The organism is Sphingomonas sp. FG14 (genome assembly GCF_057809675.1).
Genome location: NZ_JBMDKK010000002.1, coordinates 1 through 226,551 on the forward strand (window position 1 = coordinate 1; position 226,551 = coordinate 226,551).

General features: G+C 66.3%; 205 protein-coding genes, 3 tRNA genes, 1 pseudogene and 2 riboswitches (1 of these 211 only partly in view). Of the genes and pseudogenes, 118 read left to right on the forward strand and 91 right to left on the reverse strand.

The window, feature by feature from the left end; genetic code table 11:
* The 3 genes from ACODTA_RS08170 to ACODTA_RS08180 form a co-directional block, all read left to right on the forward strand.
* Positions 1-200: hypothetical protein (locus ACODTA_RS08170; protein ID WP_489065406.1), on the forward strand; the 200-nt coding region annotated here is incomplete at its 5' end.
* A gap of 437 nt (positions 201-637) precedes the next feature.
* Positions 638-2,881, forward strand: a complete 2,244-nt coding sequence (locus ACODTA_RS08175; RefSeq protein ID WP_489065407.1) for a TonB-dependent receptor — start codon at positions 638-640, stop codon at positions 2,879-2,881.
* 189 nt (positions 2,882-3,070) lie between these two features.
* Entirely contained in the window at positions 3,071-3,832 is a 762-nt protein-coding gene (locus ACODTA_RS08180) for an IclR family transcriptional regulator (protein ID WP_489065408.1), read from the forward strand.
* A gap of 171 nt (positions 3,833-4,003) precedes the next feature.
* Here ACODTA_RS08180 and ACODTA_RS08185 read toward each other — a convergent pair whose 3' ends face one another.
* Entirely contained in the window at positions 4,004-4,816 is an 813-nt protein-coding gene (locus ACODTA_RS08185) for an IclR family transcriptional regulator (RefSeq protein ID WP_489065409.1), read from the reverse strand.
* A gap of 113 nt (positions 4,817-4,929) precedes the next feature.
* Between ACODTA_RS08185 and ACODTA_RS08190 the strand changes: the two genes are divergently transcribed.
* From ACODTA_RS08190 to ACODTA_RS08225, 8 genes are all read left to right on the forward strand, one after another.
* Positions 4,930-6,213: a Rieske 2Fe-2S domain-containing protein gene (locus ACODTA_RS08190; protein WP_489065410.1), complete on the forward strand. Its 1,284-nt coding sequence runs from the start codon at positions 4,930-4,932 to the stop codon at positions 6,211-6,213.
* Positions 6,214-6,262: 49 nt separating this feature from the next.
* On the forward strand, positions 6,263-7,225 hold the full coding sequence (locus ACODTA_RS08195; RefSeq protein ID WP_489065411.1) for a fumarylacetoacetate hydrolase family protein: 963 nt from the start codon (positions 6,263-6,265) through the stop codon (positions 7,223-7,225).
* 23 nt (positions 7,226-7,248) lie between these two features.
* Positions 7,249-8,268: a DODA-type extradiol aromatic ring-opening family dioxygenase gene (locus ACODTA_RS08200; protein ID WP_489065412.1), complete on the forward strand. Its 1,020-nt coding sequence runs from the start codon at positions 7,249-7,251 to the stop codon at positions 8,266-8,268.
* The gene (locus ACODTA_RS08205) at positions 8,265-9,902 is read left to right on the forward strand and encodes an FAD-dependent oxidoreductase (RefSeq protein WP_489065413.1); all 1,638 of its coding nucleotides are present in this window, start codon (positions 8,265-8,267) and stop codon (positions 9,900-9,902) included. Before ACODTA_RS08200 ends, ACODTA_RS08205 begins: the two co-directional genes overlap by 4 nt.
* 26 nt (positions 9,903-9,928) lie before the next feature.
* The gene (locus ACODTA_RS08210; RefSeq protein WP_489065414.1) at positions 9,929-10,909 is read left to right on the forward strand and encodes a fumarylacetoacetate hydrolase family protein; all 981 of its coding nucleotides are present in this window, start codon (positions 9,929-9,931) and stop codon (positions 10,907-10,909) included.
* 102 nt (positions 10,910-11,011) lie between these two features.
* Positions 11,012-11,653: a hypothetical protein gene (locus ACODTA_RS08215; protein ID WP_489065415.1), complete on the forward strand. Its 642-nt coding sequence runs from the start codon at positions 11,012-11,014 to the stop codon at positions 11,651-11,653.
* 4 nt (positions 11,654-11,657) lie between these two features.
* Positions 11,658-12,743, forward strand: coding sequence for a helix-turn-helix domain-containing protein (locus ACODTA_RS08220; protein ID WP_489065416.1), 1,086 nt, complete (start codon positions 11,658-11,660; stop codon positions 12,741-12,743).
* A 291-nt stretch (positions 12,744-13,034) separates the two neighbouring features.
* Positions 13,035-16,160, forward strand: a complete 3,126-nt coding sequence (locus tag ACODTA_RS08225) for an RNA-directed DNA polymerase (protein ID WP_489065417.1) — start codon at positions 13,035-13,037, stop codon at positions 16,158-16,160.
* A 327-nt stretch (positions 16,161-16,487) separates the two neighbouring features.
* Here ACODTA_RS08225 and ACODTA_RS08230 read toward each other — a convergent pair whose 3' ends face one another.
* The 4 genes from ACODTA_RS08230 to hpaE all read right to left on the reverse strand — a co-directional run bounded on the left by ACODTA_RS08230 (position 16,488) and on the right by hpaE (position 22,077).
* A complete protein-coding gene (locus tag ACODTA_RS08230) occupies positions 16,488-17,276 on the reverse strand; it encodes a hypothetical protein (RefSeq protein WP_489065418.1) in 789 nt (262 codons plus the stop codon).
* Positions 17,277-17,517: 241 nt separating this feature from the next.
* Positions 17,518-18,864: an MFS transporter gene (locus ACODTA_RS08235; RefSeq protein WP_222990854.1), complete on the reverse strand. Its 1,347-nt coding sequence runs from the start codon at positions 18,862-18,864 to the stop codon at positions 17,518-17,520.
* 244 nt (positions 18,865-19,108) lie between these two features.
* Positions 19,109-20,569 (reverse strand): NAD-dependent succinate-semialdehyde dehydrogenase, encoded by a 1,461-nt coding sequence (locus tag ACODTA_RS08240; RefSeq protein ID WP_489065419.1) that lies wholly within the window; start codon positions 20,567-20,569, stop codon positions 19,109-19,111.
* Positions 20,569-22,077: a 5-carboxymethyl-2-hydroxymuconate semialdehyde dehydrogenase gene (gene hpaE, locus ACODTA_RS08245; protein ID WP_489065420.1), complete on the reverse strand. Its 1,509-nt coding sequence runs from the start codon at positions 22,075-22,077 to the stop codon at positions 20,569-20,571. The genes ACODTA_RS08240 and hpaE overlap by 1 nt, the downstream gene beginning before the upstream one ends.
* Positions 22,078-22,217: 140 nt before the next feature.
* On the opposite strand from hpaE, the gene ACODTA_RS08250 reads away from it, so the two are divergent.
* From ACODTA_RS08250 to ACODTA_RS08295, 10 genes are all read left to right on the forward strand, one after another.
* Positions 22,218-22,835, forward strand: coding sequence for a fumarylacetoacetate hydrolase family protein (locus tag ACODTA_RS08250; protein WP_489065421.1), 618 nt, complete (start codon positions 22,218-22,220; stop codon positions 22,833-22,835).
* A complete protein-coding gene (locus ACODTA_RS08255) occupies positions 22,832-23,584 on the forward strand; it encodes a fumarylacetoacetate hydrolase family protein (RefSeq protein WP_489065422.1) in 753 nt (250 codons plus the stop codon). The genes ACODTA_RS08250 and ACODTA_RS08255 overlap by 4 nt, the downstream gene beginning before the upstream one ends.
* Positions 23,581-23,907, forward strand: coding sequence for an aromatic ring-opening dioxygenase subunit LigA (locus ACODTA_RS08260; RefSeq protein ID WP_489065423.1), 327 nt, complete (start codon positions 23,581-23,583; stop codon positions 23,905-23,907). Before ACODTA_RS08255 ends, ACODTA_RS08260 begins: the two co-directional genes overlap by 4 nt.
* The gene (locus ACODTA_RS08265; protein ID WP_489065424.1) at positions 23,904-24,722 is read left to right on the forward strand and encodes a DODA-type extradiol aromatic ring-opening family dioxygenase; all 819 of its coding nucleotides are present in this window, start codon (positions 23,904-23,906) and stop codon (positions 24,720-24,722) included. Before ACODTA_RS08260 ends, ACODTA_RS08265 begins: the two co-directional genes overlap by 4 nt.
* On the forward strand, positions 24,722-25,117 hold the full coding sequence (locus ACODTA_RS08270) for a 5-carboxymethyl-2-hydroxymuconate Delta-isomerase (RefSeq protein WP_489065425.1): 396 nt from the start codon (positions 24,722-24,724) through the stop codon (positions 25,115-25,117). Before ACODTA_RS08265 ends, ACODTA_RS08270 begins: the two co-directional genes overlap by 1 nt.
* Before the next feature lie 4 nt (positions 25,118-25,121).
* Positions 25,122-25,928, forward strand: a complete 807-nt coding sequence (gene hpaH / locus ACODTA_RS08275; RefSeq protein WP_489065426.1) for a 2-oxo-hept-4-ene-1,7-dioate hydratase — start codon at positions 25,122-25,124, stop codon at positions 25,926-25,928.
* Positions 25,925-26,689 carry an HpcH/HpaI aldolase family protein gene (locus ACODTA_RS08280; protein WP_489065427.1) on the forward strand — a complete coding sequence of 255 codons (765 nt, stop codon included), beginning with the start codon at positions 25,925-25,927 and terminating at the stop codon, positions 26,687-26,689. Before hpaH ends, ACODTA_RS08280 begins: the two co-directional genes overlap by 4 nt.
* A 32-nt stretch (positions 26,690-26,721) precedes the next feature.
* Positions 26,722-28,137 carry an aldehyde dehydrogenase family protein gene (locus tag ACODTA_RS08285; protein WP_489065428.1) on the forward strand — a complete coding sequence of 472 codons (1,416 nt, stop codon included), beginning with the start codon at positions 26,722-26,724 and terminating at the stop codon, positions 28,135-28,137.
* A gap of 293 nt (positions 28,138-28,430) precedes the next feature.
* Positions 28,431-29,618: an amino acid aminotransferase gene (locus tag ACODTA_RS08290; RefSeq protein ID WP_489065429.1), complete on the forward strand. Its 1,188-nt coding sequence runs from the start codon at positions 28,431-28,433 to the stop codon at positions 29,616-29,618.
* Positions 29,619-29,764: 146 nt separating this feature from the next.
* A complete protein-coding gene (locus ACODTA_RS08295; RefSeq protein WP_489065431.1) occupies positions 29,765-31,447 on the forward strand; it encodes a thiamine pyrophosphate-dependent enzyme in 1,683 nt (560 codons plus the stop codon).
* Between the two features lie 91 nt (positions 31,448-31,538).
* Here the strand turns inward: ACODTA_RS08295 and ACODTA_RS08300 are convergent, their stop codons facing one another.
* The gene (locus ACODTA_RS08300; RefSeq protein ID WP_489065432.1) at positions 31,539-32,009 is read right to left on the reverse strand and encodes a MarR family transcriptional regulator; all 471 of its coding nucleotides are present in this window, start codon (positions 32,007-32,009) and stop codon (positions 31,539-31,541) included.
* A 313-nt stretch (positions 32,010-32,322) separates the two neighbouring features.
* Between ACODTA_RS08300 and ACODTA_RS08305 the strand changes: the two genes are divergently transcribed.
* On the forward strand, positions 32,323-34,401 hold the full coding sequence (locus tag ACODTA_RS08305; protein ID WP_489065433.1) for an autotransporter assembly complex protein TamA: 2,079 nt from the start codon (positions 32,323-32,325) through the stop codon (positions 34,399-34,401).
* Positions 34,401-38,591 carry a translocation/assembly module TamB domain-containing protein gene (locus ACODTA_RS08310; protein ID WP_489065434.1) on the forward strand — a complete coding sequence of 1,397 codons (4,191 nt, stop codon included), beginning with the start codon at positions 34,401-34,403 and terminating at the stop codon, positions 38,589-38,591. Before ACODTA_RS08305 ends, ACODTA_RS08310 begins: the two co-directional genes overlap by 1 nt.
* 61 nt (positions 38,592-38,652) lie before the next feature.
* On the opposite strand, the gene ACODTA_RS08315 is transcribed toward ACODTA_RS08310, so the two are convergent.
* A tRNA-Thr gene (locus ACODTA_RS08315) sits at positions 38,653-38,727 on the reverse strand.
* A 254-nt stretch (positions 38,728-38,981) separates the two neighbouring features.
* On the opposite strand from ACODTA_RS08315, the gene ACODTA_RS08320 reads away from it, so the two are divergent.
* Positions 38,982-39,515: a GNAT family N-acetyltransferase gene (locus tag ACODTA_RS08320; protein ID WP_489065435.1), complete on the forward strand. Its 534-nt coding sequence runs from the start codon at positions 38,982-38,984 to the stop codon at positions 39,513-39,515.
* A gap of 40 nt (positions 39,516-39,555) precedes the next feature.
* Here the strand turns inward: ACODTA_RS08320 and ACODTA_RS08325 are convergent, their stop codons facing one another.
* The 3 genes from ACODTA_RS08325 to rplU form a co-directional block, all read right to left on the reverse strand.
* Positions 39,556-40,110, reverse strand: coding sequence for a GNAT family N-acetyltransferase (locus ACODTA_RS08325; protein ID WP_489065436.1), 555 nt, complete (start codon positions 40,108-40,110; stop codon positions 39,556-39,558).
* A gap of 170 nt (positions 40,111-40,280) precedes the next feature.
* The gene (gene rpmA, locus ACODTA_RS08330; protein WP_222990835.1) at positions 40,281-40,550 is read right to left on the reverse strand and encodes a 50S ribosomal protein L27; all 270 of its coding nucleotides are present in this window, start codon (positions 40,548-40,550) and stop codon (positions 40,281-40,283) included.
* A 24-nt stretch (positions 40,551-40,574) separates the two neighbouring features.
* Complete coding sequence (gene rplU, locus ACODTA_RS08335) at positions 40,575-41,003, reverse strand: 50S ribosomal protein L21 (RefSeq protein WP_489065437.1); 429 nt, start codon at positions 41,001-41,003, stop codon at positions 40,575-40,577.
* 232 nt (positions 41,004-41,235) lie between these two features.
* Between rplU and ACODTA_RS08340 the strand changes: the two genes are divergently transcribed.
* Positions 41,236-41,907: a hypothetical protein gene (locus ACODTA_RS08340; protein ID WP_489065438.1), complete on the forward strand. Its 672-nt coding sequence runs from the start codon at positions 41,236-41,238 to the stop codon at positions 41,905-41,907.
* A gap of 228 nt (positions 41,908-42,135) precedes the next feature.
* Here the strand turns inward: ACODTA_RS08340 and ACODTA_RS08345 are convergent, their stop codons facing one another.
* Both ACODTA_RS08345 and ACODTA_RS08350 read right to left on the reverse strand, forming a co-directional pair.
* Positions 42,136-42,330: a hypothetical protein gene (locus tag ACODTA_RS08345; protein WP_489065439.1), complete on the reverse strand. Its 195-nt coding sequence runs from the start codon at positions 42,328-42,330 to the stop codon at positions 42,136-42,138.
* On the reverse strand, positions 42,327-42,734 hold the full coding sequence (locus ACODTA_RS08350; protein ID WP_489065440.1) for a DUF983 domain-containing protein: 408 nt from the start codon (positions 42,732-42,734) through the stop codon (positions 42,327-42,329). The genes ACODTA_RS08345 and ACODTA_RS08350 overlap by 4 nt, the downstream gene beginning before the upstream one ends.
* 94 nt (positions 42,735-42,828) lie before the next feature.
* Between ACODTA_RS08350 and ACODTA_RS08355 the strand changes: the two genes are divergently transcribed.
* The 5 genes and pseudogenes from ACODTA_RS08355 to ACODTA_RS08375 all read left to right on the forward strand — a co-directional run bounded on the left by ACODTA_RS08355 (position 42,829) and on the right by ACODTA_RS08375 (position 47,807).
* Complete coding sequence (locus ACODTA_RS08355; RefSeq protein WP_489065441.1) at positions 42,829-44,208, forward strand: aminotransferase-like domain-containing protein; 1,380 nt, start codon at positions 42,829-42,831, stop codon at positions 44,206-44,208.
* A 130-nt stretch (positions 44,209-44,338) separates the two neighbouring features.
* Positions 44,339-45,898 carry a glutamine-hydrolyzing GMP synthase gene (gene guaA, locus ACODTA_RS08360; protein WP_489065442.1) on the forward strand — a complete coding sequence of 520 codons (1,560 nt, stop codon included), beginning with the start codon at positions 44,339-44,341 and terminating at the stop codon, positions 45,896-45,898.
* 256 nt (positions 45,899-46,154) lie between these two features.
* Positions 46,155-46,943 carry a hypothetical protein gene (locus tag ACODTA_RS08365; protein ID WP_489065443.1) on the forward strand — a complete coding sequence of 263 codons (789 nt, stop codon included), beginning with the start codon at positions 46,155-46,157 and terminating at the stop codon, positions 46,941-46,943.
* 150 nt (positions 46,944-47,093) lie between these two features.
* A pseudogene (locus ACODTA_RS08370) lies at positions 47,094-47,210 on the forward strand (GMP synthase (glutamine-hydrolyzing)); the annotation flags it as partial.
* Positions 47,211-47,393: 183 nt separating this feature from the next.
* Entirely contained in the window at positions 47,394-47,807 is a 414-nt protein-coding gene (locus ACODTA_RS08375) for a YciI family protein (RefSeq protein ID WP_489065444.1), read from the forward strand.
* Between the two features lie 156 nt (positions 47,808-47,963).
* Here ACODTA_RS08375 and ACODTA_RS08380 read toward each other — a convergent pair whose 3' ends face one another.
* Positions 47,964-48,191 (reverse strand): hypothetical protein, encoded by a 228-nt coding sequence (locus tag ACODTA_RS08380; RefSeq protein WP_489065445.1) that lies wholly within the window; start codon positions 48,189-48,191, stop codon positions 47,964-47,966.
* A gap of 59 nt (positions 48,192-48,250) precedes the next feature.
* Here ACODTA_RS08380 and ACODTA_RS08385 point away from each other — a divergent pair, with 59 nt between their 5' ends.
* Both ACODTA_RS08385 and ACODTA_RS08390 read left to right on the forward strand, forming a co-directional pair.
* Positions 48,251-48,442 (forward strand): hypothetical protein, encoded by a 192-nt coding sequence (locus tag ACODTA_RS08385; RefSeq protein WP_489065446.1) that lies wholly within the window; start codon positions 48,251-48,253, stop codon positions 48,440-48,442.
* Positions 48,443-48,449: 7 nt separating this feature from the next.
* Positions 48,450-49,970 (forward strand): ABC1 kinase family protein, encoded by a 1,521-nt coding sequence (locus tag ACODTA_RS08390; RefSeq protein WP_489065447.1) that lies wholly within the window; start codon positions 48,450-48,452, stop codon positions 49,968-49,970.
* A 25-nt stretch (positions 49,971-49,995) separates the two neighbouring features.
* Here the strand turns inward: ACODTA_RS08390 and ACODTA_RS08395 are convergent, their stop codons facing one another.
* The gene (locus tag ACODTA_RS08395) at positions 49,996-51,939 is read right to left on the reverse strand and encodes a lipoxygenase family protein (protein ID WP_489065448.1); all 1,944 of its coding nucleotides are present in this window, start codon (positions 51,937-51,939) and stop codon (positions 49,996-49,998) included.
* Between the two features lie 175 nt (positions 51,940-52,114).
* Here ACODTA_RS08395 and ACODTA_RS08400 point away from each other — a divergent pair, with 175 nt between their 5' ends.
* From ACODTA_RS08400 to ACODTA_RS08450, 11 genes are all read left to right on the forward strand, one after another.
* Positions 52,115-53,248 carry a diguanylate cyclase domain-containing protein gene (locus ACODTA_RS08400; protein WP_489065449.1) on the forward strand — a complete coding sequence of 378 codons (1,134 nt, stop codon included), beginning with the start codon at positions 52,115-52,117 and terminating at the stop codon, positions 53,246-53,248.
* A gap of 73 nt (positions 53,249-53,321) precedes the next feature.
* Entirely contained in the window at positions 53,322-54,026 is a 705-nt protein-coding gene (locus tag ACODTA_RS08405; protein WP_489065450.1) for a class I SAM-dependent methyltransferase, read from the forward strand.
* A 46-nt stretch (positions 54,027-54,072) separates the two neighbouring features.
* The gene (locus ACODTA_RS08410; protein WP_489065451.1) at positions 54,073-55,284 is read left to right on the forward strand and encodes an amidase; all 1,212 of its coding nucleotides are present in this window, start codon (positions 54,073-54,075) and stop codon (positions 55,282-55,284) included.
* Positions 55,277-56,395 carry an acyl-CoA dehydrogenase family protein gene (locus ACODTA_RS08415; RefSeq protein ID WP_489065452.1) on the forward strand — a complete coding sequence of 373 codons (1,119 nt, stop codon included), beginning with the start codon at positions 55,277-55,279 and terminating at the stop codon, positions 56,393-56,395. The genes ACODTA_RS08410 and ACODTA_RS08415 overlap by 8 nt, the downstream gene beginning before the upstream one ends.
* 19 nt (positions 56,396-56,414) lie before the next feature.
* The gene (locus tag ACODTA_RS08420) at positions 56,415-56,771 is read left to right on the forward strand and encodes a hypothetical protein (RefSeq protein WP_489065453.1); all 357 of its coding nucleotides are present in this window, start codon (positions 56,415-56,417) and stop codon (positions 56,769-56,771) included.
* Complete coding sequence (locus ACODTA_RS08425; RefSeq protein ID WP_489065454.1) at positions 56,768-57,304, forward strand: nuclear transport factor 2 family protein; 537 nt, start codon at positions 56,768-56,770, stop codon at positions 57,302-57,304. The genes ACODTA_RS08420 and ACODTA_RS08425 overlap by 4 nt, the downstream gene beginning before the upstream one ends.
* Positions 57,301-58,554 carry an aromatic ring-hydroxylating oxygenase subunit alpha gene (locus ACODTA_RS08430; protein ID WP_489065455.1) on the forward strand — a complete coding sequence of 418 codons (1,254 nt, stop codon included), beginning with the start codon at positions 57,301-57,303 and terminating at the stop codon, positions 58,552-58,554. The genes ACODTA_RS08425 and ACODTA_RS08430 overlap by 4 nt, the downstream gene beginning before the upstream one ends.
* A complete protein-coding gene (locus ACODTA_RS08435) occupies positions 58,551-59,045 on the forward strand; it encodes an aromatic-ring-hydroxylating dioxygenase subunit beta (RefSeq protein ID WP_489065456.1) in 495 nt (164 codons plus the stop codon). Before ACODTA_RS08430 ends, ACODTA_RS08435 begins: the two co-directional genes overlap by 4 nt.
* Entirely contained in the window at positions 59,042-59,770 is a 729-nt protein-coding gene (locus tag ACODTA_RS08440; protein WP_489065457.1) for an SDR family NAD(P)-dependent oxidoreductase, read from the forward strand. Before ACODTA_RS08435 ends, ACODTA_RS08440 begins: the two co-directional genes overlap by 4 nt.
* A gap of 6 nt (positions 59,771-59,776) precedes the next feature.
* Positions 59,777-60,280: a flavin reductase gene (locus ACODTA_RS08445; protein ID WP_489065458.1), complete on the forward strand. Its 504-nt coding sequence runs from the start codon at positions 59,777-59,779 to the stop codon at positions 60,278-60,280.
* Positions 60,277-61,266 (forward strand): sugar kinase, encoded by a 990-nt coding sequence (locus ACODTA_RS08450; RefSeq protein ID WP_489065459.1) that lies wholly within the window; start codon positions 60,277-60,279, stop codon positions 61,264-61,266. Before ACODTA_RS08445 ends, ACODTA_RS08450 begins: the two co-directional genes overlap by 4 nt.
* A gap of 146 nt (positions 61,267-61,412) precedes the next feature.
* Here ACODTA_RS08450 and ACODTA_RS08455 read toward each other — a convergent pair whose 3' ends face one another.
* On the reverse strand, positions 61,413-62,282 hold the full coding sequence (locus ACODTA_RS08455) for an SDR family oxidoreductase (protein ID WP_489065460.1): 870 nt from the start codon (positions 62,280-62,282) through the stop codon (positions 61,413-61,415).
* Between the two features lie 4 nt (positions 62,283-62,286).
* Complete coding sequence (locus ACODTA_RS08460; RefSeq protein WP_489065461.1) at positions 62,287-63,414, reverse strand: DUF819 family protein; 1,128 nt, start codon at positions 63,412-63,414, stop codon at positions 62,287-62,289.
* 177 nt (positions 63,415-63,591) lie between these two features.
* On the opposite strand from ACODTA_RS08460, the gene ACODTA_RS08465 reads away from it, so the two are divergent.
* From ACODTA_RS08465 to ACODTA_RS08475, 3 genes are read left to right on the forward strand one after another with little or no spacing between them, the layout of a single operon-like run.
* Complete coding sequence (locus tag ACODTA_RS08465; protein ID WP_489065462.1) at positions 63,592-65,166, forward strand: phytoene desaturase family protein; 1,575 nt, start codon at positions 63,592-63,594, stop codon at positions 65,164-65,166.
* A gap of 22 nt (positions 65,167-65,188) precedes the next feature.
* Positions 65,189-66,349, forward strand: coding sequence for a nitrilase-related carbon-nitrogen hydrolase (locus tag ACODTA_RS08470; RefSeq protein WP_489065463.1), 1,161 nt, complete (start codon positions 65,189-65,191; stop codon positions 66,347-66,349).
* Positions 66,350-66,360: 11 nt separating this feature from the next.
* A complete protein-coding gene (locus ACODTA_RS08475) occupies positions 66,361-66,648 on the forward strand; it encodes a hypothetical protein (protein WP_489065464.1) in 288 nt (95 codons plus the stop codon).
* Positions 66,649-66,770: 122 nt separating this feature from the next.
* Here the strand turns inward: ACODTA_RS08475 and manD are convergent, their stop codons facing one another.
* A complete protein-coding gene (manD, locus tag ACODTA_RS08480; protein ID WP_489065465.1) occupies positions 66,771-67,979 on the reverse strand; it encodes a D-mannonate dehydratase ManD in 1,209 nt (402 codons plus the stop codon).
* Between the two features lie 122 nt (positions 67,980-68,101).
* Here manD and gcvA point away from each other — a divergent pair, with 122 nt between their 5' ends.
* Positions 68,102-69,019: a transcriptional regulator GcvA gene (gcvA, locus tag ACODTA_RS08485; RefSeq protein ID WP_489065466.1), complete on the forward strand. Its 918-nt coding sequence runs from the start codon at positions 68,102-68,104 to the stop codon at positions 69,017-69,019.
* On the opposite strand, the gene ACODTA_RS08490 is transcribed toward gcvA, so the two are convergent.
* From ACODTA_RS08490 to ACODTA_RS08500, 3 genes are read right to left on the reverse strand one after another with little or no spacing between them, the layout of a single operon-like run.
* Positions 68,991-70,472, reverse strand: a complete 1,482-nt coding sequence (locus ACODTA_RS08490; RefSeq protein WP_489065467.1) for an aldehyde dehydrogenase family protein — start codon at positions 70,470-70,472, stop codon at positions 68,991-68,993. The genes gcvA and ACODTA_RS08490 overlap by 29 nt on opposite strands.
* A complete protein-coding gene (locus ACODTA_RS08495; protein ID WP_489065468.1) occupies positions 70,469-71,563 on the reverse strand; it encodes a pyridoxal phosphate-dependent aminotransferase in 1,095 nt (364 codons plus the stop codon). Before ACODTA_RS08495 ends, ACODTA_RS08490 begins: the two co-directional genes overlap by 4 nt.
* 5 nt (positions 71,564-71,568) lie before the next feature.
* Positions 71,569-73,203, reverse strand: coding sequence for a thiamine pyrophosphate-dependent enzyme (locus tag ACODTA_RS08500; protein WP_489065469.1), 1,635 nt, complete (start codon positions 73,201-73,203; stop codon positions 71,569-71,571).
* A 288-nt stretch (positions 73,204-73,491) separates the two neighbouring features.
* On the opposite strand from ACODTA_RS08500, the gene ACODTA_RS08505 reads away from it, so the two are divergent.
* A complete protein-coding gene (locus ACODTA_RS08505; RefSeq protein ID WP_489065470.1) occupies positions 73,492-75,795 on the forward strand; it encodes a TonB-dependent receptor in 2,304 nt (767 codons plus the stop codon).
* A 228-nt stretch (positions 75,796-76,023) separates the two neighbouring features.
* On the opposite strand, the gene soxR is transcribed toward ACODTA_RS08505, so the two are convergent.
* Positions 76,024-76,488, reverse strand: coding sequence for a redox-sensitive transcriptional activator SoxR (soxR, locus tag ACODTA_RS08510; RefSeq protein WP_489065471.1), 465 nt, complete (start codon positions 76,486-76,488; stop codon positions 76,024-76,026).
* 124 nt (positions 76,489-76,612) lie between these two features.
* A complete protein-coding gene (locus ACODTA_RS08515; RefSeq protein WP_489065472.1) occupies positions 76,613-77,251 on the reverse strand; it encodes a TetR/AcrR family transcriptional regulator in 639 nt (212 codons plus the stop codon).
* A 118-nt stretch (positions 77,252-77,369) separates the two neighbouring features.
* Between ACODTA_RS08515 and ACODTA_RS08520 the strand changes: the two genes are divergently transcribed.
* The 3 genes from ACODTA_RS08520 to ACODTA_RS08530 are packed head-to-tail and all read left to right on the forward strand — an operon-like array spanning position 77,370 to position 82,969.
* Positions 77,370-78,503, forward strand: a complete 1,134-nt coding sequence (locus ACODTA_RS08520; RefSeq protein ID WP_489065473.1) for an efflux RND transporter periplasmic adaptor subunit — start codon at positions 77,370-77,372, stop codon at positions 78,501-78,503.
* Between the two features lies 1 nt (position 78,504).
* Entirely contained in the window at positions 78,505-81,582 is a 3,078-nt protein-coding gene (locus ACODTA_RS08525) for an efflux RND transporter permease subunit (protein ID WP_489065474.1), read from the forward strand.
* Positions 81,575-82,969, forward strand: coding sequence for an efflux transporter outer membrane subunit (locus ACODTA_RS08530; protein WP_489065475.1), 1,395 nt, complete (start codon positions 81,575-81,577; stop codon positions 82,967-82,969). The genes ACODTA_RS08525 and ACODTA_RS08530 overlap by 8 nt, the downstream gene beginning before the upstream one ends.
* 51 nt (positions 82,970-83,020) lie before the next feature.
* Here ACODTA_RS08530 and ACODTA_RS08535 read toward each other — a convergent pair whose 3' ends face one another.
* Complete coding sequence (locus ACODTA_RS08535; protein WP_489065476.1) at positions 83,021-83,719, reverse strand: pirin family protein; 699 nt, start codon at positions 83,717-83,719, stop codon at positions 83,021-83,023.
* A 115-nt stretch (positions 83,720-83,834) separates the two neighbouring features.
* Between ACODTA_RS08535 and ACODTA_RS08540 the strand changes: the two genes are divergently transcribed.
* Positions 83,835-84,764, forward strand: a complete 930-nt coding sequence (locus tag ACODTA_RS08540; protein ID WP_489065477.1) for a LysR family transcriptional regulator — start codon at positions 83,835-83,837, stop codon at positions 84,762-84,764.
* Positions 84,765-84,771: 7 nt separating this feature from the next.
* On the opposite strand, the gene ACODTA_RS08545 is transcribed toward ACODTA_RS08540, so the two are convergent.
* The 9 genes from ACODTA_RS08545 to ACODTA_RS08585 all read right to left on the reverse strand — a co-directional run bounded on the left by ACODTA_RS08545 (position 84,772) and on the right by ACODTA_RS08585 (position 92,172).
* Positions 84,772-85,491 (reverse strand): YoaK family protein, encoded by a 720-nt coding sequence (locus tag ACODTA_RS08545; RefSeq protein ID WP_489065478.1) that lies wholly within the window; start codon positions 85,489-85,491, stop codon positions 84,772-84,774.
* A gap of 10 nt (positions 85,492-85,501) precedes the next feature.
* A complete protein-coding gene (locus ACODTA_RS08550; protein ID WP_489065479.1) occupies positions 85,502-86,896 on the reverse strand; it encodes an alginate export family protein in 1,395 nt (464 codons plus the stop codon).
* Entirely contained in the window at positions 86,889-87,317 is a 429-nt protein-coding gene (locus ACODTA_RS08555; protein ID WP_489065480.1) for a DoxX family protein, read from the reverse strand. Before ACODTA_RS08555 ends, ACODTA_RS08550 begins: the two co-directional genes overlap by 8 nt.
* A 23-nt stretch (positions 87,318-87,340) precedes the next feature.
* Positions 87,341-89,284 (reverse strand): amidohydrolase, encoded by a 1,944-nt coding sequence (locus ACODTA_RS08560; RefSeq protein ID WP_489065481.1) that lies wholly within the window; start codon positions 89,282-89,284, stop codon positions 87,341-87,343.
* Positions 89,281-89,526 (reverse strand): DUF1427 family protein, encoded by a 246-nt coding sequence (locus ACODTA_RS08565; protein WP_489065482.1) that lies wholly within the window; start codon positions 89,524-89,526, stop codon positions 89,281-89,283. Before ACODTA_RS08565 ends, ACODTA_RS08560 begins: the two co-directional genes overlap by 4 nt.
* Positions 89,527-89,610: 84 nt before the next feature.
* Entirely contained in the window at positions 89,611-90,438 is an 828-nt protein-coding gene (locus ACODTA_RS08570; protein ID WP_489065483.1) for an alpha/beta fold hydrolase, read from the reverse strand.
* Positions 90,439-90,503: 65 nt separating this feature from the next.
* Entirely contained in the window at positions 90,504-91,166 is a 663-nt protein-coding gene (locus ACODTA_RS08575; RefSeq protein ID WP_489065484.1) for an isochorismatase family protein, read from the reverse strand.
* Between the two features lie 176 nt (positions 91,167-91,342).
* Positions 91,343-91,822, reverse strand: coding sequence for an SRPBCC family protein (locus ACODTA_RS08580; protein WP_489065485.1), 480 nt, complete (start codon positions 91,820-91,822; stop codon positions 91,343-91,345).
* A complete protein-coding gene (locus ACODTA_RS08585) occupies positions 91,819-92,172 on the reverse strand; it encodes an ArsR/SmtB family transcription factor (RefSeq protein ID WP_489065486.1) in 354 nt (117 codons plus the stop codon). The genes ACODTA_RS08580 and ACODTA_RS08585 overlap by 4 nt, the downstream gene beginning before the upstream one ends.
* 176 nt (positions 92,173-92,348) lie before the next feature.
* Here ACODTA_RS08585 and ACODTA_RS08590 point away from each other — a divergent pair, with 176 nt between their 5' ends.
* The 5 genes from ACODTA_RS08590 to ACODTA_RS08610 are packed head-to-tail and all read left to right on the forward strand — an operon-like array spanning position 92,349 to position 94,815.
* Positions 92,349-92,741 (forward strand): RidA family protein, encoded by a 393-nt coding sequence (locus ACODTA_RS08590; RefSeq protein ID WP_222990769.1) that lies wholly within the window; start codon positions 92,349-92,351, stop codon positions 92,739-92,741.
* On the forward strand, positions 92,738-93,151 hold the full coding sequence (locus ACODTA_RS08595) for a GNAT family acetyltransferase (RefSeq protein ID WP_489065487.1): 414 nt from the start codon (positions 92,738-92,740) through the stop codon (positions 93,149-93,151). Before ACODTA_RS08590 ends, ACODTA_RS08595 begins: the two co-directional genes overlap by 4 nt.
* Positions 93,148-93,381 carry a hypothetical protein gene (locus tag ACODTA_RS08600; protein WP_489065488.1) on the forward strand — a complete coding sequence of 78 codons (234 nt, stop codon included), beginning with the start codon at positions 93,148-93,150 and terminating at the stop codon, positions 93,379-93,381. Before ACODTA_RS08595 ends, ACODTA_RS08600 begins: the two co-directional genes overlap by 4 nt.
* A 15-nt stretch (positions 93,382-93,396) precedes the next feature.
* Entirely contained in the window at positions 93,397-93,735 is a 339-nt protein-coding gene (locus tag ACODTA_RS08605) for an ArsC family reductase (RefSeq protein WP_489066189.1), read from the forward strand.
* 42 nt (positions 93,736-93,777) lie between these two features.
* The gene (locus tag ACODTA_RS08610) at positions 93,778-94,815 is read left to right on the forward strand and encodes a glycerophosphodiester phosphodiesterase (RefSeq protein ID WP_489065489.1); all 1,038 of its coding nucleotides are present in this window, start codon (positions 93,778-93,780) and stop codon (positions 94,813-94,815) included.
* Between the two features lie 46 nt (positions 94,816-94,861).
* Here ACODTA_RS08610 and ACODTA_RS08615 read toward each other — a convergent pair whose 3' ends face one another.
* Together ACODTA_RS08615 and ACODTA_RS08620 are read right to left on the reverse strand one after the other, a co-directional pair.
* Complete coding sequence (locus ACODTA_RS08615; RefSeq protein WP_489065490.1) at positions 94,862-95,074, reverse strand: helix-turn-helix transcriptional regulator; 213 nt, start codon at positions 95,072-95,074, stop codon at positions 94,862-94,864.
* Complete coding sequence (locus ACODTA_RS08620) at positions 95,074-95,496, reverse strand: DUF2178 domain-containing protein (protein ID WP_489065491.1); 423 nt, start codon at positions 95,494-95,496, stop codon at positions 95,074-95,076. Before ACODTA_RS08620 ends, ACODTA_RS08615 begins: the two co-directional genes overlap by 1 nt.
* A 125-nt stretch (positions 95,497-95,621) precedes the next feature.
* Between ACODTA_RS08620 and panB the strand changes: the two genes are divergently transcribed.
* The 7 genes from panB to ACODTA_RS08655 all read left to right on the forward strand — a co-directional run bounded on the left by panB (position 95,622) and on the right by ACODTA_RS08655 (position 101,921).
* Positions 95,622-96,482, forward strand: coding sequence for a 3-methyl-2-oxobutanoate hydroxymethyltransferase (gene panB, locus ACODTA_RS08625; RefSeq protein WP_489065492.1), 861 nt, complete (start codon positions 95,622-95,624; stop codon positions 96,480-96,482).
* Between the two features lie 81 nt (positions 96,483-96,563).
* The gene (locus tag ACODTA_RS08630; protein ID WP_489065493.1) at positions 96,564-97,262 is read left to right on the forward strand and encodes a tetratricopeptide repeat protein; all 699 of its coding nucleotides are present in this window, start codon (positions 96,564-96,566) and stop codon (positions 97,260-97,262) included.
* Positions 97,262-98,632, forward strand: coding sequence for an outer membrane protein assembly factor BamB family protein (locus tag ACODTA_RS08635; RefSeq protein WP_489065494.1), 1,371 nt, complete (start codon positions 97,262-97,264; stop codon positions 98,630-98,632). Before ACODTA_RS08630 ends, ACODTA_RS08635 begins: the two co-directional genes overlap by 1 nt.
* Positions 98,633-98,697: 65 nt before the next feature.
* Positions 98,698-100,053, forward strand: a complete 1,356-nt coding sequence (der, locus tag ACODTA_RS08640) for a ribosome biogenesis GTPase Der (protein WP_489065495.1) — start codon at positions 98,698-98,700, stop codon at positions 100,051-100,053.
* A 108-nt stretch (positions 100,054-100,161) separates the two neighbouring features.
* Positions 100,162-100,596: an Hpt domain-containing protein gene (locus ACODTA_RS08645; protein ID WP_489065496.1), complete on the forward strand. Its 435-nt coding sequence runs from the start codon at positions 100,162-100,164 to the stop codon at positions 100,594-100,596.
* Between the two features lie 70 nt (positions 100,597-100,666).
* Positions 100,667-101,107 carry a GNAT family N-acetyltransferase gene (locus ACODTA_RS08650; RefSeq protein WP_489065498.1) on the forward strand — a complete coding sequence of 147 codons (441 nt, stop codon included), beginning with the start codon at positions 100,667-100,669 and terminating at the stop codon, positions 101,105-101,107.
* Position 101,108: 1 nt separating this feature from the next.
* The gene (locus ACODTA_RS08655; protein WP_489065499.1) at positions 101,109-101,921 is read left to right on the forward strand and encodes an alpha/beta hydrolase; all 813 of its coding nucleotides are present in this window, start codon (positions 101,109-101,111) and stop codon (positions 101,919-101,921) included.
* Positions 101,922-102,054: 133 nt separating this feature from the next.
* On the opposite strand, the gene bfr is transcribed toward ACODTA_RS08655, so the two are convergent.
* From bfr to ACODTA_RS08670, 3 genes are all read right to left on the reverse strand, one after another.
* Positions 102,055-102,534, reverse strand: a complete 480-nt coding sequence (bfr, locus tag ACODTA_RS08660) for a bacterioferritin (RefSeq protein WP_489065500.1) — start codon at positions 102,532-102,534, stop codon at positions 102,055-102,057.
* A gap of 100 nt (positions 102,535-102,634) precedes the next feature.
* Positions 102,635-102,808, reverse strand: coding sequence for a (2Fe-2S)-binding protein (locus ACODTA_RS08665; protein ID WP_222990757.1), 174 nt, complete (start codon positions 102,806-102,808; stop codon positions 102,635-102,637).
* A gap of 92 nt (positions 102,809-102,900) precedes the next feature.
* A complete protein-coding gene (locus ACODTA_RS08670; RefSeq protein WP_489065501.1) occupies positions 102,901-104,151 on the reverse strand; it encodes a DUF418 domain-containing protein in 1,251 nt (416 codons plus the stop codon).
* A 74-nt stretch (positions 104,152-104,225) separates the two neighbouring features.
* Between ACODTA_RS08670 and fdhD the strand changes: the two genes are divergently transcribed.
* Positions 104,226-104,993, forward strand: a complete 768-nt coding sequence (gene fdhD, locus ACODTA_RS08675) for a formate dehydrogenase accessory sulfurtransferase FdhD (protein WP_489065502.1) — start codon at positions 104,226-104,228, stop codon at positions 104,991-104,993.
* Positions 104,994-105,157: 164 nt separating this feature from the next.
* On the opposite strand, the gene ACODTA_RS08680 is transcribed toward fdhD, so the two are convergent.
* Positions 105,158-106,684, reverse strand: coding sequence for a lipopolysaccharide biosynthesis protein (locus ACODTA_RS08680; RefSeq protein WP_489065503.1), 1,527 nt, complete (start codon positions 106,682-106,684; stop codon positions 105,158-105,160).
* A gap of 76 nt (positions 106,685-106,760) precedes the next feature.
* Between ACODTA_RS08680 and ACODTA_RS08685 the strand changes: the two genes are divergently transcribed.
* From ACODTA_RS08685 to cobO, 4 genes are all read left to right on the forward strand, one after another.
* Positions 106,761-107,798 (forward strand): D-alanine--D-alanine ligase family protein, encoded by a 1,038-nt coding sequence (locus ACODTA_RS08685; RefSeq protein WP_489065504.1) that lies wholly within the window; start codon positions 106,761-106,763, stop codon positions 107,796-107,798.
* A gap of 77 nt (positions 107,799-107,875) precedes the next feature.
* A riboswitch (cobalamin riboswitch) is annotated at positions 107,876-108,113 on the forward strand.
* 245 nt (positions 108,114-108,358) lie between these two features.
* Positions 108,359-109,405, forward strand: coding sequence for a cobalamin biosynthesis protein CobW (gene cobW, locus ACODTA_RS08690; RefSeq protein WP_489065505.1), 1,047 nt, complete (start codon positions 108,359-108,361; stop codon positions 109,403-109,405).
* Entirely contained in the window at positions 109,405-113,124 is a 3,720-nt protein-coding gene (cobN, locus tag ACODTA_RS08695) for a cobaltochelatase subunit CobN (RefSeq protein ID WP_489065506.1), read from the forward strand. The genes cobW and cobN overlap by 1 nt, the downstream gene beginning before the upstream one ends.
* Before the next feature lie 2 nt (positions 113,125-113,126).
* Positions 113,127-113,735: a cob(I)yrinic acid a,c-diamide adenosyltransferase gene (gene cobO / locus ACODTA_RS08700; RefSeq protein ID WP_489065507.1), complete on the forward strand. Its 609-nt coding sequence runs from the start codon at positions 113,127-113,129 to the stop codon at positions 113,733-113,735.
* Between the two features lie 146 nt (positions 113,736-113,881).
* Here the strand turns inward: cobO and ACODTA_RS08705 are convergent, their stop codons facing one another.
* The gene (locus ACODTA_RS08705; protein ID WP_489065508.1) at positions 113,882-114,781 is read right to left on the reverse strand and encodes an ABC transporter substrate-binding protein; all 900 of its coding nucleotides are present in this window, start codon (positions 114,779-114,781) and stop codon (positions 113,882-113,884) included.
* A gap of 56 nt (positions 114,782-114,837) precedes the next feature.
* On the opposite strand from ACODTA_RS08705, the gene ACODTA_RS08710 reads away from it, so the two are divergent.
* The 21 genes from ACODTA_RS08710 to ACODTA_RS08810 all read left to right on the forward strand — a co-directional run bounded on the left by ACODTA_RS08710 (position 114,838) and on the right by ACODTA_RS08810 (position 135,119).
* Positions 114,838-115,851, forward strand: coding sequence for a FecCD family ABC transporter permease (locus tag ACODTA_RS08710; RefSeq protein WP_489065509.1), 1,014 nt, complete (start codon positions 114,838-114,840; stop codon positions 115,849-115,851).
* Positions 115,845-116,618, forward strand: a complete 774-nt coding sequence (locus ACODTA_RS08715) for an ABC transporter ATP-binding protein (RefSeq protein ID WP_489065510.1) — start codon at positions 115,845-115,847, stop codon at positions 116,616-116,618. The genes ACODTA_RS08710 and ACODTA_RS08715 overlap by 7 nt, the downstream gene beginning before the upstream one ends.
* Positions 116,615-117,307 (forward strand): phytanoyl-CoA dioxygenase family protein, encoded by a 693-nt coding sequence (locus ACODTA_RS08720; RefSeq protein ID WP_489065511.1) that lies wholly within the window; start codon positions 116,615-116,617, stop codon positions 117,305-117,307. The genes ACODTA_RS08715 and ACODTA_RS08720 overlap by 4 nt, the downstream gene beginning before the upstream one ends.
* Positions 117,308-117,334: 27 nt before the next feature.
* Positions 117,335-117,528, forward strand: a riboswitch (cobalamin riboswitch).
* A gap of 143 nt (positions 117,529-117,671) precedes the next feature.
* On the forward strand, positions 117,672-119,612 hold the full coding sequence (locus ACODTA_RS08725) for a TonB-dependent receptor plug domain-containing protein (protein WP_489065512.1): 1,941 nt from the start codon (positions 117,672-117,674) through the stop codon (positions 119,610-119,612).
* Positions 119,612-120,190: a DUF7676 family protein gene (locus ACODTA_RS08730; RefSeq protein ID WP_489065513.1), complete on the forward strand. Its 579-nt coding sequence runs from the start codon at positions 119,612-119,614 to the stop codon at positions 120,188-120,190. Before ACODTA_RS08725 ends, ACODTA_RS08730 begins: the two co-directional genes overlap by 1 nt.
* A 13-nt stretch (positions 120,191-120,203) precedes the next feature.
* Positions 120,204-120,779, forward strand: coding sequence for a hypothetical protein (locus ACODTA_RS08735; protein ID WP_489065514.1), 576 nt, complete (start codon positions 120,204-120,206; stop codon positions 120,777-120,779).
* On the forward strand, positions 120,776-120,934 hold the full coding sequence (locus ACODTA_RS08740) for a hypothetical protein (protein WP_489065515.1): 159 nt from the start codon (positions 120,776-120,778) through the stop codon (positions 120,932-120,934). Before ACODTA_RS08735 ends, ACODTA_RS08740 begins: the two co-directional genes overlap by 4 nt.
* Positions 120,919-121,329, forward strand: coding sequence for a DUF1636 domain-containing protein (locus tag ACODTA_RS08745; protein ID WP_489065516.1), 411 nt, complete (start codon positions 120,919-120,921; stop codon positions 121,327-121,329). Before ACODTA_RS08740 ends, ACODTA_RS08745 begins: the two co-directional genes overlap by 16 nt.
* Positions 121,326-122,342, forward strand: a complete 1,017-nt coding sequence (cobT, locus tag ACODTA_RS08750; RefSeq protein WP_489065517.1) for a nicotinate-nucleotide--dimethylbenzimidazole phosphoribosyltransferase — start codon at positions 121,326-121,328, stop codon at positions 122,340-122,342. Before ACODTA_RS08745 ends, cobT begins: the two co-directional genes overlap by 4 nt.
* Entirely contained in the window at positions 122,339-122,908 is a 570-nt protein-coding gene (locus ACODTA_RS08755) for a histidine phosphatase family protein (protein ID WP_489065518.1), read from the forward strand. The genes cobT and ACODTA_RS08755 overlap by 4 nt, the downstream gene beginning before the upstream one ends.
* Positions 122,905-123,624: an adenosylcobinamide-GDP ribazoletransferase gene (locus ACODTA_RS08760; RefSeq protein WP_489065519.1), complete on the forward strand. Its 720-nt coding sequence runs from the start codon at positions 122,905-122,907 to the stop codon at positions 123,622-123,624. Before ACODTA_RS08755 ends, ACODTA_RS08760 begins: the two co-directional genes overlap by 4 nt.
* Positions 123,621-124,622: a threonine-phosphate decarboxylase gene (locus ACODTA_RS08765; protein ID WP_489065520.1), complete on the forward strand. Its 1,002-nt coding sequence runs from the start codon at positions 123,621-123,623 to the stop codon at positions 124,620-124,622. The genes ACODTA_RS08760 and ACODTA_RS08765 overlap by 4 nt, the downstream gene beginning before the upstream one ends.
* Positions 124,615-125,553, forward strand: coding sequence for an adenosylcobinamide-phosphate synthase CbiB (cbiB, locus tag ACODTA_RS08770; protein ID WP_489065521.1), 939 nt, complete (start codon positions 124,615-124,617; stop codon positions 125,551-125,553). Before ACODTA_RS08765 ends, cbiB begins: the two co-directional genes overlap by 8 nt.
* Positions 125,541-127,001 carry a cobyric acid synthase gene (locus tag ACODTA_RS08775; protein ID WP_489065522.1) on the forward strand — a complete coding sequence of 487 codons (1,461 nt, stop codon included), beginning with the start codon at positions 125,541-125,543 and terminating at the stop codon, positions 126,999-127,001. Before cbiB ends, ACODTA_RS08775 begins: the two co-directional genes overlap by 13 nt.
* On the forward strand, positions 126,998-127,525 hold the full coding sequence (gene cobU / locus ACODTA_RS08780; RefSeq protein WP_489065523.1) for a bifunctional adenosylcobinamide kinase/adenosylcobinamide-phosphate guanylyltransferase: 528 nt from the start codon (positions 126,998-127,000) through the stop codon (positions 127,523-127,525). The genes ACODTA_RS08775 and cobU overlap by 4 nt, the downstream gene beginning before the upstream one ends.
* Positions 127,526-127,734: 209 nt before the next feature.
* Entirely contained in the window at positions 127,735-128,520 is a 786-nt protein-coding gene (locus tag ACODTA_RS08785; protein ID WP_489065524.1) for a J domain-containing protein, read from the forward strand.
* Positions 128,521-128,638: 118 nt separating this feature from the next.
* Positions 128,639-129,454, forward strand: coding sequence for a metallophosphoesterase family protein (locus ACODTA_RS08790; protein WP_489065525.1), 816 nt, complete (start codon positions 128,639-128,641; stop codon positions 129,452-129,454).
* Positions 129,455-129,555: 101 nt separating this feature from the next.
* On the forward strand, positions 129,556-130,275 hold the full coding sequence (locus ACODTA_RS08795; RefSeq protein WP_489065526.1) for a polysaccharide biosynthesis/export family protein: 720 nt from the start codon (positions 129,556-129,558) through the stop codon (positions 130,273-130,275).
* Between the two features lie 31 nt (positions 130,276-130,306).
* The gene (locus ACODTA_RS08800) at positions 130,307-132,538 is read left to right on the forward strand and encodes a GumC family protein (protein ID WP_489065527.1); all 2,232 of its coding nucleotides are present in this window, start codon (positions 130,307-130,309) and stop codon (positions 132,536-132,538) included.
* Between the two features lie 26 nt (positions 132,539-132,564).
* Positions 132,565-133,773: a hypothetical protein gene (locus tag ACODTA_RS08805; protein WP_489065528.1), complete on the forward strand. Its 1,209-nt coding sequence runs from the start codon at positions 132,565-132,567 to the stop codon at positions 133,771-133,773.
* Positions 133,770-135,119, forward strand: a complete 1,350-nt coding sequence (locus ACODTA_RS08810; RefSeq protein WP_489065529.1) for an O-antigen ligase family protein — start codon at positions 133,770-133,772, stop codon at positions 135,117-135,119. The genes ACODTA_RS08805 and ACODTA_RS08810 overlap by 4 nt, the downstream gene beginning before the upstream one ends.
* Here the strand turns inward: ACODTA_RS08810 and ACODTA_RS08815 are convergent.
* The gene (locus ACODTA_RS08815) at positions 135,108-136,238 is read right to left on the reverse strand and encodes a glycosyltransferase family 4 protein (protein WP_489065530.1); all 1,131 of its coding nucleotides are present in this window, start codon (positions 136,236-136,238) and stop codon (positions 135,108-135,110) included. The two genes, ACODTA_RS08810 and ACODTA_RS08815, sit on opposite strands and share 12 nt — an antisense overlap.
* A gap of 239 nt (positions 136,239-136,477) precedes the next feature.
* On the opposite strand from ACODTA_RS08815, the gene ACODTA_RS08820 reads away from it, so the two are divergent.
* The gene (locus ACODTA_RS08820) at positions 136,478-137,542 is read left to right on the forward strand and encodes an EpsG family protein (RefSeq protein WP_489065531.1); all 1,065 of its coding nucleotides are present in this window, start codon (positions 136,478-136,480) and stop codon (positions 137,540-137,542) included.
* A gap of 2 nt (positions 137,543-137,544) precedes the next feature.
* Here the strand turns inward: ACODTA_RS08820 and ACODTA_RS08825 are convergent, their stop codons facing one another.
* The 9 genes from ACODTA_RS08825 to ACODTA_RS08865 are packed head-to-tail and all read right to left on the reverse strand — an operon-like array spanning position 137,545 to position 145,958.
* Positions 137,545-138,603 carry a glycosyltransferase family 4 protein gene (locus ACODTA_RS08825; RefSeq protein ID WP_489065532.1) on the reverse strand — a complete coding sequence of 353 codons (1,059 nt, stop codon included), beginning with the start codon at positions 138,601-138,603 and terminating at the stop codon, positions 137,545-137,547.
* A complete protein-coding gene (locus tag ACODTA_RS08830; RefSeq protein WP_489065533.1) occupies positions 138,600-139,799 on the reverse strand; it encodes a glycosyltransferase in 1,200 nt (399 codons plus the stop codon). Before ACODTA_RS08830 ends, ACODTA_RS08825 begins: the two co-directional genes overlap by 4 nt.
* Positions 139,796-140,254 (reverse strand): acyltransferase, encoded by a 459-nt coding sequence (locus ACODTA_RS08835; RefSeq protein WP_489065534.1) that lies wholly within the window; start codon positions 140,252-140,254, stop codon positions 139,796-139,798. The genes ACODTA_RS08830 and ACODTA_RS08835 overlap by 4 nt, the downstream gene beginning before the upstream one ends.
* Before the next feature lie 3 nt (positions 140,255-140,257).
* Positions 140,258-141,226 carry a glycosyltransferase gene (locus tag ACODTA_RS08840; protein WP_489065535.1) on the reverse strand — a complete coding sequence of 323 codons (969 nt, stop codon included), beginning with the start codon at positions 141,224-141,226 and terminating at the stop codon, positions 140,258-140,260.
* The gene (locus tag ACODTA_RS08845) at positions 141,207-142,733 is read right to left on the reverse strand and encodes an O-antigen translocase (protein WP_489065536.1); all 1,527 of its coding nucleotides are present in this window, start codon (positions 142,731-142,733) and stop codon (positions 141,207-141,209) included. Before ACODTA_RS08845 ends, ACODTA_RS08840 begins: the two co-directional genes overlap by 20 nt.
* The gene (locus tag ACODTA_RS08850) at positions 142,730-143,836 is read right to left on the reverse strand and encodes a DegT/DnrJ/EryC1/StrS family aminotransferase (protein WP_489065537.1); all 1,107 of its coding nucleotides are present in this window, start codon (positions 143,834-143,836) and stop codon (positions 142,730-142,732) included. The genes ACODTA_RS08845 and ACODTA_RS08850 overlap by 4 nt, the downstream gene beginning before the upstream one ends.
* Positions 143,833-144,255, reverse strand: coding sequence for a sugar 3,4-ketoisomerase (locus ACODTA_RS08855; protein ID WP_489065538.1), 423 nt, complete (start codon positions 144,253-144,255; stop codon positions 143,833-143,835). Before ACODTA_RS08855 ends, ACODTA_RS08850 begins: the two co-directional genes overlap by 4 nt.
* Before the next feature lie 31 nt (positions 144,256-144,286).
* Positions 144,287-144,760 carry an acyltransferase gene (locus ACODTA_RS08860; protein ID WP_489065539.1) on the reverse strand — a complete coding sequence of 158 codons (474 nt, stop codon included), beginning with the start codon at positions 144,758-144,760 and terminating at the stop codon, positions 144,287-144,289.
* Positions 144,750-145,958: a sugar transferase gene (locus tag ACODTA_RS08865; protein WP_489065540.1), complete on the reverse strand. Its 1,209-nt coding sequence runs from the start codon at positions 145,956-145,958 to the stop codon at positions 144,750-144,752. The genes ACODTA_RS08860 and ACODTA_RS08865 overlap by 11 nt, the downstream gene beginning before the upstream one ends.
* Positions 145,959-146,739: 781 nt before the next feature.
* On the opposite strand from ACODTA_RS08865, the gene ACODTA_RS08870 reads away from it, so the two are divergent.
* The 3 genes from ACODTA_RS08870 to katG all read left to right on the forward strand — a co-directional run bounded on the left by ACODTA_RS08870 (position 146,740) and on the right by katG (position 153,578).
* Positions 146,740-148,980: a TonB-dependent receptor plug domain-containing protein gene (locus tag ACODTA_RS08870; RefSeq protein ID WP_489065541.1), complete on the forward strand. Its 2,241-nt coding sequence runs from the start codon at positions 146,740-146,742 to the stop codon at positions 148,978-148,980.
* A gap of 113 nt (positions 148,981-149,093) precedes the next feature.
* Complete coding sequence (locus ACODTA_RS08875) at positions 149,094-151,202, forward strand: phosphocholine-specific phospholipase C (protein ID WP_489065543.1); 2,109 nt, start codon at positions 149,094-149,096, stop codon at positions 151,200-151,202.
* A gap of 156 nt (positions 151,203-151,358) precedes the next feature.
* Positions 151,359-153,578 carry a catalase/peroxidase HPI gene (gene katG / locus ACODTA_RS08880; RefSeq protein WP_489065544.1) on the forward strand — a complete coding sequence of 740 codons (2,220 nt, stop codon included), beginning with the start codon at positions 151,359-151,361 and terminating at the stop codon, positions 153,576-153,578.
* A 49-nt stretch (positions 153,579-153,627) separates the two neighbouring features.
* On the opposite strand, the gene ACODTA_RS08885 is transcribed toward katG, so the two are convergent.
* Genes ACODTA_RS08885 through ACODTA_RS08895 form a run of 3 tightly spaced genes read right to left on the reverse strand, consistent with a single transcriptional unit; the run spans position 153,628 to position 156,121 of the window.
* Positions 153,628-154,593 (reverse strand): MBL fold metallo-hydrolase, encoded by a 966-nt coding sequence (locus ACODTA_RS08885; protein ID WP_489065545.1) that lies wholly within the window; start codon positions 154,591-154,593, stop codon positions 153,628-153,630.
* Positions 154,590-154,958 carry a PaaI family thioesterase gene (locus ACODTA_RS08890; protein WP_489065546.1) on the reverse strand — a complete coding sequence of 123 codons (369 nt, stop codon included), beginning with the start codon at positions 154,956-154,958 and terminating at the stop codon, positions 154,590-154,592. Before ACODTA_RS08890 ends, ACODTA_RS08885 begins: the two co-directional genes overlap by 4 nt.
* Positions 154,958-156,121, reverse strand: coding sequence for an acyl-CoA dehydrogenase family protein (locus ACODTA_RS08895; protein ID WP_489065547.1), 1,164 nt, complete (start codon positions 156,119-156,121; stop codon positions 154,958-154,960). Before ACODTA_RS08895 ends, ACODTA_RS08890 begins: the two co-directional genes overlap by 1 nt.
* Before the next feature lie 238 nt (positions 156,122-156,359).
* On the opposite strand from ACODTA_RS08895, the gene ACODTA_RS08900 reads away from it, so the two are divergent.
* The 6 genes from ACODTA_RS08900 to ACODTA_RS08925 all read left to right on the forward strand — a co-directional run bounded on the left by ACODTA_RS08900 (position 156,360) and on the right by ACODTA_RS08925 (position 163,465).
* Positions 156,360-157,844 (forward strand): 3-oxoacyl-[acyl-carrier-protein] synthase III C-terminal domain-containing protein, encoded by a 1,485-nt coding sequence (locus ACODTA_RS08900; protein WP_489065548.1) that lies wholly within the window; start codon positions 156,360-156,362, stop codon positions 157,842-157,844.
* Positions 157,837-159,036 carry an acetyl-CoA acetyltransferase gene (locus ACODTA_RS08905; protein WP_489065549.1) on the forward strand — a complete coding sequence of 400 codons (1,200 nt, stop codon included), beginning with the start codon at positions 157,837-157,839 and terminating at the stop codon, positions 159,034-159,036. The genes ACODTA_RS08900 and ACODTA_RS08905 overlap by 8 nt, the downstream gene beginning before the upstream one ends.
* A 28-nt stretch (positions 159,037-159,064) precedes the next feature.
* A complete protein-coding gene (locus ACODTA_RS08910; protein ID WP_489065550.1) occupies positions 159,065-159,838 on the forward strand; it encodes an SDR family NAD(P)-dependent oxidoreductase in 774 nt (257 codons plus the stop codon).
* A gap of 49 nt (positions 159,839-159,887) precedes the next feature.
* Positions 159,888-160,631, forward strand: a complete 744-nt coding sequence (locus ACODTA_RS08915) for an enoyl-CoA hydratase/isomerase family protein (RefSeq protein WP_489065551.1) — start codon at positions 159,888-159,890, stop codon at positions 160,629-160,631.
* Between the two features lie 100 nt (positions 160,632-160,731).
* The gene (locus ACODTA_RS08920) at positions 160,732-161,913 is read left to right on the forward strand and encodes a cytochrome P450 (protein ID WP_489065552.1); all 1,182 of its coding nucleotides are present in this window, start codon (positions 160,732-160,734) and stop codon (positions 161,911-161,913) included.
* A gap of 322 nt (positions 161,914-162,235) precedes the next feature.
* Complete coding sequence (locus ACODTA_RS08925) at positions 162,236-163,465, forward strand: acetyl-CoA hydrolase/transferase C-terminal domain-containing protein (protein WP_489065553.1); 1,230 nt, start codon at positions 162,236-162,238, stop codon at positions 163,463-163,465.
* Here ACODTA_RS08925 and ACODTA_RS08930 read toward each other — a convergent pair.
* The 14 genes from ACODTA_RS08930 to ACODTA_RS08995 all read right to left on the reverse strand — a co-directional run bounded on the left by ACODTA_RS08930 (position 163,454) and on the right by ACODTA_RS08995 (position 177,009).
* Positions 163,454-164,644, reverse strand: coding sequence for an acyl-CoA dehydrogenase family protein (locus ACODTA_RS08930; RefSeq protein ID WP_489065554.1), 1,191 nt, complete (start codon positions 164,642-164,644; stop codon positions 163,454-163,456). The two genes, ACODTA_RS08925 and ACODTA_RS08930, sit on opposite strands and share 12 nt — an antisense overlap.
* 14 nt (positions 164,645-164,658) lie before the next feature.
* Entirely contained in the window at positions 164,659-165,279 is a 621-nt protein-coding gene (locus ACODTA_RS08935; protein WP_489065555.1) for a TetR/AcrR family transcriptional regulator, read from the reverse strand.
* A gap of 175 nt (positions 165,280-165,454) precedes the next feature.
* Positions 165,455-166,153 carry an SDR family NAD(P)-dependent oxidoreductase gene (locus tag ACODTA_RS08940; protein ID WP_489065556.1) on the reverse strand — a complete coding sequence of 233 codons (699 nt, stop codon included), beginning with the start codon at positions 166,151-166,153 and terminating at the stop codon, positions 165,455-165,457.
* Positions 166,153-166,566 carry a VOC family protein gene (locus ACODTA_RS08945; RefSeq protein WP_489065557.1) on the reverse strand — a complete coding sequence of 138 codons (414 nt, stop codon included), beginning with the start codon at positions 166,564-166,566 and terminating at the stop codon, positions 166,153-166,155. Before ACODTA_RS08945 ends, ACODTA_RS08940 begins: the two co-directional genes overlap by 1 nt.
* 13 nt (positions 166,567-166,579) lie before the next feature.
* Positions 166,580-167,731, reverse strand: a complete 1,152-nt coding sequence (locus tag ACODTA_RS08950) for a thiolase C-terminal domain-containing protein (RefSeq protein ID WP_489065558.1) — start codon at positions 167,729-167,731, stop codon at positions 166,580-166,582.
* On the reverse strand, positions 167,728-168,615 hold the full coding sequence (locus ACODTA_RS08955; protein WP_489065559.1) for an SDR family NAD(P)-dependent oxidoreductase: 888 nt from the start codon (positions 168,613-168,615) through the stop codon (positions 167,728-167,730). The genes ACODTA_RS08950 and ACODTA_RS08955 overlap by 4 nt, the downstream gene beginning before the upstream one ends.
* Positions 168,602-172,096 (reverse strand): indolepyruvate ferredoxin oxidoreductase family protein, encoded by a 3,495-nt coding sequence (locus ACODTA_RS08960; protein WP_489065560.1) that lies wholly within the window; start codon positions 172,094-172,096, stop codon positions 168,602-168,604. Before ACODTA_RS08960 ends, ACODTA_RS08955 begins: the two co-directional genes overlap by 14 nt.
* A complete protein-coding gene (locus ACODTA_RS08965; RefSeq protein WP_489065561.1) occupies positions 172,093-173,061 on the reverse strand; it encodes a VOC family protein in 969 nt (322 codons plus the stop codon). The genes ACODTA_RS08960 and ACODTA_RS08965 overlap by 4 nt, the downstream gene beginning before the upstream one ends.
* Positions 173,058-173,525, reverse strand: coding sequence for a Zn-ribbon domain-containing OB-fold protein (locus tag ACODTA_RS08970; RefSeq protein WP_489065562.1), 468 nt, complete (start codon positions 173,523-173,525; stop codon positions 173,058-173,060). The genes ACODTA_RS08965 and ACODTA_RS08970 overlap by 4 nt, the downstream gene beginning before the upstream one ends.
* 13 nt (positions 173,526-173,538) lie before the next feature.
* On the reverse strand, positions 173,539-174,006 hold the full coding sequence (locus ACODTA_RS08975) for a MaoC family dehydratase (RefSeq protein WP_489065563.1): 468 nt from the start codon (positions 174,004-174,006) through the stop codon (positions 173,539-173,541).
* Between the two features lie 5 nt (positions 174,007-174,011).
* Positions 174,012-174,761, reverse strand: a complete 750-nt coding sequence (locus ACODTA_RS08980) for an enoyl-CoA hydratase/isomerase family protein (RefSeq protein WP_489065564.1) — start codon at positions 174,759-174,761, stop codon at positions 174,012-174,014.
* Positions 174,758-175,903: an acyl-CoA dehydrogenase family protein gene (locus tag ACODTA_RS08985; protein WP_489065565.1), complete on the reverse strand. Its 1,146-nt coding sequence runs from the start codon at positions 175,901-175,903 to the stop codon at positions 174,758-174,760. Before ACODTA_RS08985 ends, ACODTA_RS08980 begins: the two co-directional genes overlap by 4 nt.
* Positions 175,904-176,062: 159 nt before the next feature.
* Entirely contained in the window at positions 176,063-176,542 is a 480-nt protein-coding gene (locus tag ACODTA_RS08990; protein WP_489065566.1) for a MaoC/PaaZ C-terminal domain-containing protein, read from the reverse strand.
* Entirely contained in the window at positions 176,539-177,009 is a 471-nt protein-coding gene (locus tag ACODTA_RS08995) for an FAS1-like dehydratase domain-containing protein (RefSeq protein WP_489065567.1), read from the reverse strand. Before ACODTA_RS08995 ends, ACODTA_RS08990 begins: the two co-directional genes overlap by 4 nt.
* A 242-nt stretch (positions 177,010-177,251) precedes the next feature.
* Between ACODTA_RS08995 and ACODTA_RS09000 the strand changes: the two genes are divergently transcribed.
* The 4 genes from ACODTA_RS09000 to ACODTA_RS09015 all read left to right on the forward strand — a co-directional run bounded on the left by ACODTA_RS09000 (position 177,252) and on the right by ACODTA_RS09015 (position 182,995).
* The gene (locus tag ACODTA_RS09000; protein ID WP_489065568.1) at positions 177,252-178,874 is read left to right on the forward strand and encodes a class I adenylate-forming enzyme family protein; all 1,623 of its coding nucleotides are present in this window, start codon (positions 177,252-177,254) and stop codon (positions 178,872-178,874) included.
* A 15-nt stretch (positions 178,875-178,889) separates the two neighbouring features.
* Positions 178,890-179,684 (forward strand): enoyl-CoA hydratase/isomerase family protein, encoded by a 795-nt coding sequence (locus ACODTA_RS09005; RefSeq protein ID WP_489065569.1) that lies wholly within the window; start codon positions 178,890-178,892, stop codon positions 179,682-179,684.
* A 5-nt stretch (positions 179,685-179,689) separates the two neighbouring features.
* Positions 179,690-180,469: an SDR family NAD(P)-dependent oxidoreductase gene (locus ACODTA_RS09010; protein ID WP_489066190.1), complete on the forward strand. Its 780-nt coding sequence runs from the start codon at positions 179,690-179,692 to the stop codon at positions 180,467-180,469.
* A gap of 177 nt (positions 180,470-180,646) precedes the next feature.
* The gene (locus ACODTA_RS09015) at positions 180,647-182,995 is read left to right on the forward strand and encodes a TonB-dependent receptor (protein WP_489065570.1); all 2,349 of its coding nucleotides are present in this window, start codon (positions 180,647-180,649) and stop codon (positions 182,993-182,995) included.
* A 155-nt stretch (positions 182,996-183,150) separates the two neighbouring features.
* Here ACODTA_RS09015 and ACODTA_RS09020 read toward each other — a convergent pair.
* From ACODTA_RS09020 to ACODTA_RS09030, 3 genes are all read right to left on the reverse strand, one after another.
* Positions 183,151-183,225 (reverse strand) — tRNA-Glu (locus tag ACODTA_RS09020).
* A gap of 64 nt (positions 183,226-183,289) precedes the next feature.
* Entirely contained in the window at positions 183,290-185,050 is a 1,761-nt protein-coding gene (recJ, locus tag ACODTA_RS09025) for a single-stranded-DNA-specific exonuclease RecJ (RefSeq protein WP_489065571.1), read from the reverse strand.
* A 55-nt stretch (positions 185,051-185,105) separates the two neighbouring features.
* Positions 185,106-187,007, reverse strand: a complete 1,902-nt coding sequence (locus tag ACODTA_RS09030; RefSeq protein ID WP_489065573.1) for a CocE/NonD family hydrolase — start codon at positions 187,005-187,007, stop codon at positions 185,106-185,108.
* A 118-nt stretch (positions 187,008-187,125) separates the two neighbouring features.
* Between ACODTA_RS09030 and ACODTA_RS09035 the strand changes: the two genes are divergently transcribed.
* Positions 187,126-188,373 (forward strand): hypothetical protein, encoded by a 1,248-nt coding sequence (locus tag ACODTA_RS09035; RefSeq protein ID WP_489065574.1) that lies wholly within the window; start codon positions 187,126-187,128, stop codon positions 188,371-188,373.
* Between the two features lie 24 nt (positions 188,374-188,397).
* Here ACODTA_RS09035 and glpX read toward each other — a convergent pair whose 3' ends face one another.
* Positions 188,398-189,372 (reverse strand): class II fructose-bisphosphatase, encoded by a 975-nt coding sequence (glpX, locus tag ACODTA_RS09040; protein ID WP_489065575.1) that lies wholly within the window; start codon positions 189,370-189,372, stop codon positions 188,398-188,400.
* A 56-nt stretch (positions 189,373-189,428) separates the two neighbouring features.
* Here glpX and ACODTA_RS09045 point away from each other — a divergent pair, with 56 nt between their 5' ends.
* On the forward strand, positions 189,429-189,875 hold the full coding sequence (locus ACODTA_RS09045) for a hypothetical protein (RefSeq protein WP_489065576.1): 447 nt from the start codon (positions 189,429-189,431) through the stop codon (positions 189,873-189,875).
* Positions 189,876-189,915: 40 nt separating this feature from the next.
* On the opposite strand, the gene ACODTA_RS09050 is transcribed toward ACODTA_RS09045, so the two are convergent.
* Positions 189,916-191,208, reverse strand: coding sequence for a homoserine dehydrogenase (locus tag ACODTA_RS09050; protein ID WP_489065577.1), 1,293 nt, complete (start codon positions 191,206-191,208; stop codon positions 189,916-189,918).
* Between the two features lie 363 nt (positions 191,209-191,571).
* Between ACODTA_RS09050 and ACODTA_RS09055 the strand changes: the two genes are divergently transcribed.
* On the forward strand, positions 191,572-191,745 hold the full coding sequence (locus ACODTA_RS09055; RefSeq protein WP_489065578.1) for a hypothetical protein: 174 nt from the start codon (positions 191,572-191,574) through the stop codon (positions 191,743-191,745).
* An 88-nt stretch (positions 191,746-191,833) separates the two neighbouring features.
* Positions 191,834-192,739: an EamA family transporter RarD gene (gene rarD / locus ACODTA_RS09060; protein ID WP_489065579.1), complete on the forward strand. Its 906-nt coding sequence runs from the start codon at positions 191,834-191,836 to the stop codon at positions 192,737-192,739.
* 7 nt (positions 192,740-192,746) lie between these two features.
* On the opposite strand, the gene ACODTA_RS09065 is transcribed toward rarD, so the two are convergent.
* From ACODTA_RS09065 to ACODTA_RS09075, 3 genes are all read right to left on the reverse strand, one after another.
* Entirely contained in the window at positions 192,747-193,256 is a 510-nt protein-coding gene (locus ACODTA_RS09065) for a hypothetical protein (RefSeq protein WP_489065580.1), read from the reverse strand.
* 64 nt (positions 193,257-193,320) lie between these two features.
* Entirely contained in the window at positions 193,321-194,688 is a 1,368-nt protein-coding gene (locus tag ACODTA_RS09070; protein ID WP_489065581.1) for a cytochrome P450, read from the reverse strand.
* 150 nt (positions 194,689-194,838) lie between these two features.
* Positions 194,839-195,342 carry a glycine zipper 2TM domain-containing protein gene (locus tag ACODTA_RS09075; RefSeq protein WP_489065582.1) on the reverse strand — a complete coding sequence of 168 codons (504 nt, stop codon included), beginning with the start codon at positions 195,340-195,342 and terminating at the stop codon, positions 194,839-194,841.
* A 119-nt stretch (positions 195,343-195,461) separates the two neighbouring features.
* Between ACODTA_RS09075 and ACODTA_RS09080 the strand changes: the two genes are divergently transcribed.
* Positions 195,462-196,061, forward strand: coding sequence for a YdeI/OmpD-associated family protein (locus tag ACODTA_RS09080; protein WP_489065583.1), 600 nt, complete (start codon positions 195,462-195,464; stop codon positions 196,059-196,061).
* A 39-nt stretch (positions 196,062-196,100) separates the two neighbouring features.
* Here the strand turns inward: ACODTA_RS09080 and ACODTA_RS09085 are convergent, their stop codons facing one another.
* Positions 196,101-196,322, reverse strand: coding sequence for a hypothetical protein (locus ACODTA_RS09085; RefSeq protein ID WP_489065584.1), 222 nt, complete (start codon positions 196,320-196,322; stop codon positions 196,101-196,103).
* Positions 196,323-196,467: 145 nt separating this feature from the next.
* Positions 196,468-196,833: a PilZ domain-containing protein gene (locus tag ACODTA_RS09090; protein ID WP_489065585.1), complete on the reverse strand. Its 366-nt coding sequence runs from the start codon at positions 196,831-196,833 to the stop codon at positions 196,468-196,470.
* Between the two features lie 303 nt (positions 196,834-197,136).
* Between ACODTA_RS09090 and sseA the strand changes: the two genes are divergently transcribed.
* From sseA to ACODTA_RS09105, 3 genes are read left to right on the forward strand one after another with little or no spacing between them, the layout of a single operon-like run.
* Positions 197,137-197,976: a 3-mercaptopyruvate sulfurtransferase gene (sseA, locus tag ACODTA_RS09095; protein WP_489065587.1), complete on the forward strand. Its 840-nt coding sequence runs from the start codon at positions 197,137-197,139 to the stop codon at positions 197,974-197,976.
* Positions 197,931-199,190, forward strand: coding sequence for a cystathionine beta-lyase (metC, locus tag ACODTA_RS09100; RefSeq protein ID WP_489065589.1), 1,260 nt, complete (start codon positions 197,931-197,933; stop codon positions 199,188-199,190). The genes sseA and metC overlap by 46 nt, the downstream gene beginning before the upstream one ends.
* Positions 199,187-200,134, forward strand: a complete 948-nt coding sequence (locus ACODTA_RS09105; protein ID WP_489065590.1) for a mechanosensitive ion channel family protein — start codon at positions 199,187-199,189, stop codon at positions 200,132-200,134. Before metC ends, ACODTA_RS09105 begins: the two co-directional genes overlap by 4 nt.
* 43 nt (positions 200,135-200,177) lie before the next feature.
* Here ACODTA_RS09105 and ACODTA_RS09110 read toward each other — a convergent pair whose 3' ends face one another.
* Positions 200,178-200,519 carry a hypothetical protein gene (locus ACODTA_RS09110; RefSeq protein ID WP_489065591.1) on the reverse strand — a complete coding sequence of 114 codons (342 nt, stop codon included), beginning with the start codon at positions 200,517-200,519 and terminating at the stop codon, positions 200,178-200,180.
* Between the two features lie 233 nt (positions 200,520-200,752).
* Here ACODTA_RS09110 and ACODTA_RS09115 point away from each other — a divergent pair, with 233 nt between their 5' ends.
* Positions 200,753-201,517: a TorF family putative porin gene (locus ACODTA_RS09115; RefSeq protein ID WP_489065592.1), complete on the forward strand. Its 765-nt coding sequence runs from the start codon at positions 200,753-200,755 to the stop codon at positions 201,515-201,517.
* Positions 201,518-201,816: 299 nt separating this feature from the next.
* Here ACODTA_RS09115 and ACODTA_RS09120 read toward each other — a convergent pair whose 3' ends face one another.
* The 11 genes from ACODTA_RS09120 to ACODTA_RS09170 form a co-directional block, all read right to left on the reverse strand.
* A complete protein-coding gene (locus tag ACODTA_RS09120; protein WP_489065593.1) occupies positions 201,817-202,236 on the reverse strand; it encodes a DUF3035 domain-containing protein in 420 nt (139 codons plus the stop codon).
* A complete protein-coding gene (gene lspA, locus ACODTA_RS09125) occupies positions 202,229-202,759 on the reverse strand; it encodes a signal peptidase II (protein WP_489065594.1) in 531 nt (176 codons plus the stop codon). The genes ACODTA_RS09120 and lspA overlap by 8 nt, the downstream gene beginning before the upstream one ends.
* An 83-nt stretch (positions 202,760-202,842) precedes the next feature.
* Positions 202,843-205,719: an isoleucine--tRNA ligase gene (ileS, locus tag ACODTA_RS09130; RefSeq protein WP_489065595.1), complete on the reverse strand. Its 2,877-nt coding sequence runs from the start codon at positions 205,717-205,719 to the stop codon at positions 202,843-202,845.
* A 49-nt stretch (positions 205,720-205,768) separates the two neighbouring features.
* Positions 205,769-206,692 (reverse strand): bifunctional riboflavin kinase/FAD synthetase, encoded by a 924-nt coding sequence (locus tag ACODTA_RS09135; protein ID WP_489065596.1) that lies wholly within the window; start codon positions 206,690-206,692, stop codon positions 205,769-205,771.
* A 218-nt stretch (positions 206,693-206,910) separates the two neighbouring features.
* Positions 206,911-208,089, reverse strand: a complete 1,179-nt coding sequence (locus ACODTA_RS09140) for a dipeptidase (RefSeq protein WP_489065597.1) — start codon at positions 208,087-208,089, stop codon at positions 206,911-206,913.
* Complete coding sequence (locus ACODTA_RS09145; RefSeq protein WP_489065598.1) at positions 208,086-208,574, reverse strand: dihydrofolate reductase; 489 nt, start codon at positions 208,572-208,574, stop codon at positions 208,086-208,088. The genes ACODTA_RS09140 and ACODTA_RS09145 overlap by 4 nt, the downstream gene beginning before the upstream one ends.
* A gap of 47 nt (positions 208,575-208,621) precedes the next feature.
* Positions 208,622-209,416, reverse strand: coding sequence for a thymidylate synthase (locus ACODTA_RS09150; protein ID WP_489065599.1), 795 nt, complete (start codon positions 209,414-209,416; stop codon positions 208,622-208,624).
* Between the two features lie 87 nt (positions 209,417-209,503).
* Positions 209,504-210,157: a class I SAM-dependent methyltransferase gene (locus tag ACODTA_RS09155; RefSeq protein WP_489066191.1), complete on the reverse strand. Its 654-nt coding sequence runs from the start codon at positions 210,155-210,157 to the stop codon at positions 209,504-209,506.
* A 23-nt stretch (positions 210,158-210,180) separates the two neighbouring features.
* Positions 210,181-211,308, reverse strand: a complete 1,128-nt coding sequence (gene prfB, locus ACODTA_RS09160; protein WP_489065600.1) for a peptide chain release factor 2 — start codon at positions 211,306-211,308, stop codon at positions 210,181-210,183.
* Positions 211,309-211,364: 56 nt separating this feature from the next.
* Complete coding sequence (locus ACODTA_RS09165; protein WP_489065601.1) at positions 211,365-213,887, reverse strand: penicillin-binding protein 1A; 2,523 nt, start codon at positions 213,885-213,887, stop codon at positions 211,365-211,367.
* Between the two features lie 101 nt (positions 213,888-213,988).
* On the reverse strand, positions 213,989-215,191 hold the full coding sequence (locus ACODTA_RS09170; protein WP_489065602.1) for an N-acetylmuramoyl-L-alanine amidase: 1,203 nt from the start codon (positions 215,189-215,191) through the stop codon (positions 213,989-213,991).
* A gap of 516 nt (positions 215,192-215,707) precedes the next feature.
* Here ACODTA_RS09170 and ACODTA_RS09175 point away from each other — a divergent pair.
* From ACODTA_RS09175 to ACODTA_RS09185, 3 genes are all read left to right on the forward strand, one after another.
* Positions 215,708-218,419, forward strand: a complete 2,712-nt coding sequence (locus ACODTA_RS09175; protein ID WP_489065603.1) for an Rne/Rng family ribonuclease — start codon at positions 215,708-215,710, stop codon at positions 218,417-218,419.
* Between the two features lie 96 nt (positions 218,420-218,515).
* Positions 218,516-219,886 (forward strand): M48 family metalloprotease, encoded by a 1,371-nt coding sequence (locus ACODTA_RS09180; RefSeq protein ID WP_489065604.1) that lies wholly within the window; start codon positions 218,516-218,518, stop codon positions 219,884-219,886.
* Between the two features lie 56 nt (positions 219,887-219,942).
* Complete coding sequence (locus ACODTA_RS09185) at positions 219,943-220,659, forward strand: DsbA family protein (protein WP_489065605.1); 717 nt, start codon at positions 219,943-219,945, stop codon at positions 220,657-220,659.
* 141 nt (positions 220,660-220,800) lie between these two features.
* On the opposite strand, the gene ACODTA_RS09190 is transcribed toward ACODTA_RS09185, so the two are convergent.
* Both ACODTA_RS09190 and ACODTA_RS09195 read right to left on the reverse strand, forming a co-directional pair.
* The gene (locus tag ACODTA_RS09190) at positions 220,801-221,466 is read right to left on the reverse strand and encodes an RlmE family RNA methyltransferase (protein WP_489065606.1); all 666 of its coding nucleotides are present in this window, start codon (positions 221,464-221,466) and stop codon (positions 220,801-220,803) included.
* The gene (locus ACODTA_RS09195) at positions 221,463-222,494 is read right to left on the reverse strand and encodes a Ppx/GppA phosphatase family protein (protein ID WP_489065607.1); all 1,032 of its coding nucleotides are present in this window, start codon (positions 222,492-222,494) and stop codon (positions 221,463-221,465) included. The genes ACODTA_RS09190 and ACODTA_RS09195 overlap by 4 nt, the downstream gene beginning before the upstream one ends.
* Positions 222,495-222,672: 178 nt before the next feature.
* On the opposite strand from ACODTA_RS09195, the gene ACODTA_RS09200 reads away from it, so the two are divergent.
* Both ACODTA_RS09200 and ACODTA_RS09205 read left to right on the forward strand, forming a co-directional pair.
* Positions 222,673-222,746: transfer RNA gene (locus ACODTA_RS09200), tRNA-Gln, on the forward strand.
* A gap of 394 nt (positions 222,747-223,140) precedes the next feature.
* The gene (locus ACODTA_RS09205; protein ID WP_489065608.1) at positions 223,141-226,449 is read left to right on the forward strand and encodes a M10 family metallopeptidase C-terminal domain-containing protein; all 3,309 of its coding nucleotides are present in this window, start codon (positions 223,141-223,143) and stop codon (positions 226,447-226,449) included.
* Between the two features lie 17 nt (positions 226,450-226,466).
* Here ACODTA_RS09205 and ACODTA_RS09210 read toward each other — a convergent pair whose 3' ends face one another.
* A protein-coding gene (locus tag ACODTA_RS09210; RefSeq protein WP_489065609.1) for a flotillin family protein crosses the window boundary here: on the reverse strand, positions 226,467-226,551 show its 3' end. Its footprint extends 1,667 nt past the window's final position; the window shows 85 of its 1,752 coding nt (coding positions 1,668-1,752); its start codon lies off the right edge, out of view — the gene reads right to left on this strand; its stop codon occupies positions 226,467-226,469.

A 226,551-nucleotide genomic window follows, 5' to 3' on the forward strand; every position in this document is an offset into this window, starting at 1 on the left:
TCGGTGACGGGCACGATATCATCACCGACTATACCCCGGGCCAGGATATCGTCGAACTCGCCGAAGGCATGGATATCCTCAGCGTCGTCGTCGGCGACACCAATGGCGACACCATCACCGACCTCCGCCTCAATCTTGAACAGGGCGGATCCGTCACACTCCTCGGCATCTCCGACATCAACCAGATCACCTTCGCTTAAGCTGATCCGGCAACCCCTCCCGCAAAACGGGAGGGGTGCTGTCGAACTGCGACCTCACCATGTCATCCCCGCGAATGCGGGGATGACATGGTGAGGCGTCGTGCCCGGTCCTGGGGATGCCGGCGCTTCGGGCCTTTGCCGGCAGGATGACGGGTTTTACTTTTCGGCCGTCCGGGCTGATTGACCGCCCGGCGCGCGATTCGATCGCGAATCGATTGACGCGCATCCGATCGCCAACCTTGCGGAATCGCCCGTCGCCACCCTCTCAAACAGCCCGGAATGTGTCTGAATGGTCACACATTTCGTTCCATTGTCACGCCAGGCGTGACAGTTTCGTTAAACAGGCTTGCGATCGCGGCGGATTTATATAACATGTTCACTATCGGCTGGGGAGCAGATTCCGGCGGTAATGGCAAAGTCCACATTGGGAGGGTTGAGTGTCCAAAATAACGAAGTTCAGCGCGTCGTGCGCGGCTTTGGCGATTGCGATGGTGTCCGTGCCCGCATTCTCCCAGACGGCCGCGGCGGACGAAGCCGAAAGCGACTATACCGATATCATCGTCACGGCGAACAAGCGCGAGCAGCGCCTGCAGGATACGCCGACGAGCATCGGCGTCATCTCGAGCGAGGCGCTGGCCGCCCGCCAGGTGACCGACGTGCAGGAAATCACGCGCAACGTCGCGGGCCTGAACGTGGTCAATGCGGGTCCGGGACAGAACACGCTGATGATCCGCGGCCTTGTCGGCGCGGGTGAATCGACCGTCGGCCTCTATTACGACAACATGCCGACCGCCGGCATGGGCGAGAGCGCCGCGCTTGCGGGCGGCCGCCAGACCGACTTCCTCGTCTATGACGCGCAGCGCGTCGAGGTGCTGCGCGGCCCGCAGAGCACGCTCTATGGTTCGTCGGCGCTCGCGGGCGTCGTGCGCATCCTTTCCAACCCGGCGAAGCTCGGCACGTTCGAGGGCCGCGTCGACCTGGACGGTTCGACGGTCTCGCACGGCGGCGAAGGCTATTCGCTGAAGGGCATGGTCAACGTGCCGCTGGGTGATCATGTCGCCATGCGCTTCGTCGGCTATGGCGTGCACACGCCCGGCTTCGTCGATCAGACGCGCTATGGCATCAAGGATTTCAACGACGCCGATAGCTGGGGTTTCCGCTGGAACACGCTGTTCGAGCTGAGCGAGCGCACCTCGGTGACGACGCAGCTCTATGTGCAGGATCTCAAGTCGAACGGCCCGGCCTATACCCGGCCGCGTTCGTCGGTGATCGGCGGCGTGACGCTGCCGGGCGCGGGCAAATATGCGACCAACGCCCAGACGCTGGAAACCTATGACGACCGTTCGATCCTGGCGAGCCTCAATTTCGAGCATCGCTTCGACAATCTGACGCTCAATTTCAACCAGTCCTATCAGAAGCGCCGCAACGTCAGCTTCACCGACGAGCAGGGCCTGCCCTATTTCTTCGGCTTCCTGCAGTCGATCAACGCCTTCCCGAAGATCACGCTGCCCCAGGCGATCACCTTCCGCTCCGAACAGGATCTGGAGATGTGGAACTCGGAACTGCGCCTGGCCTCAGACTTCGACGGCCCGTTCAACTTCGTGGTCGGCGGCATCTATCAGGATCGCAGCGTCTCGATCGCCAACAGCTTCATAGATCTCGACCAGGCGACCGGCGACGTGCTCTACAACCGCCCGCTCTGGTATGCCCGCGCGGCCGATTTCCAGCTCAAGCAGCTCGCGGCCTTCGGCGAGGTGACGTTCAAGGTGACCGACAAGCTCTCCCTGCTCGCCGGCGCCCGCGTGTTCCAGAACAAGCGGCGTGACATCGCCCGCTCGATCGTGCCCTTCCTGCGGCTCGGCACGGCCGGCGCGCCGGACGATGTGAAGAGCAAGGAAAGCAAGGTGATCTATCGGTTCGAGGCCGATTACAAGCCGACCGACAATGTGATGCTCTACGCCTCCGCATCGCAGGGCTATCGCGCCGGCGGCACGATCGTCCGCGTCATTCCCGAACTGCCGGCCTCCTATGGCCCGGACTATACGTGGAATTTCGAAATCGGCGCCAAGACCGACTGGTTCGATCACGCGCTGCAGGCCAATGTCGCGGTCTATCAGATCGACTGGTACGACACGCAGATCGCGGGCGAGTTCTTCAACGGATCGTTCGAGGGTATCCTGAACTGCGAAGGCCGCTGCGCCCGCTCGCAGGGCGTGGAGCTCGACCTGACGGCGCGCCCGGTGCGCGGACTGGAGCTGACGGCGAGCGGCACGGTGTTCAAGGCCAAGTGGCTGAAGGCGCAGCCCGCGATGAACGGCACGCCGGCGGCGGGCACCCAGTTCACCAACACGCCCACCTTCACGCTCAACGGTTCGGCTTCGTATCGCTGGGAGATCGGCGGCGACAAGGAGATCGAGATCCGCGCCGACGCGCAGCATCGCGGCAAATACGCCTTCTCCGACTATCGCCCGCAGTACAACCAGTTCTCGCCCAAGGCGTTCACGCTGGTCAACGCGGCGATCACGCTGTCGGCGGCGGACAAGTGGAACGTCTCGCTCTACGGCCGCAACCTGACCGACAAGCGCGCGGTGCTGACCACGGCCGGCGACAATGTGCAGTTCGATCAGGAACTGATCGCCCAGCCGCGCACCTTCGGCGTGCAGCTCGGCTACAGCTTCTAAGCCGATACGGGTTCACCCCCGGGGCGGGATCCGGTTTCCGGGTCCCGCCCTTTTTTTGTTCTTGGGAGGGACGGACTTTTCTTCCTGCCGCCACCTCTTCCTGCCATCCCCGCGTGCGCGGGGATGACAAGATGGAGGGGGCTCGCAATGGTGCTTCCGCCGTGTCACGACGGCATGCTAGGGTGAAGGATGAGCGAAGAGTTGGATGACAGGGGCGGCGATCCGGCGTCCGGCCGCGTAAAGAGCGTCGAGGTCGCGGTGCAGATCCTGGATTCGCTCACCGAGGCGTCGGCGCCCGTTCGCGTGTCCGATCTGGCGCGGCGGCTGGGCATGACCAAGGCGCGCGTATCCCGCCACCTCCAGACGCTGACCCAACTGGGCCTGGTCGATCGCGCGCGCGAGGGCGAGGGTTATGTGTTCGGCCGCAAGCTGCTCAAGTTCGGGCGGGCGGCGGTCTATCGCAGCAATATCGTCCAGCTCGCCCAGCCATTCCTGCAGGATCTGTTCACCGCCACGGGACATACCGCCTTGCTCGCCGTCCCCTCGCGCGGCGGCGCGATGGTGGTGGCTTCGGTCAACAACCAGTTCGAGCCGGGGATCATGATCCATCCCGGCATGCTGCTGACCCTGCCGACATCGCCGGCGGCGCGGCTGATCTATTATTTCGAGGGCAAGAAGCCCAAGCCGGTGCGGGTGGAGGACAATCTGCGCCGCCACGGGCTGGACTATGAAGCCAATCCGCACGGCACCGGCCTGGGCGGCGTCGCCGCGCCGATCTTCGAGCCGGACGGGCTGATCGCCTGCTCGATCGGGCTGATCCTGTCATCCTCGCTGCTGATGCCCGCGCCGGAAGAGGCGCTGCTCGATCAGGTGCGGCATGCGGCGCTGCAGTTGCAGAATGAATATGCCGAAGGCGCGGTTTCGCCGCTGATGCCGGCGGTGGAGGGCTGAGGGGGAGGACCATGGAGGGTTCGCTCCGGCTTCGACAATCCCGTTCGGGCTGAGCCTGTCGAAGCCCCGTCCTTTCCTTTGCATCACAACAGAAGGACAGGGCTTCGACAGGCTCAGCCCGAACGGTTGAAGACCGCATGTCATCCTGATGACCAGTGCACCGATAACCCGCTAGCCCCCCGGATATTGCAGCTTCGAGCCCAGCCGGCGCGACGACAGCGCGCAGCAGCGGATCAGGGCCTGCACCATCGCGCGGGAGGGGCCCTGTTCGGGCAGGTCGCCGCGGGGGACCATGACGGTGACGACGGCGCAGAGATTCTCGCTCTGGTCGAACACCGGGGCGGCGAGCGCGCCATGGCCGAGATTGAACTTGTCGCGCGTCCAGCAATAATAGTCGCGCTGGATCTTGCTCACCTGATCCATGAAATCGGCGCGGTCGCCGATGCGGAAGCTCGCCTCGCGCGTGCAGAGATGTTCCAGCCGCGCCTCGCGCGCCTCGCGCGGCAGGAACGCGAAGACGATGCGGGCGGAGGGGGAATCAGGCAGGCCGAGGACCAGGCCGGGCTCGACATTGATGTGGATCGCCTGCGGGGCGGGGATGGTGCGGACGACGACGGCGTCGCCATCGGCCGGGGTGCAGAGCAGCACGGTCATCTGCAATTCGCGGCCCAGAACGGTCAGGTGCTCGTCCAGGACCACGCCCAGGTCCATGCGCCGCGCGGCGATCTGGCCCCAGCGCATCAATCGCCAGCCCAGTTCATAGCCGCGGCTGCCCTGGCGGCCGACCAGCCCCAGCTCCTCCAGGTTGGTCAGGTGCCGCGACGCGCGCGACTTGGTGATGCCCAGGATGTCCGCGACATCCTGCACGCTCACCTTCGATCCGCGCTCCGCCAGCAGGTCGATGATGTTGGCGGCGGTGGCGACCGATTCGATATTGCCCAGCCCGATGGTCGGCGATTGCCGCCTGAGATCGCGATCGTTCATGCGGGGCCTCCTTTGTCTCGCATAGTGCAACATATGAACGCTGTTGTTGCGCATGTCGAGACGCGCCGATAGCCCGGACCCCGGAAATACGGGACTGGGGAGAGGCGTTCGTCATGGCGAGTCCGGCACAGAATGAGCGGTTGACGCGCGTCGGACCGGGCACGCCGATGGGCGAGCTGCTGCGCCGTTACTGGCATCCCTTCGCCGCCGCGGCCGAACTCGACGATCTCGGCATCAAGCCGGTGAAGCTGCTGGGCGAACAGCTTGTCGCCTTCCGTTCGGGCAATGGCGGCTATGGCCTGATCGACCGGCAATGCCCGCATCGCCGCGCCGACATGCTGCACGGCATCGTTGAGGAAGACGGGCTGCGCTGCAGCTATCATGGCTGGTGCTTCGGCGCGTCGGGCCAGTGCCTGGAACAGCCCTATGAGGATCTGGCCAATCCCAAGGCGCGCTTCCGCGACAAGGTGCGCACCAAGGCGTATCGCGTCGAGGAGAAGGCGGGGATGCTGTGGGCCTATATGGGGCCGGAGCCCGCGCCGCTGGTGCCCAACTGGGAACCCTTCACCTGGGAAAACGGATTCCGCCAGGTCGTCTATGCCGATGTGCCGTGCAACTGGTTCCAGTGCCAGGAGAACAGCCTGGACCCCGTCCATTTCGAATGGATGCACCGCAACTGGTCTTCCCGCCTGTTCGGCGACGGCAGCTATGGCCCCAAGCATCTGGAGCTGAAGTTCGACGAGTTCGAATTCGGCCATATCTATCGCCGCGTCCGCGAGGATACCGACAAGAGCAACCAGCACTGGACGGTGGGCGCCACCGCATTGTGGCCCAACGCCTTCTTCCTGGGCGACCATATCGAATGGCGCATCCCGGTGGATGACGAGAACACGCTGAGCATCACCTGGATGTTCCACCGCGTGCCCGTGGATCGCGAACCCTATGTCCAGCAGCGCGTCCCTTATTGGAAGGGGCCCGTGAAGGATGCCGAGGGCAACTGGATCACCAGCCATGTGCTGAACCAGGATATCGTCGCCTGGGCGGGGCAGGGCGTGATCGCCGACCGCACCGAGGAGCATCTGGGCCAGAGCGACCTGGGCATCGCGATGCTGCGCCGCAGCTTCGACAAGAACATGCAGCTCGTGGCGGAAGGGCAGGAGCCCAAGGGCCTGATCCGCGATCCCGAGCGGAATGTCTGCGTCGAGCTGCCGATCAAGCACCGCGAGATGTTCACATCGTCGATGACCCTGGCGGAGAGCCGGGCGATTGGCGACGCGCTCGCCTATCGCCTGAACCGCCCCGATTACCAGCATCAGGTGGGCCAGCCCGACGCCGTGAAGCGCGAATATCAGGTCGCGATGGGCATGATTCCCGAAGACGCCGAACACACGATCTAACCGCGCCGCCGGCGCCGAACCCCTTTGAGCATTTGAGCAGGAGAGCGACATGAAACTTGGTACGATCAGGATCGACGGCAAGCCGACGGTGATCGCGCGCGTGGCCGAAGAAGCGGCGGTCGCGCTCGATTTCGCATGGATGGAGGATCTGATCGAGGCCGGCGACAAGGGCCTGGACCAGGCGAACGAGGCGATCGTCGCCGCGCTGGCCGGCAAGCTGCCGGTGATCGAGCTGGGCAATCCCGACTGGATGGCGCCCAATCCGCGCCCGTCCAAGATCCTGGGCTGCGCGGTCAACAACAACAATCTCAACGAAAAAGCCATGAAGCCGATGACGGCGCCGATGTTCTTCATCAAGGGGCGTTCGGCGCTGACCGGCCATAACAAGACGATCGACCTGCTCGCCGACCACGGCCAGTCGATCCCCGAGCCCGAACCCGTCGTCGTGTTCGGCAAGCGCGCCAAGAACATCGCGCCGGAAGAGGCGCTGGACTATGTGTTCGGCTACACCCTGACCAACGACGTCACCGCCAGCGGCGTGAAGTTCGGCCAGGATTCGATCGCGCTGAAGCAGACGGCGGACGTGGTGAAGCCGCACCACACCGCGTGGCGCCCGAAGTTCGAGGGCGAGGATACCTGGCTGCTCTTCATCTATCATTCCAAGTCGAAGGCGGCGGACACGTTCGCGGCGATGGGCCCCTGGCTCACCACCAAGGACGAGGTGCCCAACCCCAACGCGCTGAACGTGCGCGGCTATATCGACGGCGAATGCTATGCCGACGACAGCACGGGCAATTATTTCTTCCCCGTCGAGCGCGTGATCTCCGAAGCCAGCAAGTGGTTCACGATGGAGCCGGGCGACTGCATCCACACCGGCACCGCTTCGAAGGGCACGGCGAAGTTCCCGCGCGGCAATATCGGCACATACCTGAACCTGTATGACGGCAAGGTGACCGATGTTGAGATCGACGGCCTCGGCCGCCTGTCCAACCGCATCCGCATGATCCCCTGATACGATCCGACGGGAGGGACGAAGTGGCAAAGATCGTGCTCGGGATCGGCTGCGCGCACACGCCGCAGCTCCATACGCTGGCGGAGGACTGGGATATCCGCGCCACGCGCGACCGTGCCGACGGCATCCCGCTCTGGTACAAGGGGAAGAAGCTTCCCTATGCCGAGCTGGAGGCCGTGCGGGCGGAGGACAGGATCGGCGACCTGCTGGACCTGCCCACCCGCCGTGCGGCGCTGGAGGCGAGCTTTGCCGCGATCGACCGGCTGCACGCGATGTTCGTGGCGGCGAATGTCGATGTCGTGGTGATGATCGGCAACGACCAGCATGAGTTCTTTTCGGATATCGTGCCCGCTTTCGCGGTGATCGGCGCGGACGAGCTGCCCAATTTGCCGCGCACCGCCGAACAGAATGCCCGCCTTCCCGTCGGCATCGAGATTTCGGACCACGGCCATCTGCCCAGCGAGCGCGTGAGCTTTCCCGGCCAGCGCGCGCTGGGCAGGCATATCGCGCGCAGCCTGGCGGACGAGGATTTCGACATCACGCTCTGCCATGAGAAGCCGACCGTCACCAACGACAAGTCGCTGCTTTACGGCCTGCCGCACGCCTATGGCTTCCTCTACAAGAATGTTCTCCGCGATCATGTGAAGCCCAATGTGCCGGTGGACGTGAACTGCTGGTATTATGACAACAGCCCGTCCGCCCGGCGCTGCTACGCGTTCGGTGGCGCGGTGGCGCGGGCGATCGAATCCTGGGATCAGGACCTGCGCGTCGCGGTGATCACCACCGGCGGGCTCACCCATTTCGTGGTGGACGAGCAATGGGACCGCTGGTTCCTCGACGCGCTGGCGCGCGACGACGAACAGGCGCTGTCGAACATTCCCCAGAACGAGCTGATGGCCGGCACGTCCGAGTGCAAGAGCTGGATCGCCACATCCGCCGCGATGAAGGAGGCGGGGCTTTCCATGTCCGTGATCGACTATCAGAAACTCTACCGGACCGAGGGCGGCACCGGTTCCTCCTGCGCGTTCGTGGCATGGCAATGAGCGTGCGTTCGGTGATCATCTCGGGCGCCGGCCCCGTCGGCCTCGTGCTCGCGCTCGATCTCGCCCGGCGCGGCATCAGCTCGACCGTGCTGGAACGGCGCGAGGCGGGCGAGCCGCCCAGCGTGAAGTGCAACCATGTCGCATCGCGCACGATGGAGGCGTTCCGCCGCCTGGGCATCGCCGCCGATGTGCGCGATGCCGGCCTGCCGGCGGATTACCCCAATGACTGCGTCTATCGCACGACGGTGACGCAGGGGCACGAGATCACGCGCATCCCGATCCCCGCGCGCGCCGAACGCTGGACCGATTTCGACGGGCCGGACACATGGTGGCCCACCGCCGAGCCGCCGCACCGGATCAACCAGATCTATCTGGAGCCGATCATCTTCGCGCATGCCGATGCGCATCCGCTGATCACGATCCACAACCGCACCGAACTGGTGGAGGCGGTGCAGGACGAAAGCGGCGTCACCGCCACCGCGCGCAATCTGGACAGCGGCGAGACGATGACGCTGGCCGCGCCCTATCTGATCGGCTGCGACGGCGGGCGATCGCTGGTGCGCAACATCATCGGCGCGAAGCTTTCGGGCGATCCCGTCGTCCAGCGCGTGCAATCCACCTATATCCGCGCACCCAAGCTGCTCGGCATGATGCAGGGGCGGCCGGGCTGGATGAACCTGTCGCTCAATCCGCGCCGTTCGGGCAACACCGTGGCGATCGACGGCAAGGAGACCTGGCTGATCCATTGCTACCTCTACGAACATGAGGAGGATTTCGACGCGATCGACCGCGACGCCGCGATCCGCACGATCCTGGGCGTGGGCGACGATTTCGACTATGAGATCATCAGCAAGGAGGACTGGATCGGCCGCCGGCTGGTGGCGGACAAGTTCCGCGATCGCCGCATCTTCATCTGCGGAGACAGCGCGCATCTGTGGGTGCCCTATGCCGGATACGGCATGAACGCGGGCATCGCCGACGCCATGAACCTCGCCTGGCTGCTCGCCGGCACGCTCAACGGCTGGGGCGGCGCGCATCTGATCGACGCCTATGAGGCCGAACGCCTGCCGATCACCGAGCAGGTTTCCCACTTCGCGATGAACCACGCGATCAGCGCGATGGCGCATCGCCGCGAAGTGCCGGCGGAAGTGGAGCAGGATGACGATGCGGGCGCGGATGCGCGCGCGGGCATGGGCAAGCGCGTCTATGACCTCAACGTCCAGCAATATTGCTGCGGCGGCCTCAATTTCGGCTATTTCTACCCGAAATCGCCGCTGATCACCTATGACGGTGAACAGGCGCCGGGCTATTCGATGGCGGGTTTCCAGCCCTCCACCGTGCCGGGATGCCGCACCCCGCATTTCTGGCGGGCCAACGGCCGTTCCGCCTATGACGATTTCGGCGCGGATTACACGCTGATGCGCTTCGATCCGGCGGTGGACGTGCTGCCGCTCCAGATCGCAGCGGCGGAGGCGGGGGTGCCGCTGGAGATCATCGACATTGCGGAGGACGAGCGCACCGGCGTCTATCGCCACGCCCTGCTGCTCTCGCGGCCCGACCTGCACGTGGCATGGCGCGGCGATGCGCTGCCGGACGATGTGGACGGGCTGGTGAACCGCATACGCGGCGCCTGAAGACCAACAAGACTGGAGAGATCGCGATGAAGCTGGTGACGTTCCTCGATGGCCAGGGCCCGGCCCGGCCCGGCGCGCTGGCGGATGGCGATCTGATCCTCGACATAGCCGCCGCCACGGCGCGCGACGGCGGTCCGGTGCTGGCAGACATGATCGCGGTGATCGCCGCGGGCAGGGTGGGCCTCAGCCGGATCGTCGACTTAATGAAGACGGCCCCGGAAACCGAGCTGCACGCGCGCGGCGCCGTGCGCCTGCTCTCGCCGCTGCCGCGCCCCACCCAGATCCGCGATTGCGGCAATTACGAACGCCATGTGAGCCAGGCGATCGCCGCCGCGATGGAGCTGCGCGCGCGCGCCACCGCCGATCCCGCCGCCACGCTGGCGGGCTTCCGCGCCGCCGGCCTCTATAACATCCCCCAGGTCTGGTACGATCAGCCGCTCTATTACAAGGGCAACCCGATGAGCGTGATCGGCCCCGATGCCGATGTGATCCGCCCAAGTGCCGCGAAGCTGATGGATTACGAGCTGGAACTGGCGGTGGTGATCAGCGGCCCGGCCAAGAACCTGGCGCCCGAAACCGCGCTGGATGCGGTGTTCGGCTATACCATCTTCAACGATTTCAGCGCGCGGGATCTGCAATCGCGCGAAACCCAGTTCCGCTTCGGCCCCGCCAAGGGCAAGGATTTCGACACCGGCAACGCGATCGGCCCCTGCATCGTCACCGCCGACGAGATCGCCGACCCCGAAAACCTGACCATGATCGCCCGCGTGAACGGCGCGGAACGCGTGCGCACCACCTCCGGCGGCGGCCAGCACTCGATCAGGGACACCATCGCCTACATCTCCCGCGACGAGACGCTGCATCCGGGCGACCTGATCGCGCTGGGGACGGTGCCGGATGGGTGCGGCTATGAGAGCCTGACGTTCCTGGATGACGGGGATGTCGTGGAGCTGGAGATCGAGGGGATCGGGGTTTTGCGGAACCGGTTGGTTGGGACTGGCGACTGAGCCTGTCTCCGCGCGGCCCAAGCCGCTTGTGCTCGACGAGCCTTCGCTTCTTGTTTTCCTACATCGATCGATGTAGGAAAATCGGAAACGAGGAACCGTGCCATGCTCAAGACCGTGATTCATGACTCGCCCGAAGACGTGGACGCGGCGCTTGCGCGCTTGGGGTTGACGATGCAGCCCCTGATGCGCGCCGTGCGGGCTGGATATCTCTCGCGCATTTCCCGGACGGCCAACGATTCACCCATCGCGGCTGGTTTCTATCATTGGAACGAAACGCTTCGAACTTTGCGCGACGAATTGGTCGTACTGGGCTGGACACGCGTGGACGAACAGATGTTCTCGACCATTCTCAGCCCGGACGGAAAGATTGCGATTTCTGTCTCGTCGGGCGACGAGGAGACCGGCATTGCGCGTGGCTTTCCTCGGACTAGGCGGGACAAGGGGCCTCGTACGGCTGACGCCATCTCTGTGAATGTCTGGCAACTCGATCTTTTCCAGACAGCTCCTGAACCAGCCGCTGAGGAAGAGGCTGAGTGCTGGACCTACGTTCTTCTGTTTCATGCCGATGCCAAAGAGCTCCGAGCTGAACTCTCTTTGCCGGTCAGCATGGACGAGAAGGATCATATCGATAGCTGGCGCGAACGGATCATCCTGCGTTCTCAGCCGATCGATCCAGAGGACGCTGCCATGCCTAATCCGGACTTCGGTCCGGAAATCGACATCGACGTTCAGCGTCGCGCGTGAGGAAATGTTTTCCCCTTCGCGTCTCCGCGTTGCCCGCAAAAGGCGCGGGTTGAACAAGACTCAACTAGCCGATCAGATCGGCGTCGATCTGCGCAGCGTTACGGGATATGAGCGCGGTGATTACGAGCCAAGCGCTGACACGCTTGGCCGTATCGTCACCGCCCTCCGGTTTCCGGCTGAATTCTTCGCCGGTGCCGATCTGCACGAGCCCACAAACCGGACGGCGAGTTTTCGTTCGATGGCGCGGATGGCTGCCGCGCATCGTGAAGCCGCGCTGGCGTCAGGTGCGCTGGCGTTTCTGTTGAACGATTGGATCGAAGCTCGCTTCACCCTACCCGAGCCGGACTTACTGGATCTCAGGGAAGAAGACCCAGAAACTGCGGCAATGGTCTTGCGACAGCATTGGATGCTTGGTGAGAAACCCATCCGCAATGTTGTGCACTTGCTCGAATCCAAAGGTGTTCGCGTTTACTCGATGGCCGAAGACACGGCGGAGGTCGATGCATTCTCGCTGTGGCGAGAGACCACGCCGTTCGTTTTCCTGAACACGCAGAAATCGGCCGAACGTAGCCGATTCGATGCTGCGCACGAGCTTGGCCACCTGATTCTACATCGCCACGATGAGCCTCGTGGTCGTGAGGCAGAGCAAGAGGCAAACCGCTTCGCCTCGGCTTTTCTCATGCCGCGCGGTAGCGTGCTGGCACATGCACCGATGATGCCCACTCTGGAGGCATTGATTCGCCTCAAGCATTATTGGATCGTATCGGTTGGGGCCTTGGCATACCGACTGCATGCACTCGGACTACTGTCGGAGTGGAACTACCGAGGCTTATGTATCGATATGGGGCAGCGCGGATATCGAACCAATGAGCCTGAAGGTGCCCAGCGTGAAATGTCCCTGATAATTCCAAAAATTTTTGCGGCGCTTCGTGAAGAAGGGATTATGAAAGATGATGTGGCTACGGCGGTGCACATCGAGCCCGACGAAATCGACCGTCTTGTCTTTGGCTTAGCGGTTATGGGATTGCATAACGATAGCTCGTTATTACCAACCCCTCGCAGATCGCCACATTTGCAACTTGTGAAGTAGGAATTGCGGCGACAGGTGGATATCGATGGTAGCGCCATTTTGGCACCTCTAAGGTGCCATAGCGGACATTCCAATGTTATGCGTCTTGACGGCTTTGCGCCCAATTCCGTTATCCGAGTCCGCTTGAGTGTACCTTGACGGTGGAAGACCGACCTTCCACGCTGAGTTGTAGGTGACGTGTTAGCGAGTCGATCAGAAAATTATGCAGGGCTGACGGCGTAAGGCAGCGGCCATTGAAATTTTCGTTCCACTGCACTTATAACGCGTGCTCGGTTGGGGGGGCGTTTCGCAATGAATGAAAAAGTGGTGAATTGGGCCGATATTGACCTGCGCCATATGTTCTACGCCTATCGAAAGGCTAAGGCAGACTGTTTTTATGAAAGTTCTGTCAGAACAGCAGAGAAATTTGTTCATTTTGAAAAGAATCTGGTGGAAAATCTATCAGGTTTACTGTCGCAGATCCAGGTGGGGGATGTCACTGAAATTTTGAGTGCCCATATGGGTAACGCGATAGTTTTTCCAAAAGGTCTGATCGTTAATCAGAAGATACAGGATCAACACGCCTTCTTTTCTGACTCCGATCGCGAGTATAATCGTTTATATAAGACGAATCCTGAAGCTTGCTTCAGGATAGTTGGAGAATTTGACGTAGAAGTACATATAATTTCAGCGCTCTGGATAAATCTGGTCGGGCATCTTTTTGATGCAAAACTATCAAGTAGGGCGCTAGGAAATCGCCTCCGTCGCTATAAGCGAGACCCATCCTCTCGTAAAATTGGCTCGTACCACCTAGATGGTATTGGATCTTTTGAGCCGTACTATGAGCCATATAGACGGTGGAGAGACGAGGGTATCAAGAAAATTTCCCAGCACCTAGAAGATGGCGGTGCGATTGCTGCTCTGACGCTGGATTTTTCAAATTTTTATCATAGAATTGATCCTAGGTTTCTTTCAGACGGAGATTTTCATGGGAGAATTGGAATAAAATTATCCGCATTCGATAAAGAATTTACAAAAAATATGGTCGATTATTTAATTGGATGGTCGTCTAAGTGTACGGATTTACTCGAAGCTCATGGGTGTAAAAATAGTCCGTTTGGTGGAATTCCGATAGGTTTATCTATAGTTAGAATATTGTCGAATCTTGTTCTTCATGACTTAGATAAAAATATAGAAGCTCGTCTTTCTCCAATATATTATGCGCGATACGTTGACGACATATTTCTAGTTCTCCAAGATGACGATAAAATTTTATCTCAGTCGGATCTATGGAGCAAAATATCCAGCATACTACCAGATCATTTTTTAATCGATAATGGTAAAATAGAGGTTAGTCTCCCTGACTACTTCGGCGATACGGATTTGGAGTTCAAGTCTGACAAGCAAAAATGCTTCTTTCTTTCCGGAAAGCCTGGGCTAAATCTCTTGGCGAATATTGCGAGTCAAATTCGCGAGGTGGCCAGCGAGCGCCGGCTAATGCCCATTCCCGAGCAGCTTGATAGCACGTCGGCGGCACGGGCGCTTTCGGCGGCAACCAAGGCTGCCGACGAAGCTGACAGTTTGCGGCGAGCCGATGGTTTAACCCTTCGCAGGCTTGGTTGGTCCGTACTTCTGCGGTCAGTAGAGGTGCTATCGCGGGACCTTGATCCACCGGAGTGGCGCAAGGAGCGAGAAAATTTCTACCAGTTTGCACTTGATCACGTCGTTCGGCCTGACAAGATATTGGAGCAATTGGATCATTTACCTCGTCTTCTCTCATTGACTGTCGCGTTGGGTGATTGGGCTGATGCCCTAAGATTGTTTAATAGGATCCGGCAATCTATAAATCAGCTATCAGCAGCAACTTCATCATCTCCTGTACAAATAAATGGATTTGAGGGAGCAATCGGTGAAGATGGTGTCTGGATTGGTCTCACGGAGACGACAAATCGTTGGTTTCGCGATGCCATACTCCGATCATTTCCTATGGAATCTCCAAAGGCGAAGCCCAAAGCCGGCGTTGAGCTCCTTGATCAATTGGGCCTGGATTGGAAGGCTGCTGCGAATATTGCGTTGTCAGTGCGCCATGCTGACCTAGCTCGCACGCCATATAAAGATCATATTCGAGAATGTGCTGTGGAACCAATGTGTTATCAAGAGGGCGAGGACGTCCTGAGGGAGCTATACCCCCGATATAAGGACTTAGCCGAATTCCTACGGGTTAGCATCAGGACGCTCGATGAAAACGGTCCTAGTCGGATCGCAACGATGCCCCGGGTGACCGATGCCTCGGTGTCGACCGAATGCTATTTTCCTTACCTTTTTCCAACAAGGCCGTACACGGCTCGGGAGGTTGCGCTTTATGCGCCCGAGCAGTGCACGCTCTCAGCTCAGTTGCTTGCGGCGAAACAGTGGGCTGCTTATGTTCGAGCTGTTCGGGGTATTTGGGTGACTGACCCCTTCGCTGACGATTACATTCACGAGGAATCTGACCTGCCGCTGGAAGGAGATGTGCGGACTGCGCGATTGCCGGAGGACGCTGAACCTCCTGAACCAATCCGTATTGGGCGAGACGTTGCAAGCAAGGCCGTTACGCTGGGCATCACCAGTTTCGGGGTCGAGATCGAGACTTGGGCTTGTGGAGCAAATGGCACGCCCGACCATTCGAAAAAGCGATATCGGGCGCTTGCTAACATAGTAAATGAGGCTATCCGCCATCGGCCGAATTATTTACTTCTTCCTGAGCTGTCGGTGCCAGAAAGATGGATACGGACTATTTCAGGGCGATTAATAGAATCTAATATAAGTTTAATAGCCGGGGTCGATTACCATACATATTCTGATGACAAGATAGATAGTTGCGCAGTTCTTGTGCTGTCCGATGACAGACTTGGCTTTCAAAGTACGATCGAGATTCGTCAACAGAAGGCGGAGCCGGCGCCTTCAGAGGAGCACGATCTTTTTCGAAATTTCGGAAGATCGTGGAATATGTCAAGCGCTGAACGAAAGCCAATATATTGTCACGAAGGTTTTTACTTCGGGGTTCTTGTATGCTCAGAGCTTCAAAATTTGAGACATAGGCAAGAGTATCAGGGGAACGTTGACTGCATGATGGTGCTGTCATGGAACAAAGACTTGGAGACTTTTGCTGCGTTGGTTGATGCGGCGGGGCTAGATGTCCATGCATACATAGCACTTGTCAATAATCGAGTATACGGCGACAGCCGAGTTCGTCGACCGGCAAAGAAGGCTCACGATCGGGATATTTGCCGAGTGCGCGGCGGCTTAAACGATCATTTGGTTGTGGTAAAAATTGACCCATCATCTCTCCGTACGCAGCAGAGTCGTACGAAAAGATGGCCAGCAAATAACGATAGATACAAGCCTGCGCCCGAGGGATTCAAGATGTCGCCGCATAGAAAGGTTATCCCGAACTGATGCGATAGGATTATAACATATAGCAAGGACTATCGGTTTCTAAGTATGTTTTCGAGAAATTAAATATTGATGTCATGATGAAATTTGGGGTGGAATATTAAAGAAAGTATCGTATTATCAAATTATGTGACAAAGAGCGGTCTTGCTAGATATAGTTCTACCGCTGATGTTTCTTGGTCAAAATCAATCCTCCGGCTCCTCTGTCACGCATAACAGGGACGATTACTGAATTTCTGATCATGCACCGTCAGAGGGGAGGGCGGTGATCGGAGCGACGATCACCGCAACTCTGGATCAAGATTTATAGAAAACTTGGCTGTCTGACCACTAAGTTGGAAAGGTGGTGATGGGATCTTCAATGGAGATGATGTTGGTTTGAACTGCCATTGGTGATTGCTCAAGGCGTGCGATCTTTTCGCGAAGCTGAGGCAAATAGGAGATGGGGCAAAGCAGATAGAGCGTCGTGTCGAAGCCATATATGCTGCCCCATGCTACTCGCAGGGTCGACCAGCCCCACCGTTCTTCCCAGATGCGAAGTTCGGGATCGATGTCAGCAGCATCGAGATATGGCTCGGTCGACAGGATATGGACGCGAGCTTCTGGATCATACCAACCATGATCATGGTCGGAGATCGGCGGCCGATTGTGCCAACTACCCTTCGGATAGATACGTTTGGCGCTGGAGGGTTTGAGCCCGGTCGAATCAATGAATTGTAGGGCGCGAGCCATCTTGCCAAGATCGATGCGGGTTTCCCTTAGGTCGCGCATGGAGCCATCGCTAGCCAGGAGGCGAGGATTCACGATCTCGCACGCACCGAGATATTGAACCATATGATGCGGTTGAAGCAGAGCATCGAGCGGCTTTTCCAGTAGCACTGTGAAGGAGCCCACTCCATGACGTCGGGGCTTGCGTTCACGCCAAATCTGGCGAATCTCGATGGGATAGTATGTCGGCGTCGCCTCTTCGGGCAGCGCTTTGCATGCATGAGGATAGTTCTGAAATCCAGCGCGCTGCGCGGCGATCTCATGCGCAAGTTGGCGCGGCACGCCCTCTTCGCGAGCGATACGGCGGGCGCGATTCTTCAGGTCGGCGAGTTTTCTATAAACGTATTCCATCGCATGTTCTCCGTCGGCCCGGAGGAACGTCGCCTGCTACCGTCACCCAAAGCCACGAAAAACGTGCGGGACGAAAATATTGAGCAGTGCCACGAAGGCTTCTCTATTGCAGGCGGAAGGCCACTGCGATCGGCCGACGGAAATTTCACATATGCAGATGGCCCTGTCAACCGGGAGCCTTTCTAAACCGGTCCTTCAAACCGGCCGTCAGGGTATCGGCATTGTCCCCCCCCAAAAAAAATCACCCCGCCCGCATCGCCGCAACCCGCTCCCGGAACTGCCGCCGTCCGACCGTCAGCAGGATCGCGGTGATCGGGCCGACGATCGCGGCGGTGATGGCGATCGAGATGTTGAGCTTGGATTCGTCCATGATGATGTAATCGCTCATCGCGGCTGGCACGATCGGGCCGAGGGCGGTGCCGAGGATGCCGGTGGAGAGCAGGAACAGCGCGCCGAGCTGCGCGCGCAGATTGTGCGGGGCGATCATCTGCACCGCGGCGGGGATCAGCACGGGGTTGAAGCCGCCGAAGAACTTGATCGGCCAGATCATCACCGCCATCAGCGTGGCATTGGGCATCAGCGGCATCAGCGTGCCGAAGATGCTGAGGCCGATCGCGCACACCGTCGCCATCATGATGCACGCATCCACCTGGCCGCGCGCGATGCAGCGGCTGGAATACCAGCCGGCGAACACCATGCCGGCCGGGCCGGCGGTGAGCGAGGCGAGGCCGTTCACCCAGCCCGCCTCGTCCGCCTTCCACCCGTGCATGCGGATGAACAGTTCGGGATACCAGGCGTCGAGATAGGAGAGGATCGAGAGGAAACCCGCGCCGATGAACAGCGATACGCCCATCAGCGGCCATTTGCCGAGGAACTGGCCGATCACGGTGAGCGAGAAGGAGCCCGTGTCCACCTTGTCGATCGTCTTCTTGCGCGCCGGTTCCCTGAGCGTCGCCACCCACAGGGCGATCAGCAGCCCCGGCGGGCCGATGATCAGGAACACCGCGTGCCACGACTTGTAGGTGCCGAGCAGCGGGAAGGTGACATAGGGCGTCGTCTCCAGCGCGCCGACGATGATGCCGCCCAGGATCAGCGCGGTGCCCGCGCCGATGAAGATGCCCAGCGAATAGATGCTCATCGCGCGCGGCAGGCGGGTATCGTCGAACCGGTCACGCAACAGCGAATAGGCGGACGGGGAGAGCGTTGCTTCCCCCACGCCCACGCAGATCCGCGCCGCCATCAGCGCCGGAAAGGTGCGGGCGAGCGCGCAGGCGCCCGTCGCCAGCGACCAGACGGAGATGCCGGCGGCGATGATCCATTTGCGCGGATAGCGATCGGCCATCCACCCCATCGGCAGCGCCATCGCGGTGTAGAACAAAGCGAAGGCGCCGCCCGTCAGCAGCGCGAACTGCGTGTCGGTGATGCCCAGATCCGCCTTGATCGGCCCCACCATCAGGGTGAGGATCTGCCGGTCGAGGAAGGAGAGGGTATAGGCCACCATCAGCACGATGGCGGTGTACCAGCCATAACGGTAGCTGACGGGCGCGCCGTCGGCGCTGCCCTCCGGTGCCTGTGCCGCGACTGTCATTGAACCTCTCCCATTGCCGGTTTGGGCATGTTTTGCGTTGGATGATCGGATGTGGGTGCCGGGTGGCGCATCGCCGGCGCGCGTGGCGTCGGGGTGTTGCGCCAGCCCCGATGCCGTTCGGGCTGAGCCTGTGGAAGTCCTGTTCTTACTTTGCCATCGCAGGAGAAGAACAGGGCTTCGACAGGCTCAGCCCGAACGGTTTGGATGGGGACGATCGTCGGGGTCATCTCCGGCATCCTAATCATCAGGCGTGGACCAGTCCCGGCGCATCCTCGATTTCCAGGCACAGATATTTGAGTTCGAGATAATCGTCGATGCCGTGGCGGGATCCTTCGCGGCCGAGGCCGGAGGATTTCACGCCGCCAAAGGGGGCGACCTCGGTCGAGATCAGGCCGGTGTTGATGCCGACGATGCCGGTTTCCAGCCGTTCCGCCATGCGCCACACGCGTGAGACGTCGCGGGCATAGACATAGGCGGCAAGGCCGTATTCGGATGCGTTGGCGGCGGCCACCGCGTCCTCGTCATGCGTGAAGCGGACGATCGCGGCGAGCGGGCCGAAGGTCTCCTCCACCAGCACCGCCATGCCGTCCGCCGCGTCGGCGATCAGCGTGGGTTCGAAGAAACGGCCGCCCAGCGCGTGGCGGCGTCCGCCCGCCACCAGCCGCCCGCCGCGCGTGAGCGCGTCGGCGACGTGCAGCTCCACCTTGGCGACCGCCTGGTCGTCGATCAGCGGGCCGATGGTCACGCCATTGTCCGCGCCATTGCCCACCTTCAGCTTCGCGATGGCTTCGGCGAACAAAGCCACGAACGCGTCATAGACGCCGTCCTGCACATAGAAGCGGTTGGCGCAGACGCAGGTCTGGCCGGCATTGCGGAACTTGCTGGCGATCGCGCCCTCCACGGCGGCGGGCAGGTCCGCATCGTCCAGCACGATGAAGGGCGCGTTGCCGCCGAGTTCCAGGCTCAGCTTCTTGATGGTCGGCGCCGATTGCGCATAGAGCGCGGCGCCCACGGCGGTGGAGCCGGTGAAGCTGACCTTGCGCACGATCGGGTTCGCGGTCAGTTCGCCGCCGATCGCGCGCGCGGCGCTGCCGGTGACGATGTTGAGCACGCCCGCGGGCACGCCCGCCTGTTCAGCGAGCGCGGCAAAGGCGAGCGCGGTGAGCGGGGTCTGCTGCGCGGGCTTCACCACCACGGTGCAGCCGGCGGCCAGCGCGGGCGCGATCTTGCGCGTGATCATCGCCGCCGGGAAATTCCAGGGTGTGATCGCCGCGACCACGCCGATCGGCTGCTTCAGCGCGAACAGGCGCTTGTCGGGCAGATGGCCGGGGATCACGTCGCCATAGACGCGCTTCGCCTCTTCCCCGAACCATTCCACGAAAGACGCGGCATAGGCGATCTCGCCGCGCGCCTCCGCCAGCGGCTTGCCCTGTTCGGCGGTCAGCAGTTCGGCGAGTTCGTCCTGATGCGCGACGATCAGGTCGAAATAACGGCGCAGGATCGCCGCGCGCGCCTTGCCGGTGCGCGCCGCCCATTCGGGAAAGGCGCGGTGCGCGGCCTCGATCGCGGCGCGTGTTTCATCGGCGCCGAATTCGGGCACGCGGCCGATCGTCTCGCCCGTGGCCGGGTTGGTCACCGGCAGCCATGCGTCGCCGGACAGCCATTCCCCGCCGATCAGGCAGGCATCGCGCAACAGGGCGTTCATCAGTTGCCCGCGCCCAGCTTCATGATCTTGTGCTCGCCGGTGGCGAAGGCGAGATTCTTGGTCTCCATGTAGAAATCGAAGCTCCAGTCCCCGCCGTCGCGGCCGATGCCGCTGGCCTTCACCCCGCCGAACGGGGTGGGCAGGTGGCGCACATTCTCGCTGTTCACCCACACCATGCCCGCTTCCAGCGCGTTCGACACGCGCAGCGCGCGGCCGATGTCGCGCGTCCACACATAGCCGGCCAGGCCGTAATCCACGTCATTGGCCTTGGCGATGGCATCCGCCTCGTCATCGAAGGGGATGGCGGTGAGCACGGGGCCGAAAATCTCCTCGCGCGCGATCCGCATCGTCTGTTCGGCGGCGGTGTAGAGCGTGGGGGAATAGAAATAGCCGGGCCGGTCGATCCGCTTGCCGCCCGCCGCGATCGTCGCGCCGTCGTTTTGCGCGATCTCGGCATAGCTGCACACCTTGCCCAGATGGCGCTCATGGATCAGCGGGCCGACCTCGGTGGCGGGATCGAAGGGGTCGCCCACCTTCAGCGCGGCGGCGCGTTCGGCGATGCGCGCCACGAAGCCGTCATAGATCGAACGCTGCACCAGCACGCGCGACGAGGATGTGCAGCGCTGGCCGTTGAGCGAATAGATCATGAAGACCACGGCATCGAGCGCGCGTTCCAGATCGGCATCGTCGAACACGATCACCGGATTCTTGCCGCCCAGTTCGAAATGGACGCGCTTCAGCGTGTCCGCGCCCTGCTTCATGATCGCGCTGCCCGTCTTCGATTCGCCGACAAAGGCGATGGCCTTGATGCCGGGATGTTCGGTCAGCCGCCGTCCGGTCGATTCGCCCAGGCCGTTGACCGAGTTGAACACGCCGGCGGGCAGGCCCGCATCGTGCGCGATCTCGACGAGCAGCCGCGCCGAATAGGGCGACCATTCGGCGGGCTTGTGCACCACGGTGCAGCCGGCGGCCAGCGCGGGCGCGATCTTCCAGGTGGACAGCATGAAGGGCGTGTTCCACGGCGTGATCACCGCGACCGGGCCGATCGGGTAACGCGTGGTGACGTTCAGATGGCCGGGGGAGGGCAGCGCCTGCCCGTCGGCCGCGCCCGGCGCGCGATCGGCGAAGAAGCGGAAATTCTCGGCGCCGCGCAATGCCGCCTTCGACATGAAGCGCCAGGTCTGCCCCGCGTCCAGGCATTCGATCGAAGCGATCTCCTCCGCGCGCGCCTCGATGCCGTCGGCGATCCTGTGCAGGATCTCCTTGCGCTTCTCGCCGGGGGTGGTGGCCCAGCCATGGAAGGCGCCGACGGCGGCGTCGACCGCCGAATCGAGCTCGGTGGCGGTCGCGTCGCGGGCCTGGCCCAGTTCCTCGCCGGTCGACGGATCGAAGATCGGGAACGCCTCTCCATCCCCGGAAACCGGGGCGCCCGCGATATAATGGCCCAGCGGCCGGGTGCGGAACGGCTCGGTGGTTTTCAGAGCCAGTTCGCGGCGCTTGGCGGGCATGAGGTTCTCCGACTGAAATGGTTATCGTGTTAAATATATACTCGGAGTTTCGCCGCCGTCAAACCACTTCTGGCCCCGAAGCGCCGAATGCTCCGGTTGACATTTATCGTGTTAAGTATCATCCCTTGGGCATCAATCGCATGATCGGGATCGGGATGTTCGCGGGCACCGCATATGGAATCGCACTCAATGACGGCGCGCAACTGAGCGCGCTGGATCCGGCGTTTCACGAAAAGCCCTATGGCCAGCCGCCAAGGGCGCCGGTGCTCTATGTGAAGTCCGGGCCGGGCATCGTGCGGAGCGGCGCGAGCGTCGCGGTGCCGGCGGGCGCGGAGGGGCTGGTGCTGGGCGCCACGATCGCGTTGCAGCGGACGGTGACGGGGTTCGACACGGCCCGGCTGGCGCTCGACCTGGCGGTGCCCCACCAGAGTTTCTTCCGGCCCGCGATCGCCGAACTGGGGCGGGACGGCCTGCTGGCGGTGGGCGATGCCGGCGCGGTTCCCGCCGCGCTGGACGATCTGGAGATCGTGACGACGGTGAACGGCGCGGAGGTCCATCGCTGGAACCTGTCGCGCCTGCACCGCGACGTCCGCACCGCGATCGCCGACGTCACCGCCTATATGTCGCTGCTGCCCGGCGACATGCTGCTGGCGGGCGTCGCGGGCGATGCGCCGCTGGGCCGCGCGGGTGACCGGATCGCGGTTTCGGCGAATGGATTTACCGCCCTGGCGGTGCTGTTGGAAGGAGGCCGGGCATGAAGCATGTTCGTCTCGTCCATGCCGGGCGCGAGCAATGGGGCGTGATGGCCGGCGACGACCGCCTGATCCGGCTGGCCTCGGGCGTCGAGCTGCCCTTCGATTCAGCGGTGCTGCTGCCCCCGGTCACGCCGGGCGCGCGGATCTTCGCGCTGGGGCTCAACTATGCCGATCATTCGGCGGAACTGGGCTTCAAGGCGCCGGACAAGCCGCTGGTCTTCCTGAAGGGGGCGAACAGCCTGGTCGCGCATCGCGGCACATCGTACCGGCCGCGCGACGCCGAGCAGATGCACCCGGAATGCGAGCTGGTGGCGGTGATCGGCCAGACCGCGCGCAACGTGGCGGCGGCCGACGCGCTGGCGCTGGTCGGCGGCTATACCGTCGCGTGCGACTATGCCGTGCGCGAGTATCTGGAGAATTATTACCGGCCGAACCTGCGCGTGAAGAATCGCGACGCGCTGACGCCGCTGGGGCCGTGGATCGTCGATGCCGCCGATGTGGCCGATCCGCAGGCGTTGGCGCTCTCGACGCGGATCAACGGCAAGACCGTCCAGTCGGGCTCCACAAGCGAAATGGTTTTCCCCATCGCCGAACTGATCGCCTATCTTTCGGCGATCACGACGCTGGAGCCCGGAGACATGATCCTGACCGGAACGCCGCATGGCGTGGCCTTTGTCGCCCCGGGCGACGAAGTGGAGTGCGAGGTGGCGGGCATCGGCCGCCTGCTCAACCATGTGGAATGGCTGCCATGAGCCTGTACCAGCTTTCCAAGCTGCTGTTCGAGCTCAACCGCGATCCGGCGCTGCAGGCCGCGTTCACCGCCGACGCGGCGGCGGTCGCCGATCGCTATAAGCTGACCGGGGAGGAGCGGGGCGCGGTGCTCCAGCCCGATATCGGCCTGCTCTACGTGCTGGGCGTCAACGGCCAGATCCTGATGCATTTTGCCGCGTTCCAGCAGATCGCCTGGGCGGATTACCTGCAGATGATGCGCGACGGCGTCCGCGAGCACGGCCCGGTGCGCGACGGCGTCTATGCGATGACGACCGGGCTCGACGAAAAGGTTGCCGGCGTATGAGCCTCGTCTTCACCGGAATCTGCAGCCATGGCCCCGGCATCACCGGGCGCGCCGATCTGGCGCCGCCGGAGCTGCGCGATCCCTTCTTCGCGGCCTATCACGCGATGCGCGACGCGCTGCGCGCGGCCAGGCCCGATGCGGTGATCATCGTCGCGGCCGAACATTTCGCCAATTTCTTCATGAACAACATGCCGTCCTTCGCGATGGGCATGGCCGATGGCTATGAAGGGCCGATCGAGGATCCGGACTGGCTGCGCATCCCCCGCCGCACGGTGCGCGGCGACGCCGCGCTGTCGCGCCGGATCATCGCGGAGGTGCAGCAGACCGTCGACCTCTCCTATGCCGAGGAATGGAAGTTCGATCACGGCATCATGGTGCCGCTGAGCTTCCTCGATCCCGAAAACGAATTGACGGTGATCCCGGCGAACATCAATTGCCAGGGGCCGCCGCTGGCGCCGCTGGCGCGCGCCTGGGCGTTCGGCGAAGCGCTGCGCCGCGCGGCGGACAAGGCGCCCGAACGCATCGCGCTGGTGGCGACGGGCGGCATCTCCCACTGGCCCGCAACCCCCGACAGCGGCCGCGTGAACGAGGACTGGGACCGCGAGTTCCTGCGCCGCTGGGCGCTCAATGATCGCGAGCTGCTCACCGCCTATACCGACGCCGAAACCTATGCCGATGCGGGGCAGGGCGGGTTCGAGATCCGCACGCTGATCGCCGCCGCCGCCGCCGCGCGCGGGCCGGGTACCGTGCATTTCTTCGCGCCGATCCCGATCTTCAGCACCGGCTGCTTCATCGCCACGGCGGAGATCGCCTGATGGCGCACGCGACCGTCGAATGGACCGGTAATCTCGAAGGGGATTTCGACCTGAAGGGCCTGCTTGCGCTGATCGCGGCGGAGATGCGCGAGCGTTCGGGCGGGGTGTTTCCCGTGGGCGGCATCCGCGTCCGCGCGATCCGGCTCGACGACTATGTGATCGCCGACGGCGCCGGCCCCGACGATGCCTTCATCAATATCGACGTGAAGATGGGCGCGGGGCGCGACGCCGCCTTCCGCCAGGCCTTTTTCACCCAGATGTTCGATGCGGTGAAGGCCCATCTCGGCGACCTGTTCGACCGCTGCCCGCTCGCGCTCTCGCTCTATGTCGAGGAAGCGGAGGGCTGGAAGCACAACACGATCCACAAGCGCCTTGCTGCCCAGGGCCGGAGCTAGAACCATGACGCTGACCACCGACCAGATCGCCGCGATCGCGGAGCGGCTCGACGCGGCCGAACGCGGCCGCACGCAGATTTCGCAGCTCTCGCTCGCCCATCCCGACATGACGATCGAGGACGCCTATGCCGTCCAGCGCGCCTGGACGAAGAAGAAGATCGCCGACGGCCGTAAGCCCATCGGCCACAAGATCGGGCTGACGAGCCGCGCGATGCAGCGCTCCTCCAATATCGACGAGCCCGATTACGGCCTGCTGCTCGACGACATGCTGTTTCCCGACGGACGCGACATCCCGATCGAGCGCTTCATCGTGCCGCGCGTGGAGGTGGAACTCGCCTTCCGCCTGAAGCAGCGGCTGTCCGGCCCCGAATGCACTTTGTTCGACGTGCTCGACGCCACCGATTATATCGTGCCCGCGATCGAGATCATCGACGCGCGCATCGAACAGGTGGACAAGGCCACGGGCACGACGCGCAAGGTGTTCGACACGATCTCGGACAATGCCGCCAATGCCGGGCTGGTGCTGGGCGGGCGCCCGGTGCGGCCGATGGACGTGGACCTGCGCTGGGTTTCCGCGCTGATCTTCAGGAACGGCGTGATCGAGGATTCGGGCGTCGCCGCGGCGGTGCTCGGCCATCCCGCGCACGGCCCCGCCTGGCTCGCCAACAAGCTGCATCCCTATGGCGAGGTGCTGGAAGCCGGGGAGATCATCCTGGGCGGCAGCTTCACCGCGCCCGTCCCGGCGCGCGCGGGCGACAGCTTCCATGTCGATTTCGGCCCGCTCGGCACCATCTCGGTGCGCTTCGCATGAGCGCGTTCGGCGACTGGATCCACGCCGCCGGCACCGCCCGCCTTGGGCTCTGGCAGGCGCTGGCCACCCCCTATACCGCGGAGATCTGCGCGCAGGCGGGTTATGACTGGCTGTTGTTCGACGGCGAGCATGCGCCCAACACGCTCCAGACCCTGCTCGCGCAATTGCAGGCGGTGGCGCCCTATCCGGTCCATCCGATCGCGCGCGTGCCGGTGGGCGACCCCGTCCATATCAAGCAATATCTCGATATCGGCTTCCAGACCTTGCTGCTGCCGATGGTCGACAGCGCCGCGCAGGCGGCCGCGCTCGTCTCCGCATCGCGCTTTCCGCCGCGCGGCACGCGCGGGGTGGCGAGCGCCACCAGCCGCGTCTCGCGCTTCGGCGCCGACACCAGCTACCTCAGGGAAGCGCATGAGCGGGTCGCGCTGATCGCGCAGATCGAAAGCCGCGCCGCGCTCGACGCGGTCGATGCGATCGCGGCGGTGGAGGGGATCGACGCGCTGTTCGTCGGCCCCGCCGATCTTGCCGCCTCGCTCGGCCATCTCGGCGATCCGCGCCATGAAGAGGTGCAGGCGGCGATCGAGACCGCGCGCGCGGCGATCGAACGGGCGGGCAAGCCCGCGGGCATCTTCGCGCTCGATCTCGCCGATGCGCGCGCCAGGATCGCGCAGGGCTTCGCCTTCGTCTCGATCGGCACCGATGTCGGCCTGCTCGCCAATGGCGCCCGCGCCCTGCTGCGCGGCGTGACCGAGCCGGCCTGAACGCGCGCACCGCATCACCAGAGGATCCGCCCATGACCGATACCCCGTTCAATCTCGTCATCAACGGCCAGCCGGTGGGGAGCGCCGAGCGGATCGACGTGATCGATCCGGCGACCGGCCGGCCCTTCGCGCATTGCCCGCTCGCGACGGTGGAGCAGCTCGACGACGCGGTCGCCGCCGCGCGCGCCGCCTTTCCGGGCTGGGCGGCCACGCCGATCGACGCGCGCGCCGATGCGCTGCTGCGGCTGGGCGCGCTGATCGAGGAGAACCAGGCCGATCTGGCGGCGCTGCTGTCGCGCGAGCAGGGCAAGCCCGTCAAATCGGCGCAGGGCGAGATCGGCGGCGCGGTCTACTGGATCCGCGCGACGGCGGCGCTTCGCCCCAAGGTGGAGCGCATCGAGAATCCCGAAGGCCCGGTGATCGAGATCCACCGCAAGCCGCTGGGCGTGGTCGGTTCGATCACGCCGTGGAACTTCCCGGTAATGATCGCGATCTGGCACGTCATTCCCGCGCTGCTGGCGGGCAACAGCGTGGTGCTGAAACCGTCGCCCAACACGCCGCTGACGACGCTGCGCATCGGCGAGCTGGCGAGCGCGGTGCTGCCCGCCGGCGTGTTCAACGTGGTGACCGGCGATGTCGAGATCGGATCGGGCATCGCCCGCCATCCCGGCATCGACAAGATCGTCTTCACCGGATCGACGGGCACGGGCCGCGCGATCATGCGCGACGGCGCCGCGAACCTGAAACGCCTCACGCTCGAACTGGGCGGCAACGACGCCGCGATCGTCCTGCCCGATGCGGATGTGGACGCGATCGTGCCGCGCCTCTTCTCGGCCTCGTTCGGCAATAGCGGGCAGATCTGCGCCGCGATCAAGCGGCTCTACGTCCATGACTCGCTCTACGACGCGGTGACGGCGCGGCTGGCCGAACTCGCGGCGGCGGCGGTCGTCGGGCCGGGCGACGATGCCGGCAGCCAGTTCGGCCCGCTCCAGAACCGCAAGCAGTTCGACTATGTCCGCGCGCTCGCGGAGGATGCGAAGGCCAATGGCGGCCGGTTCCTGAGCGGCGGCGAGGCGCCGGACGGCGAGGGCTATTTCTTCCCGCTCTCCGTGCTCGTCGATGTGAACGACGGCATGCGCATCGTCGACGAGGAACAGTTCGGGCCGATCCTGCCCGTCATCCGCTACAGCGATCCGGAGGATGCGCTGGCGCGCGCCAATCGCGGCGAGAACGGGCTGGGCGGCTCGGTCTGGTCCGCGGACGTGGCGGCGGCGGCGGCGCTCGCCATGCGGCTCGAATCGGGCAGCGCCTGGGTGAACGACCATTCGACCATCTCGCCGCTCGTGCCCTTTGGCGGCGCCAAGCAATCGGGCATCGGCGTCGAGTTCGGCCAGCATGGGCTCGACGAATATACCCAGCTCCAGACGCTGCGCCTGCCGCGCGGCTGAGCGGCATTCCGGATAATGCGCCAGCACCCACGGGGGAATTGGCGATGGCGATATCCGCCCGGCATCTCAAGGCATGTGCGTCTGTTTGCCTGATCCCAGCCGGCGCTTTCGACGGGATGACGAACAAAGGCCCGTCGTCTCGCATGATGTGACGTATTACGAGATTGCGTCACGTATAGCGAGACGCTAAGGAAGAGCAGTCCGATGGAATCGGACAGCCGCGCCGGCTGTTTGTCCGTCATGAAATTTCGAGCGGTTCGACGGGAACCGCGCAGCGCCCTCAGGGAGTCACCATGTTTGCCGATCTCAGCGATGCACCACCCGATCCGATCCTTGGCATGGCGCAGGTCTTTGCCGGCGATCCCAGCCCGCAAAAGATCGATCTGGGCATCGGCGTCTACAAGGACGAGAACGGCAACGTCATCGTCCTCGATACGGTGAAGCAGGCCGAGGAATATCTGCGCAACACGCAGACGACCAAGAGCTACCTCTCCTCCTCCGGCAATCCGCAATATAACGACGCCATCCGCGCCCTGCTGTTCGCGCCCGGATCGGACGCGCACGGACGCGCGCGCACGATCCAGACGCCGGGCGGAACCGGCGCGCTGCGCGTCGGCGCCGATTTCATCGCGAAGCTCCGCCCCGGCGCGCGCGTGTTCATGCCCGATCCCACCTGGCCCAACCATCCGGCGCTGTTCCGCGCGGCGGGCGTGGAGACCGTGGTCTATCCCTATTACGACGTCGCCGCCGGCCGGATCCGCTTCGATGCGATGATGGAAACGCTGGCCGCGCAGCTCACCGCGAACGACGTGCTGCTGCTTCACGGCTGCTGCCACAATCCCTCGGGCGCGGATCCCGATCAGGCGCAATGGGCCGCGATCGCCGAACTGCTCGAACGCACCGGCGCGATGCCCTTTGTCGATCTCGCCTATCTCGGCTTCGGCCATGGGCTCGAGCCCGATCGCGCCGGCATCAACCTGCTGGCGGCGCGGCTGCCGGAGATGATCGTCGCCAGTTCCTGCTCCAAGAATTTCGCGCTCTATCGCGAACGTACCGGCGCGCTGACGCTGGTCGCCGCCGGCGAAAAGCAGGTCGAGGCCGCGAAGGGCCATTTGCTGCCGGTGGTGCGCGCCAATTATTCGATGCCGCCCGATCACGGCGCCGCCGTCGTCGCGCATATCCTGGGCACCCCGGCGCTGCGCGCCGAATGGGAGGTGGAGCTGAACGGCATGCGCGAGCGCATCCGCCGGGTGCGGCTGGAACTGGTGAGCCAGCTCGCCGGCAAGGGCGGGCGCGACTTCGGTTATCTGGCGGACCAGACCGGCATGTTCGCGCTGCTCGGCATCTCGCCCGCGCAGGTCCAGACGCTGCGCAGCGACTGGCACATCTACGCGACGGACAGCGGGCGCGCCAATCTGGCGGGCCTGACCATGGCCAATGTCGGCCATGCGGCGGAGGCGTTCGCAAGCGTCACCCGATAGGGAGAAGCGCATGGGCGGGTGTCCGATCCGGCACTTGACCCCATGCGCCCACTCCATATAGATAACGTGTTAAGTTTATAGCGGACCCGGACCGGCCCATCGGCCCCTTGGCGAAGACCGCTCAACCAGATGACGGAGAAATGTCTGTGACCCAGTATGAACCGCAGGAACGCACCGGAGGCGAAGCGCTGGTCGAACAGCTCATCGTGGAGGGCGTGACCGACATCTTCGGCATTCCCGGCGTCCAGCTCGACTGGGCGGTCGAGGCCATTCGCGAGCGCGGCGACCGGTTGCGCTTCGTCGTGCCCCGCCACGAACAGGCGACGTCCTACATGGCGGACGGCTATGCCCGCACGACCGGCAAGGAAGCCGTCTGCATGGTCGTGCCCGGCCCCGGCATGCTCAACGCGCTGTCGGGCATCTCCACCGCCTATGCCTGCAACGCGCGGGTGCTGTTCCTCGTCGGCCAGATCCCGTCGGACACGATCGGCAAGGGCTATGGCATGCTGCACGAGCTGCCCGACCAGTCGGGCATGCTCAAGAAGCTCGTCAAATGGCATGCCATCGCCGAAAAGGCCGAGGACTTCCCGGCGCTGGTGAACGAGGCCTTCGCCCAGCTCCGCTCGGGGCGCCCCCGGCCGGTCGCGATCGAATTGCCGACCGATCTGCTCCAGGCGCGCGCGGTGAGCGCGCTGCTGCCACCGGCGCCCTATGCGCCGACCAAGCCCGATACCGGCCTGATCGCCGAGGCGGCGGCGCTGCTCGCCAATGCGCGTTTCCCCGTGATCCAGTCGGGCGGCGGCGTGCTCGCGTCGGACGGCGGCGAAGCGCTGCGCGCGCTCGCGGAGCGGCTCCAGGCGCCTGTCGTGATGAGCGAGAATGGCCGTGGCACGCTGGACGATCGCCATCCGCTGGCGCTGACCGCGCTGGGCGGCCGATCGGTCCTGCCGCATGCCGATGTCGTGCTGGTCGCGGGCAGCCGCTTCCTCGACGGCCACGCGCATCCGATCCACGCCTCGGCGGGGACGAAGTACATCTATCTGAACGTCGAGCCCAATGACTGGGAAGCGCCGCGCCTGCCGGGCCTGTCGATCCTGGGCGACGCGCGGCTGGGGCTGGAGGCGCTGCTGGCGGCGCTGCCCGCCGATCTCGACCGCGCCGACGTTGCGGACAAGGTCGCGCTCGTCAAGGACTGGATCAAGCTCCAGACCGGCGCCATCCAGCCGCAGACCGACTTCGTCGCCGCGCTGCGCGGCACCATGGCCGATGACGACATCCTGGTCAGCGAGCTCACCCAGGTCGGCTATTTCTCCAATATCGGCTATCCCGTGCACAGCGCGCGCGCCTTCATCACGCCGGGCTATCAGGGCACGCTGGGCTATGGCTTCAACACCGCGCTGGGCGCTGCGCACGGCAATCCCGGCAAGCGCGTCGTCTCGCTGAACGGCGATGGCGGCTTTAGCTGGGGCCTGCAGGAACTGGCGACCGCCGCGCGCGAGAATTACGACCTCTCGGTCGTCGTCTTCGTCGACGGTTATTACGGCAATGTCCGCCGCATCCAGAACCGCGTGTTCGGCAAGGAGATCGGCGTCAAGCTGACCAATCCCGATTTCGAACTGCTCGCGAAGGCCTATGGCCTGCACACCCAGGCGGTGGATTCGCCCGAAGGCCTGCGCGACGCGCTCCAGGCCGCCAAGGAACGCGGCGGCCCCGCGCTGATCCAGGTGGCGGTGGGCGTGATGCCCAGCCCCTGGGCGCTGATCCACCCCTTCGTCCCCTCGATGGTGCCGGTGCCCCCCAATCCGCTGGGCGAGCCTGAAGCGGCCTGAGGCTGGTTTCGAAACGATATGCCGGGGTCCGTCGGGCAAGGCTCGCCGGGCCCCGTTTTCATTCCCACAAACGGTTGGGCAGGCGCCCGCGCTACTCGCCCTTGCCCTCGCTCGGCGCGAACTCGGCGAGCACCTCGCTGAACGCGGCGAGTTCAGACAGCAGCGTCTGCAACCGTTCCCGCCCGAACGCCGAGACATAATTGTTGATCAGCACCAGCGTGAAGGCGGCGGTGTGGTCGATCACGTCCTGGCCCTCCGTCGTGATCGCGACGATCGATCGGCGGCGATCGGTCTTGTCGAGCTTGCGCACGACCAGCTTGCGATCGACCAGTTCCTTCAGGATGCGCGTCACGCTCGGGCCGTGCAGCATCGCTTCCTCGGCAAGCTCGGCGATGCCGAGCGGCCCTTCGTCCGAAAGCACGCGCAGCACGCGCCATTGCTGTTCGGTCACATTGGCTTCGCGCAGCAGCGGGCGGATGGGCGCCATGATCGCCTCCCGCGCGGCGAGCAGCGATCCGGCGACCGATTTCTTGTAGGGGACGAGCTTGTTGGGAGGAGCCATGTGATTCCTATAGAGAGAAAGGGAACGGACGAGCAACAATGACGATGGCCGTCTATTGCCCAACCCCTTGAAAATCGGCGGTGCCGCGTAAGCATATCATGTGTATGATCTATCCCCGTCCACATGGTCCGGCGCAATCCTGAATCGACCGTGGAACACTCGACGCCGCCGCCCGTTTGGTTCAGACGGGCGAGCAGAGATGGGGGGCGTCATTCCGGGTCTTGAAATGCGTATGCGCATCGGCGCGCCGGTTCGCCCGGCGATCTCGTTTCGTGCCCGCATGTCGCCGATCCGCTGAGCGCGCGGCGCCGGAATGAAACTGATCCTCCCGCTCCTCGCCATCGCCGCGCAGCCGCCGGCGGCCCCGGATGCCGATCCCATCATCCCCGATTCGCAATTCGAACAGGCATTGCCGCCGATCGACGCCGAGCTGGCCGCGCCATTGGCGCCGATCGAGGATATCGACGCGCTTCCCGTCGAAACGCCCGATGCACAGGTCGCCCAGCCCCAGCCCCAGCCCCAGCCCCAGCCCCAGCCGCAACCCATGCCATCGGCGGCCGCCACGCCCGATCCGGCATTGGCCGAGCCGCTGCCGTCGCTCGCCACCTTCGATGTCGAACCGCCGCAGGCCGTGGCCGAGGACGATGCGAAGCCCGCGCCGGCGGTGCGCTACACCGTCGTCGTCGAAGGGCTCGACAAGGTTGGGCTGGAGGACGAGTTTCGTGGCCTTTCCGCCCTGGAGGAAGGCGACGGCAAGGGCGCGAACGGCGCGGTGATCGCGGCGCGCGCGCGGGAGGACGAGGCGCTGGCGCTGCGCATCCTCAAGTCCGAAGGCTATTATGACGCGGTGGTCACGTCGGTGGTCGAGCCCGTCCAGGGTCAGCCGGGCCGCGCCACCGCGACGATCACCGCCACGGCGGGCACGCGCTATGCGCTGGGCGCCATCGCCATCGAAGGGCCGGATACGGTGCCGCCGGGCATGCCGCGCGCGATACTGGCGCTGAAGACCGGCGACCCCATCGTCGCTGCCGCGGTCGAGGCGGCGGAGGCGGGCATCAGCCTCCAGCTTCCGCAGCGCGGCTATCCGTTCGTTTCGGTCGGCGCGCGCGATATCGAGCTCGACGATGCCGATCACACCGGGGACTACACATTGCCCGTCGATCCGGGCCCGCGATCCTCGTTCGGCGGCTACAGGACGACGGGCAAGCTGGCCTTCGACGCCAGGCATGTCGGCGTGCTCGCGCGCTTCAAGCGCGGTGAACTCTATGACAATCGCAAGGTCGACGATCTGCGCGAGGCGATGGTCGCCACGGGCCTGTTCGATTCGGTCGCGGTGGAACCGCAGCGCACCGGGGAGGTCGCGCCCGACGGCACCGAATATGTCGACCTGCTGGTGACCCAGAATGCCGGGCCGGCGCGCCGGCTGGCGGCGACGGCGGGCTATTCGACGGGGCAGGGGCTGCGCGTCGACGGAAGCTGGACGCACAAGAATCTGTTCCGGCCCGAAGGCGCGCTGATCGTCGCCGCCGTCGCGGGCACGCAGGAACAGGGGCTGAGCGGCACCTTCCGCCGCTCCAACGCCGGCAAGCGCGATCGCACCGTGCTGTTGTCGCTCTCCGCCAACCGGCAGGATTACGACGCCTATGAAGCGCTGACATTGGGCATCAACGGCCGCATCTCGCGCGATTCCACGCCGATCTGGCAGAAGAAATGGACCTGGGCCTATGGGTTTGAGGCGCTGGCGACGCGCGAAACCCGGTTCGACGACCTGCTGAGCGCCCGCACCCGCCAGAATTACTTCATCGGCGGCATCAACGGGCAACTGGGCTACGACACGTCGGACAGCCTGCTCGATCCGAAAAAGGGCATGCGCGCGCTGGTGCGCCTGAGCCCCGAAATCTCGCAGAGCGAGGGCAAGAACTTCCAATATGCCCGCGCGCTGGTGGAGGGGAGCGCCTATTATCCCGTGTCGGACAGCCTGGTGATCGCCGGGCGCGTGCGCTTCGGAACGATCGTCGGGGCGCCGCGCGACGAGATCGCGCCGTCGCGGCGGCTCTATGCCGGCGGCGGCGGATCGGTGCGCGGCTTCGGATACCAGCAGCTCGGCCCGCGCGATCTGCAGAACAACCCCATTGGCGGGCGCAGCCTGGTCGAGGGTGCGATCGAGGCGCGCTACCGCTTCGGCGATTTCGGCATCGTGCCCTTCCTCGATATCGGCCAGGTCTACGAATCCTCGACGCCGGGCTTCAGCGACCTGCGCATGGGCGCCGGGATCGGCGGGCGCTTCTACACCAATTTCGGGCCGCTCAGGCTGGATGTCGCGACGCCATTGGGGCGGCGCAAGGGCGAAGCTGCCGTCGCCGTCTATATCTCGATCGGGCAGGCCTTCTGATGGCGGAGGCGGGCGACACCCCGGCGATCCGGCCGAAGCGTCCGCTGGGCTGGCGGATCGCGATCTGGGCGGGGATCGCGCTCGCCTCCCTCGTGCTGCTCGCCATCGCCGCCATTTTCGCGCTCGATACCGCGCCGGGCCGCCGCTTCGTCCTCAACCAGCTTGACGGCTACGAGCTGGAATCGGGGCTGAAGGTCAATATCGGCCGGCTCGACGGATCGCTCTACGGCGCGCTGGTGATCCGCGACCTGCGGCTGAGCGATACCAAGGGCGTCTTCGCCACCGCGCCGCGCATCGATCTCGACTGGCGCCCCTTCGCCTTCGTCAGGAGCCATGTCGATGTCCGTTCGGCGACCGCTGCGCTGGTCACGCTGGCGCGGCTTCCCGAGCTGAAGGCGGTGCCGAGCGATCCCGATGCGCCGATCCTGCCCGATCTCGACATCGATATCGGCCGGTTGAAGGTCGATCGGCTGGTGCTCGGGGCGGCGGTGGCCGGGGAGCGCCGGGTGCTCAGCCTGGACGGCAAGGCGGAGATCGCGGACCGGCGCGCGCGCGTTACCGCCAATGCGGCGGCGGCCGGCACGGGCGACCGTCTCTCCGTGCTGCTCGATGCCGTGCCCGACGACAATCGCCTGGTGATCGATGCGCGGCTGGCGGCGCCTGTCGGCGGCGTCGTCGCCATCATGGCCGGGTTGACCCAGCCGCTCGACGCCAGGATCGCCGGGCGTGGAAGCTGGGCGGACTGGAAGGGGCGGATCGACGCGGCGCTGGGCGGCCAGCCGCTCGCCGCGATCGACATGACCGCGCGCGACGGCAGCTTCGATCTGCGCGGTCCCCTGCGGCCCGGCCTGATCCTGCAGGGGCCGGTCGACCGGCTGACCGCGCCCGCGCTGATGCTGGAACTGGCGACCAAGCTGGAGGAACGGCGCGCCGATACGCGGCTGTCGCTGCGTTCGCCGGCATTGGCGGTTTCCGCCAACGGCATGCTCGATCTCGGGCGCAGCCGCTTCGGGAACATGCGCGTCGATGCGCGCCTGCTGACCCCCGGTGCGATCGCGGAGAATCTGAACGGGCGCGACATCCAGGCCACGCTCGTCCTCGACGGCGCGTTCGCCGCGCCGGTCGTCGACTACAAGGTCCGCGCCGCGGCGATCGGCTTCGGCGAGACGGTGGTGGAGGGGCTGACCGCCCAGGGCCGCAGCCGGGTGGATGCGGATCGCATGCTGGTGCCCGTTTCCGCGCGGATCGCGCGCGTCACCGGGCTCAACGCGGCGGCGGGCGGCATGCTCGTCAATGTCGCGATCGACGGCGATTTCGCGGTGCAGGGCGACAGCATCATGTCGGACAATCTGCGCATCCGATCGAAGCAGATCGACGCGACCGCGATCGTGATCGCCGATCTTTCCACCGGCATCTATCGCGGCGCGCTGAACGGCCGCGTCAATGATTACCGGATCGAGGGCGTCGGCATCGTCAACCTGACGACCGATATCAAGCTGGTCACGGTGCCGTCGGGCGGCTTCGGCATGCAGGGGCGGTTCGGCCTCGCCACCGTGCGCATCGACAATGCCAGCGCGGCGGAATTCCTGGGCGGCCGCACGGTGATGGCGGGCAATCTGCGCTTCGATCCGGCTGGTGTGTTCTCGGTCGACAATCTGCGCGTCAATGCGCCCGGATTCCGCCTCGCGGGCGGGCGCGGATCCTATCGCCCGGACGGGCGCATCGCCTTTGTCGCGCAGGGCATGTCCAACCAATATGGCCCGCTGGCGCTTGATATCTCGGGCACGGTCGAGCGGCCGCTGGTGCGGCTGCGCGCGGCGCGGCCCAATGTCGGCGTGCAACTGAGCGATGTGGAGGCGATCATTCGCGGCACGGGCGCGGGCTATGCCGTCACCGCCACCGGCGGATCGCCCTATGGCCCGTTCAACGCCGATGTGCTGGTGCGCACCGCCGCCGGGCCGCTGACGATCGACATCAACCGGGCGCGCTTCGCGGGCGTCGATTTCGCGGGCACCGTGCGCCAGCTTCCCGCCGGTCCCTTTGCCGGGCGGCTGACGGCCAGCGGATCGGGCGTCAACGGCGTGGTGACGTTGGGCGCGGTCGGCAAATATCAGAGCGCGCTCGTTTCCGCGCGCGCCAATGGCGCGCATATTCCGGGGCAGGCGGGGCTGGTGATCGATCGCGCGATCATCGAGGCGCGCGCGATCCTCTACGAGACGCCGGAGGTGATCGCGGACGTACAACTCGCCGGCGTTCGCCAGGGCGAACTGCTGATCCAGACCGCACGCGCGAAGATCAATTATCGCGGTGGACGCGGCACCGCCCAGCTTGTCGCGAACGGCCGTTCGGGCGCGAGCTTCCGCGTGGCGGCCAATGCGCAGCTCTCACCCGATCTTTATCGCGTCGCGGCGCAGGGGCAGATCGGCGCCGTGCCGTTCCGTCTCGCCCAGCCGGCGGTGATCCGGGGCGAGGGCGGCGGCTATCGCCTGCTGCCCGTCGCGGTCGTCGTGCCGCAGGGGCAGATGCGGATCGCCGGGCGTTACGGCACCGCGCTGGAGGCGCAGGCGCGGTTCCAGAATTTCGATCTGTCCGTGCTCAATGGTTTCGCGCCGGGCGCGGGCGTGGGCGGCCGGGCGACCGGCGGGCTCGATTTCGTCCAGGCTTCGGGAGAGGCGATGCCGCGCGCCGATCTGCGGCTGACGGTCGACGATTTCACGCGCTCGGGCGCCGCGATCGTCTCGACGCCGGTGGATATTTCGGCGCAGGGCTCGCTCCGGCCCGAGGGCGGCTCCATCGCCGCGATCATCCGCCGGGGCGGCGCCGCGATCGGGCGCGCCCAGTTTCGCCTGCAACCCTCGGGCGGCGGCGCCTGGACAAGCGCGCTGGCCAATGGCGCGCTGTCCGGCGGCATCCGCTACAACGGCCCGGCGGACGTGCTGTGGAGCCTGACCGGCATCGCGGACCAGCAGCTTTCCGGCCCCGTGGGTGTCGCGGCGGATGTATCGGGCACGCTCGGCCAGCCGCGCGCGGTGGGCGTGATCCGCGCCAACGCGCTCGCCTATGAGAACGAGACCTATGGCACGCGGATCAGCGCGATCCGGCTGAACGGCCGTTTCACCAGCGACCGGCTGGAGATCACCGAGTTCAACGGCCGCGCCGGCAACGGCACCGTCACCGCGCAGGGCAGCATCGGCTTCGCCGCCAATTCGGGTTTCCCGATCGATGTGCGCGCGACGCTCACCAATGCCCGGCTGGCGGAAAGCGACGCCCTGTCGGCGCGTGTCTCGGGCGATATCGCAATCACCAATGATGCGCGCGGCGCGTTCATCCGGGGCACGTTGCGCCTGCCCGAAGTGCGATACCAGATCATCCGCCAGGGTGGCGCGGAGATCGCGGAACTCGAAGGCGTCCGCCGCAAGGGCACCAGCCGCGCCCAGGCGGCGCAGCAGGCGGCCGCGGCAGGGCCGCCGGGCCTGTTCAAGCTCGACCTCAACATCCGCGCGGAGGAACGCCTCTATGTCAGCGGCATGGGGCTGGAAAGCGAATGGGGCGCCAATCTGCGCGTCGGCGGCACCTCCGCCGCGCCGGTGGTGACGGGCGTGGTCGATCTGGTGCGCGGCACCTACAGCTTCGCCGGACGGCGCTTCGACCTGAGCGACGCCAGCGTCGTGCGATTCGAGGGCGGCCAGGCGACCAATCCCTCGCTCGAGATTTCGGCGACCGCCGATATCCAGGGCACGGCGGTGACGATCAATATCGGCGGCCGCGCGCTCAATCCGCAGATCGCCTTCACCAGCTCGCCCAGCCTGCCGCAGGACGAACTGCTCTCGCGCATCCTGTTCGGCAATTCGGTGACCGAGCTTTCGGCGATGCAGGCGATCCAGCTTGCCTCCGCACTCAACGGGCTGCGTGCGTCGGGCGGCGGGCTCAATCCGCTCGGCAAGCTGCGCTCGGCGACGGGCATAGACAGGCTGCGCGTGCTGGGCGCGGACGAGGCGACGGGGCGCGGCACCGCCGTCGCCGCCGGCCAATATATCTCCAACGACATCTATGTGGAGATCATCACCGACACCAAGGGCTTCACCGCGACCCAGCTCGAGATCGCGCTGTCGAAGGCGCTGTCGATCCTTAGCCAGACCGGCGGATCGAACGGCACGGCGGTGAAGCTGCGCTATTCGAAGGATTATTGAGCGCGGCGCGCGATGTCGGGGATCCCCGGAAAGGGGGTGATTTCGACGATATGCGGGAAAATGGTGCTGCCGGTGAGGATTGAACTCACGACCTCAGCCTTACCAAGGATGCGCTCTACCACTGAGCTACGGCAGCACGGCCCGACGGGCGGTTGCGGGCCTATGGCGGAGGGGCGGGCGTTCGTCAAGGCGGGCTTGCCCTGTTCCCGCCAATCTGTTTGGAATTGTCGCCATGGGCAAGCAACAGGATGAGCGCGCGGCGCGTCTGGCGGAGGCGTTGCGCGAGAATCTGCGCCGCAGAAAGGCGCAATCACGTGAAGGAGGGGGCGATGGCGCGGCCGCGGGCGCGCGCGAATCAGCTTCGGCCGATGCCAGTGATTCGCCCGAATCATGACGATCGCCACCGCGCCCACGATCCTGACCGAGCGCACGATATTGCGCGCGCATCGATATGAGGATTTCGAACGTTTCGCGCAGATCTGGGGCGACCCGGACGTGACGCGATTCGTCGGCGGCGTGCCGCTGTCGCGTGGCGACGCCTGGACGCGCTTCCTGCGCGCCGTCGGGCTCTGGCCGATCATGGGCTATGGCTATTGGGCGGTCGAGGATCGCGGCGATGGCCGCTATCTGGGGCTGATCGGCCTCGCCGAGCTCGAACGAGGCATTCCGGCGATCGCCGGCGTGCCGGAGGCGGGCTGGGTCTTCGGTCCGGATGCCCATGGCCGGGGCATCGCGAGCGAGACCGTCGGCGCGATCATCGGCTGGGCGGACGCCAATCTCTCCGATCCCGAAACCTGCTGCATCATCGATACCGGCAACGCGGCGTCGATTCGGGTGGCGGAGAAACTCGGCTTCGTCCTGGCCGGCCCGGAAGCCTATCGGGACGGACAGATATTGGTGTTCAGGCGGCCGCGCGCGGGCTGATACGGGCGCCCGATGAGCGGAAACCCATCGGGCGCCGGCATCACGCCGCCATTCGGTAGCAATCGTCCCCATCGGGAAGGGCGTCACCTTCGGCGAGCGCATATAGCGCGCAGGGCGCTTCGCCGCCGCGCCCGGCGCTGGGCCGGTTGACCACGCATCCGGTGGGGCGGAAGCCCAGCTTGCGCAGCACATGGCCGGACGCCGGATTGTCGAGGAAATGCGACGCGACGACGCGGCCGAGCTTCAGCGTGCGCGCGATGCCGATCAGCGCCTGGCCGGCCTCCGTGGCATAGCCCAGGCCCCAATGGGGGCGGGCGATCCAATAGCCCATCTCGATATCCCCGCCCGGCGCGCGGCCGAGCCCGCAGCCGCCCACCAGCCGTGGCGCGCCATGGGTGCGCGCGACGATCAGGAACTGGGGCAGCGCCGCATGGCGCTCCGCCGCCAGGAAATCCCGCGCATGATCGATATCATAGGGCCATGGGGCGGTGGCGAGATTGCGGACGACCATTTCATCGCCGATCGCGGCGGCGAGCGCGGCCGCATCCTCCGGCCAGCCGGGCCGGAGCAGCAGTCTTGGGGTACGCGCGAACATGTCTCTCTCCTCTATGTCGCGCCCCATGCCGCAATCAGATTACGCCATGGAGACAGTGGGATGAGGGAGACAAAGAAAAAGGGAGCGGGGGCGACCCCTCTCCCTCTTCACCTGCCGCAGCAGGTTTTCGGGCCGCCCCAGGGGCGACCCGTCATGCGGTTCGCCCGATTTTACTCGGCTGCTTGCGCCATAATATCGACCGAGCAGAATTTGCGGCCAAGCTTGCCGTCGTGGAAGGTCACGCGGCCTTCGACGAGCGCGAACAGCGTGTGATCCTTGCCCATGCCGACATTGCGGCCCGGATAGACCTTGGTGCCGCGCTGGCGCACGATGATGTTGCCCGCGACGACGTCCTGGCCGCCGAACTTCTTCACGCCAAGGCGTCGGCCGGCTGAGTCGCGGCCGTTGCGGGAAGAACCGCCTGCTTTCTTATGTGCCATCTCTCAAAACTCCTGTCGGCGCGCTTACGCGTCGGTCTTCTTCGCGGCCGGCTTCTTGGCGGCTGCGGGCTTCTTCTCGGCTGCGGGCTTGGCGGCCTCGGGGGCTGCCTCAACCTTGGGCTCCTCGGCCTTCTTGGCCGCAGCCTTCGGCTTCTCGTTGCCGATCGCGGTGATCTTCAGGATCGTCATCTGCTGACGATGGCCGTTGCGGCGACGATAATTGTGCCGGCGGCGCTTCTTGAAGACGATGACCTTCTCGCTCTTCGCCTGCGCGATGATCTCGGCCGAAACCGTCAGATCCTTGGCGGCCTTGAGCTCGCTGCCTTCGCCGGCGAGCAGGACGTCGCCCAGCGAGATCGAATCACCGGCATTGCCAGCGATCTTCTCGACGGCGATCTTGTCTCCTGCGGCAACGCGATACTGCTTGCCGCCCGTGCGCACGATAGCGAACATGGCTTGTCTCTTCATCTTCAAAGCTGTCCACACAGGCGAACGGCCACGGCCGGACCCCCGCGCGGGAAAGTGGGGCTGTTAGCTTCGCTTTCCCGCGCTGTCAACGAGGAAAGGGCGCTCAAACCCGCCGTTTCCGCGCTCGCGACATGCGATTGCGGTCTCCGGCGGTTCATCGCGCTGAAAGCACGATTCGCCTAGCAGAGATGGCATGGGCCGTCGATAGGGCGGCCCGATGAAAGGGTTTCCGATGGCGCTCGCCCGCTTGCTGCTTGGTTCCGCGGTCTCGGCCGCGATTCTCGTCACCTCGGTCGCACCCGCGGCGGCACGGCCATATCGCGGCCATCATGGCGGCTGGAACGGCGGCTGGCACCATCGCGATCGTGGTGTGCGCGGCGGCGATGTGCTGGCCGGCGTGGTGATCCTGGGCGGCATCGCCGCGATCGCCGGCATGTCCGCGAAGAAGGATCGGCAGGTCGATGACGAGATCGCCTATCGGAATCGCGATCGGAGCGTCGACGCCTATGCCGACCGTTCCGACGACGGCGAATGGCTTGGCGACGATGCCAGCGTCGATGCCAATGTCGATGCCGATCGACGGGATGATTCGCCGGCGGCCGGTGACGCCTATGCCAGCAACGACGCAGCGGTGATTCGCGACGAGGACGCGGCGGTCGACGCCTGCGCCCGCGCCGCCGAGGACGAAGCGCATGCCTATGGCAGCGACGCCAGCGTCCGCAATATCGCCGATGTGGAGGGCGAGGGCACCGAATGGCGGGTGAGCGGCACGGTGGAAACCCGCAACGGCTATCGCGACCGTGCCAGCGCGCGCGGCTTCACCTGCACCGTCCGCTACGGCCAGATCGACGGCGTGCGCCTGGACGGCGAAAGCGTGGCGCTGCGCTGAGGATTCGGCATGCGGCTGATCAGGCGGAAAATATCCGCACGCGCGTGGCGAAGATGAGGTGCGATCCATATCGCCGCTTGGGCTGAGCTTGTCGAAGCCCTGTCCTTCTACCCTGAACCCAAGGCAGGACAGGGCTTCGACAGGCTCAGCCCGAACGGGGTGGTGGTGGCGCCGCTGTTTCCGCAATTGCGCTCTTGTGCCTTGGCTCTTTCGGAATTTGCCCGGCTTCTAATCCCGGTGCCACGCCATCGCCGCGCCGTTCCGCCGGGCGATCCGCTCCTCCTGCGCGATCAGCGCCAGCGCGATCCTGACCTCGGCGAAATCGTCGCCTTCGCCCGATGCGGCGCGGCGGGCCTCGTCGTCATAACCGCGCGACGCCAGATAGGTCGCCGCCGCGGCGCGCGCGCGCTCGATCGCGGTCATCTCTCGGGAATATGCCAGCCGATCTGCCGGGCCTCGCGCGCCTTGTAGAAGAACTGGCTGCACACCAGCCAGCCCTTGAGCGGCCGCAGCGGCAACGTGCAGGTGAGCAGGAGGAAGGGCAGGGATGTGACGAGATGCACCCAGAAGGGCGGCGTGAACAGGATCTCGATCATCAGCGCCACCACCACGGCGGGCACGCAGCCGAAGCAGATCACGAAGAAGGCCGGGCCGTCCGCCGGATCGGCGAAGCCGTAATCCAGCCCGCAATGGTCGCAGCGTTCACGCAGGGTCAGCAGCCCCTTGAACAGCGCGCCCTGGCCGCAGCGCGGGCATTTGCCGCGAATGCCGGTCTCGACGGGCTTCAGCGCCGGCCAGTCCGACGCTTGCGTGTTGCTCTCTGTCATGCTCGATCGTCCCGATTCTTTCGGACGGGCTGGTTTGCCGTGCGATACGCAATTATGTATGGTAACAATACCATGCAAAGTCAAGGTTAGAGACATGCAAAGCTGGGTGCCCGATCTGGCGGCGGAGGCCGCGCCCAAATATCTGGCGATCGCCGGTGCGCTCGCGCGCGATATCGAGGCGGGCGTGCTGAGGCCCGGAGACCGGCTGCCGCCGCAGCGCGCGCTGGCCGAACGGCTGGCGGTGGACCTGACCACGGTGACCAAGGCCTATAATGAAGTGCGGCGGCTGGGCCTGATCGAGGGCGGCGGGCGGCGGGGCAGCTTCGTGCGCGCCGATGTGGGCGGGCAGGCGGAGGCCACCGGCGCGGTGCTGACCGATACCGGCATGAACCTGCCGCCGGAGCCGCTGGGCGGGCGCTTCGCCGCCTGTTTCCGCGAGGGCGTGGCCGAGCTGCTCGCCGGGCCGGGGGCGGCCGGGCGCTTCCAATACCAGCCGAGCGGCGGCACGCAGCCCGATCGCGCCGCCGGCGCGGCCCTGCTCGCGTCGCGCGGGATCGATGCGAGCGAGGATAATGTGCTGGTCGCGAGCGGCGGCCAGAACGCGCTCCATGCGATCCTCGGTACTCTTTTGTCGGCGGGCGACACGATCTGCGCCGGGCGCTTCGCCTATCCGGGGCTGCTGGCTCTGGCGCGGCGCTTCGGGCTGGCCGTGCGCGCGATCGACGGTGATGGCGAGGGGATCGATCCGCACGCGCTCGATCTTGTCGCGCGCGCGGGCGGCGTGCGCGCACTCTATATCGTGCCGACCAACGACAATCCGACAGCCGCGACCATGGGGGAGGAACGCCGCCGCGCCATCGCCGACGTCGCGCGGCGCCACGACCTGATCGTGATCGAGGACGACGCCTATGGCCTGTTGCCCGCGAAGCCGCTGCCGCCGATCGCCGCGTTCGCGCCCGAACGGACCTGGCATGTGACGAGCCTGTCCAAGATCATCTCGCCCGCGCTGCGCATCGCCTATCTGCGCGCGCCCACCGCGCGCGATGCGTGGCGGCTGGCGGCCGAACTGCACGAAACCGCGATCATGCCGCCGCCGGTCAGCGCCGCGCTCGCAACCCTGTGGTTGCGCAACGGCAGTTTCGCGGCGCTGGTGGCGGAGGTGCGCGCGGAGGCGGCGGCGCGCCAGGCGATCGCCGCCGATATCCTGCGCGACCTGGATTATGCGACGCATGGGGAGGGCTATCATCTCTGGCTGGCGCTGCCCGCCGGCATCGCCGCCGCCGATCTGGTGGGCACGCTGCGCCCCGCCGGCCTCTCCGTGGTGACCTCCGACGCCTTCGCCGTCGATCCGGCGGGGGCGGGGCGGGCGTTGCGCATCTCGATCGGCGGCGGCCTCTCGCGCGAACGGCTGGCGCGCACGCTGACCATGCTCGATGCGATGATGCAGGGATCGCGCGGCGTGTCGTTGGTCTAGCATCAGGTCGGGACGCCCAAAAACCGGGCGTCAGAACTGGACGCCAAAACTGGGCGCCAAAACTGGACAGGGCGGCTTCGGCAACCTAGTGCCGCGCGCATTCCCCTCTCGTACAGGAGCCGCCGACTCGATGTCCGCAGACCATCAGGATTCGATCCTCATCGTCGATTTCGGAAGCCAGGTGACCCAGCTCATCGCCCGGCGCGTGCGTGAAGCCGGCGTCTATAGCGAGATCGCGCCCTTCAATTCCGCCGCCGAAGCCTATGAGCGGCTCAAGCCCAAGGGCATCATCCTGTCCGGCGGCCCATCCTCTGTGATGTGGGACGACAGCCCGCGCGCACCGCAGCATTTCTTCGAGGCCGGCCTGCCGATCCTCGCCATCTGCTACGGCCAGCAGACCATGGCGCACCAGCTTGGCGGCACCGTCGCGCCTTCGGACAGCCGCGAGTTCGGCCGCGCCTTTATCGAGGTGATCGACGATTCGGCGCTGTTCAACGGTCTGTGGAGCGTCGGCGACACGCATCAGGTGTGGATGAGCCATGGCGACCGCGTCGAGGCGCTGCCCGAGGGCTTCAAGATCGTCGCGCGTTCGGAAGGCGCGCCCTTCGCGATCGCGACCGACGAGGCGCGGCGCTTCTATTCGATGATGTTCCACCCCGAAGTGGTCCACACCCCCGACGGTGGCAAGCTGCTCGCGAATTTCGTCCGCCATGTCTGTGGCCTGCCCGGCGACTGGACGATGGCCGAGTTCCGCGAGACCAAGATCCAGCAGATCCGCGAGCAGGTGGGCAAGGGCAAGGTTATCTGCGGGCTGTCCGGCGGCGTCGACAGCGCGGTGGCGGCGGTGCTGATCCATGAGGCGATCGGCGAGCAGCTCACCTGCGTCTTCGTCGATCACGGCCTGATGCGCAGTGGAGAGGCCGATCAGGTCGTCAGCCTGTTCCGCAACCATTATAATATCCCGCTCGTCCATGTGAGCTGCGAGACGCTGTTCCTCAACGGGCTGGCGGGCGAGACCGATCCCGAGAAGAAGCGCAAGTTCATCGGCAAGACCTTCATCGACGTGTTCGAGGCGGAAGCGCGCAAGATCGGCGGCGCCGAGTTCCTGGCGCAGGGCACGCTCTATCCCGACGTGATCGAGAGCGTGAGCTTCACCGGCGGGCCGAGCGTGACGATCAAGAGCCACCACAATGTCGGCGGCCTGCCCGAACGCATGAACATGAAGCTGGTCGAACCACTGCGCGAACTGTTCAAGGACGAGGTCCGCGCGCTCGGCCGCGAGCTGGGCCTGCCCGACATCTTCGTCGGCCGCCATCCCTTTCCGGGGCCGGGCCTGGCGATCCGCATTCCGGGCGAAGTCACCAAGGAACGCTGCGACATCTTGCGCAAGGCCGACGCCATCTATCTCGAGGAGATCCGCAATGCCGGGCTCTACGACGCGATCTGGCAGGCGTTCGCGGTGCTGTTGCCGGTGCGGACCGTCGGCGTGATGGGTGACCATCGCACCTATGACTCGGTCTGCGCGCTGCGCGCCGTCACCTCCACCGACGGCATGACCGCCGACGTCTATCCCTTCGACGCCAGCTTCCTCACCCGCGTTGCGACGCGGATCGTGAACGAGGTGAAGGGCATCAACCGGGTGGTCTACGATTATACGTCGAAGCCGCCGGGCACGATCGAGTGGGAGTGAACCGGAAAAAGCAGACGTCCGGGGGACGTCTGCCCGGTTCACTCGGCGCTGCAAAGCGCCGCAAACGCCGGAACCAATGATCGTCCTGGGGACGATCATCCGGTTTACTCGGCGCTGCTAAGCGCCGCAGAACGCGAAGTAGCAGATTTCCGGCGGTCGGTCGCCCGATGCAATCTGCTCCGTTTCCGACCATTCTCTCTCGCTTTCCATCCGCTTCCCGGCAAAACTCATCCCGACTGCTGAGGGGAGCTTGTAAATGAGGCTGTTGCTGATCGGGCTGTTGCTCGTCCTTGCGGGGTGTTCGGCTTCTGACTGGAACGAGCGGCTCTCCTCACCCGAGGATCGCGCTCTGGCGCTTCGAACGATTGACGGCCTTCGTTCCGGCAAGCTGGATCCGCTGAAGGCGGAGATCGAGCCCACGGTGTTTGCCCAGACTGTCGCCGGCAGGGATAAACTCGCGGCGCCCCTGTCGACCCCCGGCACGCCTATGCTCGTCACGGTGAACTCTAATACCGTCTCGGACGGCAGCGGCACTGTCACCACCAAGGCGCTGAATTATGAATTCGGCGCCGGGAAAACCTGGGTGGTCATGCAGATCATGTTGCGGATGACGGCAAAGGGGCGGGAAGTGATCGGCTGGAACGTGACGCCCACAAACGCGCGCCCGTCGACCATCGGCAATTTTTCGTTCAGCGGAAAAACCCCGATCCATTTCGCCTGGATTGCTGCGATGATCGCTTCGGTGTTCGTGATCCTGACGGCTCTTGTCCAGGGCGCTCGTAGCAAAGGCATCAAGCGTCGTTGGCTCTGGATGCTCGGCAGTGCCTTTGGCCTTGGCCAGTTTAGCCTGAATTGGGCAACGGGCGCCTGGTCGATCAAGCCGATCTATGTGTCGCTGCTCGGTGCCGGCTTCTTCAGGCCGTCACCGTTCGATGCGTGGATATTGAGTTTCTCGCTGCCGATCGTCGCGGTCATATTCCTGATACGCCGGCGGGGATTGATGGCTCGATCAGAGGATGGTGCACTTGATCCGCTCGCTGCGTAAGAAGCTGATCCGCGGTGGGGATTACGGCGCGAGCTTACTAAATGTATGATCGCGCTGGGTCTGAGGTGTGCCGCGCGCTTCGCGAGTCAGAAGGCGAGGCCCGGGCACAAAAGCTTGATCGGACTATTTAGTAAACTGGCACCGCAATTCGACGTCTTCCCCTTCGACGCCAGCTTCCTGACCAGTGTGGCAACGCGGACCGTGAACGAAGTGAAGGGCATCAACCGGGTGGTTTATGACTATACGTCGAAGCCGCCGGAGACGATCATCCGGTTTACTCGGCTCCGCAAGGCGCCGCAGAACATGGAGCAGCGAGCGTCCCCGGGCGCGCTTCCCCGGTGCGCGCAGCGAACACGATAAAAATTTGCCCAACGCTGTCGATTTCCGACACACTCGTTCGTCGTCCCGATGCCAGGCCGATGTGGCCGGCGTCAGGCAAGGAGACAGACGATGCGAGTCATGGTGTTCATGAAAGCCACCGAGGACAGCGAAAACGGCACGCCGCCGACGATGGAGGCGTTCGAGGCGATGGAGCGGTTCAACGAAGAACTGGTGAGCGCCGGCGTGCTGCTGGCGGGCGCCGGCCTCAAATCCAGCGGGGAGGCCAGGCGCATCGTCTATGACGGCCCCGAACGCGCGGTCACCGACGGACCGTTCGCCGAAACGCGCGAACTGGTCGCCGGCTTCTCGATCTGGAACGTGAAGGACATGGACGAGGCCGTGGCCTGGGCGAAGCGCTGCCCCAACCCCATGCCGGGCCGCTGCGAGGTGGAGATCCGCCCGTTCCTGGAAGCGACGGACATGGCCGAACTGCTGACCGCACTCGACGACGATAATGCGCGTGCGAAGCTCGGCGTCGCCTGATCACGTGCGGAGCCATGCATCGATCGGCTCGCCGCGTCGGGAGATATCGATTGAATCCCCGGCCTCGACCCGATCGGTGAATGTGCTCAAGTCAGCACTGGCATTGTCCCCGGGGCATGTGGTCGCGGAAATGACCGGGTGCAGCCGTGCGACGCTCTATCGGCGCTTCGCCTCAAAGCTCGCGCTGGTCGAGGCGATCCTGTTCGAGACCTCGCGCGCGGTGGAGCCCGAGATCGCGTCGAGCGAGGCGCCGCGCGCCATCCTCATCGCCCATGCCTCGGCTTGTGCCGAATATATGTCGGGCAGCCGCGGGCGGGCGATATTGAGCATCACCGAAAGCGCCGCGCGCCTCCCCGAGCTCGACCAGGCGACGCTGCGGCACATGACCGGCGAGCAGGAATATTATTATCGCGAGTTCCGCCGCCTGGCGCCTGGCGCCTGGCGTGAACTCGGAAACGCTTGCCTTTACCTTCGATACGCTGGTCGGCAACGTCATCTATCACGTCGCCATCCGTCGCCGCGCGCTGGCCGCATCCGATATCGCGCTGCTCGTCGATCAGGCGATCGCGGTGCTGCACGCGCGATGCGCGGTGGAGGGCCGAACCGATTGCCCCCGATCGGACGGCGGGCGATAAGGCGGGCATGATCAGGACATTGCTCGTCGCCGCGCGCGACCGGAATCGCCTTGGCGAGATCGCGCAGGTTGCCTCCCGCTTCGGGCTGGGAATCGTGCTGGCGCGGCTCGGCATCGCGGAGGCGGGCGCGGTAGAGGGTGGCGACGGCGATCCTCACGGCCTGCCGCGCCGCACGCGGCTGGCGCTGGAGGCGCTTGGCCCCACCTTCGTCAAGCTCGGCCAGATCCTGGCGACGCGCGGCGACCTGTTGCCGCCCGAATGGATCGCGGAACTGGAGCAACTGCACAGCCAGGCGCCGACGCTCGCGTTCGAGGATCTGCGCCCGGCGGTGGAAGCCGCGCTGGGCGAGCCGCCCGAGACCGCCTTCGCCAGCTTCGATCCCGCGCCGCTGGCCGCCGCGTCGATGGCGCAGGTCCATCGCGCGACGCTGGCCGACGGGCGCGCGGTGGTCCTCAAGATCCGCCGGCCCGGCATCCGTCCGCGCATGGAGGCCGATCTCCGCCTGATCGCGCAGCTTGCCGCCGTCGCGGAGAGCGCAAGCGCGGAAGCCCGCCGCTTCGCGCCCGCCGCGATGATGCGCCAGCTCACCGAAGCGGTGCTGGAGGAACTCGATTTCACCGGCGAGGGCCGCAACGCCGATCGGCTGCGCGCGGATTTCGCGGGCGAGCCGCGCGTGGTGATCCCGGCGATCCACTGGGCCTGGACCTCCGAAACATTGCTGGTGATGGATTATGTCGAGGGGGTTCCGCCCCGCGACGGGGACACGCTGCGCGCCGCGGGCATCGATCCCGCCGCGATCGCCGCGCTGGGGGCGGATGTCGTGCTCGACATGGTGCTGGTCAATGGCCGCTTCCACGGCGATCCGCATCCCGGCAACCTGCTGTGCCTGCCGGGCGATCGGATCGCGCTGCTCGATCTCGGCATGATCGGCCATGTCTCGCCGCGCCGGCGCGAGGAATTCATCGATTTCGTCCAGTCGCTGAACACCGGCGATCCCGCGCGGCTCGCCGACATATTGGCGGTCTGGTCGGCGGGCAGCGCGCCGCGCGATCGCATCCGCTCGGCCGCCGAACGGCTGGTCGCGCGCCATGGCAGCGGCCCGCTGGTGTTGAGCGCGCTGGTCGGCGATTTCCTGCCGATGATGCGCGACGAGGGGCTGACCCTGCCGCCGGACCTGCTGCTGATCTTCAAGGCGCTGGTGACGATCGACGGCGTGCTCCTGGCGATCGAGCCCGATTTCGATCTGTCGGGGGCGATGCGGCGATCCTCGCTCAGGATCGCGCGGTCGCGGCTTTCGCCCGAACACTGGGCGCCGACCGTGCAGGCGCTTGCCTGGGAACTCGGCAAGCTGGGCGACGGCGCGCCGCGTCTGGTGCGCGCCGCCGTCCGCCGGCTGGAAGCCGATCCCGCCGATGCGGCCGCGCCCCACGCAGCGCTGTCGGCCGCGCTCGCCACCGCCGGCCGCTGGATCGCCGCCGCCATCCTGGCGGGCGCGGCGCTGATCGCGGGCGCGCTGCTGCTGCGGTGATGCGATCCGCGGCCGCGCCGCGCGATCAGATGTTGATGCTCGTCGGGATCAGGCTGGGCTGCAGATAGGGATAGGGCGCCAGCCGCTCGGCGTTGCGCGCGACGATGCGGGCCTCCACCGCCTGCAGCGCCGCCTGGAAGCGCGGCAATGCACAGTCCGCGCCGATGATCGCGGGATCGCGGAACCAGGCGGGGTAGGGGAAATCGTTGCTGAGATAGGTGCCGAGCGGGCGGTAATGCACCGAACCCAGCAGGTAGAGCGTGTTGAGCTGCTCCAGCGCCAGTGAGACCGGGGGCATATAGCCCAGCCAATCCTGCTTGCCATGGCCGGACTGTTCGGTCGGCGAGGCTGCCCAGCCCGCGCCGGTGATGGCGGGCGCGAAATCCATCATCTCCTTTTGCGGGAAATTGACGGCCGCGTGCTGCGCGCTCGCGGTGAAGATGATCATCGTGCAGACATCGGCGAGATGGGCGCGCGTGGCGATCGGCTTGAAGCCCTTCACCAGCCCTTCGGATACGACCGAGCCCGCCCAGGCGAGCAGCTCGGTATCGCCCGTCACCGCCGCGTCGTCGGCATAATAGATGGCGACATATTGGGTCGCCCAGTCGTGGATCGCCTGCCACACCAGCAGCGCGTCGTCGCGATAGGGATAGTCGGGCAGCGCCGCCGGATCGGCGACGTTGCGCGCGGCCAGATCGTTGGGCAGCATCTTGCCGTGGAAATCGAAGGCGAGGCGATCGCTCGCCGCTGCCTTCTCGCTGGAGGCGATCGTGCCCGCGAAGATATGGTCGATCGGGCCGTTCGCGGCGATCAGCGATGTCGCCGCCTGGTTGTTGATGAACAGCAATCCCTCGAAATGCGGCACCAGCAATGCCCAGATCGGATGGACCTCCGCCAGATGGCGGTGCGTCGCGACCGCGAAGGCCTCCATCACCAGGTGCGTGCGCGCCAGATGCGCGAACAGTTCGTGATAATTGCCGTCGGCCACCTGGACGACCAGCTTGGCGATCTCCCAGCCCCAGGTGTCGGCTGCCGCCACCGATGGCGTGAAGATCGGATTGAGGCTGCTGTCCTGCCCGCACTGGATCGCCACGGGCACCAGCGACGATCCGCCCGGCGGCACCGCGAACAGCGCGATCGGCAGATAGGCATATTTGGGCAGCCCGTCCCACATGCCCGGCACCAGGATGTCGAGCTCGGCATAGTCGGAAAGATAGACGCGGCCCTCGCTGAGCGCGGCGGTCAGCGTGTCGTTGGCGACCACCGCCGCATAGGTCTCATCCGAAAGCGGGAAGTTGTCGGGAAGCGCGGTGATGCCCTTGATCAGCACCGAATTGGGGCCGGCGACGCGCATCCGCGCGAACACATCGTCCTCCTGGAACTGATAGGCCATGCCGGGCGCGCGGATCGTGTCGAACAGCGCCAGATAGGCGTCGAGCGAGAGCGGATCGGCAGTGCCGATGCCCCGCAGTTCGGCATCGCTCATCTCGACCATGCCGCGCAGTTCCTGGGCATGCTGCCTGAGCAGGGCGAGATGCGCGTCATGCTCGACATAGTCGATGCCCGTTTCCACCTCGGCGGCGATGCGGCCGAAAATGCCGGTGGCGGCATGCTCCGCATGTTCAACATGGATGCGCGCGGCGGAGGCCTCGATCTCGTCGCACCGCGCCAGCGCGGCGGCGAGCGCGGGTTGCGGCGTGGCGATCTCGCCCTTGGCGCTGCTCGCCACCTTGATCGAAAGCTGGTTGCGCGCGATCTTCAGGCCGACGCCGATCAGGATCAGGAACCACGACAATGTCGGCGTGTCGTTCTCCGGCACCTTGGTCGCCAGCGGCACGCCGGGCAGCGTCGGCACATCGGTGGTCCATTGATAGTTCAGGCAGGTGGCGGCGATCTGCGCGGCGCGCTTGGCCTGTTCGGCCTGGGTGTCGTTCTGGGGCAGTGTAGGATTGACGGCGGCGCGTGACATGCTTCCCTCCCGATGTGATTCCATCGGGCGGGACCGATAGGGAGATCATGATTAAAGGCGCGTAAAGCATGGCCCGCCGGCCACGAAAATTTCGTGTCAGTGCCTATGCTTAACCAGAGCTTCAGTCTTTGCTGCTAGCGGCGACAGCATGAGGGGAATTATCAAATCGCTTCGGATGACGGCGTTTCCGCCGGTTCCGGACGTCATCGAGGACGATTTCAAGCTGCTGCGCGCCGCGCGGCTGCAAAGCCAGATTCCGTTGCTGTACCTCACCCTGTTCCTCACCATCCCGACGACGATCTACGGATCGAGCGAGGGGGCGCCCTCGATCGTCCGGCTCGGCCTGCCGCTGGTGATGGGCGTCGCCTGCCTGTTCCGGTTCTTCTCGTGGATGAAGAAGCGCAACATGGCCGTCGACGTGGCGACCGCCGGGCGGATGATCTCCGCCGCCACCTGGGTCTCGAGCACGCTCGCCGTGCTGTGCAGCGCCTGGTGCGTGGTGAGCTGGTGGAGCGCGCCCGCCGAGACGCGCATCTATTATCCGATGATCATGGCGATGGGATCGCTGGCGACGGTCTATTGCCTGTCCACCATCCGCGCCGCGACGATCATCAACCTGGCGATCGGGCTGTTGCCGATCTCGCTGCTGCTGCTCTTCACCGGCAATCGCATGGATCTGGCGGCGGGCACCAGCCTGACGGTCGCCAGCGCCTTCCTGCTGCGCATGATCTTCCAGCAGCATGGCCAGCTCGTCGATCTGCTGCTGCTCCAGCGCCAGATGCGCGATCTCGCCAATACCGATCCGTTGACCGGCCTCGCCAATCGCCGCGCGTTCGACGAGCGGCTGGCGCACGAAATCGCCCATGCCCGCCCGGATAGCTGCTTCTCGATCGCGCTGCTCGATCTCGACGGGTTCAAGCCCGTCAACGATCGCTACGGCCATGCCATGGGTGACCGGCTGTTGTGCGAAGTCGGCGCCCGCCTGCAAAAGGCGTGCGGCGACAATGGTGTGGTCGCGCGGCTGGGCGGTGACGAATTCGCGATCCTGCTGCTGCCCGGATCGACGATCGCGCCGCGGAACGTCGCCGATCACCTGCTTTCGGCGCTCGTGCCGCCCTATCAGCTCGCCAACCATGTGATCCGCGTCGGCGCCAGCATCGGCATCGCCAACTGGCCCGCCGACGGCGCCACGGCGGAGGCGCTGCTCGAAATCGCCGATCATTCGCTGTACGCGGCGAAGGCGGAGCTGGCGGGAAACGAACCCCGGGCGGACAAGGCCGCCCGCTTCGGCCGCGAAAGAGCCGCCTGACACCATCCCCCGATTGAAACCGTGCCGTCAGCCTGTCTTGACGTCCGGGCTTTCATGTAACATTATAAGTTTCATGAAAGCCGATCCGACACCTTCGCCCGCCGCACAGGCGCATTTCTCCGATCCCGAGGCGGTGGCCCGCTATGCCGAAGGGCCACCGCGTTTCGTGCCGGGCTACAACGCGATGCAGCGCATGGCCGAGCTGCTGATCGCGGAACGCGTGCCGGAACGGGGGCGGGTGCTCGTCCTTGGCGCCGGCGGCGGGCTCGAACTCGCCGCGTTCGCCGCGGCGCGGCCGGGCTGGACCTTCGATGGCGTCGATCCGTCGGCGGAGATGCTGGCGCTGGCGGAACGGACGATGGGGCCGCTGGCGCCGCGCGCGCGATTGCATCGGGGCTATGCCGAGGACGCCCCCGAAGGGCCGTTCGACGCCGCGACCTGCCTGCTCACCATGCATTTCATGTCGATCGAGGAACGGCGTGCGGCGGCCGCCGCCATGCACCGGCGCCTCCGGCCCGGCGCGCCCTTCATCGTCGCGCATCTCGGCTTTCCGCAGGCCGATGGCGCCCGCGCGCGCTGGCTGGCGCGCTATTCGGCCTTCACCGTCGCGTCCGGCCTCGATCCGGAGAAGGCGCGGAGCGCGCGCGCCGCCGTCGATGCGCAAACCGTTATCCTGGCGCCCGGGCAGGACGAGGCGATCCTGCGCGAAGCCGGCTTCGCGGATGTCGAGCTCTTCTATGCGGCGTTCAGCTTTCGCGGCTGGGTGGGCTATGCCTGAAGCGATGCGGGCCTGATGCTTCAACGAAGCTAATGGCCGCCATGAATTGAATGATCAGGTCATCCATGCGGCCGCCCGGTACAAGGCGGGCATGGGTGAAAATGGCGCCACGGCGGATGCGATCCTGGTTCAGTCCTTCGTGCTGGACGACCCTGCCGCGCGCGGTACGGGTGCGCCGCGCGTGGCGATCAAGGACTCGATCGACATCGCCGGACTGCCCACGCGCGGCGGCAGCCGGCTGTTTGCCGATGCGCCGCCCGCCAGCGAACATGCCGATGTCGTCCGCGCCCTGCTCGATGCCGGCGGCCGGATCGTCGGCAAGGCCAACATGCATGAACTCGCCTATGGCGTGACCGGTATCAACGGCTGGACGGGCACGCCGCGCAATCCGCGATGGCCCGATCGCATTCCCGGCGGTTCCTCCAGCGGTTCGGCGGCGGCGGTCGCGGCGGGGCTGTGCGATTTCGCGCTCGGCACCGATACCGGCGGATCGATCCGCGTGCCCGCCGCGTGCTGCGGTGTCTACGGGCTGAAGCCGAGCTTCGGACGGATCAGCCGGCGTGGCGTGATGCCGGCGGAAAGCTCACTCGATTGCGTCGGGCCGTTCGCGCGCGATCTGGCGACGATCGAACGCGCGATGGCGATGCTCGATCCCGGCTTTGCCGTGGATCCGCTCAATGCGCCGCCACGGCTGGGCTGGGTTGTGGTCGATGCGGATGCAGAGGTCAAGCGCGCGGTCGATGGCCGGCTGGCTGCGTCGGGGTGCATGATCGTGCCCGTGGCGCTTCCCGGCATGGCGGCCGCCTTCGATGCCGGGCTCGTCATCATCGCGGCGGAGACCTTCGCCGCATACGGCATGTTCGTGGATGCGAGCGGGTTGGGCGCGGACATTCGTGAGCGGCTGCGTGCCGCCGGCCGGATCACGCGGGACCAGCTCGACGCGGCCGGGCTGGTGCGCGCCGCCTTCGCGGCGGAGGTGGATGCGGTGCTGGCGCAGGTCGATGCGCTGGTGCTGCCCACCATGCCCGGCTTTCCCCCCACGCTTGCCGAGGCGACCGATCCGCGCGCGGCGATCGGCGGGCTCACCGGTTTCGTCCGGCCCTTCAATCTTTCGGGCCATCCCGCGCTCACCATCCCGGTGGTTGCCGCAAACGGCCTGCCCGCCGGCATCCAGCTCGTCGGCCGGCGCGACGGCGATGCGGCGTTGTGCGCGGCGGCGCGCTGGCTCGAAATCCCAGGAGGAGAGGAAGATGAGTGACGCGCTGACAGGGCTGCTCGACGAGCTGACCGCGCGCCGCGCGCAGTTCGGCGCTGCCCGGCAGATGCCCACGGACATTGTCCGCAAGTTCAAGGCGGCCGGCGTCTATCGCGCGCTGGTGGCGAAGGAATTCGGCGGCGACGAGAAATCCCCGTCCGAATTCCTCCGGCTGGTCGAGATGATCTCCACCGCCGACGGATCGGCCGGCTGGGTGGCGAGCTTTGGCGTGTCCGCGCTCTATCTCGCATCGCTGCCGCGCGAGACGATCGCCGAAATCTATAAGAACGGCCCCGATGTGGTGTTCGCCGGCGGGCTGTTTCCGCCGCAGGCCGCGATGCCCGTCGATGGCGGGCTGAAGGTTTCGGGCAAGTGGAAGTTCGGCAGCGGATCCACGGGCGCGGACCTGATCGGCGTCGGCATCAAGGTGGAGGGCGGGCCGGCATCCGGCCTGCCGCGCATGGCGGTGATGCCGGCGGGGCAGGTGACGATCGTGCCCAATTGGGAGGTGATCGGACTGGCGGGCACCGGCAGCCACGATCTGGTGGTCGAAAATGTCGTGGTGCCCGAACATTGGACCTTCGTGCGGGGCAGCGCGGCGACGCTCACCAATCTGCTCTATCGCTATCCGTCGATGGCATTCGCGGCACAGGTGCTGGCGGTGGTCGGGCTGGGCGTGGCGCGCGCCGCACTCGACGAGATCACACGGATGGCAGGCGGGCGCGGTTCGATCACCGGCGCGCCGGTGCTGGCCGATCGCGCCTATGTTCAGATCGAGATCGCCAAGGCGGAAGCGGCGCTGCGATCCGCGCGCGCATTCTTCTATGAGGCGACCGAGGCGGCTTGGACGAAACTCGTCGCCGGCGAGGCGCTGGCGATCGATGATATCAACCTGATCCGCCTGGCGGCGAGCCATGCCGCGCGCGTCGGTTCGGACGTCGCTCATACCGCCTTCACCCTGTCCGGCACGACCGGCATCTATGCCGACCATCCGATCGCGCGCCATGTGCAGGATGCGATGGTGGTCGTCCAGCACGCCTTCCTGTCCGAAGGCACCTGGCAGAGCGCGGGCCGCGTGCTGCTGGGCCTTGATTCACCGCCGGGTTTCCCCTGATCGCCGAAAGGATTTTCGCATGACCAAGCCGATCCGCACTTTGTTCTGCGGCGCCGTGCTCCAGCCCTTTTTCGACCTGCCCAGCGCGCAGATCCCGATGGTGCTTCAGGCCGCCGGTCTGCTCACCAAGACGATCCGCGAGATGCCCGGCGTCAGCGTGATCGGTACGATGGACGACGACGAGACGATGGTCGGCACGTCGCCGACCGGTTGGCCCTGGACCTTCTACATCCTGGCCGATGTCGTCGATCGCGAAACCGTGGTCGCGGCCTGCAACCTGTTCCGCACGATCGAGGTGGGCGAGCACCGGCTGTGGAAATATATCCGCGTCGAGGCCCGCATGGGCCGCGAACTGGCGATGCCCGAACCGGCATGAGCCAGACCGACGCGCTCGCCCGCCTGTCCGCCCGCCTCGATGCGCTCGAGGCGGAAAGCGCGGTGCGCCGGGTGATGGCGCAGTATTTTCGGATCTGCGACCGGCTGGGTCCCGATACCGACCTGTCGGCGCTGGGCGAACTCTTCACGCGCGATGCGGTGTGGCAGGGCAAGGGGCGCTATCAGGCCGCGTTCGGCGGCTATCGCGGGCGCGCCGCGATCATGGAGATGATCACGGGCTATTGCGCCCCGGTGCCGCATTTCACGATGACCGGTCATTTCTTCTCGGCCGAGGCGATAGAGGTGGCGGGCGAGACCGCGACCGGCCGCTGGATGATGCTGCAATGCTCCACCTATCATGACGACAGCGCCGATCTGCGCAGCGCCGCGCTGACCGTGGGGTTCGCGCGTGAGGACGGGCGCTGGCGCATCGCCGATTTCCGTACCGAGAACATCTTTTCCCGCCGCGTCGATCATTGGAGCGACGCCGAGACCATCCCCGTTCCCGCCGCGCAACATGGAGGGCAGCAATGACCGAAAGCTACGCCGCGCTGGTGCGCGACGACCGCGTCCACACCAGGCTCTATCGTGATCCCGCGATCTTCGATGACGAGATGGAGCGGATCTTCAAACAGGCCTGGATCTGGGTGGCGCACGACAGCGAACTGCCCGGCGCCAACAGCTTCAAGACCGCCCATGTCGGGCGCCAGCCCGTGATCGTGACGCGCGACAAGGCGGGCGCGGTCCATGTCCTGCTCAATCGCTGCCGCCACCGTGCCGCGAGCGTCTGCGAAAGGAAGAAGGGCAAGGCCAGCGTGTTCGTCTGCCCCTATCATGGCTGGAGCTATGATGTGGATGGCGGCTTACGCAAGGTGCCCTTCGCCGACGGCTATCGCGAGCCCGTGGACAGGGCCGATCATTCGCTGATCGCGCTGCGCACCGAAAGCTATAACGGCATGATCTTCGCGACGTTCGACGACGCGATCATGCCGCTTTCCGAATGGCTTGGCCCGGCGCGCAAATGGATCGACCTGTTCATGAAGCAGGGCGCGGGCTTCGGCGTGAAGACGCTGGGCGAGCATCGCTTCCGCTTTCCCGGCAACTGGAAGATCCAGCTCGAGAACACCACCGACGCCTATCATTTCCCGATTGTCCACAAGACCTTCCTCACTTCGCTCGACGAGGACACCGAGAATCTGATGGACGTGCTCGGCCAGGGCGGCTGGGTGGAGGATCTGGGCAACGGCCATAGCGTGATGGTGATGATCCCCGATCTGATCGATCTGGAGGAGAATCTCGACGCGCCGATCCCCGATCGCTTCGCGGCGCTCGCGGCCGAACTGGCGGCGGAGGGCCATGGCGATGATCAGGTGCGCCGCATCGTCCGCGCCGTCGGCGGCAGCGGTTTCAACCTGAACCTGTTCCCCAATGTCGCCTGTTCGATGGCGTTCTTCCGCGTGCTGCGCCCGGTGGCGGTGAATGAGACCGAGATCCAGCATATCGCGATCGGCATGGATGGCGGGCCGGAAGCGGCCAACCGGGCGCGGCTGCGGCTGCATGAGCATTTCCAGGGGCCGATGGGCTTCGGCACGCCCGACGATGCCGAGGGGTGGGAGCGCGTCCAGCGCGGCGCCGCCGCCGGCGACACGCTCTGGGTGATGCTCAACCGCGGCGTCGATGCGCCGGACGGACGGCCCGAACCCGGCCATGAAGCCGGCGACGTCAGCGCGGAAACCGGCATGCGGGCCGCCTATCAGATGTGGAAAAGGATGATGACGGCATGAACGTCGACATGGCCACCGCCGGCATTTCGATGGCCGAGGCGCAGGAATTCATCTGGCGCGAAGCCGATCTGCTCGACCGGCTCGACTATCGCGAATGGCTGAAGCTGTGGACGGCCGAAGGCGAGTATATCGTGCCGATCGAGCGCGACGTGGATGATCATGCCGGGGCGCTCAACATCCTGCATGATGGCACGGAGATGCGCGAGGCGCGCGTGAAGCGGCTCCTGTCGGGCTTCTCGATGTCGTCGGCGCCGCCCGCGCGGACGGTGCGCACCGTATCGCGTTTCGTGATGCTCAAGACCGCGCCCGAACGGGTGAAGCTGCGCTGCGCGATGCATATCGTCGAATATAAATATGATCGCACGCGGCTGCTCGCGGCGGACGTGACCTATCGGCTGAACGTGATCCCCGGCGGCATCGCGCTCGATCGCAAGATCGTCCAGCTCGTCAATTCGGACGATGCCCAGTTCGGCATCGGCTATCTGCTGTGAGCGCGGCGCTCGTCACCGGCGGGGCGCAGGGGCTGGGCGCCGCGATCGTCCGGGCGCTGCACGCGGCCGGGCACAAGGTCGCGATCGGCGATGTGGATATGGACGCCGCCTCCGCGCTGGCCGGCGAACTCGGCGACGGCGCGATGGCGCTGTCGCTCGACGTGCGCGAACAGGCGAGCTTCGAGCAGGCGCTGGCCGCGATGGTCGCCGCATGGGGATCGGCCGGGATCCTGATCAACAATGCGGTGATGACGGTCGCGCGCCCGGTGCTGGAGATCAGCCCGGAGGAATTCGATGCGGTGATCGCGGTCAATCTGCGCGGCACCTTCATCGGCAGCCAGGTGTTCGGCCGCCATTTTCGCGACCGCAACCATGGCCGCATCGTCAATATCGCCTCGCTCGCCGGGCAGAATGGCGGCACCGCGACGGGCGCGCATTATGCCGCGTCAAAGGGCGGGATCATCACGCTGACCAAGGTGTTCGCGCGCGATCTCGCGCCCTTCGGGATCACGGTCAACGCGATCGCGCCGGGGCCGCTCGACCTGCCTTCGGTCCACGCTCTGCTGCCGGCGGACAGGCTCGACGCGCTGGTCGCCGGCATCCCGGCGGGCAGCCTGGGCGATCCCGCCTTTGTCGCGGCAATGGCCGTCCAGCTCGCGTCCCCCGCCGCCGCCTTCACGACCGGCGCGACCTGGGACGTGAATGGCGGCCTGTTCATGCGCTGAGGTTCCATGGTCGACCGTCAGATCTTCCGCGCGGCGATGGCGCGGCTCGGCGCACCGGTGACGATCATCACCTCCGACGGCGCGGGTGGGCGTTACGGCATGACCGCGTCGGCGGTGTGCAGCGTCACCGATGATCCGCCGACGCTGCTCATCTGCGTCAACCGATCCTCGAACGCGAACCTTGTGTTCAAGGCCAATGGCGCGCTGTGCGTCAACATCCTGGCCCGGCGGCATCAGCCGGTGTCCGAACGCTTCGCGCGATCGGGGCTGACGATGACGGAGCGCTTCGGCGACGAGGCGTGGGGGACATTGAGCACCGGATCGCCCGTGCTGGCCGACGCGTCGGTTGCGCTCGATTGTCGGCTGGTCGAGGTGAGCGAGGTCGGCACGCACAGCGTCTTCTTCTGCCGCGTCGAGGATGCATGCTTCCATGACGACGCTGAGGGGCTGATCTATTTCGAGCGCGCCTATCACAGTGTCGGCACGATGCGGAGTAAGCTGCCCTTATGACGAAGATTCTGGGTTTCGGCGAAATTCTCCTGCGGCTGGCGTCACCCATGGGCGTGCCGATGGCGCATGGCGATACGCTCGATATCCATGTCGGCGGGGCGGAGGCGAACGTGCTCGGCGCGCTCGCGCAACTCGGCCACGACGCGGCGATGCTCTCCGTCCTGCCCGATACGATGCTTGGCGACAGGGCGGCGAACGGCCTGCGCCTGATGGGTGTCGATACCGCGCCGATCCGGCGCGGGCCGGGACGGATGGGGCTTTACTGGCTGGAGCCGGGCGCGGGGCCACGGCCCGGCCGGATCGTCTATGACCGTACAGGATCGGCCTTTGCCGATGCGGCGGGCGACATCGACTGGAGCGATGCGCTGGAGGGGGCGGACTGGCTGCATCTCTCGGGAATCACCCCGGCGCTGACCGGCGCGTGCGCGCGGGCGACGCTGGCCGTTGCCAGAGCCGCGCGGGCGGCGGGCGTGCGCGTCTCGCTCGACTGCAATTACCGGCCCAGCCTGTGGGCGGCCTCGGGCGGCGACGCGCCGGGCCTGCTTGCCGCGCTGGCGGGAGAGGCCGAATTGCTGTTCGGCAATCATCGCGATATCACGCTGATGACGGGCGAGGTATTCGCCGAAGAGGAACGCGACGCGCGCGCTGCAGAGACGGCGTTCCGCCGGTTCCCGTCGCTCCGCCTGATCGTGTCGACCAGCCGCCATGTCGAAAGCGCGGCCCGGCAGACACTGTCGGCCCGGCTCGACATGCGCGACGGCGTCGCGCTGTCCGACGCGGCGGCGATGACGGGCATCATCGACCGGATCGGCGCGGGCGACGCCTTTGCCGCCGGCGTGCTGCACGGCCTGTTCATGGGGGAGGCGCCGGCGCGCATCGTCGAACTGGGCCTGTCCGCCGCCGTCCAGAAGCACTTCATCGCCGGTGACATGTGGATCGGCTGCCGCGACGATCTGCTCGCCGAGGCGGGGGATATCAGCCGGTAAATCGACGCATGGACCGCTCACCCGGAGGAGCCGCTGAGCGAAGCCGAAGCGGCGTCTCGAAGGGCGTCTGTGCTGGTCCTTCGAGACGGGGCTTCGGCTTCGCTCAGCCCCTCCTCAGGATGAGCGGTTTTGAGGGGCCGCTTCCGTCAGCCCGGTCCGTCCGCCCCACTCACCCACCAGCCGATATCCGCGACATCGTCGAGAAACCGCATTCGGCCGGCATCATCGCCGGCCAGCAGCTTCGCCATCACGCGCTCGGCCACCGGATCGGCGGCCCAGCGCAACTGGCTGCCGTCCGATCGCGATATGTCGACGATCAACCGGCCGAGCGTGTCGGGTGCGAAGCCCTTGTCGGCATTGCGGGCATGTTCGGCCTGCTGCGCGGCAATGAGCGGATGATAGGGGGAGGCGGGGCCGCTCGCGCCCGTCACGCCGTTCGCCGCGTCGGTGAACAAATTTGTCGAGAAGCCCGCGGGCTCGACCAGCGCGACGCGGATGTTCCAGCGCGCGACCTCCTGGCGCAGCGCTTCGGCCAGTCCCTCCAGCGCGAACTTGCTCGCGGCATAGATGGCGTCGCCGCCGCGACCCGCCAGGCCGGAGAGCGAGCTGACCATGATCACATAGCCGCCGCGCTGTGTTCGCATCGCCGGCAGCACCGCCCTGGTGAGCAGCGCGCCGCCGAAGAAATTGGTTTCCATGACGCGCCGGATTTCGGCCTCGTCCATGTCCTCGAACGCGCCGACAGGCAGCATCCCGGCATTGTTGACCAGCACATCGATGCGGCCGTGCCGGGCGATCAGATCGGCGATGAAGGGCGCGAAGCTTTCGGATCGGGTGACGTCGAGCGCGGCGATCTCGATGGTCAGGCCGCGCGCTTTCGCCGCTTCGCCGAGCGCGCGGCCTCGCGCGGGATCGCGCATCGTCGCGATCACGGTGTCGCCGCTTTCGGCGAAGGCGAGCGCCGTGGCGAGGCCGATGCCGCTCGAACAGCCGGTGATGAGGATGGTTCTGCCCATCGGATCAGCTCAGCAACATGGTGACGCCGACGCCGATGAAGGTGCCGATCGCCTTGCCGAAGATCGCGCACATCACCCCCGGCGTCACCAGCGCATACCAGCCGCGCGCGGAGGCGATGGCGGCGGCGGGCGCCGGCCCCACGACATTGGCGGCGGATGCGATCACCGCTTCGGCCAGGTCGATCCGGAACAGTTTCGCCGCACCCAGGATCAGGATGAAATGCACGGCGAGCACGATCACGCCGAACACGAACATGGGCAGCGCGTTGTCGATAAAGGCCAGCGCGTTGGTGGTCATGCCGATGCACGCGAAGAAGACGTACATCAGCAGCATGCCGAGATCGAAATCGGCGCGGAACCGCTCCATCTGGCGCGGGAAGAGATTGGCGATGGCGAGCGAGATCAAGGTGACCACCAGGATCGAATAATGCTCGATCCCGAAGCGCACCGCGATCATGTGCGCGACCGCGCAGATCGACAGGCTGAGCGCCAGCAGCCCGGCGATCTCGACGGGGCGGAAGGGCGGCGGGCCGTCCGCCTTCGCATTGATGCCTTCGGTTTCGATCGTGTCGAAGCGCGTCGGGATGGCGCGGCGGATGAAGCCGATCGCGGGGATGCTCACCAACGTGATCAGGCCGAGCACGCTGACCGGGCTCGACGCGCTGATCGCGGCGGCGAAATCGGTCTTGGTCAACTCGACCGCGTCGGCCACCGCGACAAGCGCGACCGCGCCGCCGATCCAGCCGCCGGTATAGACGCCCGCAACCTTGGCGCCGAGCGGCCCCAGGTCGATCAGCAGGAAGGCGACGGTGCTGCCGATCATCACGGTCACGCTGCCCAGCAGGAAGATGATCAGCAGCTTGCCGGTCTCGCGTACGATCTTGCGGATATTGGCCTTGAACAGGAATAGCGGGATCGCGGCTGGCACGATCACCGAGAAGACGAAGCCATAGGACGGCGCTTCGAACGGGACGACCTTGAAGTTCGACAGCGCCATGCCGCCGACGATCACCCAAAGCACGCCCGACGTGCGCTTGAGGATGCGGTGGCCGTCGGCCCAGAAGCCCAGAAAGGCGAGGGCGATCAGCAATGCGGACAGCAATTGCACATTGTCCGCGGCGATCAGGGGCATCGTCCACTCCTTGGCCCAGCGGGCCGGATGACCCCCATATTCGCCCAGTGTTGCCGGATATGGGGGCGATACAACTCAATGTTGCTCATCGGAGCAATCAACAAAGCTAATTTTATGCGCGTCCGCGGCGCTCCTACCCTCCTGGCCGGATGATTTTCCAGGAAGCAGGTGAAAGCGGTGTCCGATTTCGACGTAGTGATCGCGGGCGGCGGGGTGAATGCCCTGGCCTGCGCCGCCACCCTGGCCCGGCACGGGCTGAGCGTATGCGTGATCGAACGCAACGCCAATGTCGGCGGCGGCGCGATCACGGAGGAAGTGACGCTGCCCGGCTTCAGGCACGATCTCTATGGATCGTCACATGTATGGATCCAGTGCAACGAGGATTTCAAGGCGATCCAGCCCGAGCTCGAACGCTATGGCCTGAAATATATCGAGCCGAGCGATCACATCACCGGCCATCCCGATCGCGGCGGTGGGCCGGGCATCGTCATCCACAAGGATATCGAAAAGACCTGCGCCTCGATCGCCGCCTATTCCACGGCTGATGCGGCGCGCTATCGCGGCGTCTATGCCGATTTCGAGCAGGTGCGCGAAGGCTTCATCAAGGCCTTCTTCTCGCCGCCGGCCATGCCGTCCGCGCTGCCGCGCGCGCTTGAGACGAGCGAGGCCGGATTGCGGCGGCTGCGCGAATTCTCGATGTCGGCGCGCGCCTGGGTCGAAAGCAATTTCGAGAATGATTTCATCAAGGCGGTGATGCTCAACTGGGCGCTGGCGCCGCAGATCCTGCCCGATCAGGAAGGGGCGGGGCAGAGCTTCTACATCATGATCCCGGCCATCCATTATTATGGCCAGGCGATCCCGGAAGGCGGCAGCATGGAGCTGCCCAAGGCGATGGCCCGCTATGTCGAGGCGCATGGCGGCAAGGTGATGACGCGCGCCAGCGTGGCTTCGGTCATCGTCGAGAATGGCCGCGCGGCGGGCGTGCGGCTGGAGGACGGGCAGGAAGTGCGCGGGCGGCGTGCCACCGTTTCCGCGCTCGATCCCAAGCAGACTTTCCTGAAGCTGCTCGGCGAGGAGCGGCTGGAACCCGGCTTCGCGTCAATGGTGAAGGGCTTTTCGTTCGGCAAGATCTCGATCTGCCGCGCGCAGCTTGCGCTGAGCGAGGCGCCCGAATTCCTCAACGGCGCCGATATGAGCGCCTGTCCCTTCCACCGCATCGTCGATTCGATGCCGCAGATGATCAAATTCTATGCCGAGATCGCGATGGGCGTGCCGCCCTCCGATCCGTTCCTGTGGTCGGCCTGCTGGACCAAGCTGGATCCCAGCCGCGCGCCGGCGGGCAAGCATACGCTGATCTTCGACACCTATGTCTCCAACTGGCTGGCCGACGGCCGGACCTGGGACGAGATCGGCGAGGATTATTATGCGCGCGTGCTGCTGCCCAAGTTGCAGCAATATGCGCCCAACATCGCCGGCGATGTGATCCTGGGCCATCACATCCAGCATCGCGGCACGCTGGAGGCCGCCAATCTCAGCTTCGTCGAGGGCACGACCAATGGCGGCGAGCGCATCGCTGCGCAGCTCGGTTCGTTCCGGCCGTTTCCCGGCTACGCCCATTATCGCTCGCCGGTGCGCGACCTCTACATGACCGGGCCGCATTGCCACCCCGGCGGCGGCATTTCCGCGATGGGGACGATCACCGCCCGCGTGATGCTCGACGACATGGGCATCGCGCCCGCCAATTTCTGGTGATCTGCTTCAGGAGACCGACGACATGACCACACCCGCGCCGAAGATCGACAAATATACCGCCCTTGTCATGCAGCCGCATGTCGAGGTGGCGGAGGATCGCGACGGCATCGCCCGCAATCTCGACCGAGCGATCAACATGATCGATTTCGGCGTCGGCTATTTCTGGGAATTGCCCGCCAAGCTGGTCGTCTTCCCCGAATATTTCATGCAGGGCGTCACCACGCCGGGCAAGGGCGAGCACGGCATCGACGGCTTCATGAAGAAGGCGATCGAGCTCGACGGGCCGGAGATGCGGCGGCTGGGCGACACCGCGCGCGAATATGGCCTGTATATCGCGGGCGGCGGCGTGATCGAGCGCGTGCCCCAGTTTCCCGATCGCTGGTTCAACACCGCCTTCATCATCGGCCCCTCGGGCGATGTGGTGCTGCGCTACCACAAATGGCACATCCCGGCCTCGATCGGGCTGGGCACGTCGCCCCACGACATTTTCGACGAATATCGCGAGGTGTTCGGCGGCGATATCGCGACGCTTTTCCCGGTGATCGATACCGAGATCGGCAAGCTCGGCACCATGACCTGCCATGACGGCTGCACGCCGGAGGTGTCGCGCGCGCTCGGCTATAACGGGGCGGAGGTGATCTGCCATCCGGTCGCGCTGCAGGAAGTGGAGGGCGTTTCCGAACCCTGGGATTTCTGGGTGTTCACGCGCCGCGCCCGCGCGCACGACAACATGGCCTATGTGCTCGGCTCCAACTGGGGCACGGTCGATTACGCCTATTATCCCAAGGCCTTCTGCCCCGGCGGCTCGTTCGCTATCGATTATACCGGCATGATGATGCGCCACGCGCCCTATCCGCAGGAACAGGTGCTGGGCGTCACCATCGACATCGAATCGCTGCGCGAGCACCGGTCGCGCTGCAACCACAACACCTGGGTCGATGTGCGGACCGAGGGCTTCCGCCAGATCTATGAAAAGCCGATCTATCCGGCCAACCAGTTCCCGTCGGGCAAGCCGCCGCGCACGCTGGCCGACAAGATGGGGCCGGTGAAGGAAGTCTTCACCGATCTCTACGGCCGTGGCCAGTTCACCCCGCCGGCGGGCAAGACCGTCGCCGACATGGCCGATCTGCACGCCGGCCGCGTCGCCGCCGCCCAGGCGCGCGGCACGCTGCGCAAGAGCTGAGGAGAAGCGGGATGCGCGTCGTCAGTTCGCTCGCCGATATCGACTTCACTGTGGGCCGGGTGCGCCGCGAGAGTGGCAATCTGGTGATCGAAAGCGGCGCGGACAGCACGCTGGAAACCACCGTCACGATCACGCCGCGCGATGCGCGCCACGCGCTCAAGCGGCTGATCGGGGCGGGGGCGGTGTGGGGTTTCCTGCCCGCGATCCTGTTCGGCGGTGGCGGTGGCGAAACCACCGCCACCGCGACCGACCATTGGGAGGAACGGCGCAAGTCGACCGGGCTCAACAAGCCCTGGTGACGCGCGGCGCGTTTGGACAAGCCGAAAACGGCCCGCTCCCCCGCCCGGCTTCCCGAAACATATCGGGCGGCTGGACGGGGAAGCGGGCTTTCATCATTCGCAAGCGGCGCTTCGAACAGCCCTCACCAGTTCCACAGCGTCCCGTCCTCCAGCCGGTTCACGGGCAGATAGGAGGGCTGGTAGGGATATTTGGCCGCCAGCGCCTCGTCGATCTCCACGCCATGGCCGGGCACGTCGCCGGGCAGCATGTAACCGGCGTCGAAGCTGTAGGCATGGGGGAAGACGGCATCGGTCGCCTCGGTGTGGCGCATATATTCCTGCACGCCGAAATTGGGGACACTGATGTCGAAATGCAGCGCGGCGCCCATGCACACCGGCGACAGATCGGTCGCGCCGTGGCAACCGGTACGGACCTGGTAGAGCGCGGCGAGGTCGGCGATGCGGCGCAGATGGCTGATGCCGCCGGCATGGACCACGGTGGCGCGGATATAATCGATCAACTGGTTCTGGATCAGGTCCTTGGCGTCCCAGATCGTGTTGAACACCTCGCCCACGGCGATCGGCGTGACGGTGTGCTGGCGGATCAGGCGGAACGCCTCCTGGTTCTCGGCCGGGGTGGGATCCTCCATCCAGAACAGACGATAGGGTTCGAGCGACTTGCCGAGCCGGCCCGCCTCGATCGGGGTCAGCCGATGATGGACGTCATGGAGCAGATGATGCTCGAAACCGAAACGGCTGCGCAGCGCCTCGAACAGCTTGGGCGCGTGATCGAGATATTTCTCGGTCGACCAGATATTCTCGGTGGGGAGCGCGCCGTCGGCGGGCTCGTAATACATCTTGTCCTTCGAGACGCCATAGGTGGAGGCGAGGCCGGGCACGCCCGATTGGGCGCGGATCGCCTTGTAGCCCATCTCGATATAGCGCTGCACCTCGTCGACGGTCTCGGCGATGTCGGCGCCATTGGCATGGCCATAGACCATCACGCCGTCGCGGCTGCGCCCGCCCAGAAGCTGGTAGAGCGGCAGCCCGGCCGCCTTGGCCTTGATATCCCAGAGCGCGGTGTCGACCGCTGCGATCGCGCTCATCGTCACCGGGCCGCGCCGCCAATAGGCGCCGCGATAGAGATATTGCCAGATATCCTCGATGCGATGCGCGTCGCGGCCGATCAGGCAGGGAATGACATGATCGGTCAGATAGGACGCCACGGCGAGCTCGCGGCCGTTGAGCGTCGCATCGCCGATGCCGGTCAACCCCTGGTCGGTTTCGATCTTCAGCGTCACGAAATTGCGGTCGGGGCAGGTGACGATGACGCGGGCGCCCGTAATCTTCACGGTCTTGATCCTTGTTCGATGGAGCGATTGGGACGACATAGTGGCCGTTGGCCGAGGTCGCGGCAAACAGGTGCTGGTCATCGGCGCGATCAGATTTTCTTATCGATGCGAAGGGAGACGCGATGAACCGGAAGCTGCCACCCCTGCTTGGCCTGCGCGTGTTCGAATGCGTCGCGCGGCATCTGAGTTTCACGCGCGCGGCCGACGAGCTGTGCGTAACCCAGGCGGCGGTCAGCCATCAGGTGAAGGCGCTGGAGGACTGGCTGGGCGCGCCGCTGTTCCAGCGGCTGAGCCGCACGATCAAGCTGACCGAGCTGGGCGAGACGATGGTGGGGCCGCTCACCCGCGCGTTCGACATCATGGCGGAGGCGACGGGCCAGGCGCTGGAGCGTGACCAGGTGGTGCCGTTGACGGTCGCCACCTTCGATTCCTTCGCCAGCGCGTGGATCATTCCGCGCCTGTCGCGTTTCCAGGAACGCTTTCCCGATATCGACGTCCGCTTCATCGCCAAGCGGCAGGAGGATGACGCGCTGTCGAGCGGGGATGCCGATATCGAGATCCGATACGGCAATGGCGGCTGGCCCAATCTCCAGGTCGAGAAGCTGATGGGCGAAAGCGTGGTGCCGATCTGCGCGCCGTCACTGCTCGAACGCCACGGCGCCCCGACCGAGCTGGCCGAACTCGGCATGCTGCCGCTGCTCCATGACGTCTTCGCGATCGACTGGACCGAGTTCCTCAACCATTTCGACATACGTGGCGTGAACGTGCGGCGCGGCTTCGGTTTCAGCCATTCGCATCTGGTGAAGCGCGCCTGCATGGCGGGGTATGGCGTCGCGCTTGGCCGCTGGCCGCTGGTGGCGGACGAGGTCAAGTCCGGCGTGCTGGTGCGGCCGTTCGTGGAAGCGCTGATGCTCGACGACGCCTATTATGTGGTATGCCGCAGGAGCGTGTCGGACGAGGCCAATGTGAAGGCCTTCGCCTATTGGATGCTCGACGAGGCCGAACTGTTCCTCAAAGAGTCCGGACCATCACCGACTTGAATTCGGTGAAGGCCTCGAGTCCCGCGAAACCGTGCTCGCGGCCATGGCCCGATTGCTTCATGCCGCCGATCGGCATCGCGAGTTCTGGAAAGCCATGGCTGTTGACCCAGACGATGCCGGCCTGGATATCGGCGGCGACGCGGTGTGCGCGGCCGACGTCGCGCGTCCAGATGCTCGCGGCGAGGCCATAATCGGAATCATTGGCCAGGCGCAGCGCGTCCGCCTCGTTGTCGAAGGGGATGACGGTCAGCACCGGGCCGAACACTTCCTGGCGGACGATCTCGCTAGTCTGGTCGACGCCGGTGAGGATGGTGGGTTCGTAGAAGAAACCAGGGCCGTCGCGCATCGCGCCGCCCGTCGCCACGTGCGCGCCCGCCGCTCGCGCGCGTTCGACATGGCCGTGGACGGACTGGCGATGCGCGGCGCTGATCAGCGGGCCCATCTGCGTATCGGGCGCGAAGCCCGATCCCAGCTTGAGCGCGGCGGCATGGGCCGCGATGCCCGCCACCACCTCGTCCAGCACCGATCGTTCGACATAGAGGCGCGATCCCGCGACGCAGACCTGGCCGGCATTGCCGAAGATCGCATCGGCCGCGCCCGCGATGGCCTGCGGCAGATCGGCATCGGCGAAGATCAGCACGGGCGATTTGCCGCCCAGTTCGAGCGACAGCCGCTTCAGCCCGGCGCTGGCGTCCGCCATCAATTGCCGGCCCACCGCCGTCGATCCGGTGAACGAGATCCTGGCGATCAGCGGATGCCTGACCATCGCCGCGCCCAGTTCGCGGCCGATGCCCGGCAGCACGGAGATCACGCCTTCCGGCACGCCGGCCTCCAGCGCGAGCGCGGCGAGATGGAGCGTGGTGAACGGCGTCAGTTCGGATGGCTTGAGGATCGCCGAACAGCCTGCGGCGAGCGCGGGCGCGAGTTTCCATGCCGCCAGCGCCAGCGGCCCGTTCCAGGGCGTGATCAGCCCGGCGACGCCGATCGGTTCCCTGATCCCGTATCCGAGAAAGCTCTGGCCGGGCAGCGAGGGGGAAAAGGTGCCGCCGTCGATCTTGGTGACCCAGCCGGCATAATAGCGGAAGGTCTCGGCGCTGTGCGCGACTTCGCCATGGAACGCCGCGCCGAAGGGCTTGCCGCCGTTGAGCGTTTCGAGTTCGGCGAGCAATTGCGCGTCGCGTTCGATCAGCTCGGCGATGCGCAGCAGGATGCGCTGGCGCTCGGCGGGGGTCTTGCCGCGCCATCTCTTGTCCGCGAACGCTTGCGACGCGGCTTCGGCGGCGCGGTCGAGATCGGCGATGCCGGCCGCGTGCGCGGTCCCGAACGCCGCGCCGGTCGCCGGATCGATGCCGGTCATCGGCGCGCCCGCCCCCTCGGTCCAGGCCGCGCCGGCGAGGAAGGGGCGTGGCGCCGCCAGGAAGGACCTGGTCTGGGGGGCGAGCGCGTCGGTCATGACGCCATGTAGTCCGTCAGCGCCTGGATGACGCGATCATTCTGGTGTGGCCGGCCGACCGAGATGCGCAGCGCCGCTTCGGGGCCGCCGGCGGAAACCGGGCGCGGGATGATGCCGCGCGCCTCCAGAGAATGCGCGGCGCCCTCGGGATCGCGGCCGGCGGCGGGGAAGCGGACCAGATAGAAATTCGCGGACGAGGGGATGACCTCGATCCCCGCCAGGTCGAGCGCCTTCGCGATCCGCGCCAGCTCCGCATTGTTCTCCGCACGCACCATCGCCGCATAATCGACGTCGCGCACCGCCGCCTCGGCGGCGGCAAGTGCCGCGGCATTGCCGTTGAAGGGTGTGCGGATGCGCTGCACCATGTCGACGATCGCGGGCGGCGCGTACATCCAGCCGATGCGCAGCCCGGCCAGCCCGTAGAGCTTGGAGAAGGTGCGCGTCATCACGACATTGTCGTGCGCGCCGACAAGCACCGCGCCCGCCTCGTAATCGGGCGCGTCGACATAATCGGCATAGGCGCTGTCGAGCAGCAGGATCACGTCGCCCGGTAGCCCGGCATGGAGCCGCATCAGTTCGTCGCGCGGCAGATACTGGCCCACCGGATTGTTGGGGCTGGCGAGCACGACCATCCGCGTATTGGGCGTCAGTGCCGCCAGCAGGCCATCGACATCGGGGCGCAGGCCGGGTTCGGCCACGCTGATCGCATTGGCGCCCTGCGCGATGCTGTGCACGAACGCCATGGCGAAGCTGAACTGGCTCAGCACGACGTCGTCGCCGGGGCCGGCATAGGTGCGGATCAGCAACTGGATCAGCTCGTCCGATCCGTTGCCGCACACGATGCGGTCGGGATCGATGCCATGCACCTCTCCGATCGCCGCGCGCAGCGCCGATTGCGACCCGTCGGGATAGAGCTGAAGGTCGGACGCGAGCGCGCGATAGGCCTCCAGCGCGCGGGGGCTGGGGCCGAGCATCGATTCGTTCGAGGACAGCTTCAGCGGCTGGGCCACGTCGTCGAGCGCGATCTTGCCCTGGCGATAGGGGGCGAGGCCGGCGATCGCGGGCAGGGGGCGGGGGCGCGCATCGGTCATTGCGCTTACTCCACGCCCTCGAACGCGGGCGGGCGGATGATGAAGGGCCAGGGCGACGCCATGTCGCCGCACGGCACCTCGATCAGCGCGGGTTCGTTGCGTTCGAGCGCGGCCTTCACCGCCTTGTGCAGCGCCTCGGGCGTGGTGACGCGTTCGGCGCGGATGCCGAAGCTTTCGGCGAACTTGCAGAAATCGGGGTTCTTCAGGTCGGACGCGATCAGCCGGCCGCCGAACCATTCCTTTTGCTGGCGCTGCACATTCTGGAACTTGTTGTTGTTGAACAGCACCGTGACCAGCGCGATATTGTGCTGCGCGGCGGTCGCCATCTCGTTGGCGGTGAACAGGAAGCCGCCATCGCCCGCGATGTTGACCACCGCCTTGTCCGGGTGCGCGGCCTTCACGCCCAGCGCGGTCGCATAGCCATAGCCCAGCGTGCCCTGATAGCCGCAGGTGACGATATGGCGCGGTTCATAGACCGGGAAGGCATACCAGGACGTATAGCCGACCTGGGTGATCTCATCGACGAAATAGCCGTCGTCGGGCAGGGCGGAGCGGATCGCCGCCAGATAGGATGCCTGGGGCTGGACGCGATCCTCGACATCGCCGCGGATCCGCGCGGCGAGCTGGGTCAACTCGTCCTCGCGCGAGGCGCGCCTGTCGAGCACGCCCGCCAGCTTCTCGACCAAAGCGGGCACCGCGTCGGCGGCGTCGGCATGGATGGCGACGGCGGGTGCCGCGATCCGGTCCAGCTCCTCCGCATCGATGTCGATGCGGATCACCTTCATGTGCGGCGGCACTTTCCAATAGAGATATTGCTGCTCCATCCGCGTGCCGAGACCGATCACGACATCGGCGTTCTTCCACAGCTCATAGCCCGCCGGGAACATCTGCGAGAGATAGGACCGATCGGAAACCACGCCGCGCCCGCTGCGGAACGAGACGACGGGCGCCTGCAGCATCTCCGCGAGCTGGTGGAGCGACGCGCCGGCCGCGATCGCGCCGCCGCCCGCGATGATCAGCGGATTGCGCGCGGTCTTGAGCAGCGCGACCGCATCGGCGATCGCGTCGTCGTTCAGCGCAGGGGCCTTGTCGATCGTCGCGGCGGGCAGCAGGTCCGCTTCGGCGCGGTCGCCCATCACGTCCATCGGCATTTCCAGGCTGACCGGCCGGGGGCGTCCGCTCAGCATCTGGCGGAAGCCCTCGTTGACCAGGGCTGGCGCCCCCTCCACCGTCATCGCGCGGTCGGCCCATTTGGTCAGCGTGCGCATCGTCGCGAGCTGGTCGGGCAGTTCGTGGAGATAGCCGATGCCCTTGCCCAGCCCCACCGTCGGGATCTGCCCGGTCAGGCAGAAGACCGGCGCGTTGGTGGCATAGGCGGAACAGAGCGCGGCGGTGGTGTTGAGCACGCCGGGGCCGGGAACGACGGTATAGACGCCCGGTTTTCCGGTGGACCGGGCATAGCCGAACGCCATATAGGCGGCGCCCTGTTCATGGCGCGTGCCGAACAGGCGCAGCCTGTCTCCGGCGCCGTGCATGGCATCGAAGAAATGATCGAGTTGCCCGCCGGGCAATCCGAAAACAGTATCGACCCCATTGACCATCAACTGGCCCAAAAGGGCCTCGGCCCCGCTCTTCGACATGAAATCCGCCTCTTTGACGCAAGATGTTTTGTTGGCGGAATCGTGTCCGAAACAGGCCGTCAGTGGCAATTGAATCAAACTTTTGGCGGCCATTAGGTGGTTTGATGGTCGCGGGTCCGATATGCCCCGATTGGATTAGCGAGGATTATGGTCGCGATCAGTAAGCTTCGTTTGAAGCCCCAAGCGGCCTCAGCCGATAGTTCGCCCGAAAGATTTGGCCCGGCATGCGGGACAGGACGTCAGCAAAGACGCCTGATCGCAAGGGCTTAAGGATCGGGGAGAATATCGATGCGAACGACCTGCAAGACCTTGCTTCTCACGGCCACGGCCACGGTTTCGATCGTCGCGGCGATCCCGGCCATGGCGCAGGACGCATCCACCGCCGCCGAGGCCGCCGCGCCGGTTTCCAGCGACGAGATCGTCGTCACCGCGCAGCGCCGCGAGCAGAATCTGCGCGACGTGCCGATCAGCATCTCCGCCTTTTCCGCCAAGGCGCTGGAAAAGGCGAATGTCTCCGAAGCCAAGGATTATCTGGCCTTCGCCCCCAATGTCAGCTTCACCGAGGATGGCGAGACCGGCAACCGCTCGATCAACATCTCGATCCGCGGCGTCAGCAACATCGATCTCGGCGAGGCGTCGACCCAGCAGTCGATCGGCTATTATCTCGACGAGCTGAGCGTCGGCTCGACCGCCAACGGCACCTATAATCCGCCGCTGCTCGACGTCGAGCGCGTCGAGGTGCTGCGCGGGCCGCAGGGCACCTATTTCGGCCGCAACGCATCGGGCGGCGCGCTCAACATCACCACCAAGAAGCCGGGGCCGGACTTCTATGCCGAAGGCGGCGCCGAATATGCCAGCTTCGATACCTACAAGGCCTATGGCATCGTCAATGTGCCGCTGGCCCAGGGCCTGTATTTCCGTGGCCTCGCATCCTGGGACAAGAGCAACGGCCTGATCCGCAACATCAACCCCAAGGGCACGCCCAACAGCGGCTACGAATATCTCCATTTCCGCGGCGCGATGCGCGCGCAGCCGACCGACAATGTGACGATCGACCTCTCGGCCGCCTATTCGGACGAGGACGAGGGCTTCGACGCCACGGTGCCCTCGGGCGTGCTCGACCTCGACACCAAGAGCATCTTCGGCCCCGATTTCGCGGCGCTGCCCGACGGCGTCGGCTTCTATCCGACGAACCAGCGCCGGGTGAACCACAATGCGCCCGAATATAACCGCAACAAGTTCCTGTTGATCAACAACCGTATCTCGGTCGATTTCGACGGCTTCGCGCTGCGTTCGGTGACCGGCTATATCGACAGCAAGAACGGTCGCCTGTTCGATCAGGACAATATCTCCGCCGATGCGATCAACCGCATCAACCGCAATCGCGGTCGTTCGTTCAGCCAGGAACTGCGCTTGCAGTCGACGGGCAAGCAGAAGCTCGACTGGGTCGTGGGCGCGCTCTACGCGAAGGATCGCATCCGCCAGTTCAACAGCATCCAGGCGGGCGCCGACACCAGCTATGTCGATCCGCTGACGGGCAATGTCATCGGCCTGTTGCCGCCGATCCCGCAGGGCTTCCGGATCAACGAGAACAACAAGATCTTCAAGACCGAGAGCATGGCGGCCTTCGCCGACGTGACGCTCAACCTCGATCGCCTGCACCTGACGGTGGGCGGGCGCTATACCCGCGACAAGATCAGCAACAGCGCGTTCGGCGTCGTCGCGTTCGAGGGCGCGGTGCCCGATATCGCGGGCAGCAAGAGCTTCACCGATTTCTCGCCGCGCGCGGTGCTGCGCTACGAATTCAGTGACAACGACAATATCTACGCGTCGGTGTCGAAGGGCTACAAGGCCGGCGGCGTCGACATCAATTCGGGCATCACCTCGCCATTCCGGCCCGAGGAATTGTGGAACTACGAAGTCGGTATCAAGGGCAGCGCGCTCGACAACACGCTGCAATACAGCCTGTCGGCCTTTTATCTGAAATGGTCAGACCTTCAGGTGCAGACCAATTTCCTGCGCGATCCTAACGACATCAGCTCGGCGGTCGAGCTGACGCTCAATGCGGCCAAGGCCTCCAACAAGGGCTTCGAGATGGAATTGCAGGGGCGCTTGTCGCGCGAACTGCGCGCCATGGTCGCCTTCGGTTATCTCGACAGCAAGTTCGACAGCTTCCCGCTGGCGGTGCTCGCGGGCGGCAATTCGGTCAACCTGACCGGGCTGCGCCTGCCCAAGACGCCGCGATTCACCGTCACCACCGCGCTCGATTACGAGCGTCAGATGACCGACGATCTGAGCCTGTACGGCCGCGCGGAGCTGAACTTCCGCTCGGCGGCGGCGGGCGATCTGGAAGGTGTCGCATCGGAACAGCTCGGGCTGCCGCGCTTCCCCTATAATCCGTCGGCTTATGCCGTCGTCAATCTGCGGTTGGGTGTGACCACCGGCCGTTTCGAGATCGGCGGCTATATCGAGAATCTGACGAAGACCGACTATTACACCGGCACGCAGGACAATTTCGGCCTGGGCGGCATCCGCCTGCGCCCGCATCCGCGCGTGTTCGGCGTGACCGGGAAGGTCAAGTTCGGAAGCTGATGTTCGGAACGGGATCCGGCTGATGCTTCACGGAAAGGCCGGATCCCCGCTTTCGCGCAGTGGTGTCCGAATAGTGCGCCAGCCCGAACGGATCTGGTGGCGGCGGCGATGTGAATCCGGCTTGTTATGGATCCGTACCACACCATGTCTCGATATTGAGCTTCTTCGCTCATTGCCGGACAACCGCGCGCCTTCGCGGGGCTGACAGGAGGGGGCGGTGGGTCGATATCAATCCGGGTCGAGCAGTCGCGCGCCGCTGCCTTCGCGCGCAAGCGCATCCTCCGGGTTGCGTAACGGGCAGTCCTCGATCGACAGGCAGCCACAGCCGATACAACTGCTCATCTGGTCGCGCAGGCGGGTGAGGCGCGCGATCCGGTCGTCGAGTTCGTCGCGCCATTCGGTGGACAGGCGCGCCCAGTCGGCGGCGGTCACCCTGGGGCCATGGCCGAGCGTCGCCAGCCGCTCGCGGATCGTCGCGAGCGGGATGCCCGCGCGCTGGGCGATCTTGATCACCGCCACCGCGCGCAGCACGCCCCGGCCGTAGCGCCGCTGGTTTCCGGCGTTGCGATCGCTCCACAACAGGCCCTGCGCCTCGTAGAAATGCAGCGTGGAGACGGGCACGCCCGCGCGCGCGGCGACCTCGCCCACGCTCAACGGCCGATGCACATCGAACGGCCTGACTTTTACGCGCATGCCGGTTTCCCTATTTACCTCAACTATTGTTGAGGTTTTATAGGGGCGCTTCCGATTCGAAAAGGAAGCAGTCTTGTCGTCCCCATCATGCGCCGCCGTCCCGGTTTTCCGGGGTTCCGCCCGATCAGGCGGCGATCATCCGCAGATAGAGCCGGGCGAGCATGTCGCCGATCTGCCCCGGCGTGCGGCCGGTGACGATGGTTTCGTCGACGGCGCCGTGCAGGCCGTGGAACATGACGACCGACACGCTGGCGGGATCGTCGACCGCCCAGATGCCGGCGGCGTCCCCGGCGGCGAGCAGGTCGGCCAGGTTGCGCACCAGCGGGATATCGCCCATCGCCTCGCGCAGCGGCATCTCCGCGCCGTGGAAGACCACGTCGTGCAGCGCGCGCATGTCGAAATAGGCGTCGACCGCCGCGATGATCCAGGCGGTCAGCCGGCCGTTCCAGTCGGTCTCCGCATGGCGGCCGGTCGCGGCGAGGATGCGATCGAGAAACTCGTCGGAGAAACGCGTGCGCAGCGCGTCGAGCAGATCCGCCTTGGTATCGAAATAATGGTAGAAGGTGCCCTTCGCGACGCCCGCGCGCGCCGCCACCTCGTCCACCGTCGTCGCCTCAACGCCGTTCTCCACGAACAGCACGCCCGCCGCCTCGACGAGCGAGGCGCGCCGCATGTCCGCGCGGCGCGGCGGCGGTTCGGCGTTCGCCAGGCGCGACTTCAGCCGGTCCATGCGGGTGGGGCGGCCATATTTTCCTTCGCTCATGTCACGATCCTGCGCGCTCGATCGTCAAAGTGCGAGTGGCTTGACCGATCGACGCTTAAATAATAATCGTTCGCAATAATTCCGACTCATAGTCGGTTCATGACGGAAACGCGATATCATGACAACCGAGACCCCAGAATCCCCCGTGCCAGCGCGCCTTGGCGGCCTTGGCGGGCGCCCGTTGCTGATCGCGCTCGTCGCGGTGCTGCTGCTGTTCGCGCTGCTTTATGGCTGGCGAACGGCGCGCAGTTCGGCAGCGCCGCAGGGTGCGCCGCCCCCTGTTCCGGTCGCGGCGATCGCCGTGGAGCCGACCGAGGTGCCCGCCGCGCTCGAGGCGGTCGGGTCGCTCCGCGCCGTGCGGGAAGTGATGCTGGCGCCCGAAGTCGCCGGCCGGATCGTCGCCATCCGGTTCGAGGCCGGCATGCGGGTGGGGGCGGGCGCGCCGCTCGTCCAGCTTTACGACGCCCCCGAACGCGCCGATCGCAGCGCCGCCCGCGCCCGCGCCGATTTCGCGGGCGTCCAGCTTGCGCGGTCGCAGGAACTGGCGCCCAGCGGCGCCGAACCGCGCGAATTGCTCCAGCAGCGCCGCGCCGAGCGTGACCAGGCTGTCGCTTCCGTCCAGCAGTTCGACGCGCGGATCGCGCAGAAACAGGTGCGCGCGCCGTTCGCGGGCGTGCTGGGCGTGCGCCGGGTCAATCCGGGCCAATATCTCAATCCCGGCGATCCGATCGCGACCCTGACCGCGCTGGACGCGCTCTATGTCGATTTCGCGCTGCCCCAGCAGGAACTCGCGCGGCTGCATGTCGGCGCCACGGTGAACGTGACCGTCGATGCGTGGCCCGGCCGCGTCTTCGCCGCGCGTGTCAACGCGATCGAGCCGCGGATCGGCGCGGACACGCGCAACGTCTCGGTCCAGGCGATGCTCTCCAATCGCGACGGCGCGTTGCGCCCCGGCATGTCCGTGACGGCGGCGCTCGCGCTGCCGCCCGAACAGGGCGCGCTGGTCGTGCCGGCAACCGCGATCCAGACATCGGCCTCGGGCGACAGCGTCACCGTGATCCGTGGCCCCGACGCGCGCCGCAAGGGCAAGGCGGAAGCGGTCTCGGTCACGACCGGGCGCCGCATCGGCAACCGCGTGATCGTGACGCGCGGGCTGAAGCCCGGCGACGTCGTCGTGACGGAGGGGCAGCTTCGCGTGCAGCCCGGCGCCGATGTCGTCGTCGCGCCCGCCCGCCCGGCCGGAGCGCGCTGAGATGCGTTTCACCGACATCTTCATCCGCCGCCCGATCCTCGCGATCGTCGTCAGCCTGCTGATCCTGCTGGTCGGCGGCGCCGCGCTCTTCCTGCTGCCCGTCCGGCAATATCCGAACATGGAAAGCGCGACGATCGTGATCGACACCGGCTATCCCGGCGCCACGCAGGACGTGATGCAGGGCTTCGTCACCACGCCGATCGCGCAGGCGATCGCGACCGCGAACGGCATCGAATATCTCACCTCGACGTCGAGCCAGGGCAAGAGCCAGGTCAAGGCCAAGCTGGTGCTCAACGCCAATGCCGACCGTTCGATGACCGAAATCCTCGCCAAGGTGCAGCAGGTGAAATATCGCCTGCCGCCTGGCGCCACCGATCCGGCGATCACCAAGATCACCGATGGCGCGTCCGAGATCCAGTATATCTCGTTCACCAGCGATACGCTGAGCGTGCCGCAGATCACCGATTTCGCGACGCGTGTCGCCCAGCCGCTGATCACCGCCGTTCCCGGCGTCGCCTCCGCCAAGCTGGAGGGCGGGCAGGCGCTGGCGATGCGCATCTGGGTCGATCCCGCCAAGCTCGCCGCGCGCAATCTGTCGGCAAGCGACATCGCGGCGGCGCTGCGTTCCAACAACGTCCAGGCGGCGCCCGGCCAGCTCAAGGGCAGCGACACCGCGATCAACATCACCGCCACCACCGACCTGACCGGAGTCGAGGATTTCCGCCAGATGGTGGTCAAGAGCGGGGCCGACGGGCTGGTGCGGCTGGGCGATGTCGCCACGCTCGAGCTCGGCGGGCAGAATTACGATTCCAACGCGGCCGCGGACGGCAAGGTGGGCATGTTCATCGGCATCGCGCCCACGCCCGACGGCAATCCGCTGGAGATCATCAAGGGCGTCAACGATCTTCTGCCCGGCATCCAGAAGGTCGCGCCGCCGGGCCTGAAGGTCTTCAACCAGTTCGACGTGGCGCATTTCGTCAACGCCTCGATCGACGAGGTCACGCACACCTTGGTCGAGGCGATCGTGATCGTCATCATCGTCATCTTCCTGTTCCTGGGCTCGTTCCGCGCGGTCATCATCCCGGTGATCACCATCCCGCTCTCGCTGGTCGGCACCGCCGCGCTGATGCTGGCCTTCGGCTTCTCGCTGAACCTGCTGACCCTGCTCGCGATGGTGCTGGCGATCGGCCTGGTCGTCGACGACGCGATCGTCGTGGTCGAGAATATCCACCGCCATATCGAGGAGGGGCTGAGCCCGATCCGCGCGTCGCTGATCGGCGCGCGCGAGATCGTGGCGCCGGTGATCGCGATGACGATCACCTTGGCGGCGGTCTATACGCCGATCGGCCTGATGAGCGGGCTGACCGGGGCGCTGTTCCGGGAATTTGCCTTCACCCTCGCCGGATCGGTGATCGTATCGGGCGTGATCGCGCTGACGCTGTCGCCGATGATGAGTTCGGTGCTGCTCAACGCCAAAGTCAATGAAGGCCGGCTCGCCCAGGCGATCGAACGCAACATGGAGCGGGTGACCGCCGGCTATGCGCGTATCCTCGATCGCACGCTCGCCGCGCGCGCGGCGGTGCTGGTGGTCGGGCTGGGCGTGCTGGCGGCGATCGTGGTGTTGTTCACCGGCGCGCAGCGCGAACTCGCGCCGCAGGAGGACCAGGGCTACGTCTTCGTCGCGTCGAAGGCGCCGCAATATGCCAATATCGATTATACCTCGCGCTTCAGCGGCGATATCGAACGCATGTTCCGCACGCTTTCCGAATATCGCAGCAGCTGGTTCGCCAACGGCACCGACGGCACCAATAACGGCTTTGGCGGCGTCATCCTGAAGGACTGGGACCAGCGGACCCGCTCGGCCGACGAGATCCAGGCGGAGCTGAACGGCAAGGGCGGCGCGATCACCGGCATCTATGCCACCGCCTTCCAGCCCGCGCCGCTGCCCGCGGGCAGCGGCGGCCTGCCGGTGCAGATGGTGATCCGTTCGTCCGACGAGTTTCCGGAGATCTTCGCCACGCTCGAACGCATCAAGGGCGCGGCATGGGGCAGCGGCCTGTTCGCCTTTGTCGACAGCGATCTGGCGTTCGACAGCCCGGAGGCGCGGATCGTGGTCGATCGCGCGAAGGCGGGCCAGATGGGCGTCTCGATGGAGGCGATCGCCGACACGCTCGCGATCCTGGTGGGCGAGAATTACATCAACCGCTTCAACTGGCACGACCGGTCGTACGACGTCATCACCCAGGCGCCGCCGGGCCAGCGGCTGACGCCCGACAATCTCGGCCGGTTTTATGTGAAGGCCGCGTCGGGCGAACAGGTGCCGCTGTCGACCGTGGTGCGCATCGACATGCGCCCACAGGCCAACAAGCTGCCCCAGTTCAACCAGATGAACGCGGCGACGCTGTCGGCGGTGCTCGCGCCCGGCGTCACCATGGGCCAGGCCGTCGATTTCCTGAAGAATCAGCAGGTGCCCGCCGGCACGACGATCGACTGGCTGTCCGACAGCCGCCAATATGTGACGGAGGGAGACCGGCTGACGATCAGCTTCGGCTTCGCGCTGATCGTCATCTTCCTGGTGCTGGCGGCGCAGTTCGAAAGCTTCCGCGATCCGCTCGTCATCCTGGTCACGGTGCCGCTTGCGGTCTGCGGGGCGCTGGTGCCGCTCTATCTCGGCTTCGCCACGCTCAACATCTACACGCAGATCGGCCTCGTCACGCTGATCGGCCTGATCTCGAAGCACGGCATCCTGATGGTGTCGTTCGCCAACGAGATCCAGAAGCATGACGGGCTCGATCGGGTCGCGGCGATCCGTCGTTCGGCGGCGGTGCGCATGCGGCCGGTGCTGATGACGACCGCCGCGATGGTCGCCGGGCTCGTCCCCCTGCTGTTCGCGAGCGGGGCGGGCGCGTCCAGCCGGTTCGCGATCGGCATCGTCGTGGTGATGGGCATGCTGGTCGGCACGCTGTTCACCCTGTTCGTCCTGCCCACCGTCTACAGCCTGATCGCGCGCGACCACCGCGTCGAGGCGCAGACGGCACGCGAGCATGAGCTCGCCACCGCGGAGCTTGCCCATGCGTAAACTGATCCAGGCCCTGATGCTGATGTCGACCGCCGCCTGCGCGGTCGGCCCGGACTACCGCCCGCCCGAACGCGCATCGGCCGCGCCCGGCGCGTTCGTGACGACGACCGCCGCGACCGATCCGGCGCTGCCGCTGCCCGACGATTGGTGGCGGCTCTACGCGGATCCGGTGCTCGACCGGCTCGTCGCACGGGCGCTGGCCGCCAACACCGATCTGCGCGTGGCCTCCGCCAATCTGGCGCGCGCCCGCGCGGTGCTGGGCGAGGCGCGCGCCGGCCGCCTGCCGACCACCGGCATTTCGGGCGGCGCCAGCTATGGCGACGCGATCCAGGGCAATCCCGTTGGCGGCATGGATCGGCAAATGAGCTATTCGGGCGGCCTGTCGCTTTCCTGGGAAGCCGATCTGTTCGGCCGTGTCGGCCGCGCGATCGAGGCGGCGCGCGCCGACACCCAGGCAGTGGAGGCCGCGCGCGACATGGTGCGGGTGACGGTGGCCGCCGAAACCGCGCGCGCCTATCTCGATGCCTGCGCCTTCGCCGAAAGCGCCACGATCGCGCGTGCCTCGCTCGAAACCGCCGATCACGGGCTGCGCATCGTGACGGCGCAGCAGCGGGCGGGATCGGCCGGCAGGCTCGATGTCGAGCGCGCCGCGACGGCGGTGGCGAACGCCCGCGCGGCGATCGCGCCGGCGGACGCGCAGCGCAGCGTCGCGCTGTTCGAACTGGCCGCGCTGCTGGGGGAGGCGCCGGGCGGCGTTCCCGCCGATGCCGCGCGCTGCGCCGCGCCGCCATCGCCCGTCGCGGCGCTGCCGGTGGGCGACGGCACGGCCCTGTTGCGCCGCCGGCCCGACCTGCGCGAGGCCGAGCGCACGCTGGCGGCGGACACCGCACGCATCGGCGTCGCGACCGCCGATCTCTATCCGCGCATCAGCCTGGGGGCTTCGGGCAATTATTTCCGCAACGACAGCGTGCGCGGCAATGACAGCTTCTCCTTCTCGCTGGGGCCGCTGCTGTCGTGGAGCTTCCCCAATGTCGCGGTCGCGCGCAGCCGCATCCGCCAGGCCGAGGCGCAGGGCGAGGCGTCGCTCGCCGCGTCCGACGGCAGGGTGATCACCGCACTCAAGGAAGTGGAGCAGGCGCTCACGCTTTACGGCAGCGAGCGCGAGCGCAATTTGGCCCTCGCCGAGGCGCGGACACGCGCGGGAACCGCGTTCGAGCTGGCGGACGCCCGTTATCGCGCCGGATCGATCGCCTATCTCGATCTGCTCGTCGCGCAGCGCGAACTGATCGACGCCCGCGCCGCGCTCGCCGCGTCGGCGCAGCGGCTGGGCTCGGCGCGGGTCGATCTGTTCAAGGCGCTTGGCGGCGGATGGGGGCAGGCGGGCTGACGTCAGCGAAACGGCGCCATGACCCGCGAGTCATGGCGCCGTCGTTCCGGATCAGGCGGCGTCGACCAGCACGATCTCGCTGTCCTCGGTCGCCGTCACCCGCAGCACCTCGACATCCCTGATCGCCGCGCCGTCGCGGGCGTTGACGCGGATGCCCTCGATCTCGACCGCGCCGGTGGCGGGGACGAGATAGCCGCGACGATCCTTGCCCAGCGGATATTCGGCGGTCTCGCCCGCTTTGAGCGAAGCGCCGACGACGCGGGCATCGGTGCGGATCGGCAGCGCGTCATTGTCGTTGTCGAAACCGGACGCCAGCACCACGAAGCGCCCGGCGCGCTCGCCCTTGGGGAAGGGCTTGGCGCCCCAGCTCGGCTGCTCGCCGGTCTTCGAGGGGATGATCCAGATCTGGAAGATCCGCGTCGTCACGTCCTCCAGATTATATTCCGAATGCCGCACGCCCGTGCCGGCGGACATCACCTGCACGTCGCCCGCTTCGGTTCGGCCCTTGTTGCCCAGGCTGTCCTCATGCGTGATCGCGCCTTCGCGGACATAGGTGATGATCTCCATGTCGCGATGCGGATGCGGGGGAAAGCCGGTCTTGGGCGCGATGGTGTCGTCGTTCCAGACGCGCAGGTCGCCCCAGTTCATCCGGGCATCGTCGTGATAGCCGGCGAACGAGAAGTGATGCTTGGCATCCAGCCAGCCGTGATTGGCGCCGCCAAGGCTGGCGAAAGGGCGAAGTTCGATCATGGTCTGTCTCCTCGATGCCCCGTGGGGCCTCTGCTGTGATGAGAGGGAGATAGAGGTTGAGACCTTTCTATTGAACTGGCATAAAATCGGTTCAAATGTTCGATGGAGTTGAACGATGGCGAACCCGGGCACCCCGACGCTCGATCAGCTCAGGATCTTCCTCGCCATCGTCGACACCGGCAGCTTCGCGGCGGCGGGGCGGCGGCTCAACCGCGCGGTCTCGGTGATCAGCTATGGCATCATGAACCTGGAACAGCAGCTCGGGCTGACGCTGTTCGAGCGGGAGGGGTCGCGCAAGCCCGTGCTCACCACGGCGGGCCGTGCGTTGCTGGCGGAGGCGCGCGCCATCTCGCAGGGCATCGACGGGCTGCGCGCCAAGGTGAAGGGGTTGCTCGACGGCCTGGAGGCGGAGGTCGACCTGGCGGTGGACGTGATGCTGCCGGCCGATCGGCTGGGCAAGGTGCTGCGCGCCTTTGCGGCCGAGTTCCCGACGGTGTCGCTGCGGCTTCATGCCGAGGCGCTGGGCGCGATCACCGCGATGGTGCTCGACAGGACGGCGGTGGTCGGCATCTCGGGCCCATTGGCGGCAGGGGTCGAGGGGGTCGAATGCATCTCCGCCGGATCGGTGCCGATGGTGCCCGTCGCCGCGCCCGATCACCCGCTGGGGCGCATGGAGCGGATCGCGCCGGGCGCGGGACGCGATTATACCCAGCTCGTGCTCACCGATCGCTCGCGCTTCACCGAGGGGCAGGATTTCTCGGTGCTGAGCCCGAAGACCTGGCGGCTCGCCGATCTCGGCGCCAAGCACGCGCTGCTGCGCGAAGGGATCGGCTGGGGCAACATGCCGCTGCCGATGATCGAGCCCGATCTGGTCGCGGGCACGCTGGTGCGCCTCCACATGCCCGATCATCCCGGCGGCACCTATCGCTTCGCGGGCGTCTGGCGGCGCGACACCCCGCCCGGCCCGGCCGCGTCGTGGCTGCTCGATCAGTTCGTCGCGCTGGGCGTTAACGATGTCGAGGAGGACGGGTTCGGGGATATCTGAGCCCGTATCACGCCGGCCGCGCCGATCCGGGATGGAAGGCGCAGGCGGCGGTGCCCGCCAGAACGAGCGCGCCGGCCAGGATCAGCGGCACGGTCAGCCCGGTGCGCATCACCAGCACCGCGCCCAATGCGGCGCCGCCGAAGATCGCGGCGACGCTGCCGATGCGCCGTCGCCAGTTGATGTTGGCGCCGCCCGCCAGGCTCGAATCGGCGGCGAGCCCGGTCAGCGTCAAGGTCAGCACCGTCGTGGTGAGATCGGGCACCTTGAGCTGGCGGATCGTCGCGTTGCGGAATCCCATGGCCAGGCCGGTCAGGATGATGATCGCATAGACGCTGCGATCGGGCGTCTGCGTCGCCACGTCGAAATCGATCGCGATGGCGGCGGCGATCCACAGCAGCACCGCCTCGATCGTCGCGGCGATCATCAGCCAGCGGCGCAGCGGCCGGCCGGCATGCGCCTTGCCCGTCCGGCCCGCGACCAGCGCGCCCGCCAGGAAAGCGACGATCGCGACCAGATAGGGGGCGACGCGAAAGCCCGGCGTGCCCGCCGCCGCGAAGCCCAGGAAGACGATATTGCCCGTCATGTTGGCGGTGAACACCTTGCCCAGCCCGAGCACGCTGATCGCGTCGACCAGGCCGGTCGTGACCGAAAGCAGCAGCAGCAGCCCGGCCAGTGGCGGGGCCTGGGTCGTGGGCTGGGATGGCGATTGGGGCGGGGTGGTGCTCATGGCGTGCCTTTCAGATCCGGAAATTGGCTTCTAGGCCGAACAGGCCGATGGTGCGGGCCGGCCCGGTCTGGCGGATGAAGCCGCCGGGCTGGAATGCGGAAAGCGATGTCGAGAGTTCGAGCTCGGGTGTCGCCTGCCAGCTCAGCGCCGCCTCGATCTCCTTGCCGATGAAGCGGTCGCGCGCGGTGCCCGGCGCGCGGATCAGGTTGCCGGGAATGTCGTACACGCCGTCGCCGCGCGCATAGCGCCAATAGGCCATGCCGGCGATCGCGAGCGAGACGTTGCCGCCCAGGTCGAGCGAGACGCTGGGGTTGAGGTTGACGATGTTGTAGGGGCCGACCGGCGAGAGTTCGCCGAAATATTTACCCTTGGGAAACAGCGCGTTGAAGGTGGCGAGCGTGCCGTCCGCTGGATCGCGGTCGCCGCTGACGATGTTGAAGCGCATCACCGCGCGCGGCGCCAGCGGAGTCCGGGGAAAGCGCCGGCCGACTTCGCTGCCGAGTGTCCATGCCCTGATTTTTCGGGCTCTGATCCCTTGGCCGGCGAAGCGGCCGAATTGCGCCACCGCCTCGACATTCCAGTGCCAGTCGCCGGTATCGCCATGGCTGCGCAGTCCCAGGCTGTGCCGTCGTTCCTCACCCGAAACGCCGCCGAAACGCGCATCGCTGTTACGATAGCCGAGATAATAAAGGTCGAGCCCCGGCAGCGCGGCATAGGCGCCCCAGAGCGATCTGGTGGGTGAGGAACGGTCGTCGAACGATCCGGTGCCGGGCCTGACCGGCCGCGCCGCGAACAGGCTGATCTTCGTCGCACCCCGGATCAGGTCGGCGCGCGCGCCGTCGAAGGCGAGGGGGACATTGGGGCCATAGCGCGTGCCGACCAGCCGTTCGGTGCCGAGCGACAGCATCTGCCGGCCGGCGCGAAGCGAAAGCCGGGTCTCTCCGCCCAGCGGCAGAGCGACCTCGCCGAACGCCTGGAGCAGGTCGATGCGGCTTTGGTCGATCGGCCCGGCGGCCGGGGCCATGCCGACGGCATAGGCCGCGATCGGCTGGACAAAGGCGCGGACCGCGCCGACATGCAGGTCGGCATAGGGAAGCGCCCGCGCCCAGAGATAGGAATCACCGGGCGCGTCGGCGGCGCCCCACAGCGCGTCGCGGTTGCTCTCGGAACGCAGCCGGATCTCGATGCCCGTCGTCAGCCATGCGTCGCCGGCCGCGTCGAGCGGGATATATTTGAAGGCCTCGCTCCAATGCCCGTTCCGCGCCGCCGGATCGGCGAGCTTCGACCAGTCCTCGTCATAACGCGTGTTGGTGAGCGTCGGCGCCCGCCAGGCTTCGCCGGCCTGCGCCGACGCCGGCGACGCGCCGGCCAGCAGCAGCGCGATGGCGGGCATATGGCTAGCCACGGCTCGCCCGCCGGTGCGAGAGGATCGCGACGAGCACGAATCCGCCGATCAGCCCCAGATGTTCGAAAAAGGCGTTGGTCGCCATGAAGCGATCGGGGCCGTCCATCGTCCAGAAGGCGTTGGCGACGATGGCCGCGAACAGCGTGAACACGCCCAGCATGCCCGCGCCCAGCCAGGCCAGCCGGTCGAGCAGGATCAGCGCGGGGCCGATCAGTTCGACCAGGATGGTGAGCGCCGCGAACAGCGCGGCGGGCTGCACGCCGAAATGCGCCTGTTCCGCCACCGCGCCCTGCCAGTCCGCCAGCTTGACGACGCCGCCGATCAGATAGGGGCCGACCAGCGCCAGCCGCGCGACGAACCAGCTTGCCGGCCAGTCGAGGATCGCGGCGATCGGGCGGGGCGTGGTGCCGGTCCGTGTCATCCTGTCTCTCCCGCCAATCCCGCTCAGACCGCCCAGCAGCCGCAGCCCAGCGTGCCCCAGAAGCTCTGGACGTCGGCGGCGGGCACGGCGGCGCCCAGCGCCGCCGCATGGTCATGGCCATGGACCTGGCAGGCCGAATGGCAGGCGCAGGCCGATGCCAGCTTTTGCGCGGCTTCGGGCTTGCGCCAATAGCCGCCGAAGGTCGCGACCGGCGACCAGTCCGGCATGGGGCGCGGGGCGGGCGGGGCGAGATCGGCGAAATCACCTTCGCCATGCACCACCTTGCCGCCGAGCATCGTCAGCACCGCGCGCAGGCCGGTGATCTCGTCCTCCGGCACCGCGAAATAATCGTCCGAAAGCAGCGCGAGGTCGGCGAGCTCGCCGGTCTTGATCCGGCCCTTCTTGCCCTGTTCGTTGGAGAACCAGGTGTTGGCCTCCGTCCACAGCCGCAGCGCGGTTTCGCGATCGAGCCGATTGGCCTGCGGATAGAGCCGCAGCCCGCCCACGGTTTTCGACGTCACCAGCCAGGACAGGGAGACCCAGGGATTGTAGCTTGCAACGCGCGTCGCGTCGGTGCCGGCCCCCACTGGAAGGCCCGCCGCCATCATCCGCTTGATCGGCGGGGTGCGTTCGGCCGCCCTGGCGCCATAGCGCTCGACGAAATATTCGCCCTGATAAGCCATGCGATGCTGCACGGCGATGCCGCCGCCCAGCGCCGCGATCCGATCGATATTGCGGTCGCTGATCGTCTCGGCATGATCGAAGAACCAGTTGAGACCCTGTAACGGGATGTCGCGGTTCACCTTCTCGAACACGTCGAGCGCGCGGCCGATGGTCTGGTCATAGGTCGCGTGCAGCCGCCACGGCCAGCGGCGTTCGGCGAGCAGGCGGATCACCGGTTCCAGGTCGCTTTCCATGTTCGGCGGCATGTCTGGCCGGGCGACGCGGAAATCCTCGAAATCGGCGGCCGAATAGACCAGCATCTCGCCCGCGCCATTGTGGCGATAGCTGTCGTCGCCGTCGCCGGGCTTCACCTGGGTGGACCAGCTCGCGAAGTCCTTCAGCTCCTCCTTCGGCTTCTGCGTGAACAGGTTATAGGCGATGCGCAGCGTCAGTTCGCCGTCGCGGTGCAGCGTCTCGATGATCTCGTAATCGTCGGGATAATTCTGGAAACCGCCGCCCGCGTCGATGACGCTGGTGACGCCGAGCGAATTGAGCTCGCGCATGAAATGGCGGGTCGAATTGAGCTGATATTCCGGCGGCAGCTTCGGCCCCTTTGCGAGCGTCGCATAAAGGATGGTGGCGTTGGGCTGGGCGAGCAGCAGGCCGGTCGGGTTGCCCGCCGCGTCGCGGACGATCTCGCCGCCCGGCGGATTGGGCGTGTCCCTGGTGTAGCCCACCGCGCGCAGCGCCGCCGCGTTGAGCAGGGCGCGATCGTAAAGGTGCAGGATGAACACCGGCGTGTCCGGGGCGGCGGCGTTGATCTCCTCGATCGTCGGCAGCCGCTTCTCGGCGAACTGATGCTCGGTGAAGCCGCCGACGACGCGCACCCATTGCGGCGGCGGCGTGTTCTCCGCCTGGCGCTTCAGCATCGCCATCGCGTCTGACAGGCTGGGAACGCCGTCCCAGCGCAGTTCCATATTATAGTTGAGCCCGCCGCGGATGACATGGATGTGGCTGTCGATCAGGCCGGGGATCAGCCGGCGGCCCCTGGCGTCGATCACCGTCGCCCCCGCGCCGGCGGCGGCGCGCGCCTCCGCTTCGGATCCGACCGCGACGAACACGCCGTCGCGGATCGCGACCGCTTCCGCCTGGGGGTTCTCACGGTCGAGCGTCGTCACCTTGGCGTTGGTCAGGACAAGAGCGGTCGAGGGCATTGCGGGTCTCCCCATGGAGGCGATGGCGGGTGAGGCGAGGATCGTGCCGGCGGCGCCGGCGAGCGTCTGGCGGCGGGTGAGGCGCGTCATGCCCGGTCTTCCGGGCGGGGCGCCACACCCAGCACCTGCTCGGCGCAATCGGCGCGGACATAGGCGAGCACGTCCTGGCCGCGCAGCACCCGCTTGGCGACGGGCAGCACCTGTTCGCCAAGCAGGATGCCGAGCAGGCCGATCAGCGCGATCGTCGGCGGGGCGGGGGAACGGACGTTGAGCAGGCTGTAGACGATGCCGACCAGCAGCCCGGCGCCCAGCGAAAGCAGATAGGGTTTCATCGGTCCGTTCTCACTTCATCCCAGGGGGAGGCCATGATTCACGCGTCGGGCCGATTTCGGTCCGAAGCGAACATGGCCTGTCCGTCAGTTGCGCGCGAAGGCGAGGAGGTCGGCGTTCAGCCGGTCCTGGTGGGTGGCGGTCAGCCCGTGCGGCGCGCCCTCGTAGATCTTGAGCGTCGCATTCGGCACGATCTTCGCGGAAAGCAGGCCGGCATTGCCGATCGGCACGATCTGGTCGTCATCGCCATGGATCACCAGTGTCGGCACGTCGATGCTGCGCAGATCCTCGGTATAATCGACCTCGGAAAATTCGCGGACGCACAGATACTGGCCCAGGATCGATCCTGCCATGCCCTGCGCCCAGAAGGACTGGCGCAGGCCTTCATTGGGTTCGACGCCGTCGCGGTTGAAGCCGAAAAAGGCGGTGGGCAGATCGAGATAGAATTGCGAACGATTGTCGAGCACCGCCTTGCGGATGCCGTCGAATACCTCGATCGGCAGGCCGCCGGGATAGGCCTCGCTCTTCGCCATGGTCGGCGGAACCGCGCCGACCAGCACCATCTTCGCGACGCGCGCGGTGCCATGTCGGCCGACATAATGGCTGATCTCTCCACCACCCGTCGAATGGCCGACAAGGATGGCGTTCTTCAGGTCCAGCGCTTCGATCACGGCGGCGAGGTCGTCGGCGTAGCTGTCCATGTCGTTGCCGGTCGCCGGCTGGTCAGATCGGCCATGACCGCGACGGTCATGGGCGACGACGCGATAGCCCTGCTGGAGCATGAAGAGCATCTGCCCGTCCCATGCATCGGCGCTGAGCGGCCAGCCATGGGAGAAGACGACGGGCTGGGCGTCCTTGCTGCCCCAGTCCTTGTAGAAGAGGCGGGTACCGTCGTTGGTGGTCACGAAGCTCATGGCGGAATCCTTTCGATTTGATGCGATCGATGGACAGGCCGGGCGGGCGCCCGGCCCGTGATGGGTCAGGCGTGGCCGCCCTCGGACGCGCCGAACATGGTCTTGGCATAGGTGACGCCCAGGCCATAGGCGCCGCCCCATCGCTTCGCGACGCCGGTCGTGAAATCGTAGGTTTCGGCGCGCGCCCAGTCGCGCTGCAGTTCGAGCAGATATTGCAGCGCGGTCAGCGGCTTGGCGCCGAGCTGGATCATACGCTGCACCGCGCGTTCATGCGCTTCCTCGGAAATGTCGCCGCAGGCGTCGGCGATGAAATAGACGTCGAAACCCTGGTCGATCGCGGACGCGACGGGGCCGACGATGCAGACCGACGTCCACAGGCCCGCGAACACCAGCCGCTCCTTGCCGATCCGGTTGACCGCGTCGATCACCGCGGCGTCCTCCCAGGTGTTCATCGATGTGCGGTCGAGCAGCGCCTGGCCCGGAAAGGCGTCCGTGATCTCGTCGAACATCGGGCCGGAAAAGCTTTTCTCGGCAACGGTGGTCAGGATGGTGGGCACCGCGAAGCCGGCGGCGGCGTTGGCGACCAGCGCGGCGTTGTTGCGCAGCAGCGTTGGATCGATCGACTTGGTGGCGAAGGCCATCTGCGACTGGAAATCGATCAGGACCAGCGCATGATCGGTCGGGGAAAGCAGGCTCTTGCCTGGGGTCGGCGTCGCGGTGAGGGGCATCGTGAAATCTCCATTCCTTGGCTTGCTCCGGCCAGCAGCGCTGCCGTGAGGCCGGTGATATGGAGAATCGCTTCGACGAAATACTGGGATAAGTTCCGATATTATGTTCGATTTTTTAGAAAAGTTGCCCGCCGCATGGATGTGCGGCGGGCGCTCAAACCCCGCTGATAGCGCGGTCAGTTGGCCTTGATATAGGCGACCATCTGGTCGACCACCGTGCCCCAGCCGTCGTGGAAGCCCATTTGCTCATGGGTTTCCCGGCCGGCCTCGTCGGCATGGACCGCGATCGCGGTGTAGCGCGTGCCCGTCGCGGTGGGCTCCAGCAGCAGGCCGGCGGTGAAGAAGGGCTTGGGCGCCGGGCGGAAACCGGGCAGCAGCGCGTCGGTGAAGATCAGCCGCTGATTGGGCACGATCTCCAGATAGCAGCCGAGATTGGGAAACTCGTCACCCTCGGGCGAGCGCATCACGGTGCGGAAGGTGCCGCCGACGCGCAGGTCGATCTCGCATTCGGTGACCGTCCAGGGCTTGGGCACGAACCAGTTCTTGAGATGGTCGGGCGTGGTCCATGCCTTCCACACCAGTTCGACGGGCACGTCGATCTCGCGTTCGAGCACCAGGTCGAGCTTGGGGTCGGGCGTTCCAAGGGGTGATGTCATTCGGGCGTCTCCTCTTTCATTTGCAACAGATAGGCATCGAGCCGGTCGAGCCGTCGTTCCCAGAGCGTGCGCTGCTTCCCCAGCCAGTCCTCGGCGAGCTTCAACTGCTCGGGCGCGAGGCTGTAGGTTCGCACCCGCCCGGCCTTGCGCGAACGCACCAGTCCGCTCTTCTCCAACACCTTCAGATGCTCGACAAAGCTTGGCAGCGCCATGCGATAGGGGGCGGCAAGCTCGCTCACCGAGGCTGGCCGCGCGCTCAGCCGTTCCAGCACATGGCGCCGCGTCGGATCGGACAGCGCCTTGAAGATGCCGTCGATCACCGGTGCGGTCTGGCTGGCTGGCATCATCATGCGATCCTCGCTGCGACTCGATGAGCGAGGCTTAGTCCATCTCCAATACTTAGGTCAAATCCTAAGTATTGGAGATGGACTCGATGAGTGCCCTGTCATCAGCGCTGTCATCAGCCCTTGCGGACGGACGAGGGAGGCCTATTCCGGCCGCATCCAGAATCGCAGGAGTGATGCCCATGAGCCGTCGTCTGATTTCGAGCGGATCGCCCTTCGAGGCGACGATCGGCTATTCGCGTGCGGTGGTGCAGGGCGATTTCTGCTTCGTGGCGGGCTGCACCGGCTATGATCCGGATACGCGGATCATGCCCGACGACGCGGCGGAACAGGCGCGCAACGCGTTTCGCGTGATCGCCGCCACGCTGGACGAGGCGGGTTTCGCGATGGCCGATGTGGTGCGCGCCACCTATTACGTCACCGATATCGCCTGGTGGCACGCGATCGTGCCCGTGCTCGCCGAAACCTTCGGCGAGATCCGCCCGGCGGCGACCGGGCTGATCGTCTCCGGCTTCGTCGCGCCCGAGATGAAGGTGGAGATCGAGGTGACGGCGATGCGGGCGAGCGCCGGGTGATCGCGCCGCTCGGGCGCGATGCGATCCCCGCGCTCGCGGCGTTGTGGGAGGCATGCGGGCTGACGCGCCCCTGGAACGATCCGGCAACGGACGCGCGGACCGCGATCGAGGGGCCGTCCTCGGCGATTCTCGGGCTATGGGATGGCGATGCGCTGGCCGGATCGGTGATGGTCGGTTTCGACGGCCATCGCGGATGGGTCTATTATCTCGCGGTCGCGCCCGATCGGCGCCGCTCCGGGCTTGGCCGTAGCCTGATGCGCGCGGCGGAGGCGTGGCTCGAAGCGCGGGGCTGTCCCGCCATCCGCCTGATGGTGCGCGACGACAATGTTCAGGCGCTCGGTTTCTACGCCGCCATCGGCTATGAGGTGCAGCAAGTGGCGACGATCGGCAGGAGGCTCGACGGCAAGTGAAGACCCGGTACCGCGTGATCCACCAGCGCAAGTCGGTGATCGAGGCGATCTTCAGCGGCCGCACCTGGACCGATTGGTATATCGCCCAGCACCGCCGCTGGTATGGCTGGGAGAAGCTGGGCATCTTCCAGAGCGTGCAGGAGGCGGAGGGGGCGTGCGAACAGCATGCCGGCGGACGGCTGCTGCGCGGCGGCGGGCGGATCGTTTCGGAATTCGGCGAACGGGAGTGACGCGTGACCATCACAATGTACGGCATCAAGAATTGCGACACGATCAAGAAGGCGCGAACGTGGCTTGAGGGCCATGGCGTCGCTTATGATTTCCACGACTACAAGGCGCTGGGCGCGGATGCGGCGAAGCTCGGCGGCTGGGTGGCCGAACATGGCTGGGAAACCATCCTCAATCGCGCCGGCACCACCTTCCGCGCGCTGCCGGATGCGGACAAGCAGGGAATCGACGCCGAAAAGGCGGTGGCGCTGATGCTGGCCAATCCGTCGATGATCAAGCGGCCGGTGCTCGACCTCGGCGGCGAGACGATCGTCGGCTTCAAGCCGGAACGCTATGAAGCCGCCATCAAGGCGTAACCAAGCCGGGCCAGGGAGGACGCTCCTGATGCGGAGGGTTTCATGCGCTGGTCCGTTCTCCTGTCCCTGGCGTCGCTGGCGATGACCGCGCCCGCGCTCGCCAGCCCTATCGTGATCGCGCATCGCGGCGCCAGCGGCGAGCGGCCCGAACATACGATTGCCTCCTACACGCTCGCGATCGAGCAGGGGGCGGATTTCATCGAGCCCGATCTGGTGATGACGAAGGATGGGGTGCTCGTCGCGCGCCACGAGAACGAGATATCGGGCACCACCGATGTCGCCGATCATCCCGAATTCGCGGCGCGCAAGGCGAAGAAGACGATCGACGGCCAGTCGGTGAGCGGCTGGTTCACCGAGGATTTCACGCTCGCCGAACTGAAGACGCTGCGCGCGAAGGAAAGGCTGCCGATGCTGCGGCCGGGCAACGCGGCCTATGACGGCAGGTTCGATATCCCGACCTTTCAGGAGATCATCGATCTCGCCCGCGCGAAGGAGAAGGAGACCGGCCGCCGGATCGGGCTCTATCCCGAAACCAAGCATCCCAGCTATTTCCGGTCGATCGGCCTCGCCCTCGAGGAACCGCTGGCCGCGTTGCTGGCGAAGAACGGCTACACGACGAAGGACGATCCGGTCTTCATCCAGTCGTTCGAGCTGGAGAATCTCAAGACGCTGCGCGGGCTGACCGGATTGCGGCTGATCTTCCTGATGGATGCCGGCGGCGGCCCGGCCGACGGGGCGGGCAGGACCTATGCCGCGCTGGCGACGCCCGCCGGGCTCGCCGAGGTGGCGCGAACCGCTGACGGGATCGGCCCTTCCAAGGAGATGATCGTGCCGCGCACGATGCTCGGGCGATCGGGCGAGCCGACCGATCTGGTCAGGGACGCGCATGCGGCGGGGCTCAAGGTCCATGTCTGGACCTTCCGCGCGGAGAATTATTTCCTGCCGCTGGAATTGCGCAAGGGCGTGGACCCGCGCAAGCCGGGCGACCTCACCGCTGAAATCCGGCAGTTCGCGGCGCTCGGCGTCGATGGCTTGTTCAGCGATTTTCCGGGCATCGCGGTCGCCGCGCTGAAGCGCTGAGCCGGCCAGTCCCCCTCCCGCTAGCGGGAGGGGAGAAACGGCTTCCTCACGCCTCCCAGCCGAACACCTCGTCCAGCGGCTTGCCGAATATGTCGGCGATGCGGAACGCGGTTTCCAGCGACGGGGAATATTTGCCCTGCTCGATCGCGGCGATCGTCTGCCGCGTCACGCCGACGCGTTCGCCGAGTTCGGCCTGCGTCATCTCCCCGGCCAGGAAGCGCAGGGTGCGGATGGTGTTGGTGATGCGTTTCCCCGCCATCACCAGCCCCGCCGATAGCCCCGGATCTCGAGCGCGCACCGCACCAGTTCGGCGATGACGATCGCGGCGAGCACGGCATTGACCAGCACCGCCTGCCCCAGCCCGAGGATCAGCGTGCCCAGCGCCAGGAACAGGGCGGGGATCAGCACGGCATAGGCGATCGAAGATGCCCGACGGGCGATCTCGCGATCGCGTTCGTCGCTCGGCCGCTCCGCGTCGCGAACGTTGCTCAGCGCCACCAGGATGCTGCCGATCGTCATGCCGATGGTGAGGATGATCACCACCGCGATGAACAGCCCCGCGCTCGCCGGGCCGATCAGCCAGGGCTGATTCCCCAGCCGCCCGATCATGAGGAAATACGGGCCGAAGGCGAGCGCCAGCCCGCCGAGCGTCAGCCAGGCGATCTTTTCGCGAAACGTCATCCGACAGTCCTTGAATGTTCGATTCGATAGTCATGATGTTAGATATTTATAACATGGAGTCAAGAATATCGGACTCATGCAAGGCTTCGCTGGCGATGCGCTTCACAGATGGCTAGAGGGGCGCGATGTCCACGACCTATCAGCTCGACACCTCCACCAGCCGCGCGCATCCCACGCCGGCGCCGATGAAGCGCATGACCGTGCCGCAGATCCAGGCGCGCAAGGGCAAGGATCCGGTGGTGATGCTGACCGCCTATACCGCGCGCATGGCGCAGATCCTCGATCATCACTGCGACATGCTGCTGGTCGGCGACAGCCTGGGCCAGGTGATCTATGGCCTGCCGTCCACGCTGGGCGTGACGCTGGACATGATGTGCGCGCATGGCGCCGCGGTCGTGCGGGGCAGCTATCATTCGGTGGTGGTGATCGACATGCCGTTCGGCAGCTATGAGGCGAGCCCCGAACAGGCGTTCGTCTCCGCCGCCCGGATCATGTCGGAAACCGGCGCCGCGGCGGTGAAGCTGGAGGGCGGGGAGGCGATGGCGCCGACCGTCGCTTTCCTCACCGCGCGGGGCATTCCCGTCGTCGGCCATATCGGCCTCACGCCACAGGCGGTGAACGCGCTCGGCGGCTATGGCGCGCGCGGCCGCACCAATGCCGAACATGCCAAGATCATCGCCGACGCGCGCGCGATCGCCGATGCCGGCGCCTTTTCGATGGTGGTGGAGGGCGTGATCGAGCCGCTGGCCAAGGCGGTGACGGCGGAAGTCTCCTGCCCCGTGATCGGCATCGGCGCGTCCGCCGAGTGCGACGGCCAGGTGCTGGTGATCGACGACATGCTCGGCATGTTCGAACGCACCGCCCGTTTCGTGAAGCGTTATGACGATCTTGCCGGCCGGATCGACGCGGCCGCCGGCCGCTATGCGGAGGAGGTGCGCGCGCGCAGCTTCCCGGGGCCGGAACAGACCTATCAGCCCAAGCCCTGAGGGCGCTTCCCCTTTGGCGGAAAGCGAACTAGGTTCCGCCGAGTTTTTGCCAGACCATCCAGATTGAAAGCGGAGTCCCACGTGGCATCCACCCCCCCGAATGTTGAAGCCTTCAAGCGCGAAGTCGACGAGGAGTTGCGCCGCGAGCAGATCGCGACCGTCTGGCAGCGCTGGGGGCGCTGGATGCTCGTCGGCCTGATCGTCGCGCTCGGCGCGTTCGGCGGCTGGCTGTGGTGGAACCATGAGCGTACCAAGGAAGCCGAGGCCGATGGCGAGGCGGTGACGAAGATCTTCACCGACATGTCCGAGGGGCGCGGCCAGGATGCGGAAAAGGCGCTCAAGCCCTTCACCGAGAGCGATATCGAGGGATATCGCGCCGCCGCGAAGCTGACGACCGCCAGCCTCCGCCTCACCGCCAATGATTCCAAGGGCGCGATCGCGGGTTACAAGGCGGTGGCCGAGGATGCGAGCCTGGCCAAGCCCTATCGCGATCTGGCGCTGATCCGCTGGACCGCCGCCGAATATGACACGATGAAGCCGCAGGATGTGGTGGCGCGCCTCAAGCCGCTGGCCGTGAAGGGCAATCCCTGGTTCGGCAGCGCGGGCGAAATGGTCGCCATCGCCTATATCAATCTCAACAAGCCCGAGCTCGCGGGTCCGCTCTTCGGAGAGATCGCGCGCGACGAGGGCGTGCCCGAAACCATCCGTCAACGCGCGGTTCAGATGGCGGGGCTATTGGGTGTGGACGCGGTCGCTCAGCCGGACGGAGAGAAGAAATAATGAAGCTTTTGCGGAGTGTTGTGCTGGCGGGTTCGCTGGCGGCGCTTTTGGGCGGGTGCGGCGTGTTCAAGGGCGGCGACAACAAGCCGAAGACCCCCACGATCGGAAAGCGCATCCCCGTGCTGACATCGGAAAGCGGTGTCGAGGTCGATCCGTCGATCGCCGACGTCGCCGTGGTGCTGCCGCCGGCGACCACGAACGCCGAATGGAGCCAGCCGGGCGGCAACGCGTCCAAATCGATGGGTCATCTGGCGCTGGGCGCCAGCATCAGCCAGGTGTGGAGCGCCGAGATCGCGGGCGCGAGCAAATATGAGCGGCTGGGATCGGCGCCGATCGTGGCGGGCGGCAAGCTGTTCGTTGTCGATACGCGCGCGAAGCTGACCGCCTATGACGCCGCGACGGGCGCCAAGGCGTGGGAAGCGCAGATCGGCGATCCCAAGGATGTCGCGGGCGGCCTGAGCTTCTGGAGCGGCGAGATGACCGGCAATTCCGGTTCGCTGTTCGGCGGCGGCGCCAGCTATGACGACGGCAAGGTCTTCGCCACCAACGGCATCGGCGACATCGTCGCCTTCAATGCGCAGACCGGCGAGCAGATCTGGAAGAAGCGCCCCGGCGGCCCGCTGCGCGGCGCCCCCGGCGTCGGCAACGGCAATGTCTATGCGATGAGCCAGGACAACCAGATCTTCGCGCTGCGCACCAGCGACGGCAACCAGGAATGGTCGCGCTCCGGCACGCTCGAAAGCGCGGGCATCTTCGGCATCGCCACGCCCGCCGTGGCGCAGGGAACCGTGATCTCCGGCTATTCGTCGGGCGAGCTTTCGGCCTATCGCTATGAGAATGGCCAGGAAGTCTGGCAGGACGCGCTGGCGCGCACCAGCATCTCGACGGCGGTCGCGACCTTGAGCGACGTCGACGCCGATCCGGTGATCGATCAGGGCCGCGTGTTCGCCGTGGGCCTTGGCGGGCGCATGGTCTCGCTGGAACTCGTCACCGGCCAGCGTTTGTGGGAACTCAACGTCGCCGGCATCGCCACCCCCTGGGTGGTGGGCGAATGGCTGTTCGTCGTCACCGACGAGGCGAAGCTGCTCTGCGTCTCGCGCATCAACGGCAAGGTCCGCTGGAGCAGCCAGCTTCCGCGCTATCGCGACGAGAAGGACAAGAAGGGGCCGATGTTCTGGCAGGGGCCGGTGCTGGCCGGCGATCGCCTGGTGCTCACCAGCACCAATGGCGACCTGCTCTACGCCTCGCCGTCCGACGGCAGCGTGCAGAGCCGCGTCGAATTGGGCCGGCCGGTCTATCTGCCGCCGGTCGTCGCCGGGGGCATGCTCTATATCCTCGACAATAGCGGCCGAATCACCGCCTGGAAGTGAGATCATGCCCCTCCCCGTGCAAGGGAGGGGTTTAGTCTCGGCGCATTAGCGCCTATCGCGCTCCGATGCCCAAGCATCTTCCCACTGTCGCCATTGTCGGGCGGCCCAATGTCGGCAAGTCGACGCTCTTCAACCGGCTGGTCGGCAAGAAGCTCGCGCTGGTCGATGATCGCCCCGGCGTGACCCGTGACCGGCGCGAAGGCGACGCGCGGTTGTTCGACCTCGAATTTCGCATCGTCGACACCGCCGGGTTCGAGGATGAGGATCCCCAGTCGCTGCCCGGCCGGATGCGCGCGCAGACCGAGGCGGCGGTGGCCGACGCGGATGTCGCGCTGTTCATGGTCGATTCGCGCGCCGGCATCGTGCCGCTCGACGCGGAGATCGGCCGCTGGCTGCGCGCCGGCAACACGCCCGTCGTCCTCGCCGCGAACAAGGCGGAGGGGCGCGCGGGCAATGATGGCGTGCTCGAAGCGCTGGAGCTTGGCTTTGGCGACGCGGTCGAACTGAGCGCCGAACATGGCGAGGGCATGGTCGAGCTGTTCGAGGCGCTGATGCCCTATGTCGACGCCGCGGTCGCCGCGGCGGCCGAGGATGATGACGAGGACGTCGAGGACGGCCCGCTCAAGCTGGCCGTGGTCGGTCGCCCCAATGCCGGCAAGTCGACGATGATCAACCGCATCCTGGGCGAGGATCGGCTGATCACCGGCCCGGAAGCGGGGATCACGCGCGATTCGATCGCGATCGACCTGAAATGGAACGATCGCCCGCTGCGGCTGATCGACACGGCCGGCATGCGCAAGCGCGCCAAGGTGCAGGACAAGCTGGAGAAGCTGTCGGTGGCGGACGCGTTGCGCGCGGTCGATTTCGCCGAGGTGGTCGTGCTGCTGCTCGATGCCACGCTGGGGCTGGAGGCGCAGGACCTGAAGATCGCCGATCGCGTGCTGGAGGAAGGGCGCGCATTGGTGATCGCGCTCAACAAATGGGATGTGGCGGAAAATCCAAGCAGCCTGTTCCAGGGCGTGCGCAAGGCGCTGGACGAGGGATTGGCGCAAGCGCGCGGCGTGCCGCTGATCGCGGTGTCCGGCGCGACGGGCAAGGGGCTCGATCAGTTGATCCAGGCGGCCTTCGAAACGCGCGACGCATGGAGCAAGCGCGTTTCGACCGGACAGCTCAACCGTTGGTTCGAACGCGCGGTGGAAGCCAATCCGCCGCCGGCGCCCGGCGGCAAGCGTATCAAGCTGCGCTACATCACCCAGGCGAAGACGCGCCCGCCCGGCTTCATCCTGTTCGGCACCCGCGTCGACCAGCTTCCCGAAAGCTATCGCCGCTATCTGGTCAACGGCATCCGCAAGGAGCTTGGTTTCGGTGCGGTACCGGTACGATTGACGTTGCGCGCGCCCAAGAATCCGTTCGATAAATAGGCGTCGAAATTTCGGGGGGGCGGGGCGAGTCGTCAATGACCTGTTTACCGCCGTGCCGCTAAGTTCGGCCGGCGGGGTTGGGAGCCGGTTTCGCAGGAGCATGCACGAGTGACCGAGGCTGAGGAATATCTGGTCGATTGGCCAGCTTTCTTCGCGACCCGCCAGGAGCTGGGCGCGGACTTCATTCGCATCCTCGGCTATTTCCGCGAGGACGGCACGAAGTCCGTCGCGGCGATCGAAACCGCCATGCGCGCGCGCGACGCGGTCGGGCTGGTGCTGCCCGCCCATACGCTGAAGGGAGAGGCACGCCAGTTCGGCGCCGAACCGCTGTCCGACATCGCGGAGGCGATCGAGACGATCGCGCGTCGCTGCGTCGAAACCCACGAAGACCCCGGCGAAGTGATCGAGCATGTCGTGAAGCTTCGTCCGATGTTCGAGGCGACGCTCACGGCCTTCGAACGCGAATGCAACCCGCTGGTGGAGCGCAAGCCGGGCTTCGGCCGCAAGGTGGAAGCGAACAACCAGGGTTTCGGGCGGATCTGATCCTGACCCGTCGGCGCCGTTGACCGGCGCCCGCATTGTCCCCGGCCGATCCGTCGCATATCCGGCGGAAATGGCCACCACATTGCAACGTCTCGAATCGCTGACCGCCGAAGATGGCGCGAGGATCGCCGCGCCCCTGCTCGAATTCAACGAACGGGCCGGGCCGCCGATGAAGACGGAGCCCGTCGCGATCGCGCTCGATCATGACGGCGCACGGGTCGAAGGCGGGCTGTGGGGAGAGATCGTCTATGATTGGCTGCATGTGGAGATCGTCGCCGTGCCGGATCGGCTGCGCGGCGCGGGTGTCGGGAAAGGCCTGATGCGCGAGGCGGAGCGGATCGCGCTGGCGGCGGGATGTCGCGGCATATGGCTCGATACCTTCTCGTTCCAGGCCCGGCATTTCTACGAGAGCCTGGGCTATGCCGTGGTCGGCATGATCCCCGACCACCCCCGGAACGGCTGCCGGTATTTCATGAGCAAGACCTTGACCGGCGGATCGGCGGGCGCGTGACATGTGGCTGAAACTGGCGAGCGTCCTGGCGGTGCCGGTCATGCTCTACTGCGCGGTCGTCGCTTATGTCTTCTTCGCGCAGACGGGCATGATCTTTCCGGCGGGCAATGTGCCGCCATCGCCCGCCATGCCGCCATCGGCCGAACGGCTGGAGGTCGCCGGCGGGGGTGGGGCGAGGTTGATCGGCACATATCTGCCGCCGCGAGAGCCCGGTTCGAAACGATTCGTGATGCTGGGTTTCGGCGGCAATGGCTGGAATGCCGATGCGGCCGCGCTCAAGCTGCGCGATCTCTATCCGGAGGCGGATATCGTCGCCTTCCATTATCGCGGCTATGCGCCGAGCACCGGGGCGCCCGGTGCCGACGCGCTGATCGCGGATGCACGCATCATCCATGATCAGGTCCGCGCGCGTTTTCCGGGGCTTCCGATCGTCGCCGCCGGATTCAGCATCGGCAGCGGCGTCGCGGTATCGCTGGCGGCGTCGCGCCCGCTCGACGGGCTGATCCTCGTCACGCCCTTCGATTCGCTCGCGAATGTCGCGGCCGGTCATTTTCCCTGGCTGCCGGTGAGGCCGTTGCTGCGCCACCGGATGGAGCCGGCGACGGAAATCCGCGCGGTCCGCGCACCCGTCGCGCTGGTCGTGGGTGGCGGCGATACGCTGATCCCGCCCGCCCATGCCGAGGCCCTGCGCCGCGCCGTGCCCGATCTCGTGCTGGCGGAAACGCTGCCGGGCGCCGGGCACAACGATATCTACGATAATATCCGCTTCCGCGCGGTCATGCGCGATGCGCTGGCGCGGATATTGGCGCGCTGACGCCTGGCGGGTTGCCGGTTCATTTCTTGTCATTCCCGCGAACGCGGGAATCCAGCCTCTTCTTCCTGATACTTCACGGAAAAGCTGGATTCCCGCGTTCGCGGGGAATGACAGTGAGTGATTTTCGTAGGCCTCAGTCCTCGGCGGGCTTGGACTGGAGCTGGATGTAGTTTTCCAGGCCCATGCGCTTGATCATGTCGAACTGCTTCTCGAGCATGTCGACATGCTCTTCCTCGCTTTCGAGGATGTCGGTGAGCAGGTCGCGGCTGACATAGTCGCGCACCGTCTCGCAATGGGCGATGCCGTCCTTGAGCAGGGGGATCGCCTCATTCTCGAGCGCGAGATCCGACTGCAGGATCTCCTCGACGGTCTCACCGATCTTGAGCCGGCCGAGAAGCTGGAAATTGGGCAGTCCGTCGAGGAACAGGATGCGCTCGGCCAGCTTGTCGGCATGCTTCATCTCGTCGATCGACTCATGGCGCTCGAAATGCGCCAGGCGGCTGATGCCCCAATTGTCGAGCAGCCGGTAATGCAGCCAATACTGGTTGACCGCGGTCAGCTCGTTCTTGAGCGCCTCGTTCAGATATTCGATGACTTTGGTATCGCCCTTCACGGCAAAGCTCCTTGGTAAGCACGGGCGCGTTTATACCCGGCTCAGGGGCCGAAGTCAGGCAAAAAATGGCGGATTTCCGCGGTTTTTCAATGCGCTACTGTTAGACAGTCGCAAGCTCGGCCTTGATAATGCTTTGCGCAAACGGCACGCATTGGCCGCAACGGGTGCGTCGGCCAAGCGCGGCATAGGCGCTGCACGCGTTGTTGGCGCCACCGTTTCGCACGGTCTCGCGCAGTTCCTTCTCACGGATCGCATTGCAGATGCAGACGACCAAGGCGAATCCCTCCGGCTAATGCGAATCGAGATAGGGCTAATGATAATAGATCGCAATATAGAAAGTGATGCGCGCGGACGCCGGCGTGCGAATCAGCCCCGGCGCATCGCCTGCCATTCGCGGCGCGCCAGGGAGCGCCACAGCCATTCGAACGGCCCATAGGTGAAACGATCGAGCCATGGTTTCGACCAGAGCAGCATCGCCGCCCAGCCGCCGAGCACCGCCAGATAGATGCCGGCGCGCGAAACCTGTCCGTACAGCCCCAGTCCATAGCCGTAGAAGATCGCCGTCATGACGATGCTGGTGCCGAGATAGTTGGTGAAGGCCGCGCGGCCGGTCGCGGCGATGCGCGCCACCGCGCCGCTGTCGCGGAAGCGCTGGATCAGCCAGACGGCGAAGGCGGCGTGCCCCAGCGTCAGGATGATGCGGAACGGCGTCGACCAGACGATGACGGCGTTGAAGGTGGTGACGGTGTCGAACCCGCTCGACCGGCACCACCATCCCAGCGCGATCATCGCGGGCAGGCCGACCAGATAGCAGCGCAGCGCCATCGCCGCGTAGCGCGCGGGCGCCCATTCACCGGTCAGGAAGCCGTTCCGATAGAGCGACATGCCGAGCATCATCAACCCGATGGTCTCGAAACCGTAGAGCATCATCATCATCAGCGGCCCGAACAGGCCCGTCGGACCGGTTCGATAGGCGAGGATGTCGGCATAGCCGCCGGCATAGGCCTGGATCTCCTGCGTGATCGCCCAGCTTCCCGGCTGGCCGAGCGCGACCAGCGTTTCCTGGAAGGACTGGATGGTCGCCGCGCTGGCGCCGGGGGCGCCGGCGGTCGCCTTCATATGGATGAAGGAGAGCGCGAAGATCGCCCAGACCAGGAAATTGATGGTGATCGTCAGCACCGCGCCCCGGCGCAGCCAGCGGGCGTCATTATGGTGGAAGGCGTAGATGACCATCCCGCACACGGCGTAGAGGATCAGGATGTCGCCGCTCCAGATCAGGTAATAATGGATCAGGCCGAACAGCAGCAGCCAGATCATGCGGCTGTAGTGCACCTTGATCGAACTGTGCTGCCGCGCCTCCGCCCGGTCGATCACCAGCAGCGTGCTGGCGCCGAACAACAGCGTGAACAGGCCGCGCATCTTGCCGTCGACCAGCACGAAATTGACCGTCCAGATGCCAAGGTCGAGCGGGCCATCCCCGCCCCAGGCCAGTGGATTGATATAGGCCTGGGACGGCATCGCGAACATCACGATGTTCATGAGCAATATGCCCATCACCGCGATGCCGCGCATGGCGTCGAGCGTCAGGTGGCGCACGGCGCCGTTGGTCTCGGTCATGCGCGCATCTTTGCCGCGCTTGTTCGCCATCGGCAACGCCTTGCCGATATCCGCGCTTTGCGCGACGGTGGGGCATGAGCGACGCGCGCAGCTTCACCCGGATCGGTGCCGATGGCACGCAGGCGCCGATCGAACGGCCGGTGGCGGACGAGCGGCCGCTGGCGATCGAGTTCAACGGTATCGGCTATGCCGTGATGATGGCGACGCCCGCCGATCTCGACGATTTCGCCCATGGCTTCGCGTCCTCGGAACGGCTGATCGACGCGGCCGGCGACATTCTCGACATATCGTGGCATCCGGCCGAGCGCGGCACCATCCTGCGCGTCCAGCTCGTTCCCGAACGCGCGGAGCGGGTGATCGAGCGCGTGCGGCACCGCGTCTCCGAATCGTCGTGCGGCCTGTGCGGAATCGAGAATCTGGAACAGGCGCTGCGCCCCTTGCCCAAAGTGGGGGGCGTGCCGCCCGCGCCCGATGCAGTGTTTGCGGCGCTGGCGGCGCTCGACGGGCATCAGGTGCTCAATCGTGCGACGGGCGCGGTCCATGGCGCCGCGCTGTGCGCCGCCGATGGCGCGATCCGGCTGGTGCGCGAGGATGTCGGCCGCCACAACGCCTTCGACAAGCTGATCGGCGCGATGCAGCGCGGCGGCCTGGGCTGGGATGGCGGCTTCGCCCTGCTCACCGCGCGCTGCTCCTACGAACTGGTCGAAAAGGCGGTGCTGGCGGGGTGCCCGGCGCTCGCCACCATCTCCGCGCCGACGGGCCTGGCGCTCGAACGCGCGCGTGAAGCCGGGCTGGCGCTGATCGGCCTCGCGCGGCGCGACAGTTATCTGCTGGCGGGATGAGTGGGCATGGGATGACGCGGCCGCCATCACGTTGATCCGCTAAGATCCCCGTTCGGGCTGAGCCTGTCGAAGCCCTGTCCTTTTTCGGCGCGGCGGTAAAAGAAAGGGCAGGACTTCGACAGGCTCAGTCCGAACGGATTCTGACAGGCGATCCGGCCCGGATCCTAGACCAGCCGCAATGCCCGCCCGGTTCCGCCCAGCGTCGCGCGGTCGGCATGGGGCAGGGCGAAGCGGCACGACAGCCAGATCGATGCCAGCATGATCACCGAAACGGCGACGATATCGGCGCCATCAGGCAGGAAACGTGCGGCCATGAAGGCGCAGGCGAGGCCCGGCAGCGAAAACAGCACCGATCGGACGGCGACGCGGAGGAACGGCCGCTCGAACGGATGGATCGCGTCGTAGCGATGGAGCTGGATCAGCGGCATCACCGCCGCGACGATGAAGCCCAGGCTCACCGCGATCGCCATGCCGGTCAGCCCGAAGCGCGCGAGCAGGGGCGCGGCGACGATCGCGGCGGCGGCGAGCCCGGTCGCGCTGGCGACAAGCTGCGCGCGATAGCCGCCGATCACCTGCTGCACGGGCACGGCGGCGCCGAACACCGCCTCCGCCATGCGTGCCAGCACCAGCACGATCAGCGCCGCGTGCGCGGCATCGGCGCCACGCCCGAACAGGCCCAGTATCGCCTCGCCGCCGGCCGCCATCACCAGCCCCAATGGCACGACCAGCGCAAAGGCCATCCGAGTCGCGAAGGCATAGAGCGGCTGCACCTCCGCCTTGCCGCCGCGTGACGCCGCGGAGGCGAGCGGGGCGAGCACATAGGCGAAGGCGGTGCGGACGAGCTGGACGATGCTCGAGACCTTGCGCGCGATCGTGTAGAGCGCCGCGCTCGTCGCGCCCGCCGCGCCGGGCAGGATCGCGTTGAGCAGGATCGGCGGCGCATCGCCGAACAGCCGCGCGACCATGTTGGCGGGCAAGGCCGCCAGCCCCGCGCGCAATGTTGCGCCTGCCATTGATCCACCGCGCGGTAAGCGGAAGAACAGGCGAAGATCATAATAGCGCGACAGCAGCCGGACGCTGAGCAGGCAGGTGATCGCCAGCGAGATCAGGTGCGCGACGAACAGCGACAGGATCGTCGGATTGACGATCCAGAAGCCGGCGGCCAGCGCCAGCCGGATCGCCTGTTCCCAGAACAGGCGCAGCCGGATCTCCGCGCCGAACACGCGACGCGCGCGCAGGCCCGATGTCGCGATCTCGACAAAGGCCCAGAGCGGCAAGGCCCAGGCGAAGATGCGGATCGCCTCCGCCACGCGCCCGGCGTCTCCGGCGGCGACGTTGAGCAATGGCGCGATATGCGCCGCGCCCAGCGACGCGGCGGCGGCGATGATCAGGCAGGGCAGCACGCCGATCGCGAGCGCCGCGCGCAGCGCCGCCACCGCCTCTCCCTCATCCTTCGCCTGCGGCACGACCCGTTGCAGGGAAGATGTCATGCCGAGATCGGCGATATTCTCGATCAGGTTCACCGCGGCCCACAGCACCGCGTAAAGGCCGAAGCTCGCCAGCCCGAACAGCCAGACATAGACGGGCTGCGCGACGACATCGATCACCCCGCCCAGCCGCGCGAGCAGCGTCGTGCCAAGGCCCCTGGCGACGTCTCGGCTGGTGATCGTTTCGGGTGCGTCGCCGCTCATCGCGCCGGTTGCTCACCATTTACCCGGACTTGTCAACGCACCTATTCTCTATTAAATAGATTGAAAAGGTGTAGCCATGCCCCATCCCAAGCAGCTCTCGATCGCCGATGCCGACAAGGCGCGGCTCAATATCCTGTTCCTGGCCAAGCACGCGCTGTCCGGCGGCGTGCCCGATCGCGAGGATGGAACCCATGCCGTCTATCATCACGAGATGCTGACGACGCTCCGCGAGATCGGCCTGAACGTGACGCCGGCCAACCGGTATGAGGACCTGTTCGAGCGGCCCGACGCCGATTTCGTCGTGACCCTGCTCAATCGCGGCGGTTTCGTGAACAGCGAGATGCTGGGGCCGTTGCTGCTGCGCCGGCTCGGGCTGCCCTTTCTTGGGGCCTCGCCGATCCTGCGCGGCCTGTCCGACGACAAGCATCTGATGAAATCGGTGGCCGAGCGGCGCGGCGTGCCCGTCACCCCCTGGGCGATCGTCCGTCAGGGGCAGGGCGGGGTGAGCGAACCGGATTTCGCCTGGGATCGGCTGGTGGTGAAGCCCAATGCGTCCTCGGCGAGCTGGGGCGTGAAGATCATCGATAACTGGGCGGAGGCGCGCGCGCACGCCGAAGGCATATTGGCGTCGGGCCATGACGTGATCATCGAGCCTTATGCGCCGCTGATCGATCTGGCCGTGCCCGTTGTCGGCGCGGACGGCCCATGGCTGCTGCCCAGCTTCGGCTATTATCCAACGGCGCGCCCCGGTGAGGTCCGTTCCTATGAGGAAAAGCGCAACCTGGTCGTCACGGCGGACGATCCGCTCGAGCCGGTGGAGGACAGGGACCTGGTCGCGCGGTTGGAAGCGCATGTCCGCGCGCTGCTGCCCGAACTCTGGCCCTTCGACTATGGCCGCTTCGAGTTCCGCGATGATCCAGCAACCGGCGGGTTGCGTTTCATGGAAGTGAATCTCTCCTGCAATCTCTGGTCGCGCAAGACGATCAGCCGTTCGGCGCGCTCGATCGGCGTCAGCCATGCCGGGCTGGTCGAGACCATCCTGGCGCACAGCCTTGAGCGGCAGGGGCTGATCCGCGCCGTGCGGGCGCAGGGCGTGACGACGCGGGTGGCATGATCGCGGGCTCGCATTGAGCGATTGGTTCGCGCGGCGATTTCGCCTATGGCCGCTTTCGAGAGGCGGGCGATGTCCGCATCTCGAAAGATCGCGCCGGTGCCCGAAAGGGCTTAATTCGGGAACACGGTGAGGACGAGCGATCGTCCGAATCCGGGGCTGTCCCTGCAACTGTAAGCGGCGAGCGCGATGCACAGGCGTCCATCCTGATCGGGATGGGCGCAGCCACTGGGCCGGCGCGGATGCGCCATGCCTGGGAAGGCGTGCATCAAGCCTTGACCCGCGAGCCAGGAGACCTGCCGGCGCACCGGTCGCTCTTGCCTTGATCCAGGGGATGGTCTCGGCACGGTCTCTCTCCGTCTGAGCGACGAACCATGCGGCGGGGCCGCATCGGTGCGCGGTTACGGGTGCCTCCGGCGCCCGCCCGTCGTCGCGCGTCGACCGATGCCTTGGCATCGGCACGCCCCGCCATGTCGTTGCACGGCGCCGGGGAGTGACATCATGATTCCGATCGTTCCACCGCGCCAGTCGCCGTCCGCCCGCATCACCGGGGGTACGCGCGCATGAGCAGGATTCCGACCACCGTCATCACCGGCTTCCTGGGCGCGGGCAAGACCACGCTGATCCGGCATCTTCTCCAGAACACGAAGGGGCGGCGGCTCGCGCTGATCGTGAACGAGTTCGGCGATGTCGGCGTCGACGGCGAATTGCTCAGGGGCTGCAACGACGCGGCCTGCCCCGACGAGGATGTCGTCGAGCTCGCCAATGGCTGCATCTGCTGCACCGTCGCCGACGATTTCCTGCCGACCATGCTCAAGCTGCTCGATCGGCCCAACCCGCCCGAACACATCATCATCGAAACCTCCGGCCTGGCGCTGCCCAAGCCGCTGGTGAAGGCGTTCCAATGGCCGGATATCCGCACGCGCGCGACGGTGGACGGCGTGGTCGCGCTGATCGACGCGGATGCCGTCGCCGCCGGGCGCTTCGCCACCGACGAGGCGGCGCTGGCGATCGCGCGCGCCGCCGATCCCTCGCTCGATCACGACAGCCCGCTGGAGGAGTTGTTCGAGGATCAGCTCGCCTGCGCCGATCTCGTCATCCTCAACAAGGCCGATCTGGTCGATGGCGACGCGCTGGCGCGGATCGAGGGCGATCTCTCCGCCGACACGCGCGCCGGCGTGAAGATCGTGCGCGCCGATCATGGCGCCGTCGATGCCGCCGTGCTGCTGGGGCTGCTCGCCGGCGCGGAGGACGATCTCGATACGCGCCCCTCGCATCACGACAGCGATCCCGATCACGACCATGACGATTTCGACAGCTTCGTGGTGACGGGCGGTGAGATCGAGGACGCGGCGCCAGTCGTCGCGGCGATGTCCCGCCTGATCGCCGAGCACGACATATTGCGCATCAAGGGGTTCGTGGCGGTCGCGGGGCGGTCGGCGCGGCTGGTGATCCAGGGAGTCGGCCCGCGCATCCAGCAGCATTTCGATCGTGCGTGGAGGGCGGATGAACCGCGCGTCTCGCAGCTCGTCGTCATCGGGCAGAAGGGGCTCGATCAGCAGCGGATCGCGGCCGAACTGGGCGCCCGACTGAGCGGGGACATCGCCTGATGCACCTGCTGTCCGCCACCCCGGGCACGATCTCCAGCGGCGACGAGGCGATCGACCTTGGCCAGTCGCCGGGGGATATCGTGATCCTGTCGGTGGCGGACAGCGAGCTTGCCTGTTTTTCGCGCGCGGCGGAGGCGCTGCCCGATGCGGGGCCGAGCGTGCGGCTCGCCAATCTGCTGCTGCTCAAACATCCCTATTCGGTCGATCTCCATGTCGAGAGCGTGATCGCGAAGGCGAAGTTCGTCTGCGTGATCCTGCTCGGCGGCAAGGCCTATTGGCCCTATGGCATCGACGAGATCGCCCGCGTCGCGCGTGAACGCGGCATCGCCTTCGCGGCGATCGCGGACGGGCGCGAGGCCGATCCGGCGCTCGACCGCGCCTCGACGGTGCCGCCGGAAAGCCGTGATCGCCTGCGCGATTATCTGCGGCAGGGCGGCGTCGCCAACGCCACGGCCTTTCTGCGCTTCGCCGCGCGCCTGATCGGGCGCGATGCCGGTCCGCCCGACGATCCCGTGCCCGTCGCGGATGCGGGGCTCCATGTGGCGGGGCGCGACCGCCCGACGCTCGCCGACGTTCGTGCGGACTGGGCCCCGGATCGGCCGGTGGCGCTGTTCGTCTTCTATCGCGCGCTGATGGTGGCGGGCACGCTCGACGCGGTCGACGCGATGGTCTCGGCGCTCCGCGAGCGCGGGCTGAATGTCGTCGCCGTCCATGTCCGCGCGTTGCGCGAACCCTTCGCGGTCGACTGGCTGCGTGGCCTGATCGCCGAAACCGCGCCCGACGTGATCGTCAACGCCACCTCCTTCGCCGCCTCGTCGCCGGGGGAGGCGCGCATCCCCGGCATACTCGAAGCGGCGGACTGCACCATCCTGCAGGCGGTGTTCGCGGGGGTGGATGAGGGCAGTTGGGCGGAAAGCCCGCGCGGGCTTGGCCCCCGCGACCTGGCGATGAACGTCGCCCTGCCCGAAGTCGACGGACGGCTGTTCACGCGCGCCATCGCCTTCAAGGCGGCGGAGCGTTTCGATCCGCGCACCGAATGCGGCATCGTCGTGCCGCGCGTCCTGCCCGGCCGCGTCGCGTTCGTCGCCGATCTCGCCGCCGGCTGGGCGGCGCTGCGCCGGACGGCGCCGGCCGATCGCCGCGTCGCGCTGGTGCTCGCCAATTATCCCAATCGCGACGGGCGCGTCGGCAATGGCGTCGGCCTCGATACGCCCGCCAGCGCCGCCGCGATCCTCGCAGCGCTGGCGGAAGCGGGCTATGCCGTGGCGGATGCGCCCGCCGATGGCGCGGCGCTGATGGCGGCCATGCTTTCGGGTGTCACCAACGCGCCGGGCTCGGCCGATCGCGACGGGGATGTCGCGCTGCCGCTGGCCGACTATCATGCGGCTTTCCAGGCCATGCCCGCCGATGTCCGCGCCGCTGTTGTCGATCGCTGGGGTGCGGCGGACGCGGATCCCTTCGTGCGTGACGGCGCTTTCCGGCTCGCGGTCCGCAGGTTTGGCGCGATCGCGGTCGCGGTCCAGCCCGCACGCGGCTATCATATCGATCCCAAGGCGAGCTATCACGATCCGGCGCTGGTGCCGCCGCACGCCTATCTCGCCTTCCATATCTGGCTGAACCGGCATTTCGGCGCGCATGCGGTCGTCCATGTCGGCAAGCACGGCAATCTCGAATGGCTGCCGGGCAAGGCGCTGGCGCTTTCGGAAAGCTGCTTTCCAGAGGTCTGCGCCGGGCCGGTGCCGCAGCTTTATCCCTTCATCGTCAACGATCCGGGGGAGGGGACGCAGGCCAAGCGCCGGATCGGCGCGGCGATCATCGATCATCTGACGCCGCCGCTGACGCGCGCCGAAAGCTATGGCCCGTTGAAGGCGCTGGAGGCGCTGGTCGACGAATATTATCTGGCGGCGGGGATGGATCCGCGCCGCATCGCGCATCTGAAGGGCGAGATCCTGAACCTCGCGCGTGCCCAGGGGCTCGATGCGGATGCGGGCGCCGTCGGCGATGGCGAGGACGCGCTGGCCGCGCTCGACAATTATCTGTGCGAGTTGAAGGAAATGCAGATCCGCGACGGGCTGCATGTCTTCACGCGTTCGCCCGAGGGACGGCTGCGCACCGATCTGCTGGTCGCATTGTCGCGAACGCCGCGCGGGCATGACGGCGTCGGGCAGGCGTCGCTGCTGCGCGCGATGGCCGAGGATTTCGGGCTCGGTTTCGATCCGCTCGATTGCCGGATGGGCGACGCCTGGGCCGGAGTGCGCCCGGATCGTCTGGCGATGCTGTCGGATGCGCCATGGCGGACGGCGGGCGACACGATCGAGCGGCTGGAGCTGCTGGCGGCGATGCTGGTCGAGGGGGCGGAGCCGCCCGGCCCGCGCTCGGCGGCGGTGATCGGCGGCGTCGCCGGCGATCTCGCGGTGCGGGTCGACGCCTGCGGCGTGGCGGAACGGACGGCGCTGCTGGCGGGGCTCGACGGGCGTTTCATCCTGCCCGGCCCGTCGGGCGCGCCGACGCGCGGGCGGCCCGACGTACTGCCCACGGGCCGCAATTTCTATTCGGTCGATACACGTTCGGTGCCCACCGCGACCGCATGGGATCTGGGCTGGCGATCGGCGCAATTGCTGGTCAAGGATTACCTCCAGCGCGAGGGCGACTATCCCCGCGCGATGGCGCTGTCCGCCTGGGGCACCGCCAATATGCGGACGGGCGGCGACGATATCGCGCAGGCGCTGGCGCTGATGGGCGTGCGTCCGCGCTGGGACTGGACGTCGGGCCGGGTGATCGGGTTCGAGATAATGACGCTCGCCGAACTCGGGCGGCCGCGCGTCGACGTCACCTTCCGCGTCTCGGGCTTCTTCCGCGACGCCTTTCCCGAACAGATCGACCTGCTCGATTCGGCGGCGCGCGCGGTGATGGCGCTGGACGAGCCGGCCGAGGACAATCCGGCCGCCGCGCGCCATCGCGTCGAAACCGCGCGGCTGGTCGATCGCGGCGGCACGGCAAAAGACGCGGCGCTGCGTGCCGGCTATCGGGTGTTCGGTTCGAAGCCCGGCGCTTATGGCGCGGGTCTTCAGGCGATGATCGACGAGAAGATCTGGCACGACCGCGCCGACCTCGCCGATGTCTATCTCGACTGGGGCAGCTACGCCTATGGCGGGGGCGTCGAGGGCGATGCCGGGCGCGACCTGTTCGCCGAACGCCTGGCCCAGGCCGACGCGGTCGTGCAGAACCAGGACAATCGCGAGCACGACCTGCTCGACAGCGACGATTATTACCAGTTCGAAGGCGGCATCGCCTCGGCCGTCGAGCATCTCTCGGGCAAGCGCCCGCGCGCTTATCACAATGATCACAGCCGGCCCGAACGCCCCGTCGTCCGTACGCTGGAGGACGAGATCGGCCGCGTCGTCCGCGCACGCGTGACCAATCCCAAATGGATCGCGGGCGTGATGCGCCACGGCTACAAGGGCGCGTTCGAGATCGCCGCCTCGGTCGACTACCTCTTCGCCTTCGCCGCGACCACGCATGCGGTGCGCGATCATCATTTCGACGCCGTCCACGCCGCCTTCATCGAGGACGAGGCGGTGCGCGCCTTCATGGCCGAGGCCAATCCGGCTGCGCTGCGCGAGACCGCCGCGCGCCTGGCCGAGGCGCTGGCGCGCGGCCTGTGGAAACCGAGATCCAACAGCGCGGGCATGGTGCTCGCCGAACTGGCAGGAGCATGACGATGGCCGAGCGCACCGAGGAACGGCACGCCGAGAAGATGAGGAAGAAACAGGCCGCCCACGACCGCATCGTCGCATCGAAGACGATCGAGAAGGGGCTGCTGATCGTTCATACCGGCAAGGGCAAGGGCAAGACCACAGCCGCGCTCGGCATGGTCGTGCGCGCGATCGGCCATGGCAGGAAGGTGGGCGTCGTCCAGTTTGTGAAGGGCGCGATGGCGACCGGCGAGAAGCAGGTGTTCGACGCCTTCCCCGACTTGATCGAGTTCAAGCCGATGGGCGAGGGCTTCACCTGGGACACGCAGGATCGCGCGCGCGATATCGCGGTGGCGCGCGCTGCGTGGGAGGAAGTGAAGCGGATGATCGCCGATCCGTCCTACGCCATGGTGGTGGCGGACGAGCTGAACATCGTGCTGCGCTACGATTATCTGCCGCTTGACGAGGTGATCGCCGCGCTCGGGGAAAAACCGGAGATGACGCATGTGATCGTCACCGGCCGCAACGCGCCCGATGCGCTGATCGAAATCGCCGACCTCGTGACCGAGATGACGCTGATCAAGCATCCTTTCCGCGAACAGGGCGTGAAGGCCCAGGCCGGAATCGAGTTTTAAGGCGGATGGTTCTGGAAAGACCCGCTCATCCTGAGGAGCCGCTGAGCGAAGCCGAAGCGGTGTCTCGAAGGATCCGCCGCGGCACCCGTCCTTCGAGACGGGGCTTCGGCTTCGCTCAGCCCCTCCTCAGGATGAGCGGCGCTTGTTCAATCGATTTGCGCCGGGACTTGCCGATGCGCCGCGATCTGATCGGCGAGGCTGCGCGCCGCCCGGACATAGGCGGGGCTGCCGCACACCGTCCATGCCTGGGGGATGCTCAGCCGGGGAATGTCGTTCAGCGCGGGATGATGCAGCATCTCCGTGCCCTGATCGGTCACCCGGTCGGTCGCGCTCTCGACGATCAGGTAATCGGGCCGTGCCGCGACCATCTCCTCCAGCGACAATTGCGAGAGCGCGGGCTTGTCGAGCCGGGCCGCCAGGTTGGTGAGGCCGGTGCGCGTCATGACATCGTCGATCAACGTGCCCGTGCCCGTCATATAGCCGCGCCGCTGGTAATAGGCGGCGACGCCGGCGTTCGCGGATTTCGGCAGCGCGGCCAGATCGCGATCCATGCGCGCGATCAGCGCCTCGCCGCGCGCGACATGGCCGACCGCCGCCGCGACCTCGCGGATCTGCGCGACGATGTCGGGATAGCCGGCGGCCGATTTGAGATCGAGCACGGTGTAGTCGCGCTGCGCAACCGCCGCCATCATCCCGCCGCGCTTCGCGGGAATGCCGATGATCAGATCGGGATCGAGGACGAGCAGTTCCTCAGCCGAGGTGCCCATGATGTTCAGTCCCGCCGCCCTGGCCGCCGCCGCCGACATGTCGGGATCGGCGGCATTGCGGGTGAGGCCGGCGATCTGGTCGCGATCGGCGAGTTCGAGCAGATACTGGTCCGCGCACAGATTGAGCGACACGATCCGCTGCGGGCGTTTCGCGGGCGCGCGGTCCGGCATGGCCCATGCCATCGCGGCGGCCGACGCCGCGACGATGATGGCGGAAAGGCCCAGAAGCGCAGGGCGGGAGGCGATGCGGGAGGCGATGCTGGAGGCGGGGCGCGGCATAGGTCCGCATGCCTTATCAGCATGATCGCAGGGCACAAGCGCGCGGGTGAACGGTCATGGTGACGGCCATATCGCGCCTCGTTCCGCCGCGTTCGGTGCTGCTCGCCGGGCTGATCGCGCTGATCCTGCTCGCCGCGACGGCGTCGCTGATGCTGGGCGCGGTATCGCTCGCGCCGGCACGGATCTTCGCGGCGCTTGCCGGGCGGGGCGATCCGATCGCGACCGCGATCCTGTTCGACCTGCGCATGCCGCGCACGCTGCTGGGCCTGGCCGTGGGCGCGATGCTCGGGCTCGCCGGCGCCGCCTTGCAGGGCTATCTGCGCAATCCGCTCGCCGAACCGTCGGTGCTCGGCGCGTCCAACGCGGCGGCGCTGGGCGCGGTCTGCGCGATCTATTTCGGGCTGGCCGAACTTCACCCCGTCATGCTGCCGCTGCTGGCGATCCTGACCGGCCTGGGGGCGCTGGCGCTGCTGTTCGTGCTGGCGGGCCGATCGGAAAGCCCGTTGACCCTGATCCTTGCCGGCATCGCGGTCGCGACGCTCGCCTCGGCCGCGATCAGCCTGTCACTCAACCTGTCGCCCAATCCCTTCGCCGCGATGGAGATCATGGCGTGGCTGATGGGATCGATCGAGAACCGGTCCTACCACCATGTCTGGGTGGCGCTGCCCTGCATCGTCATCGGCGCGGCGCTGCTGCTGGCGGATGGCCGCGCGCTCGATGCGCTGACCTTGGGGGAGGACGGCGCCCGCGCCCTGGGCGCGGACCTGCGGGTGACGCGCCTGCGCCTGCTGCTGGGCGTCGCGGTCGGGGTTGGCGGCGCGGTCGCCGTGTCCGGATCGATCGGCTTTGTCGGGCTGATCGTGCCGCACCTGATCCGCCCGCTCACCGACCGCAGCCCCTCCGCGATCCTGCTGCCCTCCGCGCTTGGCGGCGCGGCGCTGCTGACCCTGGCCGATATCGGCGTGCGGCTGATCCCGACCAACGCCGAACTGAAGCTGGGCGTGGTGACCGCCTTTCTCGGCGTGCCGGTCTTCCTTGTCTATCTCATGAGGGAGCGCCGCTTATGGTGACCATCTCTCTCGACGCGGCATGTGTCCGGCTCGGCCGGCGGCTGGTGGTGGACGGCGTGTCGGCCCGGCTCGACGCCGGCGCGCTGGTCGGCATCATCGGGCCGAACGGCGCCGGCAAGTCGACATTGCTGCGCGCGATGCTCGGACTCGTCCCGCTGGCATCCGGCGCGGTCGCGATCGATGGCGAGGCCGTGCCCGCGATGCGCCGTGCCGCCATCGCCCGCAAGCTCGCCTATCTGCCGCAGGGCCAGCTTCTTCATTGGCCGCTGACGGTGGAGCGGCTCGTCTCGCTCGGCCGGCTGCCGCATCTGGCGCCGATGTCCGCCATGTCGCCGGCCGATATCGCTGCGGTCGAGCGCGCGATCGAACGCGCCGACGTCGCCGGGCTGCGCGGCCGGGTGGCCACCGAATTGTCGGGTGGCGAGCGCGCACGCGTGCTGCTGGCGCGGACGCTGGCGGTGGAGGCGCCCGCGCTGCTGGCGGACGAGCCGCTCGCCTCGCTCGATCCGGGGCACCAGATCGACGTCATGGCGCTGCTCCAGCGCGAGGCGCGCGCCGGGGCGCTGGTGGTGACGGTGCTCCACGATCTCACCATGGCGGCGCGCTATTGCGATCGCCTGCTGCTGATGGATCGCGGCGTGCTCGTCGCCGACGGCGCGCCGCTCGACGTGCTGACCGCCGAACGCCTGCGCAGCGTCTACGGCATCAGCGCGATGATCGACCCGCCGATGATCGTGCCCATCGCCCGTTCGCCGGAGCCCGCATGATGCAGGACCAATTCGCCGCGCAGGGCTTCTGTGCCGTCAAGCTGTTCGATCCCGACATGGTTCGCGCGGCACAGGACGATATCGTCGAACTGGTCGATCGCGTGGCCGGTGCGCTGTATATGCCGGCGGATCGCAGCCTGCCCGGCGCGCCGCTCGCCGACCGGCTCGATCGCATCGCCGCCGTCGAGCAATCCTATGCCAATCTGCTGCGCGTCGCCATCTGCACCGATGCGCATCGCGGGCCGCGCCTCGCCGCGCTCGCGGGCAGCCCCCCGCTGATCGAGACCGCCGCCCGGCTTGCCGGCCGCCCGATCGACGGATCGGTCATGCGCGTGCGCGCCAGCATCGCCGCCTTCCCCGAGCATCGCCATGACTGGCATTCGGATGTGGCGATCGACGACGGCACGAGCTGCGGACGCGTCCGCGTCACCGCCTGGATCCCGTTGAGCGATGCCGGCCCGGACAATGGCGGGCTGGAAGTGGTGCCGGGCAAACGCGCCGCGCCCTTCGAGCACCGGCGCGACGGCGGTTTCGCGATCCCCGCGGAGACGCTGGCGGGCCTGCCGCGCATCCAGCCCGATTGCCCGGCCGGCACCGTGTTGTTCCTCGACCGGTTCACGCCGCACCGCACCTTGCCGGTCCTGAATGCCGCGCGTTTCGCGCTCGTCATCTGGTTCAAGGCGGGATGAGCGTTGACGCACCGCAGCATCGGATTTAATGCCGGGCCTGCGACAGGTTCCCCGGGGACGGGGATGAAAAGGGAACGGGGTTCGAGACCCCGGCTGCCCCTGCAACTGTGAGCGGTGAGCCATCGGGCCATATGCCATTGGGATCCCCAGGATCCTGAGAAGGCGGCCCGAACCGGCATTGACCCGCAAGCCAGGAGACCTGCCCGTCGCGGTCGTCTTTCGCGCGGACAGGGTGTGCCGAGCGGACGGGGGTCAACCCGAGCGACGACATGCACGGACCGCGTTTTCGCGGGGGTCGAGGCATGCCCGTTCGGCAGCACGATTCCGCTTGAGCGCGGCCCATTTGTCCGGGGTACGCCGCTCAATGCTGAAGTCCATTTCGTTTCTCCCACTCCTGTTCTCGACCGCCGCCTATGCCCAGGTCGAGGCTCCATCCCCCGCCGATGATGGCGATGAGGCGATCGTCGTCACCGCGACGCGGCTGCCCGTCACCGCCGATCAGGTGCCGGCGTCGCTGACCGTGATCGACAAGGCCGCGATCGACGCCTCGCAGGCGGTGATCGTCTCCGATCTGCTGGTGCGGACGCCGGGCATCACGATCACGCGCAACGGCGGCTATGGCACGTCGACGGGCATCCGCATCCGGGGCGCGGACAGCGATCAGACCGTGGTCGTCATCGACGGCGTCAAGCTGAACGATCCCTCGTCCACGGGCGGCGGCTATAATTTCGCCAATCTGATGGTCGGCGATACCGCGCGGATCGAGATATTGCGCGGGCCGCAGTCGATCCTGTGGGGCAGCCAGGCGATCGGCGGCGTCGTCAATGTCGTGACCGCCCTGCCCGAACGCGCGCTGGAAGCGAGCTTCGACGTCGAGGCGGGATCGCGCGAGACGGTGAGCGCCCGCGCGGGCATCGGCGGGGTCGCCGGTCCCTTGCGCTGGCGCGTCTCCGGCTTCAGCTTCGTCACCGACGGCATCAGCGCGCTTTCGCCCCGGCTGGGCGCGACCGAGCGCGACGGCTATCGCAATCGCGGCGGCAATGCCCGCTTCAACCTCGATCTGGGCGGCGGCGCGATGATCGACCTGCGCGGCTCCTACGCATCGGGCCGCGTCGATATCGACGCGACCACGGGCGATACGCCCGCCTTCAACCTGAACGAGGAGATGTTCGGCTATGCCGGCGTCGTCGTGCCGCTGTTCGACGGCCGGCTCGTCAATCGCTTCGCGATCTCCGCCACGCGCACCGATCGCGACGGCTTCGATCCGCGCCGCGCGCGGCCGCGCAATCTGGACAGTAATGGCTGGCTCGAACGCTATGAGTATCAGGGCACCGCAACGATCGCGGAGGGCTGGCAGGCGACCTTCGGGCTCGAGCGCGAGGAAAGCCGCTTCCGCAACTATGCGACGATACCCGCCAGCCCGACCACGGCCATTCCCGCGCCGATCCGCGCCAATGCCCGGCTCGACAGCGCCTATGCCCAGCTTTCCGCGCGGATCGTCGCTCCGCTGACGGTGAATGCGGGCGTGCGCCATGACGATCACGATCGGTTCGGCGGCAATACCGTGTTCGGTGGCGGCGCCGTGCTGTCGCTGTTCGACGAGCGGACGCTGATCCGCGCAAGCTATGGCGAGGGTTTCAAGGCGCCGACCTTGTATCAGCTCGGCAGCCAGTACGGGAATTCCGCGCTGCGCCCCGAAACGTCGAAGGGCTGGGAGGTCGGGGTTGAGCAGCGCCTGTTCGATCGCGCGCTCACGCTCTCCGCCACATATTTCGATCGCAACGCGCGCGACCTGATCGTCTTCTACAGTTGCTCGGGCGCGCCGGCCGGGCTTTGCCTGGTGCCGGGTTCCGCCACCGTCGGGCGGCTCGGCTATTACGACAATGTCAGCCGCACGAAGACGCGCGGGGTGGAACTGGGCGGCGCACTGGATCTGGGCGGTCTTTCGCTCGCCGCCAATTATAGCTGGATCGACGCCGAGAACCGCTCGCCCGGCGCGCTGTTCGGCAAGGCGCTCCGGCGATTGCCCGCGCATAGCGCCAATGCGGAGGCGAGCTATCGCTGGGACTTCGGCCTGTCGCTGGGAGCGGCGCTCCGCTGGTCGGGCGATGCGTTCGAGAACGAGGCCAACAGCGTGGTGCTGCGCGACTATACGCTGGTCGACCTGCGCGCTTCGATGCGGCTGACTGACAGCTTCGAGCTCTATGGCCGCGTCGAGAATCTGTTCGACCGGTATTACGAGACCGCGCTCAACTATAATTCGCTCGGCCGATCGATCCATGCCGGCATCCGGGGGCGCTTCTGATGGACGCGCTCGCACCCCATGCCCCGATCGAGAAGCGCGTCGCCGTGGTGAACGGCCGGACGGAGGAGGTCTGGCCGCTCTCGCGCGACGAGCAATTCCTGTTCGCGCTCTACACCGAACTGTTCGACGATCATTGGGACAAGCTGACCTGGGGGCCGCTGATCCCCGGCGCCGCCTATGAACTCAAATGTCCGGGCAAGCCCGAACGCATCTCGCTGTCGGCGGGCGGTTATCTGACCATCCATTGGGGCGCCAGGGGGCATTTCCATCTCTGCCTCGCCGCCAAAAGCACGAGCGATCCGGTGCTCGCGGCGCGCCGCAGCCCCGGCCGCGTCGAGCTGTACCGGCGTCTGGATGGAGACGGATATCCCATCTCCTGGGGCATCCGCATGTTCAACGGGCATGACGAGCCGCAGATCACGATCTTCCTGCCCAATCCCTTCCTGAAACCCGAGGACCGCATCGCCGAAACGCCCGACTGGGACCGGCTGGCGCTGTGGGACGATCTGTTTCCGCGCCTGACCGGCAGCCCGACCGATGGTCGGGACCGGCTGGGCAAGGGCTATGCGAAAAACTGAGCGGAGAATGACGATGACGATCAATACCGAAAGCCGTCTGCCCCGGAGCCCTTTGGCACAGCGCGGCGCCTCCACCATCTGGATCATGTTGCTGACCGTGGCGAGCACCGTCACGACGCTCCTCCTGTCCTGCGCGACGCCGTTTCCCGCGCTCGCCGCGCTCGCCGCCGTCCATATGCATCGGCGTGACGGCATGACGTTGATGGGGCTCGCCTGGCTCGCCAGCCAGCTCACCGGCTTCCTGATCCTGGGTTACGAGATGAAGGAGACCACGACGGGCTGGGCAATCGGCCTGGCGGTCGCCGCGCTGGGCTCCGCCGCCGGCGCCTATGCCGCGCTCGATCGCCTGGGCGGCAGATCCATCGCGCTGCGGCTGGCCATCGCCTATGGCGTGGGCTTCGTCGCCTTCAAGCTGGTGATCCTGGCCTTTTCCGTCTGGCTGGGCGGCGTGGCGACGGCGCTCGATCCGGACATTCTCGCGCGCCAGTTCCTGCGCAACGGCGCGATCCTGATCGGCTTGTTCGCGCTGTATCACGGCCTTGTCGCGCTGGGCGTGCCCGCCGCGCGTGGCCGGGCTGCCGCCGCATGACCGGCCATTCGCCCGACGCGGCATTGCTGCGCCGGGTCGCCGTGCTGGAGGCGGAGAATGACCGCCTCCGGCGCGTGGTCGAAACGCTGCGCGCCGATCGGCAGACGGCGCATGATCTGGTGCGTCAGGAGGTGAAGCGATGCTCCGGCGTGTAGAGGATGGGCCGGCGGTGGTCGCCTGCAGCACCTGCCGGCACGCGCGCGACGCGCGTGAGGATGGCGAAGGGCGGCGTGGCGGCGCGCGCATGGCCGAAGCGCTTCGGACGGTGAAGGCGTCCGATCCCCGCTATGCCGGGATCGCGGTGCAGGACATGCCGTGCCTGTTCGCATGCGGCGATTTCTGCACCGTGCATCTGCGTGCGCCCGACAAGGTCGGCTATGTGATGGGCCGTTTCACGCCCGATGAGGATGCCGCTCGCGCCATCCTCGATTATGCCGTCCAATATGCCGAAAGCGCGCATGGCCGCGTGCCGTTCGCGCTGTGGCCGCAGGGGGTGAAGGGCCATTTCATCACGCGCACGCCGCCGGCCGGCTTCGTGGTGTCGGAATGACCGGCTTCGCGACGGTCGCCGCGTTCGAGGCGGCGCTGGGCGCGTTGCCCGTCATCGATCCCGACGCGGCCGCGGCGGCGCGTGCGCGTCAGGCGCAATTGACCAAGCCCGCCGGTTCGCTCGGCCGGCTGGAGGATATCGCGATCTTCCTCGCCGGCTGGCAGGGGCGGGCACTGCCCGCGATCGATCGCGCGCGCGTCGCGATCTTCGCGGGCAATCATGGCGTCACCGCGCATGGCGTCAGCGCCTTTCCGCCGGAGGTGACTGTCCAGATGGTCGCCAATTTCGAGCGGGGCGGCGCGGCGATCAACGCGCTGGCGGGCGCGGCCGGGCTTGAACTGGCGGTCGTGCCGCTCGATCTCGATCGTCCGACCGCCGATTTCACGATCGCGCTGGCGATGGATGAGGGCGAATGCCTTGCCGCGCTTTCGGCGGGCGCGGCGGTGGTCGAACCGGGCCTCGACCTGCTCGTGCTGGGCGAGATGGGGATCGGCAATTCGACGGCGGCGGCGGCGCTGTGTGCGCGCAGCTTTGGCGGATCGGCGGCCGATTGGGTCGGGCCCGGCACGGGCATCGACGATGCCGGCATCGCCCGCAAGCGCGTGGTGGTCGATCGCGCGATCGCCTTCCACGCCGCCGCGCCGCTGACGCCGTTCGAAACGCTGCGCCGCGTCGGCGGGCGTGAAATCGCGGCGATCGCGGGGGCGGTGGTCGCGGCGCGCATGGCGCGGATACCCGTCATCCTCGACGGTTTCATCTGCTGTTCGGCGGTGGCGCCGCTGGCGGCGATGGTGGGTGCGATCACCGATCATTGCCTGGCGGGGCACTGCTCGGCGGAGCCGGGCCATCGCCGATTGCTCGACCGGCTCGGCCTCGATCCGCTGCTGGCGCTCGGCATGCGGCTGGGTGAGGGCAGCGGCGCCGCCGTCGCCACCGCCATCGTCCGCGCCGCGCTCGCCGCGCATGGCGGCATGGCGACATTCGCCGAGGCCGGCGTGTCGGACGCCGGATGAGTGGCTTCCTGCTCCATCTTCTCCGCCATGGCGCACCCGAGCGGACGGGGCGGATGCTGGGGCGCACCGATAGCCCGCCGACCGCGGAGGGCATCGCCGCCTGCGTCGATCGGGCGGGCACACTCGCGATTCAGGCGCTTGCCGCTTCCGATCTTTCGCGCGCGCGGCTTGCGGGCGAGGCGCTGGGGGCGGTGCTGGCCTTGCCGGTCGCCATCGATCCGCGCTGGCGCGAGCTCGATTTCGGCGAATGGGACGGCAAGGCGGCGCGCGATCTCGACGCGGCGGCGCTGGCGCGTTTCTGGGATGATCCCGACACATATCCGCCGCCGGACGGCGAAACATGGTCGTCACTGGTCGCGCGCGTGGCGGCGGCGATGGCGGAGCTGCCGCCACGCGATACACTGGTCGTCACCCATGGCGGGGCGATGCGCGCGGCGCTGGCGTGGCTCTGCGGATTCGGTCCGCGTCAGGCCTGGGCGTTCGATCTGCCCTATGCATCGTTGCTGACGCTGCGGGTCTGGCCAGGCGAGCGTCCGTCGGCGCAGATCACGGGGCTGTGCACGTGAAGGGCTTCATCCTCGCGCTGCAATTCCTCACGCGCCTGCCGACGCCGCGGATCAGCGCGAGCGAAGCCGATTTCGCCGCGTCGATGCGCTGGTTCCCTGCGGCCGGTCTGGTGATCGGCGGCTTGGTCGCGGGCACAGCCCGGGCCGGCGGGCTGGTCGATCCCTGGATCGGCGCCTTGCTCGCGCTCGCCATGTGGGTGGCGGTCACCGGCGCGCTTCATCTCGACGGCCTGTCCGATCTCGCGGATGCGGGCGGCGCCGCGCACAAGGATCGCGAACGCCTGCTCGCGGTGCTGGCCGATCCGCATGTCGGCAGCTTCGGCGTGGTCGCGATCGTGCTCCAGCTTGTCGCGAAACTGGTGCTGCTACACGCGGCGATCGAGGCGCATCTGACCTTTGCGCTGATCCTGCTTCCTTTCGCCGCGCGGATCGGGCCGCTGGTTTGGGCGTTGTGGCTGCCGCCGCTCCATCAGGGGCTGGCTGCTCGCTTCCGCGCGGCGGTGCGGCCGGTCGACATCATGGTCTGGACGGTGGCGTTGCTGGCCGCATCCTGGCTGGTCCCCGCGCTGCTTGCCGCGCCCTTGCTGATGCTGTGGTGGGGCTGGCGCATCCGCCGGACCCTGGGCGGGATTTCCGGCGACGGCCATGGCGCGGGCATCGAACTGGTTGAGACCGGCCTGCTGCTCGCGCTGGCGATCGTGGCGCGGTTCGCATGAGCGGGCGCTGGACCGTTCATGGCGGCAGGCTGGGCGCGGCGCGCGCCGTCTATGGCGATGCGGCCGGGCCGTGGCTCGATCTCTCCACCGGCATCAATCCCCATGGCTGGACTCCTCGGGGTGGGCTGGGCGTGGACCCCATGCCCATCGACTGGCGGGCCTTGCCCGACGAGGACGGGCTGGTGGATCTGGAGCGGGCGGCCGCCGGCTTTTTCGGCGTGGATCCCGGCTTCGTCTGCGCGCTGCCCGGCACCGAGATCGGGCTTCGTTTGCTGGGGGCGCTATTGCCCGGCCCGGCGAACCATGTCGCGCCCGCCTATCGTACCCATGGCGAGATCTTCGCCGGGAGCATGGCCATTTCGTTCGACGCGATCGATACGCTGTCGGCGGGCAATCTCGTCATCGCCAATCCCAACAATCCCGACGGTCGGATCGTCGCGCCCCAGGTGCTGGCCGCGCATCTGTCGCGGCTGGCGGCGGCCTCGCACTGGCTGGTCGTCGACGAAGCCTTCGCCGATGCTGTGCCGGAGGTCAGCCTGGCTGGTCTGGTGGCGGATGACCGGTCGCTGGTCATCTTCCGGTCCTTCGGCAAGTTCTTCGGGCTGGCCGGGCTGCGCCTGGGGTTCGTGCTCGGCCCCCGCGCATTGATCGCCCGTTTTCGCGCCGCGCTTGGGAGCTGGCCGGTCTCCGCCGCCGCGCTGGCGATCGGCGTGGCCGCCTATCGCGATCTCGATTGGGCCGGGGAGATGCGCGCCCGGCTGTTCGCCGACGCGGCGGCGCTCGATGCCGTGCTTGTTCGCCACGGCCTTTCACCGATCGGCGCATGCCCGCTCTTCCGTCTGGTCGAAACCGACATGGCGGCGGAATTGTTCGGGCGGCTGGCGCGCCGGGCTATCCTCACGCGCCCTTTCGATCATGATCCGCGCTCGCTGCGCTTCGGCCTGCCGGGCGGTGACGCGGCGCTCGATCGGCTCGATCGGGCGCTCGGCCATGGCTGATCCGGTCGCCTCGCTCGCGCTGGCGATCGACGCGGCCATCGGCTGGCCGCCCGGGCTCTATCGACGGATCGGCCACCCGGTCGGCCTGTTCGCGCGCCTCATCCAATGGGGAGAGCGGCGCTGGAACCAGCCATGGCGCGGATCGGCGTTCCGCCGCTCCGCCGGCATCGCGCTGGTCGCGATATTGCTGCTGGTGGCGGGTGGGGCTGCCTGGGCGCTGCAATATGCGTTTTTGACAATGGCCGGTGGCTGGGGATGGCTGGCGGTGGCGCTGCTGGCGTCGCCCGGGCTCGCCCAGCGCAGCCTGTACGATCATGTCCGTCCCGTCGCGGCGGCGCTCGAGGCGGAGGACCTGCACGCCGCGCGGTCGGCGGTCGGCATGATCGTCGGGCGCGATACCGCCGAACTCGACAAGGCCGGCGTCGCGCGCGCGGCGATCGAAAGCCTCGCCGAAAGCTTTTGTGACGGCATCGCGGCGCCGCTGTTCTGGCTGCTGGCGTGCGGGCTTCCCGGCATCTGGATCTACAAGGCGGTCAACACGGCGGACAGCCTGATCGGCCACCGCGAGGAACGATGGCGCGCCTTTGGCTGGGCGGCGGCGCGGCTGGACGATGTGCTGAACCTGATCCCGGCGCGGCTGGCCGGCATCGCCATCTGCCTGGCCGGCGGGCGCGGCTGGCGCATCATGCTGCGCGACGCCGGCCGTCACGCATCGCCCAATGCGGGCTGGACCGAAGCGGCGATGGCCGGCGTTCTGGGGCTCAGGCTCGCGGGGCCGGTCGCCTATGACGGCGTCGTTCACCACAAGCCGTGGATCGGCGAGGGGGACCGCCCGGCCGGCGCCGGGGAGATCCGGCGCGCGCTTCGTGTCTATCTCCGCGCTTGCCTGTGCCTGTGGGCCGTCGCAGGGGGGATCGCATGGGCGCTGTGATGTTTCAGGGAACCGGCTCGGATGTCGGCAAGTCGGTGATCGTCGCGGGTGTCTGCCGCGCGCTTTCCAATCGCGGGCTGAAGATATTGCCCTTCAAGCCGCAGAACATGTCCAACAACGCGGCGGTGACAATCGACGGCGGCGAGATCGGGCGCGCGCAGGCGCTCCAGGCGATCGCCGCGCGCGTGGAACCGCATAGCGACATGAATCCCGTGCTGCTCAAGCCGCAGGCGGACCGCACCGCGCAGCTCATCGTGCATGGCCGGGTGCGGGGAACGCTGGGATCGGGAAATTTCCGCGAGGCGCGCGGCGCCCTGCTGGACGAGGTGATGGCGAGCTATCGCCGGCTATACGCCGCATGCGATATCGTGGTGGTCGAAGGGGCGGGGTCGCCCGCCGAGATCAACCTGCGCGCGGGCGACATCGCCAATATGGGTTTCGCCCGCGCGGGCGATGTGCCGGTGGTGCTGATCGGCGACATCGATCGCGGCGGCGTGATCGCGGCGATCGTCGGCACCCGGGCGGTGATCGATCCCGCCGACGCCGCGATGATCCGCGGTTTCCTGATCAACAAGTTCCGTGGCGATCCGGCGCTGTTCGAGGACGGCTATCATCAGATCGCGGCGCTTTCGGGCTGGCGGGGCTTCGGCGTATTGCCCTGGTTGCCCGCCACCGCGCGCCTGCCCAGCGAGGATGCGGTGGTGCTGGAACGCGTCGCGCCGCGCGGGGAAGCGCGTAAACGCATCGCCTGCCCGATCCTGCCGCGAATCTCGAATTTCGACGATCTCGATCCATTGAAGCTCGAACCCGATGTCGAACTGGTCATGGTGCCGCCCGGCCAGCCCATTCCGGCTGACGCCGCGTTGATCGTGCTGCCCGGATCGAAGGCGACGATCGCCGACATGGCGGCGCTCCGCGAACAGGGCTGGGATATCGACATCCGCGCGCATCGCCGTCGCGGCGGCGCGATCCTGGGCCTGTGCGGCGGCTATCAGATGCTGGGCACGCGCATCGCCGACCCGGAGGGGATAGAGGGGCCGGCGGGCATGATCGACGGGCTTGGGCTGCTCGACGTCCAGACCGTGCTGGGGCCGGCCAAGGCGCTGCGCGCGGTGGCGGGAACGGCGCTTGGCGCCCGGTTCGACGGTTATGAGATGCATATGGGCGAAACCACCGGCCCCGATGCCGCGCGCCCGTTCGCGCTGTTCGACGACGGCCGCCGCGATGGCGCGATCAGCGAAGGCGGGCTGGTGATGGGAAGCTATGTTCACGGCCTGCTTGCCGATGCGGCGCAGCGGTGCGCGTTGCTGGCGCGGATTGGCGTGGCGGGGGCGGGGGGCGATTATCGCGCCTCGGTCGACGCCGCGCTCGACGAGATCGCCGGCGCGCTGGAAGCGCATCTCGATATCGACGCGATGATCGCGCTTGCGGGGGAGGCGGCGGCATGAGCGCCGGAACGCTGTTCGTGCTGGGTGGGGCGCGATCGGGCAAGAGCCGCTATGCGCAGGCGCGCGCCGAGGCCATGACGGGCGAACTGGTCTTCGTGGCGACGGGGCAGGCTTTCGATGCCGAGATGACCGACCGCATCGCGCGCCATCGCGCCGATCGCGGCGATCGCTGGGTCACGGTGGAGGCGCCGCTCGAACTGGCCGACGCCATCGCGGCGGAAAGCGCGCCGGGCCGGATCCTGCTGGTCGATTGCCTGACGCTCTGGGCGTCGAACCTGATGCTCGCCGATCGCGACGTCATGGCCGAGGCGGCGGGACTGGTGCGCGCGATCGCCGCCGCGCCTGGGCCGGTGATCCTCGTCGCCAATGAAGTTGGGCTGGGGATCGTGCCGGACAATGCGCTGGCGCGGCGCTTTCGCGATGTCGCCGGCACCGTCAATCAGGCGGTTGCCGCATGCGTGGGGGAGGCGGTGTTTGTCGTGGCGGGGCTGGCGATGCCGCTCAAATCCACGCCTGGTTCTTGATATCGCGTCATTTCATCGAAAATCAGGTCCCGTTCTCGACTGTCTTGGGTTAGGGTGCTCCGCCGATTCAGGTCGCGGAATCAGGTGCGGGAGTGGTCGCCATGCGGAATATCGTCCGATCGGGTCCGCATGGGCGCGCAACGTCGTTGCCGCGCGGATAAGGATGTCGGTTAACCCCCCGAACCGATCGAAGATGCCATGGCTCTCCAATGAGCCCTGAAGCGCCCGCGTCCGATCGCGATCACCATCGTGCGCTGGGCCTGAGGAGCGACGCTTCGCCCGAGATGATCCGCGCGGCCTATGTCCGGCTGATCAAGCGATGGCATCCGGACGTCAATCCCGCACCCCGCGCGCATGCCCGGTTCCAGCGGATCACCGAAGCCTATCGCGCGCTCACCGTCGTCGAGGCCGATCACGCGGATTGGCATGCGCCGGAGCAGCGGGAGCTCGATACGGGCCAGGTCGCGCTGGCGCCGCTGCGCTGCGACCGGTGCGGCGATCTTGCGTTGCAGCCCCGTCATATCCGCTTTCCGATCATCATATCGGCACTGGTCTATAGCTGGCGACGCTATGATGCCGGCAATTTCTGCCCCGATTGCGCGCGCAAGGAAGCGTTGCGCGCGAGCCTGATCACCGGGCTGCTGGGATGGTGGAGCGTGCAGGGGCCGTTCCGGGTGCCCAAGGCGATCCTGCGCAATGCGCGCGGCGGCGAGGTCGATTTCGAACGGAGCCTTCGCCTCATCTACCACAATCTTCTCGCCTATCGCCATGATGGGGAGGGCAAGGTGACGGCGGAGCTGGGTCATCTCATCAAGACGTCGCGGCAGAGCCTGTCGCTGGAGGCGAGCCTGATCATCGCGAGCCTGCCGCGTCACGAACCGGCCGCCACGGACGGGCCGGATCCATGGTCACCCCGGCTGATCCAGACGCTCCAGCACCTGCTGTGCGGGGCGTTCGCCCCGCTCACGGCGCTGTTCGTCGCGCAAATGCTCTGAATCGTCGCTGCGCCGCACAAAACGTCATCGCCTTTTTCGATCGACCGGTTCACAGATTGAAAACGGTTTGCGGTCAATGAGTATGATCAACGGTTCATTGAGTAAAAAAGGATCTGCGGTGTCGGATCTCTGGTCGAGTTTGTTGCGGCGGGGAAATGCGCGGCGCGTATGCTCGGGCAAGGCAGGCTGTCGGCTCTATGCGATCGGCGACGTGCACGGTCGACTCGATCTGCTGGACGAGCTGCTCGCCCAGGTCGTGCAGGACATGGTTAACAGGACGCCAAAAAAGACCTTCCTGGTCTTCCTTGGCGACCTGATCGATCGCGGCCCGGATTCGGCGGGCGTGATCGAGCGGCTGCGCACCTATGCGCCGCTGGGCCTGTTCCCGATCTTCCTGCGCGGCAATCACGAGGAAGCGCTGCTGCGCATCCTGGAGGGCGAGGGCGAAATCCTGGCCGATTGGCTGAAATATGGCGGCGACACCTGCGTCGCGAGCTATGGGCTCGATCCCGATACGCTGGCGCAGATCGATCCGATGGCGGCGATCGACCGCATGCGCGCGAAGATCCCGCGCGCGCATCGCGCATTCCTGAGAAGCTTCGGCGACACCTTCCGTTTCGGCGACTATCTGTGCGTTCATGCGGGTATCCGGCCGGGCGTGTCGCTGGGCGAGCAGACCCCGGCGGATCTCCACTGGATCCGCGAACCGTTCCTCAGCGACCGGACCGATCACGGATTTGTCGTCATCCACGGCCATACCGTGGTCGAGGAGGTCGATGAGCAGTCCAACCGGATCGGGATCGACACCGGGGCCTATCGCACGGGCAATCTGACCGCGCTGGCGGTGGAGGAGGATCGCCGATGGTATCTGAAAACCAATAAAACAGGCCTTTTTGAAGGTCTGGAGCAGGTTTCGTTAACGGCCGGAGCGTAAAGTCGGAAAAAATGATCCGGTAGCTGACGTTACGGATCCGTACCCCACTCCGGGTCGTTCTGAGACCCGGCCAGTCCGATGTGCCGAAGGATGATCGCGTGATGGAACTGCTCAAAGCTGATCGATCGGCCGTTCGCTTTGCGACCCGCTTTTCCCTGATCGCTGTGTTGATGCTGCTGCTGGCCGGTTGCGCGGGCACGCGCGGCGGGCCGATTCCCTATGATGTGAAGGACTTCGGCAAGCCGGACGAGCCGGTCACCTTCGCGCTGGAGGATGGCTACAAGATCGCGCCGATGGACACGCTGAAGATCACCGTCTTCAAGATGGCCGATCTCTCGGGCGAATATCAGGTCGACCTGACCGGGCGCATTTCCCTGCCGCTGCTGGGCGAGGTCAAGGCCGTCGACATGACGACGGCGGAGCTCGATACCGTCCTCACCGAGAAATATGGCGAGAAATATCTGCAATCGCCCGATGTAAGCGTCGGCATCAAATCCTCGACCCGCCGCAACGTGACCGTCGACGGATCGGTGCGCCAGCCCGGTATCTTCCAGGTCGATGGTCCGATGACGCTGATGCAGGCGGTTGCGATGGCGCGCGGCGCCGACGAGAACGCAAATCCGAAGCGCGTCGCGATCTTCCGCCAGATCAAGGGCAAGCGCTCGGCCGCCGCGTTCGATCTGACCAGCATCCGCAAAGGCGAGATGGAGGATCCGGCGGTCTATGCCGGCGATATCATCGTCGTCGATGGATCGGCGATCAAGGCCGCGCAGAAGCAGTTGATGCAGTCCGTTCCGTTCTTCGCTTTCCTGCCGATCTGATCCGGTCGGACCAAAGGGGTTTTCGCCTGATATGACCAACCAGGATATCGATCGATCGGACTATCGCGTCCGCCAGATCGTCCGTCGTTCGGGCGGTGCCGTCGCTCTGCCGATCGATACGGGCCAGCGAAGCTATGGCGGTTCCGATGGCGGGGATATCAACCTCGCCGCGATCCTGCGCATCATCATGGAATGGCGCTGGCTGATCGTCGGCGCGGTCGCGGTCGGCCTGGTCGGCGCGGTGCTGCTCACGCTGTTCACCACGCCACTCTATCGCGGCACCGCGACGCTGGAGATCAATCCGCCGACCGTGGAGATCCTGGAAGATTCCAAGGGACAGGCGCAGGCGACCAAGAATGGCGACTATCTGGCGACGCAGGTGGGCCTGTTGCAGAGCCGCAGCCTTGCCCAGCGCGTCGCGCAGGAGTTGAACCTCGCGTCCAATGCCGAATTCGTGCCGGCCGGGGGGGCGCGCGAGCAACGCGCCAAGATCGCCGTCGGCAAGCTGGGTGAAGGTTTCTCGGTGCAGCCCGCACCCTCGGGCCAGTTGATCAAGATCAGCTATTCGGCGACATCGCCCGCGCTCGCGGCACAGATCACCAACAAGTTCGCGGACAGCTTCATCGCGACCAATCTGGAGCGGCGCTACGACGCATCCTCCTATGCGCGCAACTTCCTCCAGCAGCAGATCGCCAAGGTAAAGGGCGAGCTGGAGAAATCCGAACGCCAGCTTGTCGAATATGCGCAGGCGCAGGGCATCATCAACACGGTCAACCAGCAGAAGGATCAGGTCAGCGCCGACGTCAACTCGTTGCAGGGCGCCTCGCTGGTCGCGCTGAACGAAGCGCTGGCGGAGGCGCAGACCAAGCGGATCGCGGCCGAGCAGGCCTATCGTCAGACCGCCGCCGTCGGCATGACCGCCGAAGTCAACCAGAGCACCCAGGCGATCCGCCAGCAGCGCGTGGCGCTGGAGGCGGAATATCGCGAAAAGCTGACCACGATGAAGCCGGACTATCCGGACATGATCAGCCTGCGTTCGCGGATCAACGAACTCGACCGCCAGATCCGGTCCGAAGCCGCGCAAACGGCGAGCGGCCGATCCAACACGCTGCGCGCCGAATATCAGGCCGCCGCCGCCGCCGAACGCACGCTGCAGGCGCGCGTCGCCGAACTCAAGGGATCGGTGATCAACCTGCGCGGGCGCAGCATCGAATATAATATCCTGCAGCGCGAGGTGGATACGAACCGTTCGCTCTATGACGCGCTGTTGCAGCGCTACAAGGAGATCGGCGTCGCCGGCGGCGTCGGCACCAATCTTGTCTCGATCGTCGATCGCGCCGAAATCCCTGCATCACCCTTCTCGCCGAATCTGCCGTTCAATCTGGCGATCGGTCTCGGGCTGGGCCTCGTGATCGGCATCGGCGGCGCCTTCGTGATCGAATTCATCAACGATACGATCACCACGCCCGACGATGTGCGTGACAAGCTCAAGCTCGCTTCGCTGGGTGTGATTCCCAAGATGACCGGGCAGAAATCGCTTGCGGAGGAGCTTGAGGACCAGACCTCTCACATCTCCGAAGCCTATTTCTCGCTCCGCACGTCGCTCCAGTTCACCACGGACAATGGCGCGCCGAAATCGCTGCTGATCACGAGCTGCCGCGCGGCGGAAGGCAAATCGAGCACCGCGCTCGCCATGGCGCAGAATTTCGCGCGGCTCGGTCGGCGGGTGTTGCTGATCGACGCCGATCTCCGCAAGCCGACCTTCAAGGTGAAGGCGGAGGATCGCGGGCTTTCGAAGCTGCTCACCAATCACGAGCCGCTCAACAGCCAGACCTTCAAGACCTATTTCGAGAATCTCTGGCTGATCCCGTGCGGTCCGCTGCCGCCCAATCCGGCGGAGCTGCTGGCGACCGGCCGTTTCACCGCGCTCATCACCGAGGCGCTGGGTCGCTTCGACATGGTGATCGTGGACGGGCCTCCGGTGCTTGGCCTCGCCGATGCGCCGCTGCTGGGGGCAGTGTGCCAGGGCACGCTGATGGTGGTCGAGAGCAGCCGCACGCGGACCAAGGTGGCGGTGGATTCGATCAATCGCCTGCAATCGTCGGGAAGCCAGATCCTCGGCGCCGTGCTGACCAAGTTCAAGCGCCAGTCACATGGCTATGGTTACGGCTATGGTTACAGCTATGAGCCGTACAAATATGGCGGTAGCATCGACAAGCGTGAGCTCGAGATCAAGTTGATCGAGCAGCAGGGCGACGATTAAAGGTATTTCGTCTGACGGTGGGTGGAGTGACGACGTCGGTGGGGCGGCTGATCCTGATGGCGGTGCTTGCCCTGGGCTGTGCCTGGCTTGTCGTGCGTACGGCGATGATCAACAGCGCCGATACGAGCACGGCCAAGCTTGTCGAGCGCCTGGCCCCGGGTAGTCCGCAGCTCGGCGTGGCGATCGCGTCGGCGCAATTCGTGGGTGACGCGACCGGGCTGCCCGTGGCTTCGCCGGCGGTTGTGCGCCTTGGCCATGATGCGCTGCGCAAGAGCCCGCTCGTCGCGGAGCCGTTCCTGTTCGATGGCGCCGCCGCGATGGCGAAGGGACGGGCGGCGGATGGCGCCCGGCTGCTCGCCGAGGCGCTGCGCCGCGATCCGCGTTCGCGGCTGGCGCGGATGCTGTCCTACCAGAACCGCCTTCAAACCGGCGATTACGAGCAGGGTTTCCGTGAGCTGATGGATCTGGCCCGGTTCGAACCGACGCTGGTGCCACGGCTCGCCCCGGAACTGGCCAAGCTCGCGTTGTTGCCGGAGGTGCGCGCGCCGCTTCACCGGACATTGCCGCTCAACCCTGTCCTCCAGGATGCGATGCTGGTCGAGCTGGTCCGGATGGGCGCCGATGCGCGGACCATTCTCGCCCTGGCTGATCCGATCCGGCCGACCGCGCCGGGTGCGCGGCCTCCGGCATGGCAGGCGCCCTTCCTGACCGCGCTGGTCGCGCGCGGGGAGATCCCGGCGGCCCATGCCGCCTGGCGACGCTTCACCGGCCTGCCGGTGGCGGCCAGCGGCATCTATGATGCCGGCTTCGCGGGCCGCCCTGGTCCGGTTCCGTTCAACTGGCAATTCGCCACTGGCGGCGCCGGTGTCGCCGAGCCGGCTGTGGACGGCCGGTTGGCGATCGAATATTTCGGCCGCGCGCCCGCCGATCTCGCGCGCCAGTTGCTCGTGCTTGCCCCCGGGCGATATGCGCTTTCCATGACCGTATCGAGCGAAGAGGCTGACGCCCAGACTGGCCTGGAGGTACGGATCCGTTGCGCTTCCGACCGGTCGGTGCTCGCCGTTTCGCCATTGCCTGGAACCGGTGGCGGCCAGAAATCGGTGCAACTGGCCTTCGACGTGCCTGAGGGCTGTTCCGGCCAGTGGTTCATGGTGACCGGCGCGCCCGGCGATGCGGGTGGCGCCAGCCACGTCACCATCGGCGCGCTTCGTCTCAAGCGGGGCGGCGGATCATGACGCGCATCCTCCGCCTTTCGATCATTCCGCTCTATCTGGCGCTGTGCCTGATGCTCGGCGGCAGCGTGCGCGGGATCTGGGCCAACGCCGTCCTCCAGCTCCTCGCGCTGCCGATCATCGCCGTCGCCCTGTCCGTGCGCGGCGAGACGGCGGCGCCGCGCCCCGCGCGTCAGTTGCTGGCGATCTGCGCGGTGGCGCTGGGGATCGTCCTGCTACAGCTCGTGCCCCTGCCGCCGGCGATATGGACGCAGCTTCCGGGGCGCGGAGAGGTCGTCCAGGGCTTCCAGATGCTGGGCCAGCCCCTGCCATGGCTGCCGATCTCGCTCTCGCCGCATGCGACATTGGGATCGCTGCTCTGGCTGCTTCCCGCCTTCGCCATGCTGGTCGCCGTGCTGCGGTTTCAGTCGGTCCGCGCCGGCTGGCTGGCCATCGCGATCGCCGCCGTCACCGTCACGGCGATCGGCATCGGCGCATTGCAGACCGTGAGTGGAGATCCGCGCACATCGCCCTGGTATTTCTACGATATCGCGAATTTCGGTTCCGCCACCGGCTTCTTCGCCAATGTCAATCACATGGCCAGCCTGCTTCTGGCCTGCATACCCTTTCTCGCGGCGTTGCTGGTGTCGACGCGCGCGCGCTACAAGTCCGGGCGCCGGGCGTCCGGCCTCACGGTGCTGTTCGCCGGGGCGGGCGCGCTGGTGGTGATCGGTGTCGTCATGAACGGTTCGCTGGCCGGGCTCGGCCTCGCGGTTCCGGTGCTGGCGGCCAGCGCGCTGATCGGCTTCCAGCTCAAGCCGCGTTTCTGGCATGTCGGCGTGCTCGCCATGTTGACGGTCGCCGGCGCGGCGCTGGTGTTCAGCAGCTCGTTCGACAACAACCTGATCGGCGTGGAGGCGCAACGGGCGCCGGATTCGCGCTATGGTTCGTTCAGGACCGGTCTGGAGGCGGCGGGCGACCATCTTCCGCTGGGATCGGGCCTTGGCAGTTTCGTCGAGGTCTATCGGACCTATGAGGATCCGGCCCAGGTGACCCAGACCTATATGAACCATGTCCATAGCGACTATATCGAGCTGGCGCTGGAGACCGGCGTGCCCGGAATCGCGCTGATCCTGATCTTCCTGGCCTGGTGGATCGCGCGCGTCGCGTCGATCTGGCGCTCGGCGGAGACGACGCCGTTCGCGCGCGCCGCCACGATCGCCTCGGGTGCGATCCTGGCACATAGCCTGGTCGACTATCCGCTTCGGACGGCCGCCATCGCTGCTGTGTTCGCGATGTGCCTCGGGCTCATGGCCGCGCCGCCTTCAAACCGGAAGAGCCGCGCGGCGCGCCATTTGTCAGCGGGCTAGTGATCCGGGGATGGCGTCGTCGATCGCGTCGAGATAGCGCCGCACCACGATGCGCTCGTCGAAATCCCGCTCCGCCTTGCGACGCGCGGCCGCGCCCATCGCGGCCAATGCCGGGGGCGAGAGGCCGCGCAGATTAGCCATCGCCGCGTGAAGCGCGTCGATATCGCGGGGCGTGACCAGCCGGCCGGTCACGCCATCCTCCACGACATCGCGACAGCCGGGAACGTCAGTGGTGAGCAACGGCTTCCCCATCGCCGCCCCTTCGAGCAGGATGCGCGGCGTGCCTTCGGGATAATAGGTCGGCAGCACCAGGCAGTCCGCCGCCGCGATATGGGGCCGGACATCATCGGCCGGGCCGAGATATTCGATCACACCCTCCGCCTGCCATTCGTCGAGCGCGCTTCGCGGCACGCCATCGGCGCCGAATTCATCGATCATGCCGACGATCCTGAAGCGCGTATCCGGATGGGATTTCAAGATCCGCCGCGCGGCCTCCACATATTGGGCGATGCCCTTCGCCCATAGCAGCCGGGCGACGAGCAGGAAGGTGAAGGGGCCGGGCTCCTTTCCATCCGTCTCGCCCGGACGGAACCGGTCCAGATCGACGCCGGAGCCGGGCAGAAGCCGGATCACATCGTCATCGACCAGCCGGCGCGCCGCGAACAGCGCCCGGTCGTCGCGATTCTGGAAGAACACGGTGCGCGACCGGCTGAGCGCGACGCGATAGAGCATGGTGACGACGCGGTTGAGCCAGCCGCCGCCGACAAAGGTCTTGCCCAGGCCGGTGATGTTGTTGACCACCGGAATGCCCAGGCTATGCGCCGCCATCGATCCATAGAGATTGGGCTTGATGGTGAAGCCCAGATAGATGTCCGGGCGCTCCCGTTTGAAGATCGCGCGATATTTGAGCGCCAGGCCGATATCGTGCGCGGGCGACCTGCTGCGTCCATCCATTTCGAGCGGAACGAAGCGGGCGCCGAGATCGGCGATGCGCGGCGAATGCGCGTCGGTGGGCGTGACTGCGATCACCTCATGCCCATGCGCGATCAGCGCGCGGACCAGGCCGGCGCGAAAATTGACGACATTCCAACTCGTGTTGATCGAGATCGCGATCTTCAACTGGCTACTCCCGAATCCACCTGGCCGATCACCGGACGGCACATGGCCGCCCATGACCGGCACGGGTCATCTCTACTCACGTCGCGCGTGGCGAACAGCCGGTTCCGGCGCGTTTGCGCGGCGCTCTGGCGCAATAGGGCGGCCGGATTAAAGATATGCGTAACACTGGGCCTTATGGGCCCTTGCCAAGTGTCCGGCGGGCTGCGACGCCTTTTTTCGCGCATTGGGAACGGGGTCGCATGGTCGCTTATTGGTTGCTCTTCTCGCTGTGCGCGATCTTCGCGATAGAAGGCGGGCGCGGACGGGCCGGGCTGGGGGCGATCAAGAATCCCGCACTTGTCGTCGCCGGCGCGGTGATCGCGCTGATGATCGGCCTGCGCTACCAGATCGGTGCCGACTGGGATAGCTATATGAGCCACTTCACCCGGGTCAGCTATCTCTCTTTGCTTCAGGTGCTGGGGCAGGGCGATCCCGGTTATTATTCGATCAACTGGATCGCGGGCCGGCTCGGATTCGACATGCGCGCCGTCAATCTGGCATGCGGCACGATCTTCGCCTGCGGGCTCGTCTCGTTCGTACGGACCTTGCCCCGCCCCTGGCTGGGCATGGCGGTGGCGGTGCCGTATCTCGTGATCGTGGTGGCCATGGGCTATTCGCGGCAGGGGGTCGCGATCGGGCTGATCATGCTCGCGCTTGCCGCGTTCATGCGCGGATCGATCGTCAAGTTCACTTTCTGGACGATCGTCGCCGTGACGTTCCACAAGACCGCGGTGATCGTGCTGCCGCTGGCGGCGCTCGCCAGCACGCGCAGCCGCATCCCGACGGTGCTTGCGCTCGGCGTGATGGCTGTGATGCTCTATTATCTGTTCCTCGACAGCGCCGTCGATCGCCTGGTCTATGGCTATATCGAGAGCGAATATGACTCCCAGGGCGCCGCGGTTCGCGTGGCGATGAACGCGATTCCGGCGGCGATCTTCCTGCTCAACCAAAGGAAGTTCGCGTTGCTGCGCGAAACCGATCGCAAGCTCTGGCGGAACATGTCGATCGCGGCGCTGGCATGCCTGCCGGCGATGCTTCTCACCAGTTCAACGACGATGGTCGACCGTCTGGCCTTGTATCTGATCCCGCTGCAATTGTTCGTGCTGGCGTCCCTTCCCAGGGCGTTGGGGCGGAATGGGCGCGATAACGGCCAGATCGTGCTGGCCATCCTGCTCTATTCGGCCGCGATCCTGTTCGTCTGGATGAACTTCGCCGGGCACACCGAGAACTGGGTGCCGTACAAGCTCTATTTCGGGCGCGGCTAGGCTCAGGCGCCCGCGACCGATCGAAGCAATGCGGCGAGGCGCGGTGCCTGGCTTTGCAGGGAATATTGCCGTTCGACGATCGCCCGGCCGGCGGCGCCCATTTCGGCGCGCATCGCCCCGTCGTCGATCAGCCGCCTGAGCGCGTTCGCCCATTCCTCCTGTCCATCGGCAAGGAACCCGTTCACGCCGGCGGTCACGATCTCGCAATTGGCGCCGATCGGCGATGCGATCACGGGCAGGCCGCACGCCATATACTGGATCAGCTTGTAGCCGCACTTGCCGCGCGACCAGTCGTCGTCGGGCAGGGGCATGATGCCGATATCGAGCGTGCGCAGCAGCGAGACTTCCTCGTCCTCGCTCCAGCGCAGGCTCGTGAAGGGCGCGGCGAGCTGGTCGTCGCGGGCGCCGATCGCGATCCAGTCCGCCGGGCAATCCCTCGCGACGCGCTCCACCGCGGGCATGATGGTCTGGAGATAGGGCGCGGTGGAGGGCGAGCCGATCCAGCCGATCCTCGGGCGCCCCTCGGGTCTGGCCGTGGCAAGATCATAGCGGTCGATATCCACGACGGTTGGCACGATCTCGGTGCGTTTGGCGCCCGCCTGAACCGCGCGATCCCTGAGATAGGCGTTGCCGGCGATCACCAGATCCGCATGCGCCATCACCGCGTCGATCTTGTCGCCGAGCAGGCTTCTCACCAGCCCGGAGCGATGCCGGTCGTAGCGATGGAAGATCGCATCGTCATAATCGACGACGATCGGCACATTCCTGGGCAACAGGCGGCGCTCGACCGCCCAGGGCAACCAGGGAAGCGCCTCCTTCTCGATCCAGATCGCGTCATGGCCCGAAGCGGCGCGCAGCGTGGCGATCCGCTCGCGGAAGAAGCGCGGATATTGCGAGCGCTGGCTCTGTCGCCCGTAGAGCCGCTGGAGATACCCGTTGTCGAAAAAGGGCGCGACGGTGATGTCGAATCCCGATTGCGCCAGATAGGGGAGATATTGGAGCGTGCGCAGACGGCTGCTCGCGCCGAGCCGGGAATAGCGGGTGAGCGCGAGTATCCTCATGCGCGCGCCGTCGCGCCCAGCGTGCGATAGATCTCCGCATAACGCGCGGCGCCGGTCTCGACCGAGAAATGGGATTCCGCCGTCGCCGCGCAGAGCCCGGCGATGCCGGGCGATCGCGCAAGCGCCACCAGATCCGCAACGGCCCTTGCGCGGGATTCGGGATCGAAGGCGCGGATGACGATTCCCGATTTCGAGCTTTCCAGGATGCGTGAGACGTCGCCCACGCCGTCATTGGCGAGGCAGGGCACGCCGCAGCCGAGAAATTCGGCCAGTCGCGTCGGCGCGCGCGCGATATGCGAATAGGCCGGTCGCGCCATCAGGATGCCGGCGGACATGGCGCGGATGTGGCCGGGCATGTCGGCGTGCGATGACGCGACGATCGATATGTCGCGCGGATCGATGCCGCGCTCCGCCGCGAGCGCGCGGACCCGGTCATGCTCGCCGCGATTGATCACCAGCAGTCTGGCGCCGCGCTCTTGCTGCCGGAGGGTCTTGAAGCATTCGAGCGTCTCGTCGAACATGTACCAGTTGCCGACGGTGCCGACATAGCCGAGCACGAAGGGATCGGCCTGGGGCGCCGGCGCGGGCGTGAAACGGGCCAGGTCCGCGCAGGTGGGAATGATGTGGATCGGTGGCGGCGCCGCCTGAAGATAGGGAAAGCGGCCAAGTTCCTCGGCGGCGGCATGGGTGAGCGAAACCACCGCATCGGCATTGGTCAGGAAACGCTGTTCCATGCGCTTGGCGAACCGGAACATCGTGCCATCCGATCGCCACAGCCCGGCATCGACACGCTCGTCCACCCAGAAGCCGCGCATGTCGAACAGATACGGGATGCCGAGGCGCTTCTTGATCGAGACCGCCATCATCGAGGGCACATAGCTGCGGGCGTGGACGAACTGCAGCCCGTGCTGCCGCACCAGCTTCGTGCCGAAGCGGATTCCCTGGGCGATATCCCAGGCGGTCGCCGCGAGCGAAGGGCGGCGATGATAACGAAGGGGATGCCAGTTGATGCCGGCATTCGCCATGCGCGATCGAACGGCGGCAAGGACGCCGCCATCCGCCTCGCTGACGGGTTTTTCGAAGCTGATCAGGTGAACGTCGAACCGCTTCGCCAGCCGTTCGAGATAGGCGAGCACCTGCGACTGGCCGAGCGGTTCGGTCATGCCGCTATAGCTGATGTAGAGTATGCCGCTCATCGATTGCTCTCGTTGTTTTCGGCCGGTGTCAAATGGCGGATGATCCTGGCGGGGTTTCCGGCGACGACGGTGAAAGGGGGCACCGATCGCGTGACGATGCTGCCCGCTCCGACGACGCTGCCGCGACCGATGACCACATCGGGCAGGATGATCGCGCCTGCCCCGATCCAGGCGCCATCCTCGATCTTGATGAACCCGTTGGTATGCATGCGAACCGGGCTCTCGATATCCAGGCCGGAATCGATCAGCATGCAGTTCGCCGAAAGCGTGACGTTGTCGCCGATCTCGATCTGGCAATGGCCCAGGATGAAGACGCCGTCGTTTATGCTGCAGCGGTTGCCGAAGGAAACGTGCCGGCGATGCTTTACGGTGAAGTTGCCATGCGCTTCGATGCGCTTGCCCAGAAGCAGATAATATTTAAGCTGGCGCAGATAGAAGGGGATTTTGCGCAACATCACCTAGGCCCTTCCAACTATGCGCCGCTTGACCCTAAAGGCGACGGCCCGGGTGGCGGACCTGGCGAGTGAGCCGGCATAGCGGCCGGTAATGCCGGCGTTGCGCGCCTGCCCGAAACTGAGCGAGAGCACCTGCGAAATCTGCGCGCGATTGCCGTTCTCGAGAAAATTGGGAAGCAGCGTCAGCCAGCGCTCGGCCTTCACCCGCTCCCAATCATAGTTCGGCACGTCCCGGTGCTTGTCGAGTGCGCCGAAGATGCTGTCGAGCCATTGCCACGGACGGCGCCCCAGGCTTTGCGGTGATACGCGGACGTTCACCAGCGGTTCGTTCAGGAAATAGAATTTGGTCAGGCGGGCCAGGCGCAGGTAGAAATCATAGTCTTCGGCGATGAAGCTTTCGTCGAAGCGGCCGCAGCGATCGACCAGATCCTTCCTGAGCAGGCTCGACGTGGCGATGATCCGCGCGCGATTGTAGATCAGATCCTCGAAGGCTTCGCCGTGAAGCGCGCGCACGCCGGCGCGGCTGAAGTTCGTGCCGCGCGGCTTGCCGTCCTGCGTGACTGAATATGCGTCGGAATGGATGCAGCCGAAATCCACACCATGTTCGGCGGCGATCCTCATCTGCCGCGATATCTTGTCGGCGACGAACCAGTCGTCCGACGACAGGATCGAGATCCACTCGCCCTTGGCCAGCGACACGCCGATGTTGAGCGATTCCGATATGCCGCCATTCCTGGATTTGACGTGCACGGTCATCGGGATCGGCGACTGGCTGGCCAGCCGGCTGATCAACTCGCCGGAGCCGTCGGTCGACGCATCGTCGATGACGATGACTTCGACATTCGGATAATCCTGTTCCCAGATGCTGCGGATCGACTGTTCGACGAACCCGGCATGATTGTAGCTGGGCACGATCACGCTGACGAGCGGCGCGGCATCGGTGGCATCGGCATTATTTGGGTCGCGGGTCATTCTTCAATCCGATGCTATGGAGAATCCGGAGCGCGCCGTTGCTGATCTTGCCTGCGCGGCCCCCGGCATCGGCCATCGCGGCAAGCCGGATCAGGCCGCCGATTCCGAAAATGCCGCTGGACAGCACGCCAAGGGTCGCTGCCGCCACGGTGCTTTGCCGGCTCAGGAACAGGATGGCGAGGCCCGCACCCATGCCGAGTCCGATCAGGCGAATGACCGCGGCGGAATAGCGGAAACCCGTTCTGCGCGCGGCGAACCAATAGACGAGGGGCAAATAGCCGGCATACATGCCGAGGAACGAGATGCCGGCGGACTGGACGCCAAGCACCGGCAGGGTCAGCGCGCATAGCGCGACGAACAGCCCGGCCGCCGTCCATTCGGTGAACATGAAGGTGCGGCCCGCGCCCGAGGCGAGCAGGATGAAGCCCAGCGGCCAGCTCATCACCTTCAGGAAATCGCCGAGAACCTGCCAGCGGAGCATGTCCGCCGCTTCCAGGAAAGCGGAGGAATAAAGCAGCCGGATGATCCAGGGAGCGAGGCCCAGCATGGCCAGCAGCACCGGCGTGGCGAGAAGCAGCGCGACTTCGGTCTGCTGGTTCACCAGGCGATTGGCGGCGTCATGATCGCCGATCACCGCCGTCAGGCGTGGATAATAATCGGTGCCCATCGCGCTCAGGACGAAGCCGATATAGGTCATCGAAATCGCCCAGGATGCCTGGAAATGGCCCAACGCTTCCACACCGAGTTCGTGCTGGAACATCGAACGCACGACAAGCTGTACGACGGTGCCCGCCAGCCCCGCGATCATGAAGGCCGCGCCCAATGTGGCGAGCACGCGCCACTGGGCAGCGAGCGATGCGAGTTCGGTCCGTTGCTGCGCGACGCGCGGCAGGCGCGCGACGAACAGATGGCCGAGCAGGAAGCTGGCGGCGGGAATGACGATCACGAAAAGGGCGAGGCCGGCGCGGCCGAACCACAGCAGCGCGACGACGCCGATGCAGGTGGACAGCAATGCGGAGCCCATGCTGACGCGCGCGATGTCGCCGATCCGGCGCAGGCCGTTGAGCAGGGCATTCTGTGATGCCGCCGCGACGGTGAGCGAAACCGCGATGGCCAGCCAGCCAATCTCGCCGGCCAGATGAGCGTCGCCCAGGATGTGTCGGGCGATCACACCGCGCAGCAGCCAGAACATCGCGCCGCCCAGGACAGCAAGCGCCATCGTGCCCCAGAACAGTGCGCGCCGGGCGGCTGCGACGCGTATCGGATCCTCGTTCGCGGATGCTTCGGCGATCTGCCGGGTGCCGACATTGCCGAAGCCGAGCCCGGAGAGCGTGGATGCGGTCGCGACGATGTTGGTGAACAGCCCGAACAGGCCGACGCCCGCCGGCCCCAGGATCAGCGCGACGGCTTTCGCGCGAAGCAGCCCGACAAGGATGTTGACTACCGATGCGCCGCCGATGATCGAGGACGAACGCAGGATCTGGCGATAGGAATGCGCCTCCGTCACGGAGCCCCGGTGGCGGCGCGGACCGCCGCCACGACCTGCGCGGTCTGTGCGGCGGTCTGGTGCGGGCCGATCGGCAGGCTCAGCACCTGCTCCGCCATCGTCGCGGCAAGCGGGAACTCACCCGGCGCCAGCGCGGCCTCCGCATAGGCGGTCTGGTCGTGCGGGGCGATGGGATAGTGGATCAGCGTGCCGATGCCGGCCTCTCCCAATCGGCGCTGCAATTCGTCCCGCTGCGGGTGACGGACGACGAACAGGTGCCAGACGGGGCTTGCCCAATTGGGAACATGGGGCAGGATGAGGCCCGTGTCCGCCAGTTCGTCGAGATATTGGGCGGCGATGGCGCCGCGCCGGGCATTCCAGTCGTCCATATGCGCCAGCTTGACCGCGAGTATGGCGGCCTGGATCGGGTCCAGCCGGCTGTTATAGCCGCGAACCTCGTTCACATATTTGGTGCGCGACCCGTAATTGCCGAGCATCCGGAGGCGTTCGGCCAAGTGCTGATCGTTGGTCGTGACGGCGCCGCCATCGCCCAGTGCGCCGAGATTCTTGCCGGGATAGAAACTCCAGGCCACGGCATCGCCATGACCACCGATGCGGCGCCCCTGATAGGTCGAGCCATGGGCCTGGGCTGCGTCCTCGATCACGCGCAGGCCGTGTTCGCGCGCAATCTCAAGGATCGGATCCAGATCGGCGGGCTGGCCATAGAGATGGACCAGCATGATCGCGCGCGTGCGCTGGGTGATCGCGGCCTCGATCCGGGCCGGGTCGATATTGTAGGTCGCTTCGACGGGCTCGACGGGTACCGGTGTGGCACCGCACTGGCTGACCGCGAGCCAGGTTGCGATGAAGGTGTTGCTCGGGACTATCACTTCGTCGCCCGCGCCGATATCCAGCGCACGCAGGGTCAGGTGAAGTGCGTCGAGGCCGTTCGCCACACCGACGCAATGCGCGGCGCCGCAATAGGCCGCAAAGTCGGCTTCGAATTGCTCCACTTCGGGGCCGCCGATATACCAGCCGGAAGAGACGACGCGTGAGACCGCCTCGTCGATCGCATCCTTGAGCTCGGCATAGGGACTTTTCAGGTCGAGGAACGGCACCGTCATCGCGCGTCGCCAAGCGCCTGGATGAAGGCATCGTAGTCGCGATAATAATCATCTTCGTCATAGCGATTGGACGCGAGCACCATGCACACCGAGCCCGACGAGAAATTGTCGAGTTCGCGCCAGATCATCGGACAGACAAACAGGCCGTTGTAAGAGCGGTTGAGGTGGAAACGTTGGGTGCCGCGGCCGTCGTCGAGCACCACGTCGAAGCTGCCGGACATGGCGATGATGAGCTGGCTCAGCGCCTTGTGCGCGTGGCCGCCGCGCTCGGCGCCGCCCGGAACGTCGTAGAGATAATAGACGCGGGCGATGTCGAACGGCACATGCCCGCCGCCTTCGACGAAGGTGAGGTTACCGCGCGGATCCGATATCTTGGGAAGGTCGATCATCCGGCAAAGGGACATGCGGTCCTGCGTCATGATGATTTCCTCCATATGCTGTACTGGGCCATCACGAGGATTTCTCGCGGGCCGGATTCCCGATCACCGTGGCGCCCGGCGCCACGTCTCGCGTCACGACCGCGCCGGCCGCGACCATCGCGCGCCTGCCGATCCTGAGGCCGGGCAGGATCACCGCGCCGGCGCCGATCGATGCGCCGGCTTCCACGATGGTCGGCAGAAGCTCGGCATCGCGATTCCGGCTGCGCGGGTGACGGTCGTTCGTGAAGGATACGTTGGGCCCGACGAACACATCGTCCTCCAGCCGGACGCCATCCCATAGCTGCACGCCGCTTTTGACGGTCACGCGATCACCGACGACCACGTCATTCTCGATGAGGCAATGCGAACAGATGTTGCAATCGGCACCGATCCGGGCGCCTGCCAGGATGACGACGAATTGCCAGACGCGCGTGTTCGCGCCGATCTCGGTCGTCGCGACGTCGGCGGTGGCGTGCAGCATCGCCGCAGCGGCTTCATCGCGCACCGAAGCCGCTCCAGACGGTACGAACGGTGCCTGCCACGATCAGGCAATCCAGCCAGAACGAGAAGTTCTTGATGTAATAGAAGTCGTAATGGAGCTTCGAGAGGACCTCGTCGACTTCGGCCACATGGCCCTGGCGCACCTGCGCCCATCCGCTGATGCCGGGGCGAACGATGTGGCGATAGCGGTAGAAAGGCAGCTCGCTTTCATACCATTGCGACAATGCCATGGCTTCGGGACGGGGGCCGATCCAACTCATCTCGCCGCGCAGGATGTTCAGCACCTGGGGCAGTTCGTCGACGCGATACTGTCGAAGGAAGCGGCCGATACGCGTCACCCGGCTGTCGCCGTCGCGCGTCATCGCGGCCACCCGGCTGTCGCCCGTCTCGACCTCGCGATGCGTCATCGTCCGGAATTTCCACATCACGAAGGGATGCCCGCGATAACCCATGCGTTGCTGGCGAAAGATCACGGGGCCCTGGGAGTCCATCCGGATGATCAGTGCCACGACCGCCAGGACTGGGATCAGCAACGGCAGCAGCGCCAGGGTGATGAGCACATCGGCCATGCGCTTGACCTTGGCGTAGAGCAGGCCGGGGATCAGCGATCCCAGATTGTTCTCCGACAGATGGCTGATATCGACGCGGCCGGTCAGCGATTCCTCGACCTGCTTCACATGCATGACCAGCATGCCCTTGATCGCATGGTCGGCGACATAGCGTTCCCATTCATCCGAAAGATCGGCGTGAAGGTCGACGACGATCGCGTCGAGCGCCGCGACCGGCATGTTGTCGCGGGTATGGAGGATCGTCCAGTCGACCCGGTCGATCGCCAGCAGCCGCTCATAATTGCCTTGCGGCACCACGCCGATCACCAGCCGCGCTTCTCGCTGTGCCTTGAAATAGACGATGTAGAACCATGTCAGAGAGAGCAGGAAGCTGGCGATGAAGTGGAGCCGGCTATAGTCGATCCTGAGGAAGAAGAAGGCGGCGAGCGCCAGCCCATAGGTCGCGGCGAACGACGGCAGGATGTAGTAGGAGGATCGTACCCCCGGATAGCGCGCCAGCCGGCCCAATATGTAGAAGCCGGACAGGAAGGCCAGCAGGGTCGCGATCATCGACGCCTGCAGGCCGTAACGCTCGAGTTCGTACTCCGCCACCTCGACCCGTACCAGCCAGGGCAGGATGATCGCGACGATCACCCCCGCACCGATCTGGAATCGGTTCCGAGTCCATAAAGAGTATCTGACCCCCGCCGGGTTGCCTGGACGCAGAAACATCGCGGGTGCCTTAGCTCGCATTCGTTACGAAATCTTACCGAGAACGCATGAAATCGGCGAACGGTGGCATGCGAGCGTTGAATTCATTGCACTGCAACATGAACCCGCGCTTTGGCGCGGACTCCCGCGTTTTCGGCGATTCCGCACGAAGTGCGGATCTGCGATCCTCAAATATACACCAAAGCCCTACTCATTCCGGTTAACGAATCGACTCGACTTTGAGTCCTTCCCCTGAGATGCTTGGAGCGGGCAAGGCTGCGGTTTCGTGGCGGCCCGCTCTGTGGGGATGGAGCGATGTGGGGCGTTGTTGTGCTGGTCTCGGCAGTGGTCGGGGCGCTGTGTTTTCTGATCGCCTGTATCTGGCTGGTCAGATTGTTTCTGATCGCACCGACGGGATATCAGGATGACACGGGTTTCCATCTGGGAGATCCGTCGCCTGGCGCGGATTCATATCCGAAGGGGTTGCGCGATCGATCCCGAATCGCGCGCCGATTCGGGATGCCGGATCCGATGAGCACCAGGCCGGATCAGGACGGGTCGGCGCGTGGCGCGACGAACGGACGCAATCGCACAAAGGCGTGATGATCGCGCATCGCCACCACCGGTGCCGCGGTGTGGTGTCGCCAAATCTTCATCTGGCTTACATCGAAATCACAAGAGCCCTGAACGCTGCTGACGCATTGAGCGGCTAGCGGCGGCGCGCATGCCGAGATGCGGCGCGGGAGAGGAGACCCGCGTCTCGTCGCGGCAGGTCGCACTCAATCAGGGGTATTTCAACATGAGGAAATTCGCCGCGTCGCGCGCCATGATGGCGCTCGGCCTTTTGCTTTGCACCACGGCTTTGCCCGGTGTCGCTTTCGCGGCCGGGAACGACAATGACGCGCCGGCGGACGCCGATTCCGATCAGGAGATCGTCGTGCGCGGCGAACATGTGGTGGCGACGCAGCTCGCCGACAGCGCGATCGAGTTCGGCAACAACGTCCAGATCGTCGACGCCCAGCAGATCGCCATGACGGGCGCCACCAATTTCGCGGAGTTGGCGCAGTTCCTGATCAAGGGCGCCAATATCGGCTATTCGCCGGACGAGGGCGAATACACCATCCGCCTAGACGGCGGCGGCGATCGCGATACGCTGGTCGTGCTCGATGGCGTGCCGCTCTACGATCGCGGGCCGGCGCTGGAGGATATCTGGGGCAGCACGACGATCGATCCGCATATGATCGAGCGTGCCGAGGTGTTTCGCGGCGGCAACAGCCTGTTCTTCGGCAGCAATGGCGGCATCGGTGTGATCAGCCTGGTGACCAAGCGGCCGGACGGCACCAGCAAGTTCGAGCTGGGCGCGCAATATGGCGCGTTCAACACGCGCGAGGTGTGGGGCAATGGCAGCTTCCCGATCGACGCGGAGGGGCGCCATAGCGTCATGATCTATGGCGGCACGATCCAGACCGACGGGCCGCGCATCTTCGCGCCCGAATCCTATGTCGACAATGTCGCGGCCGCCGGGGGGATCCAGAAATATCCGCTCAACCGCAGCAATGTCGGCATCAAATATCTGTGGAAGCTCGACGACAAGAGCGAGTTTCGCGTGAACGGCCAATATACCCAGATCGAGTTCCAGGATCCCTTCCCGGACAACGAGACCTATTCGCCCAACCGCGTACGTTATCCGATCGTCGATTTCACGCTCGACCGGCGCTGGTCCGACGCGCTTTATACCGAGGTCGCGGGTTATTGGAGCAATCCCAAGCTCAACAATACCGAGACCTTCGCCGAGATCTGCAAGATCAGGACGGGCTGCGCCGATCCGACGACGGGCAAGGCGATCCCCTTCGGCAGCGCGACCGGCAAGTCGATCCCCTATGCCAACAAGGGTTTCGGCAAGGATTCGAAGGTGGCGGGTTTCCGGGAGCTCGGGCTCAACATCCGCAACACGCTTTCGATCCCCGGCGCGCTGGAGGTGGTCGGTGGCGTCCAGATCGTCTCGTACCGCAATGATTCCGATCCGGTCTTTCCGGTCTCGAACGAATCGAACACGATCACCGGCGTCTATGCCGATTTCCGGCCGGTGATCCCGTTCAGCAGGAACACCAAGCTCTCGCTGGCTGTCCGCACCGATTTCGCCGACAGCTTCGGATCGCGCACGATCTGGAAATTCGGCTTCCGCCAGCCGATCGGCGACTTCTACGTCCGGGGCAATGGCGGCACGTCCTACAGCCTGCCGCGCACCAACGAGCTGTTCTCGGACAGCCCCACGGTTGTCGGCAATCCCGATCTGAAGACCGAGACCACCGAAACATATAATGGCGCGATCGGCTTTTCGAAGGCGTTCGGCGGCGTTCAGGTGAATGCCGAGATCGGCGCGTTCCGCACCGATATCTCGAACCGCATCCAGACGACCTCCGGCCTGACGCCCAACACCTATTTCAACAATGACCGTGTGACCGAGATCCGTGGCCTGACCGCCGATCTGGACATCAATGTCGGCAAGGGCTTCACCTTCAACATCAACTATACCAAGCAGCGTGCGCGGCTTGACGGCACCAAGCTGCAGATCAACGAGACGCCCGAATATATGATCGGCAGCACGATCGCCTGGCACAGCCCGGACGATCGCTTCCACGTCACGCTTTACGGCCGCTACCAGGGGCCGGAATGGGCGACGGGCGGCGTGAACAACGCGCTCCGCTACAATTTCGGCAATTATTTCCTGGCCAATGGATCGATCGGCTATTGGCTGGGCGACGAGCGGCAGCACCGCTTCCAGCTCCGCATCGTCAACCTCTTCGACAAACATTATGCCGAGCGCTACGGCTATGGAAACCAGCGCTTCGGATCGGCCTTCAATCGTGGCGAGATCGCGCTCAACAGCCCGCAATATTTCTACGGCTATGAGTTCGAGGGCAAGCCGCGCAGCGTCTACGTTTCCTACACCACCAAATTCTGATCGTTCGGCCGGGCGGATCGCGCGATCCTGGATCGCGCGGTCCGTTCCGGATATCTGCTATCGCATCGCTGTCGGCGGCTTGCCCGTGCGATGCTCCAATCGGAGACTGTCGGATGACCTCGTCACGGCGTAATTTCCTGAAAGCTGCCGGCGTCGCCGGTTCCCTGGCCGCGATCCCCGCGAGCATCGGCCGCGCGCTCGCCATTCCGGCGCGGCGCACCACGGGCACGATCAAGGACGTGCGCCACATCGTCATCCTGATGCAGGAGAACCGGTCCTTCGATCATTATTTCGGCACGATGAAGGGTGTGCGCGGCTTTGGCGATCGCCACCCGATCCCGCTGCCCGGCGGCAAGCCGGTCTGGGCGCAGCATAATGGCGCGCGCGAACTGCCGCCCTTTCATCTGGATACGGAGCGGACCAACGCGCTGAAGGTGCCGGGCACCCCGCACAGCTTCGCCGACGCGCAGGCGGCGTGGGACCAGGGCAGGTTCGGCCGCTGGCCCAAGTTCAAGACCGATTATTCGATGGGCTATTATCGCCGCGAGGACATTCCCTTCCAGTTCGCGCTGGCGGAGGCGTTCACCATCTGCGACGCCTATCATTGCTCGATCACCACCGGCACCGATCCCAACCGCATCGTCTTCTGGTCGGGTTCCGCCTTCGATCCTGCGATGCGCGCCAGGGGCATCAATTGCCGCGACACCCATTCCGAACCCAACAACCTGCGCTGCTGGATCAAGGGCGCGCTGCCCGAGCCCGGCTACACCTATGCCGGCAACGCGCTCGAATGGCCGACGATTCCGGAAGTGCTGGAAGCCGCCGGCATCGACTGGCGCATCTATCAGGACCCCAACGACAACTGGACCGGCGCGATGCACGGCGGGCTGGCGTTCAGAGGGTTCCGCGAGGCGAAGCCCGATTCCGCGCTCTACCGGCGCGGCATGAGCGAATTCTCGCTCGAGCGGCTGGCGCAGGACGTGCGCGACGGCGCCTTGCCGGCGGTCTCCTGGGTGCTGCCGCCCAAGCAATGGTCCGAACATCCGTCGGCCTCGACGCCGATCGAGGGGGCTGCCTTCACCGCGCGCGTGCTCGATGCGCTCACCGCCAATCCGGACGTGTGGAGCGGCACGGTCTTCTTCCAGACCTTCGACGAGAATGACGGGCTGTTCGATCATCTGCCGCCCGCGGCCCCCCCGTCCTACAATCCCGACGGCAGCCTGGCCGGCGGCGCGACGCTGAGCCTGCCCGGCCATTATTTCGACGATCATGAGGATAAATACACGTCGCGCGACGATGTCGGCACCGGCACCACGCGCCCCTGGGGGCTGGGCCCGCGCGTGCCCATGTATGTGGTCTCGCCGTGGAGCAAGGGCGGCTGGGTGAGCAGCGAGGTGTTCGATCACACCTCGGTCGGCCGTTTCCTCGAGAAGCGCTTCGACATCACCATTCCCGCGATCAGCCCCTGGCATCGCGCGGTCTGCGGCGATCTGACCTCCTGCTTCGATTTCGCCGGCCCGGAGGATGCGGCCTTTCCCGCGCTGCCAGACGTCAGCAAGGCGACCGAGATCCTCGACGGCCATCTCCAGCGGCCCAAATTGCTGCCGCCGCGCGCACCGCAGGCGCTGTTCCAGGAAGCGGGCGTGCGGCGCTCGCGTGCGCTGCCCTATGCGCTGCATGTCGATGCCGGCATCGGCGGGGCGGGCGATGCGCTCAGCCTGTCCTTCGTCAACGAAGGCAGCGTCGGCGCGGTGTTCCATGTCTATGATCGCATCAATCTCGATCGCATCCCGCGCCGCTACACGGTGGAAGCGGGCAAGTCGCTCGCCGACCGGTGGATGGGGAGCGCCGCAGGTGAATGCGACCTGTGGGTGCTCGGCCCCAACGGCTTTCTCCGCCATGTGAAGGTGGTGCTCGGCAAGGCGGCCGGCCTGCCGATCCCGCAGGCCCGCTACGATCGCAAGGGCGGCGCGCTGACATTGGCGTGGCGCAATGCGGGCGACCGGCCGGCGACGGTCAGGCTGGGCGAGGACGCCTATGGCAAATCGCCCGCCCGGACGGTGACGGTTGCGGCGAAGGGGCAGGCGACGGAGCGCTGGCCGGTCTCCGAAACCCATGGCTGGTATGATCTGACGATCGCGATGGACGGCCTGGAGATGCGGCTGGCGGGGCGTATCGAAACCGGCCGTCACGGCATCAGCGACCCGTTGATGACGGCTTAGAATCGATCCGGACGCGCGATGGATTCGATCAATCCATCGCGCGTCCGGGATATTGTGATCGATTTTCTAATTCTCTCTGATGGACACGGATCGTTTCCCGCAGGCGCGTTACAGGCATAGTCTGCTGCCAGCGGGGAATCGGAGAGGAGCAATTCCATGGATGCGACGACAAGCGGCAGCCCATTGAGCGATCCGGGCAAGGAGCCCGCGGCACTGCGATCGCTGCTGGGCCGAACCAACCGGGACTGGTGGCCCAACCAGCTCTCGCTCGACATCCTTCACCAGAACGGCCTGACCGGCAATCCGATGGGCGACGGCTTCGATTATGCTAAGGCGTTCAAGTCGCTCGACTATGCGGCGGTGAAGGCGGATCTCCACGCGCTGATGACCGACAGCCAGCCCTGGTGGCCGGCGGATTACGGTCATTACGGCCCCTTCTTCATCCGCATGGCCTGGCACAGCGCGGGCACCTATCGCACCGGCGACGGCCGTGGCGGCGCATCGTCGGGATCACAGCGCTTCGCGCCGCTCAATAGCTGGCCCGACAACGCCAATCTCGACAAGGCGCGCCGCCTGCTCTGGCCGATCAAGCAGAAATATGGCCGCAAGCTTTCCTGGGCCGATCTGCTGATCCTGGCGGGCAATGTCGCGATCGAATCGATGGGCGGACCGGTCTTCGGCTTCGGCGGCGGGCGCGAGGACGTGTTCGAGCCCGAAAAGGACATTTACTGGGGCACCGAGGAAGAATGGCTGGGCGCCACGCGGATCGAGGAGGAATCGGGCAGGGCGCTCGAAAACCCGCTCGCCGCGATCCAGATGGGCCTGATCTACGTCAATCCCGAGGGGCCGGGCGGCAAGCCCGATCCGATGATGTCGGCGCGCGACATCCGCGAGACGTTTGCCCGCATGGCGATGGATGACGAGGAGACGCTGGCGCTGACCGCCGGCGGCCACACCTTCGGCAAATGCCATGGTGCCGGCGACGCCTCGAAGGTCGGCGCAGAGCCCGAGGGCGCGGATATCGCGCAGCAGGGGCTCGGCTGGCAGAGCGGCCATGAAAGCGGCGTGGGCGATCACACCATCACCAGCGGTCTCGAAGGACCGTGGACGCCGACGCCGATCCAGTGGTCGATGAACTATTTCCGCATGCTGCTCGACTATGAGTATGATCTGGTGAAAAGCCCGGCCGGCGCATGGCAATGGCAGCCCAGGGACCAGAAGCCGGAGGACATGGCGCCCGGCGCGCATAGCCCGGATCGGCGCGTGCCGACGATGATGACCACCGCCGACATGGCGTTCAAGGTCGATCCGAAATATCGCGAGATATCCGAACGGTTCCGCGCCAATCCCGACCAGTTCGCCGATGCCTTCGCGCGTGCCTGGTTCAAGCTGACGCATCGCGACATGGGGCCGAAGGTTCGCTATCTCGGGCCGGAGGTGCCGGCCGAGGACCTGATCTGGCAGGATCCGATCCCGGCGGTGGACCATGCGCTGATCGGCGATGCCGAGATCGCCGATCTCAAGCGCAGCATCCTCGCATCGGGGCTGAGCGTCGCCGACCTCGTCCAGACCGCATGGGCGTCCGCCTCCACCTTCCGTGGTTCGGACAAGCGCGGTGGCGCGAACGGCGCGCGCATCCGCCTGGCGCCGCAAAAGGACTGGGCGGTCAATCAGCCCGATCAACTCGCCCGCGTGCTCGGGGTGCTTGAAACCATCAAGGGTGATTTCGACGGTGCGGCGCAAGGCAACGTGAAGGTCAGCCTGGCCGATCTGATCGTACTGGGCGGCGGCGCCGCGATCGAAAAGGCGGCGAAGGATGCCGGCCATGACGTGACGGTGCCGTTCACGCCCGGCCGCGCCGACGCGACGCAGGAACAGACCGATGTCGAAAGCTTCGAGCCGCTGGAGCCCAAGGCGGATGGCTTCCGCAATTACCTGTCGGTGCGCTTCAGCGTGCCCACGGAGGAGTTGCTGATCGACCGCGCCCAGTTGCTCGGTCTCAGCGCGCCGGAGATGACGGTGCTGGTGGGCGGCCTGCGCGTGCTCGGCGCCAATCATGGCGGTTCACGGCATGGCGTGCTGACCGATCGGCCGGGCCAGCTCACCAACGACTTCTTCGTCAACCTGCTCGACATGGGCACGGCGTGGAAGGAAGTCAGCGATCGTGGCGACGAGGTGTTCGTCGGCACCTGCCGCGCGACCGACGCCGAGAAATGGACCGCCACCCGCACCGATCTGGTGTTCGGTTCGAACTCGCAGCTTCGCGCCTTGTCCGAAGTCTATGCGGCGAGCGATGCCGGCGAGAGTTTCGTCGCCGATTTCGTCGCCGCCTGGACGAAGGTGATGAACGCGGACCGCTTCGACCTCCGCGCCTGAGGGCGCGCGGCCCCTGCCATGGCTTACCCGCGCCATGGCAGGGGCGTCGTCAGAAGCGCTGCATGTCGTTCGCGATGATGACCGGCCCGTCATAGCGCCTGGCGATATCCGCCACATAAGGCAGCGCCGCGTCTTCCCTGGTGCCGGCCAGATGCGAGACGATCACCGCGCCTACGCCCGCGCGGCGCGCCATGTCGCCGATTTCGGCGGGCACCAGATGCTGTTTCTCGAAATGCTCCGCCCATTCGGCCTTGGCCTGCGGCGAGATGGTCTTCGAGAATGCCTCCAGCCTGACCAGCGTGTTGGGCAGATCGATCAGCTCCGCGACCAGCAGGTCCGCGCCCGCCGCGAGTTTTTCCACCGCCGGGGACGGGCCGGTGTCTCCGGTGAACACGATCGACCGGTCGGGCAGGTCGAACCGGTAGGAGAGCGACTGGTGCCGCGCATGTTCGGGGCTGCCGGGCGGAAAGCTGTAATGGCTGTTCACCACCGCCGAGACGGCGAGGCCGCCGATCCTGACGATTGAATTGTCGGTCAGCTCCACCACCTCGATATTCCGCGCGGGCGGAACATGGCGCTCGCCGGGCACGCCGTAGCGGACGGCCGCGCTCGGCTCCATCGCGGCGAGCAGCCCGTTCACCAGGTCCCTCGTGCCGCGCGGGCCATGGATGGTGAGCGGGCCGGGCGTGTCGAGCTGGAAGCGCAGGCCGAGCACGGCGAACAGCCCGCCGATATGATCGAAATGGAGATGGGTTAGGAAGATGCCGCGCAGCGAGGCGAAGCTTGCGCCGGCCGCCGCCATGGCGTCCGCCGCGCCATCGCCGCTGTCGATCAGGTAGGAGTCGGCGCCGTTGGTCAGCAGGTTGGCGGGCTGCGAGCGGATCGGGCTGGGCAAGGGGCCGCCAAGCGTGCCCAGGGTGACAAGTTCGAAACGGCCCGGCTGTTCGGCGGCGGCATGGGCCGGGGCCAGCCAGCACAGCAGCGCCGCCAGCAGGGCAAGACAGGTGCGTGTCATGCCGCCTCTCCCGAGATCGCGAGCGTCGCCGATGCCGTCGCGAGCAGCCGTCCGCCGCCTTCGATCCGTGCTTCGGCGAAGATCAGGCGCCGGCCGGCCGAAACGATCCGCCCGCGCGCGATGATCGGGCCCGTGGCGAAGGGGCGCAGGAAACTGGTCCTGAGCTCCGCCGTCCGCACATTGCCTCCACCGAGATGATGCATGGCGATGCGAGCCATCGCGACGTCCGCGAGCGTGAGATAGATGCCGCCATGGACGAGGCCGAGATCGTGATGATGGCGATCGTCGATGTCGAGCGCGACGGCGAAGCCATCGCCCTCCATGCCGATCAGGCGCAGGCCCAGCAGTGCGTTGAGGCCGCTCATCAGCGCGGCAGCTTCAGCAGGTTGGCGATGTTGTTGCGCTGGATCGCCGAGGATCCGCCCAGGATCGGCATCACCAATATGTCGCGGACATAACGTTCCATGTCGAAATCGCGGACATAGCCATAGGCGCCCAGGATCTGCTGGCAGGAGAGCACGATGTCGCGCGCGGTGTCGCACACGAACAGCTTGGCCATCGCGGTCTCCACCGCCGCCGGCTGATGCGCGTCGATCAGCGCGGCGGCGTTGTATGTCATCAGCCGGCAGGCCTCGAAGCGAGTCCGGGCGTCGGCGAGCATGTGGCGGATCGACTGGATGGTGCAGATCGGCTTGCCGAACTGGACGCGCTCCTGCGCATAGGCCCAGGCATCCGCGATGGCGCCGCGCGCGATGCCCAGCGCCATCGCCGCCACCTCGATCTTCTCGACGTCCAGGCCAGGCCCCACCAGCTTCGCCCAGCCCTGTCCGATGCCCTCCTCCCCGCCGACGACATTGGCGACGGGAATGCGGACATCGTCGAAGGTCACGTCGAACGTGCCGCCGCCCTTCAGCCCCAGCGTGTCCTGCGGCTCCAGCGTCACGCCCGGCGCGTGCGGCGGGATCAGCACGAGCGACAGGTTGCGGTATCGCTCCTCCGCCGGGCCGGTGCGGACCAGCGCATAGATATAATCGGAAATGGCGGCGCCCGAGCAGAAGCGCTTGCTGCCGCGGATCACCAGTTCGTCGCCGTCCCGCCGCGCCGTGGTGCGCACCGAGGCAAGGTCGGCGCCGACATCGGGCTCGGTGAAGCCATAGGCGAACATCAGCCCTTCCGATGCCACGCGCGGCAGCAATTCGCGGCGTTGCGCGTCCGATGCGACCTCGACCAGGTTGAGCCCGGCATAGCAGCTCGACTGGATATAGGCGCAGCCGACTGCCATGCTGCGCGAGCACAATTCCTCGATCGTCACGATCGTCGCGGTGATGTCGCGCCCGCTGCCGCCATATTGCTCCGGAACGGTCAGGCCGGTCAGCCCCAGTTCGGCGAGCTTCAGGTGAACCTCGCGCGGGAAATGATTCTCCTTGTCCCAGCGGCCGACCTTGTCGCGTGGCATCTCCTTGTCGATGAAGCGGCGCAACGTCTCGCGCAGCATGGTGATATGTTCCGCTTCGCCCGCCGCGTTCATCGATCGGTCTCGCTTCCTGGCCCGGTGATTGACTGGCTGGCGAGGCTAGGAAGCGCCTCCCTCACATCAAACTCGCAATCGGTCGCGATCCTGTAGGTCGCGATCCGCGCGCATGCGGCCGAGCGAAAGTGCAAGGCGATGCGAGTTCAAGCTGAGCGGGCGGGCCGATAGCCGGATCGCAGTTCGACGGGCGGCGCCGAAGCGTGGCCGTTCCCTCTTCGCCAATCGGGAGTCAGCCTTGCAGAAACGCGGCATCATGTCGTTCGGCGCCTATGTTCCGCGCCGCCGGCTCGATCGGAAGACGATCGCACAGGCCAATGCCTGGGCCAGCCCCGGACTGGTGAACGCCGCGCGCGGCGCCCGCGCGATGTGCGCGCATGACGAGGACAGCATCACCATGGCGGTGGCGGCGGGCAGGGCGGTGCCGTTCGCCGGGGCCGGCGACGCGCCGGTCACCGCGCTCCGCTTCGCGTCCACCACCATGCCCTTCGCCGACCGGCTGAACGCCACGCTGATCGGCGAGGCATTGTCGCTGCCCGCGACGATCCGCACGGCCGACCTGTCCGGATCGCTGCGATCGGGCGTGGGCGCGCTGCTCGGCGCGATCGAGGCGGGCGGCGACGAACTCGTCATCGCGGCCGACAACCGGCAGGCGCGCCCGGGCAGCCCGCAGGAACTCAGGCTGGGGGACGGCGCCGCCGCCATCCTCGTCGGATCGCGCGACCTGATCGCCGAATATGTGGCGTCGCAATCGGTCTCGGTCGATTTCAACGATCATTATCGTTCGCGCGACGCCCGGTTCGATTATGTGCTGGAGGAACGCTGGGCGCGCGAGCTCGGCCAGTTCGGGATCATCCCGCCGCTCGTCTCCGCCTTGCTCGAAAAGGCGGGCGTGGCCGCGGCGGACCTCGGCCATTGCGTGTTCGCGCATTTTTCGGCGCAGGAAGCGCAGGCGGTGGCGAAACGCTGCGGCATCGCCGCCGAAGCCGTCGTCTCGGATCTGCATGGCGAGGTGGGAGACACCGGCACGGCGCATCCGCTGCTGCTGCTGACCAAGGCGTTGCAGGCGGCCGCGCCGGGCGAATTGATCCTGCTGCTCGGCTATGGCCATGGCGCGGAGGCGATCCTGCTGCGCGCCACCGACCGCATCGGCGAGGCCCGCGCGATGACCGGGGCCGATGCCCAGGTGGCCAGCGGCGTCGCCGACCGCAATTATCTGCGCTTCCTCTCCTTCAACGGCCTGCTCCAGATGGATTGGGGCATGCGCGCGGAACGCGACAACCGCACCGCGCAATCGGCCTTTTTCCGTCATCGCCAGACCGTCACCCAGGCGGTGGGCGGGCGCTGCGCCGCGTGCGGCACGCCCCAGTTTCCGCGTTCGCGGGTGTGCGTGAACCCCGAATGCCATGCGACCGACACACAGGAACCGGAAGCCTTCGCCGACAAGCGCGCGACCGTGAAGTCCTTCACCGAGGACTGGCTGGGCCTCTCGTTCAATCCGCCGCTGATGTACGGCAATATCCGCTTCGAGGGCGGCGGCGTCGCCATGCTGGAGTTCAGCGATTTCGAACCCGGCGAGCTTCATGTCGGCGCGCCGCTGGAACTCGCCTTCCGCATCAAGGACGTGGACGAGAAGCGCGGTTTCCGCCGCTATTGCTGGAAAGCGATCCCGCCCCGCGCCGCCACCGCACCATCCACATCGCAGGAGTCGGCCCATGGCTGAGGGTATCCGGGACAAGGTCGCCATTCTGGGCATGGGGTGCAGCCGCTTCGGCGAACGCTGGGATTGCAGCGCCGAGGACCTGATGGTCGAATCCTTCGCGGAGGCGCTGGCCGATGCCGGGATCGAGCAGGATCGGATCGAGGCGGCGTGGTTCGGCATGTCGGTCGACGAACATGGGCTCGGCAAGTCCGCGCTGTCGCTCACCTCCGCGCTGCGTCTGCCCAATATCGCGGCGACCCGCGTCGAGAATATGTGCGCCACGGGGACGGAGGCGCTGCGCGGCGCCGTCTATGGCGTCGCCTCCGGCGCCTATGACATCGCGCTCGCCATGGGTGTCGAAAAGCTGAAGGACACCGGCTATGGCGGCCTGCCTGAACGCACAAAGGGCACGTTCGAGGATCTCTGGTTCCCCAGCGTCACCGCGCCGGGCAGCTTCGCCCAGTTCGCCAGCGCCTATGTCGCGCGCCACGGCATCGACATGGACGGGCTCAAGGAAGCGATGGCCCATGTCTCGTGGAAGAGCCACGAGAATGGCGCGCGCAATCCAAAGGCGCATCTGCGTTCGCGCGTCAGCAAGGAGAAGATCCTGGCCGCGCCGATGATCGCCTATCCGCTGGGCCTCTATGACTGTTGCGGGGTCAGCGACGGATCGGCCTGCGCGATCGTCACGACCCCGGCGATCGCGGAGAGGCTGGGGCGCACCGGCCCGCTCGTCACCGTCAAGTCGATGCAGCTCGCGCTCAGCAACGGATCGGAAGTCGGGTTCGACGGCTGGGACGGCAGCTATGCCGTGACCACGCGGCTGGCCGCCCAGCGCGCCTATCGGGAGGCCGGCATCCGCGACCCGCGCGCCGAGCTCGACCTGATCGAGGTGCATGACTGTTTCTCGATCACCGAACTGGTGACGATGGAGGATCTCGGTCTGGCCGATCCGGGGCAGGGGTGGCGCGCGGTGCTGGCCGGCAGCTTCGACAGCACGGGCCAGGTGCCCTGCAATATCGACGGCGGCCTCAAATGCTTCGGTCATCCGATCGGGGCCACCGGCCTGCGCATGGCCTATGAGGTCTATCAGCAGCTTCGCGGCAATGCGGGGGAGCGGCAGCTCGGCAGCCCCCGGCTTGGCCTCACCCACAATCTCGGCGGCTATCCCAACAAGAATGTCTGCAGCATCTCGATCCTCGGGACGTGCTGAGCTTGACCAGAATGACAGGACTTCCCGCATGAGCGAACCCTATCGGCTGGACGGCCGCACCTATATCGTCACCGGCGGCGCGCAGGGCGTCGGCCGCGCCCTGGTCGAATTCGGCCTGGCGCGCGGTGCCAATGTCGTGATGGTCGATATCAACACGGCGCTGCTCGATCAGGCGGCCGCCGAGATCGCGAACCCCAGGTTGCTGGCGCTGACCGTCAATGTCGCGGTCGAGGCGGAGGTGGAAGCGATGGCGGATCAGGCCGTCGCGCGCTTCGGCGATCTGCACGGGCTGATCAACAATGCCGGCATCGTCCGCGCCGCGATGGCGCACGAGATGGAACTCGCCACCTGGCAGCAGGTGATCGACGTCAACCTGACCGGGGCGTTCCTCTGCCTGCGCGCGGTCGGCCGCAGGCTGATCGACAGGGCCGGTCGCGGCGATCCCGTGTCTGGGCGGATCGTCAACATCTCCTCGGATGCCGGGCGCCGGGGAACGATCGGCCAGATCAACTATGGCGCCGCCAAATCGGGCGTGCTCGGCCTCACCATGAGCGCGGCGCGCGAATGGGCGCGCCACGGCATCACCGTGAACAGCATCTGCTACGGCGTCGTCGAAACGCCGATGACCGACACCATCCGCACCGAGAAGTTCCGTGACCGCTATCTGCGCCAGATCCCGCTGGGCCGTTTCTGCGACGCGGCCGAAGTGGCGCCCGCGACATGGTTTTTTCTGACCGACGCCGCCAGCTACATCACCGGCCAGCACCTCTCGGTCGATGGCGGTTTCCACATTGCGGCCTGAGAGTCCGTTTGAGAAAGCCGGTACCGGCCCGCTCCCTCACCCCGATGGGTTGGTCATCGAACGGGCGGGCGCGATCCTGCACATCCGGCTGGACCGGCCGGCGGCGCGCAACGCGCTCACCCCGGCCATGTATGACGGCATGCGCGCGGCGATCGCGGCGGCGTCGGCCGACGAAGCGATCAGGGCCGTCCTGGTCACGGCGGCGGGTCCCTCCTTTTGCGCGGGCAATGACGCGGCCGGTTTCGAACGCGTGCGCCACCTGCCCAGGGACGAGCGCCCCGGCTACCGGTTCATGACCGCGCTGCTCGATTGCCCGAAGCCTCTTGTCGCGGCGGTCTCGGGCAATGCGGTGGGCATCGGCGCGACGATGCTGCTGCATTTCGACCTTGTCTATTGCGCGCCGGGCACGCGTTTCCACCTGCCGTTCACGCGGCTGGGGCTCGTGCCCGAATTCGCCTCTTCCTATCTGCTGCCGCGCATGGCGGGCCATGCCCGCGCCGCGCGGTGGCTGCTGCTCGGCGATCCCATGGATGCGGGGGATGCGCTCGATATCGGCCTCGTCACCGAATGCGTCACCGATATGTCCCCGGATGACCATGCGCGCGCGGCGGCCGAGCGGCTGGCCGCGCTGCCCGCGGCGGCGGTGGCGTCGAGCCGGGCGCTGATGCGCGCGCCGAAGCGGCGTGACGTCGCGGAGATCATGGCGACCGAGATGGACCGGCTCTCCGAACGGCTGGCGAGCGAGGAGACCCGTGCTCTGATCGCGAGGCTGGCGTCGCCGAACCGGAAATGAGCCCAATGCGAGGTGCTCGGCCGATGCGCTCTGATAGCCTGCCGGAAACAGCCCCGCCGTCAAAGCGGCCGTCGCGGCGATCTCGGGATGAGGAATGACCATGGGTATTGATTACTCCCCCTATAACGAGGCGCTGTGGGCCGATCCCTGGCCCATCTATGCCCGGATGCAGGACGAGGCGCCGGCCTGTTATATTGAGGATCTCGACTGCTGGGCGCTGTCCCGCTTCGAGGATGTCTGGCAGGCGAGCATGGATCGCGCGTCCTTCACCGCCAGCCATGGCACGTCGACCGACGCGCTGTTCCTGTCGTCCGATCCGCCGCCGGCGGTGTTCCTGTTCATGGATCCGCCCCAGCATGCGAAACACCGCAACCTGATCGCGCGCGCCTATACCAAGGACAAGATCGCGACGATCGACGACCATGTCCGCCAGGTCGTCCGTCGGCTGATGGCGCCGATGCTGGAGGAGGGGCGGCTCGACGTCCATCGCCTCGCCAGCCGCACCGCGCTCGAGATCATCGCCGCCTTTGTCGGGCTGAGGATCGAGGAGGTGCTGCGGATCCGCGACTGTATCGATCGTTTCTACACGCGCGAGCCGGGTGTGCGCGGCACCACCGAGGCGGGCGGGCGGGCCTTTGCCGAGGCGCATGATTATATCGTCGGCCTGATCGAGCAGTATCGCCGATCGCCGCCGGCCGAACACAGCCATATCGTCGCCTGGCTCAATGCCGGTTTCGACGAGGGGCTGAGCGTCGACCAGCTTTTCTTCAACATCTTCGCGATGATCATCACCGGATCGGATACGGTGCCGCTGTCGACCGCGGGATGCATCTACCAGCTCGACCGGCATCCCGATCAGCTTTCGGCGTTGCGCGACGATCCGGCGCTCGCCGCCGGCGCCTTCGAGGAAGCCGTGCGCTTCGATCAGCCGACCAACCTGCTCGGCCGCCGGCTGGTGCGCGACCTGCCGCTCCATGGCGAGACGATGCGCGCGGGGCAGTCGGTGCTGTTCCTCTACGCCGCCGCCTGCCGTGACGGGCGCGAGTTCGCCGATCCGCATCGTTTCGATATCCGGCGAATCCAGCGGCGCAACCTGTCGTTCGGCACGGGCCTGCATTTCTGCCTGGGCCAGCATCTCGCCCGGCTCGAAGGGCGCATCCTGATTGAGGAGATGCTGGGCGCGATCGATGCGTTCGAGGTCGAGCGCGACGGGTGCCGCCGCATCGTCGGCGAATTCCTGCAGGGCTTCAATTCGGTGCCGATCCGTTTTCGTCCTCGTTGAGGAAGGGCGATGCGCGTGTTCGTATGGATTCCGGCTTTCATATCGCTGCCGCCACCAGATCCGCTCGGGCTGAGCCTGTCGAAGCCCTGTCCTTCTCCTTCGAGCCAAAGGAAAAACAGGGCTTCGACAGGCTCAGCCCGGACGGTTGGAGGGCTTGTGCGTTATCCGGACGCCAAGTGTGCCGGGCATTTCCCGTTCAATCATTCGCTTCTCCGAAAGCCCGGACACCTTTGCGCGAACGCGAGAATGAGGTGATGGGCGTTTGCTCGCTCGTGCATGTCGGAAATCGCCTGAACCTCTTCGATGCCGGGCGAGACGCGTCATGGCGGTGAGGCAGGTCGGCCTGGACGCCGTGCCGGTGCTGCTGGCCCGGTCCGAACGGTTGTTCATGCCCGGCACCAGCGGCGAACCCGCCGCGCTGCATGCACTGGCCGCGACATCGCCGGAGAGTTTCGCCCATCTCTCCGTGCTGACCTCGTTCGTGTCGGGCCTCAATCGCTTCGACGGGCCGGCGCTTCGCGCCTCCGGTAATGTCACCGGCTTCTTCCCGGCCGGGCGCGGCGGGCCGGCGCGCTATCGGCAGCTTTGCGCGACCTATTCGGGCATCACGCAAGAGATCGGCCGGTTCGCGCCCGACATCCTGTTCGTTCCCGTCAGCCCGCCCGATCGCGCCGGCATGGTCTCGACCGGGCTGTGCGCCGAGTTCTTCGAAGCCGCGATGGCGAGCGCATCATGCCGGGTCGCGCTCATCCAGCCCGATATGCCCGTTCTCCCGGATGGCCTCGCTTTCGCGCTGGACGCCTTCACCCATGTCGTTCGTGACGGTCCGGCGGCGCCGGCGGTCCATGAGGGCGCGGATGGCGGCGATCCGGTGGCCGATGCGATCGCCGGCCATGTCGCGCGGCTGATCCGGGACGGTGATACGGTGCAGGCGGGGATCGGCCGGATACCCGCCCGCGTCTTCGCGCGTCTCACGGGGCGTCGGCGATTGCGGCTCCATTCGGGCCTGCTGAGCGATCCGCTGCGTATCCTGACGGAAGCGGGCGCGCTCGATCCCGACAGTCCGGTCTGCTGCGCCACGATCGTCGGATCACGCGGCTTCCAGCGCTGGCTCGATGGTCGGCCGGGGATCGCGCTGCGCGCGATCGCCCACACCCATGGCTTTGCCACGCTCGCCGCGATCGACGGGTTCGTCGCGGTGAATTCGGCGCTGGAGGTCGATCTGTCCGGTCAGGTCAATGCGGAAAGGGTGGGTGGCAGAGCCGTGAGCGCGCGCGGTGGCCTGCCGGATTTCGCGGCGGCGGCACACCGCTCGCGGGGAGGGCTGTCGATCGTCGCGCTCCCATCGACGGCGAACGGGCGCTCGCGCATCGTCGCGCGGCTTGGGGCAGGTGTTCCGGTCAGCGTGGCGGGGCATGATGTCGATATCGTCGTCACCGAACATGGCGCCGCCGATCTGCGCGGCAAGGACGCGGAGGAAAGGGCGCGCGCGATCGTCGCGGTCGCGGCGCCAGAACAGCGCCGCGACTTGTTGGCAACATTAGAAGCGTAAGGGCAGGCCGAGCTCGCGACGCGCAATGATGTTCTTCTGGATCTCCGATGATCCGGCGCCGATCGTATCGAGCGCGGTCGCGCGGTAGGACCATTCCCATTTGCCGGCGGCGGGCGCCTGCGGGTCGGCCTTGTGGAGCAGGCCGTCCGCGCCCAGGCTGTCCAGCGCGAAATCGGCGATCCGTTGATGCAGGCCCGTGCTGTAGAGCTTGCACATCGCGGCCTCGACCGTCGGCACTCCCCCTTGCGATGAGGCATGGATCACCCGGCGCTGCAGCATCTTCGACAGTTCGACATCGGCCGTCAGGCGGGCCAGTTTCCGGCGGACATCGGGGCGGGCGGCGATCGCCGGGCGGTTGTCGCCCTCGGCGCAGAGCAGGGTGCGCAGCGCCTTCAATTTCTCTTCGAGCGGGCTGAAGGTGTAGAAGGTGAAACGCTCATAATCGAGCGCCTCGCAGATATAGGTCCAGCCCTTGTTGACCTCGCCCACCACATAGTCGTCGCTGACGAAGACATTGTCGATGAACACCTGGTTGGTCACATGCTCGCCCATCGTCTCGATCGGATGGATGGTGATGCCGGGCTGGTCCATCGGCAGCAGGAACAGGCTGATGCCCTTGTGCTTCGGCGTGTCGAAATCGGTGCGCGCGGCCAGCCAGTACCAGTCGGCGAAATGCGCCGATGTCGTGAACATCTTCTGGCCGTTGAGCTGCCAGCCATTCTCGACGCGATCGGCGCGCAGCCTGAGCGCGGCGAGGTCCGATCCGGCATGCGGTTCCGTATAGCCCAGCGCGAACTCGACCTCCGCCTTCAGGATGCGCGGCAGGAATTCGTGCTTCAGCCTGTCGGAACCGTGGCGGATCAGGGTTTGCCCGACACAGCCCACGCCCTTGCCGATCAGCGGGGCGCCGACGCGGGACAATTCCTCGTTGAGCAGATATTCGTAGATGCCGGGCCGGCCCTGCCCGCCATATTCGCGAGGCCAGGAGAGGCCGAGATAGCCGCGCCGCGCCAGTTCGCGGTTGAACGCCTTGCGCGCGGGGGTGTCGGCCAGGATCGAATCGGATTCCCGTTCGGGGCACATGATATCGGCCGCGTCGGGCCATTGCCTGACCTCGTCCAGGAACGCGCGGACTTCGCCGATGAATGCCTGTTGATCCGCGTCGAAATCGAAATCCACCCCAAGCCTCCGGTCTATTTCGTGAGATATTTGACGACCGGGTCGGCGATATGATCGACAAGCTGTTCGTCGGTGATGAGGATCGAATTCTCCTCGAGATAGGCGTCGATGCTGCCCACCACGAGATGCTGGGCGACGAACATGGCGATCTCCAGATCCTCCACCATGATCTCGTCGCGATGCTGGTGGTAGAAAGTGCGCACCGTGTTGTAGAGGAATTTCTCGGTGGTCACGCTGCGCGAGAGCCGGCCGAGCTTGGGCACCTGGCGTGGCAGCAGCATGAAGATGAAATTATGCTCGCGCCGGGTTTCCAGGATCACCGCGATGATCGTCCGGATCGCCTCCGGCAGCGGCTTGCCCATATTGGCGAGGATGCATTCGCGCAGCACCTCCGTCGCCTTGGACACCGCGTTTTCGACGAGTGCGGCGGCGATCGCCTCCTTGCTGGAGAAATACTGGTAGAGCGATCCGATGCTGACGCCGGCGACCTCCGCGATATGGTTGGTCGTGGCGGCGTCGTAGCCGCTCTTGATGATGATCGACTCGGCGGCGCCCAGGATGCAGTCGACGGTGAACTGCGCCCTTTGCTGCTGCGGAACCTTGCGCGGCGAGAGTTCTGCGATCTGATGCTCCATCACGGCTTCCCTCCTGTTTCCGTCGATCGGAAGCGTCCGGTTTCGCCCGGATCTGAACGGTTTCCGACAGGAGATCATTAAAACTGAAAAAAGCTCACATTAAAGTCGTATTTTGCGATGGCGCGGGCTTGAGCGTTCCAAGGTGCGGATGCGTCAGCATCCCTGCACCTTGATATCAAGGCTCGATGAAGCCGAGATCGGCCTGGATCATCGATCCGTTCACCACTGGATTGTGCGCGGCGTGGAACAGCAGTTCGGCGATCTCCCCGGGCGCGATCAGGCGCTTTTGCGTGACCAGCGACGCAAGATGGCTCAGCGCCTCGCCGCCATAGCCCTGCAGCATCTCGGTATTGGTGAAGCCGGGGCAGATGCAGGCGGTGTGGATGCCGGTTCCGGCCAGATCCTGCGCGGTGCTGCGCATCAGCCCGGCCACCGCGTGCTTGCTCGTTGCATAGGCGGCCATGCCGCGCGTGGCACGCTGGCTGAGCGTCGATCCCACATAGAGGATCGACGAACCCGGCCGCATCAGCGGGAGCACGATACGATTGAGCGCGGCCGGCGCCACGACATTGATCTCGAGCGCGCGGCGCAGGCCGGCGATGTCGATCTCGGCGGTGCCGCCCGGCACCTGCAGGGCGCTGTTGTGGATCAGGCAGATGGAGTCGCTTTCGCCGATCGCCGCGCGCAGGGGTTCGGCCGCGGTCTCCGCCCATGCGGGATCGGCGAAGTCGGCCGCGATATCGGTGACGTGGGGAAGCGCGGCCGGCGAGCGCGACAGATTCACGATGCCGTAGCCTGCCTCGGCGAAGCGGCTGGCGGTCGCATGACCGATGCCCCGGCTGCCGCCCGTGATCACCAACGTCTTGCCGGACATCATTCCCCTCCATTCCCGATCTGCATCAATTCGATGACATTGCCGTCCGGATCGGCGATGAGCGCCGCCCGCACGCCGGGGTGGGGCTCCACGATAGGCTGGACGATCCTCGCCCCCGCCCGGGCGCATTCATCGATCACCGTGGCAAGGTTGTCGATCAGTATCGCGCAATAGCGCAGGCCGGTGACGGCGGACCATTGCGCATCGCCGGCCGGCCGGGGCGTCGCCGCCGGAATATAGAGGCGAAGCGTCGATTGCCCGCAACCGATGCGGCGGATCCGCGCGCCGTCCGGCAATGTCACCTCTCCGGTCAGCGGCAGGCCGAGCAGACCGCTGTAAAAGCCGATCATCGCATCCTCATTGGCGGTGACGATGCCGAGATCGATGCTGTCCCTGGCCAGTTTGACGCCCATGCTTCTTCTCCGTTTAGCGCCGCAGGACCAGCGCGCCATTGGGCGTGCTGTCGCAACTGCTCACCAGGCAGTTCGCGGCACCGGCGACCTGGTTGACCGCGCTGCCGCGCAATTGCCGGACCGCCTCCGTCACCAGGTTGGCGCCGTGCAGATAGACTTCGGACAGGCTGCCGCCCGCCGTGTTGACGGGCAGGCGTCCGCCCCGGCCGGTTTCGCCGGCGGCGACGAAGCGCGCTGCCTCGCCACGCCCGCAAAGCCCGTAATTCTCCAGCGAGAACAGGACGAGCGGCGAAAAGGCGTCGTAGATCTGCGCGGCATCGATGTCGGCCGGTGCGATGTCGGACTGCCGCCAGAGATTGCGGGCCGCCGCCGCCGAGGACGAAATGAAGGGATCTTTCCCGTGATAATCGGTCATCAACTGATGCTCGCGGCTCATCCCCTGTGAAAAGGCATGGACCAGCACCGGCCTGTGCCGCAGGTCGCGCGCGCGTTCGGCGCTGGTGATGACGATCGCGATCGCGCCGTCGCTTTCCAGGCAATTGTCGAACAGGCAGAGCGGATCGGCGATCATCCGTGCGTCGAGATAGGCGTCCAGGTCCAGCGGCTTGTCGCGCATCAGCGCGTCGGGATTGGTGTTGGCATAGGCGCGCTGCGCCAGCGCGACGCCCGCCAGGTCTTCGCGGGTGGCGCCATGGTCGTGCATGTAGCGGCGCATGAGCATCGCCACCTCGTCGGCGGGGCGCGACAGGCCGTGCGGGCGCGACCATTTCCAGTGATCGTCGATGCGCGGCTGCACTCCGGCCCATTGGCGTTTCGACGGATCACCGCGCTTGCGCGATCGCCACACGACGCCGACCCGGGCGATGCCGAGCGCGATCGCCGCGCAGACCTGCCCGATCGCGCCGCAGATCGCGCCGCCGCCATGCGCGACCTGACTGAAGAAATGCAGCTCGCCGAACCCCAGATTGCGGGCGATCTCGAACTCGGGCGTCGTTTCCTGGGTGAAGCAGCCGAGCGCGTCCACCTCGTCCGGCGCGATACCGGCATCGTCGAGCGCGGCGCGGATCGCGATGCAGGCAAGCTGCAATTCGGTTTCGGGCAGTATCTTCGCGAAGCGCGTCTGCCCGATGCCGACGATCGCGGTGCGATCCTTGAGCCCGGTCACAATTTCGCGCCCGGCGCTACGACGCCGCCATGAAAGGGATAGGGCTGGCCCAGCATGCCGAGCGCGCCGAATTCCCCGGCGAGCTGGCGCGTGAACTGTTCGGCGAGCGCTTCGATCGTCCAGCCGCCTTCGCGGATCAGCGTCTTGCCATAATGGGGCTGCACCATGTGCGAGACCCGCTCGCCGCCCGAACCGAAGACCTGCCCGCTGACCCCGGCGGCCAGATCGCTGCACAGAAAGACGACGAGCGCGCCGTTCAGCGCCGGATCGACATAGGGCAGGGGCACCGATCCGCCCGCGAAACTGTCGGACATGCGGGTCGTGCCGGTCGGGCCGATCGCGTTCACCCGGATGCCGTGGCGCGCCAGTTCCAGCGCCCATGTGTAGGTCATCGATGCGATCGCGCCCTTGGCGGCTGCATAGTTGGTCTGGCCGAAGCTGCCGAAATGCGCGCCCGAGGTGGTGTTGACGATCGCGCCGCCGCGCCCGCTGTCGCGCATCGCCAGCGCGGCCGCCTGGCCGCACCAGAAACTGCCCTTCACATGCACGGTCCAGACCGCGTCGAATTCCTCGTCGGTCATCCGCAGGAAGGTGCGATCGCGCAGATTGCCGGCGTTGTTGACCAATATGTCGATCGAGCCGAACCGCTCGATGCAGCGCGCGACAAGCGCCTCGGCGCCTTCGCGGCTGCCGATGCCGATCGCGCCGCTTTCGGCGATGCCGCCCGCCGCACGGATCTCCGCCACCACCTGATCCGCGACCTCGGCATCGATGTCGTTGACGATCACCTTCGCGCCCGCCGCCGCTAGCTGCAGGCAATGGCCGCGCCCGATCCCGCGCCCGCCACCCGTGACGATCGCGGCTTTTCCTTCAAGCAGGTTCATGCTGTTTCCCGTTTTCCTGCGCGGCGGCGACTTTCCCAATCTCCGCCAATTGCTGTTCGAGCGATTGTCTTTTCTGACGGACCGCATCGATCGAGGCGTCCTTCACCGTGTCGAAGCCGCGGATCCGTTCGGGCAGCGCGGCGATCTCGATCGACAGCGCCAGCCGGTCCGCCGTCAGCGTCCCGGCGAGCCGTGCGATGTCGTGCTCATAGTCCGCGATCAGTGCGCGTTCGGCGCGGCGATGCGCGGCATGGCCGAATGGATCGAGGATCGTGCCGCGCAGGCGCCTGCCATGCGCCAGCAGCTTCAGCAGCGGCGTCATCCAGTTGCCGAAGCGGCGCTTGGGATAGCGGCCGGTCAGTGGATCGCGCCGCTGGAACAGCGGCGGCGCCATATTATATTCGATGCGGAAATCGCCTTCGAATTCCTCCGCCAGCGTCGCGCGGAAGGATGGCGCGGTCAGCAGTCGGGCGACCTCATATTCGTCCTTATAGGCCATCAGCTTGAAGTGATTGCGCGCGACCGTCCTGGCGAACGCGTCGCCGCCGCCCAGTCCTTGCCCGGCGTCGCGCGCCCGCTGGACCAGCCGGCGATGGCGCTCGGCATAGCGGGCATCCTGATAGTCGCCGAGCTCCGCGACATTGCGGGCGACGATCGCGTCCAGGCTTTCCGGTGCAGCGTCGGCCGCCGGGGGTGGCGTCAGGAGCGCGGAAAGGCGCTCCGGCTCGGCGGCGGCGATCCGCCCCCAGGCCAGCGCCTGCCGGTTCATCTCGACGGACGCGCCGTTGAGTTCGATCGCCCGGTCGATCGCGGCGAGCGAGAATGGCAGCCAGCCGCGCTGGGCGGCATAGCCGACAAGCATCAGGTTCACCGCCACCTCGTTGCCCATCAGGGCATAGGCCATGCGGTTCGCCGCGACGAACTCGACCTGACCGGTGCGTGCGCGGATCATCTCCTCCATCGCGGCGGACGACAGGTTGAGGTCCGGATTGCTCGCGAAATCGGATGTGGGGGAGACATGATTGTTGACGATCGCGCGCGTATGGCCGGGCGACACGCTGCCCAGCATCGCCGGGCTGGCGGTCACCACGATATCGCTGCCGAGCACGAGATCGGCGCGCGCGATGCGGGTGGCGCGCAGCGCGTCGGGCGAGGCTGCGACGCGGACATGGCTGGCGACCGGGCCGTTGCGCTGGGCAAGGCCGGTCACGTCCAGCACCGAACATCCCTTGCCTTCCAGATGCGCCGCCATGCCCAGGATCGCGCCCAGCGTCACCACGCCCGATCCGCCGATGCCGGTGATGAGCAGGCTGAACGGCGCATCGACCGATGCGATGGCGGGGGCGGGCAGCGCGGCGGCGATCGCCTCGCCATCGCCCTTTGCCCCGGTACCCGCGCGCTTGCGCGGGCGGCCGCCACGCACGGTCACGAAACTGGGGCAATAGCCGTCGAGGCAGGACAGGTCCTTGTTGCAGGCCGACTGGTTGATCCGCCGCTTGCGGCCCAGCGCCGTCTCGACGGGTTCGATCGCGATGCAGTTGGACTGGACCGAGCAATCGCCGCAGCCCTCGCACACCCGGCTGTTGATGAAGGGGCGATGGTCGGGATCGACGGCCTTGCCGCGCTTGCGGCGGCGGCGCAGCTCGGTCGCGCAGCCCTGGTCATAGACGATCGCGGTGACGCCCGGCAGCTCGCGCAGGCGCCGCTGCACCGCATCGAGTTCATCGCGATGATGGATCGTGGTGCCGGGGGCGAAGCCGGCGTCCTTCGGATAATCGTCCGGCCGGTCGCTCACGACCGCGATCGCGCGGACGCCTTCGGCTTCGAGCTGCCGTGTCAGCACGTCGACGCGCATCTTGCCCGCGATTTCCTGGCCGCCGGTCATGGCGATCGCGTCGTTCACCAGGATCTTGTAGGTGATGTTGACGCCTGCGGCGGCGGCGGCGCGGATCGCCATCAGGCCCGAATGATAATAGGTGCCGTCGCCCAGATTCTGGAAGATGTGCGGCCGATCGGTGAAGGGCGCCATGCCGATCCAGGACGCGCCTTCGCCGCCCATCTGGAACAGGGTGGGCGTGTTCCGCTCGGGCAGGAAGGTCGCCATGCCGTGACAGCCGATGCCGCCGAACGCCATGCTGCCATTGGGCAGCTTGGTCGATCGGTTGTGCGGGCAGCCCGCGCAGAAGCTGGGCAGGCGGACGAGCGAGGCGCCGCCTGTCGCGGTGCCGGCGTCCTCCCGTGCGATCCGGTCGAGCGCGGCCGCCGCTCGGGCATCGCCGGTCAGCGCCACGATCCGTTCGCCGACGATCCGCGCGACGAGGCGCGGCGTGAGTTCGCCCTCGGCGGGGACCAGCGGGCGCCCGTCCAGGTCCTGCTTCCCCAGCAGCGCGGGGCGATCCTCAAGGTTGATCAGTTGCCGGGCGATCTGTTCCTCGATGACCGGGCGTTTCTCCTCGATGACCAGCAGTTCGCGATTGCCCGTCGCGAAGGCGCGCACGGCATCGGGTTCGAGCGGCCAGGGCATGGCGATCTTCATCAGCGACAGCCCCAGCGCGGCGCAGTCGGTCTCGCTCAGGCCGAGCTCTTCGATCGCCTGCATCACGTCGAGAAACGCCTTGCCGGAGGTGACGATGCCCAGTGTCCGGGCGGGCGCGTCGATGATCGTCCGGTTGAGCCCGTTCGCGCGGACATAGGCGAGAACCGCCGGCAGTCTTTCCTGATAGTGGCGCTTCTCGGCGGCGATCGCGGGCACGGCCCAGCGCGTGTTGCGCGTGCCGCGCCCCTCGTCCTCGACGGGCAGGGTGATGGTGACGCGGCCCGGATCGACATCGACCGAGGCGCTGCTCTCGATCGTGTCGGTCACGCATTTCATCGCGACCCAGCAGCCCGAATGACGCGACAGCGCGAAGCCGTGCAGCCCGTAATCGAGATAGTCCTGTACCGTCGCGGGATTGAAATAGGGCATGCCGAAATGGATGAAGGCGTGATCGCTCTGATGCGCGATCGTCGATGACTTGGCGCCATGATCGTCGCCGGCCAGCACCAGCACCCCGCCATTGGGTGCCGAACCCGAATAGCTGCCATGTTTCAGCGCGTCGCCCGACCGGTCGACACCCGGCCCCTTGCCGTACCAGATGCCGAACACCCCGTCGTAGCGCGCCTGCCCGGCGAGATGGACCTGCTGCGATCCCCAGACGGCGGTGGCGCCCATATCCTCGTTGATGCCGGGCTCGAAATGGATGTGGTGCCGCTCGAGCAGATCGGGCACCTGCTTCAGCGCGATGTCGTAGCCGCCGAGCGGCGAACCGGTATAGCCGGAGATGAAGCCCGCGGTGTTCAGGCCCGCCGCCAGATCGCGCTGCCGCTGCATCATCGGCAGGCGCACGAGCGCCTGCGAGCCCGACAGGAAGACGCGACCATGATCGCGGGTGTAGCGATCCTCCAGCCGATAGTCCGTGTCGATTCCGGCCATCGCCGTCATCGCGATCCGGCCTCCACCTTGTGGCGCGCGGCATCGCCGGCTTCCATCACCGCCTCCACCAGCCCGTCATGCCCCCAGACGTCGCCCTCGCAGAATTCGTTGGCGGTCCAGGTCTCGTCGAGGATCTTGCCCTCGCAGCCGATCTCGACATCGACGGTGCCGGGCGAACGCATATAGAATGAGAGCGTGCCGTCGTTGCGGTGGCGGCCGAGCGAGCTGACCGTTGCGAAGCCCAGCTTCTTGGCGCGGTCGAGCGCCTTGCCGACATCGTCGATGGTCTCCATCTCGACCATCAGGTGCTGAAGCGTGTTGCCCACGCCGAAATCGAGCATGGCGATGCTGTGATGGCGCGGATTGCAGCGCAGGAACTGGAGCGCGGCCTCCTCGCCATAGCGGATATAGTCGGAAAGCCTGAAGCCCAGCAGCCTTGTGTAGAAATCGAAACAGGCCGCCTGGTTGTCGACGAACAGGTTGACATGGCCCAGGCCCAGATGCCCGGCCAGGAAGCGCTGGCCCGGAACGGGCGACGCGAAATTATAGTCCGTCGTCGCCCCATAAAAGAATTCCAGCGCGTTGCCCGCCGGATCCTGCGTGAAGAACAGGCCGGTCACCGCTCTCGCCCGTGTTTCCTCCGGTCGCGCGGGTCGCACCTCATGGCCTTCGTCGCGCAGCATCCGCGCGCAGCGCTCCAGCGCGAGATGGTCTTCCAGCTCCAGCCCCATATACAGGAGCTCGCGGGCGCCGTCGGTGGGGTGGATCGCGATGCGCCATTGGCGATCGTCCATCTTGAGGAAGACGGTGCCGTCGCGCGCGACGCCGGGGATGCGGCCGTCCTCCGCCGGCCCCCAGCCTTCGCCCGGCACGGCGCGCGCCGGCATCATGCCCAGCATGTCGATGCCGAAGCGGAGCCAGGCGGCGGGATCGCTGCTGCCAAGGCCGATATATCCGAGCGCCTTCACCGTCATGATGCATTGTCCTTCGAAAGATCGGGGTTCACGGGCGTCCAGCAGGGCAGGGCGACGTCGTCCGCCATCGCCACGAAGCCGACGCGCACGGGTGCGCCGATCGAGAGCGTCGCGGGATCGACGCCGCCGAACATCGCGGCGCCGTCGCGCAGCAGCGCACCGACCATGCGGATGCCGGGAAAATCATCGAGCTCGACCAGCGCGACCGCATGGGGGGCGAGCGGCGCGAAAGCGGGCAGCAGCGGCGGATGCGCGACGGTGAAGGACCAGATCCGCCCCGTTCCCGCCGCGTCGCGCCAGCACAGATCGGTCGAACGGCACGCCGGGCACATTGCGCGGGGCGGATGCTGTGCATGGCCGCAGGCCCGGCACGTTTGCACGGTCAGCCGGCCGTCCCCGCACGCGCGCCAGAATCCGGCGTCGACGGGATCGTCGGTGACGGGCAGGGGAAAGGTCTCGATCATCGTCATACCGCCCTCAGCCCCGGTAGAGCAGCATCCAGTCGAAACACAGCGACGGCTTTTCGGCGCCGACGATGTGGATCGCGACCTGCACGGTCAGCATGGTGCCGCCCTTTTCGCGCGCCACCCGCGCGATCCGGGTGCGTCCATGGATTTGCGAGCCGGCGGGCACGGGGGCGATGAAGCGGACCTTGTCGAGCCCGTAGTTCAGCGCGCTCGCATGGCCGACGATCGCGTAATCGGCGCCGTTCTTGATGATGGTGGACAGGCCCAGCACCAGGAAGCCATGGGCGATGGTCGCGCCGAAGGGGCTTTCCGTCGCCGCGCGATCGACATCGACATGGATCCATTGCCGATCCCCGGTCATTTCGGCGAAGGCGGCGATCATCGACTGGGGCACGTCGAGCGCCTGGCTCCACGGGCCATAATCGTCGGACATGCGCGTCTCGAGCGTGGCGATGTCGTCGAACCGTATCTCTTCCATGGTGGTCAATGCCCTTCGGCGGCGTCGCGCCTGCTTGCGTTGAGAGTTGCGGTTTCCCGCCGTTCCTGCGCGACCGCCGCGCGCAGTCCGGCAAGGCTCGCCTGGTTCAGCGCGCGCTTGCACCCGGCGATCGCCGCGCCGTCGACCGCCGCGATCCGCGCGCCGAGCGCGATCGCGCCGTCGTGCAGCGCGTCGTCGTCCAGCACATCGCCGACCAGCCCGATCTCCAGTGCATGGGCTGCGTCCAGCGTCGCACCCGACATGAGGATCTGGCGCGCCCGGGCCGCGCCGACGATCGCGGGCAGAAGATGGGTCGATCCCATGCCCGGCATCAGGCCCAGCCTTGCGAAGGGAAAGCCGAAGCTGGCGCCGCGCCCGGCAAGGCGGAAATCGAACGACAGCAGCATCGTCGCGCCGATGCCCACCGCCGGGCCGTTGATCGCCGCGATGGTCGGCTTGGGCAGCGAGAACAGTTCCTCCGCGAAGCCGGCGACGAAATGCTCCTCGCCGATCGGCTTGCCGCGCCGGCTGAGCCGCCCGCCCAGAAAATCCCGATCCGCGCCCGCGCAAAAGGCGCGGCCCGCGCCGGTGACGACGATCGCGCCGATCGCACGGTCCGTGGCCAGTGCGCGGAAACCGTCGACCAGCTCGTCGCCCATATCGGGGGTATAGGCGTTCAGCCGATCCGGCCGGTCGAGCGTGATCAGCCCGACCGCGCCGGTCCGTTCGACGCGGATGGTGGTGGGCGCGGTCATCCGGCCGCTCGCGCGCCGGGCATCGCCGGATCGATCGTCAGCCGGGCGATCGCATCTTCCAGAACGGCATCGCCGCCGTCCAGCACTTGCCATTGCTTGGCGCGGCGGAAGAAAAGCTGTGGATCCGCCTCGCTGGTATAGCCGATGCCGCCATGGATCTGGATGGCGAGGGCGGAGACGCGGCGGAACATCGCGCCGGCCTGCAGTTTCGCGATCGCCGCCGCGGCTTCGAACGCCAGCCCCTGGTCGTGGAGCCAGGCCGCCTGATGGAACAGGGCCTGGCACCCCTCGATCTCGACGATCGCATCGGCCAGATAATGGGCGATCGCCTGGAAGCCGCCGATGGGCTGGCCGAACGCCTCCCGCGTCTTGGCATAGGAAAGGCTGATCTCATGGGCGTGCCGCGCCGCGCCCACTGCCTGAGCGGCCAGCGCGATATGGCCGCGCGCGGAGATTTCGCGCCAGCGACGCGGCAGATCGTCGATCGCGAGCAGGTTCTCCGTCGGCAGCGTGACCCCGGAGAATGTGACCTCGAAATAGGGTTCGGTGGCGAGATTGGCCTGATGGCGGATGGTGACGCTCGGCGCGTCGCGCGGCACCAGCAGCGCGGCCGGTTCGCCGCTTTCGTTGTCGCGGGCGATGACCAGCAGGGCTGATGCGATCGACGCGAACGGCACGAAATGCTTCATGCCGGAGAGGCGAATGCCATCGGGCGCGCGATCGAAGCGGCTGGCGCAATGCGCGATATCGGGCGTCTCGCCCGGCTCGGTCGCGGCGACCGCGACGATCGCCCCTTGCGCGATCTCCGCCAGCCAGTGGTCGCGCGGCGCGGCGTCATCGCTCGCCGCCAGCAGCGCGGCGGCGATGAGCGAGCTGGTGAAGAGCGGGGTGACGGCGAGCTGCCGCCCGAGCTGTTCGAAGACGAGCGCGGTGTCGAGCATGCCGAAGCCCAGCCCGCCCTGTTCGGGCGCGATCGGCATCGCCGGCACGCCGATGTCGCAGAGCTGTGCCCAGAAGACGCGATCCAGCCCGGCGGGATCGGTTTCGATCCGGCGCAGCGCCGTCAACGGGAACCGGCTCTCGCAGAGCTGGCGCACCGTGTCCCGCAGCAGATGCTGTTCCTCGGAAAGTCCCAATTCCATTGATGTCGCGCGCTCCAGGGGCTCGATATGCGGTGGACTGTGCGGGCTGGTGGCCTCCCCCCTCAACTCGGGTGGCGCTCACATTCCCGGCTGGTCATTCAAATGCGCCTGCGGCCTTGGAAATGTGCTCTTCCGCACATTTCCCAACAGGCTCTCGGTTCAGGGGCGCCATTCCCCGGGCGGGCAACGCCAGGGCGAGCGTGCGCTCGCATCGGCGGGCATTGCGAGCCGGACGGAGGCGGAGGTCAGCAGGGTGTCGCCTTGTTTCATCGCGACATCGAGCTGGATCCACGCGATCTGATCACCATCCGCTTCGACGGAGACGACCTGCCCGCTGAAATGGACCCGGCTGTCGGGGCAGATCGGCCGCCGCATCGAAAATCTCAGCCGGCCGATGCGGCCGATCGGCCCGCTCCAGTCGGTGACGTAGCGGCTGATCAGGCCCGCCTGGGTATAGTTGTTCATGATGATGTCGGGCAGGCCGGCATGCTGCGCGGCCTCCTTGTCATGATGCTGGGGTTGCCAATCCCGGCTGCCTGTCGCCCCGGCGATGATCATCTTGCGGGTGACGTCGATCAGGAGTTCGGGCAGTCGGTCCCCCGCCAGCGGCGCGATCGTTCCGCGCATTCGCGCGTTCATGCCGCCACCTTTCCATAAGCGAGGAAATGGAGGCGCTGGATGCCGGCAAGGCTGCCGTCCGGCTTGCGATACTGCACGTCGATCTCCCAGTTCCGGCCGGTGCCGAGCCGGGTCTCGCGCTCGGGGCCGACGCTGCGCAGGATCTGCTCCGCGCGAACCGATTCACCCGCGCGGAGCGGCGCGTGCAGCTCGAGCTCGACCTCGGTCACGATGCCGTTGCGCAGGCCAAGCGCGTCCTTGACCATGAAATGCAGTTCCAGCGTCCGCCGCGCCGGGCGATCGCGGCCGGGCATCCAGTCATGCTCGACCGCCCAGCTCGGCAGCATCGCCGGGGGCGCGATGACGCTGTCGGTCTGGTCGCGCGATGCCGTATAGTCCCAGTAAAGAAGATTTCCGTCTTCGATCGCGACACAGAAATTGGTCCAAAGACCTTGTTCGACGGTGACGACATGATCGACGATTATCATCGGTCGTCCGATCCAGTCCTTAATAATATCGGGAAGATCATCCATGCGATTTTCTCTGGTGATCGAAGGGATAAATGGGATGACGCCGATATAATGGCGCGATCGATCCGCCTGCAATTGGGTCAGCCCCGAAGACGACTGGAGTTGAGCCATATGCGAGCAGGTCAAGTCGCGCGTGCGCGCTATTCCTCCAGCCTCGCGGTCCCGATCGGGACGGAGAGCCGGAACCGGGGAGGAAAGACGTGCCGCTCAGCCAATCGCTTTGGCTTGCCGATGCCGCGCCATGCGTGGATCGCGACCGGGACGATCTTTCGCTTGGCGCTGCGCTCTCGCGCTCGGCCGCCGCCTGGCCCGATGCGGAGGCGATGGTCTTCTCGTGCCAGTCCGGCGTGGCGGAGACGCGCTGGTCCTTCGCCGAGCTTGACGAGCGCGCGACGCGGCTCGCTCATGCGCTGATCGCGGCGGGCTATCGGCCGGGCGAGCGCATCGCGATCTGGTCGCCCAATCACCCCAACTGGATCCCGCTCCAGTTCGCCATCGCCCGGGCCGGCATGGTGCTTGTCGCGCTGAACCCGCTCTATCGCGCGGCGGAACTGGACTATGCGCTGGCGGCCGCCGACGCGGTCGCCGTCTTTCATGACGAGTTGGCGGGCGGAGAACGGATGCGCGACATCGCCGGGGCGGTGCGGCGCAAATTGCCGTCGCTGCGCGCGCTTCATCATATCGGCGATGACGTCGATCGGATGATCGCGGATGCCGGCCCGGCGGGGCCGTTGCCGCCCGTCCAGCCCGCCGACCTGCTGATGATCCAATATACGTCGGGAACGACGGGCCGCCCGAAGGCGACTTTGCTGCCGCATGGCCCGATCGTCACCATCGGCGCGCGATCCTATCGCGCCTGGGGTTTCGGGCCGGGTGACCGGGTCTGTCACGGTTTCCCGCTGTTCCACGTCGGCGGCTCGGGCAATTCGACGCCCGGCGCGCTCGCCAACGGCGCGACGACGCTGCCCATCTATATCTTCAGGGCGGGCGAAGCGCTCGACATATTGGAGCGCGAGGCCTGCACCGGCTTCATCGGTGTGCCGTCGATGCTGACCGCGATGATGGAGGCCGATCCGGATCGCCGCCGCGATCTCTCCGCGCTGCGCAGGATCATCGTCGGCGGCGCCGCGGTTCCGGCGCCCTTTCTGGCGCGCTGCGAGCGCCATTTCGGCGTCGAGATGCTCAACGGCTATGGCCAGACCGAAAGCTGCGGCGTCTGCGCGACGGTGCGGCCGGGCGACCCCGCCGAACGCAAGACGCACAGTTCGGGCCTCGCTCTGCCGGGCGTCGCGTTGAAGATCGTCGATGGGGAGGGGCGGGTGCAGCCCTGCGGCGTGCCCGGCGAATTGTGTGTCGACGGCCCCGGCCGGATGATCGGCTATGGCGATCCAGAACAAAGCGCCCGCGCCTTTGACGCGGACGGCTGGCTCCGGACCGGCGACATCGCGACGATGGATGCGGAGGGTTATGTCGCGATCGTCGGCCGCCTGAAGGAGATGGTCATTCGCGGCGGCGAGAATCTCTATCCCGCCGAGATCGAGGCCTTTCTGCTCCAGCATCCCGATGTCGCCGAGGTCGCGGTGATCGGCCTGCCCGACGAGAAATATGGCGAGGAGCTGTGCGCGGCGATCCGCCCCGCACCCGGCGCCGCGCCCGATGCGGAGGCGATCCAGGCATGGATGCGCGCGCGGGTCTCGCGCTGGAAGGTGCCGCGCTACGTCGCCTTTGTCGACGCGTTGCCCGTCACCGTCTCGGGCAAGGTCAAAAAGCATGAATTGCTGCCCGAAATGGCGCGTCGATTTCTCGAAACACACCCCGTCTGACCTGAAAGGAAGGCAATGGACTATTCGTCGTACAAGGGACTGAAGATCGAGCGGAACGGACGGATATTGACCGTCACGATCGACCGGCCGGACGTGAAGAACGCGGTCAATCCGCTGATCCATGGCGAGTTCGCGCGAATATTCGGCGATATCGCGCAGGATCCCGATGTCGGCGTGGTGATCCTGACCGGGGCGGGCCAGGCCTTCAGCGCGGGCGGCGATATCGGCTGGCTGGCGGCGTTGCAGAGCGATCCCGCCGCCATGGTCGCGGCGATCGAGAACGACCGGCGCATCCAGAACAGCATGCTCGACCTGGAGGTGCCGGTCATCGCGCGCGTCGTCGGCCCGGCGGTCGGGCTGGGCTGCTCGCTCTCGCTGTTCTGCGACTTCGTCTATGCGACGCCCGATGCGCGCTTCGCCGATCCGCACGTCTCCGTCGGCCTTGTCGCGGGGGATGGCGGCGCCGTCATCTGGCCGCAGCTCATCGGCTATGCGCGGGCGAAGCGCTATCTGCTGACGGGCGATCCGATCACCGGGGCGGAGGCGGCGGCGATCGGGCTGATCACCGAGGCGGTGCCGCTCGACGAGATCGACGCCAGGGTGCAGGCGATGGCCGAGCGGCTGGCGGCAGGGGCGACCAATGCCATCAAATGGACCAAGGCATCGATCAATGCCGGGCTCAAGGTGACGGCCAACGCCATCATCGATCGCGCGGCGGCTTATGAGAATCTGACGATGCTGATGGAGGATCATCGCATCGCGGTGGCGGCGTTCCAGAACCGCTCCACCCCGCAATTCACCGGGCGGTGAGCGCGATGGCGGGGCTTGCCGGCCGGATCGGCGTCGTCACCGGCGCCGCGAATGGCCTGGGTCGCGCGCTCGCCGAGCAGTTCGCGGCATCGGGCGGCACGGTCATCGTCGCCGATCTCGACGGTGACGGCGCCGGCCGTGTCTGCGCCGGGATCGCCGCGCATGGCGGCTCCGCGATTCCGGTTGCGGTCGATGTCGCCGACGCCGCTTCGGTCGGGCGGCTCGCGGACATCTGCTTCGAGCGGTTCGGGCGCTGCGATATATTGGTGAACAATGCCGGGATCGCGGATTTCGGGCCATCGATCGACATGCCGGTCGATCGATGGCGGCGGGTCGTCGATGTCAATCTGATGGGTGTCGTCCACGGCGTCGCGGCCTTCGCGCCGCGCATGGCGGCGGCCGGGCAGGCGCATATCGTCAATATCGCGTCGATGGCGGGGCTGGTGCCGCTGCCCGGTTTCGGTGCCTATGTCGCGAGCAAATATGCGGTGGTCGGCCTTTCGGAGGTGCTGCATCAGGAACTGGCGCCGTCCGGCATCGCGGTTTCGGTCGCCTGTCCGGGCTGGATCGCGACGGGGATCCAGTCTTCCGGCGGATCGGACGAGGGGCCGGTTTTCAAGCCCGAGCTTTGCCGGGTGCTGAGCCCCGAAACGGCCGCCCGGATCATCCTGGAACAGGCGTTGGCAGGTCGGCCGCACATCTTCACCCATCCCGAATGGGAAAGGGAGGTGCGCGCCCAGAACGAGCGGATCATGCGCGCCATGTCCGCCGATATCGGGAGTTGATCGCCGACCGAGCCGAACCCGCAATCCAGACGAGTATAATGTGAGCAGGGCGGCACTTACGCATTTGATGGCTCAGGGAGGCGGCGAATGAAACCGGTCTCCCGCCGCATGCGCGGCAATCGCGACATGTGGACAGCTTAGACAAGAAAGGCCCATCAAGGCCTTTGGGGAGGAACAATGTCCGCTGAATTCCGCAAGCTTTTCTTCGGTGCGTCGCTGCTCGCGATGACGCCGGTCACCGGCGCATGGGCCCAGGCCGCGCCGGGCAACGATGTCGGGGCCGAGGATACGAGCGAGATCGTCGTGACCGCGCAGAAACGGTCCGAGCGGCTGGCCGACGTGCCGATGTCGATCTCGGTGGTGACCGGCGATACGCTCGCCCGCGCGGGCATCGTCGATGCCTCGCAGCTCGTTCAGGCAGTGCCGGGCTTCAACTATCAGCAGGGCGCCTTCGGCACGCCGATCTTCTCGATCCGGGGCATCGGCTATAACGACAATTCGACCTCGGCCGGCCCGGCGGTCAGTGTCTATACCGATCAGGTGGCGCTGCCCTATTCGGTGATGGCGCGCGGCGCCTTGCTCGATCTGGAGCGGGTGGAAGTGCTGAAGGGGCCGCAGGGCACCCTGTTCGGCATGAACTCGACCGGCGGTGCGATCAACTTCATCGCCGCCAAGCCGACCGACAGCCTGGCTGCCGGCGTGACCGCGGGCTTCGCGCGCTTCAACGAGGTGAGCTTCAACGGCTTCCTGAGTGGACCGCTGGGTGAAGGCCTGTCGGCGCGCGTGGCGGTGCAGGGCGAATTTTCCGATGGCTGGCAATATAGCCGGACGCGGCCCGCCGATCGGCTCGGCAAGAAGAATTTCCTGAACGGCCGCGCGATCTTCGATTGGAAGCCGAGCGACACGCTGAGCTTCGAACTCGCGCTTTCGGCGTGGCGCGACAAGGGTGAGACGCAGGCGGCGCAGTTCGTCGGGTTCGCGCCCGCGGTCGCGGTGACGCCGCTCACCCAATATATCGCCGATGCGATGCGGGCCTCACCCGTCGCGCGGAACGATGCGCGCGAGGCGGACTGGGATGCGGGCCGCGACTATGCCCGCAACGATCGTTTCCATCAGGCGTCGCTGCGCGCCGACTGGTCGATCGCGGACAGCGTGTCGCTGACCTCGATCTCCGCCTATAACCGCTTCAAGGGCAGTTCGCCGATGGACATCGACGGCACCGCCTTTGGCGCTTTCGGCATCGATGCGCATGATTCCGATCTTGAGACCTTCGCGCAGGAACTGCGGCTGGCCGGGAAGGCGGGCATCGTCGACTGGATGATCGGCGGCAATTACCAATATGAGAAGGCCGACGAGTCCACGATCACGACCAATCAGGGCACCAACAACCAGATCGGCCCATTCCTGTTCACCCGCCTTGGCCAGATCGCCAACCAGAAGGTGGATACGCTTTCGGCCTTCGGCAGCCTCGATCTTCACGTCACCGATCGGCTGACCTTGCAGGGGGCGGCGCGCTACACCTCGCAGAAGCGCGATTTCGCCGGCTGCATCAAGGATGAGGGCATCGGCCCGGTCGGGGTTCCCGCCGCCACCGCCTTTGGCTTCCTCGCCGGGCTCTTCACCGGCGCGCCGGTCAACATCCCCGCGCTCGGCTGCGTCACGATCGACGCGGCGACGTTCAAGCCCGGCCTTGCCACATCCCAGCTCGACGAGGACAACCTCTCGTGGCGGATGGGCGTGGACTACAAGTTCGACACCAATGTGATGGCCTATGCCAATCTGACCAAGGGCTATAAATCGGGCAGCTACGCGCTGGTGCCGGCGATCCTTTCCAGCCAGTTCACGCCGGTCACCCAGGAAGCGGTCCTCGCCTATGAGGCGGGCACGCGTTTCACCACGGCGGGCGGGCTGCTCAACGCCGATTTCGCGGTCTTCTACAACGACTATGACGACAAGCAGTTGAAGGGCATCGTGCTGACGCCGGTGTTCGGCCCGCTGCCGCAACTCGTCAACATTCCCAAGTCGAAGGTCTACGGGTTCGAGGCCAATCTGGTGCTCCGCCCGACCAAGGGGCTGCGCCTGTCATCGGGGCTGACCTATGTGCGTTCCAGGGTGCGCCGCGATCCGGTGGCGCCGGCGGAGCCGCGCGATCCTTTCGGCGCGCCGACCAGCTATGTCGGCGAATCCTTCCCCAACACGCCAAAATGGCAGTTCGTGGGCAACGCCGAATATCGCTTCCCGGTGGGCGGCGGCGGGATGCACGCCATTGTCGGCGGCGCGCTCACCTATCACAGCAGCAGCCCGGGCACCTTCGGCAACACGCCGCAATTCACGCTGCCATCCTACACGCTGGTCGATCTTCGCCTCGGCCTGGAATCGGCGGACGGGCGCTGGAGCGGGCAGGTGTGGGGGCGCAACGTCACCAACGCCTATTATTACAACAACGTCACCCACCTGACCGACTATATCGCGAAGATCGCGGGCATGCCGGCGACGTATGGCGTGACGATCAGCTTCCGATATTAGGGTCCCGGCCCGGAAGGCGGGCCCCGATCCCCGGCATCTCAGCTACAGCGTGCCCCTGTCACGGCTCATCCGCCGCGACGGGGGCAATCGTGTCAAGGCGTCTGTCATGGGAGGGCGCCACCGCTTATTCTCAGAAAAGACCAACCAGATGAGGTTGGTGACCCCTACGGGAATCGAACCCGTGTTTCAGCCGTGAAAGGGCCGCGTCCTAACCGCTAGACGAAGGGGCCGCGAAGGCAGGCGAGCAACTAGGCGAGGAATCCGCCCCGGTCAAGCATGTGGGCAAACTGTTTTTCAGGCCCAGGCCGCGTCGTCGATATGCAGCTCCGCGGCGGGCCGGCTGCCCCAGTCGTCGATCTTCGCACGGCCGGCGATCCACAGCTTGCGGTCGCGCGGGGCCGCGAGAATCGTCTGGCCAAGCTCGGTTTCGGCGGCGCGGAAGGCGACGGCCTTGAAGCTGCGGCCATCGTCCCCGCCCACGATCGCGCGAACATGGTTGGTGCCGACGATATCCGCCTTGATGACGCGCACGGGGCCAGCCGCCACGCGCGGCGCCGGCCAGCCCATGCCATAGGGGCCGCCGGCCTCCAGCGCCTCGACCAGCGCGGGCGTCATTCCGCCCGGCGCGATCACCGCGTCGAGCAGCAGGGCGCGTTCGCCCTGCGCGCGCGCGACGTCCGACGACAGGCGCTCGTCGAGGAAATCGGCGAGCGCGTCGATCCGGTCGGCCGCGACCGTCAGGCCCGCCGCCATCGCATGGCCGCCGCCCGCGACGAGCAGCCCATTTTCCTTGGCGGCCATCACCGCCGCGCCCAGATCGACGCCCGAGATCGAGCGGCCCGATCCCTTGCCGACGCCATCCTCGTCGATCGCGATCACGATCGACGGCCGGCCGAGCTTCTCCTTCAATCGCCCCGCGACGATGCCGATCACGCCGGGGTGCCAGCCACGGCCGGCGACGAGCGCGACCGCGCGATTGCCCTGGCCGATCGAGGCGGTTTCGGCGGCTTCCTGCACCAGCGCCTCGATCGCGCGGCGTTCTTCGTTCAGCCGGTCGAGCTCCTCTGCGATACCGCGCGCTTCGTCCGGATCCTCGGTGACAAGCAGCCGCACGCCGAGATCGGATTTGCCGACGCGGCCGCCCGCATTGATTCGCGGGCCGAGCGCGAAACCGAGATCGGTGCAGGTGGGCGCGCGATTGAGCCGCGACGCGCCGATCAGCGCGTTGAGCCCGATATTGCGCCGCGCCGCCATCACCTTCAGCCCCTGCGCCACGAAGGCGCGGTTGAGCCCGCGCAACGCGGCGACATCGGCGACGGTGCCCAGCGCGACGATGTCGAGCAGGTCGATCAGCCGGGGTTCGGGGCGGGCGGCGAAGAAGCCGCGCTGGCGCAGCAGCCGCAGCAAGGCGGCGCCAAGCAGGAAGGCGACGCCGACGGCGGCGAGATGGCCGTGCGCCGCGCCCTCGTCCTCGTCCAGCCGGTTGGGATTGACCAGCGCATAGGCGGCGGGCAGCGCGCTCGCGCATTTGTGATGATCGACGACGACCACGTCGACGCCCACGGCCCGTGCCATGTCGAGCGCCTCGAACGCCTGCGCGCCGCAATCGACCGTGACGATCAACGTCGATCCCGCCTCCGCCAGGCGGACCAGCGCCTCGCCCGAGGGGCCGTAGCCTTCCATCAGGCGATCCGGAATATAGGCCTGCGCATGAAGGCCCAGATCGCGCAGCAGGCGGATCAGCAGCGCGGCGGAGGTGGCGCCGTCGACGTCATAGTCGCCGAAGATCGTCACCGTCTCGTTCGCCAGCACGGCATCGGCCAGCCGTTCCGCCGCGCGGTCCATGTCGCGGAAGATCGACGGATCGGGCATGAAACCGCGAATGCTGGGCGCGCGATGCGCCTCGATCGCGTCGCGCGGGCAGCCGCGCGTGAGCAGCAATTGCGTGACGAGATCGTCGGGCTCGAAATTCACGTCGCGCGCGCCGGTGTCGAGGCCGCGCCAGCGCCAGGGTTGGCCGAGAATCGATCGTGTGATGTTGAGCGCGGGAGTCATCCCTCCCTCCTAGACCGTTCGAAGGACGAGGTGAATCCCGCGCTTCCCCCGATCCTTATTTCATGACGGGCAAGATGATCCGCGATGCCATGTCCGCCGTCGAAAAGACGCGCTGATTGGCCGTTTTATAGGCTTCGGGCGGTGCCTTCGCGATGTTGGGCACGAAGGTCTGCGGGTTGCGGTCGAGCATGGGGAACCAGCTCGACTGGATCTGCACCATGATCCGATGCCCCTTCAGGAACACATGATCGTGGTCGCGCAGCGGGAATTGCCAGGCCATCGCCTTGCCCGGCGTCAATGCGGCGGGTTTCTCGCGCGACGCCAGCCAGCGGCCGCGCCGCACCTCCATCGCGATCGGCAACTGATAGCCGTTGAGCGTGTCGGCATAGGCGCCGATCGCGGGCGCGCCATCGCCCCAGGGGGCCTTTTGCGCATCGTTGGGATAGACGTCGATCAGCTTGACGACGAAATCGCTGTCGGTGCCGCTGGTCGACGCGAAGATGGTCGCGGCCACTTCGCCGCTTACCGTCAGGTCTTCGCTGAGCGGCGCGCTGACATAGGTGAGCACGTCGGGCCTGCCGTCGACGAAGCGCTGGTCGCGCGCTTCCCACCAGCACCAGTCGCCGCACGGATAGGTGGGCGAAATCGGCCGCGCGCGGAAGGGAACGGGGCGCGCCGGATCGGAGACATAGTCGCGATGGCCGCTGTCGGCGGCGGTGGCGCCGGGCGCGGTGAACGACAATGTGCCGTCGGCATGGAGATACAGGCTGGTCGGCTTCGCTTCCCTGGGCGGCCATTGCGCATAGCTTTTCCAGACATTGGATCCGCTCTGGAACATCCGCGCCTCCCAGCCCGGCTTCTGGCCCTTGCCGTGCAGCCAGTAACGGAAGAAGGGCGCCTGGATCTCCGCCTGGAACTGGGTGCCGCTTTCGGTGCCGATCGGAACGACGGGGCCGATCATGTCGCCCTTGCCCGTCCAGCTTCCATGGTTCCATGGCCCGGCGACCATCAGGTTCAGGCCGTCGGGGTCGTTCTTCTCCGCCTTGCGATAGATTTCCCAGCTTCCCCACGGGTCTTCCTGGTCCCAGAAGCCGGCGACATTGAGCGTCGGCACCGTCGTCTTGCCCAGCCGGTCGATCCAGCGCTCGCGTTTCCAGTGGGCGTCATAGTCGGGATGGTCGATCAGCGCGCGAAAGGCGGGAACGCGGCCCTTCATGTAATCGGTCTCGATGGTCTCGGCGTTCCCGCGCGCCAGGAACCAGTCGTAAAGATCCCAGGCGTCGTCATAGGGGAAGGGGGCGTTGTCCATCTTCTCGGCCTGAAGGCCCCAGAGCCAGTCGGTCGCATAGCTCAGCCGGATCGCGCCATTGCGGTGGAGATCGTCGTTCATCCACCAATCCGCCCAGGCCGCCTGCGGGCTCACCGCCTTCAGCGCGGGGTGCGGCTTGATCAGCGCGACGGCTGCGGCGAGGCCGGGATAGGAAACCCCCAGCATGCCGACCTTGCCGGTGTTGCCCGGCAGCGACTTCACCAGCCAGTCGATCGTGTCATAGGCGTCGGTCGCTTCGGTGATCACCTTGGGATCGTCGGGATCGACCGCCATTGAGGCGCTGAACGACCCCTCGGATTTGAAGCGTCCACGCATGCTCTGCATCACGACGATATAGCCGTCGGCCATCATCGCGCGCAGATAGCCCGGCGCCTGTCGCGGCGCGGCGCCCGGCACGCCATAGGGCGTGCGGACGAGCAGGATCGGCAGGCGCTCCGTCCGTCCCCTGGGGCGCAGCACCACCGTCTGCAGCTTCGTGCCGTCGCGCATCGGCACCATCAGCTCCTCGAAGGTGAAGGGCGATTGCGCGGCGGTCTGCGCGGTGGCGGCCGGGATGGGGAGGGCGCCGCCGACGGAGCAGAGGAGCGCCGCCACCGCGGCGGCCGTGGAAAGCAGGATGCGAGGCATAGGGTCCCCCGATGCGGAGTCGATGGCGAAGCATCGGCCAAGCATCCAACCCTGTCCAGCGCTTGACGTTGTCGACCCTAGCTGTATTATTTGAATAATACAGTTGAGGGGAGGACATATGCGCGGACGATCGCGTCTTACGATGCTCGCCGTCTCGCTGACCGCGATGGCGACGATCCACGCGCCGCTGGCGGCGGCGGATCCAGAGCCGGCAAAGCTGATCGCGACGCATAGTCGGCCATTCTCGTTCACGAACGAGGCACTTGCCGGCCCTGGCGCCGATTTCCTCGAGGCGGCCACCGCCGACAGCCAGTTCGTGCTGTTCGGCGAGGATCATTATCTCCACGACACGCCCGTCTTCGCCGCGGCGCTTTTCCGGATGTTGCGTGAGCGGCATGGCTTCCGCCATCTCGTCGTCGAGCAGGACAGGATCGCGATGGAGGATGCGCTGGCGCCCGCGAACCGTGGCGATGCCCGGCGGCTTGGTGCGCTCGCCGCGCGTTACCCCAATCTCTTCGAATTCGCGTCCGACCAGGATCTCGAATTGCTGGCGCTGGTCGGGCGGCTGGAGAAGGGGCCGGAGGCGATCTGCGGGATCGAGCAGGCGCTGGGGCCGGTCCGCTATTTCGACGAACTGGCGGCAGCCGCGCCCAATCGGGCGGTGCGCGCGGAGATCGCCGCCCTGCGCGCCCATGCGCTGATGCGCGATCCCGACGCCCGCTACAGCGTCAATTTCCTGTCGGAAGCGAGGATCGAACAGCGGCTCGAACGCTTGCGCGCGGAATTTGGCGCGAAGCCGGGCTCACGACATGACGAGATGCTGCTCGGCCTCATGCGCTCGGCGGAGATCTTCAGCTATTATCGCCGCGCCGAGGCGGGCGAGCCGGTGGCGCTGTTCAACAACACCGTGCGCGAGGCCTGGTTCAAGCGGCTGTTCATGGATTGCTATCGGCGCGCCGCGAAGCGCGGGGCGCTGCCCAAGGCGCTGTTCAAGTTCGGCGCGAACCATATGTATCGCGGCAAGAACCCGACCCAGGCCTTCCCGATCGGCAATTTCGCGCATGAATTCGCGATCGCCAACGGCAAGGATGCTTATGGCCTGTTCGTGTTGCCGCTGACGGGCGCGGGCTATGCCGATGTTCCGGACTGGCTGAAGGTGATGCTGCCCGCGACGCCGCCGGCCCAGCCGGTGATCGTCGATCTGCGCGCGCTGCGCCCGATGCAACGGCTGGTGCGCGCGCCGCTCAAGGAAAGCGATCACACGCCGTTCCGTGAAGTCATCAACGGCTTCGACGCGATCGTGATCCTGCCGGGCGAAAAGCCGGCGACGATGAAACTGAGCGGATTGAAGGGGCTGCGCGAGTAAAGGAAACCCCGCAGCCCTTCGGAATCACTTGGGCTTGCGATGCTCGCCGCGCACCCAGCGTACCGTGCCGGAACTGGCGCGCATGACGACGCTTTCGGTGGTCATCAGCCCGCCGCGCTTGCGCTTCACGCCTTCGAGCAGCGATCCGTCGGTCACGCCCGTCGCCGCGAAGATGCAGTCGCCCTTGGCGAGTTCCTTCAGGTCATAGACCTTGTCGAGATCGGTGATGCCCCATTTGCGCGCACGGGCCTTCTCGTCCTCGTTGCGGAACAGCAGCCGGCCCTTGAACTGGCCGCCGACGCAGCGCAGCGCCGCGCAGGCGAGCACGCCCTCGGGGGCGCCGCCCGATCCCATATACATGTCGATCGTGGTCTCGGGATCGGTGGTCGCGATCACGCCCGCGACGTCGCCGTCGGGAATCAGCATGATGCCGCAGCCGATCGCGCGCAGCTCGGCGATCAGCTTCTCGTGGCGCGGGCGATCGAGCACGCAGACGATGATCTCGGACGGATCGACGCCCTTGTGCGCCGCGACGGCGCAGACATTGTCCTTCACCGGACGGTTGAGGTCGATGATGTCGTCGGGATAGCCGGGGCCGACCGCAAGCTTCTCCATATAGACGTCGGGCGCGTTGAGCAGGCCGCCCTCTTCGGAAATGGCAAGCACGGCCAGCGCGTTGGGGCCGGCCTTGGCGGTGATGGTCGTGCCTTCCAGCGGATCGAGCGCGATGTCGATCCTGGGGCCGGTGCCGATCGCGTTGCCGACCTTCTCGCCGATGAAGAGCATCGGCGCTTCGTCGCGTTCGCCTTCGCCGATCACGACGGTGCCGTCCATGTAGAGATCGTTGAACGCCATGCGCATCGCTTCGACGGCGGCGGCATCGGCCGCCTTTTCGTCGCCACGCCCGATCAGCGTCGATGCGGCGATCGCCGCGGCTTCGGTGACGCGGACCATTTCGAGCACCAGGACCCGGTCGAGAATCCGGCTTGCTTCCACCATCGGCTTCGTGTTCCCCTCTATCGGCTGCGAAAGCGCGATAGGCGAGGGTTGTTGCAATGTCGAGAATCGCCGTGCGTGCTTTCTGCCTTTTGGCGGCGCTTGCATGCGTTCCATCGATTCGCGCGCAGACGGCGGGCCTGACCGCCGAGGACGCGCTCACCAATTTCAAAGACATGGTCGCGGTGCCCGATGCGCGCTGCGCCGGCGCAGACCCCATCTCCGGCGAGATATTGGTGTGCGGCAAGCGCGACGATCAGCGCGCGCGATTGCCGCTGCGCAACGAACGCGATGCGCCCGATGGAGAAAGGCGCGCGACCGGGGATCTGCCCGGTGCGTCCGCCGCGCGTATGCGCACGGGATCGTGCGGCGTCGTCCAGACCGGCGAATCATGCACCGGCGGGTTGCCGGTCGTGGCAGCCGCCGCTGCGGTGATCACGGGAATCAAGCGGCTGATCGACCCGGATGGGGCGATCGATCCGCCACCGATACCGGGGCGGAAGTAGCAAGACGCCATTCCGGCTTTCGCCGAAATGGCGGACGAATCTACAGATCCAGGATGTGCATCACCATCGGCTGGCCGGTGAGGCTGTCCGATCCGGCGAGTCGTTCCAGCGCGTCGGTGATGCAGCGTTCGGGGCACGCATGGGTGACGAGCACGATCAGCGCGCCGCCGTCCTCGCTCGCGCCACGCTGGATGAAGCTTTCAATCGACACGCCGGCATCGCGCATCGCCGTCGCGATCTCGGCGAGCACGCCCGTGCGATCCTGCACGGTCAGGCGCAGGAAGGTGCGGCCCGTGCGATCGCCCGAATCGGCGCGCGGCGGGCGCGCGAGCGATCCCACCGGCATCGCGAAGGCGGGGCCATATTCGTTGCGCGCCACGTCGATCAGATCGGCGACCACCGCCGATGCAGTGGGGCCGTCGCCCGCACCCGCACCCTGGAAGAACAGCCGGCCGACGAAATTGCCCTCGGCGACCACGGCGTTCAGCGATCCCGCGACATGCGCCAGCGGATGCGCCATCGGCACCAGGCAGGGATGGACGCGCTGGAACAGCCCGTCTCCGTCCGCCTCGGCCATGCCGACCAGCCGGACGCGGAAGCCGAGCGCCTGCGCCTCCGCGATGTCGGCGGCGATCACATGGCGGATGCCGGTGGTGGCGACGCCCTCGAAATCCAGCTCGCTGCCGAACGCCAGGCTGGCGAGGATCGACAATTTGTGCGCGGCGTCGACGCCGTCGATGTCGAAGCTTGGATCGGCCTCCGCATAACCGAGCGCCTGCGCTTCGGCGAGGACGCCGGCGAAGTCGCGCCGGTCCTGTTCCATCGTCGTCAGGATATAATTGCAGGTGCCGTTGAGGATGCCGTAGACCCGCTTGATCTCGTTGGCGGCGGCACCTTCGCGCAGGCCCTTGATCACGGGAATGCCCCCGCCGACCGCGGCCTCGAACTTCAGCGGAATATCCTGCGCGTCCGCCACGCCGGCCAGGCTTAGGCCGTGATGCGCGATCATCGCCTTGTTGGCGGTGATGAACGCCTTGCCCGCCGCGAGGGTGCGGCGCGCCAGTGCGAGCGCGGGGCCGTCGGACCCGCCGATCAGTTCGACGACGGCGTCCACGCCATCGATCTCGCCCAGCGTCGTCATGTCGTCGACCCACTGGAAGCGCGAGATATCGATGCCGCGATCCTTGCTGCGGTCACGCGCGGAGACGGCGACGATCTCGATCGGCCGGCCTGCCCGCCGTTCGATCAGCGCCTGGTTCACCTCGAGCAGGCGAATGACGCCGCCGCCCACCGTGCCAAGCCCCGCGATCGCCACTCTCAGCGGTTCCGCCATAATCCGTCTTTCCTCTTTGTTTCGCGGCCCTCCTAGAGCCTGATCGATTGAGGTGGAAGCACTTCGTGCTTCCGCCGAAGTCGTGAATCAGGCTCTCATCCAATAGTCGAGACCATGATTCACGTTCCGGATCCGACGATCCGGAACGATCATGGTCTTGAGCCTGATCGATTGAGGTGGAAGCCCTGCGCCGCCTTGATCACTCCATCGGCGGATCGTGACGGCCCATCTCGGATACAAGGAAAGCCTATTGACTGGAGCGCCCCGGAATGTTGCCCTTGCGGTTCGCCCTGGGGGGCGAGTCTCCGGGGCGTGGATCAACCTGTTTTCAGGAGAGAGACCGTGCCGCCTCAAAAAACCGATATGCCCGTGATGTCAGCGCGCCATCCGGATGAAATGCTGATCGGGCTCGATGTGGAGCTTGATGGCGCGGCCGGCGATCTGGACGATTATGATCCCCGGCAGCGGGACGAGATCCTGGCGGTGACGGGCGACGGTGAAACGCATCACGCGTTCCTGCTCGACAGCGCCGAATAGCCGCCGTCGCGACAAGGCATCAATTTCTTTGCCCCGGGCAAGCCGATAACGCCTCGCCCTTGTTGCCGACTCTGCTATGGCGCGCGCCATGGACGCGCGTATCTCGCAAGGTCGGGCCGGACTGTTCTACGGATTGTCCGCCTATCTGATCTGGGGTTTCCTCCCGGTCTTCTTCAAGCTGCTGGGCTCGGTCTCCGCCGGCGAGGTCGTCGCGCAACGCATCCTGTGGTCGCTGGTCCTGCTTGCGGGACTGATCACCTTCAGCCGCCGCTGGCCGCATTTGCGCGCCGCGTTCCGCAATCCCGTGGCGCTGCGTTACCTGACGTTGTCCGCGGCGCTCATCGCGGGCAACTGGCTGGTCTATATCTGGGCGGTGCTCAACGATCATGTCCTGGCGTCGAGCCTGGGTTATTTCCTCAATCCGCTGATCAACGTCGCGCTCGGCGTGATCTTCCTGAAGGAACGGCTCGGCCGGGTGCAGATGATCGCGGTGGCGTTGGCGGCCGCCGGTGTCCTGGTTCTGGCATGGGGCGCGGGATCGGGCCTGTGGATCAGCCTCACGCTCGGCTTCAGCTTCGGCGTGTACGGCCTGCTGCGCAAGATGGCGCCCGTCGAGGCGATCGAGGGCCTCTCGATCGAGACCATGATTCTCTCGCCCTTCGCGCTGGGCTGGGCATTGTGGCTGTCGGCCACGGAGAAGGCGGCGTTCGGATCGGATCACACCATCACGCTGTTGCTGGTGATCAGCGGTGTGGTGACCGCGGTGCCGCTGCTGCTGTTCGCGGCGGCGGCGCGGCGCATGCCCTATGCGACACTGGGCCTGCTCCAATATGTCGCGCCGACGATCGTCTTCCTGCTGGCCGTCTTTGTCTATGGCGAGCCGCTGACGCTGTCGCACATCCTGTGCTTCACGCTGATCTGGACGGGGCTCGCCGTCTATACGGCGGGCACGCTCGCCGGCATGCGCCGCGTGCAGGTGACGGAGCCGACCTGAAGCCGGATCACTCGGTGATGGCGATCGAGCCGGTGCTGCTGCCGGCCGCCCCCTGGTTCAGCGTCAACGTGAAGGCATTGCCGTCGTCGGTCTTGCCGGACAGGCCGGTCGCGGCCTCCGCCACGGTGAAGCTTTCCGCCTTCATCTTTTCCAGGAACCAGGCTTTCACGGTTGCCGCGTCGGCGGGCGAATCGAACGCGATCGTCACTGAATCCTTGGTTTCGCCCTTTTTCGCCGCGTCGATGTTCATCGAAGTGACCTTGGAACCGGGATAGAGTTTCACTCCGCCAATATCGAAATTGTCGGCGTCGAGCTGGACCTTGGGCAGCTTGATATTGGCTTCGAAGCCCGGAACGTCGATCTTCACCGCGCCGCTGCCGCCGTCCATGCTGGCGGTGGCGGGCTTGCCTTCGCTGTCATTGCCCTTGATCGAGATGCTGGTGCCGGCATCGTCACCGCCGCCGCAACCGGCAAGCAGCGCCAACGGGGCGGTCAGGGCGAGAAGGGAAGCGCGCATCGGGTCGTCTCCTGCTGTATTAATCAGATAATACAGTTGCGGCTTTCCGTCGTCAAGCGGCGGGTCACAATCGCTCGAAACGGATGGGCAGCCCGTCCTTCGGCTTGGGGATCGGCCAATATTGCCAGGCGGTTTCGCCCTGATGCGTGCGCACGATGCGATGCGTCGTCAACAGGTGGTAAAGGAAGGTCTTGGCCTGGAGATAGGCGAAGTGCAGGCCCAGGCACATATGCGCACCGCCGCCAAAGGGCACCCAGGCGAATTTGTGGCGTCCGCGCGCTTCCTCGGGCGAGAAGCGCATGGGGTCGAAGCGTTCGGGATCGGGCCAGATCTCGGGCATCTTGTGGGTGAAGGCCACGGCGGCCGCCACATAGGTGCCCGCCGGGAAATCATAGCCCCCGAACGAGAAGTCGCGCACCGCGCGGCGCGGGATGGACGGAACCGGCGGGATCAGCCGCAGCGTTTCCTTGAACGCGTAATCGGTGAGGACGAGGTCATCGACGCGCTCATAGGGCAATGCGTCGCCGTTGAGCCCAAGGCCGAGCATCTCCGCGCGCAGTTTCTCCTCCCATTCGGGATTGCGGCTGAGCGCCGAGATCATCGACGTGAGCGAGGATGTGATGGTGTCGTGCGCCGCCATCATCAGGAAGTTCATATGATCGACGATCTCGTCGTCGGCGAGCAGCCGTCCGTCCTCGTGCGTGGCGCGGCAGATCTGGCTGAAGATGTCGTCGCCGTCGCCGTCGCGCCGCCTGGGCACCTCCCGGCCGAAATAATCGAGCAGATATTCGCGGCCCTTCACGCCGCGCCGCATGTCGGTGAAGGGCAGGGGAATGCGCACGACACCGACCGTCGCCTGCACCATGTCGACAAAGGCCTGGTTCACGCGCTGCGCTTCCGGCCCGAAGGGGATGCCGAGGAAGGACGACGCGGCCAGATCCAGCGTAAGCTGTTTGATCTCCGGATAGAAACGGATGTCGCGGCCGCTCCAGTCCGGAACGCGCGCCGCGATGCCTTCATTGAGCGATTCGGCATAGCGGCGCATCGGTTCCGGCTTGAACGCGACCGACAGGACGCGGCGATGTGCGCGATGCTTTTCGAAATCGATCAGCATCAGTCCGCGCGGAAAGAGCAGGTTGAGCATCGGGCCCCAGCCCTGTTCGGACGAGAACAGCTTGTCGCGATCGAACAGGATCAGTTCGTTGGCGTCGGGGCCGAGCAGGGTGACGGTGCGCCCGCCAAAGCTGCGGATGCGATAGACCGGCCCATATCGGGCATGCATGCGCCGCGTGAATGCGTGCGGATCGCGAAGCTGGTCGAGCGTGGAGCCGACAAAGGGGCGGCCGTCATGCCCGGGAATATGGTCGATCGCCTGGCCGACGCCACGGGGCAACCAATGGGGATTGGCTTCGAAGCTGTGCGCATAGGCCATGACCGGCTCCCGCCTGCGTTACTGACATAAAGGTTAGTAACGCAGGCGGACGTCCCATGGCAAGCATCTGCGCGAAGCTGGATACGCGGTTGGCCCGGCGGGCGATACGCAGCCCGCCGGACCTCCTGCCGCGCAGATGCTGTCCGCGGTTTAGCGGCAGGAAACCCCGCCGCGATCGATCTCGCGGCCAAGCAGTGCGCCGGCGCCGGCGCCCAGGATGGTTTCGAAGGTGCTCGAACGGCCGGATGCGAGTGAATTGCCGAGCAGGCCGCCGATCGCGCCGCCGATGATCAGGCCGGTCGTTCCGTCCTGGCGGCGGCAATAATAGCGCCCGTCATTGCCGCGATAGATGCGGTCGTTCCGGCCCATGCGGCGCGCCTGATAATAGCGGCCGTCGCGATAATAGCGGGCGGCGTCATAGCTGCGATAGCCGCGTTCCGGGCGATTATAGTCATAATCGCGATAGCGGCGCCAATCGCGATTGGCCTGGCGGCGGTCGCGGCGGGCGTCGCGCACGTCTTCGCGATAGTCGCGCTGTGCTTCGCGCACGTCGCGGCGATATTCACGTTCGGCCTGTCTCGGCGACTGGGCCATCGCCGGAGCGGCGGGGACGACGAATGCCAGCATGATCGACGCTAGAACGAGTTTCTTCATCTTATCCTCCTTCATGTTCACCCTCCGGCGGAACGGGTGCTAAACGGACAGACACGGCGAGAGTTTCGTGAACGAAAAACTACCGCCCGTTCATATGACAGACAGGGAGGGGGTTCGCGATGGCGAAGGACGAGCGGATCGACGCCTATATCGCGCGCCAGGCGGACTTCGCCCGCCCGATCCTGACGGCGCTGCGTGACGCGGTGGCGCGGCACTGCCCAGATGCATGGGAAACGATCAAATGGGGATCCCCGGCCTGGACCTATCGCGACAAGCTGTTGTGCAACATGGCCGCGTTCAAGGCGCACGCGACCTTCGGCTTCTGGCGCGGCGCTGAAGTGACCGGCGAAACCGGGCGCGCGCGCGATGCGATGGGGCAGTTCGGCCGGATGACCACGCTCGACGATCTGCCCGACGACGCCTCGCTCGGGCGGCTGATCGGCCGCGCGGTTGATCTGATCGACAACGGCGTCGGCGCCCCCCGAACGCTCAAGCACCCCAAGCCCGACCTGATCGTGCCACCGGCCTTTGCGAACGCGCTTGAGGATGCGCCCGAGGCGGCGAAGACATTCACGGCGCTGAGCCCGAGCCACAGGCGCGAATATGTCGAATGGATCGCCGAGGCGAAAAGGGAGGAAACATGTGACCGCCGCATCGCGCAGGCGATCGCCTGGCTGGCGGAGGGCAAAAGGCGAAACTGGAAATATGAGCAATGCTGACCCGCGCCATGACGGCGGATCGGATATGATCCCCCTGGATCACATGCGGATATAACGGCGCTTGCGTTTCAGGATCGCGGGCTTCGGCATGCGGATGTCGAGGAGCGGAGCTGCCGAAGCGACCGGTGCGCTCCGGCGTTCCTCGCAATCCTCGGTATTGGAACGCGTCGTGGAGGAACGCGCGGCGGTCGCGTCATCGGCGCAGAGCAACACGATCGGCGCGAGCGCAGTCGCTGCGATGATGAGAGCGGCCTTCCCCATGTCCCCAACGTTGCCCTAGCGAAACTTTACCGCAGATGAATGACGGGCGGGGACGTTACGTCATCCGGGGAAAAATAGCTACCGCGGACCTCGCGACATGCGAATCGCGCGGCCAGGGAAGCGTCTCCGCTTTTCGGATGAAGCGTCAGGAAACGAGCTTTGGCCGCCGTTCGCGCTTCGCCGGCGCCGCGCCGGTCACCGCCAGCACGGCGCGAAGCTTGTGCAGGTCGATCTCCTGCTCGAATTCCGCGCCGATCTGGCCCTCGCGCGCCCAGGCCACGCGCGCGCTGACCGTGCCGAGCGAGGGCAGGCGGACGCGGACATGGTCGCCGGGTTCGAATTCGCCGGTCGCGTCGGCCATGAAGCCGAGCGTCGAGATGTTGCGGATCACCACATCCAGCCCATGATGGCCCGACGCGCGCAGGGTGGTCGAAACCTCCACCGCTTCGCGTTCGGCGCGCCGCCGATTGGACGCGGGGATGTCGACGGCCATCTTCGCTGCGATATGCATGCGGCTACTCCATTTGGGCGCGCCGAGGCTAAGCGCGAGGAGTAAAGATTAGGTAAGGATCGGCGGCGCGACCTTGTCGTCTCGACGCGGGCGCGGGCGGTGACTAAGGCGTATCGGGCAGGGGCGGATATGCGGCTGTTTTTCAGCGAAAGCTGGAAAATGCGTCGGTTTGATTCACTCCGGCGCGCGGATGGTCTAGGCAGGAATCGGGCTTTGCCCCTATCGATACGGCATTGACCGGCGCGGACCGTTCGGCCCGAAATGGTCACGGTCCGTCGAAACAGGAATCGGGAGCGTAAATCTATGGACATGTTGGTTTCCACCGAATGGCTGGCGGGCGAACTGGGCGCTCCCGATCTGCGCGTCGTGGACGCCACTTATTTCCTGCCCGGCGGCGGTGACGCCGCCGCGCTGTACGAGGCGGCGCATATTCCGGGTGCGGTCTACATGGACCTGGAGAACCTGATCGACACCAACACCGATCTGCCCAACATGCTGCCGCCGGCCGAGAAGTTTGCCAGCCGCATGCAGTCTCTGGGTCTGGGCGACGGCAGCCGCATCGTGCTGTACGACGATTCCTCGCTGCACACCGCCGCGCGGGCCTGGTGGATGCTCAAGCTGTTCGGCGCGCACCATGTCGCGGTTCTCGACGGCGGTTTCGCCAAGTGGAAGGACGAGGGGCGCGAGGTCGCGACCGGCAAGGAGAAGCTGCGCCACCGCCACTTCACCGTCTGGAAGGACGATGCGACGCTCCGCACGCTCGACCAGATGAAGGATGTCGTCGCGTTCGAGAAGGAACAGATCGTCGACGCCCGCAGCGCCGCGCGCTTCACCGGCCAGGAGCCGGATCCGCGCCCGCGCACCCATGCGGGCCATATCCCGGGTTCGAAGAACCTGCCCTATGGCGGCCTGTTCGAGACGGACGGCCGCTGGAAGAGCCCGGAGGGGATCCGCGCGGCGTTCGATGCGGCGGGGATCGATCTCGAAAAACCCGTCGTCACCACCTGCGGATCGGGCATCACCGCGTCGGTGCTGTTCTTCGGCGCGGTGCTGGCGGGCGCGCAAAAGGTTTCGCTCTATGACGGTTCATGGAGTGAATGGGGCGCCGATCTGACCACCGCCAAGGCGACGGGACAGGCGTGAGCGGCGCCGACGACACGAAGAAGCGGGACGACGCGAAGGCGCGCGGCGACGCGACCCGGCTCGTCCAGGCCGGGCGCCGCCCGGAATGGACGGGCGGGGTGGTCAATCCGCCGGTCTGGCGTGCTTCGACGATCCTCTACGACAGTGTCGGGGAGATGCGCGCGCGCAATCGCGATACGCACCACAAGCTCTTTTACGGCCGGCGCGGCACGCCGACCCAATGGTCGCTGGCTGACGCGCTGACGGAAATGGAGCCGGGCGCCGAAGGCACCTTGCTCTATTCCTCGGGCGTGGCGGCGGTCACCACCGCGCTGCTCGCGGTGCTTTCGCCCGGTGACGAACTGCTGATGGTCGATAGCGCCTATGAGCCCACGCGCGCCTTCTGCAACGGCCTGCTTCGCCGCTACGGCGTCACGACGCGTTATTACGACCCGATGATCGGGGCGGGGATCGCCGCGCTGATCGGCGAGAAGACGCGCGCGATCTTCATGGAAAGCCCCGGCAGCCTGACCTTCGAAGTGCAGGACGTGCCGGCGATCTGCGCCGCCGCGAAGGCGCGGGGCGTGGTGACTCTGATCGACAATACCTGGGCGACGCCGCTGCTGTTCCCCGCGATCGGCCATGGCGTCGATATCTCGATCCTGGCCTGCACCAAATATATCGTCGGCCATTCGGATGCGATGCTGGGATCGGTGACGGCGAATGCCGAATATTGGCCGGCCGTGCGCAACACCACCTATGCACTCGGCCAGTATGCCGGCCCCGACGATGCCTGGCTTGGCGCGCGCGGATTGCGCACACTCGCCGTGCGGATGGAACGCCACCAGGCCAGCGCGCTGGCCGTCGCGGAATGGCTGGCGGAACAGGCGGACGTCGCCTCCGTCCTGCATCCGGCCTTGCCCGGCTGCCCGGGGCACGAGATCTGGCGCCGCGATTTCTCCGGCGCGTCGGGGCTGTTCGCCTTCACGCTCGCGGATGGCGACGATGCGGCGCGTGCCGCGCTGATCGACGGGCTGGACCTGTTCGGCATCGGCTATTCCTGGGGCGGCTATGAAAGCCTTGCGATTCCCGCCGATCCCGGCCCGCTTCGCACCGCGACGCCATGGATGGCAACCGGCCCGCTCGTCCGCCTCCAGATCGGCCTCGAGGATCCGGCGGACCTGATCGCCGATCTCGCTGCCGGGCTTGACCGTTTCAGGGCCGCGCGCGGATGAATCAGGCCCGGATCGGCGTCGCGGCGATCGGTCGTTGGTTGGCTGGCCTGGCGGTTCTCGTGCTGATGCTCGTGCTGTTCTCGGGGCAGGTGCCCGCGCTCGATCCGGTTGTCGTGATGATGGACCGGATCGGTTTCGAGGCCGGCCGCTATCGCGTGTCATTGCTCAGCGGCAGCCGCCTCGTCGTCATCGGCATCGCGCTCTATGTCGGCGTGCGGCTGACCCATCGCCTGCTGCGCCGCTATATCCGCCGCACCGACGCGCTCGACGCGACGCAGCGCCTGCTCGCCGAAAAGATCGTCGGCATCGCGCTGGTCGTCGCGGCCTTCTTCGTCGGCATAGACCTGCTCGGCATCGATCTGACCGCGCTTGCCGTCTTTTCCGGCGCGCTCGGCCTTGCCGTCGGCTTCGGCCTGCAAAAGACCTTCGGCAATCTGATCGCCGGCATCATCCTGCTGATGGATCGTTCGATCAAGCCGGGCGACGTGATCGTGGTCGGCGAAAGCTTCGGCTGGGTGAACAAGATCGGCATCCGCGCGGTTTCCGTCGTCACGCGCGACGGCAAGGAGCATCTGATTCCCAACGAGAATCTGATGACCCAGGAAGTGGAGAACTGGTCCTATTCCAACCGCAACGTCCGCATCCACATCCCCGTCCGGGTAGCCTATGGCTGCGATCAGGATCTCGTGCAGAGATTGATGATGGACGCGACGCGAGAGGCGCCGCGCGTGCTGGACGATCCGGCACCCAATGTGTGGATGTTGGCGTTCGGCGAGAACGGCATCGAATATGAGATACTGGTCTGGATCAGCGATCCCGAAAGCGGCGTCACCAACGTGAAGTCGGACGTGCTGATCCGCCTGTGGCGGCTGTTCCGCGAGAATGATATCGAGGTGCCGTTGCCACAGCGCCAGATCACGATGCGATCGACGTCACCGGCTTGAAACTGAGGGCCGGGCAGGCGATCCCGTCCGCCTCCGCATCAGGTCAGTTCAGCAGCATTTCCATGCGACGGATCGAACGCGCCATCTCGCGAGCCAGGTGCGCGGCCGCGCCCGCCACCATGGCGCCGGCGCCGCGCCCGGCGATCAGAGCGGAGAGTCCGTCGGCGGCATAGGCCGCGGTTTCCCCGGCCAGGGCGTCGAAGCGCCGCTGCACGATCGATGAAGCATGATCATAGCGCCTGTCGAGGTCGTCGGCGGTGGCGCCGTTGTCTGGCGTGTTGCCCGCCAGTTCATCGACCAGCGCGCGGATCGCGCGAAGCTGCGCGATCTGCTCGGCCGGCGCGGGCCGTGCCTCGATGGTCGGGGAATTGCCGAGATTGGACATGGTTCGATCCTAGCCCGGCCAGTCCTAACAAAGGCTTATCCCGTTCGCCGGCGGTGGTGTTGCGTTGCCGCAACAGCCGGGGCTGTTCGCTGCCATTGTCAGCACAATGATCTTGTGCACCGCAGCACAATCGGCCATCTTTCGATCGTTCCCAAGGTAATTCGCTCCGGTTTTCCAGAGAAGCGAGGCCGGGAACGCAGGCGGGACGACGCATTGAACCAGAAAGGAACATCATGCGCACGTCCATCACTGGCCTCACGGCCTTGGCTATCGCCATGCTCGCAACACCTGCCTTCGCGCAGGACGCACCCGAGGAAGAAAGCAGCATAACGCTTTCGGGCAGCGCGACATTGGTCTCCGACTATCGTTTCCGTGGCATCTCGCAGACCGACAAGGAGTTCGCCGTGCAGGGCGGCTTCACGGTCTCCCATGATTCGGGCTTCTACGCCACGGTCTGGGGGTCCTCGATCGACGATTATGTCGCGGGCGGCGGCGACCAGGAAGTCGATTTCATCGTCGGGTGGAAGAAGACGTTCGAAGGCGGCACCACGCTCGATATGGGCGTTCTCTACTATTATTACCCCGGCGCCGAAGACATCATCCCCGGCTATGACAGCGACTTTTTCGAGCCCTATATCTCTGTCTCGCACACCTTCGGCCCCGTCACCGGCAAGCTGACCGCCAACTATGCGCCCAAGTCGAACGCGCTTTCGGTGGGCGGCGGCAAGGAGGACAATCTCTATCTGGCGGCGGACCTGTCGGCGGGCATTCCCAACACGCCCCTGTCGGTGGCGGCGCATTTCGGCCACAGCTTCGGGCCGAGCTTCCTGACGATCGGCAAGGAATATAGCGACTGGAGCCTGGGCGCCACCTACGCCTGGAAGAACCTGTCGTTCGGCCTGTCCTATGTCGATACCGATGGCGCGTCGTTCAACGCGATCAGCGGCAAGAATATCTCGAAGGGGGGCATCGTCGCGTCGGTCGGCGTTTCGTTCTGACGAGGAATTGATCCGCCGCGCGGGTGGCCGGGGGCGGTCGCCCGGCGGTGCGATCACAAACACTTGCGAACATGCTGTATTTATTTAATTACCGCATATTCCGGAGACCTGACGGGCATCGCCACGACAGGGATCCACGAGTTGGGGGGAGCCTGATGTCCGGCTCGCGCGGAGGCGTATCACGCTTCCTGGCGCGGCGGTCAGGCTCAACAGGGGGGAAGGGGCCGCGTACCGGGGGGTGCACGGTCCCTTTTCACTTTCCGGGATATGAAAGGCGTGCCGGGCGTCCGGCGCCGCGCTTATTTCGGCGGCGTGGTCGCGCGCGCGTCCTGGCCGTCGCCTTCCGGCGCCGCGATGATGTCGCGGGTCACGGCGCCCTTGTCGACCACATCGGTCTTGGGATCGCCGACGTCAGAACGAATGCCCGCCGAGGACCGCGCGCCGCCCGCCTGGCTGACGACGCCGCTTTCGGCCGCGCTGCGCGCCGAAGGCCCACCGAACATCGCCTGAAGTGCTTGGGTGCTCGAATCCGCCTCGGTCGCGCGCGGCGCGCCGGGTGCCGGCGGCACCAGCGCGAAATCGGGCGGAATCACCAGCGGCGCATTGCGCGTGACGGCGAATTCATCGGGGCGTTCACGGTCCAGATAGCCGCTCGATCCGCACGCGGACAGACCGGTCAGGGCCATCCCCAGGGTCGCGATCAATGCCGGCTTACGCATCCACAGTCTCCGTACCATTCGCCGCATCCTCGGCCTTGTCGCGCACCAGCAGCGCGCGCACGAGCAGGATGAGCACGCCGATCGTAATAGCAGCATCGGCGACGTTGAAAATCAAAAAGGGACGGATCTCGCCGAAATGGAGGTCCGCGAAATCGACGACATGGCCGAAGCGCACGCGATCGACGATGTTGCCGAGCGCGCCGCCCAGCACGAGCCCCAGGCCCAATATGTCGGCGCGGCGCTTTTCCTTCCACATCCACACCGTCACGCCCACGCTGATCGCGATGGTCAGGGCGACGAGGCCCCAGCGCATCGCTTCGCTGTCGGCGCGCAGGAAGCCCATCGAGACACCGTAATTCTCGACATAGGTGAGGTTGAAGAAAGGCAGGATCTCCAGCGATTTGCCATAGCCGTCCACGCCCAGCGGGCCGGTGACGACATATTTGACGAGCTGGTCCGCGATGAAGATCGCAAGCGCCAGGATCAGGCCGAGACGGCGATGGGAACGGATGGCTTCGGTCATCGGAAACCTTCTACTGCGATTTCCGCGAAAGCGGAAACGGGCGATGTCGGAAAGGCGCGGCGGATGGGCCGCGCCCGAACGGATCAGCCATTCACCACCGTTTCGCAGCGCCCGCACAGGTCGCCGTCCTCGGTGACCTCGGGCAAGTGCCGCCAGCAGCGCCCGCACTTCGCCTTTTCGGTGCGCTCGACCGAGACCGCGTCACCGGCGGTGGCGCTGGCGACGATGCAGATCTCCGCGAAATCGCCGGCCGACAGGCCCGCGAGATCGGGAACCACCACTTCGGCCTCCAGGCTGGAGCGGACGACCTTGTCGCGGCGCAGCGGCTCGATCGCCTCGGTCACGGTTTCGCGGCGCGCGCGCACCGATTGCCACTTGGCGCCCAGCGCGGGATCCACCCAGCCGGCATCGACCTCCGGCCAGGTCAGCATGTGCACCGATCCGTCCTCGTCGGGGAAGCGGCTCTGCCAGACTTCCTCGGCGGTGAACGGAATGATCGGCGTCGCGTAGCGGACCAGCGCATGGAACAGCGTGTCGAGCACGGTGCGATAGGCGCGCCGCTTCGGATCCGACGGCGCATCGCAATAGAGGCAGTCCTTGCGGATATCGAAGAAGAAGGCCGAAAGGTCCTCGTTGGCGAAGTCGGTCAGCGCGCGGATATAGCGGTTGAACTCGAAGCCGTCGGTCGCGGCGCGAAGATCGGCGTCGAGCGTCGCGAGCAGGTGCAGCGCATAGCGTTCCAGTTCGGGCATCTCGGCGACCGGAACCGCCTCCGCCTCGGTGAAGCCGTCGAGCGCGCCGAGCAGGTAGCGGAAGCTGTTGCGCAGCTTGCGATACGCATCCGACGTGCCGGCCAGGATCTCCTTGCCGATGCGGACGTCCTCGAAATAATCGACCGAGGCGACCCACATGCGCAGGATGTCCGCGCCGCTCTCGCCGATGATCTTCAGCGGATCGACGACGTTGCCGAGCGACTTGGACATCTTCTTGCCCTGGCCGTCGAGCGCGAAGCCATGGGTCAGCACCGCGTCATAGGGCGCGCGGCCGCGCGTGCCGCTCGATTCGAGCAGCGACGACTGGAACCAGCCGCGATGCTGGTCCGATCCCTCGACATACAGATTGGCGCGAACGCCTTCGCCGTAACGCTGTTCGACCACGAACGCATGGGTGGAGCCGCTGTCGAACCAGACGTCGAGAATGTCGGTGATGACCTCGTAATCGGCGAGATCATAGGCCGGACCGAGCAGCGCCTGATGGTCCGCCTGATACCAGGCGTCCGCGCCGCCGGTGGTGAAGGCCTCGACGATACGGGCGTTGACCTGGGTATCGACCAGATATTCACCGCTCTGGCGGTGGACGTACAGCGCGATCGGCACGCCCCAGGCGCGCTGGCGGCTGATCACCCAGTCCGGGCGTCCCTCGACCATCGCGTTGATGCGGTTGCGCGACTTTTCCGGCACCCAGCGCGTGTGCGCGATCGCGTCGAGCGCGATCTGGCGCAGCGTCGCGCCATTGCCCTGCGCATGGCCCAGAACAAGTCCCTCCCCTTCAGGGGAGGGGTTGGGGTGGGGAACGTCCAGCTCCACGACGGGTGTCGACTCCCCCACACCCCGGCCCTCTCCCCTGAAGGGGAGAGGGGGATTGGGCCGATCCATCGGGATGAACCATTGCGGCGTGCAGCGGAAGATGATCTTCGCCTTGGATCGCCAGCTATGCGGATAGCTGTGCGAGAAATCGTCGGACGCGGCGAGCAGCGCGCCGGCGTCGCGCAGGTCGCTGCAGATCGGTCCGTCGCTGGCGACGAACTTCTTGTTGATCACGCTGCCCTGGCCGCCCAGCCACAGCCAGTCGGGCCGGTACATGCCGGCGTCATCGACCGCGAAGACCGGATCGATGCCGTTTTCCTTGCAGAGCAGGAAATCGTCCTCGCCATGGTCGGGCGACATGTGGACAAGCCCGGTGCCCGCATCGGTGGTGACGAAATCGCCGGCCAGGAAGGGGCGCGGCTTCGCGAAGAAGCCGCCGAGATGGTGCATCGGGTGGCGGGCGACGGTGCCCGCGAGTTCGGCGCCCTTGATCGAGGCGGTGGCGGCCAGCGTCAGGCCCGTCCGCTTCTGGAAGGTTTCCGCCAGTTCCTCGGCGATCAGGAAGCGCGCCGGGGAGTCCGGCGCGGCGTAGACGCCATACTGGATCTCGGCCCCATAGCTCAGCGCCTGGTTGACCGGGATCGTCCAGGGAGTCGTCGTCCAGACGACGGCCTGCACGCCCACCAGTTCGGGGATCGCGCTTTCCACGATCTCGAACGCGACGTCGATCTGGGTCGAGACGATGTCCTCATATTCGACCTCGGCCTCGGCGAGCGCGGTCTTCTCCACCGGCGACCACATCACCGGCTTCGCGCCGCGATAGAGCTGGCCGGTCTCGGCGAATTTCAGCAGCTCGGCGACGATCGCGGCCTCGGCCTCGAACTTCATGGTCAGGTACGGATCGTCCCAGTCGCCCATGACGCCCAGCCGTTCGAACTGCCCGCGCTGCACCGCGACCCATTTTTCGGCATAGGCGCGGCATTCCGCGCGGAACTCGGCGGGGGGAACCTCGTCCTTGTTCAGCTTCTTCTTGCGATATTCTTCCTCGATCTTCCATTCGATCGGAAGGCCGTGGCAATCCCAACCCGGAACATAGGGCGCGTCCTTGCCCAGCAGCGATTGGCTGCGGACGACGATGTCCTTCAGCACCTTGTTCATCGCATGGCCCATATGGATGTCGCCATTGGCGTAGGGCGGGCCGTCATGCAGGATGAAGCGTTCACGGCCGGCGCGCTGGGCGCGCAGCTTGCCGTAAAGGTCGATCTTCTCCCAGCGTGCCTGAATCGCCGGTTCCTTCTGGGCCAGTCCGGCCTTCATGGGGAAATCGGTCTTCGGCAGGAAGACGGTGTCGCGATAGTCGGGTTTTTCGGTCATACGGCGCGGTGCCTAGCCGAAGCGCGCCGCAAAGAAAATCCTCCAGAACCTATCTGGTCAGGATTTCGCGGGCCGCTTCGCAATCGCGCTCGATTTGTTCGATCAGCGGCTCCAGTCCGTCGAACTTCATCTCGTCGCGCATGAAATGGATCAGCTCGACTTCGATCATCTGGCCGTACAGGCTTTCGTTGAAATCGAAGAAGTAAGGTTCGAGCAGTTCCTTGGGCGGATCGAAGGTGGGGCGGATGCCCAGATTCGCGACGCCCTCCAGCACGCGCCCGTCGGGCAGGCGGCCGCGCACCGCATAGATGCCGTAGCGCGGGCGCAGATAGGGGCCGAGCGCGATGTTGGCGGTGGGATAGCCGATGGTGCGGCCAAGCTTGTCGCCGTCGATCACCACGCCCTCGATCGCGAAGGGGCGCGTCAGCAGCCGCGCGGCCGTCGCGCAATCCCCGGCCTGAAGCGCCTCGCGAATCCGGCTGGACGAAACCGGCGCATCATCCAGGCCCACCGGCCCCACGGTTTCCGCGGCCATCCCCAGCGCGGCGCCGAGTTCGGCGAGCTTGCCGACGTCGCCGCTGCGGCCCTTGCCGAACGTGAAGTCCTGCCCGGTCACCACGGCGGCGGCACCGGCATCCCGGGCGAGCATGGTGACGAAGTCTTCGGCGCTCTTGGCGGCCAGTGCCCCGTCGAACGAGAAGACCAGCATCGCGTCCGCGCCCGCCGCCGCGAACAGGCGTTCGCGCTGGTCGAGCGTGGTCAGTCGAAAGGGGGCGGCATCGGGCCGGAAGAAGCGAACGGGATGCGGATCGAATGTGGCGACGAGCACCGGCCGACCCTCGGCGCGCGCGCGCGCGACGGCACGCCCGACCACGGCCTGGTGGCCGAGGTGGAAACCGTCGAAATTGCCCAGCGCGATCACGCCCCCGCGAAATTGCTCGGGAACGGGCCGCTCACCCGAAAGCCGCTCCATCACCCGGCCTGTAGCGTTCGGTGGAGTGGGGAGCAATGGCCTGCCGAGAGGCAAGACCATTCCGCGGAGTCGGGCGTGGAAGGGGGCATCCCATCGTTTGCTTCGAGCTTGTCGAGAACCGAAGTCGAGAAGGCGACCAAGATCGGGTGCTTCTCGACGGTTGCGTCTCGACAGGTTCGACGCTGCTCGAAGCAAACGGGTTTGCGACGGATCGGCGGCTATTGCACCGGAAGAGGCGTCAATCCCTGCGCCAGCAGCCGCAGCACGTTGCCGCCCATCACCGCGCGAATCTCGTCGTCGGTGAAGCCGCGATTGACCAATGCCTGCGTGATCGCGGAAAGCTGGCTGGTATCCCAGCGCGTCGTGACCGCGCCGTCGAAATCGCTGCCCAGGCCGACATGTTCGATACCGACAAGATCGCGGACATGCGCGATCGCCTTCGCGACGGCTTCGGCGCTGGTGTCGCAGATCGCGGCGTCCCAGTAACCGATGCCGATAACCCCGCCGGTGCGCGCGACGCCACGGATCTCGTCGTCGGTCAGGTTGCGGTTGACCTTGCACGTCGCCTGGACGCCGCCATGGCTGGAGACGACCGGCCGCTTGGCCATCGCGAGTATCTCCGCGACCGAAGCGTGGCTGGCATGCGCGATGTCGACGACCATGCCGCGCGCTTCCATCATGCCGACCACCTGCCGGCCGAGCGGGGTGAGGCCGCCCTTTTTCAGCCCGTGCATCGATCCCGCGACTTCGTTGTCGAAGAAATGGGCAAGCCCGGCCATGCGGAAGCCGGCCTTGTAGAGCCGGTCGAGATTCTCCGCCTTGCCCTCCAGATTCTGCAACCCTTCGATCGACAGCAGCGCACCGGTGACGGAGCCGCCGGCGCGGCGGTCGGCGAGCAGGCGGGTGACGTCGGCCCCCGATTGAATGACGCGCAGCCGCCCGCCGGTCTTGCGCTCGACTTCGCGCAGCTTCTGCGCGTGCCACAGCGAGCGCTGGAGCAGCGAGGTCCAGGTGCGCGGCGGCTGGAGCTGCGCGACGGTCAGCATCGTGATATTGTCGGTATCGGCGCCGTTCGCGTCGTAATTCTGGTTCTTGGGCGATTTGGTGACCGACGAGAAGACTTGGAGCGCGACATTGCCCGCCTCCAGGCGGCCCAGATCGACCTGACCCTGCGTGCTGGTGTCGGTCAGGCTGCGCTTCCACATCAGCGTGTCGGCATGAAGATCGGCGATCTGGAGCGATTTGTGGAGCGCGGCGGTATGCGGTTCAACCGTCGGCAGCGGTCCGGGGGCGAGCTTGTTCATGCTGCGCTCGAGCATGCCGGGCGCGACCCCGAACAGGCCGATGGCGGCGATGGCGAGAAATATGGCGGCGCCGATGCCGATCCAGCGGATCATGCGCGGACCAGCGTGACGAAGCTATATGCCGGACGGCCGCCTTCGGCCTCATGCCGTTCGCGGCGCAGCTCGCGCCAGTCCGAACCTGGATAATCGATCATCGCGTCCCCCTGCGCGTCGACATGAACTTCGGTCAGCTCGATCCGGTCGGCGCGCGGCAGCAACAGCCGATAGATCTCCGCGCCGCCAATCACCGATACGTGTGGCGCGTTGGCGAGCTTCAGCGCCTCGTCGACGGTGCCCGCGCGCTCGGCTCCGTCCTCCTGCCAGTCCGGATCGCGGGTCAGCACGATATGGCGCCGATCGGGCAGGATGCCGGGCAGGCTGTCGAACGTCTTGCGCCCCATGATCATCGGCGCGCCGACGGTCAGCGATTTGAACCGGCGAAGATCGGCGGGCAGGTGCCAGGGCAGGGTGCCGTCGCGGCCGATCACGCCATTGTCGGCGCGGGCGAGGATCAGGACGATCTCGGGATGGGCGGTCACGCGGCTACAGGCCCTGACGGCGCGGAAAAAGGGCGGTTCGGCATCGGCTAGACCGCCACCGGCGCCTTGATGTGGGGATGCGGCTCATAGCCGACGATCTCGAAATCCTCATATTCATAGGCGTCGATCGTCTCCGGCGTGCGCAGGATATGCAGCGCGGGCAGGGGGCGGGGATCGCGGGCGAGCTGTTCGCGCGCCTGATCGAGATGGTTGAGATAGAGATGCGTGTCGCCGCCCGTCCAGACGAACGTGCCCGGCTTCAGCCCGCATTGGTCGGCGAGCATATGGGTGAGCAGCGCATAGCTGGCGATGTTGAACGGCACGCCCAGGAACACGTCGGCGCTGCGCTGATAGAGCTGCAGGTTCAGCCGTCCGTCCGCCACCTGGGTCTGGAACAGGCAGTGGCAGGGCGCCAGCGCCATGCGATCGACTTCGCCCGGATTCCAGGCCGTCACGATCTGGCGGCGCGAGCCCGGATTGGAATTGATCTGGTCGATCAGCGCCTTGATCTGGTCGATATGGCCGCCGTCGGCGCTTTCCCAGTCGCGCCACTGCTTGCCATAGACCGGGCCGAGATCGCCATTCTCGTCGGCCCATTCGTCCCAGATGCTGACGCGATTCTCCTGCAGCCAGCGGACATTGGTGTCGCCTTTCAGGAACCAGAGCAGTTCGTAGACGATCGAGCGCAGGTGCAGCTTCTTGGTGGTGAGCAACGGAAAGCCGCGCGAAAGATCGAAGCGCATCTGGTGGCCGAACACGGCAAGCGTGCCCGTACCGGTGCGGTCGTCCTGCCGGGTGCCTTCGTCGAGGATTCGGCGGAGGAGGTCGAGATAGGCCTGCATGGTCGCCAGACTTATGACGGGCGATCACCGCCTCGCCAAGCCCCCAGCGACATCCTTGTGTGGTTCGGGCGGATCAGGCCTCGCGGCTCAACCCTTGCAGGCCGTGATCGTCTCGGGTTGCGGGCGTTGGCCCGATGCCTCGAACTGCGCGATATAGCCGTCGACGGCCGGAAGCGGTGTCTTTTCGACGAGCTTGTAGCCGACAGCCGCGAACTCGCAGGTCAGCAGCGCGATCGGCGTGCCGTGATTGGGCGTCGGGCGCTCGGCGTCGACGACGATCACGCGCCCGCCCTTGCTCAGCGACGGACGCATCCGCCAGAGGAACTCATAAGGCTGTTCGATCTCATGATACATATGGACCATGAAGATACGGTCGAAGCTGTGCTCGGGCAGTTTGGGGTCGGCCGGCTCGCCGAGGCGGACGCTGACATTGTCGAGCCGCTCGCGCGTGACGCGCTCGGCCAGTGCGTCGCGCACCTGCGGCACGATATCCTCGGCCAGCACCCGGCCCTTTTCGCCGACGCGCTGGGCCAGGCGAATCGTGTAATAGCCTTCGCCCGCGCCGATATCGGCAACGGTCATGCCCGGCTTGATGCCGGCCAGGTCCATCACCGTACCCGATTCGTTGACCCGGTCGCGTGCCTCCTCGGTCGAGAAGCGGCTGGCGGTGATCGGCGCGACCGGGCGATCAGCCGCCGGGAATTCGGGCGTCTGTTCGCTCGGCTTGCATGCGGCAAGCATCAGGAAAAGCGGCAGCGCCCGCCTCAATCCACGTCCTCCACATCCACCGTCTCGCCGGTCACGCGTTGCGACAGCGCCGCCGCCATGAACGGATCGAGCGCGCCGTCGAGCACGTCGTCGGGCGCGGTCGAGGTGACGCCGGTCCGCAGGTCCTTCACGAGCTGATAGGGCTGGAGCACATAGGAGCGGATCTGGTGGCCCCAGCCGATCTCGGTCTTCGCCGCATATTCGCCGCTGGCCGCGGCTTCGCGCTTCTGCAGTTCGGCCTCGTACAGGCGGGCGCGCAGCATGTTCATCGCGGTCGCGCGGTTCTTGTGCTGAGACCGGTCGTTCTGGCTGGCGACGATGATGCCCGTCGGGATGTGGGTAAGGCGCACCGCCGAATCGGTGGTGTTGACGTGCTGGCCACCCGCGCCCGACGCGCGATAGGTGTCCATCTTGATGTCGCCCTCGTTGAGCTCGATCTCGATATTGTCGTCGATCACCGGATAGACCCAGACCGACGAGAAACTGGTGTGCCGCCGCGCGGACGAATCATAGGGGCTGATCCGCACCAGCCGGTGCACGCCGCTCTCGGTCTTGGCGTAGCCATAGGCGTTTTCGCCCTTGATCTGCAGCGTCGCGGACTTGATCCCGGCCTGTTCGCCGGCCTGATATTCGACCAGATCGACCTTGAAGCCGCGCTTTTCGGCCCACCGCTGATACATGCGCTGCAACATCTCGGCCCAATCCTGGCTCTCGGTGCCGCCGGCGCCGGCATGGACCTCCAGATAGGCGTCGTTGGCGTCGGCCTCACCCGCGAGCAGCGCCTTGATCTTGTCCTCGTCGGCGCGCGCCGACAGCGCGGCAAGACCCGCGACGCCCTCATCGACGAGCGCGCTGTCGCCTTCGGCCTCGGCCATTTCCATCAATTCGATGGTGTCGCTGAGTTCGGTTTCGATCGCGCGCGTCGCGGTGATCGCCTCGTCCAGCCGGCGGCGTTCGCGCATCACGTCCTGCGCCGCCTTGGGATCGTCCCAAAGCGTCGGGTCCTCGACGCGCGCGTTCAGCTCGTCGAGTCGGCGCAACGCGCGATCCCAGTCCAGGAAACGGCGGAGAAGCGCGAGCGCGTCGTTGATCTTGTCGGCATGTGCCTGCGCTTCGGCGCGCATTTCGAAACTCCAATGACTTGCGATACCTTCCGGCTGCACCGGAATGACGCCGTGGGTTAGTAAATCCCGTCCTGCCTTTGCAAGAACTCGCTGTCGTTGCGCGGCCGGGCGGCGGCCCCGGCGGTGGCGGGATCCTTCTTCTTGTCCTTCGCGATCTCGTCGCGGCGGATGGACCGGCGCGGCTCGCTTTCGGGCTTGAACGCTTCCCAGATCACCGCGGGCTTCGGATCGTCGCCCGATGGCCATGCGCCGAACACCTTGCGCCCCGAACGCCGGTCGATCCGCACCATGCGGATGCCGGGCGGCGCGCGGAAGGGGACAACCGCCATGTCCTTGAACGCCTTTTGCGCGAACGCCTTGAAGATCGGCGCCGCCAGTGTGCCACCCTGGGCATAGCCGCCCATCGAGCGCGGCTGGTCGAAGCCCATATAGACGCCGGCAACGACATCGGCGGAGCCGCCGACGAACCAGACATTGGTCGGGCCGCTGGTGGTGCCGGTCTTGCCGAAGATCGGGCGGTTGAGCTCGCGCAACGTGGTCGCGGTGCCGCGCTGGACCACGCCTTCCAGGATATGGACCATCTGGAACGCCGTCATCGGATCCATGGCCAGCTTGGTCCGCGCGGGCGGGCGCGGCATCGCCTTGCCGTCCCAGTCCTTGGCGCTGCAACCCTCGCAGGGGCGGGTGTCGGCGCGATAGATCGCCTTGCCGTGGCGATCCTGCACATAGTCGATCAGCGTGGGCGTCAGCGCCTTGCCGTTGTTGGCCAGGATCGAATAGGCGTTGGTCAGGCGCAGCACCGTGGTGTCGCCCGCGCCCAGTGCGACGGCCAGGACCTGGGGATACGCCTTGCCCGGCGCGCTGACGCCCAGCGCGGCCGCCATCTTCACCACCTTGTCCATGCCCGTCTGGCTGGCGGCGCGAACGGTCATCAGGTTGCGCGACTGTTCGATGCCCCAGCGCATCGTCTGCGGACCGGCGCCGGCGCTGCCGCCGAAATTGCGGAAGCATTTCTGGCCCAGCCGCGCGCCCTGATAGACGCAGAAGGGGCCGTCGACGATGATCGATGCCGGCGTCATGCCCGAATCGAGCGCGGCGGAATAGGCGATCGGCTTGAAGGTCGATCCGGGCTGGCGCTCGGCCTGTGTCGCGCGATTATAGCTTTGAAGTCGCGCGTCGAACCCGCCCTGCATCGCGAGGACGCGGCCGGTATGCGGATCCTCGACCACCATGCCGCCCGAGATTTCGGGGATGTTGCGCAGGCCCCAGGCATTGCCTTCGGGCGCCACCGCGATCAGGTCGCCCGGGTTCATCGCCGAAAAGGCGGTTTCGGCGGTGCCGCGCTTGGGCATCGACGCGAAACCGGCGGGCAGCGTGCCCGTCGCGCCGTCTGAAAAGCCGATCTCGGCGGCGGCGGCCGATTTGGAGATGATGACGGCGATCCGCCAATCCTTGTAATCGACGCCGATATTGCGCAGCGCCAGATTGGTCCGCCAGCGATCGCCCACTTCGATCTTGTCGATCGGCCCATGCCAGCCCCGCGCGCCGTCATAGCGGACCAGGCCCGCGCGCAGCGCATCCTGGGTATATTCCTGATAAGCGGGATTGAACGAGGTGCGCACCCACAGGCCGCCGCCATAGACGCTGTATGGGTTGCGGCCGCCATCGGCGTTCTCGCCATATTTGTCGATGAGCTGGCGGCGCACCTCTTCCATGTAATAGCCGCCGACATATTCGTAGCGTGCGCCGATATTGGGGCGGATGCCCAGCGGCGCGGCCTGCGCGGCGAGCATCTGTCCCTCGGTGATGAAGCCGTTGCGCTTCATTTCGGAAAGCACGAAATTGCGGCGCGCGGTCGCCTTCGCGGTATCGCGGCTATAGGTGGAGGGCGCCTTGGGCAGGATCGCGAGGAATGCCATTTCCGGCAGCGTCAGCGCTTCCACATCCTTGTCGAAATAGGCGCGCGCCGCCGCCTGCACGCCGAAGCTCTGCCGTCCCAGCGCGATCTGGTTCAGGTAGAGTTCCATGATCTGCTGCTTGGTCAGCACCGATTCGATGCGCTTGGCGAGGATCGCTTCCTTCACCTTGCGGACATAGCTGAGCTCGTTGGTCAGCAGCAGGTTCTTGGCCACCTGCTGGGTGATGGTGGACGCGCCGACCGGCCGGCCGTCGCTGGCGAGGTTGTTGAGGATCGCGGCGACGATGCCGGGATAGTCGAGGCCGCCATGCTCGAAGAAAGTGCGATCCTCCGCCGCCAGGAAGGCGCGGACGAGCAGCGGCGGATATTCGGCGTAGGAAAGCTGGACGCGGCGTTCGCGGGCATAGCTGTGGACCGGCGTGCCGTCGATCGCGCGGACGTTGGTCGGCAGCGGCGGCTCGTAGGTCAGCAGCGTTTCGGCAGAGGGCAGGTTGCGCGCGAAGATCAGCCAGATAAGCAGCCAGCCGAGCAGCGCCAGCAGCGCGAGCGCGAACAGCGCCTGCACCCAGCGCTTGCTGCGCCAGCGCGCGAGCAATGCCCATGCGCCGCTCGCCTCACGCCGGAGTCGATAGCTGAAATTCTGGTCCGAGGCCTCGGTCATGCCTGACCGGCTCTAGCAAAGATTCGCCGCTATGCCAGCCGGGCTGCGATCAAATCCGGCCGATGGCGGGGATTTTGGCTCCGGAATGCGCTGCGGCGGGGTTAGCGCGAGGCCAGTTGGCGGGCGAAATGCGTCTCGATCGCGCGGGCGGCGCCCGTTGCGATGCGCTTGCGGCCGTCGGTTGAGAACAGGAACTTCATATCGGCTTCGTTGCTGAGATAGCCGGTTTCGAACAGCACCGAGGGCACGTCGGGCGCCTTGAGCACGATCAGCGACGCGAACCGGTGATAGTCGCTGCGGAAGGGGACGAGCGGGGCCGCCTCGCGCTTCAGCAGGGTCGCGAATTTCGACGAGATGTTCATCGTCTCGCGCTGGGTCAGGTCGATCAGGATCGAGCTGACGTCGCTCGTCGCGCCGCCCAGATTGACGCCGTTCAGGATGTCCGCCTTGTTCTCGCGCGCCGCGAGCCGCGCCGCCTCGCGGTCGGACGCGACCTCGGACAGCGTATAGACGGTGGCGCCGGTCGCCTGTTCGTTGCCGGCGCTGTCGGCATGGATCGAGATGAACAGGTCGGCGTTCAGCCGCCGTGCGATCTCGTAGCGCTGGTTGAGCACGATGAAGCGATCGTCCTCGCGCGTCAGCGCGACGCGGACGCGGCCGGACGAGACCAGTTCGTCGCGGATGGCGCGGGCGATGGCGAGCGTCGCGTCCTTTTCGCGCGCGCCGCCGTGCGGAGAGATCGCGCCGGGATCATGGCCGCCATGGCCGGCGTCGATCACCACCAGCGGTCGTCCGTCCGGCCCCTGGATGCGCGGCAGCGACAGGCGCTTGGGCGGATCGAGCGGGATGGTGACCGAATAGCGCCGCTTCGGCGGCGTGTTCATGGCGAGCTGCGTGCCCTCGACTTCCCAGCGGCTGCGTCCGGCGCGCGCGGCGCGCGTGAATTCGGACTGTTCCACGGATTTGAGCGACAGGGTGAGCGTGCGCCCGTCCGAGCCGAATCGCGCGTCGGAGATCAGCGTCGGGCTGGCGAGGTCGAGGACGATGCGCGCGGTGTCGCCATTCTGACGGCCCTGGCGCACCTGTTCGATCGGCCCGCCCGCGGTGGAGACGGAACCGGGCTCCACACCGGGGATGTCCACGGCCAGGCGGCGCGGACCATCGAGCGCGAAGGTCGATGCGCGCTCGATTGCTTCGTCGAAACTCAACACCACCGCGTCACCATCGACCGCGATGCTCTGCACGCGCGCGGCCTCCGCCGTTGGCGCGAACAGAGTTGCGAACAGGAAAAGCGCGGCGGTCATGACGCCATTGTGCCAGCTCGGCCTAGGGCCGGTCCATACCCTCGATATACGCAACTGGTTTCCACCCTTGGTCCACACCTGTTCGCAGACCTAGGAAAAACGCCTCAAATGACGGTGAAAGAATATGATTAACGAGCCGTTAGTCATTGATGGGGCAGGAGGTGTCCGGCGGTGGACTTGCTTTTTGTTGCTCCGGAGGGGCGCGGGTGCTAGCGAAGTGTCGCCGGATGCGGGACAGGTTCCCCGCTGGCTTACGCATGTCGCTCGAAGGGGCGATATTAACAGGTTGACGCTGCATGAGGCATTTCTCCCCTGCTCCGCATTTCGCCGAAAGGATCGGCGATGCGTTGCCGCTGTGGGGGGTTCCGGTCCGACTGGCCGGACGTGTCGACGCAGCAGAGGCACATAATTTCATCACATCAACCCGGATGCCCGCGACAGACCGACCGGCATCCGCATTATTTGGCGCGCCGCGGCCCGAGCGGGACCGCACATGGCGCGCCCGGAGATTTTTCAATGACAACGCGCATGCTGATCGACGCGCGCCACCGGGAGGAAACCCGCGTGGCCGTCGTCAAGGGACACCGAATCGAGGAGTTTGATTTCGAATCCGCCGAGCACAAGCAGCTCAAGGGGAATATCTATCTCGCCAAGGTGACACGCGTCGAACCGTCGCTTCAGGCGGCGTTCGTCGATTATGGCGGCAATCGCCACGGGTTCCTCGCGTTCAGCGAGATTCATCCGGACTATTACCAGATTCCGAAGGAAGATCGCGAGGCGCTGCTTCGCGAGGAGGCCGAGCACGCCGCCGAGGAAGAGGCGCTGCGCGCCGCCCAGGCCGAGGAATATGACGACGATTATGACGGCGAGGGCGAGGATGGCTCTGGCGTCGAGGTCGTCGAGGCGATCGATCATGGCGACGAGGGCGACGGCGAAGCCGCCGATGGCGAAAGCGAAGGCGAGGCGCGTCCGCGCCGCCGTGGCAAGGCCATAGACGACGGCGCGGTGGAATCGCTTCGCCAGAAGCGCATGAACCTGCGCCGCCGCTACAAGATCCAGGACGTGATCCGGCGCCGCCAGGTGCTGCTCGTCCAGGTCGTGAAGGAAGAGCGCGGCAACAAGGGCGCGGCGCTGACCACCTATCTGAGCCTTGCCGGCCGCTATTGCGTGCTGATGCCCAACACGTCGCATGGTGGCGGCATCAGCCGCAAGATCTCCAATGCCGGGGATCGCAAGCGGCTGAAGACGATCATGGCGGAGCTGAAGCTGCCTTCGACCATGGGCTGCATCGTGCGCACCGCCGGCCTTCAGCGCACCAAGACCGAGATCAAGCGCGACTTCGACTATCTGGCGCGGCTGTGGGACGAGATCCGCGAAAAGACGCTGCAATCGACGGCGCCCGCGCTCGTCTATGGCGACAGCGACCTGATCAAGCGCGCGATTCGCGACATCTACAATCGCGATATCGAGGAAGTGATCATCGAGGGCGAGGAAGGGTACCGCGCCGCGAAGGACTTCATGAAGCTGCTGATGCCCAGCCATGCCCGGCGGGTGAAACCCTATTCGGACGCTGTGCCGCTGTTCCAGCGCAACGGCGTCGAGGATCAGCTTGCCGCGATGTATCATCCGACGGTGCAGCTCAAATCGGGTGGCTATCTGGTCATCAATCCGACCGAAGCCCTCGTCTCGATCGACATCAACTCGGGCCGCTCGACGCGCGAGCACGGCATCGAGCAGACCGCCGTCGCGACCAATCTGGAAGCGGCGCACGAGATCGCCCGCCAGCTCCGCCTGCGCGACATGGCGGGCCTGGTCGTGATCGATTTCATCGACATGGAGAACAACTCCAACATCCGTAAGGTCGAAAAGGCGATGAAGGCGGCGCTCGCGAACGATCGCGCGCGCATCCAGGTCGGCCGGATCAGCTCCTTCGGGCTGATGGAGATGAGCCGCCAGCGCCTGCGCACCGGCGTGCTTGAGGCGTCGACGCGCCAGTGTCCGCATTGCGAAGGCACGGGCCTTGTCCGCACCGCATCGTCGGCCGGCCTTTCCGCGCTGCGCATGCTGGAGGACGAGGCCGCGCGCGGGCGTGGCAGCAAGCTGACGCTGCGCGCCAGCCAGGAAGCCGCCGTCTATGTGCTCAACCGCAAGCGCGCCGAGCTCGCCGAGATCGAGGACCGCTATGGCGTGACGATCGACGTGCTGCCCGATGGCGAGGCGGAAGGCGCGCGCATGAGCGTCGAGGCCAGCGGCCCGCCGCCCGAGCATGCGCCGCGCTTCGCGCCGGTGGTGATCGAGGACGAGGACGACGATCTGCCGATCGAGGACGAGTTCGACGAGGAAGAGGAAGCCGAGGCCGAGGAGCGGCGGGAAAGTCGCGAGGAACGCGGTGACCGCGAAGGTGGCCGCCGTCGCCGCCGCCGCCGTGGCCGTCGTGGCCGTCGCGACGAGGAAGGCGAAAGCCATGATCGCGAGGCGGATGCCGCCGAGCGTCAGGACGAAGCCGGCGAGTCGGACGAGGAGAGCGAGAGCGAGAGCGATCAGGGCGCGGATGTCGATTCCGCGATCGAAAGCGATGATGGATCGGACGAAGGCGGCAAGCGTCGTCGTGGCCGTCGTGGTCGCCGTGGCGGCAAGCGTCGTCGCGAAGGCGGGCCGGTCGAGGCTGGTGATGCCGACGCCCAGGCCGAGGACGCCGACGCCGACCCGGCCGAAGCTCAGGCCGTCGAAGAAGTCGCTTCGGAACCGGCTCCCGAACCCGTGGCGGAAGCGCCGGCCGAAAAGCCGAAGCGGACGCGTCGCAAGAAGGCCGAGGTTCAGGTGGAGCCCGTTGCCGAAGCACCTGTCGTCGAGGTGGCTGTAGCCGAGGAGGCGCCCGCCGAGCCCGCTCCGGCAGAAGAGGCTGTGGACGCGCCCGCCGAGAAGCCGAAGCGCACCCGCAAGAAGGCGGCGCCGAAGGCGAAGGCCGCCGAGGTCGCGGAACCGGAAGCACCGGCGCCCGAACCGGTCGCCGAGACGCCCGTCGTCGAGACATCCGTCGAGGAAGTCGCGCCGGCGAAGCCCAAGCGGACGCGCAAAAAGGCTGCTGTCGCGGCTGAGGCGGCCGCGGCCGAAGCGGTCACGGCGGATGCCGTTCCCGCCGATGGCGATCAGCCGGTCGCGGCGAACGACGCGGGCGACGCGCCCCGGCGCGGCTGGTGGCAGCGGACGTTCGGCGGCCAGGAGTGATCCCGGCTGCGGAGCGCATGCGGACGCGCTGAGGCCGTGAGGCCGCGGCACATCTTCAGCGGGGGTTCAGCCGCCGGGGGCAAGGAAGGAATGGCCATGGCCAGCCCGTTTCGTTCCCCCGGCGCCGCCCTGCGCGCGGCGCTGGCGTTCCTCTTCTCCGCGATCCTGATCGCCCAGCCGGCGATGGCGCAGTCGATCCTGCGCGACGCGGAGACCGAAGCGGTCCTTCATGAGATGTCCGAGCCGCTGATCCGCGCGGCCGGCCTCGAACCCAAGAACGTCACCGTCGTGATGGTCGGCGATCCCAGCATCAACGCCTTCGTGGCGGGCGGCCAGATCGTCTACATGAATTCCGGCACGATCATGCAGGCGGACAACGCCAATGAAGTGCAGGGCGTGATCGCGCACGAGCTTGGCCACATCACCGGCGGGCATATTATCCGCTCGTCGGAGGGGATGAAGCAGGCCACGGGCATCACGCTGCTCAGCCTGCTCGCCGGCCTGGCGGCGGTCGCCGCAGGCGCGGGCGACGCCGGCATGGGCATCATGATGGCCGGCCAGCAGGCGGCGCTTGGCAAATTCCTCGCCTTCACCCGTACCCAGGAAGTGAGCGCGGATGCTGCAGGCGTCAAATATCTCGCTGGCGCCGGGATCAGCGGCAAGGGTTCGATCGCCTTCTTCAAGCGGATCCAGAATCTCGAATATCGGCTCAATATCCCGCAGGACGACAGCTATGGGCGCACCCACCCGCTGACCAGCGAGCGCCTGTCCGTCCTCGAACATCAATATCAGGCCTCGCCGGCCTGGAACAAGCCGACCGAGCCCGGGCTTGAGGCGCGTTTCCAGCGGATCAAGGCCAAGCTGCGCGGCTTCGCATGGGAATCGGCACAGACGCTGCGCGAATATCCCGAGACGAACAAGACCGACGCGGCACGCTATGCACGCGCCTATGCCTGGCATAAATCCGCTTATCCGGACAAGGCGATGGCGGAGGTGGACGCGCTGCTGACCAAGGCGCCGCACGATCCTTATTATCTGGAACTCAAGGGGCAGATCCTGCTCGAATCCGGCCGCCCGGCCGAGGCGATCCCGCCGCTGCGCGAGGCAGTGCAGGCGACGCGCGCGCAGCCGTTGATCGCCGCGCTGTTCGGTCACGCGCTGATCGCGACCGAGGATCCGAAGAATTTCGACGAGGCGCGCAGCGTGCTCAAGGCGGCGGTGACGCGGGACAACGACAATCCCTTCGCCTGGTATCAGCTTGGCGTGGTCTATGAGCGCGAAGGCGATGTTCCGCGCGCGCAACTCGCCACGGCCGAGCGCTACAATCTGCAGAACCGCCCCGAACTGGCCCTTCCCAATGCACGGCAGGCGATGCAGGGTATCAAGGAGGGCACGCCGGACTGGCTGCGCGCGCAGGATATCGCGATGGTTTCCGAAGCGGCGATGTCCAAGAAGAAAAAGCGCTGACGCCAGCGAGATCGAGTGAAGAGATGACCCAGATAGTTTCCAGGAGAAAGACCATAATGATCGGCATCGCCGCTTTTCTCGCGGGCGCCGCCGGCACCGCGCTCGCCACCGGCGCGCTCGGGACGCCGCAGGTGGGGGACGCGGAACGCGCGAAGATCGAGGCGGTGGTGCGCGACTATATCCTCGCGCATCCGGAGATCATTCCGGAAGCGATGGAGAAGCTTCAGCAGCGCGAGATCGGCAAGGTCGTCGATACCAATCGCAGCCGGATCGAAACGCCGTTCGCCAGCGCATGGGCGGGCAATGAGCGCGGCGACGCCACGCTCACCATCTTCTTCGACTATGCCTGTGGCTATTGCCGGGCGAGCCTGCCGGACATCGAGCGGCTGCTGAAGGAAGACAAGCAACTCAAGGTCGTCTTCCGCGAACTGCCGATCCTGAGCGAGACCAGCGACCTTGCCGCGCGTGCGAGCCTGGCCGCCGCCGCGCAGGGCAAGTTCAAGGCGTTCCACGACGCGCTCTACGCCGCCGGCCGGCCGACGGCGCAGACGATCGAGCGCGTCCAGAAGGAGGTTGGCATCGACGTGACCGCCGCGGCGAAGGTGCAGGCCTCGCCCGAGGCGCAGCGCGAGATCGAGGGCAATGTCCAGCTCGCGCGCGACCTGCGCTTCAGCGGCACGCCGAGCTGGGTGGTGGGCGACCAGATCCTGAATGGCGCGGTTGGTTACGACACGTTGAAGAAGGCGATCGCCGAGGCGCGCAAGAAGGGGTGACGCAAGCCGTCCCGATCCTGCTCTTTCATCGTCGTTTCAGTTCTTCGTCGCTCCAGCCCTTCGACGGGCTCAGGACAGCCCCGGCCTTTGGCGAGAGCTGGAGCGACGAAGAATGATGGATCCGGGATTGCCCGGAAACCCTCAATCCCGTCCCTTGAAGCCTTGAGCGATCACATACCATTCCGACGAGTCCTTGCGGCTCGCAGGCGGCTTGGCGTGCTTCACCGTCGTGAAATTCTGCTTGAGGATCGTCAGCAATTCACGATCGGTGCCGCCCGCGAACACTTTCGCGACAAAGGCGCCGCCGGGCTCCAGGATCTGGATCGCGAAATCGACCGCGGCTTCGACCAGGCCCATGGTCCGCAGGTGATCGGTCTGCGGGTGGCCGACGGTGTTGGCCGCCATGTCCGACAAGATCAGGTCCGCGCCGCCGCCCAATGCCTCTTCCAGCCGCGCGGGCGCGTCGTCGTGCATGAAATCCATCTGGAAGATGGTCACGCCGTCGATCGGATCGGTGGGCAGCAGGTCGATGCCGACGATTGCCGCGCGCGGCGTGGCCTTGCGCGCGACCTGGCTCCATCCGCCGGGCGCGATGCCCAGGTCCAGGATGCGCTTGGCGCCGCGCAGCAGCGCGAATTTCTCGTCAAGCTCGATCAGCTTGTACGCCGCCCGGCTGCGATAGCCCTCGGCGCGCGCGCGCTTGACATATGGGTCGTTGAGCTGGCGTTCCAGCCAGCGCGTCGATTGCGCCGTCCGTCCCTTGGATGTCTTGACGCGCTGGCGTCCGCCCGATCCGCCCCGGCTCATCGGTCGCGCGCCATCAACAAACGCAATATCCCTTCACGGATGCCGCGATCGGCGACACCCAGTCGCTCGGCGGGCCAGATATCGATAATCGCCTCCAGGATCGCGCAGCCCGCCACCACCAGGTCCGCGCGCTCGACGCCGATACAGGGCTGGCGCTGCCGTTCCTCGATCGACATGCGCGACAGGCTGGTGCTGATCTGCTGCATCGCCTGTGCCGGAACGATCAGCCCGTCGATCGCGCTGCGATCATAGGATGTCAGCCCCAGATGCAGGCTGGCGAGCGTGGTGACGGTGCCGCTGGTGCCGAGCAGCCGGATATCCTCCATGTCGTTCAGCGGCAGCCTTTCGGCGAAACGGGCGAAGCTGTCGCTCACGCGGCGCTTCATGCGGGCATAGGCGTCAAGCCGGGCTGCATCGCTGTCCTCGGTGACGGGTTCGCTCTCGGTCAGCGAGACGACGCCCCAGGGCGCGCTCAGCCAGTCGCGGATATGCGGATGGCCCTCGCGCGTGTCGATCAGCACAAGCTCGGTCGATCCGCCGCCGATGTCGAAGATCAGCGCCGGGCCGTCGCCGGGTTCGAGCAGCGCGTGGCAACCCATCACGGCCAGCCGCGCTTCCTCCTCCGCGCTGATGATGTCGAGCGCGATGCCGGTCTCGCGATAGACGCGGTCGATGAAGGCCTGTCCGTTCACCGCCTGGCGACAGGCCTCGGTCGCGACCGAGCGGGCGAGCGTGACGTGACGGCGTCTCAGCTTGTCCGCGCAGATGGTGAGGGCGGCGATCGCGCGCTCGATCGCCGCGTCGCTCAGCCGACCGGTCGCCGCCAGGCCTTCGCCCAGTCGCACGATTCGCGAGAATGCGTCGATCACCACGAAGCCGTCGCCTTCGGGCTTGGCGATCAGCAGCCGGCAATTGTTGGTGCCGAGATCGAGCGCGGCATATGCGCGTCGATGGGGCCACCGCGCGGACGCGGTACGCCTGGAGGCCGCAGGGCCCGCATGCGGGGCGGGCTGGTGCGGCAATGGCATGGAACGCTCCACCATGGCCGTCAAATCACTCTTATGTTCTCCGGAAAACGGGAATACCGCCCGGTACTTGAATGACAGACTAGGGACTGCCCGCGCGAACCGCAAGGCAGGCATCTGACAGATGGTGCACGAAGCCCCTTGACCCGGGCGCACCCCCCGCCTATTTCGCGCGCCTCGTTGCCCCGTCGTCTAAAGGTAAGACTACGGACTCTGACTCCGTCAATCGAGGTTCGAATCCTCGCGGGGCATCCAGATACCTTTCAAATTTCCGGCACCGCCAGGCTGGCGGCCCATGGGCGAGACAAGGCCTCGAGCGCATTGCACCGTCCGCTTCGAGCCGAAGAAAAGGCATCGGTGCCAGTGGCCCGGATCGAGGCTTCGCAAGCGGTTGAGGATCGTATCGCAAAGCTGTGGTCGCTCAAGGAGAGCGGGGCGTTGACCGAGACAGAATTCACAACGGCGAAACTGGAGTTGCTCGGTGCGGGGCCTGCTAAAATGATTCCGGCGTCGGGAGGTCCTGATTCCGGCGCATAGCCGCCCGGTCTGGGTATATGCCTAAAGTAGAGCCGCCCCGTCCGGGCGCGGTTGTCGATATACGGCGTCCTCGCTAGGACCGGACAAGAGGTTCGAGTCCGGGGGGATCTTCATGAGCACGACAGCGGAAAATTTCACGCCGGCGACCGACAATCCGTTCGTTCGCGCGCTCGCGGCGGGCGTTCGCTACAGCAATACCAGTCCGGTCACCTATTATATCGCGCCGAGTGATCATGACAATAATGGCGTGAACGATTGGGATCAGGACGGCGCCGGTGATGGACTGCGGGCAGCCGTCGCTTCATGGGCGAGCGTGATCAATCTCAGCTTCACCGAAGTGTTCTCGGCGTCCGAAGCGAACTGGGTGGAGCGTGTCCTCACGCCTTATTCCTTCGGTGCGACCGCCTATCATTATTATCCGAGCTCGTTCGTCGGCGTGTATGGCGGCGGCTATGATCTGCTGCCCAACAGCGATCGGGGGGACAGCCGCGTCGGCGGCGAGTATTTCCGCATCCTGCTGCACGAACTCGGGCATGGGCTGGGGCTTGATCATACCCATGATGGCGGCTCGGGCGACGTCTATTTCCCCGGCGCATCCGGACCGCAGGATCGCGGTTCCTTCGATCTGAACACCGATGCCTACAGCGTGATGTCCTATGTCGGCGATCATCAGTCGCGCTTCGGCCTCTCCTACTCGGTCGAGTGGGGCTATATCGGCGGGCCGATGGCGTTCGACATCGCTGCGGCGCAGGCGATCTACGGCGCCAACATGGCGACGGGCGCCGGCGACGATATCTACGACCTGCCGGCAACCAACGGCATCGGCACCTATTTCTGGTGCATCTGGGATGCCGGCGGCAACGATACCGTGCGGTATCAGGGGTCGGCTGCAAGCGTGATCGACCTGCGCGCCGCCACCTTGCAGGTGGCGCCGGGTGGTGGTGGCTATTTCTCTCAGGCGACCGGCATTATCGGCGGCTTTTCGATCGCCAATGGCGTCGTGATCGAGAATGCGATCGGCGGCAGCGGCGACGATCGGATCACCGGCAACCAGGTCGCCAATGTTATCGAGGGCGGTGACGGTGCGGACACGCTGATCGGCGGCGGAGGCGCCGACACGCTGCGTGGCGGCAATGGCGCGGACACCTTCCTGTTTCTTGCGACCGACGATTCGCCGCAGGCGGCGCCGGATCGTATCCTGGACTTCACGCCAGGCGTCGACACGATCGATCTGCGCCTGACGGGGGCGACAAGCTTTTCCGTTGCGGCCGAGAATGGTGCGACGCGGCTGAACGCGGTGACCGCGAACGGAGTTCTGTCGATCCTGGTCGATGGCGATTTCACGCTCGAACAGCTCCTGCCCGGCGCGACGCCGGCGATATTGGACGGCAGCAGCGGCAATGCGATCGGGGGCACGTCCGGTGCGGACATCATGTTCGGCATGGCGGGTGCGGACAGCATGCAGGGCGGTGACGGCGGGGATTTCATCGTCGGGGGCGAGGGATCCGACTCGCTCGAAGGCGGCGCCGGCGCGGACACCATTTATGGCGGTAACGGGACGGACGACCTGTTTGACGCGGACGACAACGATTTCATCTCGGGCGGCGATGGCGACGATCTGCTGTTCGGTGAACTCGGCAACGACACGCTGCTGGGCGGTGCGGGTGATGACGGGTTGTTCGGCGGATATGGCGACGACCGCCTCGATCCGGGGCCGGGCAAGGCGACTGTCGATGGCGGTGCCGGCATGGATACGCTGGCGCTGACGGATTGGGCGCCCGATTCCCATGAGGCCTGGCTGGTCCGGACCGACCAATATCATGGCGAGATCCTGCGCAATGGCGTTCCGCTGATCCAGTTCACGTCGATCGAGCGGTTCGATCTGGTCATGGGCAATGGCAATGATTTCTTCGTCGGTACGCTCGAAGGCGACAGCACGGTCCGTGCCGGCGCTGGAAACGACTTGCTCTACGGCATTTTCGGCGATGACCATTTCATGGGCGAGGCGGGCAACGATACGCTCGACGGCGGCTCGGGGGATGATTGGTTGGAGGGCGGTGACGGCGACGATGTGCTGATCGGCGGTTTCGGCAATGACAGCATCGATGGCGGCAGCGGTATCGACCGGGCCGAGTTTACCGAGGCCCTCGCGGATTGCGTGATCAGCTTCGACGGCGACGTCTGCGTTGTCGAGACGAAGAACCAGGGCGTCGATCGCCTGACCAATGTCGAAACCGCGATCTTCGCCGGCGTTTCGAAGACCATGGCGGAGCTTCGCGCACTGGCGGTGGACCGCACCGCGCCGACCCTGACCGCTATCAAGCCGGCCGATGCGGTGACGGGCGTCGTGGTCAACGCCAATATCGTCGCGACCTTCAGCGAGGCGATCGCGCGGGGCACCGGCACCATCGTCCTGCGCCGCGACGACGGCACGGTGGTCGAGACCTTCAACGTCGCGACGAGCGGGCGGATCGCGATTTCCGGATCGACGCTGATCGTCGATCCGACGCAGCGCCTTGCCGCCGGCACGCACTATACCGTCTCGATCGCGTCCGGCGCGCTCGTCGATATGTCGGGCAACGGCTATGCCGGGCTGACGGATTATGACTTCACGACCGAAGCGGCGGTGAAAACCAGCCGGTTGATCGCGCTGGGCAATTTCACGGGGAGCTGGGCGGCTAGCGACGGCGACATCTTCGGCACGAACGCCGGTTTCCAGGACATCACCATTCTCGATCGGCCGGGCGCGGTGCGGCTGGATGGATCCTTTGGTTTTGGCGGCGACCTTGTCCGCCTGTCAGGCGACGCGGCCGACTATGTCGCCTCTTTGAGCGGCAATAACGCCATTCTGTCCGATGGTGATACGGAGATCCGCATTCCGATCGGCACGGCGGGAATCGCGTTGCTGTTCGAGGATGGATTGCGGACTCTCGTCTTCGTCGGCGGCGAGGTCCGCATCGGTGGACAGGCGATCGGCTCGGCATTGACCGTCCTGTCGGCGCCCGCCGAAGCGGGGGCATTGCCTTCGGCCGAGAGTTTCGCGTCGGGCCGGGTCGTGATCGGCCCCGAAGCGTCCGTGTCGGTTTCCGGCAATGTTCAGGTCTTCGGAACGAACGGTCATGAAACGGTCGAGGTTCTGAGCGGCAATGTCACGCTCGATACGTCGTTCAGCAAGGGGGGAGACACGGTCGTCTTCGACGAGGCCGCGACCGGATTCACCGCGCGTGTCTTTGGCAGCAATGTCATCCTGGTATCCGACGATCTCGAGCTGCGTGTCCCGATCAGTCTTGTCGGCACCTCGCTGCATTTCGCCGACGGCGATCGCACCTTGTCGTTCGATACCGCCGCATCGGCGGTCAAGATCGGCGACCAGGTGATCGGGACGACGCCCGTCCACCTGCTCGCCGACGCTTTCGCCTGATCGCCGCCGGGCGCCGCCTATTCGGCGGCGTCCTGGCTTTCCTCCTCGGTCCTGGCGGGCTTCGCCTTGCCGCGCGGCTTGCGGGCGGCTTCATCCGTCACG

What these genes read in the sequence shown, in the direction of transcription:
- ACODTA_RS08180 (WP_489065408.1), top strand. Translation starts at nt 3,071, where the DNA reads ATGAGCGAAGAGTTGGATGACAGGGGCGGCGATCCGGCGTCCGGCCGC.
- ACODTA_RS08185 (WP_489065409.1), bottom strand. Translation starts at nt 4,816, where the DNA reads ATGAACGATCGCGATCTCAGGCGGCAATCGCCGACCATCGGGCTGGGC.
- ACODTA_RS08190 (WP_489065410.1), top strand. Translation starts at nt 4,930, where the DNA reads ATGGCGAGTCCGGCACAGAATGAGCGGTTGACGCGCGTCGGACCGGGC.
- ACODTA_RS08195 (WP_489065411.1), top strand. Translation starts at nt 6,263, where the DNA reads ATGAAACTTGGTACGATCAGGATCGACGGCAAGCCGACGGTGATCGCG.
- ACODTA_RS08205 (WP_489065413.1), top strand. Translation starts at nt 8,265, where the DNA reads ATGAGCGTGCGTTCGGTGATCATCTCGGGCGCCGGCCCCGTCGGCCTC.
- ACODTA_RS08210 (WP_489065414.1), top strand. Translation starts at nt 9,929, where the DNA reads ATGAAGCTGGTGACGTTCCTCGATGGCCAGGGCCCGGCCCGGCCCGGC.
- ACODTA_RS08215 (WP_489065415.1), top strand. Translation starts at nt 11,012, where the DNA reads ATGCTCAAGACCGTGATTCATGACTCGCCCGAAGACGTGGACGCGGCG.
- ACODTA_RS08220 (WP_489065416.1), top strand. Translation starts at nt 11,658, where the DNA reads ATGTTTTCCCCTTCGCGTCTCCGCGTTGCCCGCAAAAGGCGCGGGTTG.
- ACODTA_RS08225 (WP_489065417.1), top strand. Translation starts at nt 13,035, where the DNA reads ATGAATGAAAAAGTGGTGAATTGGGCCGATATTGACCTGCGCCATATG.
- ACODTA_RS08230 (WP_489065418.1), bottom strand. Translation starts at nt 17,276, where the DNA reads ATGGAATACGTTTATAGAAAACTCGCCGACCTGAAGAATCGCGCCCGC.
- ACODTA_RS08235 (WP_222990854.1), bottom strand. Translation starts at nt 18,864, where the DNA reads ATGACAGTCGCGGCACAGGCACCGGAGGGCAGCGCCGACGGCGCGCCC.
- ACODTA_RS08240 (WP_489065419.1), bottom strand. Translation starts at nt 20,569, where the DNA reads ATGAACGCCCTGTTGCGCGATGCCTGCCTGATCGGCGGGGAATGGCTG.
- hpaE (WP_489065420.1), bottom strand. Translation starts at nt 22,077, where the DNA reads ATGCCCGCCAAGCGCCGCGAACTGGCTCTGAAAACCACCGAGCCGTTC.
- ACODTA_RS08250 (WP_489065421.1), top strand. Translation starts at nt 22,218, where the DNA reads ATGATCGGGATCGGGATGTTCGCGGGCACCGCATATGGAATCGCACTC.
- ACODTA_RS08255 (WP_489065422.1), top strand. Translation starts at nt 22,832, where the DNA reads ATGAAGCATGTTCGTCTCGTCCATGCCGGGCGCGAGCAATGGGGCGTG.
- ACODTA_RS08260 (WP_489065423.1), top strand. Translation starts at nt 23,581, where the DNA reads ATGAGCCTGTACCAGCTTTCCAAGCTGCTGTTCGAGCTCAACCGCGAT.
- ACODTA_RS08265 (WP_489065424.1), top strand. Translation starts at nt 23,904, where the DNA reads ATGAGCCTCGTCTTCACCGGAATCTGCAGCCATGGCCCCGGCATCACC.
- ACODTA_RS08270 (WP_489065425.1), top strand. Translation starts at nt 24,722, where the DNA reads ATGGCGCACGCGACCGTCGAATGGACCGGTAATCTCGAAGGGGATTTC.
- hpaH (WP_489065426.1), top strand. Translation starts at nt 25,122, where the DNA reads ATGACGCTGACCACCGACCAGATCGCCGCGATCGCGGAGCGGCTCGAC.
- ACODTA_RS08280 (WP_489065427.1), top strand. Translation starts at nt 25,925, where the DNA reads ATGAGCGCGTTCGGCGACTGGATCCACGCCGCCGGCACCGCCCGCCTT.
- ACODTA_RS08285 (WP_489065428.1), top strand. Translation starts at nt 26,722, where the DNA reads ATGACCGATACCCCGTTCAATCTCGTCATCAACGGCCAGCCGGTGGGG.
- ACODTA_RS08290 (WP_489065429.1), top strand. Translation starts at nt 28,431, where the DNA reads ATGTTTGCCGATCTCAGCGATGCACCACCCGATCCGATCCTTGGCATG.
- ACODTA_RS08300 (WP_489065432.1), bottom strand. Translation starts at nt 32,009, where the DNA reads ATGGCTCCTCCCAACAAGCTCGTCCCCTACAAGAAATCGGTCGCCGGA.
- ACODTA_RS08305 (WP_489065433.1), top strand. Translation starts at nt 32,323, where the DNA reads ATGAAACTGATCCTCCCGCTCCTCGCCATCGCCGCGCAGCCGCCGGCG.
- ACODTA_RS08310 (WP_489065434.1), top strand. Translation starts at nt 34,401, where the DNA reads ATGGCGGAGGCGGGCGACACCCCGGCGATCCGGCCGAAGCGTCCGCTG.
- ACODTA_RS08320 (WP_489065435.1), top strand. Translation starts at nt 38,982, where the DNA reads ATGACGATCGCCACCGCGCCCACGATCCTGACCGAGCGCACGATATTG.
- ACODTA_RS08325 (WP_489065436.1), bottom strand. Translation starts at nt 40,110, where the DNA reads ATGTTCGCGCGTACCCCAAGACTGCTGCTCCGGCCCGGCTGGCCGGAG.
- rpmA (WP_222990835.1), bottom strand. Translation starts at nt 40,550, where the DNA reads ATGGCACATAAGAAAGCAGGCGGTTCTTCCCGCAACGGCCGCGACTCA.
- rplU (WP_489065437.1), bottom strand. Translation starts at nt 41,003, where the DNA reads ATGTTCGCTATCGTGCGCACGGGCGGCAAGCAGTATCGCGTTGCCGCA.
- ACODTA_RS08340 (WP_489065438.1), top strand. Translation starts at nt 41,236, where the DNA reads ATGAAAGGGTTTCCGATGGCGCTCGCCCGCTTGCTGCTTGGTTCCGCG.
- ACODTA_RS08345 (WP_489065439.1), bottom strand. Translation starts at nt 42,330, where the DNA reads ATGACCGCGATCGAGCGCGCGCGCGCCGCGGCGGCGACCTATCTGGCG.
- ACODTA_RS08350 (WP_489065440.1), bottom strand. Translation starts at nt 42,734, where the DNA reads ATGACAGAGAGCAACACGCAAGCGTCGGACTGGCCGGCGCTGAAGCCC.
- ACODTA_RS08355 (WP_489065441.1), top strand. Translation starts at nt 42,829, where the DNA reads ATGCAAAGCTGGGTGCCCGATCTGGCGGCGGAGGCCGCGCCCAAATAT.
- guaA (WP_489065442.1), top strand. Translation starts at nt 44,339, where the DNA reads ATGTCCGCAGACCATCAGGATTCGATCCTCATCGTCGATTTCGGAAGC.
- ACODTA_RS08365 (WP_489065443.1), top strand. Translation starts at nt 46,155, where the DNA reads ATGAGGCTGTTGCTGATCGGGCTGTTGCTCGTCCTTGCGGGGTGTTCG.
- ACODTA_RS08375 (WP_489065444.1), top strand. Translation starts at nt 47,394, where the DNA reads ATGCGAGTCATGGTGTTCATGAAAGCCACCGAGGACAGCGAAAACGGC.
- ACODTA_RS08380 (WP_489065445.1), bottom strand. Translation starts at nt 48,191, where the DNA reads ATGTGCCGCAGCGTCGCCTGGTCGAGCTCGGGGAGGCGCGCGGCGCTT.
- ACODTA_RS08390 (WP_489065447.1), top strand. Translation starts at nt 48,450, where the DNA reads ATGATCAGGACATTGCTCGTCGCCGCGCGCGACCGGAATCGCCTTGGC.
- ACODTA_RS08395 (WP_489065448.1), bottom strand. Translation starts at nt 51,939, where the DNA reads ATGTCACGCGCCGCCGTCAATCCTACACTGCCCCAGAACGACACCCAG.
- ACODTA_RS08400 (WP_489065449.1), top strand. Translation starts at nt 52,115, where the DNA reads ATGACGGCGTTTCCGCCGGTTCCGGACGTCATCGAGGACGATTTCAAG.
- ACODTA_RS08405 (WP_489065450.1), top strand. Translation starts at nt 53,322, where the DNA reads ATGAAAGCCGATCCGACACCTTCGCCCGCCGCACAGGCGCATTTCTCC.
- ACODTA_RS08415 (WP_489065452.1), top strand. Translation starts at nt 55,277, where the DNA reads ATGAGTGACGCGCTGACAGGGCTGCTCGACGAGCTGACCGCGCGCCGC.
- ACODTA_RS08420 (WP_489065453.1), top strand. Translation starts at nt 56,415, where the DNA reads ATGACCAAGCCGATCCGCACTTTGTTCTGCGGCGCCGTGCTCCAGCCC.
- ACODTA_RS08425 (WP_489065454.1), top strand. Translation starts at nt 56,768, where the DNA reads ATGAGCCAGACCGACGCGCTCGCCCGCCTGTCCGCCCGCCTCGATGCG.
- ACODTA_RS08430 (WP_489065455.1), top strand. Translation starts at nt 57,301, where the DNA reads ATGACCGAAAGCTACGCCGCGCTGGTGCGCGACGACCGCGTCCACACC.
- ACODTA_RS08435 (WP_489065456.1), top strand. Translation starts at nt 58,551, where the DNA reads ATGAACGTCGACATGGCCACCGCCGGCATTTCGATGGCCGAGGCGCAG.
- ACODTA_RS08445 (WP_489065458.1), top strand. Translation starts at nt 59,777, where the DNA reads ATGGTCGACCGTCAGATCTTCCGCGCGGCGATGGCGCGGCTCGGCGCA.
- ACODTA_RS08450 (WP_489065459.1), top strand. Translation starts at nt 60,277, where the DNA reads ATGACGAAGATTCTGGGTTTCGGCGAAATTCTCCTGCGGCTGGCGTCA.
- ACODTA_RS08455 (WP_489065460.1), bottom strand. Translation starts at nt 62,282, where the DNA reads ATGGGCAGAACCATCCTCATCACCGGCTGTTCGAGCGGCATCGGCCTC.
- ACODTA_RS08460 (WP_489065461.1), bottom strand. Translation starts at nt 63,414, where the DNA reads ATGCCCCTGATCGCCGCGGACAATGTGCAATTGCTGTCCGCATTGCTG.
- ACODTA_RS08470 (WP_489065463.1), top strand. Translation starts at nt 65,189, where the DNA reads ATGACCACACCCGCGCCGAAGATCGACAAATATACCGCCCTTGTCATG.
- ACODTA_RS08475 (WP_489065464.1), top strand. Translation starts at nt 66,361, where the DNA reads ATGCGCGTCGTCAGTTCGCTCGCCGATATCGACTTCACTGTGGGCCGG.
- gcvA (WP_489065466.1), top strand. Translation starts at nt 68,102, where the DNA reads ATGAACCGGAAGCTGCCACCCCTGCTTGGCCTGCGCGTGTTCGAATGC.
- ACODTA_RS08490 (WP_489065467.1), bottom strand. Translation starts at nt 70,472, where the DNA reads ATGACCGACGCGCTCGCCCCCCAGACCAGGTCCTTCCTGGCGGCGCCA.
- ACODTA_RS08495 (WP_489065468.1), bottom strand. Translation starts at nt 71,563, where the DNA reads ATGACCGATGCGCGCCCCCGCCCCCTGCCCGCGATCGCCGGCCTCGCC.
- ACODTA_RS08500 (WP_489065469.1), bottom strand. Translation starts at nt 73,203, where the DNA reads ATGTCGAAGAGCGGGGCCGAGGCCCTTTTGGGCCAGTTGATGGTCAAT.
- ACODTA_RS08505 (WP_489065470.1), top strand. Translation starts at nt 73,492, where the DNA reads ATGCGAACGACCTGCAAGACCTTGCTTCTCACGGCCACGGCCACGGTT.
- soxR (WP_489065471.1), bottom strand. Translation starts at nt 76,488, where the DNA reads ATGCGCGTAAAAGTCAGGCCGTTCGATGTGCATCGGCCGTTGAGCGTG.
- ACODTA_RS08515 (WP_489065472.1), bottom strand. Translation starts at nt 77,251, where the DNA reads ATGAGCGAAGGAAAATATGGCCGCCCCACCCGCATGGACCGGCTGAAG.
- ACODTA_RS08520 (WP_489065473.1), top strand. Translation starts at nt 77,370, where the DNA reads ATGACAACCGAGACCCCAGAATCCCCCGTGCCAGCGCGCCTTGGCGGC.
- ACODTA_RS08525 (WP_489065474.1), top strand. Translation starts at nt 78,505, where the DNA reads ATGCGTTTCACCGACATCTTCATCCGCCGCCCGATCCTCGCGATCGTC.
- ACODTA_RS08530 (WP_489065475.1), top strand. Translation starts at nt 81,575, where the DNA reads ATGCGTAAACTGATCCAGGCCCTGATGCTGATGTCGACCGCCGCCTGC.
- ACODTA_RS08535 (WP_489065476.1), bottom strand. Translation starts at nt 83,719, where the DNA reads ATGATCGAACTTCGCCCTTTCGCCAGCCTTGGCGGCGCCAATCACGGC.
- ACODTA_RS08540 (WP_489065477.1), top strand. Translation starts at nt 83,835, where the DNA reads ATGGCGAACCCGGGCACCCCGACGCTCGATCAGCTCAGGATCTTCCTC.
- ACODTA_RS08545 (WP_489065478.1), bottom strand. Translation starts at nt 85,491, where the DNA reads ATGAGCACCACCCCGCCCCAATCGCCATCCCAGCCCACGACCCAGGCC.
- ACODTA_RS08555 (WP_489065480.1), bottom strand. Translation starts at nt 87,317, where the DNA reads ATGACACGGACCGGCACCACGCCCCGCCCGATCGCCGCGATCCTCGAC.
- ACODTA_RS08560 (WP_489065481.1), bottom strand. Translation starts at nt 89,284, where the DNA reads ATGACGCGCCTCACCCGCCGCCAGACGCTCGCCGGCGCCGCCGGCACG.
- ACODTA_RS08565 (WP_489065482.1), bottom strand. Translation starts at nt 89,526, where the DNA reads ATGAAACCCTATCTGCTTTCGCTGGGCGCCGGGCTGCTGGTCGGCATC.
- ACODTA_RS08570 (WP_489065483.1), bottom strand. Translation starts at nt 90,438, where the DNA reads ATGAGCTTCGTGACCACCAACGACGGTACCCGCCTCTTCTACAAGGAC.
- ACODTA_RS08575 (WP_489065484.1), bottom strand. Translation starts at nt 91,166, where the DNA reads ATGCCCCTCACCGCGACGCCGACCCCAGGCAAGAGCCTGCTTTCCCCG.
- ACODTA_RS08580 (WP_489065485.1), bottom strand. Translation starts at nt 91,822, where the DNA reads ATGACATCACCCCTTGGAACGCCCGACCCCAAGCTCGACCTGGTGCTC.
- ACODTA_RS08585 (WP_489065486.1), bottom strand. Translation starts at nt 92,172, where the DNA reads ATGATGATGCCAGCCAGCCAGACCGCACCGGTGATCGACGGCATCTTC.
- ACODTA_RS08590 (WP_222990769.1), top strand. Translation starts at nt 92,349, where the DNA reads ATGAGCCGTCGTCTGATTTCGAGCGGATCGCCCTTCGAGGCGACGATC.
- ACODTA_RS08605 (WP_489066189.1), top strand. Translation starts at nt 93,397, where the DNA reads ATGTACGGCATCAAGAATTGCGACACGATCAAGAAGGCGCGAACGTGG.
- ACODTA_RS08610 (WP_489065489.1), top strand. Translation starts at nt 93,778, where the DNA reads ATGCGCTGGTCCGTTCTCCTGTCCCTGGCGTCGCTGGCGATGACCGCG.
- ACODTA_RS08615 (WP_489065490.1), bottom strand. Translation starts at nt 95,074, where the DNA reads ATGGCGGGGAAACGCATCACCAACACCATCCGCACCCTGCGCTTCCTG.
- ACODTA_RS08620 (WP_489065491.1), bottom strand. Translation starts at nt 95,496, where the DNA reads ATGACGTTTCGCGAAAAGATCGCCTGGCTGACGCTCGGCGGGCTGGCG.
- panB (WP_489065492.1), top strand. Translation starts at nt 95,622, where the DNA reads ATGTCCACGACCTATCAGCTCGACACCTCCACCAGCCGCGCGCATCCC.
- ACODTA_RS08635 (WP_489065494.1), top strand. Translation starts at nt 97,262, where the DNA reads ATGAAGCTTTTGCGGAGTGTTGTGCTGGCGGGTTCGCTGGCGGCGCTT.
- der (WP_489065495.1), top strand. Translation starts at nt 98,698, where the DNA reads ATGCCCAAGCATCTTCCCACTGTCGCCATTGTCGGGCGGCCCAATGTC.
- ACODTA_RS08650 (WP_489065498.1), top strand. Translation starts at nt 100,667, where the DNA reads ATGGCCACCACATTGCAACGTCTCGAATCGCTGACCGCCGAAGATGGC.
- ACODTA_RS08655 (WP_489065499.1), top strand. Translation starts at nt 101,109, where the DNA reads ATGTGGCTGAAACTGGCGAGCGTCCTGGCGGTGCCGGTCATGCTCTAC.
- ACODTA_RS08670 (WP_489065501.1), bottom strand. Translation starts at nt 104,151, where the DNA reads ATGACCGAGACCAACGGCGCCGTGCGCCACCTGACGCTCGACGCCATG.
- fdhD (WP_489065502.1), top strand. Translation starts at nt 104,226, where the DNA reads ATGAGCGACGCGCGCAGCTTCACCCGGATCGGTGCCGATGGCACGCAG.
- ACODTA_RS08680 (WP_489065503.1), bottom strand. Translation starts at nt 106,684, where the DNA reads ATGAGCGGCGACGCACCCGAAACGATCACCAGCCGAGACGTCGCCAGG.
- ACODTA_RS08685 (WP_489065504.1), top strand. Translation starts at nt 106,761, where the DNA reads ATGCCCCATCCCAAGCAGCTCTCGATCGCCGATGCCGACAAGGCGCGG.
- cobW (WP_489065505.1), top strand. Translation starts at nt 108,359, where the DNA reads ATGAGCAGGATTCCGACCACCGTCATCACCGGCTTCCTGGGCGCGGGC.
- cobN (WP_489065506.1), top strand. Translation starts at nt 109,405, where the DNA reads ATGCACCTGCTGTCCGCCACCCCGGGCACGATCTCCAGCGGCGACGAG.
- cobO (WP_489065507.1), top strand. Translation starts at nt 113,127, where the DNA reads ATGGCCGAGCGCACCGAGGAACGGCACGCCGAGAAGATGAGGAAGAAA.
- ACODTA_RS08705 (WP_489065508.1), bottom strand. Translation starts at nt 114,781, where the DNA reads ATGCCGCGCCCCGCCTCCAGCATCGCCTCCCGCATCGCCTCCCGCCCT.
- ACODTA_RS08710 (WP_489065509.1), top strand. Translation starts at nt 114,838, where the DNA reads ATGGTGACGGCCATATCGCGCCTCGTTCCGCCGCGTTCGGTGCTGCTC.
- ACODTA_RS08715 (WP_489065510.1), top strand. Translation starts at nt 115,845, where the DNA reads ATGGTGACCATCTCTCTCGACGCGGCATGTGTCCGGCTCGGCCGGCGG.
- ACODTA_RS08720 (WP_489065511.1), top strand. Translation starts at nt 116,615, where the DNA reads ATGATGCAGGACCAATTCGCCGCGCAGGGCTTCTGTGCCGTCAAGCTG.
- ACODTA_RS08725 (WP_489065512.1), top strand. Translation starts at nt 117,672, where the DNA reads ATGCTGAAGTCCATTTCGTTTCTCCCACTCCTGTTCTCGACCGCCGCC.
- ACODTA_RS08730 (WP_489065513.1), top strand. Translation starts at nt 119,612, where the DNA reads ATGGACGCGCTCGCACCCCATGCCCCGATCGAGAAGCGCGTCGCCGTG.
- ACODTA_RS08735 (WP_489065514.1), top strand. Translation starts at nt 120,204, where the DNA reads ATGACGATCAATACCGAAAGCCGTCTGCCCCGGAGCCCTTTGGCACAG.
- ACODTA_RS08740 (WP_489065515.1), top strand. Translation starts at nt 120,776, where the DNA reads ATGACCGGCCATTCGCCCGACGCGGCATTGCTGCGCCGGGTCGCCGTG.
- ACODTA_RS08745 (WP_489065516.1), top strand. Translation starts at nt 120,919, where the DNA reads ATGCTCCGGCGTGTAGAGGATGGGCCGGCGGTGGTCGCCTGCAGCACC.
- cobT (WP_489065517.1), top strand. Translation starts at nt 121,326, where the DNA reads ATGACCGGCTTCGCGACGGTCGCCGCGTTCGAGGCGGCGCTGGGCGCG.
- ACODTA_RS08755 (WP_489065518.1), top strand. Translation starts at nt 122,339, where the DNA reads ATGAGTGGCTTCCTGCTCCATCTTCTCCGCCATGGCGCACCCGAGCGG.
- ACODTA_RS08765 (WP_489065520.1), top strand. Translation starts at nt 123,621, where the DNA reads ATGAGCGGGCGCTGGACCGTTCATGGCGGCAGGCTGGGCGCGGCGCGC.
- cbiB (WP_489065521.1), top strand. Translation starts at nt 124,615, where the DNA reads ATGGCTGATCCGGTCGCCTCGCTCGCGCTGGCGATCGACGCGGCCATC.
- ACODTA_RS08775 (WP_489065522.1), top strand. Translation starts at nt 125,541, where the DNA reads ATGGGCGCTGTGATGTTTCAGGGAACCGGCTCGGATGTCGGCAAGTCG.
- cobU (WP_489065523.1), top strand. Translation starts at nt 126,998, where the DNA reads ATGAGCGCCGGAACGCTGTTCGTGCTGGGTGGGGCGCGATCGGGCAAG.
- ACODTA_RS08785 (WP_489065524.1), top strand. Translation starts at nt 127,735, where the DNA reads ATGAGCCCTGAAGCGCCCGCGTCCGATCGCGATCACCATCGTGCGCTG.
- ACODTA_RS08795 (WP_489065526.1), top strand. Translation starts at nt 129,556, where the DNA reads ATGGAACTGCTCAAAGCTGATCGATCGGCCGTTCGCTTTGCGACCCGC.
- ACODTA_RS08800 (WP_489065527.1), top strand. Translation starts at nt 130,307, where the DNA reads ATGACCAACCAGGATATCGATCGATCGGACTATCGCGTCCGCCAGATC.
- ACODTA_RS08810 (WP_489065529.1), top strand. Translation starts at nt 133,770, where the DNA reads ATGACGCGCATCCTCCGCCTTTCGATCATTCCGCTCTATCTGGCGCTG.
- ACODTA_RS08820 (WP_489065531.1), top strand. Translation starts at nt 136,478, where the DNA reads ATGGTCGCTTATTGGTTGCTCTTCTCGCTGTGCGCGATCTTCGCGATA.
- ACODTA_RS08825 (WP_489065532.1), bottom strand. Translation starts at nt 138,603, where the DNA reads ATGAGGATACTCGCGCTCACCCGCTATTCCCGGCTCGGCGCGAGCAGC.
- ACODTA_RS08830 (WP_489065533.1), bottom strand. Translation starts at nt 139,799, where the DNA reads ATGAGCGGCATACTCTACATCAGCTATAGCGGCATGACCGAACCGCTC.
- ACODTA_RS08835 (WP_489065534.1), bottom strand. Translation starts at nt 140,254, where the DNA reads ATGTTGCGCAAAATCCCCTTCTATCTGCGCCAGCTTAAATATTATCTG.
- ACODTA_RS08840 (WP_489065535.1), bottom strand. Translation starts at nt 141,226, where the DNA reads ATGACCCGCGACCCAAATAATGCCGATGCCACCGATGCCGCGCCGCTC.
- ACODTA_RS08850 (WP_489065537.1), bottom strand. Translation starts at nt 143,836, where the DNA reads ATGACGGTGCCGTTCCTCGACCTGAAAAGTCCCTATGCCGAGCTCAAG.
- ACODTA_RS08855 (WP_489065538.1), bottom strand. Translation starts at nt 144,255, where the DNA reads ATGACGCAGGACCGCATGTCCCTTTGCCGGATGATCGACCTTCCCAAG.
- ACODTA_RS08870 (WP_489065541.1), top strand. Translation starts at nt 146,740, where the DNA reads ATGCCGAGATGCGGCGCGGGAGAGGAGACCCGCGTCTCGTCGCGGCAG.
- ACODTA_RS08875 (WP_489065543.1), top strand. Translation starts at nt 149,094, where the DNA reads ATGACCTCGTCACGGCGTAATTTCCTGAAAGCTGCCGGCGTCGCCGGT.
- katG (WP_489065544.1), top strand. Translation starts at nt 151,359, where the DNA reads ATGGATGCGACGACAAGCGGCAGCCCATTGAGCGATCCGGGCAAGGAG.
- ACODTA_RS08885 (WP_489065545.1), bottom strand. Translation starts at nt 154,593, where the DNA reads ATGACACGCACCTGTCTTGCCCTGCTGGCGGCGCTGCTGTGCTGGCTG.
- ACODTA_RS08890 (WP_489065546.1), bottom strand. Translation starts at nt 154,958, where the DNA reads ATGAGCGGCCTCAACGCACTGCTGGGCCTGCGCCTGATCGGCATGGAG.
- ACODTA_RS08895 (WP_489065547.1), bottom strand. Translation starts at nt 156,121, where the DNA reads ATGAACGCGGCGGGCGAAGCGGAACATATCACCATGCTGCGCGAGACG.
- ACODTA_RS08905 (WP_489065549.1), top strand. Translation starts at nt 157,837, where the DNA reads ATGGCTGAGGGTATCCGGGACAAGGTCGCCATTCTGGGCATGGGGTGC.
- ACODTA_RS08910 (WP_489065550.1), top strand. Translation starts at nt 159,065, where the DNA reads ATGAGCGAACCCTATCGGCTGGACGGCCGCACCTATATCGTCACCGGC.
- ACODTA_RS08920 (WP_489065552.1), top strand. Translation starts at nt 160,732, where the DNA reads ATGGGTATTGATTACTCCCCCTATAACGAGGCGCTGTGGGCCGATCCC.
- ACODTA_RS08925 (WP_489065553.1), top strand. Translation starts at nt 162,236, where the DNA reads ATGGCGGTGAGGCAGGTCGGCCTGGACGCCGTGCCGGTGCTGCTGGCC.
- ACODTA_RS08935 (WP_489065555.1), bottom strand. Translation starts at nt 165,279, where the DNA reads ATGGAGCATCAGATCGCAGAACTCTCGCCGCGCAAGGTTCCGCAGCAG.
- ACODTA_RS08940 (WP_489065556.1), bottom strand. Translation starts at nt 166,153, where the DNA reads ATGTCCGGCAAGACGTTGGTGATCACGGGCGGCAGCCGGGGCATCGGT.
- ACODTA_RS08945 (WP_489065557.1), bottom strand. Translation starts at nt 166,566, where the DNA reads ATGGGCGTCAAACTGGCCAGGGACAGCATCGATCTCGGCATCGTCACC.
- ACODTA_RS08955 (WP_489065559.1), bottom strand. Translation starts at nt 168,615, where the DNA reads ATGAACCTGCTTGAAGGAAAAGCCGCGATCGTCACGGGTGGCGGGCGC.
- ACODTA_RS08960 (WP_489065560.1), bottom strand. Translation starts at nt 172,096, where the DNA reads ATGACGGCGATGGCCGGAATCGACACGGACTATCGGCTGGAGGATCGC.
- ACODTA_RS08965 (WP_489065561.1), bottom strand. Translation starts at nt 173,061, where the DNA reads ATGACGGTGAAGGCGCTCGGATATATCGGCCTTGGCAGCAGCGATCCC.
- ACODTA_RS08970 (WP_489065562.1), bottom strand. Translation starts at nt 173,525, where the DNA reads ATGATCGAGACCTTTCCCCTGCCCGTCACCGACGATCCCGTCGACGCC.
- ACODTA_RS08975 (WP_489065563.1), bottom strand. Translation starts at nt 174,006, where the DNA reads ATGGAAGAGATACGGTTCGACGACATCGCCACGCTCGAGACGCGCATG.
- ACODTA_RS08980 (WP_489065564.1), bottom strand. Translation starts at nt 174,761, where the DNA reads ATGACCGCGCCCACCACCATCCGCGTCGAACGGACCGGCGCGGTCGGG.
- ACODTA_RS08985 (WP_489065565.1), bottom strand. Translation starts at nt 175,903, where the DNA reads ATGGAATTGGGACTTTCCGAGGAACAGCATCTGCTGCGGGACACGGTG.
- ACODTA_RS08990 (WP_489065566.1), bottom strand. Translation starts at nt 176,542, where the DNA reads ATGAACGCGCGAATGCGCGGAACGATCGCGCCGCTGGCGGGGGACCGA.
- ACODTA_RS08995 (WP_489065567.1), bottom strand. Translation starts at nt 177,009, where the DNA reads ATGATAATCGTCGATCATGTCGTCACCGTCGAACAAGGTCTTTGGACC.
- ACODTA_RS09005 (WP_489065569.1), top strand. Translation starts at nt 178,890, where the DNA reads ATGGACTATTCGTCGTACAAGGGACTGAAGATCGAGCGGAACGGACGG.
- ACODTA_RS09010 (WP_489066190.1), top strand. Translation starts at nt 179,690, where the DNA reads ATGGCGGGGCTTGCCGGCCGGATCGGCGTCGTCACCGGCGCCGCGAAT.
- ACODTA_RS09015 (WP_489065570.1), top strand. Translation starts at nt 180,647, where the DNA reads ATGTCCGCTGAATTCCGCAAGCTTTTCTTCGGTGCGTCGCTGCTCGCG.
- recJ (WP_489065571.1), bottom strand. Translation starts at nt 185,050, where the DNA reads ATGACTCCCGCGCTCAACATCACACGATCGATTCTCGGCCAACCCTGG.
- ACODTA_RS09030 (WP_489065573.1), bottom strand. Translation starts at nt 187,007, where the DNA reads ATGCCTCGCATCCTGCTTTCCACGGCCGCCGCGGTGGCGGCGCTCCTC.
- ACODTA_RS09035 (WP_489065574.1), top strand. Translation starts at nt 187,126, where the DNA reads ATGCGCGGACGATCGCGTCTTACGATGCTCGCCGTCTCGCTGACCGCG.
- glpX (WP_489065575.1), bottom strand. Translation starts at nt 189,372, where the DNA reads ATGGTGGAAGCAAGCCGGATTCTCGACCGGGTCCTGGTGCTCGAAATG.
- ACODTA_RS09045 (WP_489065576.1), top strand. Translation starts at nt 189,429, where the DNA reads ATGTCGAGAATCGCCGTGCGTGCTTTCTGCCTTTTGGCGGCGCTTGCA.
- ACODTA_RS09050 (WP_489065577.1), bottom strand. Translation starts at nt 191,208, where the DNA reads ATGGCGGAACCGCTGAGAGTGGCGATCGCGGGGCTTGGCACGGTGGGC.
- ACODTA_RS09055 (WP_489065578.1), top strand. Translation starts at nt 191,572, where the DNA reads ATGCCCGTGATGTCAGCGCGCCATCCGGATGAAATGCTGATCGGGCTC.
- rarD (WP_489065579.1), top strand. Translation starts at nt 191,834, where the DNA reads ATGGACGCGCGTATCTCGCAAGGTCGGGCCGGACTGTTCTACGGATTG.
- ACODTA_RS09065 (WP_489065580.1), bottom strand. Translation starts at nt 193,256, where the DNA reads ATGCGCGCTTCCCTTCTCGCCCTGACCGCCCCGTTGGCGCTGCTTGCC.
- ACODTA_RS09070 (WP_489065581.1), bottom strand. Translation starts at nt 194,688, where the DNA reads ATGGCCTATGCGCACAGCTTCGAAGCCAATCCCCATTGGTTGCCCCGT.
- ACODTA_RS09075 (WP_489065582.1), bottom strand. Translation starts at nt 195,342, where the DNA reads ATGAAGAAACTCGTTCTAGCGTCGATCATGCTGGCATTCGTCGTCCCC.
- ACODTA_RS09080 (WP_489065583.1), top strand. Translation starts at nt 195,462, where the DNA reads ATGGCGAAGGACGAGCGGATCGACGCCTATATCGCGCGCCAGGCGGAC.
- ACODTA_RS09085 (WP_489065584.1), bottom strand. Translation starts at nt 196,322, where the DNA reads ATGGGGAAGGCCGCTCTCATCATCGCAGCGACTGCGCTCGCGCCGATC.
- ACODTA_RS09090 (WP_489065585.1), bottom strand. Translation starts at nt 196,833, where the DNA reads ATGCATATCGCAGCGAAGATGGCCGTCGACATCCCCGCGTCCAATCGG.
- sseA (WP_489065587.1), top strand. Translation starts at nt 197,137, where the DNA reads ATGGACATGTTGGTTTCCACCGAATGGCTGGCGGGCGAACTGGGCGCT.
- metC (WP_489065589.1), top strand. Translation starts at nt 197,931, where the DNA reads ATGGGGCGCCGATCTGACCACCGCCAAGGCGACGGGACAGGCGTGAGC.
- ACODTA_RS09105 (WP_489065590.1), top strand. Translation starts at nt 199,187, where the DNA reads ATGAATCAGGCCCGGATCGGCGTCGCGGCGATCGGTCGTTGGTTGGCT.
- ACODTA_RS09110 (WP_489065591.1), bottom strand. Translation starts at nt 200,519, where the DNA reads ATGTCCAATCTCGGCAATTCCCCGACCATCGAGGCACGGCCCGCGCCG.
- ACODTA_RS09115 (WP_489065592.1), top strand. Translation starts at nt 200,753, where the DNA reads ATGCGCACGTCCATCACTGGCCTCACGGCCTTGGCTATCGCCATGCTC.
- ACODTA_RS09120 (WP_489065593.1), bottom strand. Translation starts at nt 202,236, where the DNA reads ATGCGTAAGCCGGCATTGATCGCGACCCTGGGGATGGCCCTGACCGGT.
- lspA (WP_489065594.1), bottom strand. Translation starts at nt 202,759, where the DNA reads ATGACCGAAGCCATCCGTTCCCATCGCCGTCTCGGCCTGATCCTGGCG.
- ileS (WP_489065595.1), bottom strand. Translation starts at nt 205,719, where the DNA reads ATGACCGAAAAACCCGACTATCGCGACACCGTCTTCCTGCCGAAGACC.
- ACODTA_RS09135 (WP_489065596.1), bottom strand. Translation starts at nt 206,692, where the DNA reads ATGGAGCGGCTTTCGGGTGAGCGGCCCGTTCCCGAGCAATTTCGCGGG.
- ACODTA_RS09140 (WP_489065597.1), bottom strand. Translation starts at nt 208,089, where the DNA reads ATGATCCGCTGGATCGGCATCGGCGCCGCCATATTTCTCGCCATCGCC.
- ACODTA_RS09150 (WP_489065599.1), bottom strand. Translation starts at nt 209,416, where the DNA reads ATGCAGGCCTATCTCGACCTCCTCCGCCGAATCCTCGACGAAGGCACC.
- ACODTA_RS09155 (WP_489066191.1), bottom strand. Translation starts at nt 210,157, where the DNA reads ATGCTTGCCGCATGCAAGCCGAGCGAACAGACGCCCGAATTCCCGGCG.
- prfB (WP_489065600.1), bottom strand. Translation starts at nt 211,308, where the DNA reads ATGCGCGCCGAAGCGCAGGCACATGCCGACAAGATCAACGACGCGCTC.
- ACODTA_RS09165 (WP_489065601.1), bottom strand. Translation starts at nt 213,887, where the DNA reads ATGACCGAGGCCTCGGACCAGAATTTCAGCTATCGACTCCGGCGTGAG.
- ACODTA_RS09170 (WP_489065602.1), bottom strand. Translation starts at nt 215,191, where the DNA reads ATGACCGCCGCGCTTTTCCTGTTCGCAACTCTGTTCGCGCCAACGGCG.
- ACODTA_RS09175 (WP_489065603.1), top strand. Translation starts at nt 215,708, where the DNA reads ATGACAACGCGCATGCTGATCGACGCGCGCCACCGGGAGGAAACCCGC.
- ACODTA_RS09180 (WP_489065604.1), top strand. Translation starts at nt 218,516, where the DNA reads ATGGCCAGCCCGTTTCGTTCCCCCGGCGCCGCCCTGCGCGCGGCGCTG.
- ACODTA_RS09185 (WP_489065605.1), top strand. Translation starts at nt 219,943, where the DNA reads ATGATCGGCATCGCCGCTTTTCTCGCGGGCGCCGCCGGCACCGCGCTC.
- ACODTA_RS09190 (WP_489065606.1), bottom strand. Translation starts at nt 221,466, where the DNA reads ATGAGCCGGGGCGGATCGGGCGGACGCCAGCGCGTCAAGACATCCAAG.
- ACODTA_RS09195 (WP_489065607.1), bottom strand. Translation starts at nt 222,494, where the DNA reads ATGCCATTGCCGCACCAGCCCGCCCCGCATGCGGGCCCTGCGGCCTCC.
- ACODTA_RS09205 (WP_489065608.1), top strand. Translation starts at nt 223,141, where the DNA reads ATGAGCACGACAGCGGAAAATTTCACGCCGGCGACCGACAATCCGTTC.